The following is a 226614-nucleotide window of genomic DNA, read 5'->3' as shown; positions in this document are numbered from 1 at the left end:
GCCATCCTCAGCATCTTTTTCTTTATCTTTCACAAAATAGACAATGTAAATATTGTCACCACTGCTAAATATAAAGTTGTTTACGCGTAAACAACACATAAACAACCTTTTCGATATTTTTAAACTACACTCTTGTTAGTATTTACAATCAATAAAAAATAGAAAACAGTTACTTTACACTAATACTTGTTTTTTTATTCTTTAAGACCATGCTAATCTATTTCAATTTTGAAACATTTTTTACGCATTACAACACTTTCCTCGTGACAAACCATCAAAGTTAGCGCAACATGCAATTGCTTTTTTTGTAATTTAACCTCCAATAAAGATTAATCAAAAAAAGTGCTGCTCATAAAATTTGCTGCTTTTTTTAACGTTGTTTTGCAACAAATACGTCTTAAAAATGCATGCTAAATTTTACAACCTTGTAGCGTAGCTATGTGCTGACGCGCATAGATAAAAAGTATGAATAATTGAAGCCCCCCTTTGCTACACAGCAAAGGAACAGGCAAATGATGCTCACAAACCTGATGCTATACCACCCGTTATTACAGCGTCTCCCCGGCAGCGTATAACAGTCAGACGGTAAGCAACACGCATGTGAGAGCGTTCTAACTTAAGCACACTTACGACAGTACAAACATAAGCGATACGATCAAATTCCCCTTGTTCAAGTCGCATGAACATCTTTCTCCTTCCCCGGGCAAAGCTGGGCAACTCATGTCTGTACCATCAGTGCTGTAACTACACGGGCTATATCAGGTAATGACACAAGCTGTTCCCCAAGCACCTCTTTTAGAGGAACTGTCGCACGACTTTTTTCCCGTCTTGCCTTCTCTGGCTTTGCGTTCGAACCGTGGTAATTTTGACATTTACATTCGGTGTGACGACACATTTGCACTGTATGCCAAAGCTGGTGACAGCTTTACAGAACACCACGAAACTATCCTGCTCAATAATGGACGTAAAAGTGTGTACATCAGACGAGATCAACGTCCTGAGTTTTTTGAGCACTTAGTAACACATCTCGGCGAAACGCTTCTTGACGAAAGCATCCCGCGACCGGCACGTGCACAAATTTTTTACGAAACGTCTCTTGAAATTGTTGAAGAAATTTTCACAGGTGAGCTTCCTCCCAGTCTCGACAGAGGTACATTCGACCGAGTCTTCGAGTTTGTAACCAAAGGGGTCAGCTTCCTTACTCTGGAGAATTCTCTGCAAACCATGGGCTCTATTATTGCGCATGATTATCAGACGTATTCGCACTCACTCCACGTTTTCGTATACTCACAACTCATTTTGCAGACCTACGGATTCGAAGAACGAGATCTCGTTCAATTCGGGCTGGGTGCCATTCTGCACGATATTGGTAAGAAAAAAATACCAGAAGCAATTCTTACCAAACCCGGAAAACTGAGTACGGTGGAACGCCAGTATATCAATACTCACCCCGTGCATGGTGCCGGAATCTGTGCCAGTCTGCCTCTTTCTCAAGATGCCCTCAACTGCATCCTGTTCCATCACGAAAAACTTGATGGTTCAGGCTATCCATGCGGGCTGAAGGACGAAGACATCCCCCTTCCGGTACGAGCGGTCACAATAGCAGACATTTACGACGCTATTCGTTCTACACGTCCTTATTCAGAAGGGACAGATGCCTTCCGAACACTCCGTATAATGAAAGAAGAAATGGCTACTCAGATTGATATGAATGTTTTCAGGCGGTTTATCCGAATCCTAAGCGGAAACAGTGTTATTTAATCCGTTGCAGGCAAAAATATAGTCTGCTTTTCGCACCTGCTCGTATATGCTGAGTAAGACCGATATTGCAGTTGAGCGCCGGTAGCATTCACAAGATTTTACGTGCCATCTTAAAAAAAAATGCGTTTGCCCCTTCCCTAAGTCCATTCGCATTACTATACTGCAAGATGCGCTCACAATACTTTTGAACTGAATCCGGAGGATACATGTAATGTGGGAATATACTGACAAAGTGCGCGAGCACTTCCTGAATCCTAGAAATGTGGGTGAGATTAAAAACGCAAGCGCAATTGGCGAGGTTGGTAGCCTTGCATGCGGTGACGCTCTTAAGCTCTTCCTTGATATAGATGAAAATGACCGTATCGTTGACGCAAAATTCCAGACCTTCGGATGCGCCAGCGCTATTGCTTCTTCCTCTGCTCTTACCGAGCTGCTCAAAGGAAAAACCCTTGAAGAAGCAGAAAAAATTACTAACAAAGAAATCGCTGACTACCTCGGCGGTCTTCCTGAAGAAAAAATGCACTGCTCTGTCATGGGGCAGGAAGCTTTAGAAGTTGCGATAAAAACCTACCGCGGTGAACCGATTGAACTCCACGATCACGAAGGCACCATTATTTGCCATTGTTTTGGTGTTACCGACGAACAGATCCTGCGTGCTGTTGAAGAAAACGGCCTGACTACCGTGGAAGAAGTTACACACTACACCAAAGCCGGCGGCGGCTGCGGTAAATGTGTTGATGACATCCAGCGCCTCATCGATGAAGCAACAGGCAAGGTTGCTGCATGCGAAGTGCCGGAACCTGCTGCACGTCCGACTCTCTCAAACATCGAACGCATGCAGCTTGTCATGAAAGTTCTTAACGAAGAAGTCCGTCCGCGCCTGAAACAGGATGGCGGCGATGTCGAGCTTATCGACATTGAAGGGCACACCGTAAAAGTTGCGCTCCGTGGCATGTGCACCAGCTGCCCGTCCAGCCAGCTTACCCTGAAGAATGTTGTGGAAAAGGCATTGCAAGAACAGGTTGAACCAGAACTCACCGTTGTGGAGGTATCGCAGTGACAACAATTTATTTCGACAACAACGCGACCACAAAGATCGACCCCCTAGTGCTTAAGGAAATGATGCCGTTCCTTACTGATTACTACGGCAACCCTTCCAGTATGCACAAATTTGGTGGTCAGGTCAGTTCACATATTGCTAGAGCTCGCCATCAGCTTGCGTCTTTATTAAACGCACAGCCTGATGAAATCATCTTTACCGCTGGCGGTACAGAAAGCGACAACACAGCTATTTACTCTGCACTTGAAGCACAGCCGGGTAAAAAACACCTCATCACCACACGTGTTGAGCACCCAGCTATTCTTAATGTATGCCGCCATCTTGAACAGCGCGGCTACGATATCACATACCTCGGAGTCGACGAAAAAGGTCTGCTTGACCTTGAAGAACTCCGTGCAGCTCTGCGTCCGGATACCGCCCTTGTGACCATCATGTATGCGAACAGCGAAACAGGCGTTATCTTCCCGATGCATGAAATCGCCAAGATCGTAAAAGAGCGTGGCGTAATGCTCCATACAGATGCAGTTCAGGCTGTGGGTAAAATCCCGATCAACCTTGAAACGCTGCCTGTTGACTACCTCTCCCTTTCCGGCCACAAGATTCACGGCCCTAAAGGCATTGGTGCTCTGTACGTCCGCAAAGGTGCTACCTTCCGTCCGCATATGCGTGGCGGGCATCAGGAACACGGGCGTCGTGCGGGCACTGAGAACACTGCATCCATTGTGGGTCTCGGTAAAGCAGCGGAACTTGCCCAGCTCAGCATGGAAATTGAGAACACCGGTGTTAAGCACATGCGCGACACACTTGAAAAAGGGCTTCTCAAAGCAATTCCTGAGTCCATCATTAACGGTGATACCGAAAGCAGACTTCCTAACACCACCAACATTTCGTTCAAACATGTTGAAGGTGAAGCTATCCTGCTTATGATGGATGGATTTGAAATTGCCGCCAGCTCCGGCTCTGCCTGCACATCCGGCAGTCTGGAACCTTCCCATGTACTCCGCGCTATGGGCGTGCCGTTTACATATGCACACGGCTCTATCCGTTTCTCACTCTCCCGTTTCAATGACGATAAAGAGATCAAAATAGTGCTCAAAGAGCTTCCAGAAATCATCAAACGTCTGCGCGAGATTTCTCCGTATAAAGACGAAGAAGGGGCAGAAGCTCCTAAGCGTCCTTGTACCTGTTCATAAGCAGACCCTAAGATACATACTTAAGGGTCGGACAACACACGTGGTTAGTCCGACCCTTTTTTTTCATCCAACGAGGTACCCACATGAACATTGCAAACTCCATGATTGATCTTGTCGGCAAGACTCCACTTGTACGTATCAACCGTATTGCCAAAGATGCACAGGCAGAAGTTGTAGCAAAACTCGAATCCATGAATCCGTGCTCATCAGTAAAAGATCGTATCGGGTACAATATGGTGCAGGCTGCTATCGACTCCGGTATGACTACCAAAGACACTGTTTTTGTTGAAGCAACAAGCGGAAATACTGGTATCGGCATTGCCTTTACCTGCGCAGTCCGAGGCTTTCCACTCATACTCACAATGCCTGAATCTATGAGTCAGGAGCGTCGTGCGTTGCTTAAAGGCTTCGGGGCAGAGCTTATCCTCACTCCTGCCGCAAAAGGCATGACAGGTGCTGTGGAAGAAGCAAACCGTATTGCTGCGGAAAATCCAAATGCAATTCACCTGCAACAGTTTGCTAACAAAGCCAATCCAGAAATCCATCGCAAAACAACTGCACAAGAAATTCTAACTGACACAGACGGTAATATAGATATTTTCATTGCCGGCGTCGGCACAGGCGGCACCATCACCGGTGTGGGAGAAGTTCTCAAACAGCACAACAAGAACATCCAGTGCATCGCTGTAGAACCGGAAGCCTCTCCTGTACTATCAGGCGGAGCACCTGGGCCGCACGCAATTCAGGGTATCGGTGCCGGATTTGTGCCTGAAGTTCTTAACACAGAAATCTATGATGAGATCGTACGCGTGAGCAACGAAGATGCCCTCACAATGGCGCGTCGACTCATGAAAGAAGAAGGCATTATGTGCGGTATTTCCTCTGGAGCAATCGCACATGCAGCAATGCAGATTGCAACCAGACCGGAAAACAAAGGGAAACGCATCGTGTTTATTGTTTGCGACACAGCTGAGCGTTACCTATCAACCCCGCTTTTTACAGAAGCAGACTAAGCAATTCGCAAGGGAGTCCACATGCAACGTAATCACGCCGAACTGGAGCAGCACAACATCTCAGAACTCGACAACGTCGTTGAAGAGCTCTGCGCTCCTGAATCCTACGCTGCGGTTTACCATCGTTCCAAACACGATGCACCCATGCCATCAACCGAAGCTTTGCTTGAGCTGGTAGAACGCCTCAAAGCTGCACTGTTTCCCGGCTATTTCGGGGATAAAACAGTACGTCTTGAGTCCATGCGCTACCACCTTTCCGCAAATCTCGACTCAATTTACAGAATTCTTGCAGAGCAAATCAGAAGAGGGGGATGCTTCATCTGCGCAGAATTCGCTGACGAATGCAAAAGCTGCGAGGAACACTCACGCTCTACAGCAATGAAATTTGTACAAGCACTTCCGACACTGCGCAGACTCCTTGCGTCTGATGTTCGCGCGGCTTTCGAGGGTGACCCTGCTGCAAAAACACCCGGTGAAACAATTTTCTGCTACCCGTCCATCACTGCGATGATCCATCACCGCATCGCACATGAGCTCTACAAGCTTGATGTGCCGATCATTCCTCGCATCATCAGTGAAATGGCACACTCAAACACCGGAATCGACATTCACCCCGGTGCACAGATTGGTGAAGAATTCTTCATCGACCACGGCACAGGCGTAGTAATCGGAGAAACCTGCATCATCGGTAAAGGCTGTCGTCTCTATCAGGGTGTAACTCTCGGTGCGCTGTCCTTCCCTAAAGATGCGGAAGGCTGCCTCATCAAAGGCAACCTGCGCCACCCGATTCTTGAAGATAATGTTACGGTTTACGCTGGTGCAACTGTTCTCGGACGCATCACCATCGGACATGACACTATGATCGGTGGTAACGTCTGGATAACACATGATGTCGATCCAAACTCGAAAGTAGTTCAATCACGCTCCACCAAGCCTAAAAAAGAAGAAAAACTCGTGGGTGGAGACTGTTAGTGGGCTAGCTTTTGGCAGCCTAAGATCTGCAAGGCATTGTCTCCGACGGGCAGGCGGGCTCTGCCCCCTGCACCCCCGCAAGGGGACATGTCCCCTTGACCCCGATTATACGCGAGTCCAGCACGTTAGTTATGACGTTGGAAGCCGCGTAGAAGCTAACTTTCTCTAGCATAGCTGAGACTGTTGATAACGGCCTTGCCTGAAGAATGAGATTTGGGGTGGACGTATGTGACCGTCTGTCTTTTTCGATAAAATACAGCATGATAAGGAAAGGGTGGAACTCCACCCTTTCCTTATTCTTTCTTGTTTTTGAAGTATTCTATGGTATTGCGAAGACCTTCCTCAAGCGTTGTCGTAGGTGACCAGTGTAACTTTTCCCGCGCAAGGGAAATATCCGGCATACGCTGACGAGGATCGTCGTGAGGAAGAGGTTTGAAGTTGATAACTGACTTTGAACCAGTCAAAAAGATAACCTGCTCAGCCAGTTCCCGAATAGTCATTTCATGCGGGTTACCTAAATTAACCGGCCCCCCGAAAGTATCCTCCGTCCTGTCCATGAGACGAATCATCCCTTCAACAAGATCATCCACATAGCAAAAAGAACGGGTTTGGGTTCCGTCACCGTAAATGGTTACCGGCTCTTCTTTCAACGCTTGAATAATAAAATTTGAGACCACTCTACCGTCATTAGGATGCATGTAGGGCCCGTATGTATTAAAGAGTCTGGCTACCTTAATGCGGACATTGTACTGGCGTTGATAATCAAAAAACAACGTCTCCGCGCACCGTTTCCCTTCATCGTAGCAGGAACGCACACCTCTGGGGTTCACCTTTCCCCAGTAATCCTCAGTTTGCGGATGCACCTCCGGATCACCATAGACCTCAGAAGTTGATGCCTGAAAAATCTTTGCACCGGTACGTTTAGCAAGCCCGAGCATATTTATTGAACCGTGAACGCTGGTCTTTACTGTCTGCACAGGGTCATACTGATAATGCACAGGAGATGCAGGACACGCCAGATTATAGATTTCATCAACCTCCACATACAATGGAAAGGTAATGTCATGCCGGAGCAACTCAAAGTACGGGTCCTCAAGCAAATGAACTATATTCTCTTTAGTTCCCGTAAAAAAATTATCTACACAGACAACTTCACACTGCCGTTCAAGCAATCGCTTACACAAATGTGCTCCCAAAAAACCTGCCCCGCCTGTTACCAGCACCCGCTTTTTCGGTGTAAATGTCACGCTTACTCCTCGCTAAAACATACCCATTGTAAATATGATTTCAGCTACCTAGAGTAATAACTCTGCATGCGTAATTCTTTGATAACTTACGCAAAAAAAGAGGATAGAGCGTTTGCTCTATCCTCTTTCAATGTTCAATTCAGCCCACCCTTTCAAATTTTACGAAGGGTAGTGGCGCATAAGCCGCAAGCGTGACCCAGTGACGGATTTCCCTCGCAACTAAAAGTTTTGGGAGATTCTTAAGAAGCCCTTTTCCAAAAGGGTTCTTAAGCCGCCGGAGGCAAACGTCGTAGACAGTAAGCGCCGAAGGCAATTACACCCTATAGCTTTTCTACAAGATCATCTACAAGTGCAGGAATAGTGTAATCTTCCGGTTGAATATCCGGAGTAAAACCAAACTGCTCAAGAGTCTTCGTAGTTACAGGGCCGATGGAAGCAAGCTTCACTTTATCGCGGTGCTCTTTAACAAGGTCAGGAGACACGAGATCAAAGAAGTTTTCCACAGTGGAAGAAGAACCAAATGTCACGCAGGAGAGTTCACCGCTTTTAAGAAGTTCGAGCACTTCTTCGCGCTGCTCGCCAGCCGGCTTGGTTTCGTACACAGGAAGGATATCAACCTGTGCGCCTGCTTTGCGGAGTTCTTCTGGAAGTACTTCACGAGCAACTTTAGCACGCGGAAGCAGAACCTTGCTGCCGTCCATGCCACGCTCAAGAAGCCCTTTTACAACGCCTTCTGCAACGTATTTTTCTGGAATGAAATCTGGCTCAATGCCTTTTTCACGCAGAATATCTGCTGTAGCAGGACCGATAGCAGCAATCTTGCAAGCACCCAGAGCACGGGTATCCAGACCAAGCTCTGCAAGCTGAAGCCAGAAGTGCTTCACGCCATTTACAGAGGTGAAGATAACCCACTCGTACTCGTTAAGACCTTTGATGGCTGCGTGTACTTCGCTGTAATCAGCAAGCGGATCGATTTTAATAGTCGGGAACTGGATAACGTTTGCGCCAAGCTTAGTAAGGGATCTAGCCATACCGCTTGCCTGCTCACGAGCACGGGTAACCACAACGCCTTTACCGCGCAATGGAAGCTGCTCGAACCAGTTAAGCTCTTCGCGAAGCTTAACCACATTACCAACTACGATGAGAGAAGGAGAGGTAAAGCCCTGCTTCACGCCTTCTTCCGGCAACGTACCGATGGTTGCAGCCATGGAACGGTGCTTGGCTGTGGTACCCCAGTGCACGAGTGCTGCCGGAGTATCAGGGTCCATACCGTTTGCAATAAGCTGCTTGGAAATATGCGGCAGGTTCTTCATACCCATGAAAAACACGAGTGTAGAAGTGCCAGTAGCAAGGGACTTCCAGTTATGAGAAGAACCCGGCTTATCAGGATTTTCGTGACCGGTAATAAAGGACACGGAGGAAGCATAGTCACGGTGGGTAAGCGGAATACCAGCATACGCAGGGCCTGCGATTGCAGAGGTGATACCCGGAACTTCTTCAAAAGGTACGCCAGCAGCCAGAAGCTCCTGCGCTTCTTCGCCGCCACGACCGAACATGTACGGGTCGCCGCCTTTCAGACGAGCAACAGACTTACCCTCTTTCGCTTTATCAACGATAAGCTGGTTGATGCCTTCCTGACTTAATGTATGGTCGCCGCCCTTCTTACCTACGTAGATAATTTCGGCTTCAGGCTTTGCGTAAGAAAGAAATTCAGCATTCGCAAGATAGTCATATACAATAACATCTGCAGTGCTCAGAATATCACGGCCTTTAATTGTCAGCAGGCCGGGATCGCCCGGGCCAGCACCGATAAGGTAAACTTTCATCATTCCTCCGGTAATAATCAGGAACCGGAGTCTCCTCCGGTCCCCTGATAAGAACTTTATCTGCACCTATAAGTTTACTGGTTCATATTTAGCCTCCGGCGGGCAGGGCTCTGCCCCTGCACCCCGCAAGGGGGAGCCCCCCTTGACCGGCATTATGTATCCTGAGGTGAACTCAGATACAACTCGGTAAGGTTAATATAAACATCCCCTTCTACTCGTCAGCGTTCTGCAAGCCGTAATCATAGCTGTCCACAAAACACCTTCGCTAACAGGGGGTGCAGGGGGAATTATTTCCCCTGCCCGTCGGAGACAAAAGCGCCGCAGGCTTACCCTTACCGCTGTCTCTAACACTCATAGGTTTACAACGTATTATTAGCCCATTGCGTCAACAAGACGCTTCTGAAGCTTAAGCAGTTTCTGCTGTGTATCTTCAAGTTCGGCAGCACGAGCTTTTTCTTTTTCAACAATGGCAGCCGGTGCGTTGTTCACAAAACTTTCGTTACGCAGCTTGCCGGTTGCTTGTTTGAGATCTTTTTCCACTTTACCGAGTTCTTTTTCGAGTCGGGCAAGTTCGTCTTCAAAGTTTACGAGTCCTTCGAGAGGCACGATCACTTCGTTACCCTGAACAACGCTGGATGCGGAAGCTCTTGGAGCTTCAAGGTCTGCACCGAGCTCAACATTTTCAAGACGGGCGAGAGCCTGCATTACTTCCATTGCATCCTCATACAGCGCTTTAGCTTCATCGGAAGCAGTGCGGATAAGTACGCTGAGTTTAGTCTGCGGAGCAACGTTGAGTTCTGCTTTGATAGTACGCACGGCAACGATTGATTCCTGAATCAGGTTCATTGCTGCTTCTGCGTCAGCGTTCTCGCATGCAGGACGCATTTCAGGGTAGAGTTCAGTTGCGATATCTTTATTTTCGATACCAGGAAGAACACTCCACACCTGCGCGGTAATAAATGGCATGATCGGATGCAGAATGATCATCATTTCCTGCAGAACAGTCCAGAGAACAAACTGTGCTTTTTCGGCGCGTTCGCCACCAGCACGCATGTCTGGCTTGATGAGCTCGAGGTACCAGTCACAGAATTCGTTCCAGATGAACTTGTACATGATCTGTGCAGCTTCGTTGAAATGGTAGCCGGTGATGGCTTTATCCATATCTTTCTTCACAGACTCAAGACGGGAAAGAATCCAGCGGTGATGTACGCCGTCGATTTCTTCAAAAGCAAAAGTCTTAGGCTTTTCTTCCGGCAGGTTCATGAGTGCGAAACGGGCTGCGTTCCAAATTTTGTTGCAGAAGTTACGGTATCCGTCGATGCGCTGCTCAGACAACTTAATGTCACGACCCATTGCTGCAAATGAAGTCAGGGTAAAGCGCAGGGAGTCACAGCCGTACTTGTCGATCATTTCAACAGGGTCAATTACGTTACCTGTTGATTTCGACATCTTCTTGCCTTTCTCGTCACGCACGAGCGCATGGATGTACACATGATGGAACGGTACTTCGTCCATAAAGTGCAGACCCATCATCATCATACGGGCAACCCAGAAGAAGAGGATATCAAAGCCGGTTACCAGTACGGAAGTCGGGTAGAATGTATCCAGTTCTTTTGTTTTTTCAGGCCAGCCCATGGTTGTGAAAGGCCACAGTGCAGAAGAGAACCATGTATCAAGAACATCTTCGTCCTGAACAATATTTGTGGAACCACACTTACATGCGGTCGGATCTTCCATGGAAACAATCAGTTCGCCGCAATCTTCACATGTCCATGCCGGAATACGGTGTCCCCACCAGATCTGACGGGAAATGCACCAGTCACGGATGTTATCAAGCCAGTGGTTGTAGGTCTTGATCCATGACTCAGGGAAAATCTGAGTAAGTTCAGGTACAGCTGCACGAGCACGTGGAGCAAGTTTGGTCATTGCTACAAACCACTGGGTAGATACAAATGGCTCAACAATTGTTTTACAACGGTAACAGTGACCTACGCTGTGCTCATGCTCTTCAATGCGGTCAAGGAAACCTTCCGCTTTGAGTGCTTCAAGAATTTTAACACGAGCTTCAACGCAGGTAAGACCTGCATATTCGCCGGTTTCATCTGTGAGAGTACCATCCTCATTAAGGATGTTCAGAACCTCAAGACCATGTTTGCGACCGAGTTCCCAGTCATTATGGTCATGGGCAGGGGTAACTTTAAGACAACCTGTACCGAATTCGATATCTACGTAACGGTCACCGATGATGTCGAGTTCACGCCCTACGAGCGGGAGGATTGCTTTTTTACCGATGAGATGGCTGAAACGCTCGTCATCAGGGTTAACAGCAATCGCGGTATCCGCCAGCATGGTTTCAGGACGGGTTGTTGCGATGGTTAATTCGCCGGAACCGTCTGCAAGCGGGTATTTAATGTAGTGCAATGCACCCGGCTCGTTGGAGTGATCTACTTCATCATCAGCAAGAGCAGTATGACAGCGCGGACACCAGTTAATGATGTAGTCGCCTTTGTAGATCAGACCTTGATCGTGAAGTTCTACAAAAACTTTACGAACAGCTTTGGAAAGACCTTCGTCCATGGTGAAGCGCTCACGGGTCCAGTCAACGGATGCACCCATTTTACGAACCTGATTCAAAATACGGCTACCGTATTCTTCACGCCAGTCCCATACACGCTCAACAAATTTTTCACGGCCAAGATCATGACGACCAAGCCCTTCAGTAGCAAGCTTACGCTCTACCACGTTCTGAGTAGCAATACCTGCATGGTCAGTACCCGGAACCCACAGAACTTTTTTACCTTTCTGACGCTGGTAGCGACAAAGGATATCCTGAAGGGTCAGGTTAAGGGCGTGTCCCATGTGCAAAGCACCGGTGACGTTCGGTGGCGGGATAACAATAGAGTACGCGTCACCCTCGGCATCCATATCCGGTGTAAACACGTTGTTTTCTTCCCAGTGTTTTCGCCACTGGTCTTCAACCGTTTGAGATTCATACCCCTTAGAAAGAGCGTTTTCCGCCATACTGCTACTCCAAATTCGTTATTGTATGCAGGCTGCATTGCGCCTGTTAAATCTATTGTTGGTAATTGTTTGCACTCGCTGCCCTCGCTTGGTAGAGTGCGCTTCCACGACTGCAAAAAGTCAGATTAATTAGCGGAAGGACAATGTCAAGCATCTATATATTATGGGACGAATCCCACTTATGGGGTTTACTCGTCTGGCGAGCACTGGAAGCAATGAAACTTCCATACAGCATTGTGCGGGGAGAAGAAATAGCGCAGGGATTGCTTTCTTGCAACCCGCCAGCCTTACTTCTTACTCCCGGCGGTAATGCCAGACTAAAAGCAGACGCCCTCGGCGAGAAGGGAATCGAAGAAATACGCAACTATGTTGCTAACGGCGGAAAGTACCTTGGATTCTGCGGTGGCGCAGGTCTCGGGCTTACCGGCAAAAACGGTCTTGGACTTTGCCCGTGGGAACGCGCAAAATTTACCAACCGCATGCAACATTTTGTCAGCGGACATCTTCATTCCTCTATAGGTGCTGATCTCTCACACGCTTCCGATCTTATTCCGAACAATTTTTCTTCAACTCCTGCACTTCCAGTATGGTGGCCTGCCAGATTCTCACCCCAGGAAAATACAGATGTTGAAATTCTCGCCAGCTATGCAACGCCTGACACAGACTTCTGGATTGCTGACCTGCCGCTGAACACGCTCCCTCCCGGAACATTTAATGAGTGGGAATCGCTATACGACATTAAGTTGCGACCGGAGTTTCTTAAAGGGCAGCCTTGTATACTTGCAGGTAACTACGGAAAAGGTCGTTACGTGTTAAGCTACACCCATCTGGAAACACCGAATTCTCCAGAAGCAAACACTTGGCTTGCCCACATCATCAACACCCTTACTGAAGGTGCTGTTACCGCTCACCAGACTCTGGTGACTGACTGGCATCCAGCAACGGAATCTCCGCTATGGACAGATGAAAAGCTGCTGGAAGCAAAAGGGATATTTGATGATATTGTCACAATTGGCAAGAACCATTGTCTTTTCTTTGCAAGAAATTCATGGCTTATCGGATGGAGAGCAGGCATTCCGGGTGCAAACCTGAACAACCTGTACAACGGCCTGTGTTCTGCTGTTTCCATGCAGCCGACCCCACAGGCTGAAGCATTCTGGGCAGAGCATTCAGATAAATTTATGCATGACCTGAATCTGTTTTATGAAGGCGTAAAAGGCTATCTCCTTGCGGAACGCCTTGCCATGACGCTGTCCAAAACATTTCCAGAAACAGTCTCCACAGAATCACTGCGAAACCAGCGGGCAGCCCTTTTCGGCCCTCCAATGGCCAGCGGTGGAGTATATCTTGAGCTACTCAACACATTAGACAAGCTTATGTATTTATTACTGCCACATACACATCGCAGTTAAGGACAAAACAAGCTTTTGTCACACTAATAAACTATAACTTTTGTCACACACCCAAGTCCGTTCTGTTGTAACCATATAGCAGAACGGACTTTTTTTGTTTTCCGTAATACAATGCATTACAGCCATTAGGAAGTGTAGACAATATCACTTTCGTATACATGGTATTCTTTTCTTTAATCCTTGCTGCAAGCTGCTCACACTTCTATTGTAACATGTGAGATCGACACACACTTGGCAAGGAGTCTCTTTCCGTGAAAAAGATTTTCTTATTAATGCTGCTCGCCGGAGTAATCGCCTACGGCATCAGCTCACACACGACGGTATCCATCAACCCTATTTTAAAAAAGACAGTGCATTATATAGGACCGAGGGTCATGGGGGCTCGGGTTCAACTGGAGGATGCCAAGCTTTCAACACTTTCGGGCTATGGCACGATTCATAACGTATACCTTGCCAATCCTGCCGGTTTCCCGCGTGGGCACTGTATCCAGATTGGAGAGATCTATGTGGATATGCTGACCTCTTCTATCGGTACGGGTACTATCATCATCAACGATCTGACCATTAAAGCAATGGATATTGCGTTTATTATTAAGCGTGAAGGTAACAACTTTGCCATGCTTCTGGACAATCTTCGTAGAAAGATACCTGAGCCACGCGTGTACCCGCCTAACCCCACAAAAGAAATCGACTACAAGCAAATTATTGGCAACCGTTACATCATTAAGAATGTCCATATCATCACCCCATCCGTCAGCGGCTCCATGCCCAAACCTCAACGGGCAAATTTCAGTGTCATCATGGATGATATGCATTTTGAGAATGTTGGTGAGGCAGAAAACGGTGTTCCTTTCCTTGTAGCTCTTGAACAAATACTCACGCAAATTGAAGACAAAGTGCACTACGCAGTTCTGGAAAGCTACATTTTGTATAAAAGTGAATGACTAGAATTTTACTTGTAATCCCAAAAAACCGTTCATTAACATGAACGGTTTTTATGTATATAACGCCTCATAGCTAATTATAACAGTGTCACTATCACGCAGCACAGACCAAAGTACATATAGACAAACTATAAAAAAATTAAACTTGATTGTACTATACCACTGCAACAGTACTTTTTATATTTACTACAAAAGTAAACAGTGTTAACGATTCTCCTTCATTTAAACACATGTTGGAGAATTTCTATAATGTTCAATATTCCTTTTGATATAAATATTATATGGATTGTATGGTTTTCCATTGCAGTAATATTTTTTCTTATAGAGATGTTCACACCGACCTTCATCACCATATTTTTTTCAGCTGGTGCACTCCTTGCTGGCGGTGCTGCATTACTGGAATTTTCACTTTCAGCTCAAGTTGCTACATTCACAATTTCTTCAGTTGTGCTTCTCATTCTGCTGCGCAAGAGACTTCCCAATATTTTCAGTGAAGCCCATACAGAAAATGAAGTACAAAAAGACCATGCCATTAACGCTCATGCAACCGTTGTAGAAGCAATTTCCTGCAACTCCCCCGGTCGCATCAAATATCAAGGTTCTTTCTGGAATGCAGAAGCCGATGACGACATAGCTCCCGAATCCGTTGTCCGCATTGTTTCCAGAAAAGAATCTGACCCTAATACTTTTATTGTTACAAAGGATTAACATGACCAGTCTTATTACTTTTGTTGTTATTGCTGCCCTTGTACTCCTCACCGTTGTCAAGACAGCCATTGTTGTTCCGCAAAAAAGCTCTTACGTTGTTGAACGATTAGGTAAGTATTCCAAAACGCTTGAAGCCGGATTGCATATTCTTATTCCATTTGTAGACAGAATTGCATATCGCCGTACCACCAAAGAAGAAATCCTCAACATTCCTTCACAGTCTTGTATTACCAGCGACAACGTTGTTGTTGAAATTGACGGTGTGCTCTACATCCAAGTTCAGGATGTTACTAAGTCCTGCTACGGAGTGAACGATTACTACCTCGCTGCTGCGCAGCTTGCACAGACATCTCTTCGCTCTGCAATCGGCAAACTTACCCTTGATACAACATTTGAAGAACGCGACAGCATTAACGCTGCTGTTGTAGGTGCTGTTGATGAAGCTGCACAGGAATGGGGCGTAAAAGTTCTTCGTTACGAAATTCAGGACATCACCCCTCCTCAGAGTGTAATGCAGGCAATGGAACAGCAGATGAAAGCAGAGCGTGAAAAGCGTGCAGAAATTGCCAGCTCCGAAGGTGACAGACAGTCCCGCATCAACCGTGCAGAAGGCTACAAGCAGGAAGCTATTGAGCTTTCCGAAGGTGAGAAGCAGAAGAAAATTAACGAAGCTGCAGGTCGTGCTCAGGAAATTCTTCTTGTTGCGGAAGCAACTTCCAAAGGTATCTCTCTCATTGCTGACGCAATGGCAGCCTCTAACGGCAAAGAAGCTGCACAGCTGAAAGTGGCTGAGCAGTTCATTCAGGAATTCGGTAAAATTGCTGAAAAATCAAACACTATGATCATTCCGGCTGACATGGCAAATGTTGGCGGCATGGTTGCTTCAGCAACTGAAATTCTGGGCAACATCAAATTAGAAAAATAGAACATCTCAAGTTCGCAACTTCAAGGCTGTTTCTGTCGTATTGTACAGAAACAGCCTTTTTATTTTAGCAAGTTACTAACCACGTAATACCTGTTTTTTTCCTGCAGGATTTGGGATGACTTTGCCCCCCCTCATGAGTATAGTGCCGCCATGGCAAACATCGGAGAATTTACATTACACGCAACGGACGGAGCTGCCCGTACAGGCGAGCTGCAAACTGCGCACGGCGTAGTGCAGACGCCTATCTTTATGCCTGTGGGCACGGTAGGCAGCGTTAAGGGCATTGCTCCTGACGATTTGAACGATATGGGCGCTGAGATCATCCTCGGCAACACCTACCATCTGTACCTTCGTCCGGGCGACGAACTTGTAGCACGCAGAGGCGGACTGCAAAAGTTCAACTCCTGGAACAAACCAATCCTCACAGACAGTGGCGGTTTTCAGGTATTCAGCCTCAGTGATTTACGAAAAATCAAAGAAGAAGGCGTTACCTTCCGCTCCCATCTGGATGGCTCTAAGCACCTGTTCACACCGGAAAAGGTAATCCAGATTCAGCGTAACCTGAACTCTGACATCATGATGGTGCTTGACGAATGTGTAGGCTACGGTGCCGACAAGGCATACACTGCACGTTCTCTTGAGATGACCACCCGCTGGGCTAAACGCTGTCGCGAAGAATACCCGCGCGGTGCCGGTGACAACCTGCTCTTCGCCATCACACAGGGTGGCTTCCATAAAGACCTGCGTGAGCGCTCCATTGCGCAGCTCACCTCTGAAGATTTCGACGGGTTTGCTCTTGGCGGGCTTTCTGTAGGCGAAAGTAAAGAAAAGATGATGGAAATCCTCTATCATTCTGCTCCTCTGCTCCCTAAAGATAAACCGCGCTACCTTATGGGTGTAGGAACACCGCTCGATATCATCAACGGCATTAACGCCGGTATTGATATGTTTGACTGTGTACTGCCTACGCGTAACGCCCGTAACGGCACCCTTTACACGTCACTGGGTAAAATCAGCATCAAGCGTAAAGAATATGCAGAAGATGACGGCCCGCTTGATCCGAACTGCAACTGCTACACATGCCGCAATTTCTCCCGTGCATACTTGCGCCATCTGTACCATGCAAAAGAGCTTCTCTCTTTCCGCTTGAATTCTATCCATAACCTTACCTACTTCCTCGACACAGTTCGCGGTGCCCGTAAGGCTATTCACGCCGGAACATTTGCAGAATACAAAAAGTCTTATGAGGCTATTTATCCAAATGAAGTAGTGTAAACGACACGCTACAACAGCATGCAGTTTCTGCATGTATTATAAAAAATCAAAGCGCCCTGCATAGTTTGCAGGGCGCTTTTTTTATCTTATTCACCATTTTTTATTGCAATATAGAGAATTTTCATCATCTGTTATGCATTTCTTATTGCGTTTTATATCTGCCCACGTTAAAAAGTGACTGCCTCAACATATGGATCTCGGTTGAAGGCAGCAGGAGAGACCGCCTTTTTTGCTTGCAAAAAAGAAACGGCGCCGAAGATGTAACTCTTTCAGGCAAAAGGACTGCTGCTCGGACGAGCCTCTGGAGAGACTCCGCAAGGAGCACCGAAGGAGCAAGCTGCTTTCCCAGTGCAGTGAAACTCTCAGGTAAAAGGACAGAGTGGACCCATAAACCAATATTGCGGTTTTCCGTCCTCTTTTCTTCTTTCCAGTCGTACCGTTTTTCATAAAGGCACCGCCATGCGGGGCTGTTTTCGTGCGTCTATGCTCAAAAATCCTGCATAACTGGGTAATGTTATTTATGATTGTAATCGCCAATGTGCGATGCATATACAAGGGGAACCTGGTTCCCCTCCTGACTGGTTTGTTGTTGTGGTTGCGATGCGCCGGAGCTGATAGTTCCGGCGCATCTGCATTTCTATCAGCAAATCTTCTTGACGCCCCGCCCTGTCGACACTTTCTCTTTATATCTTTCCCTTATTATCTTTAACAGGTTACCTGAAAGAAAACATTATCATTGCTGTAACAGCATAAAACAAGCACTACACTTTCATAGAACTCTTTTTTTATGGCGTTAGCTGAAGCCATCAATAATGTTTCACTATTATCAACTTTTTTTGTCGTAACCTGCACCCTAAAGATAAGAAGATTTATCTTCACAGGAGCTTACTATGCAATCAGTTTCCTTGAAAAGAAATGGCAAAGAGGATCTTGTATTTACAGGTGAGCTGCTTGTAAGCCTTGATGACAGAGAACTCATGGGCGTAACACCAAACTGGTGGGAGCTGAAGCTTTACAAGACTTCAATCGGCAAGTTTATTCTTTCCTCAACCTTCCACATCAACTACCCCAACAGAAGAACATTGCACGGAGCGTTGAGTTTTTCAGAAGCTGCCCATGTACAGCACTACCTTGTAAATGAATGCAACGGGCCTACTAAAATTGCAGACGAATTTATTAACAGAGCTGCCAAACGCGACAATGCATTTCAAACACTCCTGAACAACCAGAAAAGCGGATCTGCATTTAAACAGCCTTCTGCTCGCCCTGTTGCTTCAAAGTCACTGTAACTATCCTGAATAAAAAAAGGGATGGAGCTACCTGCTCCATCCCTTCTATTTCTCACGTAACGCATGCTATGCAAGCTTCTCCTGAAAAAAGCTGCATCGTCCGCGTTGTTACTCTCTGCTACGAACGCATGTTTTCAATAATTCCATTAAGATCCTGCGCCAACTGAGCAACAGATTCAACAGCAGTTGTTGATTCCGTCATTGCTGATGCTGTCTGTTCAGAGATCTCATTGATAACGCTTACAGAATTATTGATCTGTTCACTTGCAGCAGATTGTTCTTCCGATGCAGTTGCAATTGCACGAACCTGATCGGCTGTAGCTTCAACCATTCCCATAATCGCCCGCAGGGCTTCACCGGAACGTGCAGCCAGATCTGTCGATTCTTCAACAAGCTCCACTGCTCTTTCTGTCGCTTCAACATTCTGATGCGTACTGGTCTGAATTGCACCTACATACTCCACAACTTCGCGCGTTGCACTCATTGTTTTTTCTGCAAGTTTACGCACTTCATCTGCTACTACCGCAAATCCACGTCCGGCATCGCCTGCACGAGCAGCCTCAATAGCTGCGTTCAATGCAAGAAGGTTTGTCTGGTCTGCGATATCCTCAATAACAGTAATGATCTGCCCAATACCATCCGCACGGGTTCCAAGCACACTCATCTCTTCTTTAAGCGATTGTGCCTGCTGAGCTACGGCGTGAATTTTATTCACAGCCTGCTCAACAATCTCTCCACCTTCAGCTGCTTTATCCTGCGCTGTGGCAGCAAGCTCTGAAGCGTCGGATGCATTACGTGCTACTTCAAGGACAGAAGCATTCATCTGTGTCATGGCACTGGCTGATTCACCGGTGAGCTTTTGCTGTTCATCAGCACCATTGCTGGACTGACGAATCTGCGCAGCCAACTCTTCGGAAGCAGATGAAACCTGTTCGGAAATAGCACGTGCAGACTGGGCTGCATGCGTGATTTTTTCATTCTGCTCTTCCACACGGCGCTGCTGGTTACGCATGGTTGTCATATCTGTAATCATAACAAACACGCCAAGCATTTTGCCGTCGAGGTCGTAAATCGGAGCCGCATCAAAAATAAGTGTCAGTTCCACTTCAGCAGCATTTACCAACACAGCTTCATTACCTGTGGAAGGCTGACGGGATGAAATAACTTCCTGAATAATCCGGTCACAACATGGATCGTTCACAACAAACTGGGAAACAGGCACACCTTTGTAGTCAACCGGTGTACCGGAGACTCCCATAAGATCAATTGCTTCCTGATTTGTTGATGTAACTTCACGATCCGCATTACATACAAGAATAGGTGCGGTCATGCCGCGTAAAACACCTTTTGAGAAACCAAGTTCAATCTTCAGCTTATCAACCATTGAACCAAGGTTTTTCGAAAGATTACCAAGCTCATCTTCGCTTTCAACAAAGAAGTCTGCGTTAAAATTACCATTAGTAATGGCATCTGATGCAGCTGTAATCTTCTCAATAGGCTTGATAACAACTTTACGGATAAAAAATACAACACTGAGAACAAGTACAACCAGTCCGCCTAGGCAGATGGCCATATTCTCATACATTTGCAGCTCAATAGTTCCCATTGTAGCTGAAATATTTTTAGATATGACAAGTTGCCCGATAATGGGCTTGGAAGCACCGTGACAGTGCTTACAGGACGGGGCATTGGGGATTGAGATAACTCTGAGAAAAACAGGGGAATTACCGCCGCTCACAATCAGGTTTTCTTTGATAGGCTTGGAAAGAGCTTTTTCAGATAAGCTGGCAAATCCATCAACCTTGATCAACCCGGACATTTCTTTATCAATGCTGTCCGGCTGAGTGGAGTAGGTAACTTCACCTGCGTAGTCGGCAAGGTAAATATCCATACCCGGATATTCTGCCTGAAACCGGCTGAATTCTTCAATTGTTCCCTCGTCATCACCGATAATCATCGGGCGTTCAATAGCTTCCTGCACCAATTGTGAAGTCTGAGTTAACGACTCACTCAACTGTTCCAGCATCCCCTTTCGCTGAAGATATGTTGAGGTACCAATAAGCACAGAGAAAACTACAAACGAAATAGCGGCAATCAATACAGTAATCTTGCCACCTAAAGAATTCTTTAATGCCATGCTGTCCTCCTAGTGCGCACCACTGGCTATAAGTGGCTTAAATCCAAAGTCATTAACACGGGCTGCACTGTGACAAACCACGCATTCCTTTGGATCAGGCTTGCGCTGAATCAGGGAGGCTTCGCCTGCTTCAGCATGTGCCGCACCTGGCCCATGACATGTTTCACATCCTACGTCAGCAAATTCAGGTGTCTCCTCGAAGCTGACAAATCCCCCTTTTCGGTATCCAGTCGTATGACATTCATAACATTCTTCTTGCTCAGCTTTTGTGAGCTTCGGCGCCATTACAGCAATACTCTCCCAAGACTTTGCTTTTTTTGAGTATTGCATAAAACGCCCGTGTTCTGTTTCGTGACATTCTCCGCATGCTGCCGAACCCACATATTTGGCAGCGAAAGAAATACACGGAAGACACAGAACCAATACGAGAGCAGCTAGAAAGACTCTCTGGTTTTGCATAGTATTCTTCTCCCTTTTTGGAAGAGCATTAGCGTATTCCCAACACGCTTGCCCGAACGCTCTCCACGACAACCACCCACAGGCTCCAACAGGGTGAAAGAGCCCTTCTACCTCCATCGGTTTTTCTGAACCATTCTTTAGTTTTCACATGAATGTATAATCGTAAAACGTCATTTTTTTGTCCCCCGACTAACTACACAGCCAACATGCTTTTTTTATTCTTTAAAATCAATAGATCGAATAAAAAATGTCGACAAAACACTTTTATGTCTGTGACCACAAACTTACACCAGTAGCAATGCATCTCTATCTTTAGACAGCAGTGAGAGAATATACATTTTTCAATATCATATGTTCTTCTCCCACTCACATATTACACTGCTATTGTAAGGAAAAACACTCCTACCTACTGAGTATTACTGCGCAATGAAACTGACTGTATATTAAAGGTGATACCAATGGTTACAGATTATAAATCCTCCCAGACACGTAAACTGCGAAATATTTTACTCATTATACTGTTCATAACGTTTATTATTGGTGCATGGCGCATTTTTACGGACACATCTCCTAAAGGTATTCAAGAAGCAGACAAGGTATTTCAAGAAGAAAAAAATTTAGAGAAATAGCCTGTCACCATCACCAACACCAAATAACTGTCCAATAACGTGTGCAGGAACCTGTGGAGAAAGCAATGCCGACAATTGAAGAAGTTTTACATATCAAGCTTGAAGCCAGTGACCCGACCATTGCCGGTGCACTGCATACCATGCTTTGTGACTTCCCGTTCACACACCTTGTAAATACATTGCAATTTACAAAGCCCGAAGTGCTCGTCATTGGCTGCACAACATATTCAAGCGAAATTACAGAACGAGTTAAAGAAGCAAAAGAACACAATTACGGTGCAGTATACGTATGCGCCTCACAATATACAGACAATGACAAGCATGAAGCCCTGATTGCAGGTGCTCGTGATTTTTTCAGTTATCCGATTAGTAAGCTCATTCTTCAGCGGGCATTGCAGGATTATCTTACGAACCGAACAGTTGATTCCAGCCTGCCACGACCACCTAAGGTTGTTGCAGTAATGGGAGCACGCGGTGGCTCCGGCACAACCTCTGTGGCAGTCAACCTTGCTGCATGTTTTGCTAAAGACGGTTCTGAAGTGGCCTTGCTTGACTTCTCAAGACCTTATGGAGACGTGGCAACGTTTCTCAATACCCCTTCCAAAAGAGATAGACGCCACGTTGCACGAGATTTGGATTTGATTAATCCAGCTTACATTACCAGCACCATGTACCATCACAGCAGCGGCATACTAGCTCTTGTGGCACCGGAAATAACAATGGGAACAGGATGTGTTGTGCCGGAAACAGTTTCAGCCATTCTTATTGCAGCCGGAGATGCCTTTGAAACGATTGTTGTCGACATGGGAAGCCGCGTTGACGCAGCATTATACAGGGTATTGGAACTGGCAGATGCAAGCCTGCTGATAGCAATGCCGACCAAACCTTGCATGAACAGTGCAAAGCGGTTTGTCCAGACAATTACTGCGGGCGGGTTTGAGAACTTCTGTAAGCTCTCACTGGTGCTGACAGGGTGTGTTTCCGGTAATACCTTATCAAAATTTGAAATTGAAAAAACAATCGGTGTGGACTGCATCACCTGTCTTCCGGAAGACCAGAAAGGTACCTTTATTGCCATTAATGACGGCACACCGTACTGCCATATTTTCCCTGAGTCACCGCTGTCAGACAGCATAAAGGAACTGGCTGCGCATCTGGTGCAACACGATTGCCCGAACACTGCTCCTGAAAAAGACGAATAGCGTATCTCGAAAATACAGACTGGCTACTATGCAGCCAGTCTTTTCTTTTGCCCAATAACCTATGAACAAGATTGCAAACGGCTCGCCCTCGTAGAACCTGCCATCATATGTGCTGATTCTATTCAATCTCTTGTTATGGATTACGAGCAAGGTCACGCAGTATTTTTAGACCTCTTTCCAGATCTTCAACATGTTCAGCCCCGCTTAATGCCACACGCAATGCCTGAGGAGCATCTGCATCTCCCACAACAAATTTTTCAGCACTAAACACGTTTACACCGGCTTTACTGGCAGCTGACTCAAATGCGACCCCGCTCCAAGACTCAGGAAGTTCCCACCAGCCGAAAAAACCGCAGCCGGACAAATGCAACTTTCCGCAATCAAGTATTGAGCGCGCCAGTTCACCTCGTTGTCTTGCCTCTGTGCATTTACGTTTTCTGGCTGCTGCCACCTCTCCGTCTGCTATCCATTTTGTTATGATTTCCACATTCAGTGCGGGAACCATCCACATACTGTTTAGAATACTCTGCGCAAATACCGTTCGATGCTGCTCAGGAACGCGTAGGAACCCTACACGCAAACCTGCTCCAACCATTTTAGAAATACCGGCAATAAAAATGCTCTGCTCCGGCAGTAGTGCAGACACAGGTAACAACTCTCCGTCCTGCAAAAAGGCATACGCATCATCTTCAATAATTGTCAGATGGTGCTTCTCAGCCACAGCAGCAAGCGCAACCTTCCTGTCGTACGGCATACAGATTGTTGTCGGATTCTGCATATGAGGCAGTAGATAAAGTCCCTTCACCTCGCGCTGCCGACACGCCATTTCAAGCGCCTCAGGGATCATGCCGTTTTCATCCATAGCAACTGGACACAAACGCACTCCCATGCTCGCAGCAAGCGCCTTGAAACCCGGATACGTCAGCGCATCTGTAGCAATCCTGTCTCCGGGTTTGAACACCGCAGAAAGGGTTGTTGAAAGACCATGCTGAGAACCTGCAGTAACAATCAAGTCGTCTCCTGTTGCGGGCATACCGTACAGACGCACAAGCTCGGCACCTATATCCCGATGCTCTGCCAGACCACGCGGGTCAGAATACCGTAGAAACCGTTCAGGATTTTTGCGTCTGCTGATTGTACGCAGTGCCTCATTCAAGTCAGGATCAAGGTGCGGCATGGGCGTTGCCAACCCCATCTCAATCAACCCCGGAGAATGCGGTTCAAACGACACCATAGAAGTAGAGGTGACCGCATCCACAGACACGAACGTTCCCCGCCCTACAGTACTGGCCACCAGATTTCGCCGCTCTGCCTCTGCATACCCGCGAGTAACGGTGGACACATTCACACCAAGCTCATCTGCCAGATCTCTGTGCGTTGGCAATCGTGTAGCCGGAGCCAATGTGCCGGAAAACACATCACGTTCAATGGCATCTGCAAGCGCCAGATAAAGCGGAGCTCCCTCTGCATCTATATTCGGTATCCATTTTGTCATGCATACAATGTTAGCGTTGACATTCACACAATGTCAATTCTATGGGTACAATCAGAACAGTAGCCCTCACACAATGTTGTATGCGCAAAACAGGCCTACTTCACTTCCTGTGGAACCTGATGGAGACATCGCATTACTAACTTCTCTGCGTAAACGTAACAGTATCAACCTAGTAAGGAGCATATCTATGCTGGAATTTTTTGTACCTTTTGCCATTTTTATATCTGTAATGACCGGCACACCGGGACCGGGAAACATGACCATGCTTGCCATCGGGCAGACTACAGGGTTCCGCAGTGCTGTCCCGTTTTTACTGGGAACAACAATAGGCTTTGCTGCACTCAATATTCTTGTGGCAATGGGATTGGGAGAAGCATTTCAACGTTGGGAATGGCTGGCACTGACACTTAAACTCGGTGGCACTGTCTACATTCTCTATTTGGCGTATAAGATATTCAAACTGCAAGCTGCGCCACCGGAAACAGCCAAGCAGTTCAGCATCGGCGAAGGGCTGCTTTTGCACCCGCTCAGCCCTAAAAGCTGGGCTATGTCCGTTGCTGCATACAGCCAGTTCTTTTACCTGCTTCCGCTTACGCCCAAAACAGTCGGGATGTTTGTCATCCCGTTTATGATCGGACAGGTAACCTTCCACTCAATGTGGTGCGGACTTGGCGCAGGGCTCTACAACTCACTCAAAAGCCCTCAAACAAGACTGCTGGTTAACTCATCTCTGGTTATTCTCATGCTTGGTGCAACAGTATATGCACTGATGACCTAACTAACATGATCTGGTCAGTGTGGTTGATATTTACATTTTCAAGCCGCATTGTGCACAAGCAACATAATCAAAAACGCCCACTTCAACATATTGAGAACAAACAACTTTTCATTATAAAATATTTTTATGCTTTATTAAAAAATTATTTACTATAAAAACTCTTTTTTACACTGGACGCTGCCCAGCGCTTCGGATAGATAGCGCTCAGTCAGGTGGGGACAGCCCTAACTCGCGTCCCTTTTTATGAACACTAACCAAGGTTTTTGTATGCAGAATACGCAGATCGCAAACAGACAGATTACGCTTTCCTATACGGAAAGTACTCTTGCGTGCGTACTCCATGAGCCTTGGACTACGCACCGATACGTGCGGCTGCGATAAGCTGCGACGTTTACAATATCTTTACTAAGGCTCGGAACATGTGTTCGAGCCTTTTTTTATTCCATTTCAACCCGTTCCATGTCCTGCACAGAATCTGCTGGACACAGAACAACGTTACTGGCGTACAGAATATCCTGAAACCGGCCTTACCGGAGCACAATCTAAGCTGTAAAACACAAGGAAAGAACCAATGCAGTTTAACCGTCATGCTCTTGCCTACTCCCTTCCGTGGAACATTTTTCTCCTCACCTTCGGTGCAATCATTTTTATCGTGGGATACAATGGCATTGCTGTGCACCACAGCTTTATCCCAGCCGGACTGTATGGATTTGCAGTTTTCGGAAGTTATATAAGCGATGCTTTTACCACACCGCAGTGGTATCTGCTTTTCAACATTCCTATCTTCGTTCTCGCATGGCGCAGCGTGGGGAAAAGATTCTTTTTGTTGAACTTATACTGCATGCTCCTTGTAACGCTTCTTACACAATACTTCACTCTAGACCTGCATATTCAAGACAGACTTCTCGCATCTATTGCTGCAGGCATTATCATGGGACTTGGTAGCGGCATTATCCTGCGCTCCTTTGGAGCTGCCGGTGGTTTTGATGTGCTTGCGGTCATTTTAAACCAGAAAATTGGACTGCGAATCGGCGTATTCTTCTTCATTATTAACGCAATTCTGATGAGCCTTATTGCTGTACGCTTTAACCCTGATCTTGTGGTCACCACGATGATTATGCTCTTCCTCAGTTCATACGTAACTGAATACGCGCTTTCCATGTTCAACCAAAAAAAAGCGGTGCGTATCATCTCCTACAAAAACGAGGAGATCATGGAACACATGCGTAAAGCCCGCCGCCTGAACGGTACACTTGTATGGGGTACCGGCTCCTATTCCGGTAAAGATGTGAGCATGCTTTTCTGCATTACAGACAACATCCGTATGAAGCAGCTTGAATCCATTGTTTTTGACACTGACCCGAATGCTATTTTTATTGTGGAAAGCACCTTCTCAGTAATCGGAGCCAACTTTTCTCCACGAAAAATGTACTAACCCCAAGAGCATATTCACACAGCACCCATGCTCACAATATACGACAATACATTTTGATGTAAAAAGCCTGACTCGCACAAACGTACAACGTTTGTTTCAAGTCAGGCTTTTTTCGTCTCAAAATCTCAAGGAAGCCCAGCATGGCATCAGACAATCCCGCTTTCCCTAGCCAGACAAGATTACTTGACGAACCGGCATTGATCTGGTGCTGTAATGATAGCGAAGCATCAGGAGGAACCATGCACAAATTTTCAGCCTGCCTACTCATAATGAGCATACTACTCGCAGGAGCATCAGGGTGCGCAGTTAAAGCACGCGGCAGCTATTCCATTGAACATAAAACAAAAAGATCGGGTAACTTTATTACCCTATCCTTACACACAGCCAATCCTCTCGTTTCTTGACAGCAGCACATCCAATACTATAATTAGCTAAGCAACTAAATGTTACAAACAAGGTTTCATAGGGAACATATGAACAACCTCACTCAAACGTTTAAAGCGTTATCCGATCAAAACCGTCTTCGCATAATTGTCACACTCATGGAGTACGACGAATTATGCGCCTGCCAGTTCACCGAGCTGCTTGGCATTGCGGGCGCAACGGTATCGAGGCATCTGGGCGTACTGCACAACGCCGGTCTTGTTCAATCCCGAAAGGATGGCCGTTGGATATTCTATTCACTGAGCAACACCGCTGCTAGTTGCAGGCCTGTACTGGACTGGATTCGCGAAGAAGCACGATCCTGTCCGGAGGTGAAGGAAGATATGGCACGACTGTCAAAAATTCTTGCCTGTAATCCTGAAGAAATATGCCGCAAACAGCGAACCGGCGCGTAATGCTCCAAACAGGACACACAATGAGTACTAAACCTAATATTCTCTTTTTATGCACAGGAAACTCCTGCCGCAGTCAAATGGCAGAAGGCTGGGCCAGACACCTTAAGGGTGGTGTATTCAATGCATTTTCAGCAGGTATTGAAACACACGGCCTGAACCCCAATGCGGTTGCAGTGATGAAGGAAGCAGGCGTTGATATTTCTTCCCACAAGTCACAGCTGCTCAGCGAATTTGATGACATTGAATTTGATGTGGTTGTCACAGTATGCGGTCATGCACACGAAACCTGCCCGTATTTCCCCGGCAACGCAAAAGTAGTTCACGTGGGCTTTCCCGACCCTCCAGCTCTTGCAAAAGAGCTGGCAGAGCAAGGGGCATCAGAAGAAGAACAGCTTGATTGCTACCGACGAGTACGCGATCAGATTAAAGAATATATTAAAACGCTTCCTGACTCCCTCAGCCTCTAGCGTAATCTCAAAATGTACCAAGCCGCAGATCGAATTCTGCGGCTTTTTTTGTTTTGAATACACAAACTGTAACCAAAATGTCACAAAAGACATATAACTATAGAGTGCCAGCCATCAACGACTATGGCTGCACAACTCTTTGTAGTCTTACAGCGTGGTCCAGCAACTACCACGCTTAAGATACATGATCGGGGCAGGAACCTCTCTCTCCCTGCTCCGATCATCTTTATTTCCCCACCACTTTTTCTCTACACAACCTTTCCTGACAGATAGGCCGGTCAACGGCTAGCTGTAACAATTTTTTCTTGCGCTCAATACTTGGTACCCTTTCCTTTTTCCACATCGTCGAAAAGAAAAACACACCCGAGACAAAAAGGGTAAAAGTTCGTACAGTTAATTTCTAATCGAATTTTTCTTTAAGCGAGATGGCTATGAACACATTGATCGACTTTGATAAAATTACCCAGTTATTCACGGCTGCTGATACAGAAAACAGAGATTTTCTGTATGAATATGAAGTGTACAACCTGCTAGCGAACTCCGGCGCTGAGACTCCACCCATTGCAAATCTGCTGCCTCGCGGTGCACGTTTTTCTGATGAAGAACTCATGTCTATTCCCGGAGAAAAAGCAGTTCTTAAAATTGTGTCTCCTACCATCATCCATAAGACAGAAGTAGGCGGAGTACGCATTGTTGAGAAACAGCCTTCCAAAATCCGCTCTGCTGTCCGTGGCATGCAATACGAAGTACCGGAAAATTACGCAGCATACATAGAACGCAACCCTGACCATGCGCCGGAAGTTTATAAAGGCTTAAAAGGCGAAGCACTGATTAAGGCTATCAGCCGCGATTTGAAAGGGGTGCTGCAAGTGCAGTTTATGCCGCCTGACTCCAGTGCCTTCGGCAACGAACTTATCGTGGGGCTTCGCCATACCAGAGAATTCGGCATGGTCATCAGCGCAGGACTGGGCGGGACAGACACAGAACTGTATGCGGAAAGATTCCGCAAAGGACAGGCCATTGTTGCTGCTTCCACTGAACTCGTAGATGGAGAAGCTTTTTTTGAACTCTTCCGTAAAACCATCTCCTACCGTAAACTCGCCGGTCTTACCCGCGGGCAACGTCGCATCGTAACAGACGAGCAATTGATTGAATGCTTCAGCTCCTTCATTGAAATGGGGCGCTATTATTCTCCATCAAACAACGATGCACCGTTCATTATTGAAGAGCTTGAAATCAACCCGTTCGCATTTACAGATTACCTCATGGTTCCACTGGACGGTATGTGCCGCTTCGGCAAAGCAGAAAACATAGCAGAGCCAAGACCAATCAAAAAAATTCATAACCTCCTGCATCCAGAAAAAATCGGCATTATCGGCGTCTCAGCAACCCGCCGCAACTTCGGCCGAATCATTTTGGAAAACATTCTTGCAGAAGGATTTGCTAAAGAAAACGTTACGCTCATCCGTGACGGTATTGACGAAATTGACGGCGTCAGATGCGTGCCGGATCTTGCCAGCCTTGACCACAAACTCGATTTGTTTGTGGTTGCAGTAGCCGCAGCTCAAGTTCCGCAACTTGTGGACGAGATCATTACGCTGGATGCAGCCCAAAGCGTTATGCTTATTCCGGGGGGGATGGGAGAAACAGAAGACAGCCAACAGGAAGCTGCAGAGCTTATTGCGCGTATTAATGCGACCCACGCGCAAGGAGACGGCGGGCCAGTATTCCTCGGTGCAAACTGCATGGGCGTTGTCTCGCATCCCGGCTCATATGACACATGGTTTATTCCTGAAGAAAAACTACCGAAAAACCGTACGGCTACTCCGCACCGCGCAGCCCTCATAAGCCAGAGCGGTGCATTTATGCTGCACCGTTGCAGCCAGAGCCCTGAACTACATCCGAGCTACATGATCTCCATGGGCAACCAGACAGACCTTACTCTGGGTGACATGGTTCGTTATTTTAAAGATGCTGATAACGTTGATGTCATTGCTGTCTACGCTGAAGGATTCAGCGACCTTGATGGTCTTGAATTCTGCAAAGCTGTCCGCGAGGCAATACTCAACGGCAAGGAAGTGATCTTCTACAAAGCAGGTCGCACACCGGAAGGCAAAACAGCTACCAGCGGTCACACTGCGTCTCTCGCTGGAGACTACATGGTCTGCGAAAGCTGCGTACGTCAGGCCGGTGCTCTTGTTGCCAGAACGTTTCAGGAATTTCAGGATCTGTTCCTGCTTGCGGAAATGCTCCACAGCAAGGACATTGCAGGCAACCGCCTTGCCGCTGTAAGTGGCGCAGGGTTTGAAGCTGTAGGTATGGCTGACTCCATCCAGTCCGATGATTTCCAGATGGATCTTGCCCAGTTCAGCACTGCCACAAAACAAGCCATCACCGCCATGCTGGAAGCAAACAAGCTTCAGTCGCTTGTAACCATCCAGAATCCGCTTGATCTTACACCAAGTGCCAACGACACCCTGCATGCACAGGCTGTAGAAACTCTTGCAACTGACACTGCTGTAGATTCCGTTATTGTAGGGCTCGACCCGCTTTCTCCAGCGATGCACACACTTGCAGAACCTACGCTGCCAGTCTTTTCTATGGACAATGAACAGTCCATTGCCAAACAACTTGTGGAAGTAGCAAAAAGTTCATCTAAGCCTATCATTGGTGTTATTGATGGCGGCAGACTGTATGACCCGTTGCGTGACCATTTTCTGAAGAACAATGTGCCTGTTTTTCCTGTTTGCGACAGGGCTGTGACTGCACTTGCACTCTACTCAGAAGCACGACTACGTATTGAAGAAATACGGGCTAAAAACGAACATTTCTAGCCAGCATCATCTCCTCACTACGCTTGATCGCCCATAAGAACACACAAAGGCTGCCCTGTATTAATCAGGACAGCCTTTCTTAATTCAATGCAACGACAGCGCCTCATCGCATACTAAAAGTTTTAGGAAGGGGGTCTGGGGGATAACCCTTTTCCAAAAGGGTTTCCCCCAGCCGTCGGAGACACCAAAACTTCTTATTTTACTGCTTTCTACGGCGCCTGTTGTTGACACACAGCACATGGTACTTGCCGTCTTTTACTTCTGCACCTTCTGTCACATGCTCAAAACCGGGGAATGCGTTATCCCAGTCTTCAAGATGCTGCAGGTACTGTATTGCCGGACAGGAGTCCTGTGCGCCGAAAGCCTCTCCTGACATAATCATGGGGATACCGGGAGGATACGGAAGCAGGGAATTTGCTGCTATACGGTTACCAAGCTTGTCGGACGGTACCAGCTCCACCTCCTGCTGCACAATTTTTTCGTACGCCTCGCGTGGTGTCATTAATGCGCTAAAGCGGCTGGTGTACGCTTTATCCAGCGCCACATGCATTTCGCTTTTTTTCAGGAATGCAAACATACGCTCCCCGAGTGCTTTCAGGGTAACACCTTCGTAGGCTTGAGGATTGTCATCATATAGTTCAGGCAGAACATGGCGCACTGTATCGCCAGCGTCGTAGTGCTCCTTGAACCGGATAAGTGTATTGAGCAATGTTCCCCATTTCCCACGGGTTATTCCCATGGAGAAAAGAAACATTATCTGGAAATCCGTTGTACGGGTCGGCACTATTCCGAATCGGGTAAGATATTCTGTAACCAGTGCTGCTGGGACACCTTCCGGTAATAACTTCCCGTCATCTCCCATGCCCGGAGTTAGGATGCTCACTTTAATAGGGTCGAGCATGCACCAGTTATCTTCATCCAGATCGAACCCATGCCATGTTTCATCCGGTTTTAATCTCCAGCAGGACTGGTCTGTGGTCAGTGCATCAACCGGAGCGTCTTCAAACAACACCCATTCCTTTTCACCCTGTTCGGATACCTCAACGTACTCAGGGTTCCACGGTTTGAAGAACCAGTCTTTATGATTGGCATGTTCACGCCAGAGCCTTGCAACAGCTCTACGGAAATCTACTGCTTCCTGAATAACTTCCTGCGTCAGGGACTCGCCGCTTTCGCCGGACATCATGGCTGAGGTGATATCGTTCGACGCTACAATGGAGTACAAGGGGGAAGTTGTAGAGTGCATCATGTAGGCTTGGTTAAACATGGCAGGATCAATCTTTCTGCGCCCTTCACGAATATGAATGAATGACGACTGGGAAAGACCGTTGAGAAGTTTATGCGTTGAATGGGTGGCAAAGACTGTTGCACCTTCATGATCAGCAGGATTGCCATTCATGGCAAAATGGTCAGCATACATGCCGTTGAAACGGGCATATCCGTACCATGCTTCGTCAAAGTGGATAATATCAGCAGACTGCTCCAAACGATCTTTGGCCTTTTTCGCATTGTAGCAAAGCCCATCATATGTGCAGTTTGTAACAACGGCGTATACCGGTTCGCATGGACTGCATCGCCCGTTCATCCGCTTTACCAGCGACGACTCTTCAACAGATTTTTTGATGACATCCGGTTCCATGTCTGCCGCATGGATGGGGCCAATAATCCCATACCGATTGCGGGTAGGAATCATATACACAGGGATTGCACCTGTAAGAATTAATCCCTGCTCAATTGATTTGTGGCAGTTGCGGTCAATTATCACAACATCATCCTGCGACATACAGGATTGCATGATGGTTCTGTTGGAACCGGAGCTTCCAACCACGACGTTGTAACTGTGATGTGCTCCGAAAACGCAGGCTGCGTACCGTTCGCTGTCACCAAAGGCACCGGTATGATCAAGAAGAGAACCAAGAGAGGCTCGTTCTATTCCCATATCAGTACGGAAGAGGTTTTCTCCGTAGTAATCAAAAAAGACTCTGCCCACGGCAGACTTGGTGAATCCGATACCGCCCTGATGCCCCGGCGCTGCCCATGAGTATTCTTTTAAGGCACCATACTGCATGAGGGCATCCATCAAAGGCGGAAGCATCTGATTACGATACCGACGGATTGCAGCTTCTATGCGGCCTGCAATGAAGTCTGCGGTATCTTCTACTATCCAGACAAATTCATCTACCATTTCCATTAAGTGACTGGACATGGCGCGTGTAGTTTTTTCTCTTTCGGCAATCAAAAAAACGGGAACGTTGGCCTGCCTGCTATGAAGCTTTCGTATAAGCTGCTCGGCCTGCTGATACTCCTGATCATTCTCGTTATGCATGTTGGCGCTTAGTAAAAGACAATCTACAGGGGTATTGGCCTGAAGAATAATATGTGCATCGCAAAAACTGTAGGAACGGGTTACACGGACATTCTGCTTTCCCAGTTCACCCACCAATCGGTGTACAGCATTATTCACATAGGTCTGTGCCTGCGTAACTTCATCCTCTGCCAACAATACATGAAAATCCGACACTGCCATGTCTGCTCCTTACTGGATGCTGAGTACACTATTTTGCATATCCGCTGCCGATAACAATTACCGCCACAACAGCTATTCCAACTACGAACACCGCTCCGGCTCTTTCCCATCCTGTAAAAACTGTTCCTTTTCCCTGTTCCCGCTTTGCTTTGCCAAACACCACAAGACCTGCGGCAAAGAAGATGCTGGAGAGTAATAATAACTTAGGCCCCGCCGCATACAGGAGCCAGACAGCATACAGCCCTGCCAACCATCCGCATAGTTTTGCTACGGTATTTGATACCGGCTGCCCTTGAGGGTAGTCCCCTTTCCAGCAAATTTTTGCCAGATACATGGCACTGACCAAGTATGGAAACAGAATCATAACACCGGTGATATCAAGCAAGAACAGCCATGCATCATTGGCAAAGAGCACAACAAACATTGTCAGCTGCATGGAAAGACTGGTGACCAGAAGAGAGATGTATGGTGATTCGTGCCGGTTTTCTTTGGTAAACATTTTGGGAAAAACACCATCCTGTGCCGCCACATGAGGCACCTCAGCCACCATGATCGTCCATGAAAGCCAGCTGCCGAGCAGCGCGATGATCACCCCGATGTTAATGAAGGATGCCCCCCAGCTGCCTACCAGCTTTTCCAGCACGTACGCAGCAGAAGGATTCGGTAACTTGGCAAGTTCTGCCTGCGTCATAAATCCATAGGGAAGAAGTGAGATGCAAATATAGAGAGTGAGGCACAGTATCAGGCTTAAGATTGTGGCCTTCCCCACATCATCTGCACGCTTTGCTCTACCAGACACAACCACAGCACCTTCAATGCCTATGAATGCCCATAGCGTAACCAGCATGGTGCTTTTAAGCTGTGCTCCCAGACCACCCAGACTTCCTATTCCCGCAGATTCATTACCCCAGAAATCCAACGTAAAATGATCCGCTGAAAAGAACATGGCTGCAATTGCTACAAACAACACAAGGGGAAGCATTTTGGCTATTGTTGTAATGATGTTGAGCACATTTGCCGCAGAGACCCCGAACAAGCAGATACAGCACATACTCCAGATAAGAAATGATCCGCCAATGAACGACTGAATCTGCGCACTAACCATTTCCGGCGGGAAAAAGTAAGCAACAGCGTCCATGGTAAGCACCGCATAGCCAACATTACCAAATACAGCACTGAGCCAGTATCCCCACGCCATTTCAAACCCGACAAAGTCTCCAAATCCGTCTCTGGCGTAGGCATATATACCGGAGGCCAGATCAGGTCGTGCATCCGACAAGGCGCGAAATGCAGTGGCAAGAAAATACATTCCGAGTCCGGTAATGCCCCACGCAAGGAGCACGGCACCGGCTGCAGCCCCTTCTGACATATTTGAAGGCAGGTTGTAGATACCGCCCCCGACCATAGCACTAACCACAATGGCGATAAGTCCAACTAAACCAAGCTGTTTTTGCCGTTCTGCCATTTGTTTCTCCGCTCTGTTCTGGTGTCCGGTCACAATAAATGTCCGTACTATTCAGCAACACAGGAGCATACATTGAAATTATTTATCGCAACATCTTCAAAATATGACTTTTCTCTAAATCCAACCTGAGCAACCAACCAATAACCCAGTGTCTTTATTGCAACATTTTTGTGCCAAACAGTGATGCAGTTTTTTTTTCTGGAGACTAACCGTAACCTATGAAAGAAAAAGCGCATTGAATGTCTTAGCGTTGTTCCGGTCACAGTCGCACTAACCCGGCGATGGTACCTCCCAGAGATGAATTCTTTTAGATTAAGTGTAATTCGTCCCTAAAAAAACTCCGGAACGTACCCCACGCTTATGTAAGACAACCAAGACAGAGAAGAGACCCACCTGGCAGCAAGTGGGTTTTTTCTATTTTGAACGACAGAACGTTGATCTATGTTCCATCATAGTCTTACCTTTGCTCCCCTCCAGCACCCCATCAGGCATGCTTTTTTAGTAAAAACATCCCCCCTTTTATTCACACCGTATTCTGCATAACCAACTGATCTTCTTTCGCAATACATTTATCTCGATTTTGTAACGTACCTGCAATCTCATATTTCCCCATATTTCGTATAATTATGCATATAGCACCAACATGGGAGATCAGAATATTATCATCAGTATACTGTATTTTTTGTTATAAAAATCATTATGCTATGATAAAAATATCAAAAGAACCCCAAGTTGCATTGCTGTTTTTCTCCAGCCCGAAGAAAATTAGCAACATGCTCTCTATGAACGGACAAGTGTATTCTGTGTACCCCCTACTGTCGTGAGCTGCGACGCAAACTGCACTGGCGACAACGTCCAACTAAGGCAGTCAGGGTATCAGTTGTTCCAACACAAAGCCGGTGATGAGGAAATTGTTAGTGCCAATTAAGATGTCACTGCACCGAGCAAGAAATCCAGTTCCACAACAATTCCTAAGGCTGACCAAATCCCTGCTCTGGAAGCGGGGAATCACCTCGGCGAACCTGCAAAAAAAGCGCATGCGTTCAAGCGCAGCAGCCAGATTATCAGCGCAGTTAAGGAGGGTAAAAACCATGCCTACTGCCATGAGCTGAGCCTGAACATGTACGCCAACACAGGTACGCCTGATCCGGTTCATCACCATCAGCCTGCTTTACCGGAACCAGAAATTACTCCTCACACTCTGCTCTGTTGCAGTGTCCTCATCCCACAAAAGCAGTCCCCCGAATCTTCATAAGTACAGGCGTGTCTTAACCACGAAAAAGGCAGCCCTTCTTGCATGGGGCTGCCTTGCTGTTGTCTTGTACCTTTTCTTCCATTTTCCATATAAAAAGGCTGCCCTGCAGTAGCAGAACAGCCTTGATAAGCCAGCTGAAAACTCAGTCCGTGTAAACTCAAGTTTTGTTTACAGCCGAGTTTGTTAAATACACTCCAGTGATCACAAGCGACACCCCTGCAAGCAATGAAAGGGAAAGAGATTCCCCAAGGAAAGCCCATCCACTTAAAATTGCTGCTGCCGGAACAAAGTTAATGAATACAGCAGCACGCGAAGCACCAATAGTATTGATTGCCTCATAAAACCATGTGAACCCGATAACTGTGCCCAGAATTCCCACGTATGCGACCGATAGGTATTGCGTGAGCGTGTAGCCGGAAAAATCACTCAACATGCCTTCCTGCAACGCAAACGGAAACAGCATTATTGTCCCAGTAATACAGGAATACGTAATCGCCGCATGCGGACTTAGAAAGCCCATCATACGCTTCCCAAGCAATGAATACGATGACCAGCTAGCCACGCAGCCCAAAATAGCCAGATCACCGCTGCTCAACCCACCAGTAAACAAGGACACTGGGTTTCCACGCGAAATAGCAATTGTCGCACCGGTAACAGAAAGACAAATACCAAGTCCTTTACGCAGTGAAAGTTTCTCTCCAAAAAACATTGCTGCCAGCAAGGTGATAATAATCGGGTTGATGGACACAATAACAGCAGCCCTTCCTGCTGTTACCGTCTGCAATCCTTTAAAAAACAGGACATTATATGCAAACACACCTGTTGCGCCCAGTAAAATCACCCCTAGCCAACCTTTTCTATCCAGCACCGGCAACCCGCCGGAACGCTGACGCATGATCCACATCATACAGATTGATGCTATCAAGAACCGCAAAAAAGCGGCGGAAAAAGCACCCATGCCATCCGAAAGCAGTCTGCCTGCCACGAATGTTCCTCCCCACAAAAACGCGGTGAGGAGTAATTTTCCGTATACCATCATATCTGCTACCTCAAAACGTTAAAACATACGCCGTAACAATGGTGCCTTACGCAACACACAGGACGTAAGCACCCAGCTACATGCCATGGCAAGAACAAATGCCACGGCAGCTTTTACATAAATTGAATATGGCACTGGAATGAGCGCATATACCAACAAATATACAATAGGGGCATGGAGATAATAGATCCCGTAGGAGTTATCCGCAGCAGAGCGCCAAAAACGACCGTTTCCTTGTACCCATGTGCTGAAGACCGCACACCACCCCATGAGTGAAGCAATGCAGTATGTCGCAAACGAGCAGGAAAGAATGAATTGTTTTTGCCACAACGGTGCCGGAGAAGAGGCAAAGCCTGCTTTCACCACAACGTACACTGCCATTGTTAAGGCAAGTACAGGAAGCCATGTGCGTTTACGTGGACAGTATCCGCCAGCAGTAAACCAGCCGTATTTCCAGGCCCATATGCCAAGACTGAAATACAGAACGTGCTGGAATATACGCTCCGGCTGGAATGCCAGCAGGTAACTCATAAACCAGTAATCGAGAGGAAAAAATTGTTGAGCACCATAGAAGCATGCCGCAGACACACCAACAAATGCAGGGAAAAACCATAACGGAGCTATTGCCGGTGTTTTTACCAGACGCTGCAATGCAGGAACAAACTGCCAGATCAGGCTCAGGGCAACAAACATCCAGAAAAGCACGGCGAGGAACCAGTAAACAGAGTGCTGAAAGGATGTAGTCCAAAAGGTTGTTGTCCAGAATGAGTAAAGATCAACAGGAAGCTTGCGCGAAAACGGAATCAGAAAAGCAGTCGGCGGTGCCAGCAAAACAACGCCAAGCACCCACGGTAAGAAAATCCGTTGAATTTTGTGCCGTAAAAAATCCGTCACACCATGTCGTTGCAAAGACGGCAGTGCAAAGTATCCAGCAATAAAGAACATTGCAGGCATAATGGGCACATCAATAAGAACAACAAGCAGCGTGAATAACTTACTCGTCACAGGGTCGATAACGTACCACCAGCTTGGTGCATACATCATGTAGCAAACCGACACGTGCAGTAAAACAACAGCAGTAATTATTGCAGCGCGAAGATTGTCCAAAAAGTACAAACGAGTTTCAGTCATCACATCCTCAAATAAATTTTCAAGCCCTCTCCCCAGAAAACAATTCAACTTACTGATAAGAATAGAAATTCCCATCACAAGTCATTTCCAATTGTCAAGTTAAGTTATGAAAAAACTGTGGCCGATGGGAATTCCATCAAGACCACAGTTGTGCCATTGATTCGATCTGAAAATGAAATGAACTTAGCTATTGCTTCAGCATTACTCAGTCATCGCAAGCTTTGCGCCCAGTGCAGCGAATGTAGCCGCAAAAACACGTTGCACATTTCGCATACGTTCCGGTGAAGATACAATCACTGTTTTCACACTGTGTGCGAACAGGCCGTACCCTATGAAAATCACAAAGGTAATGGCCATAAACACTGCGCTTAAGCCCAGCAGCTGAATGGTTGGCGAAGCCCCTTCAGAAGATACAAAAAGTGGAAGAAATGCGAGAAAAAACAAAGAAAGCTTAGGGTTCAGCACATTAATCAACGTCCCTCTAACTGCTATCTGAACCGCACTTCCAGAAGAATGTTGCTGGGTAAACTCAAACTTGCCTGAGCCGCGCCACATCCCCCATGCCATGTACAGCAAGTACACTGCACCGGCCAATTTTACAGCTTGAAAAGCCAGTGCACTGGTATGCAGCAATAAAGACAAGCCAGAAATACAAGCCAACAAGTGTGGCACAATACCGAAAGTACACCCTACCGAAGCCGCGATTGCAGCTTTCTTGCTTTCAAAAAGCCCCATTGAGACAGTGTAAATCACTCCTGTTCCCGGAATGAGAACGACAAGTAACGATGTCAGTAAAAAATCTATATCAAACATATAACTCCCCTCCACTCCTCTTTTGCAACTGCAGTGCCCTAGCTACCACCCCAGTTAGATCATACAAATCATACAAGGACGAATAGTTACTCTAGAATAATTGTAAGGTAAAAACACATGGCCAATGAACTCAGGTACGGCAGACAAAGAAAAAGTCAACACGTTAAAATTAAAAAACTTTTATAAAAAAACATCCCAATCTGTGCATATTGCGCACAAATTGGGATGTTTCTCATTTGATATGTAGCGTAAAAACTGCCTGTTATGCCAGAGCAGCAAATTGCGTATATGCGCTATTCAAAATTATACAGGCCATTACTACAAGCATACCGAACAACACTTTACGGTATGTGAATTCGCCAATCTTGCGTGACGCCAGCACGCCCAGTCTGGCGCCTATCATCACGGCAGGGGCTGCTGCGGCAAAGAGCATCACAGTTTCTTTTGTCTGAATTCCGGCATAGGTCTGCATTGATATAATCAGCACACCTGACACAATGAAATAACTGGCAATAGCAGCTTTAACTGTATCCTTTCCCCAGCCAGTGAGAGAGGTATACACAATGGTAGGCGGCCCTCCCATTCCTATGGAAGAACTGATTGCTGTGGAACAGAATCCGGCAACAACGCCCCATCCTCTGTGAACAATCTTCTGCTGCCTTCCTTCAAAAAACAGTCCCCACAAGGCGTAGATGAACAAAAAAATCCCCATTCCCAGCTTCAAATAATGCGTAGGCAGTTCCTGCATCATGGAGATACCTACAATCGCCCCCGGAACAGTCCCGAGGTAAATAGGCTTAAGTTTTTGAAAATCGATATTCTTACGATAAATCCATGCCATTTGCAGACACAGACTCACGCCAATAATTGTGCAGCTTGGTACTGCCAGACTTAACGGAACCATTGTCGTGATAAGGGGCATGGCAATAAGTGCAGCTCCAAACCCTGCCACACCGTTAACAAACCCGCCGATTCCCCAGCAAAGCGCTACAAAAAACAAATGTTCCATATATTCTCCATTACCGCAGAACGCACTGCGGCAGTTAATGACTGAGCGCAATGTGGGCTAAAAATAGTCAAAAGTTAAATAGTAATTTGTGAGGACAACCATAACTTGCACTTATATCTGAAAGAGCCATATACAACTACAAGGAATACCGGACAGATGAAGGCACAACACTTTCGCATCGTATTTACACACGCTCTAATCCCGACTATGCTTCCGCAACAATTTTCGTCTTCGTTAACCTCACGTTCAGGGAATACTATGTACTTTCTTTTTGCAGCACTGGTCGGGCTGATTCTCGGCAGCTTCTATTCTGTGTGCGCCAGCCGCTACGGCACCGGCAACACCATATTTCGCCCATCACGTTCCTATTGCCCCCAGTGCGACCATCAGCTGACAATGTGGGAAAATATTCCGCTTCTCAGCTTTCTATTGCAAAAGGGACGCTGCTCTCACTGCTCTTCCCGTATCCCATTTTTCTATCCGTTAAGTGAACTTACTTCCATGCTTTGGGCTGTGCTTGCAGCTGCCCATACGGCAGATCCCTTGGAATGGGGTGTCCTTATGGTTATCGGAGGCATCTGCATCGTTGCCTCTGCCATTGATCTACGAACATTTATTCTACCGGATTATTTAACCTATACAGGCGCTGTCATTGTTCTGGGAGCAAGTTACGCAGGATTACTGGATGTCACATTTATCGACGCTCTGCTTGGCGCAGGTATTGGCACATTTTCCCTGTGGGCTATTGCAGCCATCTACAAAGCAATCCGTAAAATAGACGGACTGGGACTTGGAGATGTTAAATTCATGCTCATGCTCGGGGCTCTTGTCGGCTGGCACCAGCTGTCCATATTCATTCTGGTAGCCTCAGTCTGTGCACTCGTGTTCTGCATTGCCACCTTGCGCGGTAAAGCTGGAATGAGCACAATCTACATTCCGTTCGGCCCCTTTCTTGCAGCAGGTTCACTCATCACCTATCTGTACGGCACCAACATTATTGCCTTTCTCAGATAACAAAAAAGGCTAACAGAACTATATCTTCTGTCAGCCACAATTACACTTTTAACCTGTTTTAACTATATTACCTATGTTCAGACACTATATTCACTTTCAGCTATATGGTAGTGTCATACACTCACATTCTTCGTAACCCGTATCTGCATAAATACATGTTACAAACAAAACAAGGCAGTACTCTGGATTATCTGCACCTCAATCCTTTGTACTGCCTTTGAATACCTGCCGGGTATTCTGAGGCCGGAGGCCATCTGGATATGATCACGCCATATTCTGGATGTCTCCGGTCTTCTACTTTCCACTAGCCGCCAGAAAGTAAGCAAATGCTGCTTTACACATCGCGTATATCACCTGTCCAGCAGAATGTTCCCGCACCTTCAATGCAGAAAGGTTAACAACAGGTAAATTTTACCTTTCTAAGTAAACAATCTGCTGCGTCACATATATTTTTTCCTATTTCATACCTCTTTTACAATACCTTACGGAGTATTGTAACGGCATTCAATTTTTACTCATAATTACAATAAGAATTTTTAAATAGTTTGCGCTGGATGATGCGTATATAGTGCATCTCGGGGATATCAGACTAGCAGCAACTCGTTGCACGTTCTTTTTTCGTACATTTATTATTACAGAATTATTATCAGCGGTCGCAAGCTGCGTCCGTTACTCTAGTCTTATTCCCAAAAAACACCATTTTTTAGAAGGATAACCTTGGTGCCAACTACCCCAGCATACATAAAACTCTTTCCATTCCTGAGCTGGCTGCAGACAGTTTCCAAAGAAACACTGAAGCTGGATATCAATGCAGGAATAAGCGGAGCTATTATTGTACTCCCGCAAGGAGTTGCGTTTGCAGCCATTGCCGGTCTTCCACCGGAATTCGGGCTGTATTCTGCCATTGTGCCCGCAATTGTTGCTGCACTATTCGGTTCTTCACATCATCTGATATCTGGCCCGACCACGGCTATTTCACTGGTTATATTTGAAAACATCAGTCAGTTTTATGCGCCGTTTTCAACTGAATACATCGGTGCGGTTTTTTCTCTCACGCTGCTGACCGGCATCATCCAGCTTCTTTTCGGGGTAATCAAACTAGGCACGCTGGTGAATTTTGTTTCACATTCTGTTGTTGTCGGTTTTACAGCTGGTGCAGCTATACTAATCGGCTTCAGCCAGCTTGGAAATTTCACCGGTATTAAGTTTCCATCCGGTTCAAAATTTTATGAAAAAATACCGTTTCTCGTAGAAAACATTCAAGAAGTAAGCATACCTGCTTCTATTATCGCCCTGACCGCTTTGAGTATCTCTGTACTCTTCCAGCGACTTGCACCGCGGATTCCCGGTATGCTTGTTGCCCTCATTGCGGGAAGCCTTGCAGCAATGGGATTTGGCGGAGCAGAGGCAGGCATAGAACTGGTGGGTGCTTTACCATCACGTCTGCCAAGCTTTGAAATACCACATATGTCCTTCAGCACCGTCCAGCAGTTAGGTTCCAGCGCATTGGCCATTGCTATCCTCGGCCTGACAGAAGCTGTTTCCATCGCACGTTCTGTAGCAATGCAATCCAGACAGCACCTTGATACAAATCAAGAATTTGTCGGACAGGGGCTTTCAAACATTATCGGCAGCTTCTTTTCCTGCTACTCAGCATCAGGTTCCTTCACCCGCACAGGGGTGAACTACACTGCCGGAGCCAAAACTCCAGCGGCTGCTGTTTTTGCTGCATGCTTCCTCACCATCATCCTGCTTCTGATTGCCCCTGTAACAGCCTATCTGCCGATACCTGCAATGGCGGGCGTACTCATGGTTGTGGCGTTCAAGCTTATTGATTTTCATCACATCAAAGGCATCATGAAAACCAGCAGGCAAGAATTCGGGGTCATGCTTGTCACCCTTCTGGCAACACTGTTTCTGCACCTTGAATTCGCGATTTATGTTGGAGTTGTCCTCTCTCTGCTGCTGTATATCAACAAAACTTCACATCCCGAGTTAGCTTCCATCACGTTGCAACGTGACGACGCCGGTATTTCTTCTTTTGTTGAAGTGACAACAGAAAATGCCCGAGAATGCCCGCAAATCAAGATTGTCCGCCTGCGCGGAGAAATATTCTTTGGTGCAACGCACAATATAATCGAAGATTTACACAAAGAAATTGATGAATCCTCTACACATACGAAACTTCTTGTGATACTCAAGGCTGTGACGTTTATTGATATTGCAGGTTGCGAAATGTTCTCTACTGAACGCGAAGCCTTTCGGGAAAAAGGCTGTGAAATGTATCTATGTTCCCTGAACCCTGAAGTACGGGGGATGTTACATAGGGCAGGCGTTCTCCAACACTTCGGAACTGACCATATTTTCGCTAACAAGCGAGTAGCTATTAAAAAGCTCGCAGCGTCTGTTGATACTGAAAAATGCATAACTTGTACGGCCCGCATTTTTGACGAATGCGCAAGCAACACCCCCGCATTCAGCGTACAACAACTTGATAGTAGCAATCGCCCAGCAATTATCTAAGTGTACGTGTTCAGTAAAATATGACGTAACGGGCACCTGTAGAGGCAGAAGTATTACTTCTGCCTCTACATCTGGGTTCTCACTTCTGAAATTTTTTCTGCCTTTCATTTCAAACCAATAAGACACTGAAAATTTTTTTCTGCCACTGAGCATTGACAATCTTTCAACTGAAACCTACTTAATCGTGTAACGACGATTATCGATTCTTTCAATTACTGATGCAAAGGAACAGTCATGACCACTTGTTCGACCACAAACAAGGAAGCATTTCGCACTACTGACGAAGATACGTGCAATGAGCAAGAGCTTGCCGCACAGGCAAAAGCCCTTGCACACCCTGCGCGTGTCCGTATTATGCGTGTGCTTTTGGCATTGCATAACTCCGGAGGATGCCTGAACAGCAGCCTTGTTTCGGAGTTAGGTCTTGCACAGTCAACTGTATCCGAGCACCTGCGAATTTTAAAAGAAGCAGGCTTTATTACTGCTGAACCAGACCCGCCAAGAGTTTGTTACCGTATTAACCTCGAAAAAGTGCAGGCATTTTCTGAAATGTTTGCAGCCATTTTTTCCTGATCGGTTTTTTTTATACGACATATAATCGTCTTTCGACGATGCTCGATACTATAACAAGCTATGAATCGGCATAAGCAAATCGTTTTTCGACGATCAACGATATTTATAAGGAAAAAACAATGCAACCAAAACTCAATTTTCTAGATCGCTACTTAACAGTGTGGATTTTTGCAGCAATGGCGCTTGGAGTTGCACTCGGTGTTACTTTTCCGCAAGTAGCAGAATGGAACGAGTCCATGTCCATTGGCAGCACGAATATTCCTCTCGCAATCGGTCTTATCCTCATGATGTATCCACCGCTTGCTAAGGTTAACTACTGTCTTCTTGGTAGCGTTATGCAAGACAAACGTGCCGTCACGCTTTCGCTGGCCATGAACTGGATTGCAGGGCCGATTCTGATGTTTGTGCTGGCGCTGACCTTTCTTGGCGACTACCCGGGCTATATGACCGGTGTAATTCTCATTGGTCTGGCACGTTGTATTGCCATGGTACTTGTCTGGAATGACATTGGCGGCGGTAACAAAGAGTACGCGGCAGCACTTGTTGCTCTGAACAGTCTTTTCCAGATTGCTACCTACAGTTTTCTTGCGTGGCTCTTCATCACTGTTCTTCCGCCGTACTTCGGCTTCAGCGGCTTTGAAGTAAATATTTCGATTGCAGATATTGCTGAAAGTGTTGGCATTTACCTTGGTATTCCGTTCCTTGCTGGTTTCGTAAGCCGTGTGTGGCTTGTAAAACTCAAAGGTGAGCACTGGTATGACACCAAGTTTATTCCGGCAATTTCACCGGTCACGCTCATTGCGCTTCTGGCAACAATTGTTCTTATGTTCAGCCTGAAAGGTGAAATGATTGTTGAGCTGCCGTTTGACGTCCTGCGTGTGGCTGTACCGCTTGTCATCTACTTTGTTGTGATGTTCTTCCTCAGCTTCTTTATCGCAAAACGAATGGGTATTCCGTTCGATAAAAACGCCTCCATTGCCTATACGGCGACCGGCAACAACTTTGAGCTAGCCATTGCTGTAGCCATCGCTGTGTTCGGTCTCAATTCCGACCAGGCATTTGCTGGTGTTATAGGCCCGCTTGTTGAGGTGCCGGTACTTATCGCGCTTGTGAATGTTTCATTACGATTCAAGCGCAACTACAGCCAGCAGGCAGAAGAAACTCTTACACTCCAACCGCAGCCTGTCTCCAAAACAATGAAATAACGATATCCCCGACAAGACATGCTGCCGCTGTTCCCCTGACCACCTCAGGGGAGCAGCTCCTATCATAAGGAGAATTACTATGCAGATACAAACATTAGAAAGACTGACCTGTGTGACCACAAACAAAGATACATATAATGGACAGCCATTATACAAAACCATGTTAACCGCTGCGCAAAAACACAATCTGATGCAAGCAACGGCAACAAAAGGCTTAGCAATTGTTACTGAAACTCATCCTTACCAAACTGAGAACCCTTTTCAAAAGCAACTGCAACCTATTGTTGTGCAAACAATAGGCACACCGGATAACAACGCATTATTCCTCAAAGAACTTACAGCAGCTCTTGCAGATCATATTATCGTCAAAGAAAAAATTGAAACAATAAATACCGGCAGCTAACATTACTTTTCTGTCTCGCCTGCTGTCCATTTCACCCTCTCAGAACACTACTATCAAGCAATCAACCTTCATCAACATGGCAATGCATGCGTCCAACACCCTTTATTATAAGAACATACTTGATCAATCACATAACCTTATATAACTATACTGTAGTACATTCACTTTTCGCGTATTGTATCGGTAAAACTAGGAGGGTGCAGTATGACTGCTACAACCATGGAACATGCTCGTTTTCGTTTTAGATGCGAATCCCTTAAAATTGAAGAACGCGCAGATGCTGTTAAAGAAGCTCTGGCAAAAACCAAAGGTGTGGTTGAAGTTGCCGTCAACAAACGGGTTGGGAGTATCCTTGTACTCTTTGATCAGGCAAAAGTTGGCGCAGATAAACTCTTCTGCAGCATCGCAACCAGTCTGGGGTTAGAGCCGGATGAAGTGAAAGGAAAAATCAGCAGCTTCAACCGTGCCATCACAGGCCGGAAAGCAAGAAAAATTGTAAAACGCGGCCTGCTTGGTGCCGGCATTACTACAATAGCCTTGCTTGCTTACTCTGAGAAAGCCCATGTTGTAGCCGGGAGCGTCTGGCTCACACTCATGGCAGCACATCTGTATCAGAACAAGCGAACACTTTTCTCATAAAAAAAATCCCATGCAGCACATGCTACATGGGATTTTTTTATATATAGGATCGAATTATTTTTACTCAGAATGCTCCGGCAACATCGGACGCATAGAGTGTACACACGTCAATACCGTACCTGAATTATGCAACAATGCCATTAACGCAGGGGTAATAACGCCCGTCACACCAAGACCGATAAACAGTGTGTTACTTGCGACAATAAACATAAAGTTACGCTTAATACGTCGCATTACACGCTTGGAAACTTCCATCGCATCGGTAAGGCTGTCCAGACGCTCACCTGTCAGCATCACATCGCAGGCTTCACGGGCGATATCTGCACCGTGCTTCATTGAAACACCTACATTGGCAGTGGTCAGCGCAGCAGAATCGTTAATTCCGTCCCCGACCATAGCTACAGTGTAGCCCTGCTCTTTAAGGTTGTTAATCAACGCGGTCTTTTCGTCCGGCAATGCCTGAGCATAGTATTCTTCAATATTCAAATCAGACGCAACGGCTGCCGCTGTTTCTTCACCGTCACCTGTCAGCATAATGATGCGTTCTACATCCATGTTTTCCAGCTTACGGATAAACTGATCGGCATCGTCTCGCACCGGATCTTTAATAGCAAGAACACCTGCAAGCTCTCCGCCGCACGCAAAGTACAGCAAGGAAAGTCCTGCACCTGAGCACTCCGCAATCAAATCCTCAGCACCTGCAAACGGAATACCTTCGTCTTCATGGACAAAATGCTTGCTGCCAAGAATAGTCCGCTGACCATCCAGCATAGTAGCAATACCATGTGCAAGAATGTATTCTACCTCAGCATGATCCTCAGCATGGATAAGCCCTTCTTCATCCGCTTTCCGTACAATGGCATCTGCCACCGGATGCGGGAAATGCTCTTCCATACATGCTGCCTGTCTGAGAACAAACTCTCGTGTATACCCGTTCATCGGGCAAACGTTAACAAGCTCCGGCCGTGCTTCTGTCAATGTGCCTGTTTTATCCAGAACAATTGCATCCAGTTGGGAGAGATGCTCCAGATACTTGCCGCCTTTAATCACCGCACCGTTATGCGCTGCTTCCAGCATTGCAGAACGGACAGCAAGCGGTGTTGCCAGCTTGATGGCACAGGAATAGTCAGCGAGCAGAACTGCCGCAGCCTGAGTAGCATTGCGGGTAATCGCATACACTACGCCAGAAAGTATAAATGAAAACGGCACAATTTTATCTGCCATTTTCACAGCCTGACTATGAATATCTGCTTTACGGTCGTCAGACTCCTGCAGAATCTTCGCTATCTTAGCAAAGCGGGTATCAGAACCAACGGACTGTGCGTATACGATAATACGCCCTTCTTCCACTACGGTTCCGGAGTAGACCTCACTCTCGACACTTTTTTCCACCGCAAGCGGCTCACCGGTCATGGAAGACTGGTTAACCAGTGCCGTACCCTCTGCAACAACCCCATCAACAGGAATTCGTGCACCAGACCGGACAACAACAAGATCACCCACAACAAGCTGATCAGGTGAAATTGCTACCGGTTCATCGTCACGCATTACCCATACAGGCTTGCTGTCACCGGAGAAAAGTGCCGCAATGTCACTTCTGGACTTTTCCTTAGTCCATTCTTCCAGTGTCTCACTAATATCGAGAAGCAAGTTGATGGTACCTGCGGTATTAAAGTCACGCATAGCAAGCGCTGCACCAACTGCCGCGGCATCAAGAACATTCACATCCAGCTTGCGCTGACGTAATGACTTCAGGCCTTCCCATATTAACGGGGCAACATTGAACATCGTCCAATAAGGGCGAATTGTTGGCGGCATGAACATGCGAGCCATGTAATGATTCAAAACTTTTTTTGAGATAATCCATACCGGATTTTCAATCTCACCTTCCTGTCCGGCATCTGATACCGCAGGAAGGGAACTGCCGTCTGCAGTGGCCAAGGCTTGCTGTGATGATGAAACCGAAAGCGTCTGTGTCATACTTTCAATTACATCTACCAGCAGATCGGTCAGCTTTGCGTCTTTCTCAAAAATCAGGAGGCCACGCTTTGTGCGGGGATTATACTCCACCGCGACATCTGCCTTTACCTGATCAAGCGCCACTTCAGCCTGCTGCTGTAAAAGCTGGACAGCAGCTGCGTCTTGCGCCGCAAACCGGATACGCCCCGGAAAGCTTCGTATAACCGTCATGTATTCTCCGCTACTCGTTGTGCGTGTGCACCAATCTCACACAATGCAGTGCGAATGAACCGCTATGCCTTTTCGTTGACAGAATCAGTTGTGCTTTCTTCTTCAACTTCAGAAGCAGCTTCAGGCTCAACGTCAATTTCAACGTCAGCTGCTGCAACAGTTTCTTCCTGTGCAGCGGCTTCTTTAGCCTGCGCAGCCTTGTACTTAACTTCAGCCATGTAGTCTTCAATGTCTTCTTTAACGGTTTCCACACGGGTGAGAACATTTTCTGCAAGCCCGCATCCACCGCTGATCATACCGGAAACGAGCTGCTGCCCCTTACCGCTTTTCACCATTGCAAGACCTGCTGCGCCAAGCACGGCACCTGCAAAAAAATATGCTAATCTGTTTACAGCCATTACTACACTCCCTTCTCATTTTCAGAGGCTTTCGGCATCATGTCCCCCATCTCTTCCACTTGCTTCTCGATAAGTTCTTTTCCCTTATCCAAAGCAGCATCAAGCAAGTCATGAAGCTCATCTCTATTCTTCCACGCGAGATATCCTACAGCCCCCACGGCTGCACCGGCGGCCACTAACAGTAGCTTCTCTGATAGTTCTTTCATATACAGCCCCTTTTGGCATAGATAAAAAAAGAGTCTTTGCGAACATAGTATCGCAAAGACCATACAACAAAAAGTTTTGATCTAACTATTTTGTACCATTATCAAACAAAGCTAGCAATTTTGCGGTAATGATTTTTTTTCATATGCCTTATTCGTCATAGTACTCATGAACGCATTCGCGGCTCCGTGGCAGATTGCCAGTCCCACACCCAAATTAAACTGGTGACAGACCATCATGCCGCACAGAGAAAGCAACACACCGTAATCTCTACAGCGACCACGTTTTTTTACAGCACACACAGAACACGCAGGTGACGTTGGATCGAAATCCATTTTGTCACACTGTGCTGCAAAACGACGAGCTTTTTCTTGAATATGCCTATCCATGAGTACGTTCCTCTTTTGTTCTTTAGATCTTTTTAGTGAAAACGATTATCATCGTCAAGCTATTTTTCTCCCAAAAAAATACCCCGAATTCGTGAAGAACTCGGGGCAACTATGTTCAAATTGAGTTACGCGCCGTATAAAATCGAATATAATTTTTCAACCACAGCGCTGGCAGCATCATCCGAAGGAGCATTAATCAGCTCCTCCAACAGCTCTGGAGGAACCCGTTTGGCATCATACTCAATGACAATTGACTTTGAAAAAATATTCAAACTTGTTTTTGTGACAGCGTCAGGCATTGCGGGTGCTGATTTCACAAGTGCCAACGCTTCAGGGTCAGTCATGATCGATTTATCAAAAGTTATCCGAATTCTCCCCGGAATATGATGTTTAACAGATAGGTATTTCCGCAGTTTTGCTACTGTTGTAAAATCCATGGTGTCTCCGTGAAGAATCGTCTTCAATCACTATCTATTTCGGTGATGTTTTCTTGCTGCTCTTTTTCTTTGCAGAAGCAGCAGGCTTTTTTGTTGTTTTCGGAGCAGGCTTGGGTGCCTCTTCCTTAACAGAAATTTTGTTATCTTCCTCAATAACAGGTTCAGCAATATCTGCCTGTGGCTCTGTCTCTAAAGAAGATTCAACAATGCTGGAATCCGCTTCCAACTCCTGTGTTTCCTGCACAGGCTCGTCGATCAGCTCCGGCTGAAGCACAACGGCTTCTGCCTGAGGAACTTGTGTCGCAGCAGCCTCAGTATTTGGGGATTTGGAATCCGGCATAATCAGATCAGTCACAGCATTGGATACGGAATCAAGAATAGAGCCGGAAGACTGACTGCGTCCACCGCCGCCTCCTGCACCTTTTCCGCCGCCCATGCCACCTTTCTGACCACCAGCTTGGCCGCCCATTTGGCCACCAGTCTGGCCAACCATCTGAGACATACCACCGCCGCCACGCATGCCGCCGCCCATTCCACCACCGCGACCACCGCCGCCGCCAGTCATTCCAAGTAGCATATTCGGCAATCCTCCACCGCCGCCACTCAAGCCCATAACAGCCATGGTCGCTAATCCGGCACCACCGCCCTTACTGCCGCTGGCCATGGTTGATACCGCAGCTACTCCGCCGAACATGAGCCCTTGCTTGATTGCACCTGCAACAGCGTCTTTTTTGGTGATGTCTCCGCGCCGGACTTCAAGCCAGCCCCGTATACCACCTATGCCTGCACCAAGAAGAAGTCCAACACCGGCCGCTGCAATCGGGGATTTCGGAAGAATATTTTTTAGCATAAAAAACACCTTGTTAAATAAAAAGAATACGCTGAGCGTAACGCAGTTTGTAATGACTGACCAGCATCAGTTTCTCCCTACCTTTGGGCTTTATCAAGAATATTTTCCGTACACTTTTACTCGCTGAGAATAACCTCTGCAAAGCGGCAACTCTCAACAGTCACACGACTGGCGCTATCGCGCAGAACACAAAAACACCCACTAAGCATCACGGGACAACATTATCAAACTAACGATAATCTCTATCCCTGCCCAACAGCATGATAACTATATTACACAGCCCATTCAGCGCCGCGGATTGACTGGAGCAGTTCCCGAATATTATCTTTAATCTCCATAAATGCTGCAACAATCGCGGGATCAAATTGCGTTCCTGAACATCGGAGTATTTCATCAACAGCAGTTTCATATCCCATGGCGACACGGTAGGGTCTGTCCTGCAGCATAGCAGAAAGGCTGTCCGCTACAGCTATAATTCGTGCTCCAAAGGGAATATCCTCTCCCTTCAGGCCGTCTGGATATCCCTTACCGTCGTATCGTTCATGATGATGCAAGATAACGCTGATTATTTCACCGTTGCCCACAGCCCCCATAACAGGGGTGACAATTTCTGCCCCAAGCTGAGGGTGACGCTTAATTTCAGTATATTCTGCATCGGTAAGCGATCCGGTTTTCTTCAGGATTGCGTCGGGAATGCCAATTTTCCCGATATCATGCAGGTGACCGGCAATATGCAACAAGCGGGTTTCCAGTTGAGGCAGTTCAAGCTGCATTCCGATTGCCTGCGCAATAATCGCCACTTCTTCAGAATGAAGGCACGTACAATGGTCTTTGGCATCAATGGCGTTCCCGAGGGATTCAGCAAACAGATGTAACGAACTCAGGACAGCTCTTTGCACCCGCACATCGCACTGTTTGGCAATGTCAGACTTCAACGACCGTAAATTCATAACATCCATAAACTACCACGCACCATATTATATCTACCTTCACTACACGGAACCGCAATCAGAGCATGTAATCGTACTTTCTGAACCAGTCCCGACCCCACGCTTCTATCCACCGGAGCAGCCTTTATCTGGACGAGCATTGAGTACAAAATTCCACCCTGTCTCTACCGTTATGCTTCGCAGCATACATTGCTGTGTCTGCACGCTTCAGCAGCAAATCCAAAGACGTCTGTACATCTTCAAACGCAGTCACACCAATGCTCACCGTCACATTTATTGCCCGATGCCTGTCATACGAAAAATCCTGCTCGCGGACAGCACGGCACAACCTGTCTGCCGCCATCTGAGCAGCATCAAGCCCCGTATCCGGCAGCATGACAACAAACTCTTCGCCGCCGAAACGGGCAACCACATCCACTTCACGCAAGGTTTCCCGAAGCGTATCTGCAACGCCTACAAGTACTTTGTCGCCGATATCATGCCCGTATTTGTCGTTCACGCCTTTAAAGTAGTCCACGTCAACAAGCAGGATGGACAACTCATGGCTGAACCGTTTGCAACGGGCAATTTCCTGTGCAGCAAGCTCTACAAAATATCCGCGGTTCCACAGCCCCGTCAGGCAATCAGTACGGGCAAGCCTGCACATTTCACGCATCATGTGCTTTCGCTCTGTAATATCGGCTATTACCCCGACAATCCCCGCGATGTGCCGATTATCCGTAGCATGAGACTCAATCGCTCCGGCGTTTATCTCAGCCCATACGGTATTGCCGTCTGCACAACAAAGCTGCGCATGCATGCTTTTGACTACCTGCTTGCTATGCAGCATTATTTTATATTGGGAAAATGCCTGAGATGTCTTAAATATATCCCCCACGTCACGAGTGTTCTTCAAACACTCTTCAGTTGTTTCATACCCGAGCATACACGCCATGGCTGTGTTTACCTCCAGAAGCACCCCCTGCGCATCTGTGTAGTAAATACCTTCAATCGCGTTTTCAAAAATACCCCGATACTTTTGCTCGCGCAGTTGCAACTCTTCATTAAGTGAAGCAAGTGCGAGTTGCATCCTGTCCCCCATTTTCAGCAGGCGCTTACTCTGCCTTACTGATTTCTCATATTCAGCAAGCAATTCGCGGTAGCTGTCCTCGCTGCCGTCCTGCTGAAATGAGCCCCCTGTCAGTAACGATCGAGCCTTGCGGATGACCTTGTCCTCACGGTCAAACACATTTTCTTTCACTAAACGTCCCTACCTTACTTTATTGTCGTTTTCTGATATTGAAATCCATTATCAGAGTCAAGCCGTTAATCTTCCATAGATATTAGAAAAAGTATGAAACGAGCCATCCACAACGCCTCAATGCGGCAGCCCACATGAAGAATACGGTTTGTGCATGCTATGGAGACCAATAAAACACCAGTCTGCTATTTCTGCGGCGTTATCAAAGCACTCAAGCGCTGCTGCGTGGTACAACCATTTCAAACAGGCAACTCGCATTTTTCAAAAAGGAAGTACTATGCAACATACATCCAAAAGTACTCACGATAAAATGAAACGGCGCTATGATGATGAACATGAGCACAAACACAACAAAGACCACATGAAGTACCGCGCCCATGAAAAAAGCCATCCAGACACTGAGCATGGCGGCTCTTCAGAAGGGCATAAGCACCCTGCCCCGCATCACGGGCATTCACATTCCGATGACAGACATCACCATGTGAAAAAGCATGACCATAAAGAACACACCCGTGAGCACCACAAAGCAAAAGAAAAAGACCATTAGCCACTAAAAGAAAAAGCCCCCGTATGGACGAGAAGTCTATTCGGGGGCTTCATTCTTCGGCAGGTCCATTGCATCCCCCCAAAAGGTTGCAGAACCATTTTCCACTCTTCAAAAAAAAAGCCCTTGCGATTACGCAAGAGCTTTTATCAATTTTTTAGATAAAATAGAATAGTTACGGCATAATACGAGTTAGCACTAGCTGACCTGTGTACGCTGTTTATTTACCATGCAAGACACGCGCTATGAAGCAAAGCGCAGCTTATCTACCTCTTCCTTAATACGCATGCCGGACGGTGTGGCGCATAAGCCGCCTTTACCGGTGCAGCGCAAGGTATCCGGCAACGCGTTGCCAACTTCCCACATGGCGCAGATTACATCATCCAGCGGCAAGTTGCCTCTGAAACCGTGCATTGCCAGATTTGCAGAAGAAACAGCATTGCTCACTGCTCCTACATTTCGTCCGATGCAAGGCACTTCAACCTGCTCTGCAACCGGATCACAGGTGAGTCCCAGTGAATTTTGCATTGCAAGCGCCGCAGCATTGCACGCATCCTGAACAGAGCCGCCAGCCATATCCACAAGAGCAGCAGCGGCCATTGTTGCGGCAGATCCGCACTCAGCCTGACACCCGCATACTTCGGTAGCAAATGTAGACTGCTCGCTGATAAATACGCCTATCAACCCAGCACACAGCATTGCTTTGGCTGCTGCTTCCCGTCGCTCTTCCTGCGGAATAGAAAACGACTCCAGCGCACTGAACACAGCAGCAGGGAGCACACCGCAGGAACCGGCAGTAGGCGCAGCCACCACGCAGCCCATTGATGAATTCAATTCCATTACGGCAACCGCCATAACAGTGGCTAAATCCAGCATACCTGTTGCAATGAATTGTCCGTTATCCAACGCTTTTTGCAATTTAGCTGCTGTGGGGGTTAAAAAGCCCCGCATAGAAAAATCACCGGTCAGTCCGGTTGTAATTGCTGTTTCCATCACATCAGTGATGTCAGCCATCATCTCAATAACTTCAGACTCTGTGAGCTTACCCCGCGCAGCCTCATACCGGACAGCTGCTTTCCATAACGGAATATCGCCCTGCCCTGCGCACCATTCCAGCAATGTTTCCGCACTGCTGAACGGAACAGCACAATCAGAAGAAGCCATAACAGGCATTACCGGCGCAACGTTACGGATAGAAGCGTTGCCGCACAGTTCCTGCACTTCATCAAGCAGTTCCTGCTGAAGCTTTTCACGGGCATGGATGACAATTACCCCGCGCCACGCAGCACCCTGCTTACCGTTATCACTCACAGAGCTTCCATGCAGTTTTACGTCTGCACGCGTAAGAGCACCCTGCACTTTGCTGCAAAGCTGTTCCAATGACCGCGACGGCTTTTCAGAAAGCATAATTACCAGTTCGTAGTAATCGCCAGCCATATACACAGGGCATTCGTTTATCTCATTAAATTCTATACGCCCGCCACCAGTAGATAATGCCTTTGCAGTCACCTGCTCACCGCTTGTATCTACTATATCCATAAGCACCACATTCGGGTGGTTGGCTTCAAACTGTTTTATCTCAAACTTCAGATCAATCCCTGCTTCTTTGATTAACACCAACGCATTGGATAATCTGGGGTCTTGCGGCTTCATCCCCATGAAACCGGCAGCAAGTCCCTGATCAGACTTTTGCCCTCTATAGGTTGTGGCAAACGAGCCTTTTGATTCAAACGTCACGGTAACTCGAGAAAGCGTATCACCAGCCAGTTGCCCTGCAAGATTCCCGATACGCGAAGGAGCAGCCGTATGGGAACTGGAAGGGCCGGTCATAACCGGGCCGATAACCTCATTAAAAATGCTAGAAGGTAGTTTGGTCATACTAATTCCTTATGTTGCTTTGTCTCATCTCAACACTACGAAAATAAGCAATGACAGCAGATACAGTGCAATGAACGGAAATTATGTTGTAACGGCGGGATGCAGATGAAGGAACCGGATATTCTACACTATGGTATAGCAAGCGCTTTTGTTTATGGAACATTAGGCAGATGCATCAATGTCTCACAGTATCGCTTTCAAAGTAACTCTACTCTTCTCATCATGACCGGCGGATATAACAGCAAATTATTGCACTGAATAAAAAACAAGCTCCATATTGATTAGCTGCACTGATGAACAACCGACAATGAGCTTAATAAACGTACCTTTAGCACAACATTATGCAGAATGAACACATGTATGATTATAAGAACTGAAGGCACTCGTCACACCTGTCTGCAACGTATCAAATGTGCTTCTTCTCCCCCTGCACAAAGGGATGATGTTAACGTCCGACAAATACATTTGCACACAGAAAGGTGACATCAATGAGAACACGGCATCGCAACTTGTCAGTATATTTCTAATGACAACAGCCAGCCGCAATAACTTGCTGGCTTGAAAACAAAAAAGGAAGCACACATCGCGCTTCCATCTCACCTAATAAATTTGCTTTGCACAGCCGAGTTGACACCCCACTAAACCCTCTATATTTATCGCCTAGGTGATCTCAAACACCTTTCCACAAGCGGTAAACCGCTCCCGTAAGAAGTGGCATTTTGCGTCCAATAAGCAAAATGCACAGTCCCTAGGATACGTGTATCTTGTGATTGGAAGCATCTTCAAAATCCTCAAGGAGATGCCTTATGGCACAAAACAACACTTCCCTTCCTGATGACCCCATCACACAATTGTATGAGATCGCAAACACCTTACGAATGATGCACGAAAAGCTTGGTGAAGTGTATCCAGAACTCAAGCATACTTGGTACTTGCTTGAACGCTCCCTTAACGAGTGTCTCGAAGTTCTGGATGCAGCCGCAGTAGACGCGGCACTAAAGAAAGGTGCGTAGAAAACGTTACGAGATATGACGAGCAGTCCTGTTTGAAGTATCTCTATGCATTCGCAGTACCATGTTTATTCGAAGCCCTCCCTGAAAGTATTGGGGAGGGCTTTATTTTTGCGAAGATAGACCGTAACAAAAAAGGAAGCGCTCATCGCGCTTCCTTGCAGTTTATTCTTTAAGCACTGCTAGTTTCCAGTACTTGTAAAGTTTCGGTAACTACCGTCCGGCAAGACAGTTGGCAACGAATAATCATGCGAAGTCAGCAAGCCGTAAAGTGCAGTATCTTTCTTTTGCACTTCGTCTTTAGTGCATAACTTCCATTCATCATAGATTTCGTTTCTACGGTTAACCTGTGCTCCGAGAATAGAGCTCATACCCCAATAGATGTACTCACTTGCCATACACGCATAGTCACAAGTCTCATCATCATATGTATACCATGCATCAACAGGGTATTGCACTGGCACTTCGGTAAAATGTCCGCCACGAGCAATATCCATTGCTGAAGTCAGCGTACTCAATTCTCCCTCTCCAAAGGCTTCTGGATACGCAAGAGAATACCCGACAGATGTGACAAGATGCCAGACTTCTTCTATTGCTCCGTCAAACTCTCCAGTATAGCCATTACTGTGCCACTCTGGACGCGACTCTTCGCTCCCAAGGTCTTGCCCTTCACCTTCCCATGGGTTCGAAAGATACGCTGCTTCTAGCTCTTCAAACAAAGACTCATCACTCCACATAAAAAGAAACGCATTATTTTCATGCATTACGCTCAGCACGCGAGGGTCATCAACCACCCCATTCTCATCATTATCCAGATATTGTGCCAGCACATTTGCAGCATGTTGAATTTTGTTTTTTGGGACATTCGGGTCAGCATAAACCTGAATTCCAAACACATTAATTCGCTGGTTAAAGAAAGGGAAATGGGAATCCGTACACGATTTAATATCAAACGTTGGTGGAGTCTGTGAAAGTGTTGCTTCTTCAGAGTATTGGAAATTGCGATATGTACCATCCGGTAACACGGTTGGCAGAATGTAGCTTGGGTCATTCAGCAAGGCGTATAAGCTCGGATCACCGGTCTTGACGTCGTCCTTTCTGAAGAGCTTCCAAACTCCAGAAATAACATCTCCCCTATTCGCTTGTGCGCCCAAAACAGAACTCATGCCCCAGTAAAAGTATCCACTCGCCATGCACTCATAGTCGCATGTTTGATCAGAATATGTGTACCACGCATTATCCGGATAACTCGCAGGCAATTCTTCAAAGCGCCCACCACGAGCTACATCCATAGCAGCAGTAAGAGAACTTACTCCTGCTTCACCAAAAATATTCGGGTATACCTGAGCATATCCTGTTGTTGCTACCAAAAGCCAAACTTGTTCAATCGCTTCATCAAATTTACCGACACGGCCATTCAAAAACCACTCAGGTCTGGTTTCATCATTTCCCAGATCCAGCCCTTCGCCTTCCCAGCCATTTGCTTCAAATGCTGCGTCAATTTCATCCACCTGTGCTTTGTCTCCCCACATAAACAAAAATGCTCGTCGAGCAATCATTGCTTCTACAACTCGAGGATTATCAACCTGCCCGTCTTCGTTATTGTCCAAATACTGAGCAAGCACATTTGCCGCATGCAATAATTTTCTAGGATGCACCTCGGGTACTGCATAAATAGGAATTCCAAACACATCTACTTTACGATCAAAAAATGTGAAACGACTATCGTCACAACGTTCAATTGTAAATGTTGGTGTAGAAAATGAAATCACTCCTGCAAAAATTTTATTAGGAAATACTGAAATCAACAAGAAAAGAACCATGCATAAAAAACGCATCATAGATTAACCTCACATAATTTTTTTTAACTTTTCTTTTACACAATAAATATAGATGTATTTTTTTTGTCAAATAAAAAGTGTAAGTATACCTTTTTGTGTATTTACTAATCAGCGTTCATTTCTTTTTGCATCAAAAATAAATCTTTTGTTGCCTTACTACTGCCAGCTTCTATAAATATGCATACCAAGAGAAAAAACATGCAAGACTTTTTTAAAAAATACTCCCTTGTACTTATGCACAAGAGAGTATCAACAGTAAGAAAGAACCAACGTAGATGTATTTTCTCAGAAAATAGAGCTTACTAAAACACCATATCTCGTATTACAACAAGCAGCTTCCCCCGTAAGCTTCCCCGTCAAATTAACAATTCGAAATTAGAACCTCATCGTTAATAGATAGAAATTCTTTTTCAAAATTAAAGGCGTTATACAAATTTTGCAGCTTCAACGTTACCCTAACAAAAAAAAGCTCTTACACTTTCGTGTAAGAGCTTTTACTTGCTTTGGCGTCCCCAGGGGGATTTGAACCCCCGTCGCCTGCGTGAAAGGCAGGTGTCCTGGGCCAGGCTAGACGATGGGGACGCGTCATATATGGTAATTTTTTTCTAAAAAAGTGCAGCACGAGGCGCAAGGAACAATCAAGGTCGAAGTGTAGTAAGTCTACACGAGAGTTTGATTGTTACGCAGCAACAACGTAATGCGCTGTTTTAGGAAAAAATTTGGCTGGGCTACAAGGACTCGAACCTTGATTAACGGAGCCAGAACCCGTCGTCCTGCCAATTGAACGATAGCCCAGCAAGTGAGAGGTGTTTTTATGGAAAACATGGCGTTCTGTCAACGGAATTTTCTAAAAAAACTCGAATCACTGCCACCTAATGTTCCATTGCCAAAAACTGGCTGCAATAAAAAATCCCCTGCTCCGTGAGGAACAGGGGATTTGTATTTGTAAGGCTAAAACTACTTCTGGTTACGCTCTACACGCTTCCAGCTGTCACGCAAGGTGGCAGTACGGTTGAACACAGGCTTTTCAGCTGTAGTATCAAGGTCTGCGCAGTAGTATCCAAGACGTTCGAACTGAACACGTTCACCGGCTTTGCATTCAGCAAGGCGCGGCTCAAGGTACGCTGTGATCACTTTTTCAGAATCAGGGTTGATGTAGTCAATGAAGGTTTTGCCTTCTTCAACCTTGTTCGGGTTCTCTTTTTCAAAGAGCGGCTCGTACAAACGTACTTCAGCCGGAACTGCATGTTTTACAGAAACCCAATGCAGAGTGCCTTTAACCTTACGACCGTCTTCAGACCAGCCGCCTTTGGTTTCAGGATCGTAGGTACAATGAATCTCTGTAATCTCGCCGTTCTCGTCTTTCACTACATCTGTGCAGGTTACGTAGTATGCGTAACGTAAGCGCACTTCTTTACCGACGGTGAGACGGAAAAATTTCTTAGGTGCTTCTTCGCGGAAGTCTGCACGTTCAATGTACAGCTCACGAGAGAAAGGAACCTTGCGCTTGCCGTATTCTTCCAGTTCAGGGTGAAGCGGCATTTCAAATTCGTCGACCTGATCTTCAGGGTAGTTTGTGATCACAACTTTTACAGGATCAACAACACCCATAAGGCGAGGTGCTACTTCATTGAGCTTTTCGCGCATGCAGAATTCGAGCATGGCTGCATCAACCATAGAATCCGCTTTTGCTACGCCGATACGGGAGCAGAACTCGCGGATTGCTTCCGGAGGACAACCACGACGACGCAGACCGGAAATGGTCGGCATGCGAGGGTCATCCCAACCGCGAACATGGCCTTCTTCCACCAGCTGAATAAGCTTACGCTTGGAAAGTACTGTATGCGTCAGGTTGAGGCGTGCAAATTCAATCTGCTGCGGGCGGTACACGCCGAGAGTTTCGAGCAACCAGTCATAGAGTTCGCGGTTGTTTTCAAACTCAAGAGTACAGATGGAATGGGTAATGTGCTCCTGAGAGTCTGAAAGACAATGCGCAAAGTCGTACATTGGGTACATGCACCACTTGTCACCGGTTCTGTGATGCGTTGCTCTGCGGATACGGTACAACGCAGGATCGCGCATGATGATGTTCGGAGACGCCATATCGATTTTAGCGCGGAGCACGCATTCGCCGTCTGCAAACTCGCCGTTACGCATGCGGTTAAAGAGATCAAGGTTCTCCTCAACGCTGCGGTTGCGGTACGGGCTTTCTGTGCCCGGCTCAGTCAAGGTACCGCGCATTTCGCGAATTGCTTCCGGTGTGGAGTGATCCACATATGCTTTGCCCATTTCAATGAGCTTTACCGCATGACCAAAAAGCACTTCAAAGTAGTCGGAAGTGTAAAACGGTTTTTCGCCCCAGTCGAAACCGAGCCATTTTACGTCTTCCTGAATGGACTGAACGTATTCGTCTTCTTCCTTCAACGGGTTTGTGTCGTCAAAGCGAAGGTTGCAGATGCCGCCTTCGTGCTCTTGTGCAATTCCAAAGTTCAAGCAAATGGATTTAGCATGCCCAAGATGCAGGTAGCCGTTCGGCTCCGGCGGGAAACGGGTGTGTACGCGTCCGTCGTACTTTCCGCTCTCACAGTCTTCAGCAATAATAGTACGGATAAAATCCAGACTAGTTCCTTCGTTTTTCTCTTCAGGTGCTACAGGAGCCTTACTCATGAATACGTCCTCTAAATCTATTTCTTCGCATTGTTGCGCTTATGAACAAGTTATAAGCGGATGACATACGGGAAACACACGCGGTGGTCAATTGGCAGTGCACCACGCAACTTCCAGTAAAAATACTTCCGCATCACGTGCGGACATCATTATATACAAGCACAGCCTGTGCTCCAAGTACAAAACACGAATTTGGTAAAATGAAGCGCTCTATTCCCGCTCGATCTGAACCCCGCATATTTGGCTCATAAATTTTTCTTACTGATCGTATCACACCCCGTTCACCTCGGCTTTTTACCCCCGAAAACGATTGCGTTGTTTTTGGTTATTTTTTGCTCTTTTTTGCAAAAAATTATCATTTTTTGGTTTTTATTATCAGTTTTTTTAAAATCAATGAGTACCACATCAATTTTTTCAAGCACGGAACTTTTTCAGACATATCAAGGAATAATGAACCAGCTATATAAACTAAATCTGATATATTAAGTTTCTGTCATATAAATTTTACTTTTTTGATAAAAACATCAGTTTTCGTTTTGACAATTTTAGTATTTTCGGGAACAAAGAATATGAAAGGGACGTTATTTTTGCCCGAGGATGTTCGACGACACATAAACAAACAAGTATATTGCTTACTTAATTAGCAATACGATATTCAACGCTGGAGGAACACATGACATTTTCTGGTTTGGTTAAATCCATTGTAACAGGTCTCGCCGTTACTGCCTTTTGTGTACCTGCATTTGCTGCAGACACAATCAAGCTCGGCGTAGCAGGCGCTCACAGTGGCGACCTCGCTTCTTACGGCCTGCCAACAGTTAACGCTGCAAAAGTAGTTGTTGAAAAAGTTAACGCTGCTGGCGGCATTAACGGTAAACAAGTTGAACTGCTCATTCAGGATGACCAGTGCAAACCTGAACAGGCTACCAACGTTGCAACAAAGCTCGTTTCTGATGGCGCAAACGTTGTTCTTGGCCACATCTGCTCCGGCGCAACAAAAGCTGCACTGCCAATTTACACTGAAGGCAAGCTCATCGCTATGTCTCCAAGTGCTACCAACCCAGTACTTACCCAGTCCGGTGACTACCCTACGTTCTTCCGTACCATCGCTTCTGACGACATGCAGGCTCGTCTCGGCGTTGACTTCGCAATCGACAAACTCGGCGCTAAAAAAATTGCCGTTATTCACGACAAAGGTGACTACGGTAAAGGCTACGCAGAGTTTGCACGCAAATTTATTGAAGAAGGCGGCAAAGCAGAAGTTGTACTGTTCGAAGGTGTAACTCCTGGTGCTCCTGACTACTCTGCTGTTGTACAGAAAATTCGTCGCAGCAAAGCTGACGTTGTTATCTACGGTGGTTACCACCCTGAAGCATCCAAACTTGTTAACCAGATGCGTAAAAAACGTATTAAAGCAAAGTTTGTTTCTGATGACGGCGTAAAAGACGATACATTCATCAAAGTTGCCGGCAAAAACGCTGAAGGCGTATACGCATCCGGTCCTATCGATGTTTCCAACCTGCCAATGTACAAAGAAGCTATTGCAGCACACGTAAAAATGTTCGGCACTGAGCCGGGTGCATTCTACCCTGCAGCATACGCAGCTACTGTAGCAATGCTCACTGCTATCGAACGTGCAGGCTCCACAGATTACGACGCAGTTACTGCTAAACTCCGTAGCGAATTTGTTGATACCCCTGTTGGTAAAATCAAATTTAACGAAAGAGGTGATGCAGAAGGCGTTGGCTTCTCCATGTATCAGGTTCAGAACGGTAAATACGTAGAACTTAAATAGTCTTACCGCATCGACCGCAACCATAACGGGGAGCAGTCTCGGATTGTTCCCCGTTTTTACTCAGATAATCGGCCTTGTACCTGCAATTTTTTGCAGACAGGCATCTCTGACAGGGACATACACATGGATTGGGAATTTTTCATCGAATTGGGTCTTGGCGGATTAACGCGCGGGAGCATCTACGCTCTCATCGCGATCGGCTACACGATGGTATACGGGATTATCGAGCTCATTAACTTCGCACACGGCGAAATTTACATGCTCGGAGCCTTTACCGGTCTCATCGTTGCTGGTGTGATGGGGGTTTACGGATTCCCTGCGTTTGCAATCCTGCTCATGGCAATCGTCATTGCCATATTATACTGTGCTGCCTACGGGTACACTATGGAGAAAGTAGCATACAAACCGCTTCGCGGCGCTGCTCGCCTTTCTCCACTGATTTCTGCTATCGGTATGTCACTTTTTCTCCAGAACTACATCATTCTGGCGCAAACGTCCGACTTCTTGCCATTTCCAACACTTATTCCAGACTTTGAATTTATGGAGCCGATTGCACACATCTTCGGTTCCACTGACTTAGTCATCGTTGCAGCCAGTGCCGTTTCCATGGCTGCACTTACCGTATTCATCAAATTTACCAAACTGGGCAAAGCCATGCGTGCTACAGCCCAGAACAGAAAAATGGCGATGCTTCTCGGCATCAACGCAGACAGGATTATTTCTACCACCTTCATCATTGGCTCTTCACTGGCAGCTCTTGGTGGCGTGCTTATTTCCACCCACTCAGGCCAGCTCAACTTTATGATCGGCTTTATCGCCGGTGTGAAAGCATTTACGGCTGCGGTTCTCGGCGGTATCGGCTCTATTCCGGGTGCGATGCTTGGCGGATTATTCCTCGGACTGACTGAAAGCTATGCAGCAGGATACATTTCCAGTGACTATGAAGACGTTTTCGCTTTCTCACTACTGGTAATCTTCCTCATTTTCCGTCCATCCGGTATTCTGGGCAAAGCGCCTGTGGAAAAAGTATAACCGTATTCACTCGTAACGAAAGAAGGAGTTGCAGAACTCGTTTTCTGCAGAAGAGATACAATGCAAGGACTGAAACAATCCATAATTACCAGTTTGTGGTTCATGTTCCTTACATTTCCTATCATGGTTGTTCGAGTTAATACTATCGAGAACACCGTTGAATGGAGATGGATGAACCTTGCCTACGTCGGCGTGGGGATATTTATTTTATCCTTTGTATGGCGCTGGGCGTTGGCTCGCAAAGAAGCCAAGCAATATGAAACAGAAACTACTGACAAGCCTAAAAAACAGCTCTGGCTATCCCGTGCAATGGAAGAACCGGCAGTGGCGAAACCTGCACTTGCTGCGATCTTCGCACTCAGTGTTGCTATGCCGTTTCTGGTCAGCACATACCAGACCAACATTTTCATTTCGTTTCTGCTGTACGTCATCCTCGGCCTCGGCTTAAACATTATTGTAGGCGTTGCCGGCCTGCTCTTTCTCGGGCACGCAGCTTTCTACGCAATCGGCGCTTACAGCTACGCACTGCTTAACCATTACTTCGGAATCGGATTCTGGGTTGCTTTGCCTTTGGGCGGCATCCTAGCCTGTCTTGGCGGGATTTTACTCGCATTCCCTGTATTACGTCTGCGTGGTGACTACCTTGCTATCGTAACACTGGGCTTCGGTGAAATTATCCGTCTCGTGCTGGAAAACTGGAGTGACCTCACAGGTGGCCCTTCCGGTATTTCCAATATCGACAGACCGGGTCTGTTCGGCATGGAATTGTCCGTAGCAGACGCAAACGTTTATATTTACTACATCGTTCTTGCGCTTGCCATCATCACCATGATCGCTGTGCAGCGTTTAAAGAACTCACGTATCGGCCGTGCACTTCAGGCATTACGCGAAGACGAAATTGCCTGTCAGGCAATGGGCATTGACCGCGTTAACGTAAAGGTTATGGCATTCGGCCTTGGTACAGCATGGGCTGGCTTTGCAGGAGTAATTTTTGCTGCAAAAACCACCTTCATCAACCCTGCAAGCTTTACCTTCATGGAATCAGCAATCATTTTGTCCATCGTTGTTCTTGGCGGTATGGGATCAAACCTTGGTGTTATCCTTGGTTCAGCATTCCTCGTCCTTATGCCGGAGTATCTGCGTGCCTTCTCTGAGTACCGTATGATTCTCTTCGCAGCGGCAATGGTGCTTATGATGGTATTCCGTCCTCAGGGACTCATTGCTCCTAAGGGTAGAAAATACCATGTTGATGACCCCGACCTGATCAAAGAAGGAGATGCGTAGATGTCCACAGTACTGAACGTAAAAGCGCTCTCCAAAAGTTTCGGTGGCCTGCGCGCACTCAACGATGTTGATTTACAGGTAAACAGTGGAGAGATTGCAGCACTTATCGGCCCGAACGGTGCCGGTAAAACGACTTTCTTCAACTGCATCACCGGTATTTATGAGCCTACAGACGGGGACGTATTCTTCACACCACTTGGCGCTACTGAATGCCGCGTAAACGGTATGAAGCCGAATAGTGTCACTGAGCTTGGCATGGCGCGTACCTTCCAGAATATCCGTCTCTTCAAAAACATGACTGTTCTTGAAAACGTTATGGTTGCTCGTCATTGCCGCACAAAAGCAGGCATCCTTGATGCATTGCTTCGTCCGCCGCATGTAAAACGTGAAGAAAAAGAAAATATTGAGAAAAGCTACGAGCTGCTCAAATATATTGGTCTTAACAAGCACTACAATGACCTTGCCTGCAACCTGCCGTACGGCGATCAACGCAGACTAGAAATTGCCCGTGCTATGGCTACAGAACCTTCCCTGCTTCTGCTTGATGAACCGGCAGCAGGTATGAACCCGCAGGAAACCGCATCCTTGAAAGAACTGGTGCTGGATATCCGCGACAAGTTCAACCTCGCCATTCTGCTTATTGAGCATGACATGAGTATGGTCATGAGCCTTTCCGAACGTATTTACGTTATGGAATACGGCTGCCTTATTTCTCAGGGCACCCCTGAAGAAGTAAGTAAAGATCCGCAGGTTATCAAAGCCTACCTCGGGGAGGAAAGCCATGCTTAAACTTAATGGCGTCAACACCTTCTACGGAAATATCCATGCCTTACATGATGTAAGTATGCACATTGACGAAGGTGAAATTGTAACACTTATTGGGGCCAACGGTGCCGGTAAGTCCACGACTCTCATGTCCATTTGTGGTGGAACACCGCCACGCTCAGGTGAAATCACCTTCGAGGGACAGCCGATTCATAAAACTAAAATGGATCAGATTGTTCGCCTCGGCATCTCGCAAGTGCCGGAAGGGCGACTCATTTTCCCTGATCTAACCGTTATGGAAAACCTTGAGCTTGGCGCTTTTCTGCGTAACGACAAAGACGGCATCAAGCGAGATATGGAATATGCCTTCAGCCTGTTCCCTATTCTGGAAGAACGCCAGAAGCAGGCAGGCGGCACCCTCTCAGGCGGTGAACAGCAAATGCTCGCCATCTCCCGTGCCCTGATGGCAAGACCGCGACTGCTGCTCCTTGATGAGCCATCTCTCGGCCTTGCACCGATTATTATCCAACAGATCTTTGAGATCATCCAAAAGGTAAACGCATCCGGCACCACAGTATTCCTCGTGGAACAGAATGCGAACCAGGCGCTCAAAATTGCGCACCGTGGATATGTAATGGAAACAGGTCACATTACCATGGAAGATAATGCAGCAACCTTGCTCGCCAACGAGGACGTAAAAAAAGCATACCTTGGCTTATAGCCAAACCCATTCGAGGAAGGGCGACAGCTGTTGCTGCGCCCTTTTTTGGTTTCTAACGCTAAAACCTTCTTTTACATATCCCTCTGATATCATGTGTGATACGTACAAAACAAACATGATAACAGAGGTTTTCTTATGCAATTAGACATGCATTTCTATGGCACCTATGCACTGGCACGGGCTGCAGGTATCCACAAAGAAGATGCATACACGGTTGCTTACGCAGCACAGTATGTAGACGACTCAACACAACAAGACAGCAAACAGCATGAAGATGGTGGTCTGTTGTATGGTATTGCCACCTCCCACAAGGGTGGGCAGTGCATTCTCAACCATCACAAAGATGTACATGGTGCCCGTGAAGAACAACGCCGTGTATGGGTTCCATTTCATTTCCTTCCCGGCGCGCAGGGGAGCGACTTTGAAGAACAGCTTCTTTGCCGTAAAAACAGCAAACCTGCTCAGGAAATGATGCAAAACCACCTGCTCATAGCCCCTCAGAAAGCGTATGGGCTTGAGCTGTTAGGCATTGCTGCACATGTCTATATGGATACCTTTTCTCACTTTGGTTTTTCCGGCGTAAGCTCTTCACTTAACCGCATTAAAGACGGAAGCATTGAACCACTTGAAGTGGAGAATCCGAAGATGGGAGACTATATCATTTCCAAACTCGGGCGCTTTATCAAACGCTTCAAGGCCGGAAGTATTGTCAGCTTTTTTGCAGAAGAAACAACAGGCAGCCTCGGACACGGAGCTGTTGCCACCTTCCCTGACCGTCCGTATCTCAAATGGAGTTTTGAATACGAATACCCGCGCGAGAACGATGCAGTACATCTTCCCATTGAAGCAGAACAGATAGAGGTGCGCGACAACAAAGAACACTTCTTTGAGGGATGCGACCTGCTGTATAATTATTTCAAAACATTTGCGGCTGAAAAATATGACGAGCCGGACGTTATCCCATTTGAGGAACTGGCTGACAGCATCAAATCAATCATCGCAAAAGAAGACGATTGCGACGGACGCATTGATCAATGGCGCTCTCTTACATGGAATACGGCTCCAGTTATTGAACCGGATATACGTTACAACAAAAGTCACTGGGAAAACCAGAAGTACGATTTTGATGATTCAGAAGAATCAAAAGACAACATTTCCAGTCACGTCTATAAATTCCATCAAGCCGCCGCGTACCATCGGTACTATATTCTTAAAGATCTGCTCCCTGCCCACGGGATAGCCGTGTACTAAAGCGCTAGTCAGTATCCGCCCGCTCACGCGTGGCGGATATTTTTTTGCAAATGCATACTCATTGCAATTGACTTTGATTATCAACTTCAATATTCTCCGTCGAAACGTAACGGAGAACTGAATGAGACCATCTGAAATTGCTTCTGCAATAGAAACACTTATCACCGTAAAACAGCCGGCATTTATCTGGGGAGCCCCAGGGGTCGGCAAAAGCCAGATTGTAGCTCAACTTGCAGCAAAGCATGACCTGAAACTTGTAGACATTCGTGCTGTCCTTCTCGACCCTGTAGACCTACGAGGTATCCCCCGCATTGACGATGAAGGGAAAACAGCATGGTGTGCCCCGTCTTTCCTGCCGACAGAAGGAAACGGGATTTTGTTTCTGGATGAGCTCAACACCGCACCACCATTAGTCCAAGCCGCCTGCTATCAGCTAATCCTCGACAGGAAACTCGGTGAATACGAGCTTCCTGAAGGCTGGAGCATTATTGCTGCCGGTAACCGTGAGTCTGACAAAGCAGTTACCCATCGCATGCCTTCCGCGCTTGCCAACAGAATGGTTCATCTGGACTTTGAAGCCGATCTTGATGACTGGCTTTTATGGGCTGATAACAACGAGGTGGTTCCATCACTCAAAGCATTTCTCCGTTTTCGTCCAACGTTACTTCATGCTTTTGACCCTAAGAAAAATGCAAAGGCATTCCCTTCCCCGCGCTCATGGGAATTTGTCTCAACTATCCTTGCTGCCAAGCCATCAAACAGCACCATCAAAGCACTCATAACCGGTGCCGTTGGTGAAGGAGCAGCAACCGAATATCTTGCGTTTCTTACGGCATGTGATCAACTGCCGAGTGTCGAAGAAGTACTTACCAGTCCGGATACCATTGAGTTGCCGGACGATCCCGCAGTGGTCTACGCCCTCTGCGAATCAGTTGCACGCGAAGCATCGGACGACGTCATTCCCCAGATTGCCGTCCTTGCTGCGCGGCTTCCTATTGAGTTCAGCGTGCTCCTCATGAGGGACTCCGCCGCAACATCCCCATCTATTGTGGAAACTCCCTCTTTTGCCAACTGGGCCTACGCCAACAGTGATATTCTGGTGTAGCAATGCATCAGGCCGCACACAACAAAATGCTCAAGGCACGCATGGAACTGGTGCTTGATCATCCATTTTTTGCAAACCTCGCGCTCCGCTTGGAGTTACGTGAAGACACCTCATGCCGCACGGCATGGGCAGACGGGCAGACACTTGGGTACAACCCCATCTACATCGATGCTCTTCCATTAGAGAAAGTGAAAGGGTTGCAGTGCCATGAGGTGCTGCACCTTGCCTGCTGTCATCATACAAGGCGCGGCTTGCGTGATAAAAAATTATGGAACACGGCCTGTGACTATGCAATCAACCCTGTTTTGCTGGACGCAGGCATTGAACTGCCTACAGGGTATCTGGATGATCCAAAGCACCACGGAAAAAGTGCCGAGGCTATCTATGCCGCACTCAAAAACCATAATGAAGAGTTGAAAGGAGGCGCTGACGGCGGTGCCGAACAGGGCGCCATTGCAGGAGAGGACATTGAAGGAGGCGGAGACGGCTCATCCATGTCGGAAACTGAGGAAGAAAAGTCTGCACAAGGCACAGAAGGTGAAGCACCCGAGGACACAGGTGATGGAGCCGGAAGTGGTGACGAGGGAGATGAAGAACAGGAGCAGTCCGACGACAGTAACGATCCGGGCATGACAGGAGAAGTCCGTGACGCTCCCTCCAACAGCGGAGGAACAGACAACAACTCCATGCAACAGCAGGAAGATGCATGGCGCTCAGCGCTTACACAGGCTATCCATAAATCTCTTGAGTTTGGAGATCTGCCAGGAACACTGGAAAGACTGTTCAACAACATTACGTCTCCCACACTAAATTGGCAGGAACTCCTTCGACAGTTTATGGCTGATGCAGCTAAAAACGACTTTTCATGGGTTCGCCCCAACAAACGGTATCTGCATTCCGGTCTATATCTGCCCGGAATGTACAGTGAAGAACTACCAGAGGTGGCAGTCGCTGTAGATGTTTCCGGCAGCATTACACAACATGAGCTGGACGCTTTTGCTGCAGAGCTTTCTGATATTCTGGAAGAATTTGACACAACCATAACTGCCTTTGCCTGCGACACTAAAATTTCCGAAGAAAAAAGGCTTTCTAAGTGGGATTTGCCGTTGAACCTTACCGCCTCCGGTGGCGGGGGAACAGATTTCCGGCCTCCTTTCACAAGACTTGAAGAGGAAGACATCACACCGGCATGCCTTATTTACCTTACTGATATGCAGTGCAACCTTTTTCCTGAAGATCCCGGATATCCTGTACTCTGGGTTAGCACTACGCAGCAGTACAACGCACCGCCCTTCGGGGAAGTACTTGTGATGGAGCAATAATGAATATTGACTGGAAGATACACAAAAAGCGCGGCAACTATCGCCCTGTTCTCACATACACAATCACGCTTACCGAATTCGAAAAAAGTCTCGCAATGCCTTCTGTACGCATAACCAGTACAATCCCTAAACCGCCCGAAACAGGCTGGTCACACTGTTGGCCAGACCAGCACGAGCGGGCAGACTGGACGCCATCAGAATACTACCAGCTCATGTCTCCTTCGCATAAAGCAAAAGATACCCTCGTTACTCTTAAACTCCCTTGGCGAGAGTCTAACGAATACCCAGAGGTGGAGGAGTCACTTGCAGCACTCCGTGATGCTTTCGAAGAAGAACTAGTTGCTTCGATGAACAGCGGCGCTGTAAACACACAAGGCAGTCTGAAGACTTCTGCCTCGGCTAAAGGGGTTATTGCTCCTACTTTTGCTGCTGAGCGTATACTGCAGTCTGTCGCTCGTAAAACTGCCTGATATAAGAAACACAAATGGCTGCTCCTCAAAATGAGGAGCAGCCATTTCGTTATTACATGAGTTCATTACTGCAGACGTAGTTTACGCGGGTGCTTTGGAAGCCGCACTCAAGTTAGCGAACGCCAGAATAACACCCAACGCAATTCCAAGCATGGCTGCAAATAAAATTCGTAAATCCGGCGGTAATAAGAACGTAATGGTATGTGCCGGAATCCAGAACAGCGGAATAGTTTTTTTAAACACCAGCCCCCACATGATATTCCAATTAATTTCCTTAAATCGTGAAGACATATCAATAGGAATAAGCAAAGACGAAATTTTACCACCATACAGATGAATATGCCCGTCTGTGATTTTATGCAGGGTCATCATTACCGGTGCAAATATGCTGTTGAGTGAAACGCTGATAACAAAAGCTGTGGCAAGCCGCTCTGCAAAACCGCCTGTGGCAAGTGTTGCTGAAGAAATATCAAACCCGAATGAGGCAAGAATATTAGGCGCCCCAGTTGCAAATACCGTAAATGCAAGCTTGATGATAATGCCTAATATGCCCCACACGACCATTTTTGCACATAAGCCGAATGTAGGGCTCCAATATGTTCCGGTAACAATGCGAAGCGCTAAGCATTCACCGAATGACGCCAGCACCGCAAATTTAATAAAGCTCATCAGATAGCCGTGCGCCTTACTGTAATACCTGAAACCTTCAACAAATTCATTGCTAAGACATGCTGCAAGCACAAGCACTGTAACAACCGCCACCACTGCAGCGTCTTTCATCTTCATGTAAGTATTTCCTCGTTAGCGTTATCCACAGGACTCATTGCACTGCCGTTCATACTGTGCAGGTTGACAATTGTTTGTTTACTGCACGGTATTGAGAACTACTGAAATTTCTTTAAAATAGATATCAATCAGGCCCCCCGCAGAAAGCTCCATTGAATCAGTCACACTTTTTGAAACCAACGCACAAATCCCGCTACCATCCTCAAGATGCCCTGTCACTTCCGACATTATGAGGGTTGAAATGATACGTTCCACACTGCATGTAAACTGATTTCGTTTTATTAAGCCATATTGAGCGTGTTGAGGCATGATATCAATATAAGGAGCTTTAATCGTCGCCACCACTGGCGTCCCGATGCAAAGCCGTAAAGTGCGCACGCTTTCCTCAGTAATTGTGGAAAAAACCGACAAGCCTGAATCTGTCATGACTTCAACTTCTGCCATAACTCCGTCAACCGCGACACGGGCTATATGCCCTACAAACGAATTACGTGCACTGGTTCTTTTTTGCATTTCCGCATGCGCCTTACGGACAATGGATGTGACGTCAGCATTGGTGTAATTTCTGAAACTAGCCAAAACATCCGCCGATAACCGCCCAAGCACCTTGCTGACAACAAGCAACGGCACACCACCACGTACCATTTCCAACGCACGGCTATACCTCAATACTCTGGGTGTTGCCAATTCCTTTGGTAAACCGCAGTCCATTGCACGGGCATAAAAAATTCGTCGAACATACCCCGGATCCATATGGAAAAAGCTTCCCCTGAGCCCAGCCCCCATTGAACTCTCCATAAGTTCACGTATGGCTTCATTAACGGACGGCTCCAAAGGAACCTCCCGTAGCGCATCTCCATGCCCTACCGTGACAACCTTTCGGGAAAAATCAAAAGCTGTCCTGTCATCAAGCGCCAGAATCTCACCAAGACGCGCACCCGTATGCCGCAGCAATAAAAATACAGCACGCATCCGCTGACGTGAACGAATGTATTCCTGCCTGTCCGTCCCCCCGCACCATGCATCAAATGAATGTAAAAACTGAGTAAGCTGTTCCGGCTCAAGATATCTCAACGATTCTGAAACCGTAAAAATAGAATGAGGAGAAAGTGCTCCAGCATGTTCAGACATGACAACTCCAGAGAAGTCACGAATTCTGATATTTTCGTGACCTGCTTGTTCTAAAAAAACAATCTTCTTAGAAGCACATGGAAAAGTAAAGTGACGAAAGCCGAAGAAGTACAACGTGTTCGCACTTCCAAAAACCGGAGGCTCCCGATGAAACGTCTTATTACGCTATGTTTAGCTCTATGTACTTTTGTGCCCATACAAGCCCGTTCCGCAGACCTCATGATTGCTCAGGCGGCAAATTTTATGCCTGCCATGCAGGAAATTATTCCTGCGTTTGAAAAGGAAACAGGACTCACTGTGCAAGCCACCTACACTTCCACAGGAAAACTGTATGGTCAGATCATCAACGGTGCACCGTTTGATGTGTTCCTTGCTGCGGATGCACTAAGGCCGGAAAAATTATATACGCAACAGCTTGCAGCCAAGCCTTTTACTTATGCAAAAGGACGGGTTGTGCTGTGGACACGCAATAAAAATCTTTGCAGCAAAACATGGCAACATGCTCTTTCATCCCACTCTGTTGCCCACATTGCCATAGCAAATCCTGAAACGGCCTCATACGGCACAGTCACAAAAGCTATGCTGCAAAAACTGAATCTCTGGGAAAAAACAAAGTCGAAACTTGCAGTTGGGCAATCCATATCGCAAGCCTTCCAATATGTCGCAACTGGTGCCGCTGATGCAGGCTTTTGTGCCTACTCCTATATGTTCACACCGCAAGCCAGACAAGGTTGCGTTATTCATGTTCCTGAAGCTGAACCAGTGCTCCAAAAGGGATGTATTCTCAGCAATGCCCCGCACCCCAACGCAGCAGAAAAATTTATACAATTTCTTGCATCCCCAACAGTGGCCGCGATTAAGCGTAGCTATGGGTATCAATAAGCCATGTTCTCTATCCCACTCATCCTCTCTGCTAAACTGGCTTTTTGTACGATGATGCTTATCCCGATACTGGCATTTCCCCCTGCCTACTTTCTGGCATTCGGATCATGCCGCGGGAAAAGTATTCTGGATGCATTGATAACCCTACCCATGGTTATTCCGCCTACGGTTCTCGGTTTCGGGTTACTCATGTTAATGACCCCATCGGGAGCTGTAGGCGGAGCCTGGCAGACCATGACTGGCAGCAGACTTATATTCAGTTTCTCTGGAATTCTGTTTGCCTCTCTCATCTTCAACTTGCCCTTTGCAGTGCAACCTCTACGGGCATCATTTGAAAAACTGGATAAGCGTCTGCTAGAAAGTGCAGCTGTACTGGGACTATCCCCTTGGCAAACATTTTACCGCGTCATACTCCCCAACAGTATCAGCGGTATCGCAGCGAGTTCTATTCTGGTATTTGCTCACAGCCTTGGAGAATTCGGGGTGATTCTTATGGTAGGAGGCAGTATTCCCGGTCGTACACAGGTTGCCTCCATCGCAATTTATGAAGCAGTGGAAGCCATGCGATTTGACGATGCACTGTATATGTCAGCTACTCTAGTTCCTGTCTGCTTTTTCTTTCTTGTCATCCTCAATGCCATAAACAGGAGACAACAATCATGACCCTTGCCTTTTCCATCAAAAAGCAACTGGAACACATGAAGCTTGATATCAAGATGACCTGTGAGCCTAATACACTTACAGCAATTGTAGGCCCGTCCGGTTCTGGGAAAACTACGCTTATCAGAATGCTGGCAGGACTTGAAACGCCGGATAGCGGGAACATAAGCTGCAACAATGCCAATTGGTTTTCTTCATCACCACGCAACGTTACTCCACCGCAACACAGAAACGCTGGACTTGTTTTTCAAGATTACACGCTGTTTCCGCATCTTACTGTTGAAAAAAACATTCGCTTTGCTGCTGTTGATTCGGAACAAGTTCCCGAACTTCTTCACAGCTTCAATATTGAACACATTAAAAACAAAAAACCGCACTCCATTTCAGGTGGAGAACGGCAACGGGCGGCATTATGCCAAACTCTTGCACGCAGACCGGTAACACTATTACTTGATGAACCTTTTTCCGCGCTTGATGTAACAACACGGCATAAATTGCAAGAAATGCTGCTCGAACTAAAAGTGCAACTGCATGTCCCCATTATTCATGTGACACATGATCTGGAAGAGGCTACGCTCCTTGGAGACTCGGTCGTTGCCATAGAGCAGGGAAAAATTTCTCCAACATGGTTTGCGTCCCAACTACAGGCAGTACACTCAGCACACAACAGTGCATTTTATTGCGAACAGTTTGCACAGATATCCAATGCAGCGGTATGTGCATCCACAAACAGACGGAAAACATCATGCAGGCATTAACAACAGTTCGGGAAAAAGCTCTTGAAGACTGGCGTTCTGGTAATCTATTGCTGGAGCCTATTACGGTCTCAGCTAAGCCGCTTACCACAGAAGAAGCCATAGGCAGGCCGGACGATACGGATTACCCGATCCAAACCGGCAAAGAACATCTCATGGAGGCAGTATTTAACGGGTACAAAGGACAGGCATTTACTGCCAGTCGTGGAACATTTTCCGGTACCCTGCAAGAAGTGGCATCTCTTCCACTGACAACTGATTTTAACCGTGCTGTTTTTGTAGCAACTCTCAATGCTGTAAGTTGCGCGCACCACAGCGCAACAAACACCATACATTGTAAAAATAACGAACCCAAAGAATGTGCCCGCAAACTTTGTGACCATATACAGCAAACATATGGGCACCGCCGTATAACATTAATCGGCTTCCAACCTGCAATGGCTGAAGCACTCCACCCTCATTTTCCGCTGCGTCTTGTGGATCTTGATCCCCAGAACATTGGTCAGGTGAAACGAGGAGTACTGATTGAAGGAAAAGAACACACCAGTGATGCCATCAACTGGGCAGAATTGCTGCTCGTGACCGGAACGACCCTTGCGAACAACTCCATTGATCTATTCCTTACTGATAAGCCCGTAATCTTCTACGGGACAACCATAGCAGGCGCTGCTTCATATATGGACTGGGAGCGCTTCTGCCCTATGAGCAAATAGCGTTACCTGACCCATTTAAAGCAGTTTACCAGCGCTTCCTGCGCTGCCGCATCCATCAATTTTTCAGCATCTCTATAGGATTTAATAAACCGTCTTCCAGTATCTGTAAGGCGGTATCCTTTTTTATTTCCTCCGACCTTTGTCACCAGAGGCTCACCGATACATTCCTCAAGCTTTTTCAAACGCCCCCACGCTCTTCGGTACGACATGCCAAGCTCCTTGGATGCTCCAGAAAGTGAGCCCAGTGCATCAATCTGTTCAAGCAGCACTGTGCCGCCGGAACCAAACAGCATGTTTCCGTCTTCCTCCAGCCAAAATTTATATTTAACGCTCTTCTTTCTCATCTCTCATCCTTTGTTTACGGGCATAACCACCTTATTGTGAAATTTTTCTTAAACATTTCAACACAACTGCCCTTATTTTTCATAAAAAAACGTTTGACTTATTATGTCCCTATGGACATATAAAAAACACCCAGTAATCACCTACTAACTACTTTTTTCTATCAACCTGAATCGCAAAAAGAGACTACAATGCAGGCAGTTCCAGTTCAAAACTCGATTGGTATGGTTCTTTGTCACGACATCACCCGAATTGTCCCCGGTGAAAGTAAGGGCCCTGCGTTCAAAAAAGGGCACATCGTCACAGAAAAAGACATTCCCACCCTTCTCGATATCGGTAAAGAACATCTTTATGTTCTCAATCTTACCGAAAATCAAATCCATGAAAATGAAGCAGCCATTCGCATTGCCAACGCCGTTGCTGGCGAAGGAATCACGTTAAGCGACGTCTCTGAAGGACGAGTCAACCTTATTGCCAACAAGGGGTTGCTGTCCATTGATGTTGAAAAGGTTCATCAAATTAATGCGATTGATGAGGTTGTTCTCTCAACCATGCACAACGGTTTGCATGTCCTTTCTGAACGACCAATTGCCGGTACCCGCATAGTTCCTCTGGTTACCGACAGGTCAAAGGTTGAAGAAGTAGAAGCTGTTTGCGCAACAGGCGGGCCTGTTATTCAGGTAAAGCCTTTCAAACATCACAAAGTAGGTGTGGTTACAACCGGTAGCGAAGTCTACCATGGAAGAATTACAGATAAGTTCGGGCCTGTAATACGCAAGAAATTTCATGAACTCGGGTCAAATGTCGTGGAGCAAGTCTTTGTTCCTGATGACCAGCAGATGACTACAGACGCCATTAATGCCTTCCTTGATGATGGTATTGATTTTGTTGTTGTTACCGGCGGCATGTCTGTCGATCCGGATGACAGAACTCCTGCCAGTATCCGCGATACTGGTGCTGATGTAGTCACCTACGGCTCACCGACCTTTCCCGGTGCCATGTTCATGCTCGCCTACAAGGATAACCGACCAATCATCGGACTTCCCGGCTGCGTAATGTACTACCGCGCCAGTATCTTCGATCTTATCGTACCGCGCATTCTCGCAGGCGAAACAATTACCCGTAGAGACATTACGAATTTAGGACACGGCGGCTTCTGTGCCGGTTGCGAAACCTGTCATTTCCCACTGTGCTCCTTCGGTAAATCGTCATAATAATCGGCTGGTTCTGCTGTAGAACCCTCCTGCTTTATAACCTATATGTGATGGGTACCTTAATTGTATCGACAAACTTTTTGTTTTGTTAATGCGCATTGACCGAAACGAGGTACCAGAGAGGAGTTTCCATGCTAAAAAGAATGCTTCACGTTAACGGCGTAGACCGCATGGTCATCTGCGAACAGGATGAAACACTTGCGAATGTACTGCGCGAAAACTTAGGGCTTACCAGCGTTAAGATCGGCTGCGGACAAGGTCAGTGCGGTAGTTGTAACGTTGTTGTGGATGGCAAGCTCAAGCGCACATGTACCATTAAAATGAAGCGCGTTGCAGAAAACACACAAATCGTAACTGCTGAAGGGGTTGGCACTCCTGAACACCTGCACCCTGTTCAGCTTGCATGGATCGCTCATGGTGGCGCACAGTGCGGTTTCTGTACTCCGGGCTTTATTGTTTCTTCTTATGCACTGCTTCTTGAAAATCAATCCCCGACTCGTGAAGATGTTCGCGAATGGTTCCAGAAGCATCGTAACGCATGTCGTTGCACAGGATACAAACCGCTTGTTGACGCTGTGATGGACGCTGCTGCAGTTCTGCGCGGTGAAAAAACACGCGATGAACTGATGAAGGACGTGCCTACCGAAGGCCGCATTGTAGGTACAAAATACCCACGTCCTACCGCTGTTGCCAAAGTGACCGGTACACTCGATTACGGTGCAGATTTAGGTCTCAAACTTCCTGCTAACACCCTTCGCTGTGCTCTGGTTCAGGCAGAAGTCTCCCACGCAAAAATTATTTCTATCGACACTTCCGAAGCAGAAAAAATGGAAGGCGTTGAAAAGGTTGTTACCTACAAAGATATTAAAGGTAAAAACCGTATTACCGGCCTCATCACATTCCCGACCAACAAGGGTGACGGCTGGGATCGTCCTATTCTGTGTGATGAAAAAATATTCCAGTACGGCGATGCCATCGCAATCGTGTGTGCTGACACAGAAAAGCATGCAAAAGCTGCTGCAGAAAAAGTGAAAGTAGAACTGGAAGAACTGCCTGCGTACATGAGCGCCCCTGAAGCAATGCAGGACGACGCCATGGAAATTCATCCAGGCACTCCTAACATCTACTTTGTCCAGAAAGTAGCTAAGGGCAACGACACTGCACCGATATTTAAAGAAGCAGACGTTACCATTGAAGGCGATTACTATGTTGGTCGTCAGCCTCACATGCCTATCGAGCCGGACGTAGGTTTTGCGTACCGTAACGACGAAGGTAAACTCGTTATCCATTCCAAATCAATCGGCCTGCATCTGCATGCTGCCATGATTGCTCCTGGTCTCGGTGAAGAACTTGAAAATATTGTCATGGTTCAGAACCCTGCTGGCGGTACCTTTGGCTACAAGTTCAGCCCGACAATGGAAGCCCTCGTCGGTGCTGCATGCATGGCAACTGACCGCCCTGTATTCCTCAACTACACATGGTACCAGCAGCAGACCTACACCGGTAAGCGTTCCCCGTTCTTTATGAACGTACGTATGGCTGCGGACAACGAAGGTAAACTCCTCGGTATGGAAACAGACTGGTCTGTTGACCACGGTCCTTACTCTGAATTCGGTGACCTTCTCACCCTTCGTGGTGCTCAGTTTATCGGTGCAGGTTACGACATTGATAACATCCGTGGTGAAGGTCGTACCGTTTGTACCAACCACGCATGGGGTTCTGCATTCCGTGGCTACGGTTCTCCGCAGTCTGAATTCGCATCAGAAGTTCTTATGGACGAACTTGCTGAAAAACTCGGTATGGATCCATTGGAACTGCGCTACAAAAACGTATACCGTAAAGGTTCCACCACACCTACAGGTCAAGATCCTGAAGTTTACAGTCTGCCTGAAATTCTCGATACCGTTCGCCCTAAATACGAAGAAGCCAAGAAACGCGCAGCAGAGCTTTCCACGCCGGAAGTTAAACGCGGCGTAGGTATTGCCCTTGGCGTGTACGGTTCCGGTCTTGACGGCCCTGACTCCGCAGAAGCAGACATTGAACTTGATGCTGAAGGTTTTGTCACAGTGTACACCACATGGCATGACCACGGTCAGGGTGCTGATATCGGTGCATTAACAACTGCACACGAAGCACTCAGCCCAATGGGCTTCCCTGCTGAAAAAATCAAAGTTTGCCTCAACGACACCAGCAAGTGCCCTAATGGCGGCCCTGCAGGTGGTTCCCGTTCACAGGTTGTTATCGGCCGTGCAATCAAAGCAGCTGGTGAAGAGCTTGTAGCAGCTATGAAAAAAGCAGACGGCTCTTTCTACACCTATGAAGAGATGGAAGCGAACAACATCCCTACCCGTGCCAAAGGCAAATGGACAGCACCATGTACCGATTGCGACGAAAACGGTCAGGGTAACCCGTTTGCATGTTACATGTACGGACTGTTCCTTGCTGAAGTCAGTGTAGAAATAGCAACCGGTAAAACTACTGTGGAAAAAATGACCGCAGTAGCAGACGTTGGTACCGTCATGAACAAACTGGCTGTAGATGGTCAGATGTACGGCGGCCTTGCTCAGGCTATCGGCCTTGCACTCACTGAGGACTTTGAGGATATCAAAAAGCACTCCACCATGGTGGGTGCAGGATTCCCTTACGCAAAACAGATTCCAGACGACATGGAACTGATTTACGTAGAATCTGAGCGTCCTGAAGGCCCATTCGGTGCCTCCGGTGTTGGCGAGCTTCCGCTCACCTGCCCGCATGCAGCTGTCATTAACGGCATATACAATGCTTGTGGCGTCCGTATCCGCGCGCTGCCTGCACTTCCTGAAAAAGTGCTCGCAGGGTTAAATAAGTAATACAGTACTCATCGTCCGTGCTGCTTTGGCAGCACGGACGTACTCTGAACACGCTATGGAACAACACGAACTCCGCCAATGGGAAGCACGGTGCACGCAAGAAGAAGCACCACACTGTCAGGCCAGATGTCCCCTGCACATTGATGTTCGCAGCTTCTGCCAAAAAGTCGCTGCCGGAAAAATTAATGAAGCATGGGCCATACTCTATAAAAGCATGCCTGTACCTTACATCACGGCGCATCTTTGCGACGGTGTATGCATGGAGTCATGCCTGCGCAAAGAACTTGGCGGCAGTATCAACATGCCGGAGCTGGAACGCCACTGTGCACAACACGCGACCAAAACACCTTTGTTGCGCCCACTGCCTTCCAAAAACAAGCGAGTATTAATTCTGGGTGGAGGCCTCACAGCCCTTGCAGCGGCATGGGAACTGGCTAAAAAAGGGATTACCCCTACCATTGCGTCAACTGATGCATATGCCGAAATATCCTCAAATCTTCCGCAAGAAACGCTTGAAAAGCACACACAGGCATTCGAAAAACTTGGTGTCCAATTTTCTACAGAGCAAGCTCCCAAAGACCTTGAGTCCGCTTGCGATGACTGGGATACCATTCTGGTAGCCTCACCGGAACTGACAGATAGGTACGCGTGTACTGTTACTGACCTCCAAATTCTTCAAACCCAAATTTCCTCTGTATTCGCCGTTCCGTCCCCTTGGAATGCCTCCACGATAGAGCGTGTTGCCCTGGGCAGGACGTTGGCATTCTCCGCGGAACGTTCGATACAAAATGTATCCCTCATTGCAGGAAGAGAAAACGAAGGACCATTCCTATCCCGTTTGCAGACAGACGTATCCATGGTTTCTTCACTCCCGCTTCTGCCTGCAGGGGCTGAGGGGTATAATGAAGCGACAGCGATGCTTGAAGCAGGAAGGTGCATGCAATGCGAATGTATGCAATGCGTCAATAACTGTGTGTTTCTGGCAGAATTTAAGAGCTACCCTAAGATCTATGCACGGCAGATATACAATAATGCTGCCATCGTCATGGGTACCAGACATGCTAACAAAATGATCAACTCCTGCATGCTCTGCGGCCTGTGCGAAGAAATCTGCCCCGAAGACTTCGCGGTACAGGATCTCTGCCTTTCTGCAAGACAAGAGATGGTGTCAGCTTCCACAATGCCTCCATCTGCACACGAATTTGCGCTCCGTGATATGGCATTTGCCAATACTGCGGGGATGCTCGCAAAAAATGCACCTTCCGCTTCAGCCAGCACGTACGCTTTTTTCCCCGGTTGTCAGCTTCCGGCTGTTTCACCGCACCTTGTAGAAAGTACATACAACTATCTGCGAACAGTCATGGAAGAACCAGTCGGGTTGTTTATCCACTGTTGCGGAGCTCCCGCTCACTGGTCAGGACAGCAAGAGCTTAGCCAAACGACCACCAATCAAATTTCCAGTCAGTGGGAAGCAATGGGTAAACCACAAATCATTGCAGGCTGCCCAACCTGCGCAACCATGTTTGCAGAGCTGATGCCGCATATTCCAACACGCTCTTTATGGGAGGTTCTGGAAGAAACCGGATTACCTCCGACAGCACGTAGCTTGCAACAGCCATACGTCCTGCACGACCCGTGTTCCACACGGCATGATGAACCTATGCGCACCCACGTACGCTCCATAGCCAACACACTGCATATGAATATCACTGAGCCGCATCTTTCAGAAGTGCTCACAGAGTGCTGCGGATACGGCGGCCTGCTTGATTCTGCCAACCCTGCCCTTTCAAAAAAAGCTTCACAGCACAGGGCTGATGTTCTCTCCCAGTGCTCCGACATTGAACAGGATGTGCTCACCTACTGCGCCATGTGTCGCGACATGCTGGCCAGAACAGGTAAACGCACTGTTCACCTGCTGGATATTCTGTTTCCTGCCTGTAACTCTGCACTTTCCTGCTGTAATGCTGATCCGGCAACAGTTCCTGTTACAGGCTTTTCCGATCGTCGCGAAAATCGCATACGACTAAAAGAACAGTTACTTACAACCATCTGGAATGAAGCAAGTCCAGAAAGGCAGGAAGACCTTCCTCCTGTTTCCTACACTGCTGATGCAACTGCACACATGGAAGAACGACGTATCCTGCAAAGCGATATCCGCAAAGTTGTGCAATATGTAGAAAGCACGGGGAGAGGCCTGTTTAATACAAAGACAGAACGTTTTGTCGCCAGCTTCCGCCCTGTAAGCGTTACCTACTGGATTGAATATACAAAAGATACCAACGGCTACTGCATACATAACGCCTGGTCGCATCGCATGCAGATTATTCCACCGAAATAAGAGTACGCCATGAATACATTACAAGTATTGCACGATGATTTTTCTCACTGGAACTGTAGCCAATGTAATGAGCCGCTCAAATTTACGGCAGTTGAACTGGTATATCTTGAAAGCAAATTTTCCGTAGAACTCCCTGCATGTCCTGCATGCGGGTATGTTCTGATTCCGGAGTCCCTCGCTCTGGGCAAAATGGCAGACGTTGAGCAGCTACTGGAAGATAAATGAGTACAGCACTCTGGCAACATCCCCTTATGGCAACTCTTGAGGACGGTGCATTACGTCCAGGTGGACTGGCTCTTACCCAAAAGACATATGACAAACTTGGGATTACTGCTGCTACCAATATTCTTGATGCAGGCTGCGGTAACGGCACCACTGGTGCATTTCTAAAACAGCAATACGGTGCGCAAGTAACAGGACTGGATCTTTCTTACGCTAATACCCAACAGACAAGCCTGCGTTCTGTTCCTGCGCTGCAAGGCACTATCGACAAACTACCGTTCTGTGATGCTGTATTTGATATTGTTAATTGTGACTGCGTGCTCTCGTTGAGCCATTCACTCCAAAGCGCTATCACTGAATGCTCCCGAGTGCTTTGTACCGGAGGCATGCTGATTTTATCAGATCTTTACAGACGGACTGACCAGCAACAGGCACATAGAACATGCCATACCGCTCCAAAGTGCGTTTCGCAAAAAAGCATATCTGCGGGCTGTGCCAGTTCTCCGTTACATCTTAATCAACTATTCGCTGTGCTCACGAAGGCTGGGTTTACACACACATGCAGCACAGACTGCACAAAGGAGCTTAAAGAGCTCACGGCGAAACTTATTTTCTCCGGCATTGCCACATGCTGTTCCGACAGCGGCAATCCAGCAACAAGACACACTGCACGCTACGACAAAAGCATAGGCTATATCCAAATACGAGCGGTAAAAAAGGGGTAAAACATGCTTTCCGACATTCAATTGCAATCATTCCAGTGGGCTGGCAAAGGATACTGTTGCAGCCAAATTATGATGGGGATGGCACTGGAATTTTCCGGTGTGGAAAATCAGCAGCTCATACGCGCTGCTGAAGGGTTATGCAGTGGAATGTCAAAATGTGACGGAGCATGCGGTCTGCTCACTGGAGGCGCATTGCTTCTCGGACTCTATGCAGGGCACGACGCCGCAACTGAAGAAAAAGACGACCACCTTCCAGTTATGCTGGAGTCATTCACAGAATGGTTTTCTCAGAAAACCATTGAACAATTTGGTGGAATAGACTGTGGTAAAATTTTAGGCGACCACTGCGACAATCCTGTGCCGGACACCACTATATGCGGTGGCCTGCTTGTGGACAGCTTTATGTTTATCGATACCCTGCTCACAGAGTACGGTTACGATATTGCTGCTGTAAAAGAGTAGTTATGGCTGATCACATTTCGCATACTGAGAGCGTCTGTCCACAGTGTCTCCAACGGGTTCCTGCTATGCGGGTAACTAGTGACAACGAAACTCGTCTTATTAAACACTGCCCTGAGCATGGGGCATTCTCCACACCTGTCTGGCGTTCAACACACACCGCTACAAATTTCACGGACTGGCTGCGCCCCAAAATTCCTTCCACACCACCGACAATTTCGGCAACCATCGAAAAAGGATGTCCATTTGACTGCGGCCTTTGTAAAGAGCACAGGCAACACAGTTGCATGGCACTTATTGAAGTCACATGGCGCTGTAATCTTTCGTGTCCGGTGTGTTTTGCCTCTGCAACAAATGCAAACAATATAAAGAAGGATCCAACCAAAGAAGAAATTTTTCAGTTGTTGGATACCACCATGCGCACGACAGGCGGGTGCAATCTACAATTTTCCGGAGGCGAACCGACTATCCGTGACGACTTGCCGGAACTCGTGGCGGAAGCAAAACGTATTGGTTTTCCATTTGTACAGATTAATACCAACGGAGTCCGTGCCGCACACGATGCAGACTATGTTGCACGACTTGCTGCCGCGGGAGTTGATTCTGTTTTTCTACAGTTTGATGGGCTGAGTGAATCCACATGGCAGGCGTTTCGCAAAGCTGACCTTCGTGAAACAAAAGCAAAAGCGATCAAAGCCTTTGCTGATGCACAGATAGGTATTGTGCTGGTTCCGGTAATTTCTCCAACAATAAACAGAGACGAAATCGGTGACATCATCCGCTTTGCCATAGAGCGTGCGCCGGCAGTTCGCGGTGTCCATTTTCAGCCTATCAGCTATTTCGGACGGTATCCTGTTACCCCTGCGGACAACGAACGCATCACTTTGCCGGAACTGGCAGAAGAACTTGAACGACAGACAGACCATCTTGTTGCCACAGGAGATTTTGTACCGCCAACGTGCGAACACGCTCTTTGTTCATTTCACGCTAACTACATCATTAATGAGGACAAGTCGCTTTCGCTGCTGTCAGTTCCTAAAAACTCCTGCAACTGTAAGCCGAAACCGGCAGCAGAAGGGGCAGAAAAAGCACGTGCTTTTGTTCGCAGCCAATGGGCAGCAGCAGAAGAAAAGAATGGGGTAAATCCAGTGGGCAACGAGCTTGACTCTTTTATCCAGCAGGCATCAACAAAACGCTTTGCTATCTCTGCCATGGCGTTTCAGGATGCATGGTCACTGGATATTGAACGGCTCAAGGGATGCTGTATTCACGTTGTCGCACCGGACGGCAGGCTCATTCCTTTCTGCGCATATAATCTAACAGCAGCAGATGGAACCACATTGTACAGAGAAGCCTAGGTCGTTATTTGGGAGTAAGGATAGCCATAATACACCTCCCGCCATTTCCATACACTACATTAATAGCACAGCACTAACGGATGCAGACTCCAGCACACACTACAGAAAAGACGTACTGACCTTATGCAAAGCGTACCTGCAGAATATGCAACACACCGGATTACAGAAAAAAATCCCCTTGATCTGCCAGCTCAAATTGATATCGGGCGCGGCGTTCCTATGCCTTCGTTCTCTAAAGAAGACGTTGTGAACTGGCAACTGAGTAAACTCGCTGAAGTCTGCCAGTACGTACAAAAAAACAGTGCGTTTTATGCAAAGCAGTTCCAAAGTCTACGATGTAACTCTTTTGTTTCCCAAAAAGAATTTGCAACTCTGCCAAGGACAACGGCTGATGACCTGAAAGAAGCACCATTCAAGTTTTTATGTACTTCGCAGGATGACATTACACGAATAGTCACCCTGACAACTTCCGGCTCAACCGGAAAACCCAAACGGCTCTTTTTTACTCAGGATGAACTTGATGAAACCGTGGAATTTTATGACCACGGCATGCGCTGCCTTGTCAGCACAGGAGATACCGTACTGGCACTACTTCCAGCACCAAAACCGGATAGTGTCGGTGCCCTGCTTGCAGACGGTCTGCATTCACTCGGCGCAATTCCTGTACTCAACCAGAACCCTGATGATGTTGCCGCTTCTCTTGCCCTGTTCACTAAACATACACCGGATTGTGTTGTAGGAACTGCTGCTCATATCCTTGCACTTGTCAAATTATGGCAACATAAAGGTGGTACGATTTCACCGGTAAAAAGTGTTCTCATATGCTGGGACACTAGCTCTCAAGCAGTACGTGAGTATATAGAGCAAGCATGGAAATGCCGCGTGCATACCCATTGGGGCATGACGGAAACAAGTTTGGGTGGTGCAGTAAGCTGTGTACACAATACAGGCCTGCACCTACGCGAAACCAATATTTATGTTGAGATTACAGATCCTGAAACCGGCCTATTATTACCTGACGGAGAACGCGGTGAAATTGTCGTAACCACACTCACCCGTAAAGGAATGCCGCTTATCAGGTACCGTACAGGCGACGAAGGCCATATTATGACAGGCACCTGCCCATGCGGCTCTCCACTGCGCAGACTGAGTCCTGACATTCAACGCATTATGCTACCAGAGGATGCCCCTGAATGGTTCCGACATATTACCCCTTCTGTAATCGACGGCCTGTTCCTTTCAGAACCAAACTTTCTTGCCCAGCAGGCACAGTACCGGATGGCACCGAATCAGCTGGAAATAACTATAGATACGCGTGGCACCGTATCAAACTCCCAAACCAGCTATAACGAGCTAATACGCAATCTTGTTTCTCCGTTGCCTGACGCTCCGGTGGTACTGTGCTTGCGGGGCAGAAATAACAACACGATTTCCACAGGATTCGCAAAACGCAGTATACGCGTAATAAAATGAGGTCCGCATGCATTCAATTCTCACCAATATAACCCAAGAGCTCGCAACACATAACTGCGTTCTTGCCACTGTTATCTCCAGTACAGGTTCAACTCCCCGCTCATCCGGTGCACATATGCTCATCTGCCCTCAAGGCAAGTTCTACGGCACTATCGGCGGCGGACTCATCGAAGCACAGGTTCAAGAAACAGCCGCACATTTTCTTGAAGGAACCACCGGTGCTGCCAGACTACATTCATATGTCCTTGATAATACCAAGGCAGGAGCACTCGGTATGTCCTGCGGCGGTTCGCTCAGCGTCTTACTGGAGCGACTGACACCTGATCAGTATGCAGAATTCGCAGAGTTGGAACAGATTGTCCGAGATGGTACAGCTCAACACCGTGAAGCCTTTTATGTTCAACACGGTGACGACTGGATACACCTTCCTGCAACGGATGTTGCCCAACATCCGGACTATGCAGATGCGCTACACTGCATTCGAACTTCTGCTGATAATCAATCACACAATCATCCCTTATTTGTAAGTGAGCAGCCCCTGCACTATATTTCAGAAACAGTGCATCCTCCTGCAACAGTTATTATCGCCGGAGCCGGACATGTTGCCAAACCGACAGCCGAAATTGCTCACCTTGCAGGATTCTCAGTGACTGTTTTGGACGACAGGGACGAATTTGCCAATACAGAACGATTCCCCAACGCACAGGTGTCCGTTGTGGATTCTCTGGAGAACATTCTTTCTAATATTAACGTTCACGAAGACTGTTACGTAGTCATTGTCACTCGCGGACACGCGCACGACAAAAGCGTACTGCAACAGATGCTCACAACGCCAGCTAAATATATCGGTATGATCGGCAGCAAAAGCAAACGCGACGGCTTGTATCAAAAACTCATTGAGGAAGGAGTTTCGCAGGAAGCCATTGCCCGCTGCCACTGCCCTATAGGTCTTCCCATCGGCGGCAGAACACCGGAAGAAATAGCTGTGAGCATTATGGCAGAAATCATTCAAGTAAAAGCCAAGGGGTGACGGTATGCTTACTGCGTATGCAATTATTCTGGCAGCTGGATACAGCTCACGCATGGGACGCTGTAAGGCAACACTATCGTTAGGAGATAAAACAGCCCTGCAAACGCTTGCCGACTCTTTTATTCAGGCAGGAGTCGTACCGATAGTTGTTACGGGGTTTGCCCAAAAAGAAGTGGAACAGGAGTGCCGTCGCCTCAAAATTCAGACTGTGCATAACAACAACTTCCACAAAGGGATGTTCTCTTCTGTTCAAGCTGGTTGCAAAGCACTCCCTGACAACGCGGACCTGTTTTTCGTAACACCTGTTGATATCCCGCTTATCCGTCCGCGTACTATCCGCGAATTGCTTGCGCATGCAGAAACCACAAAGACAACAGTACTGCACCCTCTCCTTGATAATAACGAGCATGCTCCGCTCCCCGACTTCCTGCATGATACTGAAGGACAAACAGGTCACCCGCCTTGCCTTCAAATATCACTAAAAAAAGACATACTGGAATATTCCGGTGAAGGCGGTCTAGCAATGCTGTTAAGCCACCACGCTGCCGCTACCAATTACCTTCCGGTTGTAGACAGCAATATGCTGGAGGATATGGACACCCCCAAAGACTATATCAGGCTATACCACCTGCAAGAGCTGCAAACAGTGCCGTCATTACAAGAGTGTTATGCGATATGGAACCTTCTTGAACTTCCGGCACACATCAGGCGCCATTCCCTTGCCGTAGCAGATGTTGCACGGATTATGCTCGCAGATTTACCTGAAGCAACTCCCCTTTTTGTCCAAACAGTTATTGCGGGAGCTATGTTGCATGACATTGCCAAAGGACAGCCTAACCACGCAGAGGCAGGTGCACAACGAATTGCCGAACTTGGCTTTCCAAGCCTTGCACCATGCATTGCTGCGCATTCATACATGTCCGCGCAGCAAGGTGCAGTGACAGAAGCCGAACTTGTTTTTCTGGCAGATAAATTTGTGGAAGGGACAGAACGATGTACGCTTGCAAGCAGGTATGAAAAAAAAATGGCCTGCTATGCAGAATCAAAAGAAGCTGTCGAAGCTATTCAACAAAAGCTTCTGCAAGCCCAAAGCGTGCTGGATAAAGTTGAATCCGTGACAGCCACTGACTACGACATGCTTTTCGCTCCTGCCAGGAAGGGGTAATATGCTTTATCTGGTCAGGCATGGAGAAACCATACTCCGTAAAGGAATCTGCATCGGGCAAACCGACATCCCGCTTGCTAAAAAAGGGTTCAACCAAATTGCAGAACAAACTATTCCGCAATTGCTAACGCTAAACCCGCTAAAACCTGTCCTGCTCTCCAGTCCGCTTATCCGCACAATGCAAACCGGAAAAATACTTAGCAACGCACTGAATATTCCCATTATCCCAGAAGACGCCCTTAAAGAAATAAATATGGGGAAATGGGACGGTCTTGCCTTTTCATACATCCAAGACCATTGGCCAGATGAATACCAACAACGGGGTAATAGCTTTGCCCACTTCCGCACACCACAGGGAGAATCTTTTTTTGATGTCCAACAGCGTGTGCTGGAGCTTATTCTACCGCTTTGTCACACTCCAGAACCAATAATCTGTGTTACGCATGCAGGAGTAATTCGCACTCTATTATGTGCTGCTAACCAAAGGCCACTTCAAGACTTGTTTACATTCAAGCCTGCTACCGGCTCCATCACGATTCTCAGCAAAAAAACATTTACCAATAAAGGCCTCTATCTTGTGTAAAAAAACTCCGGTTCATGTTTCCACAAACCGGAGCAGTATTACACTGAAAGAAATTCAAGCAATTCTTCTGATCGTTCACGCGCCAGCATATAGCCACTGTCATAGAGTGCATACAACTTGCGCTGGTCGCGGCAGACTCTGCCTACATCAAACGTATTCTCTGGACGCAATACAAAAATATCCCCTCTCTTCTCTTTAGCTTCGATAGCAGCGAGCAGATCATTGTATTCCTCATGACGCCGTTCAATAACATGAATTAGGCCGGAATAACGAGGGTAGCGCCATTTGCACACTTTTACCGATTTACTGGCTCGTTTCCGATATCCCGCAGGTTGCGTCAGGACAAGCACTGGCTTTTCGCCCTGCGCAAGACACTGCTGAACCGGAATCGGGTTTGCAATGCCGCCATCCATGTATATTGCACCATTAAACTCTACCGGCTCTGCTATCAGAGGCAAACTTGCAGAAGCCCGCATCACTGTCAGCAACTCCTCTCGGGTACTGAGCATATCCTTTTCAAACAGGACAGGCTTACCACTGACACAGTCAGTAACCCCAATCCAAAATTTTACAGGATTATCCCGTAAGGTCTCATAATCGATAGGAACCAGATTCAAAGGGATTTCACGAAAAATAAAATCCATCCCGAACAAGTCCCCGCCCTTTAATAAGCGCAAAAAGCTCAGGTATCTTGAGTCGTTCACAAATCGCGTACTGGTGATACGATTACGTTCCGGCTGCTTTGAAACATAGTTTGCCCCGTTACACGCTCCCATGGAAACACCATAGACGGATGTAAACGGGATGCGCAGATCATCAAAATGACGCAGCACGCCGGATGAAAAGATACCACGCAGGCCTCCTCCCTCCAGCACCAGTCCAATATTAGCATCATATTGCACGCGAATGTCCTCCAAAGAATATGAATCGTAGTATGATACGTTGCCGCACTACCATTACAGATACTGCACGTTACTGCATCATCAGTATACTCTAGGTAAATTGAACCAGCTCACAACACACCTGCCTCAACTCCACTTATTGCTGCTCTCCCCAAAACAACGCCACAATGTGTTTATCTGGCGTGCGACCTGCATAAGAACCAGCAACAAATGCGCAAAGAGATATAAGAGTGGTTGGTACAATTGCATGCACCCCGCCCATAGCTGGTTTCATGATGCTGATCGTAAGGAAAGCAGCCACACCAAACACGATCGAAGCCACTGCGCCTGTCGCATTCGCCCGTTTCCAATATAACCCCATGATAATCGGCCACAGGAATACAGCTTCCAGTCCGCCAAAAGCAAACAGGTTAATCCACACAAGCAGATCAGGTGGTTGGATAGCAGCAATAAATACCAGCAGCCCGATAACAGCCGTAGACATAAGACTCATGCGCTGAATGCTAACGGAAGGCATCTGCGATGCATCTCCTTTCAGCTTATAATGCACATACAAGTCTTTGATGATGGCAGCAGAGACCAGCAACAGCATGGAATCTACTGTGGACATAATTGCCGCAAGAGGGCCTGCAATGAAAACTCCAGCCCAGAAAGGTGAAAGCAGCTCCATAATCAAGGATGGCATAGCAAGGTCTCCCGCAGGCAATTCTGGGAGAATAGCTCTGCCAAGAGCACCGGACAGATGAGCACATAAAATAATGAACCCGATAATAAGGGTACCAATGATCATAGCATCATGCATGGCTCGAGAGTTTTTATAGCCCATGCAGCGCTGCGTTGTCTGCGGCAGACCAAGAATCCCCAGTCCAACAAGAACCCACAAAGACAATGTAAACGGCTGCGGAACCTTATTCTGAGGCCCCGTAGGTGTTATCAGTCCCGGGTCAATATTTTTAAGAGTTGTAATGCATTGCTCCATTCCGCCACCTGCATTGATGATAGCCAACAGAATCACCACCACAGCAACCACCATGATGATTCCCTGAATGGCATCCGTAATAACAACTGCGCGGAATCCCCCGACAGCGGTGTACAACACAACCGTAATACCAAAAAGCACCAGCCCGACAATGTACGGGTATCCTGTTACGGCCTGAAACAGACGTGCACCGCCGATGAACTGCGCAAGCATTGCTGCCATGAAGAATACCAGCAGAAATACCGAGCACAGAATGACTACGGCATCGCTCTTATATCTGGCACGTAAAAAATCTGTAATAGTCAATGAGTTCGTCTTACGGGCAATAATGGCAAAGCGCTTTCCAAGTACACCTAACGTAAGAAAGGTTGTGGGTACCTGAATCATAGCAAGAAACACCCAGCTCAATCCGTAACGGTACGCAACACCGGGGCCCCCCACAAAACTGCTTGCGCTTGTGTAGCTGGCAATAATAGTCATGGCGAGGACAAAACCGCCCATGGAACGACCACCGATAAAATAGTCTTCCATGAAGCCTTGAGAGGACTTGGACACTGCCTTATTACGAGCCCACAGCGCCACTGCGAAAGAGAGCGCTAAATACAGCACAACAGGAATAATTGTCACAAGAGCATTACTCATGCTTTCCTCCCTCACCGCATGCTACCGCTGCGTTATTCGGAGATTCGGATTCATCTTCAGCATCATCCAGCGGCACTTCTTTAAAAAAGAAACGCACAATCGCCCAGAGCAGCAACGTAATTACAGGGTATCCCACGATACAGCTGTAAAAGAACCATTCCGGAATACCAAAAACATAGGTATACTGTTCTGGATCTCCTTCCCCCATGCCGTATCCAAAAACAAACCACCATATAAAATACAGAGCATATGCTCCCAAAGCGAACAAAGCCTCTTTGTTTGCTTGTGCAAAGCGCCAATCCTGTGTCTGCTTAGTCATAATTCGCACCTAAAAAATATTTACAACGACTGAAATGTGATAATGAACAAAATTTGTCTTCTATTACGTAAAAAGAGGGCTCCGGTACTAAATGCGTACCGTGCCCAGGCAAAAAATGTATTTCCATCTTCACAACAATTATTCAGCTTCTATTATGTCTCACTCGCCTGCCGACAGATGGCAGTCTAACAGCATCAATTGCTTGAAGCCTTCTGCCCTAAAGTGCATCAGAAAACAAGGCATGATGCCTACCTCATCTCTCTGCACAGTAGTGTCTATCGCACATCTCACCCCCCTAAAAAGTATACGATACGTCGGGCTAAAATCTTCACCACAAGTCATCATATCTGCCTTGAACAGGGCAATTGGCTCTCAATGCCGATTATGTGTATGGTACTCCAAACCCCAGCCTGGAGATAACTATGAAGGAATCGTTGTTCGAGCTAATTACACCTGAACATGACAATACTTTTTTAGAAATAACCGACTCTTTGGAAGAAGTTGTACTTTTCTGTGATGACCACGGCGTAGTTATCAAAAGCAGCATCGGTGCCCGCAATTTCTGGGGGAAAGATATTATCAACGTTCCGTTATGGGTTCTTCTTGAAATAGACATTGCCAATATTAATGCATTGTTTACAAAACACCCTGCAGGCCGCACTTCCAGTATTTCCCTTACAGATAAGGGGGAATGCAATTTGTGGGTTATGCCTATCCCGAACGTGCTTGCTCCCAACGGCGGCTTAGTTGCCACCCTGACCCCAATTGAAGGGCTCAGGGAAACGTATGAAGAATGTATTCAGGACAACATTGTCGCTCGAAAAGACTCATTCAAACTCTTTGGTGCTCTTTTTGATGCCGCTCCTGACTCTACAATTCTTGTGGATGAACAACTGACCATTCTCAGTGCCAACCCCGCAGCAGTAAAACGTTTTAATATTCCCAACGACGAACAAAATCCCTCCTCTTTTCTTCCATTTATTAAAAAATCTCTGCGAGAAATAGTTAAGTCCAGCATAGCAAACCTAAAAGAAGGCAAGCCATGGTGTGGAGAGTTCATTGCTCTTAACTCCTCACAAGAAGAAATCCCCATTATGCTTACTGCCAAACAGATACGCCTTTCTGACCAGCTGCTTTTTCAGCTCATCATAAAAGATCTCAGTATGCGGATGGAACTGGAGGAAAACCTGAAGGAACGAGAAGAAGAACTCGAATCAATGGACAACACACTGCGTACTGTTATCCGCAGCGTGGAAGAAGAAAAACAGGAATATCGTGAAGAAGTTATTGAACAGGTGAAAGAATACCTGCTTCCGACAATTGACCGCATTGCAGAAGCACCTTCACAGACCCTGCGAAAAAGCTACAGTGGTATTTTAAAATCCCACATTGAAGATTTTTCAGATAATACGGGAGAATTACCTGATGAACTTTTATCGCTGTCCTCAAGACAACTTGAGATATGCAAACTGGTCTATGTAGGCATGAAGGGAAAAGAAATCGCTGAGCTTCTAGGCATCTCTTTTGAGACGTTACAGAGTCACCGAAAAAACATACGTAAAAAGCTCAAACTTTGTGGAACAAACATCTCATTGCAGGCATACCTTGAGAACAGAACGGACTTTGACCCATCATAATCGGGTATAGTTGCCGTCTTGCACATACCCGAAACATACCCGCTCCCCCCCCTTGTAACCATACCCGACGCTGTCTACCCTCATAGCAAGTCAAAAACAACTATGGGGTTTACATGGATTTCCAAAAAGAAAAAGTCGTCGTTAAAAATCTTTACAAGATTTTCGGCTCCAAAAGTAATCGCGCGTTTGCATTACTTGAACAGGGCCATTCCAAAGAAGATATTTATCAAAAAACCGGACTCACCATTGGTGTTCAAGATGCTTCCTTCACCGTACACGAAGGAGAAATCTTCGTTGTAATGGGATTATCCGGTTCCGGTAAATCCACCCTTGTACGCATGCTGAACCGCCTGATCGAACCTAACGCAGGCAGTGTTATTGTGGATGGAAAAGATGTGACCCAAATGTCACACGATGAACTGGTGCAATTCAGACTCCACAATATGAGCATGGTATTTCAATCTTTTGCTCTTATGCCCCATCAGACCGTTCTGGAAAACACTGCCTTCGGCCTTAAGCTGGCCGGAATTGATGAAGAACAGCGGAACCGCCGTGCTAAAGAAGCCCTAAAGCAAGTAGGTCTGGATGGATGGGAAAACGCATCCCCATCTCAACTCAGTGGCGGTATGCAGCAACGCGTCGGACTAGCCAGAGCACTGGCTGTTGATCCTGACATTATGCTTATGGATGAAGCATTTTCCGCGCTTGATCCACTCATTCGTGCAGAAATGCAGGATGAACTTCTCAAACTGCAGCAGCAACATCAGCGTACTATCATCTTTATCTCTCATGACCTTGATGAAGCTCTGCGCATCGGTGACCGCATTGCCATCATGCAAGACGGTGTCGTCGTTCAGGTAGGCACAGCGGATGAAATCCTGCGGTCACCAGCTAACGACTATGTCCGTTCCTTCTTTAAGGGTGTTGATCCTACAGGTATCCTAACTACACGTGACATTGTACGTAATAACCATCCGACTCTTATTATTACAAAGGGCGGAAACATACCTGCGACTCAGGAATACCTGAGTACCAGCGACAGGGACTACTGTTACCTGCTCACCCCTGATAAAAAACTGCTTGGTGTGGTCTCAACTGAGAGCCTACGCGAAGTTGCTGAGCTTGCTTCAGCTACTGCACGCTTATCTGATGCATACTTACAGGATGTACCAACCCTCGGGTTACATGATGTATTAACTGACATACAGCCTGTGGTCGCAAGCAGCCCTTGCCCAGTACCTGTTCTGGATGATGAAGGTAACTTTAAAGGTGTTATTTCCAAGAGCCGCTTCCTGCGCATATTACACAAGCCGGAGCGAATAATACATTCCGTACAGGAGGCACACTATGCTTAGCGGTGATTTTATTCCGTTGGATGAAAGCATGATTCCGCTTTCTGAGTGGATTTCTGACGCCATTAACTGGCTTGTCATAAACTTTCGTGACGTGTTCCAAGTAATCAAGGCACCTGTTGAGGTTACCTTGAACGCTCTGACAACCGGACTGAATGCGCTGCCATTCTACATCCCGATTATTGTCATTACGCTACTTGCATGGCGAGCTTCCGGTAAACGGCTTGCTGCTTTTTCTTTCGCAGCTTTCACGCTTATTGCCTGTCTCGGGCTGTGGGAAGCAACCATGACAACACTTGCTATGGTTCTTGCGTCCGTCATGTTCTGTGCAGGCATTGGTATCCCTGTCGGCGTATTGGCAGGGCGAAATCCGATGTTTGAAACAGCAATACGTCCTGTCCTTGATGCTATGCAGACAACTCCTGCATTTGTGTACCTTGTACCGATTGTTATGCTGTTTTCCATCGGCAACACAGCAGGGGTGTTGGCAACAATCATCTTTGCGCTGCCACCAATTATCAGACTGACCTGCCTTGGAATTCGTCAGGTACATCCTGAATTGATCGAAGCTGCTCAAGCATTTGGTGCCAGTGAATTTCAGGTATTGTGGCAGGTTCAACTCCCTCTGGCGCTGCCTACTATTCTTGCCGGATTAAACCAGACTATAATGATGGCTCTTTCCATGGTTGTCATCGCTGCCCTTATTGGAGCAGGCGGCTTAGGCTCGCCTGTAGTTTTAGGGCTTAATACACTTGATACGGGTAGAGCCGCTGTAGGCGGTCTCGCCATTGTCCTGCTCGCTGTTATTCTGGACCGTATCACACAATCCATGGCCAATAAGTAATCCAAACTGTTAAGGAGAATTCCGTGGTAAAACGTTTTTTACTGTCGATAACGCTGTGCTGTCTTTTTACTGTTCCTGCTTTTGCGGCAAATGATCTTCCTGGAAAAGGTGTCACTGTTTCACCTGCCCGAGCAACATGGAACACAGGTTTTTTCCATGCTGCACTCGTTAAAATGGGACTGGAAGCACTTGGATATAAAGTAAAAAAGCCAAAAGATCTGGCTAATGCTCTTGCATACAAATCTCTGGCAATGGGTGATATCGATTACTGGCCGAACGGCTGGTTCCCTGTCCATAACAACTACATGGGCGGCGATTTCTTTGAACACGCAAAACCATATGGATACGTTGTTCAGGCAGGCGGTCTGCAAGGATATCTTGTGAGCAAAAGCTATGCTGACAAGCTTAATATCACCAGCCTTGATGACTTCAAAAGACCAGAAGTACTTGAAGTTTTTGATAAGGACGGAGACGGAAAAGCAGATTTAAATGCCTGCCCTCCAGGCTGGGGTTGTGAACGTACTATCGATCGACATATGGAAGTTTATGGTCTCAAAAAATACATCAAACCTAGCAAAGCTGCCTACGAGGCCGGTATGGCTGCAGCCCTTGGAGCGCATCAGGCTGGAAAACCGGTGTTTTTCTATTCCTGGACACCAAACTGGACAGTTTTCAAACTGAAACCGGGCGAGGATGTTGTCTGGATTAACGTTCCGGAAATTATTCCTACTGAATACCAAAAGGCTTCAGCAGACAAAATGACTGTAAAAGATCTGGAAGGTGCTGTTTCCAATCCTCTGAAAATGGGGTTTGTTCCTTCAGATATCCGCATTGTTGCGAACAAAAAATTTGCAGAAGAAAACCCTGCAGCAAAACGCTTCTTTGAACTCTTTAGTATTCCACTTGCAGATATTAACAGACAGAACAACCTCCTCTATCAGGGAGAGAAGTCAGAAAAAGATATCCAGCGTCATGCGAAAGAGTGGATTGCTAACAACAAGGCGACTTGGGACAACTGGCTGAAACAGGCTCGAGAGGCTGCAAACTAGCATCTCCAGTGAATCATTTAGGGAGGCTCTACCCTTCAACTCTTCTGGATACGAAGTCATAGTCTTTCCCTTGGTATAGTATACAAAAAAAGCTCTTACACGTTTGTGTAAGAGCTTTTGCTTGCTTTGGCGTCCCCAGGGGGATTTGAACCCCCGTCGCCTGCGTGAAAGGCAGGTGTCCTGGGCCAGGCTAGACGATGGGGACGCGTCAAAAATAGTAATTTTATTACTACAATAGTGCAGCACGAGGCGTAAGAAACAATCAAGATCGAAGTGTAGAATTACCTACATGAGAGTTTGATTGGTTCGCAACAACGAAGTGATGCGCTGTTGTAGTAATAAAATTTGGCTGGGCTACAAGGACTCGAACCTTGATTAACGGAGCCAGAACCCGTCGTCCTGCCAATTGAACGATAGCCCAGCAAGCGAGAGGAGTAACTATGGAACTCCTCTCTTTTTGTCAATGTAAAATTCATATAATTTTTATTTTTATATCTAGCTTCCACTTCAAATCAGAATTCATCACCACATATGAATAGTAAACCGAAGCCCTTGTTAAGCCTCTTACTGCAGTACATGGTAGATATAGTCACCACGCAACGGTACCAACAAACTGAAAACAACAGGGTAGCAAAAATACTTTTCTACATATCTATCAATTCATGAAGCTCATATTTCATATAAAATATGATCATTTATTCATAAGAAAAATCAAAACTTGAAAGATCTTTTGATACAGCTTTTCTATTTTGCAGAAAATTACTGCTTAATCCCTATCATTTTTTCAAATGTTGTAGTGCATATTTTATATGCAAAACAAATTTATTACTTTTCCAATATGACTTATCTTTCATATCTAATAATCAGTATAAAATAGACATACAACTTTTACTCTCTAAAAATAGAGCAATCATAACTCATACTATGCCGAGATAGGCATACATAATTTTTTACTTACATATTCTTCTCGTCAAAAAGGGCAAAAAGCCTTCTCCCCATTGTCACAAAAAAGTAAACAATTCCCTTCAAAGGTCGATATTTCTAGCGTGAAAGAGTTTTAATGTGACAACCGACAAACTACAGCAGGTCAAAATTCTATGTGACACTGCATAGCACCCAGAATCCGCAATATATCCTTTCGTCAAGCATTTCTGCATCGGGGACCAAAAGCAGAAGACGAAGAGAGACTCTCACTTGCTATATCTATTGTGCTATTTTTTAAATTTTGACCTTATCACTTGGCAGTGATGCGCCAAGCGATTGTTTCAGTCTTCTGCACATACTGCAGAGGACTCCATCATTAGGGGTAATTCATGTCTATTAAAAAGCTTTTGGTATTGGGTTTTTGCACGACTATTGGGCTGTCGTTGCTTATTGGGATTGTCGGATACATGTCCGCAGAAGAATCTACCGATCAAATTGAAGAGTTAATTTTCTGCGACATGGCGCTCCGCGAACATGCGTTAGAACTTAACACCTCTCTCTTACTGCACCGCCGTTATGAAAAAGACATCTTTCTCAATATTGGTAATGCAAAAAAGCAAGCAGGCTATCTTAAGAAATTACAGGATATTTCTGAAGTTACACGCAACGAGCTTGCTGCGATTGAAGCGCTTGAAGCAAAAGTTATCGAGCTTTCTGACAAAGAACGCGCAGCGATCCACCAATTTAAAAGTGGATATGCAGAGTATTTGCAGGGCGTAAAAAAAATTACGCATCAGGCTATGACGGAAAACATCACACCTTCGGAAGCTAACCGTAGGATGATTCCATTCAAAAAGCCTCTGCACCGTATGGAGGATTCACTTAAAGCTCTCGGAGAGGCCAGTCACAACTTTCTTGTTGCCGAGGGTGAAGATTCCCTTGCACAGCTGCATAAATCCGAACTGCTCATTATCGGAATATGCTGTATTGTGGTGTTTCTTGGTCTAGCACTTGCGTTCTTTATTCTGCGTGCAATCAACAACCCGCTTAACGAACTTACACGTTTTGCAAATGAAGTCGCACAAGGTGATCTGGATGCAAAAGCAGCTACCAATTTTACTGGAGAAATGGCTGTCCTGCACGATTCACTCAGCCACATGATTCAAACTCTCAAAGAGAAACTCGGATTCGCACAGGGTGTTCTCAACTCAATCCCGACTCCATGCGGTATAGTAGGGCCAGACTTTAATATGATCTGGCTTAACCAGCAGCTCTGTACAATGCTGGAAAAAAAAGAAGCACCGGAAAAATACATTGGACTCCGTTCTGGAGAACTTTACTGGGATGATTCCACTAAGGAAACTCTTTCAGATAAAGCCATCAAAGAGCGCAAACAACTACATGTAAACTGTGAGCGCCCTCTCGCTTCAGGGAAAACGCTTTTTGTAGATATTACAACAACACCAGTTTACGATTTGGACGGAACAATTCTCGGCTCTGTGTCTTTCTGGTTTGACCTGACCAAACTGACTGCACAGCAACGAATTATTGAAGAACAGAACGAACGAATCAACAAGGCAGCCCAGGCGGCAAGCGCTATTGCGGATCAGGTAGCTACAGAAGCTGGTCAACTTGAAGTGCAGATCAATCAGACCACACAAGGAACAACCATTCAGAGTGATCGCATGAACGAAACAGCCACAGCTGTAGAAGAAATGAATGCAACCACACTGGAAGTTGCCAGTAATGCAGCAAGAGCTGCTGAAGATGCTGAAACGGCTCAGCATATTGCTTCTGACGGAGCAACCCTCGTGCAGAATGTTGTACGTACAACAGAAGAAGTACAACAATTTGCTCAAGACATGCGCAAAACAATTACAGAACTTGGCGAACAAGCTCAGTCCGTGGGGAATATTATTAATGTCATCAACGACATTGCAGACCAGACAAACCTGCTGGCATTGAACGCGGCCATTGAAGCTGCCCGTGCAGGAGAAGCAGGACGCGGGTTTGCCGTAGTAGCAGACGAAGTACGCAAGCTTGCTGAAAAAACCATGCAGGCCACCAATGAGGTCGAAACGGTTGTCAGTGGAATTCAAAGCAGTTCGAGCACAACGCTTGTGCAGATGGAAAAAGTTGCAGACCACATTGAACACAACACCGAACTTACACTCAATGCAGGCACAGCACTTGAACAAATTGTTGCAGCAGGTGAACAGACTGCTGATCGCGTACGTTCCATTGCAACAGCTTCTGAAGAACAATCAGCCGCTTCCGAGCAGATTGCCCGTGCTTCCGACGAGGTAAATTCCCTGACACAGGAAACCGCACAAGGAATGCAGGAAGCAGCACAAGCTGTTGCAGCGCTCGCCATGCTCTCACAAAAACTTGAAACAGTTATGCGGGAAATACAGCAATAGCACTGCTCAACTAAATTCTCTTTTCACATAAGAGCAACACTGCCACTCTGGATGTCACACCTAAAACCTCTGAGCCCTTCGGTTCAGAGGTTTTTCTTTTTCTATTATCCATAATCAACCCCGTATATGAATTTTCAATATTCTTGGAACGTTAGTTGTAATTTTTTTCACAATCGCACCACAGGCGATGTGTAAACACAAAAAACATTTGTAATTATTGAACAAAAAAAGTAAACACATAGTAACCATTCTGACTATGTTGGTCATTTTTCATACCAACAATGCAGTGGGCACTGCATGAACATATGGTCAGATTTTGTATTGCGTTCGCCAAGCCGCAATACTCCGGCACATTATCTACTTGTTCAGCTTCATGCGTACGTGCTCTGCTGACAGTACAGCCTGTCAACATCCACGGGGAGTTATTTCCGTTCCCCCAGCACACCGTTGTCTTTGAAAATGGTCTGCAGCCTGCCATCAGCAACTAGATAATATGAGTTTCAAACGAACTGTTGCCATCCCGCGTCTTGCCGTGCCATACACGGCCTTGATTATGAGCATCCGCGAATGCGGCACTGTTACGTCGAAATCTCCTCTCGATGTATCAATATTTCATGCCTTATTCGCACACCTGTCCGACGCGTTTTGAGCCTCGGAGTTTGACCGTCCGGAAGTGCTATCTAGCGTAGTCATAACAATGGACATCTTGTTGATACCAGCCGCAGCAACGTTATCATGCGGGCTATCATCTTTTCATTGTTCATACCATGCTATCGCCTTGGCAGAATTGGCGAACACTTCGTGGAATAGGATAACTGAGGATTTATTCTGCATATTGTCTGCTGAATTCACTCCTTACATTTCAAAAATTTAGAGGACGACTGCGCCACTGCGTCTACCTTATCACCATTTAGGTAGAAAACTGTTTTACTACAGGCGCACTGATGTGGTGTTCCGCCTGCAGCGCATTCACAGGAAGAACGTGACCTCTACCTGTAGCGAACCAAACCCGCTGTCATCATCCGCGTACAATATGGCACTTTAATATTGTACACACGCAGCACTTGGTTACATGCTTCAGCCGTCACCCTATAGATTAGGGTGACGGCAACCTAGCAGCGCGCAACTGCTATCTTTAAGGAAGTTTTGTTTATGTCTTTAACACGTAATGAGATTATTGAGATTTTAAAGAGTCCAGTCGCACAAGAGGGCACATCCTTCAGCGACACAGACAACTCCCTGTTTACTGCTGCTACTGCCACTGCTCGAGCATTATTTAATAGTACGGTATTCCAGCGGGGACTCATTGAGTTTTCATCATACTGCAGAAAAAACTGTCATTACTGCGGCTTACGCAGTAGCAACACAGAACTGCTGCGATATCGTCTTACCCATGACGAAATTATGCAGGCTGTGGATAATGCGCATGCTCTGGGCATGGGGACAATTGTCCTGCAAGCCGGAGAAGATGAAGACGTTAACCCGCATTTTGTTTACACAGTAGTTCGCGCTATTAAAGAGAAGTATAATCTGGCAGTCACACTCTCTCTTGGCGACCACCCCGACGATGTCTACCGTTTGTGGCGTGACAGTGGAGCCGACAGGTATCTGCTCAAAATTGAAACGTCCGACTCAGATCTTTACAGCCTCTACAGACCGGGCGAACACCTGTACGACAGGCTGAACCGGATTGAAACGCTGCAACGGCTGGGGTATGAAACATGCTCGGGAATTATTATCGGACTCCCCGGGATGACAGCAGAAACACTGACAGATGATTTACTGCTCCTGAGTTCTATGGGGCTGGATATGATTGCTTGCGGACCCTTTATTCCGCACCCGCAAACCCCGCTTCGACATGCAGAGCAAGGAAGACTTGTTGAAAGCCTGCGCGTTACGGCACTGCTCAGATTAGCCAATCCAGCTGCCAACATTCCCGCCATCAGCGCGCTGGATTCACTATCAATCATTAAAAAGAATGAAGGCCGGGTACTTGCTCTTAATGCTGGTGCCAATGTCATTATGCCTTCCATCACACCAGATGACGTACGCAGCCGCTACGCAATCTATCCCGGAAAAAATGATCCCGCATGTACAGGTCATGCAGCGGTTAAACAGCTTCAGCACCAAGTACAGCAAGCAGGCTTCACCCTGAGTTCCCAAGCCGGCTCCAGCATGCGCCGAACCTTTCGCGCACAACCCGCGATTTAGCTATGAACATATCTGCAATCCCCAATGAGACCGGCCTGATTATCACACTGACAGGCCGCCGCAACGCAGGTAAATCGTCTTTAATCAATGCACTGACAGATCAGGAAGTAGCTATTGTATCGGCTCATCCGGGTACGACCACCGCACCTGCTGGCTTGCAGTACGAACTATTTCCGTTTGGCTCAGTAACCCTTTTCGATACCGCAGGACTGGACGACTACGGAACCGATGGACTCCAACGAATGGCTGCAACCCGTAAGGTATTACGGCGAACAGACATTGGCATACTGGTTGTTACAGAGCACGGAATGCAGCAGGAAGAAAAACGGTTGCTGACTGAACTGTCAGAAATGGACATCCCTGTTATCGTCGTTTTTAACAAGTCTGACCTTACAACGCCTTCACAAGCTGACCTCGAAGCATGCTCCGGACATTCCATTGTTACAGTTTCCGCCACTACAGGCGAAAACATTGATGAACTAAAACGTTTCATTACTGCCACTGCCCCAAAGGAACTCATAGAAAAGCCAAAGCTTGTCAGCGATTTCATTACACCTGCGCAGGCAGTGCTGCTGGTACCACATAGCGACAGTGCTGTTCCCAAAGGCAGACTTGCTCAATCCCACATGCAAGTTCTCAGAGATGTTCTTGACGCGGATGCCTTGGCAACGGTCGTCAAAGAAACAGAACTATACGCTGCGCTTACTATGCTCAAAAAAGATCCGGTGCTTGTTATAACCGATTCTGAAATACTCCATGAAATAGCAGCGATAGTCCCAAAGCACGTGCCTCTCACGACCTTTTCAACAGTCTTCGCACGGTATAAAGGCAATTTAGCCAAGCTATTACAAGGTGCCTCTACCATTGATGAACTGCAAGACGGTGACAAAGTACTTATGCACGAATGCTGCCCTCACCATACACTGGACAACAATACCGATCATGAAAAAATAGCAGACTGGATTACTCAGTATACCGGCAAGAAGCTATCCTTTGACATAGCTTCTGAAGACGATCTTCCTGAAAACATTAAAGACTACAGCCTGGCAATTGTCTGTGGAGGTTGTAAATCGAGTCGTACTGCAATGCTACGACGAATGCGTGAATTCGCTGTACACGACGTACCAACCACAAACTACGGTATAGCTATCTCAAAAGTTCAAGGTGTACTGGAGCGGGTCATTCAACCGCTCTATGCATAATGTGTAACACAAAGCCCCTGCGCTGATCTCGCAGGGGCTTTTGTATGTCATACGTTTTCCTCTGAGATGCTCAATAAACTCCCCCTGCACCTGACAGTTACCCTCAATAAAAATAGAGCCTTACTAACTATTCAGCACTCTTTTAACTATCGTCAAACCGCTCAATCCAGCATATCCAGAGTGATTTAATGTTTTTCTGCAGACAACCGAAACAACTTCAACGCACTGTTTTTTAATCAATTTCAGGCACTGATACTTTTTCGCTTTTTTATTTGTAATGTGTTATTTTTTTCTGTAACCAGTTACACCCGTGTGTTCGGCTCATTTTTTTGCTACCGAACTTTACAAGGCAATTTTATCTACTTCTGCTGAATTAAGCAGAATTACATGTATATACACCCATTGGCTTTCTGGAGCGCATATGAAAAAAGCGACTCTTATTAACTCTGAAGTGTCCTACACTCTTGCAAAAATGGGACACTTTGATGCATTGACAATCTGCGATGCAGGTTTACCAATCCCTCAACATGTTCAACGCATTGACCTGGCCTTATCTGAAGGTGTGCCTTCCTTTATGGACACACTAAAGGCTGTCGTTTCTGAAATGGAAGTAGAGTCCGTCGAGCTTGCAAAAGAATTTCCTAACGTAAGCCCTGAGCTCCATAGCAAGGTAACTACCTTCTTTTCCATAATTGCAGAGCAGCGGAACAAAGAAATTTCCATTTCCTACGTCAGCCATGAAGAATATAAAGTAAATACACAGAACAGTGTTGCTGTTATTCGAACCGGCGAATTTACTCCGTATGCCAACATCACCCTGAAGTCCGGTGTCGTCTTCTAGGAGTCTATGCGTATGGGAACAGAGCTACTCAAGCTGGAAGGTATTGAAAAAAGCTTCCCCGGTGTAAAAGCACTGGACGGCGTAAACCTTACAGTTACAGCTGGACGCGTCATGGCGCTTATGGGCGAAAACGGCGCAGGAAAATCTACACTCATGAAAGTGCTTACCGGTATATATAAACGTGATGCCGGAAGCATGACCTACCTCGGTAAGAAAACCGAATTTAAAGGCCCTGCCCAGTCACAGGCCGCAGGAATTTCTATTATCCATCAGGAGTTGAACCTCCTGCCGGAACTCTCCATTGCTGAAAACATTTTCCTCGGTAGAGAAAAAACTGGAGCATTCGGCAACATTCAGTGGAATACCATGTACCGTGAAGCAGACGAGTTGCTGCAGCGCCTTGGTGTTACCCGCTCTTCAAAAACACGGCTTGGCGATCTGGGTATCGGTGAACAGCAGATGGTGGAAATTGCCAAAGCGCTGTCGTTCGAATCACGTGTCATCATCATGGATGAACCGACTGATGCACTCACCGACACTGAAACGCGGGCACTTTTCACTGTTATCAATGAACTACGCGACGCTGGTTACGGGGTTGTGTACATTTCTCACCGTTTGAAAGAAATTTTTGAAATTTGTGATGATGTCACTATCCTGCGGGATGGTAAATTTATTGCGGAAATGCCAGTAAAAGACATTACCGAAGACAGGCTTATCGAACTAATGGTGGGCCGCAAACTGGAAGACCAGTATCCGCGTATAGCTGTGGCCAAAGGCAACGTGAGTCTTGAAACAGACAATATTTCTGCTGCCGGAGTCAACCAAGTCTGCTTACAGGTAAGCGAAGGTGAAATTGTCGGTATTGCCGGACTGATGGGGGCAGGACGAACTGAGCTCATGAAAGCCATATTCGGAGCCAACCCGCTCACAGACGGCTGTATCAATCTGAATGGCAAGAAAATTACTATCAATACCCCGAAAGATGCTCTTGATGCAGGAATCGCGTTTATCAGCGAAGACCGCAAAGCAGACGGCCTTGTCTTAGGGCTTTCCGTCAAAGAAAACATGACGCTCTCTGCACTCAGGCATTTCAGCCACGCATCAGGTCAGCTGCACCACAGCAAAGAGCGCGATGCCGTGGACGAATATATTGATACCTTCAACATCAAAACACCGGGCAGACATCAGCCAGTGGGTAACCTCTCCGGCGGCAATCAGCAAAAAGTTGCCATTGCCAAAGGACTTATGACACGCCCTAAGATACTTATTCTGGATGAGCCTACCCGTGGTGTTGATGTGGGGGCAAAAAAAGAAATTTATCAGCTCATCAACACCTTTAAAAAAGAAGGCATGAGTATCATTCTTGTATCTTCAGACATGCCGGAAATTTTAGGAATGAGCGATCGTATTATTGTAATGCATGAAGGCTGTATCAGTGGAGAATTTACCGCTGCAGAAGCAAATCAGGAAAACATTATGGCCTGCGCTGTAGGTAAGAAGCGCTAGGATAGCACCCGTATGACAACTGCAAAAAAAACACTCACCACAAGACTTATAGAGCAAAAGACGCTCATTGCACTCATCATCATGGTCATTGTGGTATCGCTGCTTAACCCGAACTTTTTCACCACCGGCAATATTCTGAATACCCTCAGGCAAACTGCCGTTAATGCTATTATTGCTGTAGGGATGACCATGGTTATTCTTACAGCCGGAATCGACCTTTCTGTAGGCTCAATACTTGCGCTGTGCGGCGCTATCAGCGCCTCGCTCATTGCCAGCGAATTGCCGGTATTTATTGCTGTAACTGCAGCACTCGCTGCCGGAGCTATCGTCGGTGGCTTCAGCGGAATCGTCATTGCGAAGGGAAAAGTACAGGCATTTATCGCCACACTGGTTTCCATGACGCTGGTACGAGGACTGACCCTTGTTTACACAGACGGACGTCCTATCTCTACAGGATTCACTGATGTAGCGGACAGCTTTGCCTTTATTGGCACAGGTCACATGCTCGGGATTCCTGTTCCTATCTGGATTATGGCTTTCACTTTCCTTGCGGCTTGGTACCTGCTGAACCATACCCGTCTTGGAAGATATATCTATGCGTTGGGTGGTAACGAGGCTGCGACACGCCTTTCCGGCATTAATGTCGACCGCATTAAAATTGCCGTATACTCCATGTGCGGTCTGCTTTCTGCTCTGGCCGGCCTTATCGTCACCTCACGTCTTTCTTCTGCACAGCCAACGGCTGGTGCAGGATACGAACTTGATGCCATTGCTGCTGTTGTTTTGGGCGGAACAAGCCTGATGGGCGGCAAAGGCACCATCATCGGCACCCTGCTAGGTGCCCTGATTATCGGTGTTCTCAACAATGCTCTCAACTTGCTTGATGTTTCATCGTACTACCAGATGATTGCCAAAGCACTGGTTATTCTTCTGGCAGTACTCATTGATACGAAAAGCAAATAAGACCCCCCATTCTAAGGAGAAACTAAAATGAAAAGATTCTTTGGTTTTACTGCTACTCTAGCTCTTACACTGGCTCTCTGCATTCCTGCACATGCTAAAGACACCATTGCACTGGTTGTTTCTACATTAAACAACCCGTTCTTTGTTTCCCTGAAAGACGGTGCTGTTAAAAAAGCAAACGAAATGGGCTTTGAGCTTATCGTTCTCGATTCTCAGAACGACCCTAGCAAAGAGCTTGCTAACGTTGAAGATCTCACTGTTCGCGGCGTTAAAGCAATCCTTATTAACCCTACTGATTCTGATGCGGTATCCAATGCGATCCGTATGATCAATAACGCCAACATTCCTGTTATTACTCTTGACCGCGGTGCAACCCGCGGGAAAGTTGCCAGCCACATTGCTTCTGATAACGTAGCAGGCGGTAAAATGGCTGGTGATTACATGGCGCAGCTGCTTGGCAAAGGTGCAAAAGTTATCCAGCTGGAAGGTATCGCAGGCACATCTGCTGCCCGTGACCGTGGCGAAGGTTTTGCACAGGCAGTTAAAGCGAACGACTTTGTTCTCCTTGCAAGCCAGCCAGCAGACTTCGACCGCATCAAGGGTCTCAATGTAATGGAAAACCTGCTTGCGGCGCAGCCAGAAGTTCAGGGTGTATTCGCACAGAACGACGAAATGGCTCTCGGCGCAGTAAAAGCTGTTAAGGCAGCAGGCAAAAACGTTGTTATCGTGGGCTTTGACGGCACAAATGACGGTATTGAGGCAGTAAAGCGCGGCGACATGGCAGCAACCATCGCGCAGCAGCCTGCGCTCATCGGCTCTCTTGGTGTTGAAACTGCGGGCAAAATTCTTAAAGGTGAAAAAGTGGAAGCAAATATCCCTGTTCCACTTCAGGTAATCAAAAAATAATCTGCTCTGACAGAGTACTATTCTGACAAGTCAGGGCTGATATTCATATCAGCCCTGACTCACTCGAATACATCTATTTTTGGCCAGCGATACATATCGAGCTGGTAAAATGTGTACTTTCTTCTTGTTAACCCATCCATAACGCAAAGTATGAGACAGGGCTTGCACATATAAGGCGCTCGGTTACAAGCTTTTTGCGGAGTTACTATGGCTACGAAAAAACTGGTTGTTCTTGGAAGCGTTAATGCCGACCATATCCTTCAGGTAGACTCTTTTCCCCGTCCGGGTGAAACGGTCACAGGACACGGGTACCGTGTTGTTCCCGGTGGTAAAGGAGCCAATCAGGCTGTTGCTGCAGGGCGCCTTGGCGCAGATATTTCTCTCATCGCCTGCGTAGGTGATGATGATTTCGGCAAAAACATGCTCACAGCTTTTGCAAAAGACAATATCTACACAAGTGGCGTTATCTCCTTACCGAACACACCGACAGGTATTGCCATTATCTATGTGGACAGCAAAGGAGAAAACTCCATTGGAATTTCTGCGGAAGCTAATGCCCACTTACTGCCAGAGCTTGTTGAACCGCACATGTCATTACTCGACAATGCCGACACTATTCTCATGCAGCTTGAAACGCCACTGGTCACCATTGAAATGATGGCAAAAGCAGCACACGCAGCAGGAAAAAATGTTGTCCTCAACCCAGCGCCTGCCCGTCCGCTTCCAGATTCGCTGCTGGCAAATATCACCATGATTACTCCCAATGAAACAGAAACTGAGCTGTTAACAGGCGTGACCGTAACAACAGCAGAAGATGCACAAGAAGCTGCAGCTGTCTTTCATACAAAAGGTGTAAAAAAGGTTGTTATTACTCTTGGCAGCAAAGGAGCTTTTATCAGTGATGAAAGCGGCTCACGCATCATCAAGGGATTTACAGTCAGCCCTGTGGACACAACAGCAGCCGGCGATGTCTTTAACGGTGCACTTATAACCGCACTACTTGAAGAAAAAAATATGGATGACGCAATCAGATTTGCACATGCTGCTGCGGCAATTTCCGTAACACGTCTCGGTGCACAGACTTCTATTCCGAAACGTGACGAAGTCGACATATTTTTGCAGGGCGAACATCAATAGCTATACTGTCGCATAATCTTATTTTTGATAAGAACAACAGCATATTGCAAAAGCGACACACAAAACATGTGCTCTTTTTTGAGAAAAGGACACGTTACTGCGCTTTTTTTGTCAGATTTTTTCACTACTCTTTACAATCTATCATACTGAAATAAATATATTCATCGGGAAACCGGCAGCTTGCCAAGAACTGCACAGTATGCCAGAATCCCGCATACTCAGATGCGAACCAATTGACTCTAACGAAGCAGAGACCTATGACTCAAGTATCCTCCTTCATACGAACCTTGTTGTTCTCCACTATAGCGCTCTGTATTTTCAGCATATCCCTGCCGTCATCAGCCCATGCTGTATCACAGGAGATGAGACTGACCTCATTTCGCCTTGCTGAAACTGACGGTGCTCTGATGCTCAACTTCGGTGTTGGAGTCACCCAGCTTGATCAACTCCGTCTGTTACTCACAGAAGGAGTGCAAGTTGAACTATTTTGTCAGGTAAACCTGTCCAAACCACGCTCCTACTGGTTTAGAAAAGGTCTGACCGAAACCAGTGTCACAAGCCTTCTTTATTACGACACATTGACCAAAGAGTATTTCCTCACACTGCCTGACGACAAAGCACCGCATCGAAATAAAAGTTTACGAAAGTTACTGGAAGGAGCATGGAGATCTATCACCCTTCCTGTGGGAAGCACGACCTTAATGACTTCCGGTAATGATTACAGAGTAACTCTCTATGTCGAGATGATTAACACCGACGTGCCTGAGTGGCTCAGCAAATCTTTCTTCTTCTGGTCATGGGATCCTGCCCCTCCGATACAATATTCAACGGATTTCACGTACTGATAATACGCAGGTATTTTTATGACCCCTCATGATCAGGGCACAATTATAGTCAACGCAATCGACGCGCGCGAAAAAAAACGTCGCAAACGCGAACTCATTGTCGCGGCTGTCATCTTCCTTGTTATTATTGCCCTTACATGGATTGAGCTTAAATACCTTGGCGTGGATTCATATTTTTTCCTCGCCCTGTTCAACTTAAACTTTATCCTTGTTCTCCTTATTCTCTTCATTGTTCTGCGTAACGGGATTAAACTTATCCTCGAACGCCGCCGCAAAGTACTGGGCTCGCACCTGCGAACGCGCCTTGTACTTGTTTTCATGTGCCTGTCTCTTATCCCGACAGCACTCATGTTTGTTATCAGTACTCAGTTTGTGCAAACCTCCGTGGATTACTGGTTCAAAAATCAGGTAGAAACATCCATGGAGACAGCGCTTGATATCGGACAGGCATTCTATTCTGATTCACTAAATGATCTTGAGCATTTCAGTACATACATCATTACCCAAATCCGTAAACGCGAATTTGCATGGGGCGGAAAAGGAATGGATTCATTTCTTGAAGAAAAACGCTCCGAATACAACCTTACCGTTGTCGGTGTAATGACGCCCAAACGCACCGAGCAGAACTGGCACGGAAATAAAGATATTGAGAAAGTATGGGAAGAAACCAAAAGCCGTATTAACTGGGGCAACTTAGAAAAAAATCCCCGTTTTTGGTCTCTCATATGGCCTGGTGGCGCTTCTGACTATGCTGTGGGCGTTATGCCAGTTGATGAAGGAAAAACCGGCTATCTGGTTCTTGTTCGCAGCATCGGTAAAGATACCATGTTCAAACTCGATCGCATTGTACGCGGTCTGGATGAATACAAAAAGCTACGCACGCTTAAAAGACCACTGAAAATAACGCTCTACTTTATTCTGGGTGTTGTTACTCTGCTGATTATTTTAGGCGCTATGTGGTTCGGATTCCGTCTTGCAAAAGAGCTTGTAGAGCCAATCCTTGCCCTCGGAAAAGCAACAGAACGTATCTCCAAAGGTGACCTTTCTGTTCGCCTTGAAGACACTTCAACGGATGAGCTCGGCGTTCTTGTAGGCTCATTTAACCGCATGGCAGAAGATCTGGAACAAAGCCGCAACAGTATCACCGATGCCAATACAAAGCTGGAAAAACAAAATCTCGAAAAAGAACAGCGTAACAGATACATTGAGGCTGTTCTTGATAACACTGCAGCAGGCGTAGTTTCTGTCGATTCACTCGGTCATATTTCTACCATCAACAAGGCTGCTGCCTCCATGTTCGGTGTCTCAGCGCAGGCTCTTATCGGGTGGAATGTCCGCACACTGCTGAAAAACCGTGTTGAAGGTGAACTCGTAGGAGAACTGATAACGCACTTCCAAACTACTCCTGAATCACCTTGGAAACGCGAAATTGCTGTTACTATCAGAGGTCGTGAGCTTAAACTGCTCCTCAGTGCTATTGGTCTGCCTTCCCACGATGGAAATCAGTTTGGTTTTGTTGCTGTTATTGAAGATATTACCGAGCTTGAAAAAATGCAGCGCATGGCTGCATGGCGCGAAGTAGCACGCCGAATTGCTCATGAAATTAAAAACCCGCTCACACCGATAAAACTTTCTGCACAGCGACTGCAGCGTAAGTACGGCAAACAAATTGAAGAGCCTGCATTCAGCCAATGCACCAACCTTATTGTTAAAGAGGTTGAAGAACTGCAGAATATGGTTCAAGAATTCTCGGCATTTGCAAAGCTGCCGGAAGTTATGCTTGCTCCGGGTGAAATAGACCCGTTGCTTCAGGAACTTGTCACCTTATTCAAAAACTCCCACAGCGGCATAAGCTGGAACTACCAGCGCTTGAATGAAATTCCGATAATTCAGATGGACAACTCCGCACTGAAACGTGTGTTCATGAATATTATGTCCAATGCCGCGGAAATTCTGGCTGGAAAAGACACCGCCACCGTAACAGTTACTCTCGAACACAAACAGGCATTAGGACTTGTCCGTATTGATGTTGAAGATAACGGCCCCGGACTTACTCAGGAAGAACGTTCCCGTCTGTTTGAACCATACTTTTCCCATAAAAAAGGCGGCACAGGACTTGGCCTGACCATTGTAAAATCCATTATCAGTGACCACAGAGGCTACGTGCGCGCGAATAGCCCAGAGCACGGTGGCACCATTGTCACTGTAGAGCTTCCTGTGGTATAAGGGATAGGCACTCAATACAGGAGTCGTTCCAACCGTTGAACATGATGGAGCCAAAACAATGCGCGCTGTACTTCTTGGTGGTTCGGGTTTTATTGGCAGAGCTCTTACAAGTCGTCTGCTTGAACATGATGCTCATGTGGTTGTCACTTCACGCAACCCAGAACGCGGAAGGTACCTCATCCCTGAGGGCCACTCGTTTAATGTTGATTTTGCATTGTGGGATGGTAAAAATCCCGAGCAGCTGGCAACGCACATTAAATCCGCTGATGCCGTCATCAACCTCATCGGTTCGAATATCGGTGAAGGCCGCTGGACTGAAGAGCGCAAAGAAAAAATCCGAAGCTCGCGTGTTAACGCCGGCACTGCATTGTGCAAAGCTGTCAGCATGCTTGAAGACAAGCCTAAAGTAGCGATCCAGTGCTCTGCAATCGGATACTACGGTGGCTCCCCCTCATCCCCTGAAGACAGCTACATGACCGAAGAAAGCCCAGCAGGTCAGGGATTTCTCGCCTCAGTCTGCAAAGACTGGGAAGCATCCACAACCTGCATGGATGGTGACGGCTGCCGCCGTGCTATCGTTCGAACAGGGCTTGTTCTGGGGAATGGCGGTGTCCTGCAAAAATTTCTTCCCCCTTTCCGCATGGGGGTCGGCGGCCCTCTCGGAAGCGGCAACCAAGTCATGTCGTGGATACACATTCAGGATGAGGTTGATGCCATAATTCACATCATTAACACCCCTTCCTGCAAAGGCGTGTTCAATCTCACATCACCAAATCCGGCAACAATGACTACCTTCTGCAATACACTGGGAGCAACGCTCGGAAAACCGTCATGGCTCCGAGTCCCTGCAACAGTACTTCGCATGACTCTTGGGGAAATGGCTGAAGAGCTTATCCTTCAAGGTCAACGAGTGCTTCCAGAAAAACTGCTTGAATCCGGTTTCTGTTTTACGTATCCGTCGCTTGATGACGCGCTGAAAAACATCCTGCAGCAGTAACCTCTCAACGTTACATCCTGTTATATTACCACATGGAGCCTCTATGCCTCAGCCCAAGGCACGTATATTAATTATTGACGATGAAGAAGGAATCCGTTTCTCCCTCCGCGGTATTCTGGAAGACGAAAACTACTTGGTAGAAGAAGCCGAAAGCGGTGAACTGGGACTGGAAGCAATCAAAGAGCATTCACCGAACCTCGTCTTTCTTGATATATGGCTTCCCGGCATGGACGGCATGGAAGTTCTGACCAACATCAAGCAGCACGACAAATCACTGCCTGTTATTATGATCTCAGGACACGGGAATATTGAAACAGCCGTAAACGCCATTAAATATGGTGCACATGACTTTATTGAAAAGCCTCTGTCCTTGGAGAAAGTTGTTATCGCTGCTGACAAGGCCTTGGAATTTCAAAATCTTCGTAAAGAAAACCTTGCCCTTAAAACCCGCATCAAATCAGAACAGACTGTAGAAGTTACAGGAAACTCAAAACCTGTTCTCGAACTCCGTGAGCAAATTGAACGCGTAGCCCCTACTGATGCCTGGGTGCTTATCACCGGAGAAAACGGCACCGGTAAGGAAATTGCCGCCCGTTCAATCCACGCCCATTCGCGCAGGTCAGATAATCCTCTTGTAGCTGTAAACTGTGCAGCTATCCCTGAGGAACTTATTGAATCAGAATTATTCGGTCACGAACGCGGAGCCTTTACCGGTGCAGATCAATCAAAAACCGGTAAATTTGAAATGGCGGACAACGGTACACTTTTTCTGGATGAAATTGGTGACATGAGTATGAAAACGCAGGCAAAAATTCTGCGTATTCTTCAGGAGCAATCATTTGAAAGGGTAGGCGGAAACAAAACTATACGGGTCAATGTAAGGGTTATTGCCGCGACCAACAAAAAGCTTGAAGATGAAATCAGAGAAGGGAACTTCAGAGAAGACCTTTACTACCGCTTACGAGTATTTCCAATTTATGTTCCGCCTCTGCGAGTTCGCGGCTCTGATATTATTACCCTTATTGACAATTTCATTTCCACACTTGTCTCAGAACATGGCTTTAAACCACTGACCTTTGATGAAGAAGCAACCACCGCTCTTTTACAGTACGCGTGGCCTGGAAACGTCCGAGAGTTAAAAAACTTTGTCGAGCGCATGCTCATTATGTATGGCGGAAAGACTGTAACGGCACAGATGCTTCCTCCAGAATTTCATCAATATATGCCACAGCCGACCTCAAACTGTGACCAGCTTATCTCAGGTGGGGCTGTCGACTTCAAAGAAGCACGTAACCATTTTGAAGCTGCATTTCTTGAAGCCAAACTTAAAGAGTATGACGGCAACATCACCCGCCTTGCCGAAGCAATTGGGCTTGAGCGCAGCTATCTTTACCGCAAACTCCGCTCATACAACATCCAGTCAGAATAATCACAAAAAAAGATTATCGCTCGCATACGCAAAAGTCCTGAGACACGTGTGCTTACTCTGCATAGTATAAAGAGAAGTATTGAGTATGATACGCCCATTTCAAAAAGAGGATATGGAACCAGTCATCCAAATTTGGCTTGAAAGCTCTATTCAGGCTCACAACTTTATTTCTGAAGATTTTTGGACAGCAAAAGCCAAAGACATGCGAGCAATCTATCTTCCAGCTGCTGAAACCTATGTCTACGAAGATGTGGATGACGTTAACGGCTTCATCTCACTATACGAAAACACGATTGCAGCTATTTTTGTTTCACCATGTTGTCAGGGTAAGGGAATTGGCAAAGAGCTCATTGCAAAAGCTAAAGAACTTCGCAAGACCCTGCAGCTTACGGTTTATAAAGCCAACCACAAGAGTATATCTTTCTACGAAAAATGTGGATTCAGATTTTTATCTGAACAGCAGGATGAACATACAGGGTTTACTGAGTTAGTGATGATCTTCCCTTAGTAATCTATTTTAGTCTCCTTACAAAAAATCCGCTCATGACATAATGTCAAGAGCGGATTAATGCATGCTATTCAGTAATTTTTCTCAGCAATATTTCGGCAACTAGCTAGGTATTACCGTTACCCTTTTTAAGTAAAATATACAGAACTAACGACAAGAAATTTTCTTCAACAAAACTTACAACAGCTCTTTCATCGGGTAAATACGCTGTAACAATGTTGTCTTTTTATTTGTAATACTTAACTGCAATGCATATGCCTCATTCAACAATATTGATTCAGGCACAGTAAATGTTGTCACAATACGTTTAAAGCGGTTTATGCTAAAGTCCATATCTTTTTTATTGGCATCAACCACAACCACTTTTCCATTCTTTGTAATAAAAGAAAGGAGAATGGAGCCACGGATATTGCCTTTAGCATTCTTATTGTCCAGCTTGAGGGACAATCTCAGGTTACCGCCTGTCGCCTTTTGCAACTTCAGGTTAGATACTTCCACCATGTCTGTATCAATACTTTGTAACATGGAAGAAAGGTCAATCGGGGGAGGAAGTTCTGTCGAAGCCGCAACGCTCATGGAAGAAAATAACGCCTGTAGCTCTTCCGGATCATTGGACTGTAAAATTTGTTCGATGTTCTCCAAGCGTTCAACATACACTTTCAGATCTCTAAGTTCTTTCTGAATACCATGTCGTTCGTTCATAAGCGCTGTATTCTTTTTCCATAAAGAAGCACTCGTAAAAATTCCGCACACAGCGACTAAAACAACACAGGAAAGTACTATTAAGAGCATACGCAGGCTTGAAGGGCTCACCCTGTATCGCCGCACGTTGGTATCATCACGCATTATGAGGACACTATACTTTTCGCTCATCTATTTGGATCTCCACTCTTCACTTACAATGACCCATTGGTCACCTTGCGGCAGTAAAACTAATGTTTTTCTACCCTGGTCTGTGTATCCGGTACTGTCTCCATAGTATTGATCCATGCTTACTTCAAGCCCTCGCCCGGACAAGGTCATCTCTATGTCAGAAAGCATGATCTGCGCAGGTTTCGCACGTTGCCATACATCAATTTTATGATCAGCAATGGCTTTGATCCCCCGTCGTGTCCCCTGCACCGCATTCTTCGCATACCTGCTGATGTACCCCTCAACTGACCCGCTTTTCCAGTCAGTGACCCAAGCATCAAGAAAGTTATGCACATTTGCAGCCTTAGCGTCAAGGTACGCCTTTTCTATACCATTTTTCCTTTCTTTCCATTCCATACCGACAATAATGAACTTACCGGCATTATTTTTTTGCCAGTAAAGGCGGCGAATTCCTTGAGAAACAAGATTCGGCGCTCTGTAGTACTGATCGAACCATGTTACCCAGTAATCAGGGCCCTGCAGAACGTTTACATCATCAGTCCATGTAATAATCCATGGTAATCTTTTGAAAAGACGCTGTTTTCTTTGTGCGAAAGCTTCAAACGATTCATCCATACTTTTTGTAAAAGCTTCCGGTGAAAACATTTGTAAAAACTCAGGAGAACGGTTCTGCCAAGCAGCAATCCACTGCTGAGTCTTCTCTTTAAGCACATCCACCTCTGAGCCTGCGCGCAAATAAGGTGCAACCTGTTCTGCCAGAATGACAGGAGTGTTTGTTGTCACCTTCGTATATAAATCGGCAATATCCGGATTATTTAAAGCAATACATCCTTTTGTTTCTCTAGGAACAATAGGAGCACCTCTTCCGTGTATCCAAATACCATGGCCGCTTTTCTCATTCAGCCTGTCTACCGGGTTAGGATAATTCAATGTATACGCTTCGTTACCATACAAAGCATAGTCTAATCCGGCTGTACGCCTCATCTCTACAAAGTAGACACCTTCAGGAGTTTTCCTGTCACCTTCACGCCACTTATCACCCTTCACCTGTCCAGAGCTGCACGGAACTTTCTGCGATGTAAGCTCGCTGGCTTTTTGTCCATAAAACAACGCAGATTGCTCGGATTTATCCACAGTAACAAGCATGGGGAGCTCTGTGGCTTCCTCAGCCACCACAGCTTGCCAACCGGCAAAGACAGGAACAACAGATACGCTAAGAAAGATGCAAGTCAGTAAGAAGTACGGGAACGGGCGCATGAACATCCTTATCTCGGAGAGAAAAACTCTCCACAAACCTAGAGCAGTTAAAAAAGCTATTGAAATGTAAATCCAAACTGACAAAGGACATGAGAGAAGGAAAATTGTCAAGGAATTGCGGCTTTGTGCATACAAAAAAAATGTAAAAAAAAAGTGCTCCCATGCGGAAGCACTTTATTATAACTCCGTATAAAGACTTTTAGCTAGTCGCAAGCGCTACAAGTTCTTTACGATCAAAGATAGATACAAGGTTGTAGCCACGCTCTGCAAGTGCTTCGCGACCACCTTCATCACGATCAAGCACAGCGCATACGCAAGACACCTTGAGGCCGGAAGCTTCAATGCGTTCAATTGCAGTAATAACAGAACCACCTGTTGTTACTACATCTTCAAGCATGACAACCACGTCGCCTTCTTCAAAGTTGGCAAGACCTTCAACACCCTGTCCGGTACCATGCCCTTTAGGCTGCTTGCGAACGATAAGTGCAGGGAGGTGTCCACCTTTCTCGAAAGAGATAACAGAAGTGGAGCTTACAAGCGGGTCTGCACCAAGTGTCATACCGCCCACACCTTTTACTTCAGCAGCATTCTCAAGGCCGCAAATGAGTTCGTAGAACAGGTTGCCGATCAACCAGGCACCTTCAGGGTGCAGAGCGGTCTGACGGCAGTCGAAGTAGTAATCACTCTTTTTTCCAGATGCGAGAGTGAAATCACCTTCTTTGTAAGACTTCTCGTAAAGAAGTTCTGCAAGACGTTTTTTAAGTTCTGCCATTTTCCGCTCCATTAATCACTATATAAGTCTGTTAAGAATTGAATACACGGTCAAAAATTAAATCTTCATGACGCAGGTAGTAGGTTGCATCAAAGATTTCATCCATTTTTTCAGGTGCGATACGCGTGCTGATTTCAGGATCTTTTCGTACCAGATCTTCGAAAAGTTGCTTTGTATCCCAGCTTTCCATAGCACACTTCTGCACCATTACATACGCATCCTGACGCCCCATTCCGGTTTCAACAAGGCCAAGCAGTACGCGCTGGGAGAAAAAGAGCCCCATAGAACCAACAAGGTTGCGATCCATATTTTCAGGAATAACACGCAAGTTGGAAACAAGGTTGGACAAACGATTGAGCATGTAGTTCATGAGGATTGTGGTATCCGGCATAATTACACGCTCCACAGAAGAGTGGCTGATATCACGCTCATGCCACAACGCCTGATTCTCCATTGCGGAAACTGAGTTTGTGCGAACAAGGCGGGAAAGGCCTGTAAGGTTTTCCGCAGAAATCGGGTTCTTTTTATGCGGCATTGCAGAAGAACCTTTCTGTCCCTTGCGGAAGCCTTCTTCAGCTTCAAGCACCTCTGTACGTTGCAGGTGACGCAGTTCAACACAAAGACGCTCAATACCACCCGCCGCAACAGCCAGCGCGGTAAAGTAAGCAGCATAGCGGTCACGGTTGATCACCTGTGTGGAGATAGGGTCCACAGCAAGACCGAGCAGTTCACAGGTAATAGACTCCACTTCAGCAGGAATCATTGCCATTGTACCCACAGCGCCGGAAATTTTACCGACACGAACACCTTCTACAGCAGCCTTAAAACGTTCATAATGACGCTTAAACTCTGCGTAGAAACCAGCCATCTTCAGGCCGAAGCTTGTCGGTTCTGCATGGATTCCATGAGTACGGCCCATGCACAGGCGACCTTTATTTTCGTGCGCAATAGTTTTCAGTGTCTCAAGCATTTTTTCAAAGTCTTTGAGAATGATATCACCTGCGCGGGAAAGCAGAACGCCGTTGGCTGTGTCCACAATATCGGAAGATGTACAGCCAAGGTGGATAAAGCGAGCCGCCGGGCCTACTTTTTCTTCAACAGCAGTGAGGAAAGCAATCACATCATGACGTGTGGTTTCCTCAATCTCAAGAATACGGTCCACGTCAAAATCGGCCTTCTCACGAATCTGCTGCATACTTTCATCATCGATTTCGCCAAGGCGGTGCCACGCCTCACACACTGCGATTTCAACTTCGAGCCAGACGCGGAATTTGTTTTCAAGCGTCCAGAGCTGACCCATTTCAGGGCGAGTATAACGATCGATCATTTTAGCGTTCTCTTACATAAGGTTGCGGTTAACGATTGCTATGCACAAAAAAGGCAGCCAATACAGGCCGCCGAAAAATATCTATCAAGATGCAGAAGAGGATGAGGAACTGGAACACCCGGAAGAATCGGATGGAATGTCCTTTTTAGCGGGGTTTGATGCCGCACTGTTTTTTCCATATTCGGAAACATACCAGCCACCGCCTTTCAATACAAAGGTAGTGTTGGAGATAATGCGTTCAGCTACTCCACCGCAGACAGGACAAGTAATGGACTCATCACCCTCAGTACAGGATGTAGTCCATTCTTCAAAAATTTGTTCGCACGCATTACAGCGATATTCGTAAATGGGCACGATACCCTCCATCAACAATACAAAAACTAGAAAAGCTGAACAGCGGCTTCACTGTTAATAAACATGAAACCGCTGCCAAGAAAAATGCCGTTTTCCAGCCTGCCAATGCAGCAGGAAAACATTACCGAGCTTGTAAGCAGCCGATAATTTATCGTAAAGAAGCTTATGCGTTCTTAGCAGCAACTGCTTCTTTAATGCGAAGTTTCATTGCTTTTTTACGGCGATGACGGCGACGATCAAGTTCTTTCTTACGTTCATGTTTCTTATGAGCCATTGTAATTCTCCTTAGCGGTCTTTTCGAAAGTCGGGATGATACAGTAGAAGCAACCTGTTGTCCAGCAAAGCATCACTCAACAGATGATTCTATTTTCGGTCGTGAAAGCCGCTCACCCGTTCAGAACAGTGAATTTGAGCAGAAGTAAAACCTGAATTGTTCAGCGTTTCTTCAATAGCGTCATGATGCTTATGCAGCATGCCTTTTTCTGCGGCTGCGACCTGCAATAGCTGCGAGCCATCATCCAGAATCCGCACTCTAAAGTTTTGCAATCCATAGCGCTTTAACGCCGCCTCGCACTCTTCAACCTTTTGTAAAAGATGAATATCCGGAACAGTACCATAAGAAAAACGCGTCAGCAGGCAGGGAGTAGCAGGCTGGTCAGCATGCTCCATCCCTGTAGCTCGAGCAAACTCACGCACTTCGTCTTTGGTAATTCCGCACAATGCAAGCGGACTGATAACACCAAGCTCTTCCAGCGCCTTCAATCCCGGCCTGTATTCTCCAAGATCCGATGCGTTTGTGCCATCTAAAATTACTGGCTCGCTGTCACCAATACTATTGCTTTCCACCATACGCTTAATGGTGGAAAACAACAGATGCTTACAATGATAGCAACGCATTTTGTCATTTGCCGCAATCTCAGGCATGGACAAAGGTGACAGACGTAACGCTTTGTACGGCACATCATGAGTCTGCAGCCAATTTAGCGCCTTTGCAGATTCTGCACGAGGAACATGCTCGCCTGTAATATGCACTGCAGTAAATTCAATATCTGCACGATGCATGATGTGGGCAAGAAAACGACTGTCCACTCCACCGGAAAAGGCCAGAACAGGAGAAAAAAAGCCCTTGAGTTTAGACTCAAGGGCTTGAAGTTTAGCAGTATTTACCATGCGGGAATTTTTTCCACTGGTTCGCTCAAAAGAAACTCGCCCTTTTGAATCCATTCTTTAAGTTTGTCTGCAATCTCAAGTGAAATCGGGTAACTGGTCATAGGCACTGTCTCAACCTTTTTGCCCATAATCTCCACTTCACCGGACTTCAGCTCTTCATAGGTACAATGCTGGAGTACACGCGGCAATCCATTCGGATAATCGTGCCCGTAGTCTTTTACCGGCATTTCAATATCACTGTCTGCCACACCAGTGTACCAGGCAATCTCTTCATTAAGCACCGGAATAGGAATACCTACCCCGACACTCATGGTGTTACCGTAGCCTATGAAGCTCAAGCCACGCAAGTATCTGGCTTCCATTTGTTTCAAATCACCTTTCAACTCCAGCGTACCGGCAGGAGAAAGAGGAATACCGCGTTCATTACGTTTAGGATTAGGAACATGCTGCGTACCTGCACCAATAACATACCCGATACCGCCACCAAGGAAGATACGTGTACCAAGCCCGATAGTCTTAAACAGCGGATCATTAAACAATGGCGATAAACAACCTGCAGTCGCAAAGTTTACATTGCGCATATTCGGCTTAAGTGGCCCCATGTAGGTGTACACAATCCGGCTGGTAAGGTTAACAGCAGCATTGTAGTTCTGGTAGCAGTTACGAGGGTTAAACAGTTCAGCATGAGGCAGATCTGCAAGCGTAATCTCTTTTTCATACGATTTACGCGGATAGCAATCAGTACCATAGGCTTCAGCACGCAATGAAACAGTGCGCCCTGCTACCAGATCTTCAATAACATTACCGCCGCCGTATTTAAACTGTCCCGGATACACCTTGTTAAGGGGATCATCTTCCCTCGGCTCCGTCGCGCCCAGATATCCGTCAACAGCAGCAAGCCCCGCATACGCAGGCACGCCGTTAAGAGTAACCTTGGATGTCTTGATTGTTGGTGGCTCTTTCTGGCCGATGTTAAAGAGAAGACCGGATGAGCACATCGGCGAAAAAGTACCGGTTGTAACTACGTCCACCTCTTTGGCAGCCTTTTCTTTACCCATTGTACGTACCGCTTCGGTCATTTCCTCAGCGTTCAATACAACGGCCTTACCGGAACGAATTCGCTCATTAATCTCAGCAATAGTTTTGTTTACTTTAGTGTGTGCCACTTCCGCCCCTCCTTAAGGAAGATATTCTTTTCATGATGTGATTCGATCTATATCAATTTTTGCAGATAACCTCAAGTAGTGCAATTTCAAAAATGTTATCCTTTCCATCTTACATCTCAGAAAACATTTTTCCTGTTTTTTCAGTACAAAAAAAAGACAGCCTTTCTTTCCTTTGTTGTTTTACTCTGCATAGGACTGTACAACAACTTAAGAAAAAAAGGCTGTCTTTTTTATTTCTTCAGAAAAAATCTTACATAAGTGATAAAACTTTTTTTGCACCTGCGTGATTCGGATCAAGATCAAGGCAGGTTTCAAGATGAACTCTAGCCAACTCCATCTCTCCGCCCTTATAGAATATCAGCCCCATATTATACGCAACGGTTGTTTCCGTACGTACAAATTCCTGATTCAACTGAATCACTTTCTTCAGGCAGGCCACAGCCTGTGCAAAATCTTTCCCCTCAGCCGAGGCCACGGCAATATTGTAGTAAAGATTTTCATCCTTTCTGGATACTTGAAGAGCACGCTTGTATTCCTGGACAGCCTCACGCCACTTGCCTTGTTTACGCAAAACAATACCAAGAGTGTTAAAGGTATCCACATCCCCTTTATCAAGACTGTCACCCTTTACACGCAAAGCCCGGCGTAAATATTGCTCTGCACGTTGTGGGTCCTGCTCTTCATACGCAGTGGCAATGCGCTGTGACACACTGCCCAGATAATCCATTGCCTCTTTATTAGCCTGACGCAACGCGCCCTCGAAATACGCATCTGCACTGACAAAGTTCCCCAGATCAACATATATCGACCCAATATCAAGCTTTCGCTCAACATTCAGCGGACTCATTTTATCAAGCTTGGTAAGACAATCGAGCTGCCGTTTCTTTACTCCGGCAACACCATACAAATCTGCGAGTTTTTTTAAAGGATCAAGAAACAGCGGTGCTGAATCCCCTGCTCCCATGTAACATTTATGCGCCTGTTCATACTTCTTCAAGCCCTTGTAGGCATCCCCCATAACAAGAAGAGCAGCAGAATGTCCCGGTTTCGCCTTCAGGACTGTCTTTGCAACATTAGCTGCATCTTCATAAGCGCCTTGCTCCAGCATAGTTTTCGCAATTTCAACAAGCTGACTAACCTTGCTTTGCGGCTTAATGCTATGAGCAACCTTCTCAATAAACGTATTAATAGCGATAGGTTTAGTGATAAAGTTGTCCGCTCCAAGTTCGTGCAGAAGAATAAACTGCTCACGAGGAGCCTCTGTCATGGTTATAAAAACCACGCACTTACTGTATTCGTCTTTAATCTTACGAACCAGCGATGACATTTCTTTATCTTTAAAAATACGCTCGATAAAAACTAATAATTTTTTGTCGGATGCAAGCTCTTTCTTAATTAGTTTAAGGGTTTCTTCAACTGAACTAACTTGCGAAAAACACTTGTTTCGCAATCCCAAATGCTTATTGAGTGTTTGCCGCAAAAGTGTCGTAAAGTTGGTGTCCTCGGTCAAGACTATGGCATAGCCGTTTTTCTTCATGAAAAAGTCGATTATGCTAGCCTCGAATTTTCTAAATTCCATTTTAGCTAAAACACTTTCAATCGACATGAGAGCTCCAACCTTCGGCCGTGTCTAAACACCACGCGGGTATGCTGGGGATAATGCACACAGTACGTTATTACCAGATTACAATCGCGACAAAAGAACGTTACCGCATGCACGATCTGACAACGCAACGTACTGTGAACCCTAGGTGTTCTGTGAGTGCTTGGTTAAAATAGTTTCTGGCAATATAGCCAGTCGCAGCGCAGCTATATTGCGGTTAAGAAGTGCGTATATTCTGCTGTATGTACCACATATCAAGTATGTTAATATGTGTTAATAAAACAGGCAACATCAAAAAAACATACAAAAAGTATGCAACAACTTACAAAAGATTGCCACAGTGCTTGCAGTATACTGCATCAATAGCATGCCCATCTCCACCGCATGCACTGCAAACTTTCTCCTGAACATTTGTTTTTGCTTCTGTAAATTTCTGCGATATCACTCCCGCCAGTACGACTATCATACTATAGCCGATCAACATAATAACTGCGCCTACAATCTTACCAAGAACAGTTTGCGGTGTTATGTCACCGTATCCTACTGTAGTCAGTGTAACGATGGCCCAATATATGGAAATAGGAATCGATGTGAATCCATGCGCATGACCTTCAATAACGTACATAAGCGTTCCGAAGATGACGACCAGCACAAGAATCCACAACGAAAGCACGGCTATTCTACGCCGGCTGTTGCGCAAAACCTGAACCATTAAATACGTATCGTTCAAATACTGTAATAACTTTACTAACCGGAGTATGCGCAAAACACGAAAAAGACGCAGTAACGCCAGCGATGGGAACAGCGGAAAAAGAATTGTAACCCATGTCGGCGCAATAGAAAGAAAATCTATCACACCGAAAGAACTGAATATATACGACTTCGGAGAAGGAGTGCACCAGACACGGAGCAGGTATTCTATGGTGAAAAGTACCGTAAAAAAAAATTCCAAATAATTTACGGCAAACCAGTATTCCGCCGCAACCGAAGGAATGGAGTACGCGAGCACAACCATCACTGACAACACAATACAAGCTATCAGAAAGACATTAAAAATCTTCCCTGCAAGCGTGTTCTGCAAGTACATTGTATCGTACACAATCTGACGTATGCTTCTTTGTGCCATATACCTACACCACGTATCCGTTAACCTGCCTTCAAAACCTGACCGCATTTTCTATTAATGCAGTTTTTTGTTTTCAGTACAATGAGATATGCACACCCGACCTCCTCATTTACTTTACAATCCCTCATTACTGTTTCCTGCCTCGACAAAATAAAAACAGGGAGTATCTCTTTTAAGAGATACTCCCTGTTTATTTCTTATCCTCTTGCAGCTACAGCCTATTTTTTCTTCTGCTCTTCAAGACCATATTTTTTGATTTTGCTATGCAGTGTTGCACGGGTTATCCCTAATGCATTGGCCGCATCCACTTTCTTTTTATGTTTCTTGAGTGCAGCCTGAACAGCTCGTTTTTCAAGATTCTCCAAAGAGACATCGCCAAGCGGAAGATCTCCACCTCGTGGACTTGCTGCAGGTTCCGGTACACTGTTACGCAAACTGGCAGGAAGCTCTCTGTCCGTAATATACTCTGCTGTAGCCATAATAACAGCGCGCTCCATGGTATTTTCAAGCTCACGAATATTTCCCGGCCATGGGTTATTTACCAGAGCATCCATTGCCTGCGGTGAAAACCCGACAACATTCTTACTATACTTATCTGCATATATTTTCATAAAATGTTCAGCCAGCAAAGGAATATCGGCCTGTCTCTCCCGCAAGGAAGGTACTTCCAGCCCGATAACATTTAAGCGATAATACAGGTCTTCACGAAATGTCTTATTAGCCACTTCTTCCTGCAAGTCCCTGTTGGTGGCAGCAATAACTCGAATATCTACATGCAAAATGGCATCGCTACCTACCCGCTGCAATTCACCCTGCTGTAATACGCGTAAGAGTTTCGCCTGCAGAGAAAGGGGTATCTCTCCCACTTCATCCATAAAAATGGTTCCGCCGTCCGCCTGCCAGAACAAGCCGTCCCTGCGCTTATCCGCTCCTGTAAATGCTCCCTTTTCATGACCGAACAGCTCTGATTCCAACAAACTTTCACTCAGTGCAGCACAGTTAATCGTAACAAACGGCTTACATGAGCGTTCGCTTGCCTGAAAAACAGCTTTTGCAACTAACTCCTTACCGGTACCGGACTCACCAGTGATCAATACCGGAGCATGTGTCGGTGCCACGGTGGTAATGGTTTCAACAAGTTCATGCATCCGGTCACTGTTACCGACCATGCCGAACTGGTTGTTGTCAGCACCTTTTTCTTTAAGCGACCGATTTTCTTCCACCAACCGTGTATGGTCAAGCATACGTTCAATAGTAAGCTTCAGCACATCAAAGTCGAGGGGCTTAATTAAATAGTCATACGCACCCTGTTTCAGAGCAATTACAGCCGTATTAATAGACGAATACGCTGTCATAATCAGAACCGGAATAGACGGGTTATGTTTTGCTATATGCTTATGAGCAGTAATACCGTCCATAGCTCCCATGCGAATATCCATAAGCACGGTATCGTATGGGCGTTCCTGCGTCATAGCCACCGCAGTCTCACCGTCTGGAGCTTCCGAAACCTCATACCCCCAGTCTTCAATAATAGTGCGGAGAACTGTGCGGTGTGAACTGTCATCATCAACAATTAAAATATGCGCTGGCATTATTATTCCTTATCCATACAAGGCAGCTGTATTACAAATCGTGTCCCTTTTCCTTTAGTGGAGAACACGCGAATAATTCCGTTATGGGCTTCTATAATCTTATGCACTACGGACAATCCAAGTCCTGTACCGTGTGATTTGGTGGTAAAATACGGTTCGAAAATCCTGTCTCTTGTTTCCGTGTCCATTCCTTCGCCATTATCTTCAACGATGACACTTGTGGACTGCGCATCGGGCACAACTGAAACCTGCAATTTCCCGCCGTTATCCATAGAATCCATGGCATCCAGACTATTCAGACACAAGTTAAGTAATACCTGTGAAAATCTGTCAGCATCCAGCATGACCTGCGGCGCTGCGTCCGGTATAGATACGGATAGTTCCACATCCCGCAACTCTGCCTCCTGCTCTATCAGGCCTGTACAGTGCTCAATAATACCTGCTACATCCACAGGTTTGAGACTTAAATCTGACGGACGGGAGAGACCGATGAGATCTGTAATTACTCGATTAAGACGCTCAACTTCATCAATTACAATTGCAGCAGTCTTTTCTCCGGCACTACCTTGGGAAAACTGTGACTTCAAATAGGTTGCGCCACCTTTGATGGAACTAAGTGGATTTCTAATTTCATGTGCAACACCAGCGGCAAGTGATCCAATAGCGGCAAGCTTACCTTTACGCTCAACCTCGGTCTGCAAACTATGCATCTCACGAAGATCACGTATAAGGAACACAGTTCCCACAACACCACCCTGATCATCTTTAATGACAGAGCCAGTCACACCGACAGGCAGCAACGGAACCTCTTCAGTTGAAAGCTCAAGTACCTGTTCGCGACGTAACGAACCGTCACGAGCCTCAAGGTAGTACGGCACAAGATCAGGAAGCAGTACCTGTGCAACATCTGCTCCGGCAGTAATATCTTGTTCACAATGGAGCAGAACCCTACTCAATTCATTCATGTAAACGATCTGATCTTTACTGTCCGTTACGATCAATCCATCAGGAAGGTTGTACATAACCTCCTGAACCATAGCCTGACTCCGTCCGGCTTTACGTTTTGACCGCTGGGCACGGTGCGCCCAATACAAAGAAATGAATCCGACAACAGCCAACAAAAGTACACTGCCACTGGTAACAACAGCCTGTACAATACTAGCCCGCTGCAACTCTTTTAATGGTCTACCATCCAGCCCCACATAAATTACAGGAGGATTTCTTTCCTCTCCTACCGGACCAAGAAACGACTCCACATCAGCTGCAAGCTGCCGCGTATCAATCTTTTTATTAGCCATTGTATTACGTGGCATGGCTTCCTGTGCAGCTCTATCTTTCTTAAAAAGCTTAATGAACCCCTCTAGCGGCTTAAGCGTCCTCTCCTTCTCCAATTTATCCCAGACAGCAAGACGGCTGAGCGGAGTGAATTCTCTGTACGCAAGAAACACCTGCCGTTGATTAGCATCGTATATTACAGATCGCTCTTTTGGCTCAGCTTCCAAATTTTTAACGCGTTGCAAAAAAGACTTTTCCATGCGCTGCAAGCCTTCTTTAAAACTGCTCTGCATAATGGTTCCGTCGCTGAATGTAATCGCAATAAAGAAAATTTCTGGTCTGTTCGCCATTTCATCAAGGAGTAATTTCAAGCGGATCGTAGAGTTTTTACTACGCAAATCGGTACGTACCCCTGCTTCGACAGAGGTAATCAGGGAAGCACCTTTATCTTCATACAAGCGCACGTATGCTTTTTTATTCTGCAATATTGTATTGTACGTAAGTGAGGCTACCCCAAGCCCGACCAGCAAAATAACGCCCACAATACAATATGGTGAAACCATCCAGCTCGACGATGTTCTCTTTCGTGTATTTTTTGAACGCATTGCGCTCTTCGCTCCATGTTGCATTCTTTTTATATTCTATAATTACAGGTAATTAAAATAAAACACGTTTAATTTCTAAACGTTTTAGGCAAAACGTAAAGATTTTATACATTGCGTCTCTACCGCGTTCTACAAAAAATAGCACCACTTTTTTTATCTTACTGTAATACAAGCATAATTGCATTTTTCATTTTTTTGGCACACCCGTTGCTATGTAGAAACCATAAGCAAGCTAGCTCCCCCGACTGGCTGCTGAAGCGTATAGAGCGTAGCGTCACGTAAAATGAGTTCACCCTCTCATTGTATGGCAACAGATATTGTTTTCAGGAAATCGTGACGCTGCGCCCTAAAAAAGATTACTGTGCAAAACACTTTTTACTGCTCTTTTTCATATCCGTTTTGCATTTACATATACGAGGTATACAAATGACTATTCGTCTTTTCATTGCTTTAATGCTTGTATTCTCAATCGCCAGCGGCACTGTTGCCGACGCCACTGAAATCGCTGAACACGAAAAAGCTATTTCCCCTCAATCAACGCTTTCCGATGTTCAACGAAAAGAGGTGCACCAAATAACCAAGGCGTACGCAGAAAAGACACGCCCTCTCCGTGAGGAACTCTGGGCAAAAAGAACCATGCTTCGCGCACTTACAAACAACCCGAATGCCGAAGTGAATGATATTCAAAAGATCGTGAACGCCATGAAAGAACTCCGCGCCAAGCTGCATGCAGAGCGTGTTGTGTTCGAAGAAGGAATGATGAAAAAGTACGGCTTCATCCCCTCAAATAGCTGGACAGATAATAATGATGCGTTCCGACCCGCTGACACTGCTTCTGATTCCGCAACAGAAGACTCTCAGAAACCAGATGGCAGCGCCCCTAAGCCGAAGGGCTTCTTCTCTAGGCTCTTCGACTAACGACACAGATTGTGCGGCAGGTGTGAAAATCAACCAGCATACCTGCCGCACCAGTCTGGCAAATTTGATGTACAATTCTCACTGTAAGGTGAGTACAAGTTTCGATAATACGGTTGTTCTTCACTCTTGCATTTCAGATGCACTCCCTGCTGCGGTTCTGGTAATCGCACCGCTGAGGGAGAGAGTGGGGGACTGAATCTAACCTAATCACCTAAACCACACTTTCCCTCTACTCATACACAAACATAAAGCCCCTGATCTTTCCGATCAGGGGCTTTATGTTTTCACACCAGAATATTGGGAATAGCCAATCAATAAATTCTTAGTGCCGGACAAACGCCTGCACGCCTCCCGCAATGCCTGCTCTAACAAAGTAATCGAGGGCAATTTCACTCCGTCTGCATATGAATACTGGCACAATCCCGTTCGGCAGCGCATACTATACCCAATATTCTTAACGTTACATACGTTAGCGCGCAGGAGTATTTCATGCAGAAAACCGCACTCTACCTCAAAGATATTGGTAAAAATTTTTATCTTACTAAGGGAATAACAGATGTTCCCGAACCGGCTCCACGGCATGTCATCATTAAAATCCATGCGGCTGGAATAAATCCTGTTGATGCCAAGTTGGCCATTGCAGGTCATCCGCAATGGAGACTGCCGTTTATCCCCGGTCTTGATGGAGCAGGAGAGATCGTTCAGGTAGGAGAAGATGTTTCTCTGGTTGGAACAGGCGACCGTGTCGCATGGCATGGGAATGTTATCTGCGGCGGTGCATTTGCCACATACATCGAACTACCAGAGCATGTACTCTTTAAAATCCCTGAAGAACTTCCAGCCAGTATAGCTGCATCTGTTCCCTGCGCAGGAATGACTGCATGGCTTAGCCTGACCCACAGACTCAATCTCAAAGCAGGTATGAGCATACTCATCGAGGCAGGTTCAGGCGGAGTTGGAGGATTTGCCATCCAAATAGCCAAGATGCGTAAACTACGTGTCATTACAACATGCTCACCAAAAAACTATGGCTACGTAGCAGCTCTTGGTGCAGACCACATCCTTAATTACAAACATCCACAGCTGGAAAAAGAAATCCTCCATGCCAATGATAATGAAAGGCTGGATGCAGTTCTTGATACTGTAGGGTACAGCGCTTCCCCTCGCAATATCTCCCTTCTCAAGCATGAAGGACAGTACGCAAGCCTTCTCGGCATACCACATGGAAACGACGCAGATATTTTCAGAGTCGCACCTACCATACATGTTATCGCGCTTGGAGGTGCATACACATCAGGTAACTTTGAAGCACAACAACGCCTCGCAAACATGGGTACTGAAATGTTCTCCGCAATAGCCAAAGGGACTATCCGCCCGCTACCTGTAACGGAAATCCCCTTCACGGATACGGCTGTCACCAATGCAATGCATACCCAGCTTCAAGGGCACATCAAAGGCAAACAGGTTATTACTATCGCTTAGCAGCACAATATCAGGAGGATATTATGACACGTACCATACACTCACTGGCAGTAATGCTGCTTCTCGCAGGAACAATTGTATTTTACTCCTATGCCGCAGAAAAAACACTTCCTCCACCTGTTGAGAAAGTGCTTTCTCATGAATGGGCTATTTCTCCACAATGGCAAAATGCCACCTACACTTTCCATAAAGAAGAATTCATCAACCCCAGAATAGTGGAAGAAATGCAAGGCCCTCTCTCAGATAACGGAAGCCAGATTATTTCTGTAAACGTCCATAACGCCAACATCAGCAACCAGTTTTTCAGTGAAGTACGTGTACGTAGTTCGCAGGCAATGCCGTTTGTGTACTATACAAAAAGTGAGTCAGAATTTGGGTATATTTTCGTGGGAGCAACAACAACAGGTATTCAGGTTGTTCATACAATGTCGACGGCTGGCGGCTCAGGAATTTTTCATACCCTACTCTTTTTTATCTATACAGACTCAGAAGAAATTTCCTTTAAAGAGGAAGTAACCCCTGTTGTTTTGCCAACGTTGACACTCATAGGTTCTCTGCCGCTAGGAATTAAATTTGCCGGAACAATCTCGTTAGAAAACGATGTACTGACAGTACTCCCGTCAAAAGAATTTTATCAACCGCTTCCTCAATATTCTGGTGGTGTAATCCTGCGCTTTGATGATTAAAAAAAGGATGAGCAGTTTGCTCATCCTTTCATCGTGTTTACTTTACAGCAAAAAACAACATCCCCATTGTTACATCAGAGCTTTTCCAGCCCGTTTCCGCAACCTTGGTTACACTGGTAAAGCCTGTTTCGTTAAGTAGTGCCAGAAACTCCGTTTCCGGTATGGCTCCACCTTGTCATTTAAACCAGCTTTCAACAGCCTGTTCCTGAGACATTGCTTCACCAACGAGAATCTGATCAGCAATATGGAACCGGCCACCTTTTTTCAAAACCCTGAATACCTCTTGTATCATCCGAACTTTATCAACAACCAGATTCAACATGGCATTGGTTGTAACAACATCAAATTGACCGTCTTCAAAGGGTAATTCGGTATCGTCCACTGTCTGAAATGTTACGTTGGATGCCTCAGCAAGCTCTTTGTTGCGCAGAGCACGTTCTATCATTTCTTCTGACAAATCGACGCCCACAACACTTCCTAACGGTTCAACCAATTTAGCAGCCAAAATGCTGTCCACACCAGCACCACATCCCAAATCCAGAACGTTTTCTCCAGATTCAATTGGGCTGAGCGAAAGAGGATTTCCTACCCCACAGTACCACTTTGCCACATCGTCAGGCAGTACTTCAATCAGTTCTTCGGGGTACCCAAGTCCTTGTAGTCCTTCTTTTCCCGTTGGATATCTAAACTGATTAGTGAGTGATTCTGCTACGTTTTTATATTTTCTTTTTACAACAGAAGTTATCTTCTGTGTAATTTCCGCATCGGGTTTCAGCATGTTTCACCGCTCTCCAGCGTTATGCATTCAATGCTTTGCCATGCAAGACTATGGCTCCATTTCAATAAAAACTCATGAAGATATTAGCTTGCTGCGAACAATTATGTCCATAGCTCTCTACAAAAACCTATCAGATTAGCACTCACTAACAAAAAAACCTCCGCGATATTGCAGAGGTTTTTCAAAAATTTTATTTAACAGTGGTACAAACTGTATCACAACACCTTACCCACTTCCTCTATAGAGTAGAGGCATTTTCTATAGATACCGTATCCAGTCATACGGGCATGGACAAACTTCACATCCACGGCATCGCTTAATAAGCCAACGACACTACGTAGCTGTTTAGAGTCCATAAGCTCTCGCAGATGTGCGCCCTGAGGTTCCTGATTAGCCAAGTTGATCACAAGATGCGGCTTTCTGCCAACAATACTGCTCAGCCCGTTCTTATCTCCAACCTGACTTCCCGGAAGTAGCAACTGTTTTCGCTGATAGAATACATTTTCCACCTCTGCTGCCAGCTCTGTCATAGCGTGGGTGCCTTCTACAAGCTTATACATCTTCTCAAGAAACGGAATTACACCATATGGCCCGATCAAGTTCATGGCACCAAAACGCATAGAGAAAATTGCCAATGCAGGATCCGGTTCAATTTCTGCCCCTATGGCTGTTGGAAGATACAACCCGAGCATATCAAAACGAACAACCGCGCCCGTAGAAAACGAACTTTGGCAATCAATATCCGTAATATGGTAATCAGTCCTCGGCGCAACGGCAGAATAGTTGTTCTCGCGCATTGCTGTTTGCAAAAAGTCTTTTACCACAACCTGTTCTTCACAGGAGTAGACAGTTTTTTCATTGCAGGACAAGTACACATCAATACAGGTTTTCAACTCTGCGAAAATACCTACCCAACGCTCTGGATCATTCATGAGCGTATTATCCACGCTAGGCATTTCCACATGATAGCTTTTCGTCAGATAATTCTGATTAAACAGCATATCGTATTTACCAGCCCGCAGCCGGACAATCAGCAACGCAATTCCTCTGTAATAAATATGGACTTCGTCCGACCGGATCTGCATATCCAGCGAAGTATCCTTTCGAACAAACTCAAGGAACGGATACATAGGGCCGTTCTCGTGCAAGTCATTCATGAATTTACTGCTCAGTTCACGGGCCATGGCAAACTCCTTTCGATAAAAAAGCTTACTTTTACTATCCCAATATCAGCAGGAAAAAACTATGATAACGCAACCTGTTGAATGTAGATATCCAGCAGAATATGAATATCAGAAGATCACCTGAAGTGCGTGCAAAATTACCGCGCACAATATGCCGGCTGGGTAGTGCTCTCTTCGTACATTTTCTCTGCTTCTATTACGTGTCAACAACATGGCAGAACCAACAAAAAAAGCCCCTCGTGCAAGCACAAGGGGCCTTATTTAGCGAAAAAAGTCAGTTGTTAGTGCATCAGGAATTTCAGCACAAACAAACCAACAAGAATGTACGCAAGGTTAGGAATTTCAGCACGACGGCCTGTGAGCAGTTTAAGTACTACAAATGAAGTAAGGCCGAAGATGATACCTTCTGCGATGCTGAATGTGTATGGCATCATAACGATACACAGGAACGCAGGGATTGCTTCAGTGTAGTCGTCAAGATCGATTTCGCGAATCGGGCTCATCATGAACATACCTACAGTAATAAGAGCAGGAGCTGTTGCCTGAGCCGGAATAACGAGGAATAACGGAGCTAACAGAAGAGCCAGTGCAAACAGGATTGCAGTGGTGAACGCGGTAAGACCGGTTCTGCCGCCTTCTGCTACGCCAGCAGCACTCTCTACGAAAGTGGTTACTGTGGAGGTACCGAGACATGCACCAGCAGTAGTTGCGATAGCATCCGCAAACAATGCCTGCTTTGCATTCGGTACACGACCACGCTCATCAAGCATGTTCGCTTTAGCTGTAACACCGATAAGGGTGCCTACAGTATCAAACATATCTACGAACAGGAATGTGAACAGGATGATGAGCATGTCCAAAGAGAATACATTGGAGAAATCCAGCTGCATAAAGAGCGGGGACAGGCTTGGTACGCTGAACAGGTGTTCGGTGCTGAATGTGCTTAAATCGGTAACACCGAGAGGAATACCTACAACGGTAGCTACAAACATACCGATGAGCAAAGCACCCTTGATTTTTTTAGAGAAAAGCACACCGATAACAATAAGACCGATGATACAGACCATAGGGCCTGCGGAGGCAATGTCTCCTGCTGCTACGAGGGTGGCCTTAGAAGAAACAACAATTCCAGCATTCTTGAAACCGATGAGCGCGATAAAGAAGCCGATACCAGCAGAGATCGCACGCTTAAGGTTTACAGGAATACTGTTAACAATTGCTTCACGGATGTTGGTACCGGTAAGAATCAGAAAGATAATACCTTCAAGGAAAACCGCGGTAAGCGCAGTCTGCCAGCTGTAGCCCATGGTAAGAACTACGGTGTAGGCGAAAAATGCGTTCAAACCCATGCCCGGCGCAAGCGCGAAAGGCAGGTTAGCAAACAACGCCATAATCAATGTACCAACAACTGCGGACACTGCAGATGCAGTAAACACCGCAGCCGGGTCCATTCCAGCAGCCCCGAGAATCGCAGGGTTTACAGCCAGAATGTACGCCATAGTCATAAAAGTAGTCAGGCCCGCAGTTACTTCTGTGCTTACAGTAGTACCGTTCTCGGACAGCTTGAACATACGCTCAAGAAATCCCTTGCTCACAACAAGATCCTCCTTACTAGCATAGCCGCATCCCCTTACCTCAACGTCCTGTACAGTCCCTGTACAGATTGCCGCACCTTTTCAGAAGGTGCTCCCTGAAATGCGATTCTGCTCATTAACAACAGCAAAGCCGACCATCCAAGGCGGTCGGCACGCACTCCATGCACTAAATCATATTTGAGCGCAAGAAGAGTACTAAGCTTGTCTCAAGGTGTTTCACAATATGTGTCTCAATATGTTTCACACATCATATTTCGTGAGTCTATCTCGCCGCAACGTGAGTATTCACTGCACCATGCCGCACTGCAGGCTTTATAGTTCCATACCTCATACCATACTGAGTTTCTGTTAGAACCTGTTACGCCAACTAAATGAGGTCAGACTCCATAAAAAAGTGCGGCGCATATCGGCACCGCACTCTTATTCCATCGTAAATCATATCGCCCTAAAACTCTGCCGTACTCCAGAATTTAACAACTTTTTCTGGATCGCCAACCTTACCGTAGCCGAACAGAATATCCATTTCACGCATCATGGTGTGCACAGCACCCGGAGAAATAGTATTCATAACATCCACTAGGCGGTGATGCCAGAAGTCCGGTTTATTGTATGGACAAGAAGAAATACAGTTTGAACAGTCGTTCCCATTCTCACCCCAGAATTTAAGGCATTTTTTTGAGTTACTATAATATTTATAGATCCCTTTCTGGTTATTCCATGTCTCGTCAGGATTCGTCGAATACGTCGGCATGAACGACGGCTTGTCATCATGAGGAATAGCCTTCGAAGGACATGCGTCCGCACAGCGTTTGCACCGTTCACAAAAACTAGCCACGCCAAAGGTCATAGGCTTGTCGTACTCCGCTCCCTCAAAGTCCGTATACACCTTGCAGATACGGAAACGGGGACCATGTTTCGGCATAATAAGCGCTCCGTTGCGTCCGCCTTCTCCCAAGCCCGCCATAATGCCATACGCTACACTGTTGGCCATACTGTTACCTGCGCAAATGGCATTGTAGCCCAATCCACGCATAAACTGTGCGATACATGTCGCCACCTTAGCCATACGTGAATAGCCGTCTCCAACTGTACCTGAAGAAGTCCACGCTGGGGAGGTAGAAATCATATGGTAGTCCATAGGTACAGCCATCACGATCACGGATTTAGGCTCAAACGGAAAATCTTCCCAGCCAAAGGAGCCTCTTCCCGGTGAGAAAAACTCTTTATAGTCCCAGCGCTCATCGCGACGTGCAATACCGCAATTAATCGCGCCAAAACTTTGTGCTGCTTTTTTGATTGCAATTGAAGCGTGCTGCGGATTTTCAAATTGAAATGCATTCGAGTTTTTATCTTTATTATACAAGTCCCAGGAGTTCACTCCGGTATTCGTAATTCCTGCGGAGTCTCCCGGCATCAACACATCATGCACTGCCCAACTTGCCGCTGTAAGAGCGTTATCCAACTGGCTATAACCCGGAATGTCCTCCTGCGGCTCACGATTACCAACTTGTTTAAGCATCTTTGTAAGCTCAGGGTTAATTCCTGCAGCAGCCCTTGTAAGAACTAAGTCTCTCTGCGAATGAGGGGCAAAGTCTTTAGAAAGCGGAACAGGGAAATCATCATACGATTTCGCCATTACATCTTCAGCTGTCATACCGACACTAGCGGCAGCCGCTGCTGCACTCATTACACTTGCCGAAGTCAGTTTAAGAAAACTGCGACGGCTTACTGTTTCATTCGTATTTGGCATAGTCATTCCTCTACCCCCTTTTATTCTCAAATTCTGTAATATCCCGCACCCAGAAAGTACTGCGCTGCATTTTTCCAGTTTCATCCACGATCAACGTACAAGCATCCACAGCTGCAGGATTTGCAAAAGCTGCTGTAGCCAGCGCATCTGCTGTTACGCATGACTGAGCCACGACACTTGTACTCAAAGGAAGGCGGCTCAAGCCCGCATGCGGAATGATATGTGAAAATTTTTGTTCATAGTTGCCTGATGTTGCAATGGCAGCATTGCGCAAAGAAACAGTGCTTACTATGCCTTCCTGTACCGGTGACTGAATTCCAATACGCCAAGGTTCCTGAGAACTTTCTGCGGTGCGGGCGACAATATCGCCACCAGCATTCACAAGATGGGTTCCTGCACCAAGTTCAGTCAGCCGCTTTGAAAGCATATCAACCACGTAGCCTTTACCAATTCCATCCAGAGTCAGACGCATTTCCCGACTGCCAAGTGTAATGTGCTGTGGTGATACAGTGACTGAGTCCATGTTCTGTAACTTTTGCAAATCACGCTGGTCAGATGGGGATAAAGAAATTCCTTTTTCCAACAATTGAACGACAGGAGCTACGGACGGATTGAATGCCCCGCGAGTTCCCCTGTACACAGCAAGCGATTTAGTAAGAACGCGACGTAAGGACTCTGGCGGATTTTTTAGATGCCCATTGCTGTTCAGGACAGAGAGAGCCGATGCAGAACTGTGACGATTAAGAATCTCAACCTCAGGCAAAACGCTTTCATATGCATCCGCAATAACATCTTCTGCGTGTCCTCTGCTCATACCGCGCACGGTAATTTGAAGTAGCGTGCCCATAGTCAAAAACTGCCTGCTTATTTCTGGATATTCCGATTCAGCAGAAATAACACTGATGACACCAAGTGATGAGACAGCAACACCTGCCCCGAGCAGACCTATCTTTTTAAGAAATACTCTCCGAGTTAATTCTGATTGCATAGCAAACTACCTTCCTAAAAAATCTACCACTGACTGGGCAAAAAACATGGCGACAGCAAACAACGTAAGCACGTAGAAAAAGCCAGTACACAAAACAGAAAATGTCGTTGATGCTGAATCCTTCTGCGATGTATGACGTTCACAGTTTCTTCCGTTCTGCATGCTTGCGCATTCATTGTTCCTTCCAGTCTGCGTATTCCTACAATGAGCAATGCAAGTACGCCGTGTACGGAGCAGGACACTGAAAAGACGTCCTACCGGACAGAACAAGCGGCACCAGTATTGTGTAATAAATAAGCTGCCCGCTATGGTGAGGGGTAAAATGTACCATTGCACTCCTACCCCCTCCAAAGAGAAGGCAAGTGCAAACGGTTCAAAGGAACCAAAAGCAGGTGTTCTGGACAAAAAGATAATCAGCAGGCTGCTCCACAGTAAAAAATCAGCCACAGTTGTACCGTGTTTCTGAACCCATAAAGGCAACTTCAGCTTAATACCTATTTTTCCCAAAAACAGTTGAACAGCGAAAAACGGACAGAGTTTGTTGCAGTAAATATTCCTGCCCAACAGCACAATTGCACCAAGGCTGCTCAGTGTCAGAATCCACCATGTAAGCGTCGTATGGTAGTCCGGTACAAACCCCATGGTGAGGGCAGATATGCTTGAAATAGAAAGGGAGGCGTTCAGCCAGAAGCCCAGCACACCAATTGTCAGAGCGTAGTAGAGGTTTCGCAGCATCTTGTTACGAAACACCAAAGGAATAAAGGTTGCTCCTATAAGAAGAAGCAATGCGGCCTCCCGTATGCCGAACTGAATAGCAGTCTGCTCCCATGTGACATTCCGTTTTAGATATCCGGTTGCCACAAGGTGCGCTGCATTACGGGTCGCTTCAGTTATGCCTCTGCAGGAGATCGTTGCGCCACTGACCGCATCCACATCCTTAGCAATACGGAAGGAATCGCTCACATCCTTGCTTCTGAACTGATACGTAAAAAACGGTTTACTCAAAACACGAATCAGATAACCGGGGGTTTCCTTATGCGTGAGAATATCAAGCTGTTGAATTGAGCCATCCGGCTTGATCAACACGGCAACATTCATGGTGCCGCCGTAGCCTTTACCTTCTCCAATCCCCAGCCAGAATTGCTTTCCGTCTGCAGCATGCAGCGAGTACACAGGTGGCTTTTCCTGTACGCGCTCTATTGTATACTGAGAAAACTTGGTGCGGATAATTGAATCAAGGTTCTGGGGAGTCAGTACCGTCCCGTACCAGTAGGCAATTGCCAGCAAAAGTATCCCAACCAGATAAACCACTCCTTTCACGGAAAAGGAGCGTCCTGTTTGAGAACCGGTCTGTGAAGAAAGACAAGAAGACATCTGACTATTGTCCGCCTGCAGTCCGCTTCGCAGCCATTCGCTTTCCGCTTATGAGCAACAAAAACACACCAGGAATACCAAAGACAACAAAGCCCATGCTTGCTGCGCGGGGAACACCTTCAAAATAACTTCCTGCTCCCCAAGCAAGGGAAAACAGAACAAGAAGGATTCCTGAAACCAAAGCGCTCCACTCAGCCCATGACAGCGTCATTGCCTTGTAGACCTTATAGACTCCCATGCAGCTGACTGTTGTCAGCACGCCCAATACAAACCATGCAGCGTCCATACACATCTCCTTACGTAAAGTTGATATATACAGAGCAACATGAGTGCCAACTCAAACGTCACGACAAGATCTAGATAACTATATGTTTTTAATTATTTTTACAGAACACCCTTCATGAAGAAGGATAAAAGAAGGGATACAAAAGAAACAAAGTGTCGCAACATTATGTCGCGACACTTTGTAGTGTTGGTGTGTTATCGATTTCGTATACCGTACCGGTCCAGAAGCCGATAGAGCGTAGTTCGATGAACTCCGAGAATTTTTGCGGCTCGGGTTTTCTTCCAATAAGCTTCTTCCATTGCGGAAATAACAGCCTCTTTGGAAAAATGACTTCCCTGCACTTTAGAGGAACGAGTTGAGGCTATGGGCTCAACTTTTTGTTCCAAAATATTTTTTGGCAAATCTGCCAATTGAATCTGAGTATTCAGACACAGCAGCACAGCATGCTCCACTGCATTTTTTAATTCCCGCACGTTCCCCGGCCAGTCGTATTGCACAAAGCGCGCTAACACTTCCGCTGCAAATGAGCTAATATCTCTATCAAATTCTTGGGCATATTTTTTTAGAAAATACTCTGCCAGCAACTTGATATCCCCTCCACGTTCACGAAGCGGAGGAACAGCTACAGACATAACTGAAAGGCGATAATACAAATCCCTTCGGAATGTTCCTTTTTCAACCATTGCAGCCAGATCAGCATTGGTGGCCGTTACAATACGCACATCTGATTTAATCGTGTGGCTTTCCCCAACCCGCTCGAATTCTTTAGACTCAAGAAACCGAAGCAGCTTTACTTGGATAGCTTGTGAGGCTTCCCCGATTTCATCAAGAAAAAGCGTTCCTCCATCTGCAATTTCAAAACGGCCTTTACGAGCCGACACTGCACCTGAAAACGCTCCTTTTGCATGTCCAAAAAGCTCACTCTCCAGCATTGTTTCCGGTAAAGCAGAACAGTTCAATTTTACAAAGGGGCCTGAGTACCGCGTGCTGCCAAAATGGAGTGCTTCTGCAACCAGTTCCTTACCGGTTCCTGACTCACCTGTAATCAAAACAGTTGTATTTACAGTAGCAAGCTGTTTAAGCACCGTAAAAAGCTGCTGCATTCCATGACTGCTACCAACAATATTATGATACTGCGTTAAATTAATGAGTTTTTCTTCATAGTTAACCAGCTGCGTGATATCCCGAAGCAACAGGATGTAAGCGCCAGTAAGATTTTTAACCCCTTTGAGGGGAGTAACCGTTATTGCCAGAACTGTAGTACTGCCACGCGGTAGACGTTGTCTCACCCTGTATTCACACACAGTTGGACACTTCTCTAATGTCTTGCGCAATATTTTGTCTGTGGGGGAATTAGAAAAGTTGGGAATTGTATCCAACGGAGCAAGTGAATATAAAAATTCGTACTGCTCAAACTGAAACATCGAGCTGAAGGCTTTATTACATGCAACAACCCTATAATCAGAAGTAATAATCAAAATACCATCGGGAATACTATCTACAATTGCAGACAAAAAATGATCATCTTCTTTCAACTTGGCAATATCTTTCAGGGTAACGTCAGCACGAGTAATATCATTCATATATTCTTCCTTCTACAGCATCAGCACGACTATCCTACAAGCTTCAGCAAGGCTGAACAGCTTTCTTGAGAAATCAAAACAGAAGTACCCATCTTTGAACGGCGTAGAAACGTTCTGCTCCATTCTCCATTCAAGCTAATCCATTGTATCAGCTATCGCAAAAAATAACGCTGAAGAATTGACGGCTGACTATTTAGCAGCTAAACACTTTTTTATGCGAACTTACGAAGACATCACACCGCTTATGAAAAGCTTGGGACATGCACTCTACAAATACACAGTAATAGACCGAAAAGACTTTGATTTTGGGGTCGGTGTTAATTTGTTCCCTGCAGAAATACACATGCTGGAAGCAATAAACTGTAGAAACGGGGTTGGAGTAACTGAGCTTGCAGAAGAGTTCGGAGTCACTAAGGGTGCAATTTCCCAACTGATTAATAAACTCGTCAAAAAAGAACTTGTGGTCAAAGAACCCGCAAGTGATCACAAGTCACGAGTTGTTATCCGAACCACCCCGAAAGGAAAGACCGCCTGTCAAAATCACAGGGAGTTTCATAGAGAACATAATAAACTTTTTACTCAATACCTAGAGCAACTTGACGACAAGTCATTTAATACTGTTGTCGAACTGACTAACCAACTGAATTTATGGATGGATAATTATTTAAAGTAATTTTTTTGCCAAAGTGTTTAGTAGCTAAACACTCAGGAGCCAAAGATGATTACAACACAACCTTGTTCTAATTTTGAACCAATGCGCACCATGCTTGTGGAATCAATATCAACCAAAGTTATTCTCAGTGCCGTAGAGCTAAAGCTTTTTGATTTCACAGAAGCACAGCCCATTGCACCGTCACCACTTGCCCGACAACTGGGTGTTATTCCTGACCGTCTGGAGTGCGTACTGGAACTGCTTACTGCAGTCGATTTATTATCAAAAGAAAGCGGAAAATACCGCAACACAACTTTTTCTTCGGAATTCTTAGTCAGTGAATCACCACTCTACCAAGGAGACAATATTGAGCTCATCATGAAGTTCAATAACGCTATTGAAGACTCCATCACTCGATTATTATTCAGTGATAACCAAAGAGACAAAACTGACAATGAATGGGCTGTTACCAAGGCAATGGAAGGATGCGCGCAAGAGGCAAGAAGCACCAGTCTGCTGCCCGTAACCGAGTTTGTCACTGGCTTGCCTGACTTTACGCACTTCTCGACCATGGGAGATATCGGAGGCAACCACGGACTGTACTCCATGGCAATTCTGGAAAAAAACTCAAAAATGCAAGGCACCATTTTCGATCTTCCACCTATTGCGGAACTTGCTCAAAAAAGATGCATCACTGCCGGATTTAAAAATAGAATCGTCACCTGCGGAATCGATTTACGAAATGAACAACTTCCGCTCGAATCATTCGACCTGCTTCTCTCATCTCACGTCCTGTATGCTTTCAAAAACAAGCTTCACGACACTCTTGCAGGCTTTGTACAGGCGCTTACACCGAGAGGCTGGTTTGTATCTCATCATTACTCCGGTCTTTCCAAGCAAGGAAACGAGCAAATGAAAGCTTCGCTTGAGCTCCTGACCAGATTTAGCGGATATCCTTCCCACTTTATTGAGCAAGAAGATCTGACCTCCGTGCTTGCTGATCTCGGCCTTATCAACATTCGCTGCCAGCCTGTTTCCCAAACAGGCACAGGGCTATTAATCGCAGCTCAAAAACCACAATAACTCCCGATACTGTGGTGCGTTCGAATACGCTAGCTCACATGTAAGCTGCTTTTGTCCGGCCGTAATCCATCGCCAGAACGCATCACAGTATCATTTCGCTATTAATACGAACAACACTCAGCCCCCTCTATTCACAAGGAAGAATGATGCAAAAACACGAAAAAAGAATTGTATGGATTGCTGCACTAATACAGCTCATCAATATTATTGATTTTATGATGGTCATGCCTTTAGGGCCTGATATTTCAAAGGAATTACCGATTACCAACGCTGATATCGGTATTATTTGCGGCTGCTACACACTGGCAGTGGGTTTTGCCGGTCTGGTATGCGCAAAATTTCTGGACAGGTTTGATCGTAAACACGTCGCCATTGTTACTGTTTTCGGGCTATCCTTCTCCACGCTTTTAGCTGCATTTTGCTGGGATCTGACATCAATGACCGCAGCAAGAATTCTGGCTGGTTGCTTTGGAGGGCCTGCTGCCGCTATCGCTTACTCCATTGTTTGTGACGCAGTTCCGCCGGAGCGACGTGGAAAGGCAATGGCTATTGTCATGGGCATGTTCTCTATTTCCTCCATTGCCGCCATACCGTTCGGTCTGGAACTTGCCCGTATGGGATCATGGCGTACACCGTTTTACGGTATCTCTATTCTGGGGTTTATTGCGCTATGGCTTGTCATACAGTTTACACCTTCAATGACAGAGCATCTGGACAATAAAAAACAGGTCGTCTCGCTAACAAAATTACTCGCTAACAAACAGTACATTCTGGCATTTTTCATGATGGGTACTGCGATGGTCTCATCATACGCCATTATTCCAAACATCTCAGCGTACTTTCAGCTCAACCTCGGCTACCCGCGCGCATCTCTCAGTTTCCTCTATCTGGTTGGCGGGGTATTCAGCTTAGTTCTCATTCAACTGGGCGGAAGAGCATCTGATAAAATAGGGCCACTTCCGACCAATATTGTAGGCACGTTACTGCTTGTCTACTTTCTCTACGACGGCTTCATGCACCAGCCGCAATTTTCTATCTTAATTAATTTCGTAATGTTTATGGGAATGGTGTGCTTTCGAAATATTTCTGCAACAACAGAAGCTTCAAAACTTCCCAAACCATATGAACGTGCTGCGTTCATGTCCTTGTTGTCCTCCATTCAACACCTTGGAAACGGAGTGGGAGCACTGGCCGCATCTGCCATTTTAACCACTGGCACTGGCGGAATACTCATAAATATGCAGTGGGTCGGTCTCCTGTCTATCGTTCTCGCATTAGTACAGCCAGTGGCGCTAATTCTAATTTCTCAAATTAATACCCCACGAACACAAGTGGCAACCACCTGATTTGAGCTTGTATTCATAAAAAAATCCCGCAGCAATTGCTGCGGGATTTCTTTTTCAATACCTTCCTATTAGTCATCCGTACTTGCACCGGAACATGTTTTCCTTTTCTCCCCTTTTAAACTGACTGTAGAAAGAGAGCCATGACAAAAAACACTGGTCGCATATGCAACACTAAGTGCAAACAAGGCTGCTGCAACGCCGATTCCTGCTGCATAGTATGCTGGAGCAGACAACGCGATACGCATAAACACAGTGGCTATAACATAACCGGAGTTTCTGAACACAGCATGATAACTTGGCATAAACCTCTGCGTCACAAGCACCAGTAAAATATCGGCAAAAATGAGTACGGTGTAGAATGTTGTAAAGAAGTCGTGCCGGTTGCCATACACAAGAAAGTCCACAGCGTCGTAGGCTCCAATTATTAAAAAGGCAAAAAACAACACTAATGCTATGATCTTCTTTGTTAGGACATATCGCATACGTTCAACAGGATCATTCAAGTACCCCTGAAAACGTTGCACCCGATAATACACACCTAAAATTACAAAAATCACCAGAGCAGCTACACCTGATGCAGCTACTTGCAAAAGAGGTTGGAAATCCAGCACGACAGATATCGGTTCGTGCATGTGCGACAATTCTTTAAAAGAATTTCTAAGCAGAATAAGCGTTAAAATTTCTATCTGCTTGCCCAGAGATTTACTTACAGAAGTGGAGAGTACGAAAATCAAACTCAATACTTCCAAAACAAGCAGCATCGTAAACGCAAGGTTCACTGCATAAAAATGGTTCAACGGAGTGATTGCAGCAATACTATCCGGCAGCCACCCTTGGCGATTCAGCTCAATCCCCAATAATCCCAGAATAAAAATAACAATCAAAAGCTGGGCAACAGCCCGCTCTGTTTTTGGATTTTCCCAAAACTGATGCAGTATATCAAACAGGTTAGACGCAGGCTCTAAACGACTCATAGCAACTCCAAATTAGTAATAATTACTATTATATTGTATTATTCCTGTTTGATCAATACGAAGAACCAAGCTCCAACACCTCATATTTATCCTAACACAAGTGCCCTTCCCTTAAAAAAGAAGGTACTCATTAAGTTTAATGAGATTTTCCACCTCACATACAATAGCATGTAATAATATTACCTTTTTTTAGGCAGAGTACTATTATCAGTATGGTTCATTGAAAAAGTTGCATTGAACTTACGACTCCTCTGCCCTCTTCTGCTTCAAAAAACAACAAGGTCGCAACAAGGCTCGCCCCTTATAGCAAACATCCAAACGTATAAATATAAGGAAAAGGTAATGGACAAGCTTACATCACTTTTTACCAGCAAAGAATATATCCGTGTCTTTTTAAAACCATCTGACGGAGCAGACTTCGTAAAAAACTACTTAGAGAATTTTGAAGCGACATTAGAATATGTTTTTACCATGCCAAAACTGAATAACTTGCAAGTTGTCGCCCTGCTCTCACCCTATGGAAATATCTCCGCTGTCATCACAGAATCTCTTGAAGGATTTCCTGAGTATCTGGAACGTACCAAAGTATTGTATTGGACAGATGACATGGAAGCAGCATTAACACTTGCTGAAGCAAAAGGGATGAAAGTGCTCCAAGCTAAGTCACCAGTTCCTATAGGCTTCCAAGGTCGTTTTGAAACTCAAGGTGGATATGTTGTTGAACTGGCTGAACTCAGCGAAGATGGAAAACAATACTTTAATCCAGACCCTGTAAGATTTGGATTTGTCTAATTTGCTAATCATCTTAAGAAGTATTCTATCCGTTACGCCTTGGCATTCAGACTACGTAGCTTCCCTATAATGCAACCTAACTTCAACAATACGGAAAAGTCGTTACAAAACGTAACTCATTGAAATAAAAAAGCGACCACAAGGGGCGCTTTTTTATTTCATACAATGGCAGCATGATTCGATACAAAAAAGAAGCTACAGGCGTATTACCATTTAAGGGACTCACCTTTTGCTTTTACTTCTTGCTCATACATCATTTGAAGCGTCACATAATTACACATTCCAATTCTGCAATATTGATCAATAACTCGAGCTAGTAACTCTGTATCGTTAGCTGTAACCAATTTTTTGAATGCTACCAAATTTTCCTTTTCCATCATACGTAGCGTACTTTCGGAATCCATCCCGATTTTGGAATATTCCTGCTTTACGTTCTGTCTAATGTACTCAATTACAGCCCTCTTACTTTCATCAGTCGGTGTAAAATTAATGGGGCTTACAAAGTCAGCGGCAAATACAGGAAGAGCGACTACGCTAAATAAAAAAACAAATAGTAGTTTTTTCATAACATTATTATTGGTTTCTCATTTTTTCGCGCATCTCTTGAGCCTTTTCCATAATATCATCGTAAGTCATTCCATCAAAGAACTTACGAATCTCTTTCTCATTCCCCTCTTTAGCAAGTGCTACAAGAACGCCCATACCTGTGATTGTCTTTTGAAACTCTTTCCGCTTATTTTCCGGTATAGATTTAACAATATTTTGTATTGATGCCTTAAAAGCTGCATCCGATGAAGCATCAATTTCCGGAGCAGAAGAACACCCGCCACCCAAAAGTAAAAATGAAATAAGACACAAAGAAATAAGAACATTCATACATACTTTACTCATTACACACTCCTTTCCCATTAGAGACCATACCCAAAGAAATGTGTCAATAAATATAGATACATGCTATATCTAATAGCTTTACTCTAACCAGAAACTTACCCCTCAACAATGTCATACTGCTTCATTTTACGGAAAAGTGTTTTTCGATCTATCTGTAATGTATTTGCTGTTGTCATTCTGCGCCAAGCATTATGCTTAAGAACATCTACTATGTATTGGCGTTCAAAACGTGCCAATGCCTTTTCTAACGGTTCCTGTGGAATACAATCCTTTCTCGTGGAACTGCAGCCGCTGATAATCTGCTCTCCACCAAGAACCAACGTCCCGAGATGGAGATATTGGTGCAGGGCATTTTGCAATTCTCGAATATTACCCGGCCAATCGTAGGTTACAAAAGCATTCATAACTTCCGGTGTAATAGGGGAGCACTCATCCAGTTTCGGGAACATGCGCATAAAATGCTCTATCAACTGAGGGATGTCTTGTTTACGATCACGCAACGGCGGGATATAAATCGGAACAACATGAATTCTATAGTAAAAATCGCTGCGCATGGCACCGGCAGTTACCATCTCCATTAAGTCACGGTTTGTTGCGGCAACAATGCGCGGCTTAACATGTACAACACCTGTACCACCGACAGGTGTAAACCCGCCACCCTCAATGGCTCTAAGCAATTTAATCTGACCGAGTTGGCTTATCTCTCCAAGCTCATCAAGAAAAAGCGTTCCACCGTCTGCTTGCTCCAGATACCCTCGGCGGTTTGCCACAGCACCGGTAAATGCCCCTTTTTTATGGCCGAAAAACTCACTTTCAAACAGGTGCTCCGGTATTGCTCCACAGTTAACAGGTACAAAGTTACCATTAATGCGGGTGCTATGGTCATGCACCGCACGAGAAACCAATTCCTTACCTGTTCCAGATTCGCCATATACAATCACATTGTCATCTGTCCCAGCGGCCTTGAGGATCATTTCATACAGATTCTGCATCGGCTCGGAGTCGCCGACAATATTTTCAAGATAATGCGCCTGCATTTTCTTTTTTAACGCAGAGTTCTCCTTACGTATGCCCAGCTCCTGAGTTTTACTTTTTGTGGCATCAGATATAAAGCCCTCTACTGCGTATGCCACACCAGCATCATTGTAGAGACCAACTCCCTGTTCTCGAACCCATTTATGTTCACCATTTTTAAGCACAATGCGGTATTCACATTCAAACCGCTCTTTGCGGGACAACGCTTCTTCAATGCGTCTGCTCAGTTCTGCTCTATCTTTCTCCAAGACAACGGACATAAAAGAGGTTCCGCTGCTATGTGTAAAGTGCTCGACTGAATACCCAGTAAGTGGCGTCGTTCCAACACTCATAAGCTGCATCGTGCGCTCCGCATCAGTATTACTGCGGTAGGCAATACCAAACAGGTTATCCATCAACGTGGATAACTGCCTGTTTTTTTCTGTCAGTTGCTGGCTCACAACTTCCTTTTGCTGCTCCAGCACTTCCCGCATTGTTTTTAACTGCAAGTGCGTCTGTACCCGCGCCATGACTTCTGCCTGATGAAACGGCTTGGTTACATAGTCCACACCTCCAGCAGCAAATGCACGGGTTTTCTGTACCGGATCATGAACACTGGAAATAAAAATTATGGGGATCGAGCTTGTTTTCTCATCCTGCTGCAGCGCTTCGCATACAGAAAAACCGTCCATATCCGGCAACATGATATCGAGTAGAATTATATCCGGCAGATGCTTCAGAGCGTTCTTTAATGCAGAGTTACCGTTTTTTGAAACCAGTAAATCATATTCTGCCTGAAGATTCTTAACCAGCACACGCAAATTGATCGGGTTATCGTCAACAACTAAAATAATCGGCTTATCTCTCATCGTCATATCCTGTTACCCGTTCCACTATCCGTTTACTGCTGTCTGCCAGCACTGTAATAAATATGAATGTGCCTTCTCATATTCATAATCCATAACCAGTGCTTCAAGTTCTGCAAAATCATCGTACGACAATAAAGACTCCGCCTGAGGCAGCAACTCTTCAATTCGCAAGGGGTTTGTCAGCTCCAACGCATTGGCCAGCTCCATAATAAGCACATCGTCATGAGCATCTATTGACTGCGCCACCAGCTTATGACCATCACGACTATCTTTATCAGGAATCATCGTGTGAATTTCCTCAACAAGTAGCTGCAACTCTCGATTCAGGGTTACTAACAAGTCGTTAATATCAGTCACGTTGCCAATACCATCTGTAAGTCTGCCCGCATGCAATTCTATCTGTTTAGCCAGCGCTGCACATTCTCCTGCTCCGATATTAGACGCTGCGCCGGTAAAAGCATGCGCCTCTGCTTCAAGCTGCAAATAATCTTGTTCATCCCCCAAGCTCTGCATAGAAGAGACAGTGCATTCATGCTCTTTGGCAAACTGTTTTAACAACACATCGTATTCATCCTGTGGCAAGCCCAAACGGTTCGCCACTTCACTGTCAATCGAAGAAGGCAACACTAGACTCGAACACTCTGCTAATAAACAATAATTTTCTGCAAGCCCCAGAGTCCCCAAAGCAGTATTTATGGCAGAATACAGGGAATCCTTGCCAAACGGCTTTGTCAGGAAAAATTCCATACCAGCCTCAAGCATCCTCTCCCGGCTTCCCTTCACTGCATGTGCAGTAAGAGCAATGATCGGCACATCTGCCACCCCGAGCTCTTTGCGAATAGCCATAGCGGCCTCGCAACCATTCATTTGGGGCATCTGCACATCCATCAAAATGACATCAAAGGAATTATGACGAACAGCTTCAACTGCATCGAGTCCATTCGTCACAAAGACAATCTCTGCACCGGTGGGGTTAAGCAGTAATTGTAAAATATCACGGTTGGTCTGCGTATCTTCTGCGGCAAGAATCTTTACGCCTTTAAAAACACAGTTACCCGTTCGTTCTGCATATGGAGTACTTGCTTCCAAAGGAATAAGTGGTTCTGCGCCAAAAATAGTACATAAGGCATGCTGCAGCATCCTATGAGTTAAAATCTCTGTGAATAAATGAACCCTCTCAGGCAATGAGCGCTCAGAAAGAGACAACTTATCGTTTTTGGCTGCCAGCATTAAGACTGGAATATCTTCATCATATTCTGAATTAAACAACCGTTCAGGGTGCTCCGAAGCTGCTATATTATGCCCTATACAAATTACATCAGGCTTAGGTGCATCAGACTTCAGACGTGTAATTGCGGCCTCTACCCCGTAAGCGATCTCGGTATTCACTGAGACATAATCAAAGTGACGCCGCATAGCCGTTCCCGAACGTTCTGATTTAGTAACAAGTAGTGCGGTGAGGTTAGATAGCGCTTCCGGTACTGAAGGACGCTCCATAGCATCTTTCTGTAAAAGCAATGGCACCGAGAAGGCAAAGAGGGTTCCTTTCCCCTCTTCTGATTCCACGCTTATCCCGCCCCCCATGCTCTCTACAAAGCGTTTGCAGATACTCAGCCCAAGTCCGGTGCCTCCGTAACTATAGAGATCACTGCCGGAAAGCTGCTGGAATGGAACAAACAACTGGTCAAGTGAATCTTCAGGAATTCCGATGCCGGTATCATGCACGAAACACTGAAGCCATATCTCTTGTTCCCCCTTTATGTGATAGTCAAAGGAAAGGGTCACAGTTCCACCGGACGGGGTAAATTTAAGGGCATTACTGGCGATGTTTAAAATGATCTGCTGCAATTTGCCGGAGTCCCCAATAAGCTTAGCCGGAACTGTGGGCGGCAAATCAACAATAAACTCAAGATCCTGAGCAGCAGCCCGTGCCAGAACAAGGTTGCAAACCCGCTGTACACAGTGATCAAGCATAAATGGTACACGCTCCAGCACCACGTGCCCTGCTTCGATCTTTGAAAAATCCAGAAGATCATTGATGATATCCAGCAAAGTAAATGACGAGTCGAGAATATTGCGAAGGTATTTACGGACAAGGGACGACGATTCTAAGGAGCGGACATGCTCGGTAAAGGCAATAATTGCATGTAGTGGCGTCCTGAGCTCATGGCTGATACTGGTAAGGAACTGACTTTTAGCTCTTGTTGCCGCGTCTGCCTCTTCTTTGGAGCGCTGCAACGCTTCATTCATGGTCTGTAAATCACGGGTACGTTCTTCAACACGTGACTCAAGCTCAAGGTTAGCCTTACTAAGCATTTCCTCATATTGCACACGGGTGGTCACGTTGCGGACTGAACCCACAAATTCTATTGGCTCCCCAAGGCTGTTCCGCAGATATTTCCCTGTCACAGAACAATATATCTTTTCTTTTGAGGACTTAAAAACAAAGGCATAGTCTTCAAGCTCTCCTTTCTTGCGCAATTCACTCCACATATTTTCAAGCACAGAAGGTTCAATAAAATCTGCTACAGATAGCTGCTGTGCCTCTTCCGGCGTGCATCCGAATACACGCTTTACGGAAGGGCTAACCTCTTTGATCGAACCATCAAGTTTTGCCTGAAAATAAACATCCTGAATATTCTCAAAAATCCGGCGGTAACGCTCCTCACTTTTGCGAAGTGCAGCTTCCACATTATCTCGCTTTGTCAATTCCCGATTCAGCTTGCACGTTTGTTGTTCAACAATTCGTTTAAGTGATATATTCCAGAGTAATGTAAAACAGGTGGCAACGACCAAACTCAATGTAAAGGCCACCATCACAGCAATGGCACTGTCCGACATCGAGCTGCTTTCAACGACCTTTAACCACTTTCCAGCAATGGCGTTTTTTTCTTCTGCTGTTATGTGTTTAAGTGCCTTGTTTAAAATTCCACGTAAAATCAGACGGTCTTTTCGTACCCCCATTGTTATGCCGGATTTTAAATCAACCTCTCCCCCAACCTGTAAGTTCAGAATACCGCTCTGCTTAATTTTATGGGTAATACTAAACTGAAAATCCACCATTGCATCTGCCTGCCCGAAGGATACATGCTGCAACCCTTCCTGACTGTCTTTTACGATATCAAGATTAATACCTGTAAAAAACTCTTCCAGATGATCATGCCACACATACCGTTTTACAACTGCTACGGTTTTCCCCTTCAAGTCAGCCAGAGTTAAGTCCTCTCCGCTGCCTCGCTGAACAACAATAATCCCGGGCATATCAATATATGATTCTGTAAAAGCGAGATATTCAGAACGGTTTGGACTTGGGGCAAGAGCTGCAAGCATGTCGAGTTTACCTGACTTAACAGCTGCCAACACGTTGGACCAGTCTCCTGCAACAGAAATAGTAAAGCTAAGCCCTGTCAATTTTTCGAGAATACGCAGGTAATCACTGGCAACCCCAATGTATTGTCCTTCGTTATCTAGCCCTTCAATAGGGAAAAAATTCTTATCGACTCCAACATTAACCGTATTGTTTTTTGATAACCATGCGCGCTCTTTCTCGGTATAGTTTGCCCAGACAAATTCTTTATTCTCAATAATCCGCTCCACCGCAGCTTCTGTATCATTAAGATGCTCCAACACTTTCTGATAGGTAAAGTGTAGCCCTATCAATAAAAGAATTATGCCAAGAACAATGAGCGACCGCACACGCATGGTTTCTCTCCTACAGTACAACAGCGCCTTCACCGGAAACGACACGCATTATCAGGCGTCACGCCGTGAAGGCACTGAAATGTTACTTACATAAGCCAGTCAGCCAGCATACCTTGCTGCTGCAAGTATTCTGCAATTATCGCACACCCGCGCCCTCCCGGATGAATCCCGTCACTCAAGTCATTCATGTATGCTTCAGTTCCAACAAGGTGCGACAAAATATCGATATATACCACTCCCGCGTCCCTGCACACAGCTGCATACGCAGCGCTCAAAGCTTCAACACGATCACAATGTTCTTCCTGTGTCACAGGAAACGGGCTGAGAACACGAACATTGTTTTGAGAGAACGCCGAAACAGCATCATCCAAAACAGCTTTCAAATTCGCTACAGATTGCTCGAGGGGAACAAGCACATCCCCCTGTGGTGCTGCCATATCAACAACACCAAAACAGAACATCAGCCGCACATCCGATTCAGGCAATGTTCTTCGATCCACTTCAGACTTCCAGCGGGACGCAACAGCCTGACTGGTATTTTTTCGCGCCCCTAAATTATAAAAAGTAGTTGGTGGAACGGGTAAGCCTACAGTTGCAGCAAAACGCCCTGTCCAGCCGAGCATGCTTTTGTCATTCACCCCTAATGTCAGGGAATCTCCAAAGAAAAAGAACGTCTTCATAGTGTCTCCTGCGTAATAAGGTTTTCCATCCAAAAACTACTGAGCAAAGATCACACCAAGAAAACTGTTCCGATTCTCCTGCTAAAAGCTGCTATTACATCCTTACTTCTATAAGGCAGCCCCATTTTCATTAAGGAACGCTAATAACGCATCTTGCAATGTGGCTTTTTTGCCCCGTGCTTATCCCCACACATACGACACTTTCATAAGAATGTTTTTCACGTGGCAAAAATGCCCCATTGATCCCCATGATAATCCAAGCCCTCCAAACCACCCTCATGCAATCAAGGGGCTTCCTTGCCCCGTATAACACTGAGCGAAAAAAAGCCATGCATACCCAGCCGAAGGCTTCAAACAGGTAACACCCTTATTTTAAAGAATATAAAACAGAGAATTTCAAGTTGGTCTCAACTTTGCTCTTAGAGAGATGATTTCAGCATATATCTTTGGAAACTGTGTACGGGCGACACAATGGGATAAGACCCGTACCGTTTCCAACCCAAATGATGAAGACATACTGTGCCTTGTTTAAGGCGAAACCTTTTACTGGATCATAAAACCGGGTGCACACGTACCTGATCAGGACATAAGGAGTCTCTCTCATGGCAAACGAATTTTACACCATCAAACACTACATAAACGGTGAATGGGTTGAAGAGAAAGGTACCGATTTTACTCCACTATACAACCCGTCCACTGGAGAAGTTATCGGTGAAGTTCCTATGGGTAGCGATGCTCTTGCACAAACTGCAATTGATACTGCTGCGGAAGCATTCAAGACCTGGAAAAACACCCCGATTGCCAAGCGCATGGGATATATCTTCAAAATGCGCGAATTGATGGAGCGTGAACAGGAAGCTCTTGCGTACTCCATTGCTATTGATCAGGCTAAACACATTTCCGAAGCCCGTGGTGAAGTTCGTAGAGTTATTGAAATCCTTGAAGCCACAGCGAGCGTGCCTACCCTTATTCAAGGTGACACCCTCGATAACATCGCCAATAACATCAACGGTAAAGTTGTTAAGAAGCCACTGGGTGTCTTTGGCGGTGTAGCTCCGTTCAACTTCCCGGCGCTTGTTTTCGGATGGTTTATTCCTGTTGCAATCGCAACTGGCAACACATTCATCTACAAGCCGTCCACTCAATCTCCACTCTTTATGCAGAAGATGATCGAAATCTTCATGGAGCTTCAAATCCCTGCAGGTGTCATAAACGTTATCTACGGCAGCCGCAGCGTTGCTGCTCCTTGGTATGAAGACGCACGTGTCGCAGGTGTTTGCCTCGTTGGCTCAACACCTACAGCTAAAGCCATGGCTAAAGCAGCTGGTGCCAATGCAAAACGCTCCATGCTTCTTGGCGGAGCAAAGAACATGCTCCTTGTAATGGAAGATACTGATATGGACATCTTTATCGATAACTTCCTTAACTCCTGTTACGGCTCAGCAGGGCAGCGCTGCCTTGCCGGTTCCATCGTTGGTGTTGTTCCTGAAGTATATGATGAAGTATGCGAACGCATCCTTGAAGCATCCAAGAAGGTCGTTGTGGGGAACGCCATGGACGACGGTGTCTACATGGGGCCACTCATCAGTAAGGATGCAAAAGAGAATGTAGAAAAATACGTCGATATCGCCCTTGAACACGGTGGCGGCTGCTCACTCCTTCTTGACGGACGTAACCCTGATGTACCGGAAAAAGATAAAAACGGCTTCTATGTGGGGCCAACAGTACTCAAGGATGTAACACCTTGTAACCCTGTGTTCTCTACTGAAGTCTTCGGCCCGTTGGTATCCATTGTAAAAGTTACAGATCTGGATGACGCGGTCAATCTCATCAACGGCTCCGAGTTTGGTAACGGAGCATGTATTTTTACACAGAATATGCACTACGCGGAAACCTTCAGCCGTGAGGCAGAGGTTGGCATGATCGGCGTAAACGTCGGTATCTGTGCTCCGCATCCATATTTACCATTTGGCGGCATCAAAGGTTCCCTCGTGGGCACCGATAAAGTTCAGGGAAAAGATGCGGTAGATTTCTACACCCAGAACAAAGTTGTCACCGTCCGCACGTACCACCCGGATCCGGAAGTCCGTGCCGGTAAAGCAAAACCTGCGAACGCTAATGTACGAAGCTGTGTAGCATCGTAGTTAGTTGCAAGCCTCAGGGAAGCCTGCTTTCACGCGGGCTTCCTTCTTAATTTCTATAGGCGTCTGCCTCTCACCAGCACACATATTGCGGATACATTTTATCCGCGTTCTTTTGAAATTGTTTATATTTCATATCAGCACGTTACACGTAGACGCTTATGAATGTCCGCCATCGGAGGAAGAATCGCGCTCAATGCGCAAACCGTATATCCAAACGAGGAGTTATCATGGCTGGAACATCTCAAAACTCAGAACGTGGCAAACTGGAAAAAAGCCTATCTCCCTGGCAGGTTGGAGCACTGGCTCTGGGCTGTATCGTCGGCTGGGGCTGCTTTGTACTTCCCGGCATATCCTTTCTGCCTAATGCAGGCCCTCTGGCCACTATCATAGCCTTCGCCATTGGTGGTGTCGTCATGAGTATTGTAGCCCTCAGCTACAGTCATATGATTGAGCACTACCCTGTTGCCGGTGGTGAATTTGCCTACGCATATGCCGGTTTTGGCCCAACCGGAGCCTTCGTCTGTGGGTGGGCGCTGGTTCTTGGATACTTAAGCATTGTCGGTATCAACGCCTCTGCAATTGCACTTCTGGCACGTTTCCTCATGCCGGGGGTATTTGAATTCGGTTACCTGTACACCGCTGCCGGTTGGGACGTATATGTAGGCGAAGTCCTCATTATGTCCGCAGCCATCCTCATGTTCGGCATCATGAACTACCGTGGTGTAAGTGTTGCCGGCAGTATTCAGCTTATTCTCGCATTTGCCCTTACCTTCGGCGTAATCGCTATGACATTCGGTGTGGTCAGCACTGACACATTCGCGTTTTCAAACCTTATTCCTCACTTTGCTGAAGGAAAATCCAAGATCGCTGCAATCGTAACAGTTGTCGCCATCGCACCATTTCTGTTCGTAGGGTTCGATACTATTCCGCAAGCAGCAGAAGAATTCTCTTTCTCACCTAAAAAAGCACGTGTTCTTATGCTCGGCGCAATCGGTATCGGAGCTCTTCTGTACACACTTGTTACATTCTGCGTTGGCAGCGTTATTCCATACAAAGAGCTGCTCGCTCAGGATCACGCCTGGGCTACCGGTGCTGTTGCCCACTTGGCACTTGGTAAATTCGGTAGTGTTGTGCTCGGCACAGCTGTTCTCGGTGCTGTCTGTACAGGCATGAACGGATTCTACCTTGCTACAACACGACTCATCTTCTCCATTGCCCGCGGTAAATTCCTTCCACAGTGGTTCGGAGAAGTTCACCCAACCTACCACACTCCGCATAACGCAATTATCTTCACAATCGCCATCAGCCTTCTCACACCTTGGGCAGGACGTGCTGTTGTTGGATGGATTGTTGACATGTGTTCAGTAGGAACTGTTATCGCGTATATGTTTACCTGCCTTGCAAGCTACAAAATGTTTGCAGCACGTGGAGAGAAAAACATGGTTAGCGTTCTTGGCGCAGTAGCTTCCTTCATTATCCTCGGAATGCTCACTGTTCCCGGCTCTCCGGCTATCATCGGCACAGAGCCTTGGATCCTCATGGTTATCTGGGTTGTTATGGGCATTGGATTCTACATGATCCAAATCCCAACGGTACGTAACACTCCAGAACTTGAAATCCGCGGAAGCATCTTCGGTGACAGCTCTATTCCTGTGTTCTTTGATACAGAAGAAAAAGCTACCGGCTCCCGTACAGCAGAGAACTAACAAGCAACTAATTCCATTCACCTTCCTTCTTGACCGGAGAATCTCTTGCCAGATTCTCCGGTCATCACTGATACCCACGCAAATTTACTACATCAAGGCGCTCAGACATTGCGCCTTCCAACACTATGTATCTACAAGGAATAATCCTATGAGCAACCCATTTGATCCAATCAAAGCTGTTGAAAATGACAAAGAACGTTGCTGGCACCACATCACCCAGCATAAACCGTTTGAACAAAACGACCCGCCAGTTTTTGTAGAAGGCAAAGGCATGCGCATCACAGATGCCAAGGGCAAAGAATATCTTGATGCTGTTTCCGGCGGAGTATGGACTGTTAACGTCGGCTACGGACGTGAGTCCATGGCTGATGCTGTACGCGACCAGCTTGTTAAGCTCTGCTACTTTGCTAATACCGCGGGTAATGTTCCCGCAGCACAATTTGCTGATCAATTGATCGATAAAATGCCGGGCTTCAGCCGAGTGTACTATTCCAACTCCGGTTCCGAAGCGAACGAAAAAGCATACAAGATCATCCGCCAGCTTGCTCACTTCAACAACAACGGTAAGAAACACAAAATTATTTACAGAGACCGTGACTACCACGGAACAACCATTGCTGCACTAAGCTCAACAGGTCAGTCCGAACGTAAAGCGCAGTACGGCCCCTTCCTTTCTGGCTTTGCAGAACTGGAACATTGCTGCTGCTACCGCTGCCCGTTCGGTAAAGAATACGGTAATTGTGATATCGAGTGCGCCCGCGCTTTGGAAACGCTTATTCTAAAAGAAGGGCCAGACACTGTCGGTGGCATCATTCTTGAGCCTATTACGGCAGGCGGCGGTGTTATCCCTCCTGCACCTGAGTACTTCCCGATTATTCGCGAGATCTGCGACAAATACGATGTCCTGCTCCACATTGATGAAGTTGTATGCGGCATCGGACGTACAGGTAAGTGGTTTGGCTACCAGAACTACGACTTCACGCCAGACATGGTAACCATGGCAAAAGGAGTTGCCTCTGGCTATGCAGCTATATCCTGTACTGTTACCACTGAAAAAATCTTTGAGCAGTTTAAGGCAGATCCATCAGACCGTGAACGTTATTTCCGCGACATATCCACATTTGGTGGCTGCACAGCAGGCCCTGCTGCTGCACTTGAAAACATGCGAATCGTTGAAGAAGAAAACCTTCTTGAAAATGTAACGACCATGGGTGCGTATATGCAGGACCGTCTTTTTGAACTGAAAGACAAATATGACATTATCGGTGATGTCCGTGGAGTCGGCCTCTTCCAAGGAATGGAATTGGTAAAAGACCGCACCACAAAAGAGCCGGTTGATGAAACTGTCACCATGAAGATTGCAGGCCACTGTATGCAGAACGGTGTAATCATCGGACGAACCAACCGTTCATTCGAAAAATACAACAACAACCTCTGCTTCAGCCCTGCGCTTATCTCCACAAAAGCAGATATCGATGAAATTGTAACCGCAGTAGATAACGCTCTTGCAGCGCTATAAATAACTAATCCATGTAAGGACAACGTAATGATTATTGGGATTCTTAAAGAAATTAAGGTCAAAGAAAACCGCGTCTGCATGACTCCGGCAGGCGTTATTGCTGTTATCGCTAACGGTCACAGTGTGCTGGTTGAAAAAAATGCCGGTGTAGGCTCCGGCTTCAGTGATGAAGAATATATCGCTGCTGGTGCAACCATGATTGAAACACCTGCTGAAATTTTCAAGAAAGCAGACATGGTGATGCACGTTAAAGAGCCTCAGCCTTCAGAATACGGTATGCTCCGTAAGGGACAAATCCTCTTTACCTATCTGCATCTTGCAGCGGATGAACCGCAGACAAAAGCTCTGATGGAATCCGGTGCAACCTGCATTGCATACGAGACTATTCAAAAAGCAGACAAATCCCTTCCGCTTCTTACACCGATGTCAGAAGTTGCAGGGCGTATGGCTATCCAGCAAGGTGCCAAAGCTCTTGAAAAAACAAATGGTGGCCTTGGTAAGTTACTTGGTGGCGTTCCTGGTGTTGAGCCTGCCAAGGTTATGGTTATCGGCGGCGGCGTTGTCGGAGTACAGGCAGCTAAGATGGCGTGCGGTCTCGGTGCACAGGTATATCTCATGGACATCAACCTCGATCGCCTGCGCTATCTGGATGATGTAATGCCTGCAAACTGCACTACACTCATGTCTTCTAAAGGCGCTATTCAGCGTCTGCTTCCTGAAATGGATCTTGTAGTGGGTGCTGTATTAATCCCGGGCGCAAAAGCTCCTGCTGTTATCACCCGCGACGATCTGAAGCTCATGAAGAAAGGCTCTGCACTGGTAGACGTTGCAATCGATCAGGGCGGCTGCTTTGAAACTTCCAAGCCAACCACCCACACAGAACCTACATACGAAGTAGATGGCGTAGTCCACTACTGCGTTGCCAACATCCCGGGTGCTGTGCCAATGACATCCACCATGGCACTCACCAACGCAACACTTCCATATACCATTGAAATTGCAAACAAAGGCTGGAAACAAGCCTGTATCGATAACAAAGAGATAAAGCTCGGACTCAATGTTCATGAAGGCAAACTTACATATAGAGCCGTATGTGATGCCTTTGATCTCCCATACACACCAGCAAGTGAGGTCTTATAGTAACTAGATCACCCCGCTGCTCAAACAGTTCTTGATACACATAGAGTAGCAACATTGTAGAGGATATCCAGTTCAGTACTATACTCACAAACCAGAACAGTTTTCCCGCAGCAAGAGAAACTGTTCTCCCCATTGTTGCGGTACCACTTAATAGCAACAATAACTCCTCATCTGTAATTACCCGTTTCAGATGAGTACATAACAACTACCCCAAGTAGTACTAAAACTACTCGGGATGATAAATCAAAGGCTCTTTCCAACTGGCTGGAAAGAGCCTTTTTGAATCATGTTTATCTTATCTTGTTTAATGGCTTAATTTTTGAGCCATAATGAAGCATGGTATCATTCCGTTTTCCCACTCTCTCCCAAGCATAAATTTTGGAAGACTGCTTAGTAACTTAGTACCGCTCAAAGATTGGATACAAAAAAAATCCCTCACAGCTTTCACTGTAAGGGCTGGAGAGGGAGATAGTGGAACACTTAATACATCTTGTTAATTCAGCTTCATATTCACAACTACTATCGTTTATTAGTACAATTAATTTTTCACTATCCTCCGTATTGTGTAGTTCTTCATAGAAGATAAATCTTTCTATGGAGAAGTCATGTCCAAAAAGCATAATATACTTTTAATTCAAGTAGATCAGATGACTGCGAAGGTACTTCCTGCATATGGTCATCAGGTGGTAAAAACCCCTAACCTCGACAAACTCGCCAGTGAAGGCGTTGTATTCGAAAATTCTTACTGTAACTTCCCGCTTTGTGCTCCTTCCCGCATGTCTATGCTCACAGGGCGTTACGCAAACACTGTAGGGGTATGGGATAATGCGACAGAAGCTCCGGCAGAGACTCCTACGCTTATGCATTATCTTCGTGGCATGGGATACAGCACTACCCTGTGCGGCAAAATGCACTTTGTAGGTCCTGATCAGCTTCATGGGTATGAAGAACGTGTAACAACAGACATCTACCCGTCAAACTTCTCCTGGGCTCCTAACTGGGAAAAAGGTCTTGGTGACCGACCGACCGGCATCAACTTGAGCGCAGTTGTTAACTCCGGCCAATGCAAACGAAGTCTTCAGATCGACTATGATGACGAAGTTGAATACTTCGGTGTTCGCAAGATTTTTGACCTTGCACGATACGAAGAACGTCCATTTTTCCTGACAGTTTCTTTTACCCAGCCGCATTCTCCGTTTATTTGTCGTCCCGAGCATTGGGATCTGTATGATTCGGACGAAATCGACATGCCAAGAGTGCCTGCCATGAAAGAAGAAGACATGGACCCTATGTCCAAGTGGATTTACTACGCGCATGCAGGCGATCTCGATCAGCCAACCGATGATCAGATTCGTAATTCCCGCCATGCATACTACGGCATGGTAAGCGCACTTGATGAAAAAGTGGGGAATCTTGTAGCAGCGCTAAAAGATTGTGACCTGTACGAAGATACCGTCATTATCTTTACCTCAGACCACGGAGACATGCTCGGCGAGCGTGGTCAGTGGTACAAGCAACTCTTCTACGAATACTCTGCAACCGTACCACTCATTATTTCTTGTCCTTCCCTGTTCTCTCCGAAGCGAATTGAGAAATGCGTGTCTCTCGTGGATTTGACACCGACAGTTCTTGATATCGTAACTAACGGTGAAAACTATGAAGTTATTGACGAGTTTGAAGGCACGTCCTTGGTACCGCTTCTGAAAGACGGTAAAGATGACGATCGTCTTGACCAGATAATTGTTGAATATACTGGTGAAGGGGCACTTGCGCCATGTCGTATGGTTAGACGTGGCTCTGTGAAGTATATCTACACCCACGGTCATGATGATATTATGTACGATCTTGCTAATGATCCTCTTGAGTTGACCAACATTGCTGACCTTCCAGAATACGCTGACCTCCGTAAAGAGCTTAACGCTGTAGCTCTTGATGGTTGGAATCCTACAAAAATCCGTGAACAAATCCTTGCCAGTCAGAAACGTCGTCTTTTCATTGCAAAACAGACTGATAATGATCCGGTATGGGCTTACAAAGTTTTTGAAAATGATGACCAGCGGTATGTACGCAAAGCTGGCGCTGTGCAGACCAAAGCTTTTGCGCGAATTCCGCGTATTGAAAACGAGTCTGCTTTTAAATAGGTGTTAATTGGGTTCGCGCAAACGAGGAGGAAGAAGTGCACGATAAGGAAAAAACTCATATAACAAGCTCCCCGCCGGGAGCTTCAGCAGGCATCTTGAATATATTGATGTATCCTGTTGCGGCTAAAGTTGTAGGATACATAGTGGCAGTTATTGCAGTGGGATTGGCAGTCTTCCATCTGTATACTGGCGCATTTGGTGTATTTACTGCGCTTATCCAGCGTAGTTTGCACTTATCTTTTATGATGACGTTAATCTTTCTGACCGTATCGATTAGAGGACAGAAAAATAAAACTGAAGACGGGGGCTATAAAGTTCCTGTTTACGACTTGATTCTTGCTGGACTTGCTGCCTTGCCGGGAATCTACATGACCTTGAACTACCAGGTGATTGCAGAACGTGGTGGTTTGGCAACAGATTTCGAGTTGCTGCTCGGAATCGTTTTGACAGTATTACTGATCGAAAGTGTACGCCGTGTTGTGGGCAACGCACTAGCAATTATCTGTGCTGTTGCACTGCTGTACGCTCACTTTGGTAATTTCCTACCTGGGATTTTAGCGCATAGAGGGTATTCAATAGGCCGTATTGCATATCAGATGTACCTTACACAATCCGGCATCATGGGTGTTCCGCTTGGTGTATGTGCAACTGTTATTGCCCTCTTTATCCTGTTTGCTGCGTTTCTGGATCGCTCAGGAGGTTCAAGGTACTTTGTAGATTTTGCTCGTCTTGCTACGGCGCGCTCTGTTGGTGGACCTGCTAAAGCAGCTGTTGTTTCCAGTGGCTTACTTGGCATGCTTTCCGGCAGTACTGTTGCAAACGTTGTTACAACTGGTTCTTTGACCATCCCTTTGATGATGCGCTCAGGGTACACCAGAAACTTTGCAGCAGCGGTGGTTGCTGTTGCCTCATCAGGTGGGCAGCTGGCTCCTCCAATCATGGGTGCCGCAGCGTTCCAGATGGCAGAAACTATCGGTATCCCATATAGCGAAGTTGCTCTGGCGGCAGCAATCCCAGCATTACTTTTTTACTTTTCACAGTTTGCAATTGTTCATTTTGAAGCCCTGCGCCTCGGTTTGAAAACCGGTCTTGATAAAGACGCTCCACGCATGGATCAAGTTTCAAAAGGCATGCACCTGTTCCTTCCTATTGCTTTGCTCATTGGCTTATTAGTCGCTGGTTACTCAGCAATGTACGTAGGATTTTGGACAATTGTTGGTACTGTGATTATTAGCTTTGCTCGTCGTGAAACATGGCTGGATGTGAAAAAATTCTTCTGGTCGTTGTTTGACGGAACCATGAATATGCTCCCTGTAACTGTGGCATGTGCGAGTGCAGGTATTGTTATTGGTGCAGTTACAATCACCGGTCTTCCGCTAAAATTATCTGCAATGCTTATTGCAGTAGCTGGTGGTTCTAAGTTCATTCTACTCCTTCTTACAATGTGCGCCTCTCTTATTCTCGGAATGGGGCTTCCGACCGCGCCAGCGTACATCCTGCTCGCTGCACTTGTGGCCCCTGCGTTAGAGATGTCCGGTGTACCTGCAATCGCAGCCCATATGTTTATATTCTACTTCGGTATCATCTCCGCAATTACTCCACCAGTTGCTCTTGCAGCATACGCTGCGGCTGGTATTGCGAAAACTGATCCTAACAAGACAGGGTTCACCGCTTGCTTTATTGGCATCACAACATACATCGTACCATATATGTTTGTGTATGGTCCGGAGTTGGTGGCAATAGGTGAACCAATGGAGATTGTCAGCGCGCTGATTACTGCGTTGATCGGTGTATATAGCTTGGCGATTGCAGTTGTAGGATTCTGGAAACGTCCATGCTTCATATGGGAGCGTGCACTGTTTGCTATTAGTTCTGTGCTTCTGGTGTATCCGGATTGGCGCGGTAACGCTCTTGGCGGCTTAATGTTTGCTCTTGCGGCAATATCACAGATGAAAGGCGGTAAAAACCTTGCTGCCAACTCTGCACCTGTCAGCAGCTAGTAGAAGGAGCAATATATGAAACGCATTATTATTGCAGCGCTTATGCTGCTGGCATTCCATTCCAGTGCATTTGCCAGAACCTTTGTTTCTGTGGGAACCAACCCGGTAGGTATGGCTCTCTACACCATGGGGGCAGGTGTGGCTGATGTAGTTGGACGTGAGATTCCTGAGATTGATTTTACAGTGGAAGCAACTAAAGGTGGAATCCACAACCTTTACTTGATGGGACTTGGTGACCTTGAGTTTGCATTTACTGCTCCTGGAGCAGCCCTTCAGGCATACAAAGGTGAAGGCATTTATCAAAAGCCTGTACCGGTGCTTGGTATGTTTTCACACCAGATTGCGTACCAGCAATTACCAGCTTTGAAGGATTCTAATATCAGCGCTATTGGTGATATTGCCCAAAAACGTATTGGCGTGGGACCTCCGGGCTCCCTCGCCCGTGCAGACAACTTCAAGTATCTCAGCGCATCTGGTTTTACTCGTGATGATTTTGAAGCATTCTCTGAAACCCTTCCAGAGATGACTGAAAAAATGAAAAATGGTCAATTAGATGCTGCAATGTGGTTTGGTGCAATTCCACTTGCTCCGCTGATGGACTTGGCACAGACTCGCGAACTTAACTGGGTTCCTGCTGATGAAAGTAAGCTTAAGCAGCTTCTTAAAGACAATCCGATGTACTTTATAACCGACCTTCCTGCCGGAACATACCCTGGTCAGAAAAAATCGGTTCGTTCTCTTGCATATCGTCACAACTTTGTAGCGCGTGCAGATGTCTCTGAAGAGCTGGTCTACAAAATGATGAAGTCTATTTTTGGAAACCTTGAAGACCTTGGTAAGGTACATCGTGGCTGGCGTGTCACCTCTTTAAAAACGGCTTTGCAGAGTATGTCTATTCCGCTACATCCCGGAGCAATTCGTTACTATAAAGAAATGAATCATCCAGAGATTGATGCATTTTTAGCCGAAATGAATGCTCGATTTAATTAATTCAAACTACATGGCACCCCTCACGGGGTGCCTCTTTTACTATTATGCTGCGAGATCCTCAATATTTGTCCTGCGTGTTGATCAAACCTGCAGGCCCTTCGTGCAACTTACGTTGTACCTACTGTTTTTACATGGAAAAGCATGAAATGTTTGGAGCCGAAGCTTCAGCATCGCATTGTGTGATTATGCAAGAAGATGTTCTGGAAGCCACTATTAAAAAGGCTCTTACTAATGCACCGTCATCATTCTCTTTCATCTGGCAGGGTGGAGAGCCGCTACTTGCAGGTCTTTCTTTTTATGAAAAAGCAGTTGAGCTACAGAAAAAATATGGTGCAGGTATCAACATCAGTAACGCAATCCAGACAAACGCCACCTTACTTAATGAAGATTGGATTTCTTTCTTTAAGAAAAACGATTTTCTGGTAGGGGTTTCTCTGGATGGTGCAGAGCATGTGCATAATGCCTATCGAAAAGATGCAGATGGTGAAGGTACATGGAATATTGTTTCAATGAATGCAAAAACGTGTGCTCAAGCTGGAGTTGCAACGAATATTCTTAGCTGCGTTACGAGTTATTCTGTAAAGTATCCCGATGAGACATACAGGTACCTTACAGGTGAAGGTTTTAGCTATTTACAGTTTATTCCGGTTATTGAAAAAGATCTTCGTGGGCAAGCGACAGCTTTCTCTGTATCTCCGAAAGCTTATGGCAATTTTTTGTGCTGCATTTTTGATTGCTGGTATAACGAGTTTAGAGATGGTAGGCCTATTACATCAGTCCGCCAGTTTGAGACACTTTTCTTTACCCTCCTGGGACACACTGGAATTGAATGTGGAATACAGAAGAAATGTGGGTCGTATCTAGCTATTGAACATAATGGCGATGTGTTCCCATGTGATTTTTTCGTTGAGCCAGCGCATAAAAGTGGCAATGTATTGCAGGACGATTTGCGCCTACTGTTCAACGGGAAAATGCAACGGCTTTTTGGTGGAGCCAAGGCACATGTATCCCCTAAATGTAAAAAATGTAAGTGGCTAGCTTTCTGCAACGGCGGGTGCCTGAAAGATCGAAAGAATAATCCGAATGGGTTTGAGCAGAATTATTTTTGTGCTTCCATGAAGATTTTTCTACCTTACGCAATACCTAAATTGAAAGAGCTTGCAGCTCGATGGCAAGGTTCCGTCTAATGTGCAAAGGGCATATGAGTGCTTCAGTTGTTGCTACTTGCACATTAAGGGACTTGATATGAATTGGGGACTAAGTATGGAACTACACCAATTAATCGGGTTCTATCATATAGTAAAACTAGGCAGTTTTACCCGCGCTGCAGAGGCAACCTTTAGAACCCAGTCAGCACTAAGCCAGCAAATTAAAAAGCTGGAACAGGAATTGAGTGTTACGCTGTTTGAACGAATTGGCAAGCAAGGCGTTCAGCTTACAGATGAAGGACACCGCGTATTTGAATTTACGGAAAAACTTGTACGCAACAAAGAAGAGTTGTTGGATGACCTTGCAGAGCTCAAGGGCGATTTTACTGGTAGGGTAAGTGTAGCGGCACCATTAGCAATAATGCAGTGTTATTTGCCTCCTATTCTGGAAGATTTTAAAGCAAAGTACCCTACAGTTTCATTGTATCTCAAGCACATGAATCCACAAAAATGCATCGATGATGTTCTTTCCGGTGCTATTGATATTGCGCTTGTTCACGGATCGACTGTTCCTGGCAATTTGGAACAAACCCCATGGAGAGCCGGGGAATACGCGTTAATGGTGCCCAAAGGGCATGAACTTACAAAACAGATTGTTACACTTGAGGATATCGTTCGTTTTCCTCTTATCTTACCTCAAAAAAATGTTAAGTTTTCAGCGCGTAGCCTTCTTGATGCAATGCTTGACGAAGCCGGATTGTCATACAAGGTGGTTATGGAGAGTCCAAATGTTCAGTTAAATGCAGAGTATGTGAGTCGTGGACTTGGTATTTCATGCATTCTGTCCTATGAGCCTTTTAGAGAGATGTATAAAGATACTGTAGATTTTATTATATTGAATCATATCTTTCCCAAAGAAAATGTTTCAATTATTCAGCGTAGAGGAAACAAGGTTCAAGGTGTTAAGCAAACTCTTTTAACTCATATTCTTGAATCCTGACCTCTTAAACCGTACAGCCATTACTACCACTAAAAAGCCCCCTGTAATATAGGGGGCTTTTTAATTATAGTATGCATAAGTAGTTGATAAGTTATATCGCTGTTGCTTACGCAACGTGTTGGCATTCTCTAAATATTCTGGCTTTGCAAGAATGACATTTGTTGTCGCTAACTCTTTCAACCAATGTGCTGATGGCTGTCTGCTTATCAGGAAAGATATGGTCTTCACCAAGCTGCTGAAGAACGCCTGCACGTGTAAGCATCTCACACACCTCGGGATTAAGGGAAGAAAGATACATTTCCTTCCCTTCAAGGCGTAGTGTTGTATTTTCGTGAGAGAACATCTCACACCCTGCTACATCAATAAATGTCACAGCTTTCAAAACGATAAGAAGCTTAGTTTGGGTCGGACTTTTTTCAAGTTCTCGATGCAAGGCTTCAATAATGTTATCGATTGCACCAAAAAAAATCTCACCACGTAGGCGTACTACCTTAATTTGTGGGCATTCGAGAAGTTGCTCTTCCTGAACTTCCACAAACATTCCCTGACCTGTTTTATTTCGTTTTAGGGTAATCGATTTAAGCTCTGGATGGGCTGTTTTTTTTATGTAGAGTACCAGAGAGAGCAATACGCCAACGTAAATTGCGAATTCAAGATGTAAAAAGAGCGTTGAGAAAAAGGTTACACTCATAACAACAAGTTCAGCACGACTTGTTTCCATGATAGAGCGGATATGGTGAAAATCAACAAGGCGATACGCAACAACCATGAGAACTCCAGCCATAGCTGGGATGGGCAGGTAGGCTGTCACAGGCGCAATCAAAAGCAGGATGATTGCCAAAAAAATTGCTGCAAACACTGCAGCAGCAGGTGTCCGAGCACCAGCAGTATAGTTTACGCCAGTGCGGGTAAAAGATCCGGATGCAGCATAACAGGAAAAGAAACTACCGACGATGTTGGATAGCCCCTGTCCCAAGAATTCCTGATTAGTGTCTATACGTTGCCTGGAGTGCATTGCAATAGAACGGGCAATAGAAACAGCTTCTGTCAATCCTAGAATAGCAATTGCAAAAGCACTTGAGCCAAGTTGCTGAATGGTGTGCAAGTCAATCTGAGGAATAACAAACTGTGGAAGTTGAGCAGGCAAGGCTCCCACAAGTTTAATCCCGGCTTGCTCGCCACCTAAGCATAGTGCAGCAACCGAACCGAAAATAAGAGCAAAGAGCATTCCTGGAATTTTAGGAAAATACTTTTGAAAAAAAATAGAGGTAAGTAGAGCAATCAAAGCAATTGCAACTGCTGGACTATTGATGAACTCTATATTTTGCAAAATGTGGGGCACCTTTTCATAAAAGGGAATACCTGGTGGTAACGCCATACCCAAAAAGTTGCCTAACTGGCTAAAGCCAATCAATACAGCAGCACCAGCTGTAAACCCTACGACAACAGAGTGCGAAACAAAGTTAACCAATGTTCCTAACTTGATAATGCCGAAGAGTAATTGAATAATTCCGGTTAACAATGCAAGAGAGAAAGCTGCGCCAATGTATTCGGCTGAAAAAGGTTCATAAATACTACTTAAATTTTGATAAATAACTAACGATATTGCTGTGGTAGGGCCAGATATCAAATGATGAGAAGACCCAAACAAAGCAGCAACAATTGCTGGCACCATGGCTGAATATAAGCCAAACTCCGGTGGTAATCCGGCAATCGTAGCAAATGCAACCCCCTGCGGCAGAACAATTATTGCTCCACTTAAGCCTGCATTAACATCCATCTTACATTTTTCTTTGGTAAATTCTTGCAGCCAGTAAAGGAAAGGAAAAAAACGAGTCAGTGTTGTTGTGTCCAGCACGTTGTATCCTATTTTTCTTTAGTGTTAATTATATACTCTTAAAACATATGTAGTATTCATGTATTACTTGCAGAAAAAATTTATTTTATACGTAATCATGCTATTATCTTCTCATATTAGCAGAGCTAATAGTCTGTATAAGCAATTTTTTGCCATAAAAAACACAAATGGCACCCAAAGGGTGCCAAAAAAATCTTATCTTTTACATCTATTGCTATTTTTACAGCAATGTTGACCAAAAGATATTTAAAAAAATTCAATAGTTCTATAAGTAAAAATAAAGAAATGAATTCCCTTATGTTCTGTTCACTAAGGGGTAGTCATTTGTATTTACGAAAAGTTGGACAAACACGTTAACCTAAGCCGTTGGACAAAAAAAAGCCCTCACAGCTTTCACTGTAAGGGCTTAATTACATGGCGGAGAGGGAGGGATACACAAAGCTGCACCCCATCATTCCGAAATCAAGAAGCGTTAACCCATTGTTTTACAATAGGAATCACTCGAAAAAACTGACGCTTCGTTGTAAGTGATTTTTGGCAATGTGCCCCAGAATTCCCCCAAAAACAAGTGCGTAAGGAAAGTTATCTTACTCTTCATTAGAGTCAGGCAAAGTGTTTGGAAGAGCAAGCCAATTAGGATCATTATCTTTCTTATTCTTCTGTTTCTTTTTGAGAATACGACGCTCTACAGGAAACGAATAAAGTGGATTTGAGAACAATTCTTCCGCAGTAATGGCATCAGAGCGTTTATCACCAAAGCCGTCAACTTGAGCACCAGCATATTCGACACCTTTAAAAAAAACTGACACTTGCAAATTTTGGTAAACAGCTCGCTTAGTTCGCACTACTTTTTTTGCCAATTGTGCCATTCGTTCAACGTCATCAGGCTCCAACTCTTTAAGACTCATGCGTCGACTTTTCCCTGCAACAGGAGCAGTCACAAAATTAGAAGAAAATGCCTCAAGCTTAAAACGATCGTCTATGTGATATTCATCGACAACAGTATCTTTATATTTCAGTGCTTTTAACTGGCTAGCAGTCTTTGGCTTTTCGCCATTTACACTCACCACACCGCCTTTACTCAAAGTTTTCACTAAGAAATCTGGAGTACCACGAGACCCCATTAAAATTTTATGTGCATAGCCGAGCGCTTTAGTAATATTGTTATTTGAAGCATTTTCACGTTTTAAGACTTGTAATTTTTTCAAAGAATACCAATCTTCGGTTCCAAGCGTCACTATAGCCAAAGCAAAAAGAGACCCACTTACAGCACAGTTCCATCTACTTGAATTAGCACTTAATAAATCCTTATACCCATCAAACATTACATTAACGATCCCAGACAAATCAGCATTAATTTGTATACACCCTTCATGGTATGCGAAATCGAGCTGCGAATTGAATTCTTTTTTTAGTTCTTCTGGTGTATACTTATTTACAGAGTCAAGGTTAAATAGGTGTGTCAAATCCTTGTATAAAGCCTGCATGAGACATACGGTGTCAATGGACAAACTATCTTTCATGTAGTCCCAGACAGGATCATCAATCTTAATATCAAGCTGGCACTTATCACCGGTAATATAATGTGCAGTTATCGCATCTAAGTACTTTGGATTGTCCGCCAGTTGCGTTGCACATTCCATCAAATTTTCAAACTGTTGATCAAACATCACTTTTCCTCACTGCTATGCACAAATTGTTAGAACTAGCCGCCTTAGCGATCATATTTACAATATGTGCCAAACTGGATGACAAATCGTATGGTACATTTGTCCAAAACATTGCGTACTCAACAGCTTCTGCGTGTATTTTCTACTTAGTTTTTAATACTATTCCCTCTGGAATACAGACATTTCGTCGAACAAAAAAATACATCACAAACATTGTTAAACTATTTCGTTGCTGTACTGCATTTGATCGATACTTAACTATTGTAGATGACAACGTTTTTATTGGAAACGACGGAGGACACTCTACACAGTTCTTTAAAATAAACAGTGCAGACGCCACACCCTACCTATTTAAGGGAACTATCAACCGCAGAGGATATGGTCATCCTAACGAGGTTACCATAAAACTCTGCGAAGCCATGCTGGAAATAATCAATGAAATAGAACGACTAGAGATAAGAATCAACCCTGAAGTTGTGGCTTGTTTAAATAAAATCCGAGATAGAATTGAATATCAAATCAACTCACCAAAAGGTCAAAAGCAACCACAAAACTTCCGTTCCTTCGCATGGCGAAGAATGGAAGAAATTTATTCTATTCTCAGCAGTCACTTGTTTTTCAATTATCTCCTTCACAATGAAGCTAAAGAAAATCAGCTTAAGTTTTCTATAAAGAGTTAGTCCACTTGAGCATACTCTATTGACCCTAGTTCAATAGAGGTCTATTAGGGTTGGTAACGGAATTATGAACCCATCAAAAGGTGATGGGTCTAAACTCTAATGAACCAACCTGAGAGCTTACCATGAAGACATTTGCTTACTGCCGCGTTTCAAGCACTGGACAAGATACGACCATGCAGGTCGATGCAATCACACAACACTATCCAGAAGCGATTATCTTCGAAGAGAAGCTATCAGGAACCAATGCAGACCGCCCGAAACTTCAAACAATCCTCAAGGTCATCACTGAAGGTGAAAAACTGGTTGTGTGGAAACTTGATCGGCTAGCAAGGAACATGGCTGATTTGCTCGAGATCGTGAGCCTGCTGGACGAAAAAGGTGCTGCCCTAGAGATTCTTGATCAGAAAATTGATACCAGCACAGCAAGCGGCAAAGCGTTTTTACAGATGTTGGGTGTATTTGCCGAATTCGAAACGAACCTCAGGAAAGAACGACAAGCCGCCGGAATTGAGAAAGCCAAAGCGGCTGGGAAGTATAAGGGACGAAAGCGGCAGTTTGAACGAGAGGCAGTGTTGGAGTTCGTCCAGCAAGGGAACTCTATCAGTAAGACTGCCGACAAATTTGGATGTTCAGTCTCGACAGTAAAGCGAATAAAACGCCAAGCAAAGCAATAGCACTACGAAGCGACCATGATGGTCGCTTTTTTTATTCTCCTTTTAACAAAGCAGCGACAAAATGTTGTCAATAATAACTGGGGTAGCGTTAGGGAGCTTGGCAGTCGACATGCAATAACATTCTAAAATTAAGAATTATTTAAACGAACTGTGAAAATGCTCTATTCGGTTTTTGAAAATTTGTTGACGACATTTCAAGATCAGTATTCTTTTCAATAGGTTATTGACAAAAATTTTAGACGTGATAAAACGCTTCTGATTTTAAAAAACGGAAAATAACTGTTGGAAGCTCGTCAGACAAAATAAGCTTACTCATCATGTTCACATTTGAAACAATAAAAAAGGATTTTTCTATGGAAGAATTTGCCAATGTCTATTCTACACTTGAATCTATTCAGTATATAATTTTTGAAATTCAAAAAGATCTTCTTGAGTCAAAAACAACACCAGAAAAAGTGTATGAAAACCTTACCAAAGAGATGATTAGCATCCTGCATCATATTTACGTTGCAAAAACAACAATGAATAATCCTGCAGCCAGTCAAGTTTTCCATTAGAGCCATCTACAGAAGAATATTCATGAAAAAAGATCAAGAGATTGAAGGATTACATGCCGAAATACTCTGGGAATGCATGAACTCCACGATTTGTAGTCATGCAAAAACAGCATTTGAGGAAGACCCAGAACTAGAATCTGAAGTAATTAGTGCAAGCTGCTATCTAGAGGAAGTTATCGAACATAAGAGGCTTATAACAAAAGCAGTCACTCAAGAGCTCCAGACATTTAAAGGCGTTCTTCCTTCAAAACTCAAGGAGCGTGAAAAAGTCCGTAGACTCTGGATGAGAGGTGCAGCTAATCAAGAAATTGCTCATCAGCTTCAAGTGTCCGTCGCAACAGTCAAGAGAATCCTTTCTAAGGCGTTATTGAAACGAAGCTCAACTGAAAGCTTAAAGAAGAGAAAAACGGGCACCAAGAAAACTGCAGAAATTGAATTCCTTGTGCAAGAGCACGATATCCGTTTGAAATTAGAATTCTACACCGATCTTTTTATGCAGGAACTTCTCCGTGAGGGCTTCGAGTTTGAGCGTGATGAACTTCTCTCCTTTGTTGGCGTTACACTTGCAGAAATCCTTCAGGATTATCGCCCAGAGAAGGGAGCCAAATTCAAATCCTTCATGGATGAGTGTTTAAAGAGAAGACTTGATGACTTCAGGCGCATGCTAATGCGACAGAAAGGATTTGGCAGGAAAAAGAAGCGGAAAGAGACAGTGGCTCAAGTTTATAACCTGCCAGAAAATTTTTTAACGCTGGTAACACAGGGCGAATTGACAAGTTCAGAAATTGTTGAGGAACACTGGTCGAATAAAAGTAAGTAAGAACGTTGGGGGAACTTTTATATAGCAAATAGTATTGATGAATAAAGAACCATTCTTTCTCATCATTGATGAGTAGCACCTCACTATCTTTGGCTATAACCATCGATCTTCTTTGAGCATAACCAAGCTGTATTTGCCTAAAAATCGCCCGCGATGAAGAAGTCTTGCAGTGTATACTTAAGGTAATCGTATGGTATTTCAAGCAATATAAAAATTTCCAGCCCCCCCTGTAAAAAAACAACACCTTCAGTAACTCTGTTGAGATGGGGCACAATTTTGTGACCCCCCATTTTTGAGAAAATTGCGAACTACTCCAGATAACAAGAGCGATTATACAAGAAATGAACAACTTTGATGTAATGAAAAGACTAAACATTCCAGAATACTGGAGACAAAAGCATGTAGTACTGAGCACGTATGACGATGTGATTCAGCACTACAGCCATTTGAGAAAAAAAGGATGGCAAAACACTTTTGGCACTGCATGGCAACTGGCAGCATTTGATGTCAAACGAAACCTCAAAGACACTAGTGAGCTTAGGTACGCTTATCACATTACTACACCAGATAAGCTTGAAGATATCTTTGAGGGATATATTGGAATCTCTAAAAACCCTCATAAACGTTTTATGTCCCACCGTTGGGCTGCCAGAAAGAACAAATTTCCAAATCGGCGCATGTGTCAATTTATGCAAAAACACTATGACGACGCTGTATTAATCATTTTTGCTTGTACTCGAAATAGGCTGACGGAAATGATGGAGCAGATGCTTCGAAATGGGCGAAATATTGGCTGGAATACTCGTATCGGCGGCTAACCACACTATGACTACAATATAAAGGAAATAAAATGCACATAGTAAATTGTGATATTTGTGAAAGAAAAATGATTAAGCGACCTCATCCATGTTTTGGCGTTGAAAACATGTGCATCCGGTGCGATGAAGAAGCCCACCACGCTGTCTTTGTTGGCGAATTTCAAGGAGTTGTTGAGTATATCGGTGAACAACTCTGCACGGAAAAAATTAGCGGAATAGAAGCTCTTGAAAAGCTTGAGGAGCACTGCAGAGACTTTCTTAGTCTCAAACAAGTTCAATAAATGGTGCACAATATAAAAAGGGGCTTAACGCCCCTTTTTTCTTATTTTCAGCACAGATAACCATTTTTTGATTCTAAGCGATGTATTCACAAGCATGACCAATGAGCCGTCTAGCTTATAAACGTTGCTAAGAATCGACCTATAGGCCTTACGTGCGCCTAACTACTAGCCTTAGACGTTTATTCTTTTAGTTTCGATACAGCGGGCTAAAATCCACATCATATCTTAGAAGCTCAATTGTTTTCTGAGAAATATTCACAGGAACATCATCCCCGTACTTACTCCCCTCAGTTCCAAGGGAATGTCCCTGAAGGCGGTCAGCAATCCTCATGTCGGATTCAGCTCGGCGAAAAGCATTTTTTACAGTATGCCTGAAGCTATGAAACACTTTTGAACTATCAAAGCCACCATGTTGTCTTGAATAACGATTCCACCACTTACTAAAACGGTCTGTGCGCTTGTCCGTATTCTCTGGAAGCTCGTGAAAAAGCCATACATGCCCAGCCGCCTTCTGTTCGTTCACAAATTCAAGAAAACCTATTTTTATCAGCTTACTATGAACTGGAACTTCTCGATGAGAGGCCACATTCTTAAAACGCTGCTTCTTCCCTTCGGGCGTATCGTTTCTCCCCATCAAGTCGAGATACCAGACATCAGAAGATTGCCTCACATCGTCCACTAACAACTGGCCAAGTTCCTCCAGCCGAGCCCCTGTAAAAAGTCCAAGCAACGGCAGCCAAAAAGCAGCCTCGCCCAAACTCACTTTAGGTCTGTATCCTTCAGTATAAACAGGAAAAGACTCAAAAATACACTTCAAGTCTTCATCTGTATACGCTTGACGGCTTCTATGCGTAGCTTGAACACGTTTTTTAGCATTATGTGCAGGATTAGATTCAATCAGCAATTCACGCTCTGCATAGCCAAAAACAGCACTTAAAGCTGCTACGCACTTTTCATTCACAGTTCTCGGACTCACCTTCTTGACCGATGGGTCACTTTTAGCAACCTCAATACGCTCTCTAATGGAAAGTTCGCGCATTGCCTTGGTTAAGCATGCTGGGTGGTCAAGCATTGCATCCCGAAACTCAAACACATGCCGTCGTGTAACCTCAGCTATAGGCATATCACCATGGTATTCAATAAAGCGCGACACCTGAGACTTGAAGTCAGTAACGGTCTTGGGTGCCCTGTTATACCGCAGGTGCTCTTCTTTCCATCGATCAAACACCTCAGAAAGCTTCAATAATGGAGCACCAGACTCAACCAAAGATGAACAGGTAGAAGCAGTTGAAACGTTAGCATCTTGAGGGGCACCAGAAGGAAAAAGAGCATTGAAGATAAACTGCTCTTGAGCAAGATCCCCCTTCGCTCGTGCTGCTCTCAATCGCTCTAACTGGATATGAGCCTTGGTGACTTCCTGCCCTATAGTGAACTCCTTAGAGCTTTCAGCAGGCGTAACATACCCAAAACGCTTCTTAAAACCTTCAATCTCAGACGTAAGATATGCAAACGCTACATAAGGATCATGAAATTCCTGTGGATCAAGGCTCGGATACCACGGGTCTTTGAGCATCCGTTGATACTCATCTACCCAATGAAGGCAGGCAAGCTCTTCATTGCTGTGCATTCCAGAAGAGGTGTATGGCAAGAGCCACTTAGGAACCATTCCACTAAAATCTCGACGATTCTTTTTGTCTTTGGCTTGGAGGTCAAAAAGATACTGCTTGATATGCATATCAAGCTCTTCGTAATCAAGCGGCTGATCCTGCTTTGTAGCGAAATCATGCCATCGTTTCTGGATAGAATTGTACACCCCCTTCGCAAGGCGCGATGCTTCACGCTTGTCTGCGGTCTTGAGGCTCTTCTTGATTACCTTTCGGTTGTTTTCAAAGGCTTGATACTCAGGTGGGATACGAAGACAAAAACGCCAACCTTTTCCGTGGCGTTCGATGTAATTCGACATAGATATATGCTCCAGCTTCTGGGTCATACTTGGGGGAAAATACCCCAAAAGTACCCCAAAAAGTGCTACTGGAAGCGTCAGACAGGCATTAGATACAAGAAAACCCCTCGATAAATCAAGGGGTTAATTTCTTAATGGCGGAGAGGGAGGGATTCGAACCCCCGGAAGGCGCAAACCTTCAACGGTTTTCAAGACCGCCGCGTTCAACCGAGCTCTGCCACCTCTCCGTGTTCTCTTGTAATGCTTCTTGCGAAGCAGAGGTGGTCTGTATAGAGAATTACGATTCAAAGCGCAAGCACTTAACGCAATTTTTTTAATTTTTTCTTTTTCTGCTAGCCTGTAGCGGCTTTTTCACACTGCAACAGGTCAAACAAGACACGAAGTAAGTTGTCTGGATTTATAGGTTTTCCAACGTATTCATTCATCCCTGCAGCAAGAAAGGCTTCCCTGTCACCTTTTAAGGCATGGGCGGTCATGGCCACGACCGGAACGTCCGGATTAACAGAAAAATCTGTCGACTCCCTGATTCTACGGGTTGCTTCCAGTCCATCCATCTGCGGCATAGCAATATCCATCAAGACCAAATCAAAGGGGTCAGCTCCTAAAGCTTCAAGAGCTTCAAGGCCGTTTGTTGCCAATTCTACTTCGAACCCCTGTTTTTTCAGGAAGATATCCATATACTTCAAATTCACAGCATTATCATCAACAACAAGTACTTTCTTGCTGCTTCCTAACACAGGCTTTGCCATTGCTGTCTCACGCGTTGCCACGTCACCATGCTCATTCAATTTACCAAGCTGGAATGACAGCGTGAAAAAGAACTCTGCCCCTTCTCCGGGAGTACTGGTAACTTCTAAGACACCGCCCATCAGTTCAACTAACTTACGACAAATGGCGAGCCCGAGACCGGTTCCCTGGTATTGGCGTGAAACAGAGCTGTCAGACTGGACAAATCGTTCAAAAATAGCTTGTTGATGTTCTTTACGGATTCCTATTCCGCTATCCTTCACTGAAAAACGTAATTGAGCAGTATCCTGTTCAAGGGCTTGAAGCTCCACTGAAAGCTGTACTGTCCCTCCGTCTGTAAACTTAAGCGCATTATCAAGAAGGTTTACGATGACTTGCCGGATACGAGGGAAATCACCCACAATAACGTCCGGTACATCATCCGGAACAGTAAACATAAGCTTTAAACAACGCTCTTCCGCCCGATGAAAGAACATCGTCCGCAAGGCAGAAAGGCGCTTACGTAGCCTGAAAGCCTGATTGTCTATCTCAAGAACTCCGGCTTCAATCTTGGAAAAATCTAAAATCTGGTTGATCAGCACAAGCAAGGACTCGGCTGAATTCTCAACTGCTTCAAGATACTCCCGCTGTTCCCCATCGAGTTCCGTATCCAGCGCAAGATCAAGCATGCCGAGAAGGCCGTTCATCGGCGTACGTATTTCATGACTCATGGTTGTCAGAAAATCGCTTTTAGCCTTGTCGGCAGCCTCTGCTGCATCCTTCGCAGCCCGCAGTTCCTGAGCCATTTCGAGTTCGCGAGTTACATCGTGCGCATATTTCAACAACAACGGTTCACCGTTGTGAGATCGCAAAGGAATATACTGAACATTCCGGTGCGCACCTGTTTTCGCATGACATTCAATGGATGAGCAGCTCTCGCCTTTCTCCAGAACCTCTTTTGTCTGCTGGTCAACTTTGTCACCCTCTGGTGAACGACGATGCTTGCCCTCTCTGGCATACAGCTCACTGAGCGCAGGGGTCCACTGTGTGTCTGCAGCCGAGGTCGTCGCATATAAAATTTGATCATCAGCGGTATACACAGTGGTGTCCGCAGGAATAGCACGCAAAATATCGCGCAACAACGCTGCTTCACGCTTTGCTGTTGCTGCTTCAAGTTCGAGCCTAGCAGAGTACTCTTCGAGCTCGACAATTTTTTCTATGGCGGTTGCAAAATCAACGGGATCCGGCAAAGACTGCCTCTCACCTTGTAATGTGCTAAGCAGCAAGCAACCTTCTCTAAAATTCTTATCCATATGCGCTCCCAGTTCTTGCACATATACATGAAATCACACCCCTCATTACCATAGCTTCAAAAAAAAATCTTCCTATTATGCAACATTCACCAAGAATTTCTTTAAAAAGCTAACCTGCTTATTTTTATGAAAAACTAATTTTATCCTCATTTTCTCCGGCTCTCCGGCCTTAATATTTTTTGCACAAGCAATAAAAACTACTAGAGCACTCGATTTAAAGAGCTAACACACTGAAAAAACTAGACTCAACAGACTGACTGGACTTTCAACCAGCCCATTTCCAACCGTTTTTTTAGTATCTAAAACTTTGTTTTTATGTTTTAGAAACACAGTTAATGGATATGCCGCATCGGCTAAATGTGTACATTTCAGAAGGGTTAGTTACCGCTCGTGAAATATTTCACCTTGACGCAATTGCCCCTAAGAAGTAGACACAACTGGTGTGGTAATGTGGGCTTTTTTTCAATATTTTAAACCAGCTATGAGGCGAAGGGTTATGGAGGAGAGGCTTTTACATCCTGCCGACGGGAACAGTACGTCACGCCAATTTGGCGGCGCGGCCCCGTTCTTCGTAGGTCTGGTAGTGGCACTCATCTTTGGTTGGTGGGCTTTCCCTGGAATGCTTTTTTCAGAACAGGAACAGCCGATTAATTTCAGCCATAAGGTGCATATTCAAGACGCAGAAATGGAATGTTCTGCGTGCCATTATTTCCGTGAAGACGGCACATTTGCCGGCCTTCCAACAACTGAAAGCTGTGCTGAATGTCACAGCGACGAACCACTCGGGGAAGATCCGGAAGAAGCACGCTTCATTAAGGAGTACGTGGAGACCGGTAAAGAAGTTAAATGGCATGTTTACCAGAAACAGCCTGATAACGTCTTCTTCAGTCATGCTGCTCACTCACTTGAGTCATGTAACAACTGTCATGACTTCTCTGAAGTTGAGCTCTGCTCCCAGTGTCACATTGATGTGGCCAATATGGACAAGGCCCCGACTTACTATGAAAACAAGCTGACTACGTACAGCAAACAGACAATGAAAATGTGGCAATGTGAACGCTGCCATGCTCACCCTGAGCACTATGGCGTTACCCGTTCCAGCAACGCATGTTTCGTCTGTCATAAGTAAAAGGGGAGTATCCAATGGCAGTAGATAGACGAGGATTCCTTAAGTTTGTTGCAGGCGCCACTACTGGTGTTCTGGCTACTCCCGTACCTTGGAAGCTCCTTGATGACGCGAGTATCTGGACTCAGAACTGGTCCTGGATTCCACGAAATGTAGATGGAGAAAACAGCTATATTTCTACCATCAGTAAACTGTGTCCTTCCGCTGCGGGCATGAAAATTCGTCTGGTTGGCAACCGCCCTGTGCGTGCGCTTCCGGATGATAACCACCCTCTTTCCATGGGTGGCATCACTGCTCTTGCTGCAGCAGAAGTTCAGCTTATGTACTCTCCTTCCCGTGTAAAGCGTCCGCTTAAGCATTCCGGTGACGGCGCTTATGTTGCTATTTCATGGGAAGAAGCAGAGAAAATACTCAAAGAAAACCTCAGAAGAGCAGGTTCCAAAATTGCATACGTATCCGGTGACGAAACCGGTACTATCAACGAACTTCTTTCCGGCATGGCGAAAGAAAGCGGTTCCGAAGACTTCTATGTAATGCCTTCCGAGGTACAGCCTGCTGCACGCGCGTTTGCTGCAATGAACGGTAACGGTCAGCTTGGCTACGACATCGAAAACAGCGACTACGTGCTTGCTCTCGGTGCCAACATTCTTGAGTCATGGGGCACTGTGCTCCGCAACCGCGCTGCGTTCAAGCAATCTCACCCTGCGGCAGAAAAGCCGACTGTGAAATACGTTTACGCAGGCCCTGTGCAAAGTAACACAGCGGCCGGTGCAGACGAATGGTTGCCTGCAAAGTCCGGTACAGAAGCAATTGTTGCTTTAGGTATTGCTAACCTGCTTATCAAAGCTGGTGCTTCTGTTAATGCTCCTGACTTTGCTGAGTTCAAAGCGCTTGCCGCCCAGTTCACACCGCAAAAAGTTGCATCTCTCACAGGCGTTACTCCTGCTAAGCTTAAAGCTATCGCTGTTGAGCTTTCCAAGGCAGAACGTCCGCTCGTTCTTACCGGCTCAGAGTTCGGTCAAGGTACTGGCGTTGCAACTGTTCTTGCTGGAACAGCGGTTAACATGCTGCTCGGAAGCTTTGGTCGCGAAGGCGGCGTAAAAGCTCTTCCATTAGCGCCGAAAGTTATTGCTTCCGGCATGGATCGTTCAGAAATTGCTGATAAAGATCTCGTGGCTTACCTTTCCCGCATCAGTGCCGGAAAAGTGCCAGCACCTCGTGCTATGGTCTTCTACGAAGCAAACCCTGTATACGGTCTGCCTCAGCCTGCAGCTATGGCGAAAGTTATGGATAAGGTTCCGTTTAAAGTTGCTTTCACAAGCTTCCTTGATGAAACAGCTCAGGCATGTGACCTTATTCTGCCAACTCCACTCGGCCTTGAGCGCTTTGATGACGTTGAAACACCATACGGCATCGGTCAGGCGTTCTACGCACTTGCACGCCCTGTTGCACCTTGCGCGGTTGACGGAAAGCCTGCTGCCGACGTTCTCTTAAACGTTGCCAGTCAGCTTAACATGGATCTTGGCTTTGCTACCTATGAAGAAGTTCTTCAGGCAAAAGCAGAAGCCGCAGGTGCTGATTGGGACAGCCTGATGGAAGGCGAGTTCTTCACAAGTGATGCTGTTGCAGAACAGTCCGGCCTGCGCCTTGGCGCTGCCGTTATGGGTAAAGCACTCGCTGCTGCACCTAAGGCTGCAAAACTGAGCATCGCCCCTGTGCAGAAGCTTAACATCGGTACTCCTAACACCGCTATCCCACCGTACAACAACAAAACAATTCGTCGCTGGGAACTCCAGAAGAACGAAATGTATGTTGCGATGAACGGTGCAACTGCCCGTGAGCTCGGCGTGGTAAAACATGACCGTATCAAGCTCACTAATAGCAGCGGCAGCATCCAGGCCCGTGTGAACATTTTCGAAGGCGTAATGCCGAATACCATCGCAGTGCTGATGGGCTTTGGTCACACCGCATTTGATGAGTTCAGTAAAGGCAAAGGCGAAAACGTCATGGAGCTGCTGACTGTTGGATATGAAGCCGGCACCGGACAGTCTGTCTGGAATGTTGCTGGTGTAAACGTCAGCAAGGCATAAGGGACGAGCGTCATGGAAACTAAAGAATTCACTATCAAATGGGGCATGGCAATTGACCTCGACAAATGCACCGGTTGTGGTGCCTGCATGGTTGCATGTCAGGCTGAAAACAACCTTGCACCAATTGCCGATGCTTCCAATAAAATCAAAGTAATGAACTGGATCACAGTCTACGAACTGTCCAACGGTAAACCTTACCCTGAACACGACGTAGCCTACCTGCCTCGCCCTTGTCAGCAGTGTGGTCACCCGCCTTGCGTTTCTGTTTGTCCGGTTATCGCGACTGACAAAAACGAAGAAGGCGGTATCGTTAGCCAGGTAACACCTCGTTGCATCGGCTGTCGTTACTGCATGGCTGCATGCCCTTACCACGCACGCTACTTTAACTGGCGTGATCCGGTATGGCCAGGCGGACTTGAAAAAGCTCTTACTCCAGACGTATCTGTACGTCCTCGCGGTGTTGTAGAAAAATGTACTTTCTGTCACCACCGCTGGATGGCTGCAAAAGACAAAGCAATCGTTGAAGGCCGTGATCCTATGGATCTGCCTGAAGGCGAATACGTTACTTCCTGTACCGAGGCTTGTCCTAACGGTGCAATTACCTTCGGTGACCTTAACAACGAAGAACACGAAGTAGCGAAGCTTGCCAGCTCCAAATACGCTCACAGATTGCTCGAACGTCTCGGTGCCGACACACAGGTTTACTACGTAAGCCGTCGTGAATGGGTACTGCGTCAGCTTGATAACTATCTGGAAGACGAAAAGGTTAAGGGGTAACAGTCATGGGAAAGAACTACTCTCTTCCTGCAGATCATGAACTCTTTCCAGAGGGCACCTCACGTTGCTCTTTGACAAAGTTTTCAATCTGGATGGGACTTGTCGGTGCTGTAGCTCTTTGGGGTCTTTACGCTGCATTCAGAGTGCTCGCGGAAGGACTTGGCGTTACAGGCCTTGACGACTACTTCGGCTTTGGTCTCTGGATTACCTTTGACCTTGCTGTTATTGCACTCGGTGCAGGTGCGTTCTTCACCGGTCTGCTCAGATACATCCTGAACATTGACCCGCTGAAAAACATCATTAACCTCACCGTAATTATCGGTTTTATTTGCTACTCCGGTGCTATGCTTATTCTCGTGCTCGACGTAGGTCAGCCGATTCGTGCATGGTTCGGTTACTGGCATGCGAACGTACACTCCATGCTCACAGAAGTTATCTTCTGTATTACCTGTTACCTGATTGTTCTGATCATTGAATACATTCCACTGATTCTTGAGCAGAAGCAGCTTAACAGAATTCCAGTACTGCATCACCTCGCGCATAACCTGCACGTTTGGATGCCACTGTTTGCTGGTATTGGTGCGTTCCTTTCCACTTTCCACCAGGGCTCACTCGGCGGTATGTACGGCGTTCTCTTTGGTCGTCCTTACGTACTGCGTGATGGTTTCTTCATCTGGCCTTGGACATTCTTCCTCTTCGTTATTTCCGCAGTTGGTTCCGGTCCGGTTTTCACCGTACTTATCGCAACCCTCATGGAAAAAATGACTGGCAAGAAACTGGTAAGCTGGGAAATCAAATCCCTTATGGGTAAAATTGCAGGGGCAATGCTGCTTGTATACCTCGTATTCAAGTTCGCAGACACCTATGCATGGGCAGTAGATGTACTGCCACGTTCCGGTCTCACCTTTGACCAGAACTTCTACCAGACAATCTACGGCAAGTGGCTCCTGTGGTCAGAGCTGTTCCTGTGCGGTGTAGTTCCGTGTATCATTCTGCTTACACCGAAACTGCGCAACACTCCTGCTCTGTTCTACTCTGCAGCACTGCTGGATTGTATCGGCATTACCATCAACCGTTACGTATTTACGGTTCAGGCACTTGCTATGCCGGTAATGCCTTTCGACAGCTGGGAAACCTATGCGCCAAACTGGGCAGAATGGGGTGCAAGCGCACTTGTTCTTGCCTACGGTGCTATTATCCTCAGCCTGTCCTACCGTTACCTGCCGGTTTTCCCGCAGGAACGTGCTTTGAATGCGACTAAGTCCAACTAGGGCTTAGTTTCAGATAGGTAAGCTTAAAGTCAGTTGAGCCCCGGCCGGTCCCCACCCGCGCCGGGGTTCTTCGTTTTATTATTCGAAAAAACAATCAGAGTATCCTGCGGTCTTTCACAAAGCGTTCAAAGCAGGCACCCCGCAGCTATTCAAAAATATTTACCTGTAGTCTTGATTCTCACAGCCAGTTCACTTGCAGCGCTCCGCCGCAACCTTTCCTGAACGTTATCCCCAGAAATAATACAACAGTGTAAATACGATAAGCGACACTGCCCGAACACTCTGATTACAAAAGATAAGCCATAGCGCCAGGCGCGGGGGAAAAATTCCCATATACGTTGCTAATTGATGCCGCAAGGCACGCATGGGAGATGAAAGGATATTACCAGCCAGCAAAGCAAGTACGATATCTTTTGACTGTATTGTTCCTTCCGTTAGCAAAGCACCGGCAGCAGCCATCGCTGCCGTAATTTCAGCCGCGAGACTCAGAAGCAACACGCCTGCCGCCTGAGGGTTGATAAACGGAAGCAAACCGTTACTCCCCCCAATGACCTCATTAAGTGCAGTAAAAAAGCCGGAACGGTTCAAGATGAAGACCAGCACATACACTGGTATGGTAATAAGCAGTACCCGTCTAATCCTTCGGGAAAATCTGGACACCACCCGTTGAAATGCCTCCGCAAAACTTTTGGGTGCCGAGTCATCCAGTTCGCACGTCACGCAGCCCTCTGGTGTTGGGGGCAAAACCATTCTTCCAACAACAACCGTTCCTAACGTTCGAAACAGCGCAGCGCTTACAATTATTCCAACGTACCAGAATGCCGCTTTCCCTAAAAAGGGTACCGCAAGAAAGAACAGGGACGGCAAGTGTAAAAACAGAACGGGCGCACTGTTCAGCAAATTCGAAAAATAGAGTTCCTTACGGACTATCTTCCCCTGCTCGTATTGTTCAGCCAGATATGTATTCGCTGTAATGCTTGAAAAAAAAGCCATAGTGAATGCTGCACCGGAAACATCCTGCAAGTGTGCCATCCTCACCAGTGGAGACGAGATACGAGCCAGAAACCGGCTCCAATGCAGTGCTTCAATAATGTTCCCGATAGCCAGTCCGAGCGAGATAGATATAATGAGCCGCAGCAACGGACGGAAAAGCCCGCTCCACAACATATCAACATCCACAAAAGAAAAGAGTTCAGTATGCATACTGAACTCTTTACCATAGATACTTGTAATCATAAATCCATGAAGCTACCTGAGAAGGCACAGATTACCTTCTTTATCTCACGGCACTCTCACAACACGTTTGCTTACGCCTCGTCATGACCTTCGTCGCGAGGTAGATTCGGCTTAGCTGCCTCAGCACGCGCAAGCTCATCACAACGTTCATTCTCAGGATGACCGCTATGACCGCGTACCCAGTGCAGTTTTACATCATGCTTATCAAGGTATGGAAGTAAACGGAGCCAAAGATCCTTGTTCTTTACAGGCTTTTTAGAAGCATTCTTCCAGCCGTTCTTCTGCCAGTTTACAAGCCATTTTTTCTCTACAGCATTGCGCACATATTGAGAATCTGTATACAAATCTACTTTGCAAGGCTCTTTAAGTGCAGCAAGCCCTTCAACGACAGCCAGAATTTCCATTCTGTTATTTGTAGTCAGTGCAAACCCGCCTGAAAGTTCTTTTTCAGTATCACCAAAGCGAAGAATACTGGCCCAGCCTCCGGGCCCCGGATTTCCGAGACAAGAGCCGTCAGTAAACAGCAAAATATGTTTCATACTTTTAATCACTCACAAAATATACGTTACTATAATAAAGAAAAAACATGTGCAGCAGATGGCTTACCCAAAGCTAACGATGTCAGTCGTATCACGTTTTTTCACGTACCGATAAAAACAAATAAAAAACTGCATGCATAATGCCTGCATACAACAAGTCGAGTTCAGGGTATACTCATATCAGGTAATACCATGCTGTTACAGCCGAACCGCATGAAGGAGCAATTATGCCGACAACGAGTGTCATCATAAAATGGGCGTTCATCATTCTTTGTGCCCTGCTGCTTGCTGGATTGCTTTTTTTCAGCCATCTGGACACGGAATCTGCAGATCGCGAGCAGCACACTACTACTGGTTCTCAGCTTACTGGTACCCAAAAACAATAAGCACACCATTCCTTACTAGTAAAAACGGCAGGCCAATTCGCCTGCCGTTCTTTCCTAATTCTTTTATATTCTTAATGTATTACTGCTTACCCATATCATCCCACAGCTGTTGTAGAGCTGAAGCCAGCCCCAGCTGCCACTGGTTCTTTTCAAAATACGGGGTAAAATATTCATTCTGCAGCTTGTACATATAGTTTTGTCCCAATGCCTTACGCAATAAAGGAGGAAACTCCACAAGCACCTGACGGCTATAAGGGTTAATCCCTATATATACTGTTTTGGTATCCAGCTTGGCCGGTAGCACCACAGGCGTATTGAGCACCTGCACACGAAGCTTCAACCCGTGAGTTTCACGCATTGCTGACGCATAATCCCGCAGGGCAGACTTTTGATCCGCCGTAAGTGTTTCTGTCTGATCATAGACAGTTCCCCGAGACCGGATCTCTTTATAACTGTACTCTGTCTGATACCAAAATGCAGTGGCAACAATCACAAACACCGCAATCAGCAGCATAGCACGCAAAAAGAATTCACCAGAAGAGTTGGCACGGATCAACGGGCCGCGTTTGTTTCTAAAAAATCCCATGTGCTCTCCGGTTTTACTGCGGTGCTGGTTACCCCGCAGGTTACTTACTGTTTATCACACTGTGCCATCTCTTTAATGGCAGCAGAGTAACGCTTTGCTACTTCGTCCATGTACACTGTGTCAATCGCCCCTTTCCATGTAACTACTTCAGTAAACCGCTTTGGTATGGTTACCGCATCCACATTAAATCCGGTTTTACACTTCAACTGCCAGCGGAGCTTCTGAATATACTTTCCAGCCTCTTCAAGGTTCTCGGCAATATTGGTAAAGCCGGCTGCACGTAACGCCTCCTGCAACTTATCTGGCCCGTAAGTTCCACGAGCAAAAAGGCAGCCCATCATGCTGTTGATGTAAATACGTCCCCGTTCATCTTCGAGCATAAATTCGACAGCTTTTTCTGCATTCTTTTCTGTATTATTCTGATCAAACGCGTAGCCACCAGTATCAAGATGCGAATGTCTGAACCCATACGCTGAAGCCACAAAGAAGACTTCTCCAGTTGCGTAGCCAGCCATTTCCTGTCCAAGAACACAGGCAAAATCTTCTCCGCCGTACAATTTAGCTGCCGACATAGAGCCACGGGATAGCGCCTGATAAAAAGCATTTTCGCCTGAAGAGATAAATTTGAGTGCTTCAAGAAAGCCTTTCATTTCTCCAAACTTGAGATCAACAATGGTTTCCTCTTTGGAAATAAGGCCTTTTTCTGTAGCCTCTGCTGCCCAGGCAAGTGCCACACCTGCACTCATACAATCCAAGCCCATCTTTTCAGTTTCATCCAGCAATGCAAGCACATCAGCTGCATTTGTTATGCCCAGCATGCTTCCTTGAGCGTAGATAGGTTCGTAATCATAGGAAACCTGCTTGTAGAGAAACTCATGCTCGCTTGCGAACTGTTGCCGTAACAGCCCTATATGAATACACCCGACCGGACATCCAGCGCATGCGGCCTGCCTGAGTAGAAGCTGTTCAGCAAATGTTTCGCCGGAAATACCGTCCACACCTTCGTCATGTGTTTTTTGCAGGTTATTCCATGGCAAAGCATGCAATTCATTTAACGGAATCAAATTCTGAGGTGTACCTAAGTCATGGTACTTTTTCATTTTACCTGTTTCAGTGATATCCTTATAAATATCCTGCATCATGTCTGCATAGGCTTTTCCTTCCGGTAAATCATAGGCACCATCTCCTGAGATGATGATTCCCTTCAGGTTTTTGTACCCCATGGCTGCACCGGAACCCATACGACCAAAGTGGCGAAACGAATCTACATTGATACATGCGTACGCCACACCACGTTCGCCAGCAGGGCCAATGCGTATGGCAGAACGATGACCGGAATTATGTTTGCCAAACTTGCGCAAAAACTTACCTGTGGCAAACACATCTTTACCACGCAGATACGCGACATTCTCCACTTCACAAGAACGGGAGCCAACAACAAGAGCGCTCAACTTTGCGGCTTTTCCTGTAATCATGATTGCATCATATCCAGCGAAACGGATAGACAGCGCTAGACGCCCTCCGGCATGGCTTTCTGACCATTCTCCCGTATACGGAGACCGGAACCCGCAAACAACTTTGCTCATAAGCGGGTAAAAGCCTGTTAAGGGGCCTATGGCAAAAATAAGTGGCTGGCGGGGATCATCAGCAGGTGCATCATCCGCTCCGTACCTCTCATATAAAACCGCTGCAAGACCGCTGCCCCCAATATGCATGTGCCGATCTTCAATTGTCAGCGCATGGCTTTTTCCAGAATCAAGGTCAACATGTAGCACTCGGGAAGTATTCGGATCAATTTTCATATTCAACTCCCCTACTGATCCTGCGGCGGAATTTCGCGCAGCTCAATACAGTTATGAGGGCAAAACGGTACACACCGACCACAATGAATGCACAAGTATGGCAGATCTGTCTCAGTTTCATAGTAGATGGCATCTACAGGACAAACCTCTGCACATTTTCCGCACTTTATGCACTTATCGTGCTTAACAATGACGCCGCCCCCTTTACGCTGCTTCAGTGCCTCTGTGGGACACACCTCAGCACACGGAGCCGGATCACAAGCAACGCAAATCCGCGCTTCGAATCCTGTTGTTAACCCACCTGCAGAAGAAATACGTATTCCGGCCGTATTCCATGACAACTTTTTATGTACCAACCGCGCACAGGCCAACGAACAGGAATGACACCCTATACATTGTTCCATACGAACCGCTTCAAGTCTCTTCATACTGCTACCTGCTGTTTACCTTCATATTCAAGGGACTGTACCGCCCCTTTATTCATACTGCGCTCTGCAGAGCAACTCCTTGATATTCTCTACTTCAGGACACTTCATCGCTCATTATTTTTTATAGGCGCATAAGCTTGCTAACTAGCCAGTCAGCACCCTGTCGCTCGCTGCCTTCCATTACGGTACTCAAAATAAACATGTAAAAAATAGTATACCCAATTATCATGATCTACCTTTTCGATGCGATCTTCATAGTGGTTATAATATATTATCCCATTCTTTTCATCCTGCAGCAAAATACCATCAGGTATACCGAGACTAACGGCCATCCTATAGTAAAATTTATACAATGACTTACGCTTGTTATTGAGAAACCCGCTTGACCTATTAAGCCAACTGCCCTAGATTTTATATATTATGAATTGGGATTGGGAAAAACTGCAAGAAAAACGGCAGAGGCAATCGGGTCACGGTCCTAACTGGGGTGGATCATCTCAGGACGGCAATGATTCTGACCCGGTCAGCGAAGGCCTGAAGAAACTTCGGGGGATCAACTTCCCTGCAGGCAAGTTCGTGCTTGCTCTGGTTATTCTTCTCTGGCTCGCATCCGGTATTTATATTGTTCAACCTGATGAAGAAGGTGTTGTACTCCAGTTCGGCAAATATGTTGCAACAACTGGCCCTGGACCGCACTACCATCTTCCGTACCCTATTGAGACTGTATACAAACCTAAAGTCTCTCAAATCCGCCGTATTGAAATCGGCTTCCGCTCCACTGGTAAGGCTTCTTCTTTCCAGCAGGGACAGTCACGCACTGTTAAAGCGGAATCCCTTATGCTTACTGGTGATGAAAACATCGTCGATGTTCAGTTCATTATCCAGTACCGCATCAGCAATGCTGTAGATTACCTCTTCAATGTCACGCAACAATCAATTACAGTTAAAAGCGCTGCTGAAGCCGCTATGCGCGAAGTCATCGGCCATAACAAGATTGATAACGCGCTGACTGAAGGAAAGCTTCAGATTCAAAATGACTGCCGCAAATTGCTGCAGGATATTTTGAACCGCTACAAAGCAGGTATTCAGATTGTTGCTGTACAAATGCAGGATGTTCACCCGCCACAGGAAGTTGTCGACGCATTTAAAGATGTAGCAAGCGCGCGTGAAGACCGCAGCCGTATCATTAACGAAGCGGAAGCCTACAGTAACGACATCTTACCGAAAGCACGCGGTGCAGCAGCAGAAATTGTCAACGAAGCTCAAGCGTACAAAGAGTCTACTGTTAATAAGGCTCAGGGTGATGCTTCTCGCTTCCTTGCAATTCTTACTGAGTACAATCAGGCTAAATCCATCACTAAAAAAAGAATGTACTTGGAAGCTATGGAAGGCGTATTCAGTGGTTCCGGAGTAAACAAAATTATTGTCCCTAATAAGGGTGTTTCTCCGACGATTCCGTTTTTACCGCTTGGCGACAGCAAAATGAAGGAGAGTAAGTAATGAAAAAGACAACTACTCCTATCCTGATTTTGCTTGTACTTATTGTTGCTATAGTATTTCAATCTGCATTTATTGTTAAACAGACTGAAAAAGCTATTGTTCTGCAACTTGGTAAACCGGATAACAATGTCTACGGTCCCGGTCTGCACTTCAAAATCCCGTTCATCCAGAACGTTATCTACTTTGATGCACGTCTTCTGGAATACGATGCCCAACCGGCAGAGGCGCTTACACAAGATAAAAAGGCACTTGTGCTGGACAACTATGCCCGCTGGCGTATTGTGAACCCTCTCCTCTTTTACCAGACCGTTCGAACCATTCCGGGTGCACAAGCCCGTCTTGATGATATTGTCTATTCACAATTACGCGCAGCGCTTGGTCGCTACACGCTTACTGAAATTGTTTCTACAGAACGTGACAGCATCATGCAGATGGTTACAAAACGTTCTTCAGACTTAATCAAAGCATACGGAATTGAAATTGTAGATGTCCGCATTAAGCGCACAGACCTACCTGCTGAAAACCAGCGTGCTATTTTCGGACGTATGCGTGCGGAGCGTGAACGTCAGGCAAAACAGTACCGTTCTGAAGGTCAACAGCAATCAATTACAATTAAGTCTCTTGCTAACAAAGAGCGCACTATTATTCTTGCAAAAGCGAATAAAGAAGCCGAGATCATTCGTGGTCAAGGTGATGCAATTGCAACTAAGATTTATGCAGAGTCACTTGGTAAGGATGAAGACTTCTACAACTTCCAACGTTCTCTTGAAGCATACAAGCAGAGTTTTAAGAATAATACACGCATAGTTGTAACTCCAGAAAACAAATTCCTGCACGAAATGCAGTAGAAAAACACTGTTAAAGAGCGCAGCTGCATATTTTTCTCATGCCGCTGCGCTCTTTTTTACATTTACATTTTTTCTAGTGTAATTTGCTGCATTTTATTTTACTCTTATAGATAACTCTGAAAGGTCTGAACTAGACTCAGACAACACACTTTTTAAAGTTCAGCACCAATGCAGTTTAGACTTATTTACAATTTTTTATCAATATACGTACATGGTGATATTGACAATTGATTGCAAATCCGTCCACAAAGAGAATCTGCATCCACTGGGAGTTACAATTTCCTCCCAGCCATCTAAGAAACTTACTGTCGGAGTTTATTAGATACTGTTGCATTAGAACTTTGTTCTTAATGTCTGCACTCTGTTTTGTTTGTACCTCGGCAAACATACAGTAGAGTTTTCACTCACTACCCAGCAATTTTCAACGACAAGACTTGCGCTCATAAGCAATGCTTATTCAAATGTCTTGGCGGGAGAGACACGTGTCCAGCTTTGATGAAGTTTTTGAACGTATTAAACTAGCCACAAATACGAGAACTCAGGTTGAATTGGCAGAAGTTCTTGATATTCGCCAATCCAGCATCTCTGATGCCAAGCGTCGAGATTCTGTTCCATCTGACTGGTTCATGAAGTTATTTGAAAAATTTGGCCTCAATCCTGACTGGCTCAAAAAAGGTGTTGGCCCGATGTACCTCCGTACAGAGGAAGACGGCTACCAACCTGTCGAAGGCCCAGCAGCGGGACGGGTTTTCGAAAACCCTGCCAAATTCGGCGATCCGGATGCGCGTAGCGCAGTTGTTACAATCCACTCCATGCAAAACCTTGAAACCTCTGAAGACGGTGAAGATACCCGTCGTTTCAGCAGTGTCGGTAAGCTCTCTATTCCCCAATCTTTTGCCGGTGCTACTATCCAAATCTTCCGTGTTGATGCAAGCAGCATGGAACCGCTTATAAAAAAAGGAGCGTATGTCGGTCTCGATACTGCTCAGACCAACATTCTCTCCGGCGAAATCTACGGTGTATACGTTCCTTACGAAGGTATCTCCATCAAACGCATCTTCCTTGATGCAGCCAACCAGCGATTTATTCTGCGCAGCGAAAACCCAGCCCATCCTGAGCAATACCTGCCAATGGACCGCTGTACAGAAGATGTCGTAGGTCGCGTTGTCTGGAACCTTCAGACAATGTAGCCATTACAAAATTTTACTCTTAAAGGCGGTTAACCAGACCGCCTTTTTTTATGCCGTAGAAAAATTCCTCCCGTCCTGCCTAGACAACCACATGCATTTATTGCATATACATTTAAAGTTTTTCACATCTACTTCACAACAACTCTCTGTTGTAACATCCATTCAGCACACGTAACTTTGCCAGTTACGCTTTGTTACGTCTGCGACCGGTCGGAGAAGGACATGGCTTCTATCAGTATACTTGTGGTTGACGATGAACGTATTGTTGCGCTCGACATTAAAGGGACGCTCGAAACGCTCGGGTATAATGTTTGCGCTGTGGCAAACACAGCCGAAGACGCATTGAAAGCAGTTGAACAATCCTCCCCGGATCTAGTTCTTATGGATATCAACCTGCGGGGTGATATGGATGGTATTGCCATAGCTCATGTCATCAACGCCAAGCACTCAATTCCTATAGTATTCCTTACCGCATATTCCGACAGAGGGACATTTGACCGAGCTAAATCAGCCAATCCGTATGGCTTTATATTAAAACCGTTTGATGCCCGTAAATTGCACTCCGCAGTTGAAATTGCGCTGATTAAGCATTCTGAAGAAGCACGTCTGACAAAAGCACGCCATAAAGCAGAGTTGGAAAACAGCGCAAAATCGAGCTTCTTTGCCAGTATGAGTCATGAAATCCGCAACTCCCTCAATGGCATTGTCGGCATGACTGACCTTGCTCTGGAAACAGCACTGGATGAAGACCAGCAGGAGTACATGACAACGGTGCTGGATTCTGCGGAAAATCTGCTTGATATACTTAATGACATTCTGGACTTATCCAGAATTGAAGCTCGAAAAATGGCGCTTACACCGAAGCGGTTCGATCTGGAAGAACTCATCGACAAAGTGGTGCGCACTCATACACCCAAGGCGCACAAAAAAAAGCTGACAATCACGTATGATATACCAGCGTTTGTACCACGAATTTTACGGGGAGACCCCACACGTCTTTCCCAGATTATTACCAACCTGCTTTCCAATGCCATTAAATTTACTGAACAAGGGGTCATTTCATTGGAAATCGCTGATCTGGCAACAATCGGCGGCTATACAGACCCTCAATTTACTGCTCCTGCACCTAAAGATCACACACTGCTATTTTCAGTACGGGATACAGGTGTAGGTATTACAGAAGAAGAGCAAAACTTTATTTTTGAACCATACAAACAGGTGCCTGCCGAAGGAAAAACCCTTATACGAGGAACAGGACTGGGGCTGGCTATTTGCCGAGATCTGGTCAACTTAATGAACGGCACAATATGGGTGCGCAGTAAACCGGGGACTGGCAGCACATTCCATTTTACCGCACAGTTTGAGCATGGCAACTTTAAAGAAGAAAGTAGAGAAATAGAAGAACTTCCAGATCTTCCTCAAGGTCTGCATGTAGCGATTGCTGATAACAACGCAGTCGGACAACGACTGCTACGAGAACTACTGGAGAAAAAAGGGTTCAACTGTCACCTGACCTCCAACGGTGCAGAGCTACTGGAGTTACTTGCTTCTGAGCCAATCGACCTTGTAGTCACCGAGATTAAACTTCCGTTTCTCACCGGTCTGGAGGCAATGAAACACGTGCGTTCCGGCACCATTCCGGAATCCCCAAAAAATCTCCCCATAATCGCTGTAACCGCCTTTGCATTAAAAGGGGATAAAGAGCGCTTCATAGAAGCAGGAATGGACGGGTATGTTGCTAAACCTATTCATGCTGCAGAGCTGTACAAAGAAATTGCCCGAGTATTACAGCAATCAGAATCTCCTGTACATCCATCCAAGGATCGTGAAGAAACTGATATGTCTCAACTACTTGATGTTGATGGAACCCTGCTGAGACTGGAAGATGACACGGAACTAATCTGCCGCCTATATACCCTCTTTGTAGACGAAGTGGCAGAACGTCTGTATGGATTGAAGCTCTTTTTACAGGAAAACGCGTATGATAAAGCGGCATTGCACAGTCAGTCCTTTGCTGCAGCAGCTTTTAATATCGGCGCAAACAGTCTAGGTAATTCTCTGATGCAGATATATACTGCCGTCAGCATGGAACAAAAAATACCCGACGATCATATTCACCAACTAGAAAAGTTAAGCAATCAGACCACCACAGAAATTACGCGCAATATGGAGAAATTCTCCTGATTCATTGCTTCCGGAGACACCATGGCTCAACTACAGCCACCCCAAATACCATTATTCACTTCTTCCCTGTTACCGGAAGCTGTCTCCAACTTGCTACGCCAACTCAGCGATACCTGCTCATCTGACCAAAGCCTTGATCTGGACTATGTACGCAGCTTTTTATCGTCAGTGCTGGGCTGGTCGCGTAAAGATGTTCTGCCCAACCTGAAAGCCCAGTTAGTTGAACCAGAAAATTTAGCTACTATCTCACACCATATGGTGCTCCAAAAAAAAGGTAAGATCAGTTCTTTTCCTCTATTTTTTAATGACATGTACGGGCAGCGGGTCACAATATTAGTACACCCTCGCCCGTTACGCCTTTCCGGCGGCGACAAGATCATAAGCAGTACACTCTCTCTTGGCTCTGACACGTATCCGAGAAAAAATCAGTCTGATCGACAACGACTGAACCTGCTGGCTATTCTGGATAAACTTCCTGAATTTGTCGCTCTGGTGACTCCGCAATTTACACTTCGCTATATTAACAAACCGTTCCGTGAACAGGTACAGCTCTCTGTCGGCGACTCCTGCTACAGCGCTTTCACCGGAAACACCGAGTCGGCAGAGGCACCAACACATCCGTACTTACCACCGTTTGATGTGTTTGAAACTGGTTCTCCTTCTTTCTCTGCGTGGAAAAGTCCACGCTCCGGTCGTTCATACCGTTTTTTAAGCTATCCATTTACAGATACGGACGGTGAACAGCTTATCCTGCTCATGGGTCTGGACATTACTCAGCTCACCCGTTTTCAGGAAAAACTGGCCATTACAGAACGTCAGTACCATCTCATTACAAACAACCTATCCCTTGGTATTGCTGTTGTGGACGGGCAACGAAATATTACCGCCGCAAACCGGCAGTTCCGTAACTGGTTCACTATCCATAACGAATCATACCCTGTCAGCTGTCCGCAACCGCTTACGCTTGAAGATGAAAACGGTGAATGCGTACTGGATAAAACGGCAAGCCTTACCCTTAACGATGGGAAAGAGCATGAATGTGAGTTTTCTACTACCTTGAATGACACGGAAGTCACATTCCGTATCACAGCGTGTCCTCTGCATCGAACTAAACAATTTTCCTCAGCAATTATTCTTCTTGAAGATATTACCGAAAAGAAAAAGATAGCCCTTCGCACACAGCAGATGCGCAAGCTCGAAGCCATGAGCACGCTTGCGGCGGGTATCGCCCATGAAATCAATCAGCCCCTTTCTGCATTACGTCTGTATGCAAGCGGGTTGGATTTAATGGTTGAACAACGAGGAACAGTCCCCATAGACATTTTGCAAGAACGACTTGAGTGGATTTTACGGGAAACAGCTACAATCGAAGACATTATTACGCATATGCGTTCACTTGTCCGGCATCAAGGTGCTTTCCCGTTACAACCCTCGGACACCAATGCGGCAGTGCTGCAAGCAGTAACCTTGCTGCAAAGCAAACTGGAAACGCGCAATATTCAACTACGCACGAAGTTACAACCAAATCTGCCCAAGGTGCTCGCGTTACCTATCCAGTTGGAACAAATTGTCATCAATATCGTGATGAACGCAGTTCACGCCCTAGAGACTATCGACGGTGCCAAAGAAATTACCGTGACAACCTGCGAAACAGATAACGACACTGTTCTGCTCAGCATTGAAGATAATGGCCCTGGACTCAACGGACTTGGAGAAAAAATCTTCGATCCATTTTTTACTACAAAAGAGTCAGGAAAAAACATGGGGCTAGGACTCGCATTGGTACATACGTTCGTCACCAGCTGGGAAGGGACAATAACAGCAACCTCCCCACTTGCAGATAATAAAGGGACACTTATTACTATTTTATTGCCTCAGGCTACGACTGTTTAAGAGAGTGGTATGCGAATTCTTATTGTTGATGACAATCCAACCAGCTTACAAAGCCTTAGTGTTGTTCTGACAGACTTGGGTCACCAGCCAAGCACCTTCAGTGATCCTGTCGCTGCGCTTAACCACGCCAAAGAAAGCTATTACCCGCTGATTATCACAGATATTAAAATGCCTATGCTTGATGGACTGTCTTTACTCGCAGAACTGAAAGCATGCGAAACAAGTAAGCGCAGCGATGTTATCATTATCACCGGTCATGGAGATATGGATACAGCCATCGCAGCATTGCGCAATGGCGCATACGACTACCTGAATAAGCCTATCAACGCACGAGAACTTGCAGCTGTGGTTGAACGCAGCTTTGAGCACCAGAACCTGCTTTTTGAGAACAAGGACTTAAAGCAAAATATGGAAGAACGGGTTGCGCTGGCAAAAGAGTCTTTACAGGAAGATCTTGAAAAAATGCGTTCCCAGCTTCGAAATGTTTCAGGAATCGGTGAAATCATTTCCGGCTCCCAACGCATGCAGGAAGTCATCCGCGACGCAACCATATTCCACCATGAACCAGATGTTCCAATTCTTATTGAAGGAGAAACAGGAACGGGTAAAGAGGTCATAGCACGTCTTGTTCATCATGGGGATACCCATTGTGACAGACCCTTTGTTGCGCTGAACTGCTCTGCTATTGCAGAATCTTTATTTGAAAGCGAACTATTCGGATATGAGGCAGGAGCGTACACAGGTTCTAGAGCAGGCGGTTCTGCAGGTAAGTTGGAGTTGGCAGGAAACGGCACACTGTTTCTTGACGAAATTGCTGAAATGCCTCTTCATTTGCAACCTAAGTTATTGCGCGTGCTTGAGGACAGATCTTTTTACCGTGTTGGTGGATTACAGAAAAAAGAATTTACCGCCCGCATTATTGGAGCCGGTAACAAAAACCTTGAGCTTATGGTGGAAGAAGGGCTTTTTCGCCGCGACCTGTACCACAGGCTTACAGTAGGTCACTTACGCTTGCCTCCATTACGAGAACGCCAAAAAGACATTGCCGAAATGGCAGCGTTATTCCTTCGCAAGCAAGTTGTGCGCAAGGGGAAGAATTTTTCCAGCATTGCACCGGAAACAATCGAAACACTTTCAAAGTATTCATGGCCGGGTAACGTAAGAGAGCTTGAAAACACAATCGAACGTGCAGTACTCATCCATGATGATACCGTATTACGCCCGAAGCATATCGAGTTTCTCAATACAAACCGGTCTGCCCAAATATCAGCACGTGAAAACAGTCCATCTCTATCAGAATCTGGGGCAATGCCTTCAATCGACGTGAATTCATCAACTATCATTCTCCCTGACACGCCGTTCAGTCTAGAAGATCTCACACAGTCTGTAATTCACGCTGCGCTGAAAAAGTTCAACGGTAACAAAAGTAAAACTGCATCCTATCTTGGCATATCAAGATATGCTTTATATAGACGCTTGTCCTAACCGGTCACAAGTGTTCGATTTTGCACAATGTGCGAAACCGAACGTTCGAAAACGCACAATAAATCTAGCGTGCCAATTTTTTGAAGCAAGTTAAATTTTACATTCTCATAAGCTGTTGTTTTATAAATTCTTTTTTTATTAACAGAAATTTACGACTTTGGCACGCTTACTGCTATAATGTTTGCGACGGTTGGATTGCCAGCGATTAGGCGTCCCCCCCCCCAACGTACCAACCGTCGTGCTTAGGTTCTGAATACGGTAGGAATTATGTCTGACTTCCCCCCCCTACAGATATAGTTCTGGATCCGAGGCGTAGATTCAGACCAACCAATCTTGCCCCCTGTAATCATCCCCCCCCAGATTACAGGGGGCTCTTTTTTGAACACAAAAAAGCCCTCAACACCTCTGGTGAGAGTCCTGAAAATGACTGTCTGAATAACGTTATGTCCCGTACAGGGATGTCACGCCGTGTTTCACGACTTCAGAAATATCAAGACGAGATTCAATTGCTGCGGTCAGATTACCGATAGAGTCGAATACGGGGGAAACGCTCACAAGCCACAACGCAGCTGTACCGTCTGGATACATTCCTTCCTCTGTTACAACCACAGGTTCCTTTGAAATAAAAACCTTAGCAACAGGACAGTTGCCTCCGGGAAATTCACGGGTACATACATGCCTGCAGGAACGCCCTTCCGCTATAGCAAACGTTTCCATAAAAGCGGTATTTGCGTGAACAATAGTAAAGGATGTGTCCACAACAGAAACATATCCCGGCATCCCTTTGAATAACGATTCAAAGTAAGAACGACGTTCCGTGGCATTCTGCATACGCCTGCTGAACACTTCACCGGAACGAACCAGCGCCATTGCCAGCGCATCCAGTTCTAATTCTGTTGGAATCTCGGTAGGTAGCGGAGCACTGCCCAATTCTGTAGCAGTATGTGTAAGCTCTTCAAGAGGACGGCACACGATGCTTCTACACAGCCTGTTAAACAAGTAATAGAAGCACGGAACAGTAATGGCTGCGCAGCACGCCATAAGCCATACAATATCCACTGGCGTCAGAGGAGAGCTTGCCGCTAAAATCAGCAGTACACAAAGAACAATAAGCCCTGAGCAGCTGAAAAAAATAGCAGCAGCAACAGCAAACTTAGTCGCTATAGAGAACTTGGCATTGCGAAAAAATAACAAAAGACTCTCCCTCGTGTGTGTGTTTTCAGATTATAACACAGTACGCGGCAGGCTCAAAATCTTATTATATGTTGCAATACCGGCATAATAAAAAGCGACTCCTTTCTGACCATGCAGAAAGAAATCGCATTTTATTTTGTAAAATCAATTAATCGATAGCTTCAAAATATTCTTTTTCAGCACCGCAAAGCGGACATACCCAATCTTCTGGTAAATCTTCAAAAGCTGTATCAGGCGGAATGTTATTATCCATATCACCAAGTTCCGGATCGTACACATATCCGCACGGACATTCGTATTTTTTCATTAGTTCCTCCACAAGGAAATCTGTTAACTACAAGCATACTATGCACATAACAAAATACGTTAGCAAGCGATTTTATACCGCCCTCAATGCGTCGGCTGCTTACAGACAGCACCGATCAGCTTCACCACATATGGAAGGATATTCCTGACGATCACTCTCACTCCAGCAGCATTCGGATGGTGCCCATCCTGCTGATTCAAGGCATGATCAAGCGCCACTCCTTCGAGAAAGAAAGGATAAAACAGCACATTGTACTTTGCCGCAAGGTCAGGGAAAACAGCATCAAATTTATTTGTATATCGTTTCCCTAAATGTGGAACAGCATACATTCCGGCAAACAACAGCTCTGCATCAGTTGCTTTCACTTTTCTGATCATGGCAGCAAGGTTGTTTTTCATTCTGTCGACGCTCCGATGCTGCAACATATCGTTTGCTCCGAGTTCCAATATCACAATATCCGGTCTGGAAAGTAGTACTTTCGGGAGCCTTGCTCTTCCCTGTGCTGTTGTATTTCCTGCTATTCCATCGTTTTCTACCACAACAGCATACCCCAGCTTACGAAGCGTCTCCTGAAGCACCATCGGGAATGCATCCATTGCATTATCCAAGCCGTAGCCTGAAACCAGACTGTCACCAAATGCAGAAATAAAGATAACTTTGCCCCGTGGGCAAACAATGCCCTGCGCTTCCGGCGTATAATACTCCAGCCCTGTTTGAGGATAGAGAGAAGTACGGGCTGTTCTACTCATAAACTTTGTTTTATCCGAAGCCCGTTGAGCTGTGTTCTCATGAACCGTTACATACGGTTGTTCAGCAGAAACTGCGACTTCAGCAAAGCACATCCCACACAATACTGCACAGAGTAACGCACCTAGATACCATCCTCGAAAACCAGATTTCATAGCCATATTCATTATGCAGACCTCACAAAATCATTCAGAACAGTATACATCTGACACCATAGAACAAAATGATTTGAACACACCCAGTCAAAAGATCGCATAAAAAAACAGGCTGAAAAATACAACGCACCATAAATAGCGCGTATGTTTTTTCAGCCTGCTTAAAAGCGGATATAAAACTTGCAGTTACAGGTCGATTAATTCCACATCATCAACCTCAATAGGTAATCCAAGAAACCAGCTTCCAGTTCTTGCAAATCGAGAAATATCGTCAGTCGTTAAAAATCTGGTTCTACCGCATGATGTTTCTGTGTGAAGCAACCCGCGGACAGTCAGTAGCTTTTTTACTTCCTGCGCAGTTGTCTCTGCTGAATCAACAATATGGATACGGTCACCGACCACATTACGAATAGAGGAAGCCAGTAAAGGAAAATGTGTGCATCCGAGGACAATGGTGTCCGGCGCCTTCTGTTGTGCTGCATCCAACGGAGACGCAAACAACGGGTCAAGATACCGTGCGACAATCCCCTCAACGAGTTCCCCGTCAGTCCATCCTTCCTCTGCAAGAGGAACAAACAACGGGCATGGAAGGCCTGTTACCTGAACATCAGGTCTCAGCGCAAAAATTTCACGCTGGTACGCATTACCGCGGATAGTTGATTCCGTCGCAAGCACCACAATACTGCCGTTATTTGTCGCAGCACAGCTTGCAGTGGCTCCCGGTTTCACTACACCCAGTACAGGAATATCCGGAAAAGCTCTTTGCAGTGGCTCAATAGCTACAGAACTTGCCGTGTTACAGGCAATTACAAGCATCTTTACTCCGCGTTCAACAAGCTTTCCTGCAGCCTGCACAGCATAGCGGACAATGGTTTCCTGACTTTTGGTTCCGTAGGGTAACCGTGCCGTATCACCAAGATACAATATTTCTTCGCACGGCAGGGAAGAGCGCAGTGCTTTGAGCACAGTCAACCCGCCAACACCGGAATCAAACAGTCCAATAGGAAGAGAAGTCATTCTTTTATCTCCAACATCAATTACTGAATTGATGATTATATCTGGCCACCCTGTATGGCTGGGCAAAACCTACTCTTGCTGGAAAAAAAGGCAAGCGTATACTCACTCGATTCAAACATTCTGCAATGTACCACTATTCCCTTTATTATCAGTAACGAGCAGGTAAATATATACATAAGCTACATAGAACAGGAGAATAAAATAGCGCATACTGTTAAGTCCATTACCAGCTAAAATTATTGCTTAAGTAAATATAAAAGCAAAATGCCGGAGGCCAGTATGATGCAAAACAAACAGACAGCATCAACAGAAACTGAATCCATTTTCTCCCGATATATCGCCCTGAACGGCAATCCTCTGCTTCCTGTCACCCCCGGTACCTGTATTGGTAAAGCGCTGCGTCTTAATCACTTTCATATATCATCAGAAATCGGTTCGCCGGAGAGCGCATCGCTTCCTCATAATTACTCAATAGATCCGGCAACAAATAAGATTTATGCAACAGCGCTTGGTATTCTTTTTATTAACAACAATACCATTGAACTCCGTCCTATTCTGTATCCTTCAAATGACGGTATGACCGTCTACGCAGATATCTACCATAAAGACTTCAGCGGAAACTCCTTACTGCTCAGCCACTATGCATCGGCACTCTGGCAGCTGGAGGTCAATGCCCCTATAGACACCGCCCGATTCAATGCCGCAACACAAAAAGCTGCTGCTTCAAATATTCCGGTACGTATGGTTCCTCTATGCAAAGGGAAGCCTGTTGTACATGCAACGCCACCGACGATCATACCGTTACTCCCGGAACGCATTCTTAACACGCTCGAAAAAACAGATACACCAGTTAACTTCAAGGATCAGGGATTCTTTGCGGAAGTTCCTGCACACACTCCAGTTGCAGTCAGAGTTCCTTCTCCAGAACCGTCAAACGGGTTCGATGTCTACGGCAATGCCCTGCCTGTACTGGAACAAACTGACGCTGAAACCGGTGAGAAAGCTGCTCTGCGCGCCGGTGAAAATATCTATGGGGTACAGCAAATTGATGGGCACGCTGTTTATTACGCCTCTTGTGACGGCCTGCTAACTATCCGTGATGATATTCTATCCATTACTGATGTGCTGCACATAGAGGGCAATGTGGATATGAAAACGGGTAATATTATCGCAAAACGCGGCTCAGTCCACATTACTGGTTCCATTACACCGGGTTTTACTGTGGAAGCACCTCGCCATGTAATTGTAGATGGAGATGTTGATCAGGCTAATATCACCTGCGGAGGGGATGTTTTTGTGTCCGGTGCAATCATTTTGAATGAAATAAGCACAGTTTCAGCAAAAGGCTCAGTCTACGCAAACCACATGCACAATGCAGAAATCATCGCAAAGCAAAATATCATTACTTCCGGTTCGATTGTAAGCTCAGAACTCACAGCAGGAAAAGCTATACGTACATGCAGTGAACATGGAACTGTTCTTGGAAGCACGCTGGTTGCAGGAAATGAAATAAACATAGCCGAGGCAGGAGGAGAAAACGGAGCCCCTCCTACCCTGATTATCACCAACGATGCCAAAACACATGATAATCCGTTTGAAACAGAAGCAATACTTTCTCAGTCAATTTCAAAGCTTGATGAGTGGATCAAAAAAAATCAGGAAAAGGAACTGGCAGAAAACATGCTCGAACGGGCTGACAAACTGATGAAAAAAGCCAGACGCATCAAAAAGTCATTAGCTAAAAAAATTATGCCCGACGTTATCCATCCTGCGCATCGTGTTATTATCAGAGGAACAGTGGCAGCCGGCACTCTTGTTACCATGCATGGGCAAACGCTTACCATTGAGCACCCATTGCCCAAGCTATCCATGGAGCTGGAAAATCACAAACGGGCTGTGCGCACGCAGCAAACTGAAACTGTCTGATTACGGACAGAGATAGCGCTTCCAGAACCGTTTCAAACCACTACGGATAAGCCGTATTGGATGAAAGGTTTCCGGTATAAGATGAAATGGCAAAATAAAGCCTTCAGCATCAAACTCCTGAGGAGTTGCCAGCACATATTCCAGTTGTTCCTGAAACGCCCCGCGCACATTTTTCCGCTGGAGTTCACCCCAAAGCGGCATTTCATCAACAGTACAGCCAAGTACTGAATACAATGCTGTATCCAGCGAAACCGGATCACCTGCCGCTCCTATCAAGCCAAGTGAATAAGGCTCTCCGCCGCTGGGGCCAGTTTTATGCATGCAGGTAATACCATCAACAACACTGACAGACTCCGGCAGCGCTAACGCCACATCCACCAATAATTCCCGAAAAGCATTTGCCTTGTCCCCGTGCGTAGAATGGGCAATGGCTTTGCGCACTCCACTTACACAGCCAAATAAATTTTTCACTGCGAAAGTAGCACGCATCTGCGTATGTGCCTTCATACGGGGAACATTTACGAGCAAGTCACTCTCAAGTGCGCTGCGAGATATTCCTATAGAATTGCCGCTGGCAAAAGTAACACAGGCTGGGGAATCCAACGTAATGAGGGGAACACCAAGACGCTCCAATCCTTCTGTGAGGCCAATGCTACGGGCAACCGATGCTGCTGAACCAAAAGCCGGCGAGTCCCCGACTGTAACAGTGCATCCATACTCCAGTAGACATTCGCACACTGCTTCCACAACCACGGGGCTTGTGCAGCATAGGCCAGTGCTGTCCGCCTTAAGCAGATTCGGCTTTACCAGAACCTTTGCGCCAGCTGACGGTGAAAAATGGATAGCCTGCAAGCAAGTTTGAACAGCTGCAAGTACTGAAGAATATGTATAGTCCGGACAATGCTTCAATGCCACTGGAATCAAGCCATTGCTCATCAACTCACCATCGTTATTCAATGAATCTTCCCCGTTCAGTTCCAAAGTACCCACTCCAGCATACATAGATTTCAACCAGACAAACAGCCTTCATAATCCTGATTACTTGTTAACTATTGTTATCCTCAGAGCACGTTCCTTGTCATCAAAAAAGCACCGCCAGCCATAGAGCACGTAAACCAATCCTGAACATTCAAGAATTATATCAGCACGAACATTTCAAAAACATGAACGATAACCTGTTGACTTTGTTGTTTCAGGTCGCTACTTGTATACAAAATTTAATTTCGTGTTACTCAAGGAGAACGATATGACTAAACGTGTTATCGGTTTTTGTGCTGCTTTTCTGCTGATGACAACGGCTCTTGCCTCTGCTCATGAATTTATCCTCGTTCCTGAACAATGGAAATCGTACCATGCTGACCAGCAAGTTCCTTTCAGCCTCGCTTCTTCTCACTCATTCATGCACAGTGAAGAGCTTGAAGCAAAAGAAAGTGTCGCAGCATCGTACGAAGGAGATGCTGTTACTCTCCACCCTAACAAAGCATATCTGACTTGGGACGGACGCGTAACACTCAAGTCCGGAAATGCAGCTGTGATTGCTGCACACCGCAAAGGTGAAATTTGGAGTAAAACCACATCCGGTTGGAAAAAAGGGGATAAATCAACTTTAAAAGGTGTTATTCTTACGAGAAAATATGAAAAATTTGCAAAATCCATTCTTCCAGTAGAGGGAAAAACAGCAAAGTTTGACCGTGCAGTCGGACACCTTTTAGAAATTATTCCTGTAGACAACCCGCTCACAGCGCATGCTGGTGATGAGATTCGCGTTAAAGTTCTCTACAACGGCAAGCCCGTTGCGCCAGAGAACGTATTTGCCACCTATCAAGGGTTCACAGATACTGAAAACACCTATGCATACACCACAGAACCATACGGTGACGGAATGGCAAAAATCCGTATTTCTAACCCTGGCCTGTGGATGATTCGAGTTCAGCACGTTGCAGAAGGAAACGGCGACAAATACGAAAGTCACGTTTTAAGAGCGACCCTTACCTTCCCGATTGCGAACTAGCATGCTGCAAGCCTCTTTTATAGCTGCGCTCACTATGGTGTTCTGTGTGTTCAACGTGACTTCAGCATTAGCTCATGGCGTCACTGCACGGAGTATCTCTACCCAAACTGCAATCGTGCAGTTTGAATACGCTGGGGGCGACCCGATGTCCTATGCAGAGGTACTTGTCTTTTCACCGAAAACAAAAGAAGGCGGCGTTGAGTTTCAAAACGGCCGGACTGATGCGCAAGGTAATTTTGCCTTTGTCCCGAATGCAGCAGGTACATGGCGTATCACAGCCTTGGACATGGGGCACAAAGCTGAAATGGAACTCAACATTTCTGAGGAAGGAATAAAGCAGGCTGCCGCAAGTTCTGGAATATCATCCCAACCGCTGCGTATAGCTCTTGGCATAAGCGTAATCTTCAATCTGCTCGCTGGTTGCCTGCTACTGAAACGCTCACGTAAAAAGGTAGCTTGATTCCAGTATGGTTACTATCATCCCCCATACGGAGTAACCATACAGAATTAGAACATCTACCTAACCATAGAACATTATTGACGAGCTGAACTACTCCCGATATTTTTACATTTCATGTCGGGATGTAGCGCAGCTTGGTAGCGCACTTGAATGGGGTTCAAGGGGTCGTGAGTTCAAATCTCGTCATCCCGACCAGAGAAATCAAGGGTTTGCAGCGATTCGCTGTGAACCCTTTTTTAGTGCGGCTGAACATTGGCTGAACACCTTAGTGGTTATGATAGTCGAAATAGCCAACTAACAGGCTGAGATACCATGACCTGTTGTATTTGAAGTGCAGAACACCTGTGTGTTCTGCCAGTCCTATAAATTATCAAAAACTTATAGTTTGCATTGCTTGCTATCTTCAACAACCTCTCAAAACAACTTTTCTATATTGACTACACAGCTTAACATAGCAACAATAAAAGAAATTAACGACATTACTATGCGAGAAAACTCAAATGCAATCATTCATAAAAAATATCCTAAATTTCTTTTTTATAGCTGTTATCGCTACAACAGCCTTAACTTTAGTCGGTATTCTGTACCTATGGTTCGGTGCAGAGCCTACACGTAACGAACTTCCTTACTTAGGATGGTTGCTAACAGTAGGTATTGCAGAGATTTTTGCAATTGTGTTTATGTACGCAAGAAAAGGGATTCAGTATTTACCTGAAATCGTAATCAACGAGGATGAAAAAGAGACTTTCGATTTCATGGAAAGATTTATTTCACGCGGTAGCAGTGTCACGATAGTAAGCAATCGTATTTCTTGGCTTCAAAGAGCACCAAGGGTGCTCAATAAAATAGTTACGCGAGCGCAAACAGGGACGGGGTTTGATATCATTACCCCAAGTGACATAGATAACGACCTTAAAGAGCAACTAGAACAAGCAGGCGTTACCTTATTCCTAACAGAGGAAGAAGTTCCTCCAGAAGCAAGATTTACTTTAATAAATGGCAATCGCAGCGGTGCAGAAGAGCTTGCTATTGCAAGGGGAGCACACCCAAAACATGAGATATCAGTTTTTGATAATAATTCTGGTCCACAAATAATCGCTCTAGCCAAAGATATCATTCGTAAGTCAAAAGGACGCAACGATGACTAATGCATGGGATAAAGCTGCCGCCATTCGAAAAGAGCAAATTGAATCAGGTTTAGATATCACTTTTTGCGACATTTTTATTCCGTACTATTTAAAACTCATCAAAAGAGAAGCACCAACCACTTTCTTGGAAGTTGGATGTGGTACAGGGCATCTTTTAAAAGAAATTGTTTCAGAAAGTATAGATTGTAAAGCCGTTGAACCTTCGCCAAAAATGTATGAAATCGCAAAAGAGCATTTAAAAGATCAGACTGTAAATATATCTTGTTGTAAAATTGAAGACTTCAATTCCCTCGAGCAATACGACCTAATTTTATCTCACTTGTGTGCTCAAGCTGTAACAGATTTAGGTGGCTGGCTTAACTCAATTTCACAGTTACTCGCGCCCCAAGGCACGTTTGTTTTTGCAATCCCTCATCCATGTTTTTACAATGATTACAAAAAATTAATCCCTTCATCCAAGTATTCCTACATGCATGAAATTGATGCCACTATAAGTCTTTCAATTACTTTAGATTCAAAAAATACCATTGATGGAGTTCCGTATAAACATCGGCCATTAAATTGCTATATAAATATTCTGAGAAAAAACGGTTTTTGTTTAATTGGCTTAGATGAAATATATCCCTCGCCTGAAGTTCAAGCTAAATACGGAGCAACTTGGGACTATCCAAGGTATTTAGTTTTTCATGCTAGGTTACTGGAGGATTAAAGTGAAACTGTCTGAAGTGATGAATCAGGTCGACGAGTTGGTTAAAACTAAAGGGTGGTACTCAAAGGACTCAAAAAAGTCTCAATCACCTAAAAACCTAGCAATATCAATAAGCCTTGAAGCTTCAGAGCTTCTTGAATCTTTTCAGTGGAGCGAGCAAGGAGATCTTGCTTCTACTGAAGAAGAATTAGCTGATGTGATTATATATTGCGCTCAACTAGCCAATGTGATGGGCATCAACCTCGAAGAGGCTGTTAGGAATAAGCTTCAGTATGACTTCGAAAGGACTTGGGAGTAGTTGTGGAAGGCTTCATTAATTCTTTAACTGAATATTGGAAATTGATTTTGCCAATATGTTTTGTTCTCCTCCTAATGGTGTTTTGGAAGCAGTTAAGAAGTATTTTCAAGAAGATGTCACCAAAAGATTTTGAAGGAACATCCGCTGTTCTTTGTCTTTTTGGAGCTTTAATTGGTCTTTGTTTAATTGTCGCATCGTATTTTTATTCAAAGCAAAATGAACAATTTTATGCATACATTTCAGCTTCAATTGGTTCTCTTCTTGCTGCAAGTTTCATTTATAGTTGTTGCTCTGAGTATTTTCTTAAAAAACATTTTTTAAATGAGCTAACGTCCACTATCGATCACAAACTCACAACGAATAAACGTTGTGACAGTGTCTGCGCCTTTGGACTTCAAGAAATTTCAGGCTGGCACACTCATGACTTACTAAATAAAATGGAAAGTTCTAAGTCCTGTACGTGTGTTGCCTTATACTTCACTGATATATTTGAAAGTCATCACGAACGCCTTGTCCAAATGATTAATAATGGCTTGGAACTCACAGTAATAATGCTGAACCCTTCTTGCGAAGAAAACATTACTGCAATAGCTAATGGTTTTCAGGGGTATGATCCTTCCATGCTAAAACATAAAATCGATCGAATCGTAAAACACTTTTTAATCAAGCGAATTCTGAAGGAACTATCGGATGATGCACAAGGAAAGCTGGAAATACGATGTGCCGATTGGCCTCTTCCATACTCTGCATATGTGTTTGATAAAAAAGAAATGTGGTTTTTACCCCGACACGCAAGCAAAGTAAAAAACGATGCTCCCACATATTTTTCAATTTCAGGTGAAACACTAGCTAATAATTTTTACTATAAAGATGTGATTTCTCTTCGCGATAAATATTCCCAAAAAATGAATCTTTCAGTAGGACAATAAGATGCTTTCACCGACAGAACATCTCGTAACCAACGCTCTTGAATCATATATATACTCACGGAAGGATGTTTCTACTTTCCTTGACCATCTAAGTACCTATGGAAAAATATATATATTTGGAGGAGTAATTAGGGACTTAGCATACAACGCTTTCCATCATGACAATGTAGTTGTTTCAGATATTGATGTTATTATTGACACAGAAGACTTTGTTCCACCATACGGCGAACACACACGAAATTCGTTTGGAGGCTATAAGTTCCAACTTCCAAATGACACACTAGATGTATGGAGGATCAAGGATACTCTAGCTGTGAAAAAAAGCATCGTGCAAAACAAAATTGAGAGCATCCCCAAAAGCACTGTTTTTACGGCAAATTCTATCATTATCGAATGGCCAACTGGCAATCTATTCCAAGATGGTTTTTTCGATGCCCTTTCCCAAAGACAAATAACTTTTCAATGCAAAGACTACCTTGAATTATACCCTGAATTGCAGGCGTTGCGAGCAGTTACATATGTTCAAAAATTAGGATTCACCTTAACGAAAGATGTTCATGATTTTGTTGCTAGGACTGTTAGAAAACAGACTGAATCTATGTTTCGGAACAAATTAAAAGATACCGCTAAACGAGGACGCTCAAGCGTAATTAAATCCATGTTTAATGATTTCGCATAAAACTTTCAGCAAAATCACAACAAGAACAAAATGTTAATATCAAGAGGATCGCCTCACCACAAACACATCCCTCCACTGAATACAGAGTGGCCTTCGGGCACTTACCTTTACAATACTGACTTCCTTGCGGAGTATAGTGCGCATCCCGTCAGAATCCGCCAACCACAGTGCCTTTTCATCAATATCCTGAACTACAGTCCAGTGTGCCCAATCTTCTGAAGAGAAGGACAACACAATAGCTGTTTTAGGCTCTGCTAGCACCTCAGAAAAAGTCCGCCACATATGCCCCAGAGAGCGTGGTTTCGCCTTAACGAAAGGCCGAACATGTCTAATGCCAAAAGCGGGTTTAAAAACCTGTCTATTAAGGAACAACAAATCGCGAAGTGTTAATCCTGTTATGTTAATGGCAGGAACATCCTTTCGCTCTTCTAGTGCTGTTAAACAGGTTGCAAATAAAGCATGACAGGCATTTTCTGTAAGATTTGGTTCCACGATCCTCGCTGCATTAAACAAACTATAAATTCCACAAAAGCCATCTAAAGCCCCCTGTTGAAGGGGGCGTACTCTCTTCTTAGGAGGAGCCATTACTTCTCCTCTTCCTTATCAACTGAGGTTCTGCACACAAATACATGAAATGCACTATCATCTGCAAAGGTTAGCGTTAGCCCTGCCGTATTCTTAAATATCTCTGCATTAGCAAACATATCTGCCTCTGTTGAAAGGTGCTCCTCCAATAGTTTCACACGTTCTTCCGAGGTAGTTTCCATTGAAAAAAGATCAACAATAAGCTGTGCAACGGTATGTTCATTCATGGCTACTTCCCCATAATCTTATCAACTTGAGATGCTGGGCGAACTTCCCAATATAGATCATGTTCCACCTCTGTATAAGCAACAGCGATGTCTGATAGTTCAGAAAGGGTGAAATACCCCCATTCCGCGTTCTCATAATCACCTAATAAAATGACATACCCAAAAAATATGTCTTCCCCATCAAATTCGGCAACGAACCAGTCGCAATCTCCAAAATAGAAATGTATATGAATAATTTTGTCTTGAAGTGGTGTATGTTCGGTTTGATATAGGCGAGGCAGCTTATCTAACTGCTCTGCTGTAGGCGGGTTCCACATATTAACCTCCGTGCATAATGTTTCGGGAAAAACAAGAGCCCCACGGCGAAACCGTAGGGCAGACAAATTGCTCATTATTTTATACACTTATCTTAACATGGGCATTGGGTGGGTCAAGAAAAATGGCTAAATAGTTTGGTGGGTTAGATAGAATCAGTCTAGCTCAGGATAGCTTTTGCAGCTGTACGGCTTATCTGATCGTCAGACCTCTCTAAGCGGTACGTATTTCAGCCTATCACAAACTAAAGCTCCCCTCCGAAAAACATTCAGAGGGGAGTTTTTCTCGCCTTACAGGGCCAACTACTTACAGCGTGTTGTTGTAATCATCACAAGTCGTTTAGCAGCACGTTAATTATACACTTGAGCTAGAATGTCATCTAAAGACATTTTTTTAACGCTCTGCCATGCCAGACTATCCCAATACGTCAGTTCGAAGGATTTCCCGTCAGCAGCTATTGCCCATTGAAACACGACAGGAGTTCCTACTTTCCAGATATTCCCCACCTCAAAAACCTCAGCTACAGCAGCCCGCTTTGGATTATCATATCCTTGCTCTGAGTAGCTTTTAATGAGCTCTTCGAATCTGCCGTAACCCACTAAATGCTGTGTAAGCCCTACGATCATTCCTGCGGTCGCTGGTGCATCGTACTCGCTCATCAACGATGCGTGTGACTAAAAAAAAATAGATCGCTCTTGCTAGCGGAGAAGCGTGCATAATGCGTTACATACGCACCCCTATCTACCTAGAAACATTACAATATAATATTGACATCAATAGTGACCAATGCGGGAATCCAGACGTCAAGCTTGCGATACAAATTTTCCTTTAAGTTTTAAATATCAAATAGATAGTGGCAGAAAATTGTTTTTTAAACAAATTGATGATAGTCGACACTTACATGCAGTTTCGGAATCGCAATTCCTAATGTGCTCTTTGGCAACACGAGGTACTAAATGACGCAGCATTCCTTATTTTCTGACATACCAGACTCTAGCCCAACACAAGTGGAAATGCTGGGAGAACTATTACGTGATGCTTTAAGGGGAAAGCCCTCAAGCCTCGATGCTCACCTGATCTGTCACACTAAGGATCTTGAACTGGAAGAAACAAAAACAAGGCTACATTGTTACTACCTTCCCACGGATGCTAATGGGCGAATAAGAATTAAGCCCTTAGCTGAACACCTACGAGATCGTGTGATCGACTACGCCATCCCCCGCAAGACGGCTGAAGAAGCACGCCGAGTAGCTATGGAAACAAACTCCCTGGCCCCCATTTCCGCCTTGCATGAACGTGCCAAAAATCTATTTACCGACCTCGCTAAAAGTGGGGAAGGCGGTGAATTGCTCCTGTTTGCGATGGCTGAATCAATTTTTGGAATCACCCAAGTTATTTGCAAAATGACTCTTAAGACATCAACGAGTATGCACTACCATGGTTCAGATGGTGTTTATGTTGAAGCCAGACCAGAAGGTGGATTGAATCTTTATTGGGGAGAATCCAAAGTTTACCAAACTCCGTCCACAGCAATCAGTAATTGCCTAGAATCATTAGCTCCATTCCTCCTAGATGAAGAAGGTGAAGATGCAGAACGAAATCAAGACATTCTCTTGGTTAATGAATTTGCAAACTTTACTGACGAACACTTAATCGCAGGCTTGAAAGAATACTTGGACAAAAATAATCCGAAATCTTTGCTGACAAAACATTGTGGGTTTGCACTAACAGCCTTTGATTCTCATTCATACCCCCATAAAGGTGCTGCCGCGTCTACTGAAGATGTATCCGCCGCTCTAGCTCAACAGCTTAAGAATTGGAAGAAGACCACGAAAGGGCACATCAAAAACAACAAATTAGAACATTTTGATATTCACTTTATTTGTGTCCCAATGCCATGCGTAGAAGATTTTCGCAGCTATTTCCTTAAAATTATTGGGGTTAGCAATGATACTTAGTGAACTTCAGCAGTGGATTCTTTCCAAAGAAGGGTTGAAGGAAGATATTGATTCGCTCTGTGGCTATGCCGCTTCTAAGGAATTTCAAAACCTTACCCCCACGGAAGAACTAGAAGGTTATCTTCCTGATTGGCAAAGACTACTCTTTGCGGGCAGCCTATTGACGGCCTCTGATTCTTCAAAAGCGAATGAAATTGCTCTACGAATTGCCTTGCCTGCAATTTTGCATTCAGAAGATACAAAAGTCATTGACGCTGGAGCTTCAATATTAACCCAGCTTTCAAACCATCGTTCAGTCAAACTTGCAGTTGATAAGAATTTTTTACTAGATGGGATTAAAGAAAGGGTTGGTGTGCTTGCCAGATTACTGCTTGAGCGCCGTGAACTTGAACAACTTGTTACTCCTGCCAGCGGAACCTCCATTATGGCAAGCCGCTTCCAAAGAACCTTTTGGGATAGGCTTAACTCCGCCTCTTGGGTTTCCGCTTCTGCCCCTACAGCCTCTGGTAAAACCTATCTAGTGCTTCAGTGGCTTTTGAATGAATTTCATATGGGCAAAGCACGGTTAGCTGTATTCATAGCTCCAACTCGGGCGTTAGTTGGTGAAATTGAACGCGAACTAATAGAGATGTCCGCTTCATTTGGATTAAAAGATCTTCGGGTCGCTTCTCTCCCTCTAGCCGCATTAGGAAACCGCTGCAAACCCACCATATTAGTCTTCACACAAGAAAGGCTTCATGTTTTTTTGAACTATGTGAAAGATAATCCTCAAATTGACATCACGATAATCGACGAAGCCCACAAGATTGGAGACAGACAACGAGGCGTTCTGCTTCAAGACGCAATTGAACGACTCCACACGCAAACCAACTGTAATAAACTAATATTCTTAAGCCCATTAACAGAAAACCCTGAAGTCTTCGTTCAAGGAAGCAGTGACCAAAACAATGCCATTATCCCAAATGAAACCTTTACTGTTGTACAAAATTTAATTGTTGCCCAACAGGCTCCAAGAACACCAGCCAACTGGGAACTTCACCTCGTCAGAAATGAAGAACTTCTGAAAATTGGCAACATTGAACTTCATGCACGCCCAGATACACAGATTAAACGCCTATCGTACCTTGCATTAGCCTTGGGAGACGAAAGCTCTGGAACGCTCGTTTATACAAATGGTGCTGCAGAAGCTGAAAAGGTTGCACAGCAGATTTTCGACGGATTAGCCGACACTCCTCAAGAAAACGAAGAACTTAAAGAACTTTCAGATTTTATTAAAAAAACCATCCATCGTCGTTTCCTCCTAGCTTCTTTAGTTTTAAAGGGGGTTGCTTTCCACTATGGCAATATGCCGACATTATTGCGCTCTGAACTCGAGAGACTTTTCAGACAAGGAGCTATTAAATTTTTGGTCTGCACGTCCACGCTAGTTGAAGGAGTTAATTTGGCCTGCAAAACTATTGTTGTTCGCGGGCCGCGAAAAGGCTCGGGGAACCCCATGAAGCCTCATGATTTTTGGAACCTTGCGGGAAGGGCAGGAAGATGGGGGCAAGATTTTAGCGGTAATATTGTATGCATTGATGTTAACCGACCTCAGTTGTGGCCTGATGGTGTTCCAAAGCGTTCAAAATATCCTGTGCAAAGGGAAACAGATAGTGTCCTTCACGATCAGGAAAAGATGTTAGGCTATTTGCAAAATCGGGGAAGCATGAAACCGTCAGAGCTTGATCCCCAACTTGAACAGGTTACGGCATATGCAATGTCTTGGCAGGCCCGTGAAGGGACTTTCTTGGACTCTCCGTCAGCTAAACGATTACCAGAGCCGTACGCGAACTCTCTGGATAGGACTATCAAAGCTCTTTTCGAACATGTTGACCTTCCCAATGAACTTATCGCCAGACATCCAGGGGTAAGTTCTCTCTCTCTCCAGGGGCTGTTAGATTATTTTCGTACAAGAAATAAACCCACTGAGGAACTATTGCCTTCAACCCCCGATAGTGACGATGCGTATACGAACCTAATTCAAATTTTCTATCGCATTAACAAATCTGCTTACCGCGCCTTTTACCCGCCGCAGGCTATTCCAATTTTTGCGCTAATAACGATTGAATGGATGCGGGGATATCCATTGGGAACTATTATTAGCAACCGCATTAAGTACCTTAGGGACCGTGGCAAGGAAGTCCGCCTCCCTCAGGTTATTCGTAATACAATGCGCGATGTAGAAGAAGTCGCTCGTTTTAAAGCTCCTAAATACTTGTCCGCTTATATGGATGTACTCAGATTTTACTTACAGGAAAGTGGACAAGAACATTTGATAACAGAAGATATTAAGTTTGATGTCTATCTAGAATTTGGCGTAGGCACTGAGACGCTACTTTCCTTTATCGGACTTGGACTATCAAGAACAAGCGCTGTCTCTCTCAACGACTTTTTAGCTGATGATAAAATGGGAGAAGACGATGTGTTCTCGTGGTTACAGGAACGACACTGGGAAAGCTTTGACATCCCTGCCCTAGTCCAACGAGAAGTCTCAGAATTATTAAAAAGAAAAGAACGCTTAGCCTCATAATATAACGTGCCCCCAGCGTGTCTTTTTTCGTTTTGCACGTGGTTTCTATGCAACGAAACACATAGATAACTCACTTTTTTTATAGAAATAAACAGAATTCATGTTGATATATTTTTGGAAGCGTCCAACCACCCATCTTCCAACGTCCATTCCCCTGTTGTAAGTCTTCCCCACCCAAGGAGGACATATATAACAAAGAAACGAAGGTATTGGATAAAACACATTGCAGCATAGCAAGAGAGTGGATTAACACAAGCGGCATATTGCGTGACATGGGATCTCGAGCAAGAGCTTCGGGAATTACAAGTGGAAGCTTGCCACAGCCCCCGAAGTGTCCCCTGTGACAGGGTATATGTCACTGCTGAAAAATTCTAAAAACATAAAAGTTACCATAATGCTCTATTATGAGCTAAAAAGCTCCATATCAGATTGGTATGGAGCTTTTTACGATTTGCAACTAGCTATCCTCTAAGTTGCCTACCAAAATAGAGAGATCAGCTTCACTCCTTTCTAAAAGAGCTCTGGCAAGCGCATCATCATCGCCTTCCATTATGGTATTGATACAATCGCCGGAGTATTCAATAGCACTGTCTACTTCTTTAACTTTCTCCAAGTCTGCATGGCCTGTGCTGTCATCCATAACATTCTGCAATGCAGACTGATACTTTTCTTCAGCATGATCAACACGTGCCTCTGCACGTCTTACTTTCTGCCGACTGAAGTATCCCGAATTTTCAGTATAGGGATCATTAACTCCCATTTCTCGAGCTTTATGGATGGAATCAACAGCGCCCGTATGTTCATCAACCTTTTCAAGAAGATTATTACGGGCATCATTAAGCTGCAGAGCTGCTTTCCCGAACTTGTTAACATTATTAGTCATACTAATCCTCACTTTGGCTACTTTGCTTTCATTACTGATAACAATGCTTCGCAACAATAAATAGAAAGAGTAATTAGCCCATTTAAGTTTCAAATGAAAAAGTCCTGCTTCGCATTAACTACGAAACAGGACTTAACACCTTCTTTTTGCCCTGTGGCGGGTATTGGGCAAATTTTCTCACCATTCCGGGAAAGATTTCTTTATCACACCGTAATTTCTTAAAGTTTTCGGCTTCACGTCTAGCTCTGTTGCAACACACTCAAGAATATCACCAAAAATTTTCCAAGGAAATTCAATATGCTTTTCAATTACACGCTCACGTGCAGTTGACACTATTTGCCTCATTCTCTCACTTTTTTCAGCTTTATTTTGGTGTCCAGCTTTTATTGATCCTGCATAAACTTTCTTTCCACGCTCTATATTCGAACCATGCTCGCATAAAAAAAGTTTTTCTTGAACTATCTCAACACGTTTATGAATGACATTTCTTTCAGGCAAACATCTTAATAATAGCTTCGCAAATATTCGCTCCATCGGAGATGACGAACAGTCAATGAACTTTTCTCGAAAACGCAGATAAACATCGTAAAACGATTGAATTGCCTTCAAGCCACGTTTAGCACTTAGGTTCTTTAAGTTTTCTGATGACCAACTACCAACAAACGTATATCCCAACCCACCGTTTTGTATGAATAGCTCGTAGTCACTTTGACTTAAAAACAAAGCTCCTACATCTCTATTTAAGTCATCAAATTCTTTTGCTATTCCCCAGTAAGCTAGGCCCATTTTTTTAAATGGGTTTGCTAAATCTACAAGTCTTATTACTGGAGATTCGACAATCTTTAATACTTCCAACCACTCTTCAACATGATTGTCACCTACCATGCGTCGATATGAATATTTTACAGACTTAGCATAGCTCTCTGCTTGATTTTTTTCGAATAAACGCAGCTCATCAACATCTATTTTTATTCCACGAATAAACTTTATAATATCGCTGAGCTCCTTAAAACGCTCTTGGCTTTTTCTGACAACGATAGATATGAAAAATGATAACGCCAACGGAGTTAAATCTGATTTTACTCGTGATCGCAACACCCAGCACTGCTTGCCAAAATAATTCATCTCATAATTAACTCTAGATACCACTTGTTCTGAACATCTATAGCCAAATAGAGCAGGTTCAAAAGAATGAAACTCGTCTGAAATCGCTTTTACTGTCAGAGGGATAGATACACTCTTCCCTTCCCCCCCTTCATCATTAAAATCTGACAAGCAAGCTTCCATTCTCAATTGAGGTAACGGAGGACAACTTTTAACGAAATCTTCTATACTATCGTATACATCATCACTTTTGGCCTCTAGCCAGATATCAGCTAAACTCCCAGCTTGTTGAGCCCATAGAAAATATTCGCCTTGTGTCCTAAATCCATCGACATGAAGATGATTAATCAAATTCTTCAATAAAAGAACATCAGAAGGTTTTATCTCCATAAAGGGAACTAAAACTACATCAACTAATTCTGCTACTGTTTTTTTCATTAAGCACTCAGCTTGTTGTTATGGTGCAACACACAGGAGCGTCAGATCTCATATCCTACCTTGAACATATAAATCTAAGGAGCTTGAACACAGGACTTAACTCCATTACTCATTAAAATCATCTACAAAACATCGTGCTACGCAAGAAATCGAAAGTTACTATAATGACCAATTATGAGCTCTTCTCGGCAATTATTACCAACTCAAACAATCAGGCTCCCTAGCAATGGTTCCAACCAATGTTAGGAAGCCTTTCTTTGCCTACCGATTTAACAGCACATCATGATTTACAAGTTCTTTACGCAACAATCATCGCCTTGCTCTTCGCAACACAAAAAATACATTCATTTGTAATTTATAGATTTTTATAAACTATAACTGTAAAGTTTTTTTTACATCACAATACAGACTCTAGATACGCTGCTAGCTCAAAAACTAGGAAAGCCGCAGTCCTTTATTTCCAAAACAGAAAACAGAGAACGTCGGCTTGATATCGTAGAATTCTTCCATACCTGCCGAGCTATCAAAGTCGATGGAGTAGAAGTATTGCAAAAATATTCCATATTACCTGACACTTAAAAAATCAAAGAGAAAGCAACATGCCTTATTGTTCCACCTGCGGAAAGGAGGCTGCACCTGAAGACAATTTTTGTCCAGCCTGCGGCTCTAACCTAACTTCTGAAAAAGCAAATCAATACACAGGCAATTCAAATTACGGAATTTCTGGCAATAACATCATAAATAATAGTGATATCCATATTGGCTCAATAGGCAATAGCAACAATCAAAACCATTCTTCAAGCGAATCTCAAGCCTGCATCCACGAATCAATGAAAGTGCCTCTTCGGCTCTTTAAAAGTCCCATTAAATCTTGGTATGTCTTTTCCTTTGGCGCTCTTTCTATCCTAGGAAGTCTCGCTTCCTTGGCTGCAGGGATTGGCATAGGGGGGACTGGCACTATTCTTATATGCCTATTTGGAACTTTCCCTCTTTTTATTGGACTTGCCCTTCATAAATACCGATTCCTTAGAATGGGATGGTTCAATATTCGAGCACAAAAAAACGGTAACTTATTGCTAACTCGTGTTTCTGGCAATTGCCCTACTTGTGATGGGCGCCTCCACTTAGCAGACATTGAAAAACAAACGATAGTTCAATGTTCAAGAAACCCAGACCACATTTGGAGATTTGACTATACGATTTTTGACGATCAAAATTAGCAACGCCAACAACTCTATTTAATGTGTAAATCCTTAGGGAACAATTAGGAACACAGGAAAAACTTGTATTCTAATTGATGCCGTAAGCTTCCCCTAAAGAGTTTCAGCAACGACCATCGTGTTACGCAAAAAAACGAAACTTACCATAATGCTTGATTATGAGTCCTTCCTAACCTTTTTTATCTCTACCAACTCAAATAGTTATCCCCCTATCCGTAATCAGAGCCGCAGATAGGGGAATTTCTTCTTTCTCAATGGGATGATTTCACACCTACTACATACGATTAAAACTCGGAGTATACAGTTAGTGCTATCTACCAATCATAAGACAATACAAAAGAATGAACATTCCCTTACTATCTACAAACCTAGTGACGATTCAGTTCACGCACCTTGTTACTGCTCCCCCACACAAGAAAAAACGATACTATTTACACATGGCTAACAATCTGGTTTTATTCCATCTTGATTACAATTTTAGCTTAAAAACTTCTTATAGAGGCTTGCATGGACATCTCACCCGACAAACAAAATATTGATCGAGTATTTTCTTCAACAACATATCACATTGACTTCTACCAAAGAGATTACAAATGGGGCAGTGAACCTGTCATTCGGCTTCTTGATGACATTTTTTACAAATTCAACGAAATTTATGAATTAAAAAAAGATATTGCCCCAGGCTTAGAGACCGTCACAGCGTACTACCCATGGTACTATCTAAATACCTATGTAACAAATGTCGTAGAGGGAAAAGTCTACATAGTTGACGGACAGCAACGCCTTACTACGCTAACGTTAATTCTAATTAAATTGAAACAGCTAGCTGATATGCACGATTCAAAACTGGCTGGGTGGATTGAAAATAAAATTGTAGGAAAAAGTGGTTATGGCTCACAATTCTGGATGAACCATGAGGGTCATACAGAGACTATGGAAGAACTGCTTAATAACAGTAAGTCGTTAAAAGAAATCCTACCCACTAGTGGAATTACCGCTACAAATATGGTCTCCAACTATCAAGAAATTAGTTCTTTTCTAACTACTGCACTTGATGAGAAAATTAAATTTGAGACATTTGTATTTTATTTCTTGCACCGTCTCGTACTCATAAACCTCTCTGTCGAACAGACTGAAGTCCCAATGGTATTTGAAGTTATTAATGACAGAGGAGTACGTTTGAAGCCTTATGAAATACTCAAGGGCAAGCTCCTCGGGCAAATCGACAAGCTAGAAATCAAGACAGGTAGCTACAACGAGCTTTGGGAAGAACAAGTCAATGTAATTAATAAATTTCGAGATGATGAAATCGATTCATTTTTTACTTATTTCTTAAAAGCTAAATATGCTTCAACTCGTACCGAAAGCCAGCGCTTTGACAAAGGCTACCATCGCGAAATATTTAAAGCTGATATGGACGCAGTGCTTGAACTGGGTCACAACCCTAGCAAAGTAAAAAGCTTTCTCAATAACGAATTTAAATATTACACAACCCTGTACGCAAAAATCTGGAATCTCAGTGAGCATCCAACGCCCGAGTGCCCTTACGTCTTTTACAACCGATTGAATGAAATGGATGCTCAATACCGATTAATCCTCTCAACCTGCTCCATTAATGATCGTGAGGAAGACGAAAAAATTGAAATTGTTTCGAGAGAGCTTGATAGGCTATTTACCTTGCTGCAACTTCAAGGTGGATATGACAGTAACAAATTTACTGTCACATCTTACCAAATTGCAGAAGAGATAAAAGAAAAACCAGCAAACACTATTCGCCCTATCTTTGAAAAGCATCTTATTGCAATGCTTCAAGACAAAAAACAAACAGGAACTACGACAGCATTCAATTATGGGTTCTTCAAAGGAACGAGTGTTAGCAACTTGAACAGACGTTTCATTAGGTACTTCTTCGCCCGAATTGAAGAATTTCTAGCTAATGGCACGAACATGCAAATGAAACAACTTTTTAGCGACTTAGTGACCAAGCGTGGAAACAAAAACGGTTTTCATGTTGAACACATCCTCTCTCGCAACCCTGACAACTTAAAACTATTTAAAGACGACGAAGAACTGTTTGATGTCGAGCGAAATAGACTTGGTGGTGTACTACTTTTAAAAGGATTAGATAACATATCCAGTAATAACGAGACATATGCAAACAAGTTGAAAACATATGCAAATACTCTTTATTGGAATGAGACATTGCGTGAAGATACATACAAATCTAAAATTGATATGCGCAAGCTTAATCAAGATGAGAACCTTGACCTAAAGCCACTTCATACTTTTGGTCCAGCTGAGTTAGAATACCGTCAGGAAACACTATTCAAAATTGCCTCTAAAATTTGGAGCTAACTCAAATCCTGAGTACGTTCATCTAACACTAGCTAAACAGCACGCACCAACGTGTCACTGAACAGATTCAATCGGTTAATATCGTAAAAAGTCTACACACAAAAAACACAAGCCCCATAACATATTGAAACAAAACAACTTCATTCAGAAACCAACTGCATGGGGTTCAAGGGGTCGTGAGTTCAAATCTCGTCATCCCGACCACAAAAATCAAGGGGTTACAGCAATTGCTGTGAACCCTTTTTTAGTGTGGTGAACACCGGCTGAACGGCTGAATACTCATGAAAGTGGATATATTCAATTAACACGCTGTAATACCACGATCTATTATCTTCAAAAATGCAGAACCCACAAATGTTCTGCCATCTGTTTGAAAAATAGAACTGTTAGCTAAAAGTCTCCAGCTAAACGCCTCACCACACACATCCCGTCATTTTGGAGCAGCATTTATTACCATATTGCTCCTTATGAGCTAAAAAACGTTCCTTAGAACGACCAACCCGCAAATCCATACTTTGGTTCGATGATATTTCGCTAGCCCGCCTGTTGTTTAAAGACATCAATAAAGTTGTTCACCAGCGGGCATTCATGCGCGGGGTTCCATGCCATGCTAATGCGCAGATCCAGAAAAGGTTCCTGTATACGTTTGTACGTCAGCCCACGTCTGCCCATTCTGCATGAGGTGGATGGAAGCAATGTGTAACCGAAGCCGCCTGCAACAAACATTTCTGCTGCTTGATCCCTCTCGACTTCAAAGCCGAATTTCGGCATAAGGTCGTATTGGGCAAAGCCGTTCAAAACCCAGTTGTAAAAACCCGGGTTTTTGCGATGGGGGAAGAAGATAAGCGGTTCTTTGGCGAGTTCGTATACGGAAACGGTTTCCTGCTCTGCCATGGGATGATTGTTTGCCAGTGCAATGATATACGGTTCGTTGATAACGTTGATGTGAGACAATTCATGTGTTTTCGCCAGCTGGGTGCGGATGAAGCCGATGTGCAGGCTCCCTTCTCCTATTGCCGCCACCTGCTCCACCGATACCTTTTCCTCCAGTTCTATGATTACCTTAGGGTACTGATCTTTAAAGCGCCCCATGGTGATGACAAAGCGTTCAGTGATGGACGAGTCCACAAAGCCGATGCGCAGTGTGCCTGCCTCGCCATTCCCCATGGCTTTCAGGGTGTGCTGTGCGGCTGTTAGACGCGTAATGATGGCTTTTGCCTCCTGTAGAAAGAACGCTCCTTCCTCCGTTAGTTCCACTTTCCTGTTATTCCGTTTGAAAAGCATAACCTCCAGCTCGTTTTCAAGAGCTTTGATTTGCCTGCTTAGCGGTGGTTGCTGCATATGGAGCCGCTCTGCTGCTTTTCCGAAATGCAGTTCCTCTGCCAATACGATGAAGCTTTTCAGTTGTCGTGTGCGCATAATAATACCTAAATCGCATCATTCTGAATGTAAATGGTATTGGATTGGTCTTATTTTCAATTGTATTGTCATTACAAGACGAACAAGGCGTGAATGCAAACAAAACGAAAAGAAGACCAGAGGAGGAACATATGGTACGGGCAATTGCGGCAATGTTTTTAATTTTGTGTGGCACCGTGGCGCATGCAGAAAGCGACGTTGCAGAGCGTCTTCTTTTGGCGAGAGACCACAAGGGAGTTTTGTATGTGGGGTATGCGGAAGAAGGACGGGTGGCTGCCCGATATGAGGACAGTTCACAGACTGATCTAGCGACGGGGCTGGGAAAACTTGCAGGCATAGCCGTGGACGATGCACGAAATGTATATGTGAGTTCCGTTTCACATGGTGTTGTATATTGCATAGACAGACAGGGAATGTTGTCCGAAGCAGTGCGGAATATTGAGGGAGCTGGGGATATTGCGCTGACCCGTGACGGAGATGTTGTGCTGGTAACGAGGGAAGGTGTGCGGACGTTTAGCAAGGCCGGACAATAACAGGGTGACAGGCTCATATGGACTGCGAACAAAGGGAACCTGATGCCCCCCTTCCGCCTTCAATGAGGATCCTTTGTAGCAGTGCATATTACCCCGGAAGCGCAGTACTCTTTGGCTCTGTGCGCCTGATAACGCAAGGACCACCTAGTCTGGCAGCATCGTGTTACGCTAAAAATCGAAAGTTACCTTAATGACCATTATGAGCTAAAAAACAAGCTCCATAGTAACTACCTATAGAGCTTCTTTTTACTTTTCAATTCAGATCGTTTGTGGTTACGCAAATTTTCATTTTTGGCTTTTTGAGCCGGATGAATCTTATTTATCACGTTTCACGGTTTGCTTGTAGTAGTCTCCCACGGCCTCGTGTAAGGCGTTGGCTGCTAACCAGGCGCAATGATGGTCGTCAACAGGCAGACAGGCAGCCCCCCCTAAACCTTCAAGAACAGTCTCTCCCGTGATGGCAGCAAGGTCGTCGCAGGATTTACCCACGGCCAGCTCCGCAGCCATGGAACCGCTGATGGTGCTGGAACCGCAGCCGTCAGTAGCGAACCCTGCATCACATACTTTGTCATCATCGATATGTAAAAATATTCGTATAGTCTCGCCGCACCCCCCAGTGGATGCGCCCTCGTAATTGGCCTTGGCAGGTTTTCCCCTGTGCGGCGGATTGCGCCACCGCTCAAATCCTGCCTGCCCAAAGGCCTCAATGGTTTCGTTATTAATTTTACCCTGAAGTTCATTCACAATCTCATCAAAACTGGGCACTTTGTCGTCCGTTTGTTAAATGGTTAGGCTATGCCTCAACACGAGGCCATAACAACCATTTAACACTCTGACCTTTATTCTTCAATATCGACTGTTTATCTATTTACAAAGTATACTCTGCTTGGAGGAAATGTTTCTTTGGTCTTTAAAAAAAGTCACACAACGCGCTAAACAAGCTTCTCAATGCTGACTTTGATAGATTTGAAGATGGTCTGACAAACAAGAAATACACGAGCATGACCAAAGCAGCTTTTGCGACCGCGACTCGTGACCTTGCCGACCTAGTTGAGAAGAAAATGTTTGTTAAAACAGCAGGTAGTGGAAGTACGAAATATGCTATCAATCATCACGTCTTTAATCGAAAAAAACGTTAAAGGAAGCTGCATGATTTAAGAGCCCTTAATCGTGTTGCCAACGTGAAGCACCTGTACTGCTTTGGAAGGCTATTAACGGTATGCATAGTGATTATCCACTCTTTTTAGTTGTTGCTCCCGCAGGGCTTTCCGCTTTCGGAAACACTGTCTGTGCCCTGTAGATAAAAAGTGCGCGCAGCTTGTCCCAAAAATCCCCGCCCAATACAAACAGGCTCGCTATCACTAACAGATCTCCAACAATACCGAAGTAAAATTCATTGCCCCGATAGCCGGGGATCAGGTCAGGCGCATACGGGGAAACCCAACCCTGAACGATAGGGACGACGAACAGAACGAGACCAACTGTATAACGGGTACGGCTCACCTTATTTGGTGGTTTGCATTGCTTGAAAAAGCCTACGACAGCTTTCTTGATATAGGCGTATCCACTCTTGCCCATAACAGCTACAGAAATGATTCCAAGCAGTTCAGCACTCACAAACATGATGCCAGAGAGCGTAGCAGCCGTCGTAGTTGGTAATTCCACAACAGCAATCAGTGGCACTCCCAGCACGGGAAATGCTATGCTTAGGACAAGTAAGATTATACCGAGTTTGAACCGCCATATTCCGACCGGCGCGTCATTTTGCAGGCTTTCAACCATCAGCCTCTCCTTAGGAATTAGAATATCCGTGCATTCATCCTATCACAAAGGAGGGAAACGCAGGTTTCCCTTCAGGGTTATATTATTACCCGCTCCCTTAGTTCTCCCAAAGACACAACTATGATGAAACTTTTCGAAATTTATCGGTCTATTCGTCCAGATAAGATTGATATACGGGAAAAACTGGTGTTGTTGGGTACCCCTTCACTATGATAGGCAGACGCCTGCGGTGGCACAGTGATTCTCATAATAAAGAATACTGTGGATAGCCGTAACAAGTTACACGCCACCTTAGTTTTTAAGCGTGACATCTAGCTTTCAAACAAAACAACGCACTGAAATAATACCCTTTCAAATTGCCTGCAAAACCAACCCTAGGATATAGCACATGACCATCTCCCCCCATCTACGCGTCCGCATTGGGCTCGTCGCCTTAGGCACCCTTTTTCTCTGTAGTGTCTTCGGGTTTATGTATGCAGAAAATATCCCATTTGCCGATGCTCTCTATTTTTCCGTCGTTACTGTAACCACAGTAGGTTATGGAGACATCCACCCAACAACTGGAGCTGGGAAAATTCTCGCTACTATTCTCATTCTCTCCGGCGTATGCACCTTCACTATCGTCCTCACCAGCATGACCGAACGCCTGTTAAATGCCAGAGAGAAACGCGAGCGGCTGCAACGTCTTAACATGGTCATAGGAAGCTTTTTCAGTGAAGTGGGCACCAAACTCTTGTTCCAAATTTCCAGTCTGGATACGAACCTGCCTACCGTGCAAAGCAGACTCGCCAATTGCGGTAAATGGCAGGCAAAAGACTTTGCCGGAGTACGCCAGCACATGCTGAATTACCCCTTTGAAGCCCAACATGCTGGAAACGATTTAGAAGAGCTCAAGCAGCTATTACAAACCCACACGCCTTTTTTGATGCGCATACTAGAAAACCCCAACATGGCTGAGCATGAACAGTTTACAGATCTGATGTGGGCAACATTCCATCTAAAAGAAGAGCTACTTAACCGAAGCACTCTCACCGATCTTCCTAAAACAGATCTCAAGCATCTTTCGGGTGATATCCACCGAGTATACAAGCTGTTGCTCTCCCAATGGATAGACTACATGCAACATCTGCAAACGGACTACCCTTACCTTTTCTCCCTCGCTGTCCGCACAAACCCGTTCGACAAAACATCCAGTGCAGTAGTACGATAGTCGGTTGTGCCTTTATGCGAGATTTCTGTGCACACATTATGTGACTATACCAAAAGAAAAAAGGCAGACTGAAATGAATCAGCCTGCCTTACTCTTATCTATGTTGTCGTAACCAGAACAATTTTCTTCTATGCATTAAGCCCCCCTTAGTCAGAGCACGATTGTTCTGCCCAGAGGCTTGCCCCAAAAGCACCACACATATCTGGTTGATCTGCAATATAAACAGTAGCGCTGCTTCCGAGTTCCTGTTGCAACTGATTGCGTATGCAGGCGTTGTTTGCCACGCCACCGGAAAATACGAGAGGGTATTCTAACCCTGTTCGCTTTAACATGGTGCACGTCCTGCGTACGACAGCCTGATGCAAGGCCAACGCGATATCTGATGGAGGAAAACCTTGTGCCATAAGCGATGTTGCTTCTGTTTCCGCAAATACGGTGCACATACTGTTAATAACAGGCGGGTTAATACCCTCTAGCGCATATTTCCCAAACTGTTCGACATCCATTTGAAATACCGCAGCCGTATACTCTAAAAACTTTCCAGTTCCTGCTGCACAACGGTCATTCATTTCAAATTTGAGAACTCTCCCTTTGTCATTAAGGGCGATAGCTTTGGTATCCTGACCGCCGATATCAAGAACTGTTCGGGCGTCTGGAAATAACGCATGAGCGCCAAGGGCATGTGCTTTGATTTCAGTAATCGTTTTGACTTCATACGGAAGCTCAATACTTTTAACCAATTCACGGCCATAGCCTGTTGCTGTGAGCAGTTTCGGTGTGTGACCATGTAATAGCTTTCGGCATTGTTCGAGGGGT

At 45.6% G+C, this 226614-nt stretch carries 193 protein-coding genes, 6 tRNA genes and 1 riboswitch; of the genes, 115 read left to right on the top strand and 84 right to left on the bottom strand.

The window, feature by feature from the left end; genetic code table 11:
- The first annotated feature begins 765 nt into the window (after nucleotides 1-765).
- From SP90_RS02270 to epsC, 5 genes are all read left to right on the top strand, one after another.
- Nucleotides 766-1761 carry an HD-GYP domain-containing protein gene (locus tag SP90_RS02270; RefSeq protein ID WP_066852124.1) on the top strand — a complete coding sequence of 332 codons (996 nt, stop codon included), beginning with the start codon at nucleotides 766-768 and terminating at the stop codon, nucleotides 1759-1761.
- Between the two features lie 211 nt (nucleotides 1762-1972).
- Nucleotides 1973-2821, top strand: coding sequence for a Fe-S cluster assembly protein NifU (nifU, locus tag SP90_RS02265; protein ID WP_066852121.1), 849 nt, complete (start codon nucleotides 1973-1975; stop codon nucleotides 2819-2821).
- Nucleotides 2818-4014 carry a cysteine desulfurase NifS gene (gene nifS, locus SP90_RS02260; RefSeq protein ID WP_066852119.1) on the top strand — a complete coding sequence of 399 codons (1197 nt, stop codon included), beginning with the start codon at nucleotides 2818-2820 and terminating at the stop codon, nucleotides 4012-4014. Before nifU ends, nifS begins: the two co-directional genes overlap by 4 nt.
- A gap of 83 nt (nucleotides 4015-4097) precedes the next feature.
- A complete protein-coding gene (cysK, locus tag SP90_RS02255) occupies nucleotides 4098-5027 on the top strand; it encodes a cysteine synthase A (protein ID WP_066852117.1) in 930 nt (309 codons plus the stop codon).
- A gap of 21 nt (nucleotides 5028-5048) precedes the next feature.
- On the top strand, nucleotides 5049-5999 hold the full coding sequence (gene epsC, locus SP90_RS02250) for a serine O-acetyltransferase EpsC (RefSeq protein WP_066852115.1): 951 nt from the start codon (nucleotides 5049-5051) through the stop codon (nucleotides 5997-5999).
- Nucleotides 6000-6292: 293 nt separating this feature from the next.
- On the opposite strand, the gene SP90_RS02245 is transcribed toward epsC, so the two are convergent.
- From SP90_RS02245 to SP90_RS02235, 3 genes are all read right to left on the bottom strand, one after another.
- The gene (locus SP90_RS02245) at nucleotides 6293-7246 is read right to left on the bottom strand and encodes a UDP-glucuronic acid decarboxylase family protein (protein ID WP_066852113.1); all 954 of its coding nucleotides are present in this window, start codon (nucleotides 7244-7246) and stop codon (nucleotides 6293-6295) included.
- A 320-nt stretch (nucleotides 7247-7566) separates the two neighbouring features.
- Nucleotides 7567-9072, bottom strand: a complete 1506-nt coding sequence (cobA, locus tag SP90_RS02240) for a uroporphyrinogen-III C-methyltransferase (RefSeq protein ID WP_066852111.1) — start codon at nucleotides 9070-9072, stop codon at nucleotides 7567-7569.
- Between the two features lie 372 nt (nucleotides 9073-9444).
- Nucleotides 9445-12093, bottom strand: a complete 2649-nt coding sequence (locus SP90_RS02235) for a valine--tRNA ligase (protein ID WP_066852109.1) — start codon at nucleotides 12091-12093, stop codon at nucleotides 9445-9447.
- A gap of 143 nt (nucleotides 12094-12236) precedes the next feature.
- On the opposite strand from SP90_RS02235, the gene SP90_RS02230 reads away from it, so the two are divergent.
- The 6 genes from SP90_RS02230 (at nucleotide 12237) to SP90_RS02205 (ending at nucleotide 18646) form a co-directional block, all read left to right on the top strand.
- Complete coding sequence (locus SP90_RS02230) at nucleotides 12237-13505, top strand: BPL-N domain-containing protein (RefSeq protein WP_066852107.1); 1269 nt, start codon at nucleotides 12237-12239, stop codon at nucleotides 13503-13505.
- Between the two features lie 251 nt (nucleotides 13506-13756).
- Nucleotides 13757-14449: an AsmA family protein gene (locus SP90_RS02225; RefSeq protein WP_157471164.1), complete on the top strand. Its 693-nt coding sequence runs from the start codon at nucleotides 13757-13759 to the stop codon at nucleotides 14447-14449.
- A gap of 249 nt (nucleotides 14450-14698) precedes the next feature.
- Nucleotides 14699-15157 (top strand): NfeD family protein, encoded by a 459-nt coding sequence (locus tag SP90_RS02220; RefSeq protein ID WP_066852101.1) that lies wholly within the window; start codon nucleotides 14699-14701, stop codon nucleotides 15155-15157.
- A 1-nt stretch (nucleotide 15158) separates the two neighbouring features.
- Complete coding sequence (locus SP90_RS02215; RefSeq protein ID WP_066852099.1) at nucleotides 15159-16082, top strand: SPFH domain-containing protein; 924 nt, start codon at nucleotides 15159-15161, stop codon at nucleotides 16080-16082.
- 150 nt (nucleotides 16083-16232) lie between these two features.
- The gene (gene tgt, locus SP90_RS02210) at nucleotides 16233-17357 is read left to right on the top strand and encodes a tRNA guanosine(34) transglycosylase Tgt (RefSeq protein WP_066852097.1); all 1125 of its coding nucleotides are present in this window, start codon (nucleotides 16233-16235) and stop codon (nucleotides 17355-17357) included.
- 291 nt (nucleotides 17358-17648) lie between these two features.
- Nucleotides 17649-17745, top strand: a riboswitch (glycine riboswitch).
- A 502-nt stretch (nucleotides 17746-18247) separates the two neighbouring features.
- Nucleotides 18248-18646 (top strand): hypothetical protein, encoded by a 399-nt coding sequence (locus SP90_RS02205; protein ID WP_066852095.1) that lies wholly within the window; start codon nucleotides 18248-18250, stop codon nucleotides 18644-18646.
- Nucleotides 18647-18764: 118 nt separating this feature from the next.
- On the opposite strand, the gene SP90_RS02200 is transcribed toward SP90_RS02205, so the two are convergent.
- A complete protein-coding gene (locus SP90_RS02200) occupies nucleotides 18765-20783 on the bottom strand; it encodes a methyl-accepting chemotaxis protein (RefSeq protein WP_066852093.1) in 2019 nt (672 codons plus the stop codon).
- A 9-nt stretch (nucleotides 20784-20792) separates the two neighbouring features.
- A complete protein-coding gene (locus tag SP90_RS02195; RefSeq protein ID WP_066852091.1) occupies nucleotides 20793-21242 on the bottom strand; it encodes a cytochrome c family protein in 450 nt (149 codons plus the stop codon).
- A 458-nt stretch (nucleotides 21243-21700) separates the two neighbouring features.
- On the opposite strand from SP90_RS02195, the gene SP90_RS16580 reads away from it, so the two are divergent.
- Both SP90_RS16580 and SP90_RS02190 read left to right on the top strand, forming a co-directional pair.
- Nucleotides 21701-21871, top strand: a complete 171-nt coding sequence (locus tag SP90_RS16580) for a hypothetical protein (protein ID WP_157471163.1) — start codon at nucleotides 21701-21703, stop codon at nucleotides 21869-21871.
- Between the two features lie 65 nt (nucleotides 21872-21936).
- Nucleotides 21937-23073, top strand: a complete 1137-nt coding sequence (locus SP90_RS02190; RefSeq protein ID WP_066852090.1) for a P-loop NTPase family protein — start codon at nucleotides 21937-21939, stop codon at nucleotides 23071-23073.
- A 133-nt stretch (nucleotides 23074-23206) separates the two neighbouring features.
- Here the strand turns inward: SP90_RS02190 and SP90_RS02185 are convergent, their stop codons facing one another.
- Nucleotides 23207-24568 carry an aminotransferase-like domain-containing protein gene (locus SP90_RS02185; protein ID WP_066852088.1) on the bottom strand — a complete coding sequence of 454 codons (1362 nt, stop codon included), beginning with the start codon at nucleotides 24566-24568 and terminating at the stop codon, nucleotides 23207-23209.
- Between the two features lie 187 nt (nucleotides 24569-24755).
- On the opposite strand from SP90_RS02185, the gene SP90_RS02180 reads away from it, so the two are divergent.
- From SP90_RS02180 to SP90_RS02160, 5 genes are all read left to right on the top strand, one after another.
- A complete protein-coding gene (locus SP90_RS02180) occupies nucleotides 24756-25346 on the top strand; it encodes a LysE family translocator (protein WP_066852086.1) in 591 nt (196 codons plus the stop codon).
- A 571-nt stretch (nucleotides 25347-25917) separates the two neighbouring features.
- Nucleotides 25918-26781, top strand: a complete 864-nt coding sequence (locus tag SP90_RS02175) for a YitT family protein (protein ID WP_066852084.1) — start codon at nucleotides 25918-25920, stop codon at nucleotides 26779-26781.
- A 473-nt stretch (nucleotides 26782-27254) separates the two neighbouring features.
- Nucleotides 27255-27620: an ArsR/SmtB family transcription factor gene (locus SP90_RS02170; RefSeq protein WP_066852082.1), complete on the top strand. Its 366-nt coding sequence runs from the start codon at nucleotides 27255-27257 to the stop codon at nucleotides 27618-27620.
- Nucleotides 27621-27640: 20 nt separating this feature from the next.
- Entirely contained in the window at nucleotides 27641-28087 is a 447-nt protein-coding gene (locus tag SP90_RS02165; protein ID WP_066852079.1) for an arsenate reductase ArsC, read from the top strand.
- Nucleotides 28088-28518: 431 nt separating this feature from the next.
- Nucleotides 28519-30921, top strand: coding sequence for an acetate--CoA ligase family protein (locus tag SP90_RS02160; RefSeq protein WP_066852077.1), 2403 nt, complete (start codon nucleotides 28519-28521; stop codon nucleotides 30919-30921).
- A 199-nt stretch (nucleotides 30922-31120) separates the two neighbouring features.
- Here SP90_RS02160 and adiA read toward each other — a convergent pair whose 3' ends face one another.
- From adiA to SP90_RS02125, 6 genes are all read right to left on the bottom strand, one after another.
- The gene (gene adiA, locus SP90_RS02155) at nucleotides 31121-33448 is read right to left on the bottom strand and encodes an arginine decarboxylase (protein WP_066852075.1); all 2328 of its coding nucleotides are present in this window, start codon (nucleotides 33446-33448) and stop codon (nucleotides 31121-31123) included.
- A gap of 28 nt (nucleotides 33449-33476) precedes the next feature.
- The gene (locus tag SP90_RS02150) at nucleotides 33477-34913 is read right to left on the bottom strand and encodes a basic amino acid/polyamine antiporter (protein ID WP_066852073.1); all 1437 of its coding nucleotides are present in this window, start codon (nucleotides 34911-34913) and stop codon (nucleotides 33477-33479) included.
- A 1412-nt stretch (nucleotides 34914-36325) separates the two neighbouring features.
- Complete coding sequence (locus SP90_RS02140; protein ID WP_066852070.1) at nucleotides 36326-37207, bottom strand: DMT family transporter; 882 nt, start codon at nucleotides 37205-37207, stop codon at nucleotides 36326-36328.
- Nucleotides 37208-37225: 18 nt separating this feature from the next.
- Nucleotides 37226-38413: an acyltransferase family protein gene (locus SP90_RS02135; RefSeq protein ID WP_066852069.1), complete on the bottom strand. Its 1188-nt coding sequence runs from the start codon at nucleotides 38411-38413 to the stop codon at nucleotides 37226-37228.
- A gap of 126 nt (nucleotides 38414-38539) precedes the next feature.
- Nucleotides 38540-39151 (bottom strand): LysE family translocator, encoded by a 612-nt coding sequence (locus SP90_RS02130; RefSeq protein ID WP_066852068.1) that lies wholly within the window; start codon nucleotides 39149-39151, stop codon nucleotides 38540-38542.
- Nucleotides 39152-39413: 262 nt separating this feature from the next.
- Complete coding sequence (locus tag SP90_RS02125; protein WP_066852066.1) at nucleotides 39414-40160, bottom strand: sulfite exporter TauE/SafE family protein; 747 nt, start codon at nucleotides 40158-40160, stop codon at nucleotides 39414-39416.
- Between the two features lie 258 nt (nucleotides 40161-40418).
- On the opposite strand from SP90_RS02125, the gene SP90_RS02120 reads away from it, so the two are divergent.
- From SP90_RS02120 to SP90_RS02095, 6 genes are all read left to right on the top strand, one after another.
- Nucleotides 40419-41174: a prepilin peptidase gene (locus tag SP90_RS02120; protein WP_066852064.1), complete on the top strand. Its 756-nt coding sequence runs from the start codon at nucleotides 40419-40421 to the stop codon at nucleotides 41172-41174.
- 720 nt (nucleotides 41175-41894) lie between these two features.
- Nucleotides 41895-43697 carry a SulP family inorganic anion transporter gene (locus tag SP90_RS02115; protein ID WP_197498744.1) on the top strand — a complete coding sequence of 601 codons (1803 nt, stop codon included), beginning with the start codon at nucleotides 41895-41897 and terminating at the stop codon, nucleotides 43695-43697.
- A gap of 234 nt (nucleotides 43698-43931) precedes the next feature.
- Entirely contained in the window at nucleotides 43932-44270 is a 339-nt protein-coding gene (locus SP90_RS02110; protein WP_066852060.1) for an ArsR/SmtB family transcription factor, read from the top strand.
- A gap of 119 nt (nucleotides 44271-44389) precedes the next feature.
- Nucleotides 44390-45475: an ACR3 family arsenite efflux transporter gene (arsB, locus tag SP90_RS02105; RefSeq protein WP_066852057.1), complete on the top strand. Its 1086-nt coding sequence runs from the start codon at nucleotides 44390-44392 to the stop codon at nucleotides 45473-45475.
- Between the two features lie 79 nt (nucleotides 45476-45554).
- Entirely contained in the window at nucleotides 45555-45878 is a 324-nt protein-coding gene (locus SP90_RS02100) for a DUF190 domain-containing protein (protein WP_066852055.1), read from the top strand.
- A gap of 204 nt (nucleotides 45879-46082) precedes the next feature.
- Complete coding sequence (locus tag SP90_RS02095) at nucleotides 46083-46517, top strand: HMA2 domain-containing protein (protein WP_066852053.1); 435 nt, start codon at nucleotides 46083-46085, stop codon at nucleotides 46515-46517.
- A 60-nt stretch (nucleotides 46518-46577) separates the two neighbouring features.
- Here SP90_RS02095 and SP90_RS02090 read toward each other — a convergent pair whose 3' ends face one another.
- The 8 genes from SP90_RS02090 to SP90_RS02055 all read right to left on the bottom strand — a co-directional run bounded on the left by SP90_RS02090 (nucleotide 46578) and on the right by SP90_RS02055 (nucleotide 53175).
- Nucleotides 46578-48707 (bottom strand): heavy metal translocating P-type ATPase, encoded by a 2130-nt coding sequence (locus SP90_RS02090; RefSeq protein WP_066852052.1) that lies wholly within the window; start codon nucleotides 48705-48707, stop codon nucleotides 46578-46580.
- Nucleotides 48708-48769: 62 nt separating this feature from the next.
- Nucleotides 48770-49105, bottom strand: a complete 336-nt coding sequence (locus tag SP90_RS02085; RefSeq protein ID WP_066852051.1) for a hypothetical protein — start codon at nucleotides 49103-49105, stop codon at nucleotides 48770-48772.
- A 2-nt stretch (nucleotides 49106-49107) separates the two neighbouring features.
- Complete coding sequence (locus SP90_RS02080; protein ID WP_066852049.1) at nucleotides 49108-49311, bottom strand: hypothetical protein; 204 nt, start codon at nucleotides 49309-49311, stop codon at nucleotides 49108-49110.
- Nucleotides 49312-49422: 111 nt separating this feature from the next.
- Nucleotides 49423-49698: a hypothetical protein gene (locus SP90_RS02075; RefSeq protein ID WP_066852047.1), complete on the bottom strand. Its 276-nt coding sequence runs from the start codon at nucleotides 49696-49698 to the stop codon at nucleotides 49423-49425.
- Nucleotides 49699-49823: 125 nt separating this feature from the next.
- On the bottom strand, nucleotides 49824-50135 hold the full coding sequence (locus SP90_RS02070; RefSeq protein ID WP_066852045.1) for an HMA2 domain-containing protein: 312 nt from the start codon (nucleotides 50133-50135) through the stop codon (nucleotides 49824-49826).
- Between the two features lie 34 nt (nucleotides 50136-50169).
- On the bottom strand, nucleotides 50170-50985 hold the full coding sequence (locus tag SP90_RS02065) for a hypothetical protein (RefSeq protein WP_066852043.1): 816 nt from the start codon (nucleotides 50983-50985) through the stop codon (nucleotides 50170-50172).
- A gap of 272 nt (nucleotides 50986-51257) precedes the next feature.
- Nucleotides 51258-51935: an HD-GYP domain-containing protein gene (locus SP90_RS02060; protein WP_231895519.1), complete on the bottom strand. Its 678-nt coding sequence runs from the start codon at nucleotides 51933-51935 to the stop codon at nucleotides 51258-51260.
- Nucleotides 51936-52059: 124 nt separating this feature from the next.
- Nucleotides 52060-53175: a sensor domain-containing diguanylate cyclase gene (locus SP90_RS02055; protein WP_066852039.1), complete on the bottom strand. Its 1116-nt coding sequence runs from the start codon at nucleotides 53173-53175 to the stop codon at nucleotides 52060-52062.
- A gap of 277 nt (nucleotides 53176-53452) precedes the next feature.
- On the opposite strand from SP90_RS02055, the gene SP90_RS02050 reads away from it, so the two are divergent.
- Nucleotides 53453-53722 (top strand): hypothetical protein, encoded by a 270-nt coding sequence (locus SP90_RS02050; protein WP_066852037.1) that lies wholly within the window; start codon nucleotides 53453-53455, stop codon nucleotides 53720-53722.
- A gap of 240 nt (nucleotides 53723-53962) precedes the next feature.
- On the opposite strand, the gene SP90_RS02045 is transcribed toward SP90_RS02050, so the two are convergent.
- A complete protein-coding gene (locus tag SP90_RS02045) occupies nucleotides 53963-55597 on the bottom strand; it encodes an L-serine ammonia-lyase, iron-sulfur-dependent, subunit alpha (protein ID WP_066852035.1) in 1635 nt (544 codons plus the stop codon).
- 806 nt (nucleotides 55598-56403) lie between these two features.
- Here SP90_RS02045 and SP90_RS02040 point away from each other — a divergent pair.
- Nucleotides 56404-56610 (top strand): hypothetical protein, encoded by a 207-nt coding sequence (locus SP90_RS02040; protein ID WP_066852033.1) that lies wholly within the window; start codon nucleotides 56404-56406, stop codon nucleotides 56608-56610.
- Between the two features lie 179 nt (nucleotides 56611-56789).
- Here the strand turns inward: SP90_RS02040 and SP90_RS02035 are convergent, their stop codons facing one another.
- From SP90_RS02035 to SP90_RS02020, 4 genes are all read right to left on the bottom strand, one after another.
- Nucleotides 56790-58448 carry a hypothetical protein gene (locus tag SP90_RS02035; RefSeq protein ID WP_066852031.1) on the bottom strand — a complete coding sequence of 553 codons (1659 nt, stop codon included), beginning with the start codon at nucleotides 58446-58448 and terminating at the stop codon, nucleotides 56790-56792.
- A gap of 504 nt (nucleotides 58449-58952) precedes the next feature.
- Nucleotides 58953-59030 (bottom strand) — tRNA-Glu (locus SP90_RS02030).
- Between the two features lie 138 nt (nucleotides 59031-59168).
- Nucleotides 59169-59243 (bottom strand) — tRNA-Gln (locus SP90_RS02025).
- A 162-nt stretch (nucleotides 59244-59405) separates the two neighbouring features.
- A complete protein-coding gene (locus tag SP90_RS02020; protein WP_066852028.1) occupies nucleotides 59406-61115 on the bottom strand; it encodes a glutamine--tRNA ligase/YqeY domain fusion protein in 1710 nt (569 codons plus the stop codon).
- 673 nt (nucleotides 61116-61788) lie between these two features.
- Here SP90_RS02020 and SP90_RS02015 point away from each other — a divergent pair.
- The 9 genes from SP90_RS02015 (at nucleotide 61789) to SP90_RS01975 (ending at nucleotide 70860) form a co-directional block, all read left to right on the top strand.
- Nucleotides 61789-62910 carry a branched-chain amino acid ABC transporter substrate-binding protein gene (locus tag SP90_RS02015; RefSeq protein WP_066852026.1) on the top strand — a complete coding sequence of 374 codons (1122 nt, stop codon included), beginning with the start codon at nucleotides 61789-61791 and terminating at the stop codon, nucleotides 62908-62910.
- 123 nt (nucleotides 62911-63033) lie between these two features.
- The gene (locus SP90_RS02010) at nucleotides 63034-63942 is read left to right on the top strand and encodes a branched-chain amino acid ABC transporter permease (protein ID WP_066852024.1); all 909 of its coding nucleotides are present in this window, start codon (nucleotides 63034-63036) and stop codon (nucleotides 63940-63942) included.
- 60 nt (nucleotides 63943-64002) lie between these two features.
- A complete protein-coding gene (gene livM, locus SP90_RS02005; protein WP_066852022.1) occupies nucleotides 64003-65226 on the top strand; it encodes a high-affinity branched-chain amino acid ABC transporter permease LivM in 1224 nt (407 codons plus the stop codon).
- On the top strand, nucleotides 65227-66015 hold the full coding sequence (locus SP90_RS02000) for an ABC transporter ATP-binding protein (RefSeq protein ID WP_066852020.1): 789 nt from the start codon (nucleotides 65227-65229) through the stop codon (nucleotides 66013-66015).
- Nucleotides 66008-66712 carry an ABC transporter ATP-binding protein gene (locus SP90_RS01995; protein WP_066852018.1) on the top strand — a complete coding sequence of 235 codons (705 nt, stop codon included), beginning with the start codon at nucleotides 66008-66010 and terminating at the stop codon, nucleotides 66710-66712. The genes SP90_RS02000 and SP90_RS01995 overlap by 8 nt, the downstream gene beginning before the upstream one ends.
- A 135-nt stretch (nucleotides 66713-66847) precedes the next feature.
- On the top strand, nucleotides 66848-67963 hold the full coding sequence (locus SP90_RS01990; protein WP_066852016.1) for a DUF6765 family protein: 1116 nt from the start codon (nucleotides 66848-66850) through the stop codon (nucleotides 67961-67963).
- 121 nt (nucleotides 67964-68084) lie between these two features.
- Entirely contained in the window at nucleotides 68085-69068 is a 984-nt protein-coding gene (locus tag SP90_RS01985) for an AAA family ATPase (RefSeq protein WP_066852014.1), read from the top strand.
- 2 nt (nucleotides 69069-69070) lie between these two features.
- Nucleotides 69071-70390, top strand: coding sequence for a vWA domain-containing protein (locus SP90_RS01980; protein ID WP_066852012.1), 1320 nt, complete (start codon nucleotides 69071-69073; stop codon nucleotides 70388-70390).
- Nucleotides 70390-70860, top strand: a complete 471-nt coding sequence (locus SP90_RS01975; protein ID WP_066852010.1) for a hypothetical protein — start codon at nucleotides 70390-70392, stop codon at nucleotides 70858-70860. The genes SP90_RS01980 and SP90_RS01975 overlap by 1 nt, the downstream gene beginning before the upstream one ends.
- A gap of 81 nt (nucleotides 70861-70941) precedes the next feature.
- Here the strand turns inward: SP90_RS01975 and SP90_RS01970 are convergent, their stop codons facing one another.
- Nucleotides 70942-71646: an Mpv17/PMP22 family protein gene (locus tag SP90_RS01970; RefSeq protein ID WP_231895518.1), complete on the bottom strand. Its 705-nt coding sequence runs from the start codon at nucleotides 71644-71646 to the stop codon at nucleotides 70942-70944.
- 78 nt (nucleotides 71647-71724) lie between these two features.
- Nucleotides 71725-72777 (bottom strand): TOBE domain-containing protein, encoded by a 1053-nt coding sequence (locus SP90_RS01965; RefSeq protein WP_066852008.1) that lies wholly within the window; start codon nucleotides 72775-72777, stop codon nucleotides 71725-71727.
- 147 nt (nucleotides 72778-72924) lie between these two features.
- Between SP90_RS01965 and modA the strand changes: the two genes are divergently transcribed.
- The 4 genes from modA to SP90_RS01945 are packed head-to-tail and all read left to right on the top strand — an operon-like array spanning nucleotide 72925 to nucleotide 75787.
- Nucleotides 72925-73659: a molybdate ABC transporter substrate-binding protein gene (modA, locus tag SP90_RS01960; RefSeq protein WP_066852007.1), complete on the top strand. Its 735-nt coding sequence runs from the start codon at nucleotides 72925-72927 to the stop codon at nucleotides 73657-73659.
- Nucleotides 73660-73662: 3 nt separating this feature from the next.
- Nucleotides 73663-74322, top strand: coding sequence for a molybdate ABC transporter permease subunit (gene modB, locus SP90_RS01955; protein WP_066852006.1), 660 nt, complete (start codon nucleotides 73663-73665; stop codon nucleotides 74320-74322).
- Nucleotides 74319-75077: an ATP-binding cassette domain-containing protein gene (locus tag SP90_RS01950; protein ID WP_082936250.1), complete on the top strand. Its 759-nt coding sequence runs from the start codon at nucleotides 74319-74321 to the stop codon at nucleotides 75075-75077. The genes modB and SP90_RS01950 overlap by 4 nt, the downstream gene beginning before the upstream one ends.
- Entirely contained in the window at nucleotides 75065-75787 is a 723-nt protein-coding gene (locus SP90_RS01945) for a Rossmann-like domain-containing protein (protein ID WP_066852005.1), read from the top strand. The genes SP90_RS01950 and SP90_RS01945 overlap by 13 nt, the downstream gene beginning before the upstream one ends.
- Nucleotides 75788-75789: 2 nt before the next feature.
- Here SP90_RS01945 and SP90_RS01940 read toward each other — a convergent pair whose 3' ends face one another.
- On the bottom strand, nucleotides 75790-76131 hold the full coding sequence (locus SP90_RS01940) for a winged helix-turn-helix domain-containing protein (RefSeq protein WP_066852004.1): 342 nt from the start codon (nucleotides 76129-76131) through the stop codon (nucleotides 75790-75792).
- Nucleotides 76132-76320: 189 nt separating this feature from the next.
- Here SP90_RS01940 and SP90_RS01935 point away from each other — a divergent pair, with 189 nt between their 5' ends.
- The 11 genes from SP90_RS01935 to SP90_RS01885 all read left to right on the top strand — a co-directional run bounded on the left by SP90_RS01935 (nucleotide 76321) and on the right by SP90_RS01885 (nucleotide 89545).
- Complete coding sequence (locus SP90_RS01935; protein WP_066852003.1) at nucleotides 76321-77343, top strand: molybdopterin-binding protein; 1023 nt, start codon at nucleotides 76321-76323, stop codon at nucleotides 77341-77343.
- A gap of 131 nt (nucleotides 77344-77474) precedes the next feature.
- Nucleotides 77475-80192 (top strand): molybdopterin-dependent aldehyde oxidoreductase, encoded by a 2718-nt coding sequence (locus SP90_RS01930; RefSeq protein ID WP_066852001.1) that lies wholly within the window; start codon nucleotides 77475-77477, stop codon nucleotides 80190-80192.
- 55 nt (nucleotides 80193-80247) lie between these two features.
- On the top strand, nucleotides 80248-82530 hold the full coding sequence (locus SP90_RS01925; protein ID WP_066851999.1) for a pyridine nucleotide-disulfide oxidoreductase/dicluster-binding protein: 2283 nt from the start codon (nucleotides 80248-80250) through the stop codon (nucleotides 82528-82530).
- 9 nt (nucleotides 82531-82539) lie between these two features.
- The gene (locus SP90_RS01920) at nucleotides 82540-82755 is read left to right on the top strand and encodes a DVU_1557 family redox protein (protein WP_066851997.1); all 216 of its coding nucleotides are present in this window, start codon (nucleotides 82540-82542) and stop codon (nucleotides 82753-82755) included.
- Nucleotides 82752-83477, top strand: a complete 726-nt coding sequence (gene trsM / locus SP90_RS01915) for a DVU_1556 family methyltransferase (protein ID WP_066851995.1) — start codon at nucleotides 82752-82754, stop codon at nucleotides 83475-83477. The genes SP90_RS01920 and trsM overlap by 4 nt, the downstream gene beginning before the upstream one ends.
- A 3-nt stretch (nucleotides 83478-83480) precedes the next feature.
- Nucleotides 83481-83939: a DVU_1555 family C-GCAxxG-C-C protein gene (locus SP90_RS01910; protein WP_066851993.1), complete on the top strand. Its 459-nt coding sequence runs from the start codon at nucleotides 83481-83483 to the stop codon at nucleotides 83937-83939.
- Between the two features lie 2 nt (nucleotides 83940-83941).
- Nucleotides 83942-85294, top strand: coding sequence for a radical SAM (seleno)protein TrsS (gene trsS, locus SP90_RS01905; RefSeq protein ID WP_066851991.1), 1353 nt, complete (start codon nucleotides 83942-83944; stop codon nucleotides 85292-85294).
- 123 nt (nucleotides 85295-85417) lie between these two features.
- Nucleotides 85418-86767, top strand: coding sequence for a DVU_1553 family AMP-dependent CoA ligase (locus SP90_RS01900; RefSeq protein ID WP_066851989.1), 1350 nt, complete (start codon nucleotides 85418-85420; stop codon nucleotides 86765-86767).
- Nucleotides 86768-86774: 7 nt separating this feature from the next.
- Nucleotides 86775-87797, top strand: a complete 1023-nt coding sequence (locus SP90_RS01895; protein WP_066851988.1) for an XdhC family aldehyde oxidoreductase maturation factor — start codon at nucleotides 86775-86777, stop codon at nucleotides 87795-87797.
- A 4-nt stretch (nucleotides 87798-87801) separates the two neighbouring features.
- On the top strand, nucleotides 87802-88962 hold the full coding sequence (locus SP90_RS01890; RefSeq protein WP_066851986.1) for a DVU_1551 family NTP transferase: 1161 nt from the start codon (nucleotides 87802-87804) through the stop codon (nucleotides 88960-88962).
- A gap of 1 nt (nucleotide 88963) precedes the next feature.
- Nucleotides 88964-89545: a histidine phosphatase family protein gene (locus SP90_RS01885; protein WP_066851985.1), complete on the top strand. Its 582-nt coding sequence runs from the start codon at nucleotides 88964-88966 to the stop codon at nucleotides 89543-89545.
- A 38-nt stretch (nucleotides 89546-89583) separates the two neighbouring features.
- On the opposite strand, the gene SP90_RS01880 is transcribed toward SP90_RS01885, so the two are convergent.
- The 3 genes from SP90_RS01880 to SP90_RS01870 form a co-directional block, all read right to left on the bottom strand.
- The gene (locus SP90_RS01880; protein WP_066851982.1) at nucleotides 89584-90447 is read right to left on the bottom strand and encodes a patatin-like phospholipase family protein; all 864 of its coding nucleotides are present in this window, start codon (nucleotides 90445-90447) and stop codon (nucleotides 89584-89586) included.
- A gap of 136 nt (nucleotides 90448-90583) precedes the next feature.
- Complete coding sequence (gene panF, locus SP90_RS01875) at nucleotides 90584-92068, bottom strand: sodium/pantothenate symporter (protein WP_066851976.1); 1485 nt, start codon at nucleotides 92066-92068, stop codon at nucleotides 90584-90586.
- Nucleotides 92061-92387: a YhdT family protein gene (locus tag SP90_RS01870; protein ID WP_066851974.1), complete on the bottom strand. Its 327-nt coding sequence runs from the start codon at nucleotides 92385-92387 to the stop codon at nucleotides 92061-92063. The genes panF and SP90_RS01870 overlap by 8 nt, the downstream gene beginning before the upstream one ends.
- A gap of 422 nt (nucleotides 92388-92809) precedes the next feature.
- On the opposite strand from SP90_RS01870, the gene SP90_RS01860 reads away from it, so the two are divergent.
- The 4 genes from SP90_RS01860 to proX all read left to right on the top strand — a co-directional run bounded on the left by SP90_RS01860 (nucleotide 92810) and on the right by proX (nucleotide 97269).
- Nucleotides 92810-94024 carry a LuxR C-terminal-related transcriptional regulator gene (locus tag SP90_RS01860; protein ID WP_066851970.1) on the top strand — a complete coding sequence of 405 codons (1215 nt, stop codon included), beginning with the start codon at nucleotides 92810-92812 and terminating at the stop codon, nucleotides 94022-94024.
- Nucleotides 94025-94137: 113 nt separating this feature from the next.
- Complete coding sequence (gene proV / locus SP90_RS01855; protein ID WP_066851967.1) at nucleotides 94138-95379, top strand: glycine betaine/L-proline ABC transporter ATP-binding protein ProV; 1242 nt, start codon at nucleotides 94138-94140, stop codon at nucleotides 95377-95379.
- Nucleotides 95372-96220: an ABC transporter permease gene (locus SP90_RS01850; protein ID WP_066851965.1), complete on the top strand. Its 849-nt coding sequence runs from the start codon at nucleotides 95372-95374 to the stop codon at nucleotides 96218-96220. Before proV ends, SP90_RS01850 begins: the two co-directional genes overlap by 8 nt.
- A gap of 23 nt (nucleotides 96221-96243) precedes the next feature.
- Nucleotides 96244-97269, top strand: a complete 1026-nt coding sequence (gene proX, locus SP90_RS01845; protein WP_066851963.1) for a glycine betaine/L-proline ABC transporter substrate-binding protein ProX — start codon at nucleotides 96244-96246, stop codon at nucleotides 97267-97269.
- 127 nt (nucleotides 97270-97396) lie between these two features.
- On the opposite strand, the gene SP90_RS01840 is transcribed toward proX, so the two are convergent.
- Together SP90_RS01840 and SP90_RS01835 are read right to left on the bottom strand one after the other, a co-directional pair.
- A tRNA-Glu gene (locus SP90_RS01840) sits at nucleotides 97397-97474 on the bottom strand.
- Between the two features lie 141 nt (nucleotides 97475-97615).
- Nucleotides 97616-97690: transfer RNA gene (locus SP90_RS01835), tRNA-Gln, on the bottom strand.
- 892 nt (nucleotides 97691-98582) lie between these two features.
- On the opposite strand from SP90_RS01835, the gene SP90_RS01830 reads away from it, so the two are divergent.
- From SP90_RS01830 to SP90_RS01765, 13 genes are all read left to right on the top strand, one after another.
- Nucleotides 98583-100613: a methyl-accepting chemotaxis protein gene (locus SP90_RS01830; RefSeq protein ID WP_066851961.1), complete on the top strand. Its 2031-nt coding sequence runs from the start codon at nucleotides 98583-98585 to the stop codon at nucleotides 100611-100613.
- Between the two features lie 1152 nt (nucleotides 100614-101765).
- The gene (hydE, locus tag SP90_RS01820) at nucleotides 101766-102824 is read left to right on the top strand and encodes a [FeFe] hydrogenase H-cluster radical SAM maturase HydE (RefSeq protein ID WP_066851958.1); all 1059 of its coding nucleotides are present in this window, start codon (nucleotides 101766-101768) and stop codon (nucleotides 102822-102824) included.
- Nucleotides 102825-102826: 2 nt separating this feature from the next.
- Entirely contained in the window at nucleotides 102827-104026 is a 1200-nt protein-coding gene (gene hydF / locus SP90_RS01815; RefSeq protein ID WP_066851956.1) for a [FeFe] hydrogenase H-cluster maturation GTPase HydF, read from the top strand.
- Between the two features lie 421 nt (nucleotides 104027-104447).
- A complete protein-coding gene (rbsD, locus tag SP90_RS01810) occupies nucleotides 104448-104867 on the top strand; it encodes a D-ribose pyranase (protein WP_066851954.1) in 420 nt (139 codons plus the stop codon).
- 12 nt (nucleotides 104868-104879) lie between these two features.
- On the top strand, nucleotides 104880-106373 hold the full coding sequence (rbsA, locus tag SP90_RS01805; RefSeq protein WP_066851952.1) for a ribose ABC transporter ATP-binding protein RbsA: 1494 nt from the start codon (nucleotides 104880-104882) through the stop codon (nucleotides 106371-106373).
- A 12-nt stretch (nucleotides 106374-106385) separates the two neighbouring features.
- Nucleotides 106386-107336, top strand: a complete 951-nt coding sequence (rbsC, locus tag SP90_RS01800) for a ribose ABC transporter permease (RefSeq protein WP_066851950.1) — start codon at nucleotides 106386-106388, stop codon at nucleotides 107334-107336.
- A 27-nt stretch (nucleotides 107337-107363) separates the two neighbouring features.
- A complete protein-coding gene (gene rbsB, locus SP90_RS01795) occupies nucleotides 107364-108242 on the top strand; it encodes a ribose ABC transporter substrate-binding protein RbsB (RefSeq protein ID WP_066851947.1) in 879 nt (292 codons plus the stop codon).
- A 207-nt stretch (nucleotides 108243-108449) separates the two neighbouring features.
- On the top strand, nucleotides 108450-109379 hold the full coding sequence (gene rbsK, locus SP90_RS01790; protein ID WP_066851945.1) for a ribokinase: 930 nt from the start codon (nucleotides 108450-108452) through the stop codon (nucleotides 109377-109379).
- Nucleotides 109380-109636: 257 nt separating this feature from the next.
- The gene (locus SP90_RS01785) at nucleotides 109637-110224 is read left to right on the top strand and encodes a DUF4390 domain-containing protein (protein WP_066851943.1); all 588 of its coding nucleotides are present in this window, start codon (nucleotides 109637-109639) and stop codon (nucleotides 110222-110224) included.
- 18 nt (nucleotides 110225-110242) lie between these two features.
- Nucleotides 110243-112450 carry a sensor histidine kinase gene (locus tag SP90_RS01780; RefSeq protein ID WP_066851941.1) on the top strand — a complete coding sequence of 736 codons (2208 nt, stop codon included), beginning with the start codon at nucleotides 110243-110245 and terminating at the stop codon, nucleotides 112448-112450.
- A 58-nt stretch (nucleotides 112451-112508) separates the two neighbouring features.
- Nucleotides 112509-113447: a TIGR01777 family oxidoreductase gene (locus SP90_RS01775; RefSeq protein ID WP_066851939.1), complete on the top strand. Its 939-nt coding sequence runs from the start codon at nucleotides 112509-112511 to the stop codon at nucleotides 113445-113447.
- Between the two features lie 43 nt (nucleotides 113448-113490).
- A complete protein-coding gene (locus SP90_RS01770) occupies nucleotides 113491-114876 on the top strand; it encodes a sigma-54-dependent transcriptional regulator (protein WP_066851937.1) in 1386 nt (461 codons plus the stop codon).
- An 85-nt stretch (nucleotides 114877-114961) separates the two neighbouring features.
- Complete coding sequence (locus SP90_RS01765) at nucleotides 114962-115384, top strand: N-acetyltransferase (RefSeq protein WP_066851935.1); 423 nt, start codon at nucleotides 114962-114964, stop codon at nucleotides 115382-115384.
- Between the two features lie 177 nt (nucleotides 115385-115561).
- Here SP90_RS01765 and SP90_RS01760 read toward each other — a convergent pair whose 3' ends face one another.
- The 12 genes from SP90_RS01760 to SP90_RS01710 all read right to left on the bottom strand — a co-directional run bounded on the left by SP90_RS01760 (nucleotide 115562) and on the right by SP90_RS01710 (nucleotide 128504).
- A complete protein-coding gene (locus tag SP90_RS01760; protein WP_066851933.1) occupies nucleotides 115562-116257 on the bottom strand; it encodes a hypothetical protein in 696 nt (231 codons plus the stop codon).
- A complete protein-coding gene (locus tag SP90_RS01755) occupies nucleotides 116258-117514 on the bottom strand; it encodes a L,D-transpeptidase family protein (protein WP_197498743.1) in 1257 nt (418 codons plus the stop codon).
- 199 nt (nucleotides 117515-117713) lie between these two features.
- Nucleotides 117714-118286: an orotate phosphoribosyltransferase gene (gene pyrE, locus SP90_RS01750; protein ID WP_066851931.1), complete on the bottom strand. Its 573-nt coding sequence runs from the start codon at nucleotides 118284-118286 to the stop codon at nucleotides 117714-117716.
- Between the two features lie 31 nt (nucleotides 118287-118317).
- Complete coding sequence (purB, locus tag SP90_RS01745) at nucleotides 118318-119613, bottom strand: adenylosuccinate lyase (protein ID WP_066851930.1); 1296 nt, start codon at nucleotides 119611-119613, stop codon at nucleotides 118318-118320.
- Nucleotides 119614-119697: 84 nt separating this feature from the next.
- Entirely contained in the window at nucleotides 119698-119967 is a 270-nt protein-coding gene (locus tag SP90_RS01740; protein WP_066851928.1) for an FmdB family zinc ribbon protein, read from the bottom strand.
- 163 nt (nucleotides 119968-120130) lie between these two features.
- On the bottom strand, nucleotides 120131-120241 hold the full coding sequence (locus SP90_RS16895; RefSeq protein ID WP_322788046.1) for a DUF6800 family protein: 111 nt from the start codon (nucleotides 120239-120241) through the stop codon (nucleotides 120131-120133).
- Between the two features lie 89 nt (nucleotides 120242-120330).
- Nucleotides 120331-121137 carry an ATP-dependent sacrificial sulfur transferase LarE gene (gene larE, locus SP90_RS01735; RefSeq protein ID WP_066851926.1) on the bottom strand — a complete coding sequence of 269 codons (807 nt, stop codon included), beginning with the start codon at nucleotides 121135-121137 and terminating at the stop codon, nucleotides 120331-120333.
- Entirely contained in the window at nucleotides 121131-122303 is a 1173-nt protein-coding gene (locus tag SP90_RS01730) for a homocysteine biosynthesis protein (RefSeq protein WP_066851924.1), read from the bottom strand. The genes larE and SP90_RS01730 overlap by 7 nt, the downstream gene beginning before the upstream one ends.
- Before the next feature lie 250 nt (nucleotides 122304-122553).
- Nucleotides 122554-123909 (bottom strand): tetratricopeptide repeat protein, encoded by a 1356-nt coding sequence (locus tag SP90_RS01725; RefSeq protein WP_082936247.1) that lies wholly within the window; start codon nucleotides 123907-123909, stop codon nucleotides 122554-122556.
- A gap of 319 nt (nucleotides 123910-124228) precedes the next feature.
- Entirely contained in the window at nucleotides 124229-125032 is an 804-nt protein-coding gene (locus SP90_RS01720) for an ion transporter (protein ID WP_066851922.1), read from the bottom strand.
- Between the two features lie 218 nt (nucleotides 125033-125250).
- On the bottom strand, nucleotides 125251-126624 hold the full coding sequence (locus SP90_RS01715) for a sigma-54-dependent transcriptional regulator (protein WP_066851920.1): 1374 nt from the start codon (nucleotides 126622-126624) through the stop codon (nucleotides 125251-125253).
- 2 nt (nucleotides 126625-126626) lie between these two features.
- Nucleotides 126627-128504, bottom strand: coding sequence for an ATP-binding protein (locus tag SP90_RS01710; protein ID WP_197498742.1), 1878 nt, complete (start codon nucleotides 128502-128504; stop codon nucleotides 126627-126629).
- Nucleotides 128505-128930: 426 nt separating this feature from the next.
- Here SP90_RS01710 and SP90_RS01705 point away from each other — a divergent pair, with 426 nt between their 5' ends.
- The 3 genes from SP90_RS01705 (at nucleotide 128931) to SP90_RS01695 (ending at nucleotide 131590) form a co-directional block, all read left to right on the top strand.
- Entirely contained in the window at nucleotides 128931-129422 is a 492-nt protein-coding gene (locus tag SP90_RS01705; protein ID WP_066851916.1) for a Spy/CpxP family protein refolding chaperone, read from the top strand.
- 489 nt (nucleotides 129423-129911) lie between these two features.
- The gene (locus tag SP90_RS01700) at nucleotides 129912-130904 is read left to right on the top strand and encodes an alcohol dehydrogenase catalytic domain-containing protein (RefSeq protein WP_066851914.1); all 993 of its coding nucleotides are present in this window, start codon (nucleotides 129912-129914) and stop codon (nucleotides 130902-130904) included.
- A 23-nt stretch (nucleotides 130905-130927) separates the two neighbouring features.
- Nucleotides 130928-131590, top strand: coding sequence for a hypothetical protein (locus SP90_RS01695; RefSeq protein WP_066851912.1), 663 nt, complete (start codon nucleotides 130928-130930; stop codon nucleotides 131588-131590).
- Between the two features lie 37 nt (nucleotides 131591-131627).
- Here SP90_RS01695 and SP90_RS01690 read toward each other — a convergent pair whose 3' ends face one another.
- The 8 genes from SP90_RS01690 to SP90_RS01655 all read right to left on the bottom strand — a co-directional run bounded on the left by SP90_RS01690 (nucleotide 131628) and on the right by SP90_RS01655 (nucleotide 141128).
- Nucleotides 131628-132368: a methyltransferase domain-containing protein gene (locus SP90_RS01690; RefSeq protein ID WP_272483556.1), complete on the bottom strand. Its 741-nt coding sequence runs from the start codon at nucleotides 132366-132368 to the stop codon at nucleotides 131628-131630.
- Between the two features lie 215 nt (nucleotides 132369-132583).
- Complete coding sequence (locus tag SP90_RS01685) at nucleotides 132584-133552, bottom strand: hypothetical protein (protein ID WP_066851908.1); 969 nt, start codon at nucleotides 133550-133552, stop codon at nucleotides 132584-132586.
- Nucleotides 133553-133833: 281 nt separating this feature from the next.
- Complete coding sequence (locus tag SP90_RS01680; RefSeq protein ID WP_197498741.1) at nucleotides 133834-135147, bottom strand: NCS2 family permease; 1314 nt, start codon at nucleotides 135145-135147, stop codon at nucleotides 133834-133836.
- Nucleotides 135148-135592: 445 nt separating this feature from the next.
- On the bottom strand, nucleotides 135593-136897 hold the full coding sequence (locus tag SP90_RS01675) for a reductive dehalogenase (RefSeq protein ID WP_197498740.1): 1305 nt from the start codon (nucleotides 136895-136897) through the stop codon (nucleotides 135593-135595).
- A 10-nt stretch (nucleotides 136898-136907) separates the two neighbouring features.
- Nucleotides 136908-137885 carry an FAD:protein FMN transferase gene (locus tag SP90_RS01670; protein WP_066851903.1) on the bottom strand — a complete coding sequence of 326 codons (978 nt, stop codon included), beginning with the start codon at nucleotides 137883-137885 and terminating at the stop codon, nucleotides 136908-136910.
- A 6-nt stretch (nucleotides 137886-137891) separates the two neighbouring features.
- Complete coding sequence (locus SP90_RS01665; protein ID WP_197498739.1) at nucleotides 137892-139205, bottom strand: FMN-binding protein; 1314 nt, start codon at nucleotides 139203-139205, stop codon at nucleotides 137892-137894.
- 58 nt (nucleotides 139206-139263) lie between these two features.
- A complete protein-coding gene (locus SP90_RS01660) occupies nucleotides 139264-139545 on the bottom strand; it encodes a hypothetical protein (RefSeq protein WP_066851895.1) in 282 nt (93 codons plus the stop codon).
- A 194-nt stretch (nucleotides 139546-139739) separates the two neighbouring features.
- Entirely contained in the window at nucleotides 139740-141128 is a 1389-nt protein-coding gene (locus tag SP90_RS01655) for a sigma-54 interaction domain-containing protein (RefSeq protein ID WP_066851893.1), read from the bottom strand.
- A gap of 214 nt (nucleotides 141129-141342) precedes the next feature.
- Between SP90_RS01655 and SP90_RS01650 the strand changes: the two genes are divergently transcribed.
- The 3 genes from SP90_RS01650 (at nucleotide 141343) to SP90_RS01640 (ending at nucleotide 144209) form a co-directional block, all read left to right on the top strand.
- Nucleotides 141343-141801, top strand: coding sequence for a MarR family winged helix-turn-helix transcriptional regulator (locus SP90_RS01650; RefSeq protein WP_066851891.1), 459 nt, complete (start codon nucleotides 141343-141345; stop codon nucleotides 141799-141801).
- Nucleotides 141802-141846: 45 nt separating this feature from the next.
- The gene (locus SP90_RS01645) at nucleotides 141847-142863 is read left to right on the top strand and encodes a methyltransferase family protein (protein ID WP_066851889.1); all 1017 of its coding nucleotides are present in this window, start codon (nucleotides 141847-141849) and stop codon (nucleotides 142861-142863) included.
- Nucleotides 142864-143009: 146 nt separating this feature from the next.
- Entirely contained in the window at nucleotides 143010-144209 is a 1200-nt protein-coding gene (locus SP90_RS01640; RefSeq protein ID WP_197498738.1) for an MFS transporter, read from the top strand.
- Nucleotides 144210-144277: 68 nt separating this feature from the next.
- Here the strand turns inward: SP90_RS01640 and SP90_RS01635 are convergent, their stop codons facing one another.
- Nucleotides 144278-145183, bottom strand: coding sequence for a hypothetical protein (locus SP90_RS01635; RefSeq protein ID WP_066851885.1), 906 nt, complete (start codon nucleotides 145181-145183; stop codon nucleotides 144278-144280).
- A 342-nt stretch (nucleotides 145184-145525) separates the two neighbouring features.
- On the opposite strand from SP90_RS01635, the gene SP90_RS01630 reads away from it, so the two are divergent.
- Nucleotides 145526-145975 carry a VOC family protein gene (locus SP90_RS01630; RefSeq protein WP_066851883.1) on the top strand — a complete coding sequence of 150 codons (450 nt, stop codon included), beginning with the start codon at nucleotides 145526-145528 and terminating at the stop codon, nucleotides 145973-145975.
- Between the two features lie 206 nt (nucleotides 145976-146181).
- Here SP90_RS01630 and SP90_RS01625 read toward each other — a convergent pair whose 3' ends face one another.
- The 5 genes from SP90_RS01625 to SP90_RS01605 form a co-directional block, all read right to left on the bottom strand.
- Nucleotides 146182-146541, bottom strand: coding sequence for a hypothetical protein (locus SP90_RS01625; RefSeq protein WP_066851881.1), 360 nt, complete (start codon nucleotides 146539-146541; stop codon nucleotides 146182-146184).
- A 7-nt stretch (nucleotides 146542-146548) separates the two neighbouring features.
- Complete coding sequence (locus SP90_RS01620; protein ID WP_066851879.1) at nucleotides 146549-146866, bottom strand: DUF6694 family lipoprotein; 318 nt, start codon at nucleotides 146864-146866, stop codon at nucleotides 146549-146551.
- 95 nt (nucleotides 146867-146961) lie between these two features.
- Nucleotides 146962-148755, bottom strand: a complete 1794-nt coding sequence (locus SP90_RS01615) for a sigma 54-interacting transcriptional regulator (protein ID WP_231895517.1) — start codon at nucleotides 148753-148755, stop codon at nucleotides 146962-146964.
- An 18-nt stretch (nucleotides 148756-148773) separates the two neighbouring features.
- A complete protein-coding gene (locus SP90_RS01610) occupies nucleotides 148774-152451 on the bottom strand; it encodes an ATP-binding protein (protein WP_066851876.1) in 3678 nt (1225 codons plus the stop codon).
- An 86-nt stretch (nucleotides 152452-152537) separates the two neighbouring features.
- Nucleotides 152538-153131 carry a GDSL-type esterase/lipase family protein gene (locus SP90_RS01605; RefSeq protein WP_066851874.1) on the bottom strand — a complete coding sequence of 198 codons (594 nt, stop codon included), beginning with the start codon at nucleotides 153129-153131 and terminating at the stop codon, nucleotides 152538-152540.
- A gap of 602 nt (nucleotides 153132-153733) precedes the next feature.
- Between SP90_RS01605 and SP90_RS01600 the strand changes: the two genes are divergently transcribed.
- The 9 genes from SP90_RS01600 (at nucleotide 153734) to SP90_RS01560 (ending at nucleotide 166919) form a co-directional block, all read left to right on the top strand.
- On the top strand, nucleotides 153734-155275 hold the full coding sequence (locus SP90_RS01600; RefSeq protein ID WP_066851873.1) for an aldehyde dehydrogenase family protein: 1542 nt from the start codon (nucleotides 153734-153736) through the stop codon (nucleotides 155273-155275).
- A gap of 227 nt (nucleotides 155276-155502) precedes the next feature.
- Nucleotides 155503-156981, top strand: coding sequence for an APC family permease (locus SP90_RS01595; protein ID WP_066851871.1), 1479 nt, complete (start codon nucleotides 155503-155505; stop codon nucleotides 156979-156981).
- A 148-nt stretch (nucleotides 156982-157129) separates the two neighbouring features.
- Entirely contained in the window at nucleotides 157130-158500 is a 1371-nt protein-coding gene (locus SP90_RS01590) for an aminotransferase family protein (RefSeq protein ID WP_066851869.1), read from the top strand.
- Nucleotides 158501-158527: 27 nt separating this feature from the next.
- Nucleotides 158528-159640: an alanine dehydrogenase gene (gene ald / locus SP90_RS01585; protein WP_066851866.1), complete on the top strand. Its 1113-nt coding sequence runs from the start codon at nucleotides 158528-158530 to the stop codon at nucleotides 159638-159640.
- Between the two features lie 605 nt (nucleotides 159641-160245).
- Entirely contained in the window at nucleotides 160246-161781 is a 1536-nt protein-coding gene (betC, locus tag SP90_RS01580; protein WP_066851864.1) for a choline-sulfatase, read from the top strand.
- Between the two features lie 35 nt (nucleotides 161782-161816).
- Entirely contained in the window at nucleotides 161817-163781 is a 1965-nt protein-coding gene (locus SP90_RS01575) for a TRAP transporter permease (protein ID WP_082936244.1), read from the top strand.
- A 15-nt stretch (nucleotides 163782-163796) separates the two neighbouring features.
- On the top strand, nucleotides 163797-164771 hold the full coding sequence (locus tag SP90_RS01570; protein WP_066851862.1) for a TAXI family TRAP transporter solute-binding subunit: 975 nt from the start codon (nucleotides 163797-163799) through the stop codon (nucleotides 164769-164771).
- Nucleotides 164772-164815: 44 nt separating this feature from the next.
- Complete coding sequence (locus SP90_RS01565) at nucleotides 164816-165958, top strand: anaerobic sulfatase maturase (protein WP_066851860.1); 1143 nt, start codon at nucleotides 164816-164818, stop codon at nucleotides 165956-165958.
- Between the two features lie 58 nt (nucleotides 165959-166016).
- On the top strand, nucleotides 166017-166919 hold the full coding sequence (locus SP90_RS01560; protein ID WP_082936243.1) for a LysR family transcriptional regulator: 903 nt from the start codon (nucleotides 166017-166019) through the stop codon (nucleotides 166917-166919).
- Between the two features lie 106 nt (nucleotides 166920-167025).
- Here the strand turns inward: SP90_RS01560 and SP90_RS01555 are convergent, their stop codons facing one another.
- On the bottom strand, nucleotides 167026-168777 hold the full coding sequence (locus tag SP90_RS01555) for a SulP family inorganic anion transporter (RefSeq protein WP_197498737.1): 1752 nt from the start codon (nucleotides 168775-168777) through the stop codon (nucleotides 167026-167028).
- Between the two features lie 587 nt (nucleotides 168778-169364).
- On the bottom strand, nucleotides 169365-170447 hold the full coding sequence (locus SP90_RS01550) for a hypothetical protein (protein ID WP_066851854.1): 1083 nt from the start codon (nucleotides 170445-170447) through the stop codon (nucleotides 169365-169367).
- A 17-nt stretch (nucleotides 170448-170464) separates the two neighbouring features.
- On the opposite strand from SP90_RS01550, the gene SP90_RS01545 reads away from it, so the two are divergent.
- The 6 genes from SP90_RS01545 to SP90_RS01520 all read left to right on the top strand — a co-directional run bounded on the left by SP90_RS01545 (nucleotide 170465) and on the right by SP90_RS01520 (nucleotide 174277).
- Nucleotides 170465-171127, top strand: coding sequence for a hypothetical protein (locus SP90_RS01545; protein ID WP_066851853.1), 663 nt, complete (start codon nucleotides 170465-170467; stop codon nucleotides 171125-171127).
- 122 nt (nucleotides 171128-171249) lie between these two features.
- Nucleotides 171250-171801: a recombinase family protein gene (locus SP90_RS01540; protein WP_066851851.1), complete on the top strand. Its 552-nt coding sequence runs from the start codon at nucleotides 171250-171252 to the stop codon at nucleotides 171799-171801.
- A gap of 353 nt (nucleotides 171802-172154) precedes the next feature.
- Nucleotides 172155-172358: a hypothetical protein gene (locus SP90_RS01535; protein ID WP_157471159.1), complete on the top strand. Its 204-nt coding sequence runs from the start codon at nucleotides 172155-172157 to the stop codon at nucleotides 172356-172358.
- 22 nt (nucleotides 172359-172380) lie between these two features.
- Nucleotides 172381-173178 carry a helix-turn-helix domain-containing protein gene (locus SP90_RS01530; protein ID WP_066851847.1) on the top strand — a complete coding sequence of 266 codons (798 nt, stop codon included), beginning with the start codon at nucleotides 172381-172383 and terminating at the stop codon, nucleotides 173176-173178.
- A gap of 341 nt (nucleotides 173179-173519) precedes the next feature.
- Nucleotides 173520-173996, top strand: coding sequence for a GIY-YIG nuclease family protein (locus SP90_RS01525; protein WP_066851845.1), 477 nt, complete (start codon nucleotides 173520-173522; stop codon nucleotides 173994-173996).
- 68 nt (nucleotides 173997-174064) lie between these two features.
- Complete coding sequence (locus SP90_RS01520) at nucleotides 174065-174277, top strand: hypothetical protein (RefSeq protein ID WP_157471158.1); 213 nt, start codon at nucleotides 174065-174067, stop codon at nucleotides 174275-174277.
- Between the two features lie 187 nt (nucleotides 174278-174464).
- On the opposite strand, the gene SP90_RS01515 is transcribed toward SP90_RS01520, so the two are convergent.
- From SP90_RS01515 to SP90_RS01505, 3 genes are all read right to left on the bottom strand, one after another.
- Entirely contained in the window at nucleotides 174465-176240 is a 1776-nt protein-coding gene (locus SP90_RS01515; RefSeq protein WP_066851840.1) for a site-specific integrase, read from the bottom strand.
- 135 nt (nucleotides 176241-176375) lie between these two features.
- Nucleotides 176376-176467: transfer RNA gene (locus tag SP90_RS01510), tRNA-Ser, on the bottom strand.
- A gap of 105 nt (nucleotides 176468-176572) precedes the next feature.
- A complete protein-coding gene (locus SP90_RS01505) occupies nucleotides 176573-178279 on the bottom strand; it encodes an ATP-binding protein (protein WP_066851838.1) in 1707 nt (568 codons plus the stop codon).
- A gap of 496 nt (nucleotides 178280-178775) precedes the next feature.
- On the opposite strand from SP90_RS01505, the gene qrcA reads away from it, so the two are divergent.
- Genes qrcA through qrcD form a run of 4 tightly spaced genes read left to right on the top strand, consistent with a single transcriptional unit; the run spans nucleotide 178776 to nucleotide 183543 of the window.
- Nucleotides 178776-179408 (top strand): menaquinone reductase multiheme cytochrome c subunit QrcA, encoded by a 633-nt coding sequence (gene qrcA, locus SP90_RS01500; RefSeq protein ID WP_066851837.1) that lies wholly within the window; start codon nucleotides 178776-178778, stop codon nucleotides 179406-179408.
- Between the two features lie 14 nt (nucleotides 179409-179422).
- The gene (qrcB, locus tag SP90_RS01495; RefSeq protein ID WP_066851835.1) at nucleotides 179423-181495 is read left to right on the top strand and encodes a menaquinone reductase molybdopterin-binding-like subunit QrcB; all 2073 of its coding nucleotides are present in this window, start codon (nucleotides 179423-179425) and stop codon (nucleotides 181493-181495) included.
- A gap of 12 nt (nucleotides 181496-181507) precedes the next feature.
- Nucleotides 181508-182272 carry a menaquinone reductase iron-sulfur cluster-binding subunit QrcC gene (qrcC, locus tag SP90_RS01490; RefSeq protein ID WP_066851833.1) on the top strand — a complete coding sequence of 255 codons (765 nt, stop codon included), beginning with the start codon at nucleotides 181508-181510 and terminating at the stop codon, nucleotides 182270-182272.
- 5 nt (nucleotides 182273-182277) lie between these two features.
- Nucleotides 182278-183543, top strand: coding sequence for a menaquinone reductase integral membrane subunit QrcD (gene qrcD, locus SP90_RS01485; RefSeq protein WP_066851831.1), 1266 nt, complete (start codon nucleotides 182278-182280; stop codon nucleotides 183541-183543).
- A gap of 225 nt (nucleotides 183544-183768) precedes the next feature.
- On the opposite strand, the gene SP90_RS01480 is transcribed toward qrcD, so the two are convergent.
- Nucleotides 183769-184746 carry a hypothetical protein gene (locus SP90_RS01480; RefSeq protein ID WP_082936241.1) on the bottom strand — a complete coding sequence of 326 codons (978 nt, stop codon included), beginning with the start codon at nucleotides 184744-184746 and terminating at the stop codon, nucleotides 183769-183771.
- Nucleotides 184747-184850: 104 nt separating this feature from the next.
- On the bottom strand, nucleotides 184851-185318 hold the full coding sequence (gene rnhA, locus SP90_RS01475) for a ribonuclease HI (RefSeq protein ID WP_066851829.1): 468 nt from the start codon (nucleotides 185316-185318) through the stop codon (nucleotides 184851-184853).
- 227 nt (nucleotides 185319-185545) lie between these two features.
- Here rnhA and SP90_RS16575 point away from each other — a divergent pair, with 227 nt between their 5' ends.
- Nucleotides 185546-185704: a hypothetical protein gene (locus tag SP90_RS16575; RefSeq protein WP_157471157.1), complete on the top strand. Its 159-nt coding sequence runs from the start codon at nucleotides 185546-185548 to the stop codon at nucleotides 185702-185704.
- Nucleotides 185705-185783: 79 nt separating this feature from the next.
- Here the strand turns inward: SP90_RS16575 and SP90_RS01470 are convergent, their stop codons facing one another.
- The 3 genes from SP90_RS01470 to SP90_RS01460 are packed head-to-tail and all read right to left on the bottom strand — an operon-like array spanning nucleotide 185784 to nucleotide 188520.
- A complete protein-coding gene (locus SP90_RS01470) occupies nucleotides 185784-186290 on the bottom strand; it encodes a TPM domain-containing protein (RefSeq protein WP_066851827.1) in 507 nt (168 codons plus the stop codon).
- 44 nt (nucleotides 186291-186334) lie between these two features.
- Nucleotides 186335-188092 (bottom strand): aldehyde ferredoxin oxidoreductase N-terminal domain-containing protein, encoded by a 1758-nt coding sequence (locus SP90_RS01465; protein WP_066851826.1) that lies wholly within the window; start codon nucleotides 188090-188092, stop codon nucleotides 186335-186337.
- Nucleotides 188093-188103: 11 nt separating this feature from the next.
- A complete protein-coding gene (locus tag SP90_RS01460; protein WP_066851825.1) occupies nucleotides 188104-188520 on the bottom strand; it encodes a 4Fe-4S binding protein in 417 nt (138 codons plus the stop codon).
- 420 nt (nucleotides 188521-188940) lie between these two features.
- On the opposite strand from SP90_RS01460, the gene hflK reads away from it, so the two are divergent.
- The 6 genes from hflK (at nucleotide 188941) to SP90_RS01430 (ending at nucleotide 197620) form a co-directional block, all read left to right on the top strand.
- A complete protein-coding gene (hflK, locus tag SP90_RS01455; RefSeq protein WP_066851823.1) occupies nucleotides 188941-190020 on the top strand; it encodes an FtsH protease activity modulator HflK in 1080 nt (359 codons plus the stop codon).
- The gene (gene hflC / locus SP90_RS01450) at nucleotides 190020-190868 is read left to right on the top strand and encodes a protease modulator HflC (protein WP_066851821.1); all 849 of its coding nucleotides are present in this window, start codon (nucleotides 190020-190022) and stop codon (nucleotides 190866-190868) included. The genes hflK and hflC overlap by 1 nt, the downstream gene beginning before the upstream one ends.
- Nucleotides 190869-191350: 482 nt before the next feature.
- Nucleotides 191351-192058, top strand: a complete 708-nt coding sequence (locus tag SP90_RS01445; RefSeq protein WP_066851819.1) for a LexA family transcriptional regulator — start codon at nucleotides 191351-191353, stop codon at nucleotides 192056-192058.
- Between the two features lie 222 nt (nucleotides 192059-192280).
- Complete coding sequence (locus SP90_RS01440) at nucleotides 192281-194242, top strand: response regulator (protein ID WP_066851817.1); 1962 nt, start codon at nucleotides 192281-192283, stop codon at nucleotides 194240-194242.
- Nucleotides 194243-194263: 21 nt separating this feature from the next.
- The gene (locus SP90_RS01435) at nucleotides 194264-196135 is read left to right on the top strand and encodes a PAS domain-containing sensor histidine kinase (protein ID WP_066851815.1); all 1872 of its coding nucleotides are present in this window, start codon (nucleotides 194264-194266) and stop codon (nucleotides 196133-196135) included.
- Between the two features lie 9 nt (nucleotides 196136-196144).
- Nucleotides 196145-197620, top strand: coding sequence for a sigma-54-dependent transcriptional regulator (locus SP90_RS01430; protein ID WP_066851813.1), 1476 nt, complete (start codon nucleotides 196145-196147; stop codon nucleotides 197618-197620).
- A 441-nt stretch (nucleotides 197621-198061) separates the two neighbouring features.
- On the opposite strand, the gene SP90_RS01425 is transcribed toward SP90_RS01430, so the two are convergent.
- The 4 genes from SP90_RS01425 to murI all read right to left on the bottom strand — a co-directional run bounded on the left by SP90_RS01425 (nucleotide 198062) and on the right by murI (nucleotide 201040).
- Nucleotides 198062-198814 (bottom strand): PAS domain-containing protein, encoded by a 753-nt coding sequence (locus tag SP90_RS01425; RefSeq protein ID WP_066851811.1) that lies wholly within the window; start codon nucleotides 198812-198814, stop codon nucleotides 198062-198064.
- A gap of 148 nt (nucleotides 198815-198962) precedes the next feature.
- Nucleotides 198963-199121, bottom strand: coding sequence for a rubredoxin (locus SP90_RS01420; protein WP_066851809.1), 159 nt, complete (start codon nucleotides 199119-199121; stop codon nucleotides 198963-198965).
- Nucleotides 199122-199204: 83 nt separating this feature from the next.
- On the bottom strand, nucleotides 199205-200029 hold the full coding sequence (locus SP90_RS01415; protein ID WP_231895515.1) for an arylesterase: 825 nt from the start codon (nucleotides 200027-200029) through the stop codon (nucleotides 199205-199207).
- A gap of 180 nt (nucleotides 200030-200209) precedes the next feature.
- The gene (gene murI / locus SP90_RS01410; RefSeq protein ID WP_066851807.1) at nucleotides 200210-201040 is read right to left on the bottom strand and encodes a glutamate racemase; all 831 of its coding nucleotides are present in this window, start codon (nucleotides 201038-201040) and stop codon (nucleotides 200210-200212) included.
- Nucleotides 201041-201319: 279 nt separating this feature from the next.
- Here murI and SP90_RS01405 point away from each other — a divergent pair, with 279 nt between their 5' ends.
- On the top strand, nucleotides 201320-202966 hold the full coding sequence (locus SP90_RS01405; RefSeq protein ID WP_066851805.1) for a DUF342 domain-containing protein: 1647 nt from the start codon (nucleotides 201320-201322) through the stop codon (nucleotides 202964-202966).
- Here the strand turns inward: SP90_RS01405 and SP90_RS01400 are convergent, their stop codons facing one another.
- Nucleotides 202967-203947, bottom strand: a complete 981-nt coding sequence (locus SP90_RS01400) for a DUF362 domain-containing protein (RefSeq protein ID WP_197498736.1) — start codon at nucleotides 203945-203947, stop codon at nucleotides 202967-202969.
- A 265-nt stretch (nucleotides 203948-204212) separates the two neighbouring features.
- On the opposite strand from SP90_RS01400, the gene SP90_RS01395 reads away from it, so the two are divergent.
- The 8 genes from SP90_RS01395 (at nucleotide 204213) to SP90_RS01360 (ending at nucleotide 209200) form a co-directional block, all read left to right on the top strand.
- Nucleotides 204213-204977 (top strand): DUF4198 domain-containing protein, encoded by a 765-nt coding sequence (locus SP90_RS01395; protein WP_066851803.1) that lies wholly within the window; start codon nucleotides 204213-204215, stop codon nucleotides 204975-204977.
- A 1-nt stretch (nucleotide 204978) separates the two neighbouring features.
- Nucleotides 204979-205437, top strand: a complete 459-nt coding sequence (locus SP90_RS01390; RefSeq protein WP_066851801.1) for a hypothetical protein — start codon at nucleotides 204979-204981, stop codon at nucleotides 205435-205437.
- A gap of 118 nt (nucleotides 205438-205555) precedes the next feature.
- Nucleotides 205556-205632, top strand: a tRNA-Pro gene (locus SP90_RS01385).
- A 305-nt stretch (nucleotides 205633-205937) separates the two neighbouring features.
- A complete protein-coding gene (locus tag SP90_RS01380; protein WP_066851799.1) occupies nucleotides 205938-206585 on the top strand; it encodes a hypothetical protein in 648 nt (215 codons plus the stop codon).
- The gene (locus SP90_RS01375) at nucleotides 206578-207294 is read left to right on the top strand and encodes a class I SAM-dependent methyltransferase (RefSeq protein ID WP_066851797.1); all 717 of its coding nucleotides are present in this window, start codon (nucleotides 206578-206580) and stop codon (nucleotides 207292-207294) included. The genes SP90_RS01380 and SP90_RS01375 overlap by 8 nt, the downstream gene beginning before the upstream one ends.
- A 1-nt stretch (nucleotide 207295) precedes the next feature.
- Nucleotides 207296-207592: a MazG-like family protein gene (locus SP90_RS01370; RefSeq protein ID WP_231895514.1), complete on the top strand. Its 297-nt coding sequence runs from the start codon at nucleotides 207296-207298 to the stop codon at nucleotides 207590-207592.
- A 2-nt stretch (nucleotides 207593-207594) separates the two neighbouring features.
- The gene (locus tag SP90_RS01365; protein WP_066851795.1) at nucleotides 207595-208521 is read left to right on the top strand and encodes a hypothetical protein; all 927 of its coding nucleotides are present in this window, start codon (nucleotides 207595-207597) and stop codon (nucleotides 208519-208521) included.
- Nucleotide 208522: 1 nt separating this feature from the next.
- Complete coding sequence (locus SP90_RS01360) at nucleotides 208523-209200, top strand: hypothetical protein (protein ID WP_066851793.1); 678 nt, start codon at nucleotides 208523-208525, stop codon at nucleotides 209198-209200.
- A 39-nt stretch (nucleotides 209201-209239) separates the two neighbouring features.
- On the opposite strand, the gene SP90_RS01355 is transcribed toward SP90_RS01360, so the two are convergent.
- The 4 genes from SP90_RS01355 to SP90_RS01340 form a co-directional block, all read right to left on the bottom strand.
- Nucleotides 209240-209785 (bottom strand): hypothetical protein, encoded by a 546-nt coding sequence (locus tag SP90_RS01355; RefSeq protein ID WP_066851791.1) that lies wholly within the window; start codon nucleotides 209783-209785, stop codon nucleotides 209240-209242.
- Nucleotides 209785-210012: a hypothetical protein gene (locus tag SP90_RS01350; protein WP_066851789.1), complete on the bottom strand. Its 228-nt coding sequence runs from the start codon at nucleotides 210010-210012 to the stop codon at nucleotides 209785-209787. The genes SP90_RS01355 and SP90_RS01350 overlap by 1 nt, the downstream gene beginning before the upstream one ends.
- A gap of 2 nt (nucleotides 210013-210014) precedes the next feature.
- Entirely contained in the window at nucleotides 210015-210329 is a 315-nt protein-coding gene (locus SP90_RS01345) for a DUF2958 domain-containing protein (RefSeq protein WP_066851787.1), read from the bottom strand.
- 348 nt (nucleotides 210330-210677) lie between these two features.
- Entirely contained in the window at nucleotides 210678-210986 is a 309-nt protein-coding gene (locus SP90_RS01340; protein ID WP_066851785.1) for a hypothetical protein, read from the bottom strand.
- 297 nt (nucleotides 210987-211283) lie between these two features.
- On the opposite strand from SP90_RS01340, the gene SP90_RS01335 reads away from it, so the two are divergent.
- Both SP90_RS01335 and SP90_RS01330 read left to right on the top strand, forming a co-directional pair.
- On the top strand, nucleotides 211284-212285 hold the full coding sequence (locus tag SP90_RS01335; RefSeq protein WP_082936237.1) for a HamA C-terminal domain-containing protein: 1002 nt from the start codon (nucleotides 211284-211286) through the stop codon (nucleotides 212283-212285).
- A complete protein-coding gene (locus tag SP90_RS01330; protein ID WP_066851783.1) occupies nucleotides 212275-214854 on the top strand; it encodes a DEAD/DEAH box helicase in 2580 nt (859 codons plus the stop codon). Before SP90_RS01335 ends, SP90_RS01330 begins: the two co-directional genes overlap by 11 nt.
- 457 nt (nucleotides 214855-215311) lie before the next feature.
- Here the strand turns inward: SP90_RS01330 and SP90_RS01325 are convergent, their stop codons facing one another.
- Both SP90_RS01325 and SP90_RS01320 read right to left on the bottom strand, forming a co-directional pair.
- A complete protein-coding gene (locus SP90_RS01325) occupies nucleotides 215312-215737 on the bottom strand; it encodes a hypothetical protein (RefSeq protein ID WP_066851781.1) in 426 nt (141 codons plus the stop codon).
- A gap of 177 nt (nucleotides 215738-215914) precedes the next feature.
- Nucleotides 215915-217279 carry a hypothetical protein gene (locus SP90_RS01320; protein WP_066851779.1) on the bottom strand — a complete coding sequence of 455 codons (1365 nt, stop codon included), beginning with the start codon at nucleotides 217277-217279 and terminating at the stop codon, nucleotides 215915-215917.
- Between the two features lie 599 nt (nucleotides 217280-217878).
- Between SP90_RS01320 and SP90_RS01315 the strand changes: the two genes are divergently transcribed.
- Together SP90_RS01315 and SP90_RS01310 are read left to right on the top strand one after the other, a co-directional pair.
- On the top strand, nucleotides 217879-218499 hold the full coding sequence (locus tag SP90_RS01315) for a zinc-ribbon domain-containing protein (protein WP_066851776.1): 621 nt from the start codon (nucleotides 217879-217881) through the stop codon (nucleotides 218497-218499).
- Nucleotides 218500-219006: 507 nt separating this feature from the next.
- A complete protein-coding gene (locus tag SP90_RS01310) occupies nucleotides 219007-220854 on the top strand; it encodes a DUF262 domain-containing protein (RefSeq protein ID WP_066851775.1) in 1848 nt (615 codons plus the stop codon).
- A gap of 534 nt (nucleotides 220855-221388) precedes the next feature.
- Here SP90_RS01310 and SP90_RS01305 read toward each other — a convergent pair.
- Nucleotides 221389-222273: a LysR family transcriptional regulator gene (locus SP90_RS01305; RefSeq protein WP_066851774.1), complete on the bottom strand. Its 885-nt coding sequence runs from the start codon at nucleotides 222271-222273 to the stop codon at nucleotides 221389-221391.
- A gap of 131 nt (nucleotides 222274-222404) precedes the next feature.
- Between SP90_RS01305 and SP90_RS01300 the strand changes: the two genes are divergently transcribed.
- Nucleotides 222405-222806 carry an NHL repeat-containing protein gene (locus tag SP90_RS01300; RefSeq protein WP_066851773.1) on the top strand — a complete coding sequence of 134 codons (402 nt, stop codon included), beginning with the start codon at nucleotides 222405-222407 and terminating at the stop codon, nucleotides 222804-222806.
- A gap of 315 nt (nucleotides 222807-223121) precedes the next feature.
- Here SP90_RS01300 and SP90_RS01295 read toward each other — a convergent pair whose 3' ends face one another.
- Nucleotides 223122-223571 carry an iron-sulfur cluster assembly scaffold protein gene (locus SP90_RS01295; RefSeq protein ID WP_066851772.1) on the bottom strand — a complete coding sequence of 150 codons (450 nt, stop codon included), beginning with the start codon at nucleotides 223569-223571 and terminating at the stop codon, nucleotides 223122-223124.
- Nucleotides 223572-224036: 465 nt separating this feature from the next.
- The gene (locus tag SP90_RS01290; RefSeq protein WP_066851771.1) at nucleotides 224037-224588 is read right to left on the bottom strand and encodes a transporter suffix domain-containing protein; all 552 of its coding nucleotides are present in this window, start codon (nucleotides 224586-224588) and stop codon (nucleotides 224037-224039) included.
- 388 nt (nucleotides 224589-224976) lie between these two features.
- On the opposite strand from SP90_RS01290, the gene SP90_RS01285 reads away from it, so the two are divergent.
- The gene (locus SP90_RS01285; protein WP_066851770.1) at nucleotides 224977-225798 is read left to right on the top strand and encodes a potassium channel family protein; all 822 of its coding nucleotides are present in this window, start codon (nucleotides 224977-224979) and stop codon (nucleotides 225796-225798) included.
- Nucleotides 225799-225944: 146 nt separating this feature from the next.
- On the opposite strand, the gene SP90_RS01280 is transcribed toward SP90_RS01285, so the two are convergent.
- On the bottom strand, nucleotides 225945-226614 hold a 670-nt coding region (locus SP90_RS01280; RefSeq protein WP_066851769.1), incomplete at its 5' end, for an acyl-CoA dehydratase activase.

It is taken from the genome of Halodesulfovibrio spirochaetisodalis, assembly GCF_001672295.1.
In the GTDB taxonomy this organism is placed as follows: domain Bacteria; phylum Desulfobacterota; class Desulfovibrionia; order Desulfovibrionales; family Desulfovibrionaceae; genus Halodesulfovibrio; species Halodesulfovibrio spirochaetisodalis.
Note: the sequence above shows the minus strand (reverse complement) of the source record. Positions and strands in the feature narration are given on the sequence as shown.

Coding starts and splice junctions, on each gene's coding strand:
- SP90_RS02270 (WP_066852124.1), top strand. CDS start 766: ATGACACAAGCTGTTCCCCAAGCACCTCTTTTAGAGGAACTGTCGCAC.
- nifU (WP_066852121.1), top strand. CDS start 1,973: ATGTGGGAATATACTGACAAAGTGCGCGAGCACTTCCTGAATCCTAGA.
- cysK (WP_066852117.1), top strand. CDS start 4,098: ATGAACATTGCAAACTCCATGATTGATCTTGTCGGCAAGACTCCACTT.
- epsC (WP_066852115.1), top strand. CDS start 5,049: ATGCAACGTAATCACGCCGAACTGGAGCAGCACAACATCTCAGAACTC.
- cobA (WP_066852111.1), bottom strand. CDS start 9,072: ATGAAAGTTTACCTTATCGGTGCTGGCCCGGGCGATCCCGGCCTGCTG.
- SP90_RS02235 (WP_066852109.1), bottom strand. CDS start 12,093: ATGGCGGAAAACGCTCTTTCTAAGGGGTATGAATCTCAAACGGTTGAA.
- SP90_RS02230 (WP_066852107.1), top strand. CDS start 12,237: ATGTCAAGCATCTATATATTATGGGACGAATCCCACTTATGGGGTTTA.
- SP90_RS02220 (WP_066852101.1), top strand. CDS start 14,699: ATGTTCAATATTCCTTTTGATATAAATATTATATGGATTGTATGGTTT.
- SP90_RS02215 (WP_066852099.1), top strand. CDS start 15,159: ATGACCAGTCTTATTACTTTTGTTGTTATTGCTGCCCTTGTACTCCTC.
- tgt (WP_066852097.1), top strand. CDS start 16,233: ATGGCAAACATCGGAGAATTTACATTACACGCAACGGACGGAGCTGCC.
- SP90_RS02205 (WP_066852095.1), top strand. CDS start 18,248: ATGCAATCAGTTTCCTTGAAAAGAAATGGCAAAGAGGATCTTGTATTT.
- SP90_RS02200 (WP_066852093.1), bottom strand. CDS start 20,783: ATGGCATTAAAGAATTCTTTAGGTGGCAAGATTACTGTATTGATTGCC.
- SP90_RS02195 (WP_066852091.1), bottom strand. CDS start 21,242: ATGCAAAACCAGAGAGTCTTTCTAGCTGCTCTCGTATTGGTTCTGTGT.
- SP90_RS16580 (WP_157471163.1), top strand. CDS start 21,701: ATGGTTACAGATTATAAATCCTCCCAGACACGTAAACTGCGAAATATT.
- SP90_RS02190 (WP_066852090.1), top strand. CDS start 21,937: ATGCCGACAATTGAAGAAGTTTTACATATCAAGCTTGAAGCCAGTGAC.
- SP90_RS02185 (WP_066852088.1), bottom strand. CDS start 24,568: ATGACAAAATGGATACCGAATATAGATGCAGAGGGAGCTCCGCTTTAT.
- SP90_RS02180 (WP_066852086.1), top strand. CDS start 24,756: ATGCTGGAATTTTTTGTACCTTTTGCCATTTTTATATCTGTAATGACC.
- SP90_RS02175 (WP_066852084.1), top strand. CDS start 25,918: ATGCAGTTTAACCGTCATGCTCTTGCCTACTCCCTTCCGTGGAACATT.
- SP90_RS02170 (WP_066852082.1), top strand. CDS start 27,255: ATGAACAACCTCACTCAAACGTTTAAAGCGTTATCCGATCAAAACCGT.
- SP90_RS02165 (WP_066852079.1), top strand. CDS start 27,641: ATGAGTACTAAACCTAATATTCTCTTTTTATGCACAGGAAACTCCTGC.
- SP90_RS02160 (WP_066852077.1), top strand. CDS start 28,519: ATGAACACATTGATCGACTTTGATAAAATTACCCAGTTATTCACGGCT.
- adiA (WP_066852075.1), bottom strand. CDS start 33,448: ATGGCAGTGTCGGATTTTCATGTATTGTTGGCAGAGGATGAAGTTACG.
- SP90_RS02150 (WP_066852073.1), bottom strand. CDS start 34,913: ATGGCAGAACGGCAAAAACAGCTTGGTTTAGTTGGACTTATCGCCATT.
- SP90_RS02140 (WP_066852070.1), bottom strand. CDS start 37,207: ATGATGGTATACGGAAAATTACTCCTCACCGCGTTTTTGTGGGGAGGA.
- SP90_RS02135 (WP_066852069.1), bottom strand. CDS start 38,413: ATGGGAATTTCTATTCTTATCAGTAAGTTGAATTGTTTTCTGGGGAGA.
- SP90_RS02130 (WP_066852068.1), bottom strand. CDS start 39,151: ATGTTTGATATAGATTTTTTACTGACATCGTTACTTGTCGTTCTCATT.
- SP90_RS02125 (WP_066852066.1), bottom strand. CDS start 40,160: ATGGAACATTTGTTTTTTGTAGCGCTTTGCTGGGGAATCGGCGGGTTT.
- SP90_RS02120 (WP_066852064.1), top strand. CDS start 40,419: ATGTACTTTCTTTTTGCAGCACTGGTCGGGCTGATTCTCGGCAGCTTC.
- SP90_RS02110 (WP_066852060.1), top strand. CDS start 43,932: ATGACCACTTGTTCGACCACAAACAAGGAAGCATTTCGCACTACTGAC.
- arsB (WP_066852057.1), top strand. CDS start 44,390: ATGCAACCAAAACTCAATTTTCTAGATCGCTACTTAACAGTGTGGATT.
- SP90_RS02100 (WP_066852055.1), top strand. CDS start 45,555: ATGCAGATACAAACATTAGAAAGACTGACCTGTGTGACCACAAACAAA.
- SP90_RS02095 (WP_066852053.1), top strand. CDS start 46,083: ATGACTGCTACAACCATGGAACATGCTCGTTTTCGTTTTAGATGCGAA.
- SP90_RS02090 (WP_066852052.1), bottom strand. CDS start 48,707: ATGACGGTTATACGAAGCTTTCCGGGGCGTATCCGGTTTGCGGCGCAA.
- SP90_RS02085 (WP_066852051.1), bottom strand. CDS start 49,105: ATGGCTGTAAACAGATTAGCATATTTTTTTGCAGGTGCCGTGCTTGGC.
- SP90_RS02080 (WP_066852049.1), bottom strand. CDS start 49,311: ATGAAAGAACTATCAGAGAAGCTACTGTTAGTGGCCGCCGGTGCAGCC.
- SP90_RS02075 (WP_066852047.1), bottom strand. CDS start 49,698: ATGGATAGGCATATTCAAGAAAAAGCTCGTCGTTTTGCAGCACAGTGT.
- SP90_RS02070 (WP_066852045.1), bottom strand. CDS start 50,135: ATGGATTTTACAACAGTAGCAAAACTGCGGAAATACCTATCTGTTAAA.
- SP90_RS02065 (WP_066852043.1), bottom strand. CDS start 50,985: ATGCTAAAAAATATTCTTCCGAAATCCCCGATTGCAGCGGCCGGTGTT.
- SP90_RS02060 (WP_231895519.1), bottom strand. CDS start 51,935: ATGAATTTACGGTCGTTGAAGTCTGACATTGCCAAACAGTGCGATGTG.
- SP90_RS02050 (WP_066852037.1), top strand. CDS start 53,453: ATGCAACATACATCCAAAAGTACTCACGATAAAATGAAACGGCGCTAT.
- SP90_RS02045 (WP_066852035.1), bottom strand. CDS start 55,597: ATGACCAAACTACCTTCTAGCATTTTTAATGAGGTTATCGGCCCGGTT.
- SP90_RS02040 (WP_066852033.1), top strand. CDS start 56,404: ATGGCACAAAACAACACTTCCCTTCCTGATGACCCCATCACACAATTG.
- SP90_RS02035 (WP_066852031.1), bottom strand. CDS start 58,448: ATGATGCGTTTTTTATGCATGGTTCTTTTCTTGTTGATTTCAGTATTT.
- SP90_RS02020 (WP_066852028.1), bottom strand. CDS start 61,115: ATGAGTAAGGCTCCTGTAGCACCTGAAGAGAAAAACGAAGGAACTAGT.
- SP90_RS02015 (WP_066852026.1), top strand. CDS start 61,789: ATGACATTTTCTGGTTTGGTTAAATCCATTGTAACAGGTCTCGCCGTT.
- SP90_RS02010 (WP_066852024.1), top strand. CDS start 63,034: ATGGATTGGGAATTTTTCATCGAATTGGGTCTTGGCGGATTAACGCGC.
- livM (WP_066852022.1), top strand. CDS start 64,003: ATGCAAGGACTGAAACAATCCATAATTACCAGTTTGTGGTTCATGTTC.
- SP90_RS02000 (WP_066852020.1), top strand. CDS start 65,227: ATGTCCACAGTACTGAACGTAAAAGCGCTCTCCAAAAGTTTCGGTGGC.
- SP90_RS01995 (WP_066852018.1), top strand. CDS start 66,008: ATGCTTAAACTTAATGGCGTCAACACCTTCTACGGAAATATCCATGCC.
- SP90_RS01990 (WP_066852016.1), top strand. CDS start 66,848: ATGCAATTAGACATGCATTTCTATGGCACCTATGCACTGGCACGGGCT.
- SP90_RS01985 (WP_066852014.1), top strand. CDS start 68,085: ATGAGACCATCTGAAATTGCTTCTGCAATAGAAACACTTATCACCGTA.
- SP90_RS01980 (WP_066852012.1), top strand. CDS start 69,071: ATGCATCAGGCCGCACACAACAAAATGCTCAAGGCACGCATGGAACTG.
- SP90_RS01975 (WP_066852010.1), top strand. CDS start 70,390: ATGAATATTGACTGGAAGATACACAAAAAGCGCGGCAACTATCGCCCT.
- SP90_RS01970 (WP_231895518.1), bottom strand. CDS start 71,646: ATGAAGATGAAAGACGCTGCAGTGGTGGCGGTTGTTACAGTGCTTGTG.
- SP90_RS01965 (WP_066852008.1), bottom strand. CDS start 72,777: ATGTCTGAACATGCTGGAGCACTTTCTCCTCATTCTATTTTTACGGTT.
- modA (WP_066852007.1), top strand. CDS start 72,925: ATGAAACGTCTTATTACGCTATGTTTAGCTCTATGTACTTTTGTGCCC.
- modB (WP_066852006.1), top strand. CDS start 73,663: ATGTTCTCTATCCCACTCATCCTCTCTGCTAAACTGGCTTTTTGTACG.
- SP90_RS01950 (WP_082936250.1), top strand. CDS start 74,319: ATGACCCTTGCCTTTTCCATCAAAAAGCAACTGGAACACATGAAGCTT.
- SP90_RS01945 (WP_066852005.1), top strand. CDS start 75,065: ATGCAGGCATTAACAACAGTTCGGGAAAAAGCTCTTGAAGACTGGCGT.
- SP90_RS01940 (WP_066852004.1), bottom strand. CDS start 76,131: ATGAGAAAGAAGAGCGTTAAATATAAATTTTGGCTGGAGGAAGACGGA.
- SP90_RS01935 (WP_066852003.1), top strand. CDS start 76,321: ATGCAGGCAGTTCCAGTTCAAAACTCGATTGGTATGGTTCTTTGTCAC.
- SP90_RS01930 (WP_066852001.1), top strand. CDS start 77,475: ATGCTAAAAAGAATGCTTCACGTTAACGGCGTAGACCGCATGGTCATC.
- SP90_RS01925 (WP_066851999.1), top strand. CDS start 80,248: ATGGAACAACACGAACTCCGCCAATGGGAAGCACGGTGCACGCAAGAA.
- SP90_RS01920 (WP_066851997.1), top strand. CDS start 82,540: ATGAATACATTACAAGTATTGCACGATGATTTTTCTCACTGGAACTGT.
- trsM (WP_066851995.1), top strand. CDS start 82,752: ATGAGTACAGCACTCTGGCAACATCCCCTTATGGCAACTCTTGAGGAC.
- SP90_RS01910 (WP_066851993.1), top strand. CDS start 83,481: ATGCTTTCCGACATTCAATTGCAATCATTCCAGTGGGCTGGCAAAGGA.
- trsS (WP_066851991.1), top strand. CDS start 83,942: ATGGCTGATCACATTTCGCATACTGAGAGCGTCTGTCCACAGTGTCTC.
- SP90_RS01900 (WP_066851989.1), top strand. CDS start 85,418: ATGCAAAGCGTACCTGCAGAATATGCAACACACCGGATTACAGAAAAA.
- SP90_RS01895 (WP_066851988.1), top strand. CDS start 86,775: ATGCATTCAATTCTCACCAATATAACCCAAGAGCTCGCAACACATAAC.
- SP90_RS01890 (WP_066851986.1), top strand. CDS start 87,802: ATGCTTACTGCGTATGCAATTATTCTGGCAGCTGGATACAGCTCACGC.
- SP90_RS01885 (WP_066851985.1), top strand. CDS start 88,964: ATGCTTTATCTGGTCAGGCATGGAGAAACCATACTCCGTAAAGGAATC.
- panF (WP_066851976.1), bottom strand. CDS start 92,068: ATGAGTAATGCTCTTGTGACAATTATTCCTGTTGTGCTGTATTTAGCG.
- SP90_RS01870 (WP_066851974.1), bottom strand. CDS start 92,387: ATGACTAAGCAGACACAGGATTGGCGCTTTGCACAAGCAAACAAAGAG.
- SP90_RS01860 (WP_066851970.1), top strand. CDS start 92,810: ATGAAGGAATCGTTGTTCGAGCTAATTACACCTGAACATGACAATACT.
- proV (WP_066851967.1), top strand. CDS start 94,138: ATGGATTTCCAAAAAGAAAAAGTCGTCGTTAAAAATCTTTACAAGATT.
- SP90_RS01850 (WP_066851965.1), top strand. CDS start 95,372: ATGCTTAGCGGTGATTTTATTCCGTTGGATGAAAGCATGATTCCGCTT.
- SP90_RS01830 (WP_066851961.1), top strand. CDS start 98,583: ATGTCTATTAAAAAGCTTTTGGTATTGGGTTTTTGCACGACTATTGGG.
- hydE (WP_066851958.1), top strand. CDS start 101,766: ATGTCTTTAACACGTAATGAGATTATTGAGATTTTAAAGAGTCCAGTC.
- hydF (WP_066851956.1), top strand. CDS start 102,827: ATGAACATATCTGCAATCCCCAATGAGACCGGCCTGATTATCACACTG.
- rbsD (WP_066851954.1), top strand. CDS start 104,448: ATGAAAAAAGCGACTCTTATTAACTCTGAAGTGTCCTACACTCTTGCA.
- rbsA (WP_066851952.1), top strand. CDS start 104,880: ATGGGAACAGAGCTACTCAAGCTGGAAGGTATTGAAAAAAGCTTCCCC.
- rbsC (WP_066851950.1), top strand. CDS start 106,386: ATGACAACTGCAAAAAAAACACTCACCACAAGACTTATAGAGCAAAAG.
- rbsB (WP_066851947.1), top strand. CDS start 107,364: ATGAAAAGATTCTTTGGTTTTACTGCTACTCTAGCTCTTACACTGGCT.
- rbsK (WP_066851945.1), top strand. CDS start 108,450: ATGGCTACGAAAAAACTGGTTGTTCTTGGAAGCGTTAATGCCGACCAT.
- SP90_RS01785 (WP_066851943.1), top strand. CDS start 109,637: ATGACTCAAGTATCCTCCTTCATACGAACCTTGTTGTTCTCCACTATA.
- SP90_RS01780 (WP_066851941.1), top strand. CDS start 110,243: ATGACCCCTCATGATCAGGGCACAATTATAGTCAACGCAATCGACGCG.
- SP90_RS01775 (WP_066851939.1), top strand. CDS start 112,509: ATGCGCGCTGTACTTCTTGGTGGTTCGGGTTTTATTGGCAGAGCTCTT.
- SP90_RS01770 (WP_066851937.1), top strand. CDS start 113,491: ATGCCTCAGCCCAAGGCACGTATATTAATTATTGACGATGAAGAAGGA.
- SP90_RS01765 (WP_066851935.1), top strand. CDS start 114,962: ATGATACGCCCATTTCAAAAAGAGGATATGGAACCAGTCATCCAAATT.
- SP90_RS01760 (WP_066851933.1), bottom strand. CDS start 116,257: ATGAGCGAAAAGTATAGTGTCCTCATAATGCGTGATGATACCAACGTG.
- SP90_RS01755 (WP_197498743.1), bottom strand. CDS start 117,514: ATGCGCCCGTTCCCGTACTTCTTACTGACTTGCATCTTTCTTAGCGTA.
- pyrE (WP_066851931.1), bottom strand. CDS start 118,286: ATGGCAGAACTTAAAAAACGTCTTGCAGAACTTCTTTACGAGAAGTCT.
- purB (WP_066851930.1), bottom strand. CDS start 119,613: ATGATCGATCGTTATACTCGCCCTGAAATGGGTCAGCTCTGGACGCTT.
- SP90_RS16895 (WP_322788046.1), bottom strand. CDS start 120,241: ATGGCTCATAAGAAACATGAACGTAAGAAAGAACTTGATCGTCGCCGT.
- larE (WP_066851926.1), bottom strand. CDS start 121,137: ATGGTAAATACTGCTAAACTTCAAGCCCTTGAGTCTAAACTCAAGGGC.
- SP90_RS01725 (WP_082936247.1), bottom strand. CDS start 123,909: ATGTCGATTGAAAGTGTTTTAGCTAAAATGGAATTTAGAAAATTCGAG.
- SP90_RS01720 (WP_066851922.1), bottom strand. CDS start 125,032: ATGGCACAAAGAAGCATACGTCAGATTGTGTACGATACAATGTACTTG.
- SP90_RS01715 (WP_066851920.1), bottom strand. CDS start 126,624: ATGCCAGCGCATATTTTAATTGTTGATGATGACAGTTCACACCGCACA.
- SP90_RS01710 (WP_197498742.1), bottom strand. CDS start 128,504: ATGCGTTCAAAAAATACACGAAAGAGAACATCGTCGAGCTGGATGGTT.
- SP90_RS01705 (WP_066851916.1), top strand. CDS start 128,931: ATGACTATTCGTCTTTTCATTGCTTTAATGCTTGTATTCTCAATCGCC.
- SP90_RS01700 (WP_066851914.1), top strand. CDS start 129,912: ATGCAGAAAACCGCACTCTACCTCAAAGATATTGGTAAAAATTTTTAT.
- SP90_RS01695 (WP_066851912.1), top strand. CDS start 130,928: ATGACACGTACCATACACTCACTGGCAGTAATGCTGCTTCTCGCAGGA.
- SP90_RS01685 (WP_066851908.1), bottom strand. CDS start 133,552: ATGGCCCGTGAACTGAGCAGTAAATTCATGAATGACTTGCACGAGAAC.
- SP90_RS01675 (WP_197498740.1), bottom strand. CDS start 136,897: ATGCCAAATACGAATGAAACAGTAAGCCGTCGCAGTTTTCTTAAACTG.
- SP90_RS01670 (WP_066851903.1), bottom strand. CDS start 137,885: ATGCAATCAGAATTAACTCGGAGAGTATTTCTTAAAAAGATAGGTCTG.
- SP90_RS01660 (WP_066851895.1), bottom strand. CDS start 139,545: ATGGACGCTGCATGGTTTGTATTGGGCGTGCTGACAACAGTCAGCTGC.
- SP90_RS01655 (WP_066851893.1), bottom strand. CDS start 141,128: ATGAATGATATTACTCGTGCTGACGTTACCCTGAAAGATATTGCCAAG.
- SP90_RS01650 (WP_066851891.1), top strand. CDS start 141,343: ATGCGAACTTACGAAGACATCACACCGCTTATGAAAAGCTTGGGACAT.
- SP90_RS01645 (WP_066851889.1), top strand. CDS start 141,847: ATGATTACAACACAACCTTGTTCTAATTTTGAACCAATGCGCACCATG.
- SP90_RS01640 (WP_197498738.1), top strand. CDS start 143,010: ATGCAAAAACACGAAAAAAGAATTGTATGGATTGCTGCACTAATACAG.
- SP90_RS01635 (WP_066851885.1), bottom strand. CDS start 145,183: ATGAGTCGTTTAGAGCCTGCGTCTAACCTGTTTGATATACTGCATCAG.
- SP90_RS01630 (WP_066851883.1), top strand. CDS start 145,526: ATGGACAAGCTTACATCACTTTTTACCAGCAAAGAATATATCCGTGTC.
- SP90_RS01625 (WP_066851881.1), bottom strand. CDS start 146,541: ATGAAAAAACTACTATTTGTTTTTTTATTTAGCGTAGTCGCTCTTCCT.
- SP90_RS01620 (WP_066851879.1), bottom strand. CDS start 146,866: ATGAGTAAAGTATGTATGAATGTTCTTATTTCTTTGTGTCTTATTTCA.
- SP90_RS01615 (WP_231895517.1), bottom strand. CDS start 148,755: ATGACGATGAGAGATAAGCCGATTATTTTAGTTGTTGACGATAACCCG.
- SP90_RS01610 (WP_066851876.1), bottom strand. CDS start 152,451: ATGCGTGTGCGGTCGCTCATTGTTCTTGGCATAATTCTTTTATTGATA.
- SP90_RS01605 (WP_066851874.1), bottom strand. CDS start 153,131: ATGAAGACGTTCTTTTTCTTTGGAGATTCCCTGACATTAGGGGTGAAT.
- SP90_RS01600 (WP_066851873.1), top strand. CDS start 153,734: ATGGCAAACGAATTTTACACCATCAAACACTACATAAACGGTGAATGG.
- SP90_RS01595 (WP_066851871.1), top strand. CDS start 155,503: ATGGCTGGAACATCTCAAAACTCAGAACGTGGCAAACTGGAAAAAAGC.
- SP90_RS01590 (WP_066851869.1), top strand. CDS start 157,130: ATGAGCAACCCATTTGATCCAATCAAAGCTGTTGAAAATGACAAAGAA.
- ald (WP_066851866.1), top strand. CDS start 158,528: ATGATTATTGGGATTCTTAAAGAAATTAAGGTCAAAGAAAACCGCGTC.
- betC (WP_066851864.1), top strand. CDS start 160,246: ATGTCCAAAAAGCATAATATACTTTTAATTCAAGTAGATCAGATGACT.
- SP90_RS01570 (WP_066851862.1), top strand. CDS start 163,797: ATGAAACGCATTATTATTGCAGCGCTTATGCTGCTGGCATTCCATTCC.
- SP90_RS01565 (WP_066851860.1), top strand. CDS start 164,816: ATGCTGCGAGATCCTCAATATTTGTCCTGCGTGTTGATCAAACCTGCA.
- SP90_RS01560 (WP_082936243.1), top strand. CDS start 166,017: ATGAATTGGGGACTAAGTATGGAACTACACCAATTAATCGGGTTCTAT.
- SP90_RS01550 (WP_066851854.1), bottom strand. CDS start 170,447: ATGTTTGATCAACAGTTTGAAAATTTGATGGAATGTGCAACGCAACTG.
- SP90_RS01545 (WP_066851853.1), top strand. CDS start 170,465: ATGCACAAATTGTTAGAACTAGCCGCCTTAGCGATCATATTTACAATA.
- SP90_RS01540 (WP_066851851.1), top strand. CDS start 171,250: ATGAAGACATTTGCTTACTGCCGCGTTTCAAGCACTGGACAAGATACG.
- SP90_RS01535 (WP_157471159.1), top strand. CDS start 172,155: ATGGAAGAATTTGCCAATGTCTATTCTACACTTGAATCTATTCAGTAT.
- SP90_RS01530 (WP_066851847.1), top strand. CDS start 172,381: ATGAAAAAAGATCAAGAGATTGAAGGATTACATGCCGAAATACTCTGG.
- SP90_RS01525 (WP_066851845.1), top strand. CDS start 173,520: ATGAACAACTTTGATGTAATGAAAAGACTAAACATTCCAGAATACTGG.
- SP90_RS01520 (WP_157471158.1), top strand. CDS start 174,065: ATGATTAAGCGACCTCATCCATGTTTTGGCGTTGAAAACATGTGCATC.
- SP90_RS01515 (WP_066851840.1), bottom strand. CDS start 176,240: ATGTCGAATTACATCGAACGCCACGGAAAAGGTTGGCGTTTTTGTCTT.
- SP90_RS01505 (WP_066851838.1), bottom strand. CDS start 178,279: ATGGATAAGAATTTTAGAGAAGGTTGCTTGCTGCTTAGCACATTACAA.
- qrcA (WP_066851837.1), top strand. CDS start 178,776: ATGGAGGAGAGGCTTTTACATCCTGCCGACGGGAACAGTACGTCACGC.
- qrcB (WP_066851835.1), top strand. CDS start 179,423: ATGGCAGTAGATAGACGAGGATTCCTTAAGTTTGTTGCAGGCGCCACT.
- qrcC (WP_066851833.1), top strand. CDS start 181,508: ATGGAAACTAAAGAATTCACTATCAAATGGGGCATGGCAATTGACCTC.
- qrcD (WP_066851831.1), top strand. CDS start 182,278: ATGGGAAAGAACTACTCTCTTCCTGCAGATCATGAACTCTTTCCAGAG.
- SP90_RS01480 (WP_082936241.1), bottom strand. CDS start 184,746: ATGCATACTGAACTCTTTTCTTTTGTGGATGTTGATATGTTGTGGAGC.
- rnhA (WP_066851829.1), bottom strand. CDS start 185,318: ATGAAACATATTTTGCTGTTTACTGACGGCTCTTGTCTCGGAAATCCG.
- SP90_RS16575 (WP_157471157.1), top strand. CDS start 185,546: ATGCCGACAACGAGTGTCATCATAAAATGGGCGTTCATCATTCTTTGT.
- SP90_RS01470 (WP_066851827.1), bottom strand. CDS start 186,290: ATGGGATTTTTTAGAAACAAACGCGGCCCGTTGATCCGTGCCAACTCT.
- SP90_RS01465 (WP_066851826.1), bottom strand. CDS start 188,092: ATGAAAATTGATCCGAATACTTCCCGAGTGCTACATGTTGACCTTGAT.
- SP90_RS01460 (WP_066851825.1), bottom strand. CDS start 188,520: ATGAAGAGACTTGAAGCGGTTCGTATGGAACAATGTATAGGGTGTCAT.
- hflK (WP_066851823.1), top strand. CDS start 188,941: ATGAATTGGGATTGGGAAAAACTGCAAGAAAAACGGCAGAGGCAATCG.
- hflC (WP_066851821.1), top strand. CDS start 190,020: ATGAAAAAGACAACTACTCCTATCCTGATTTTGCTTGTACTTATTGTT.
- SP90_RS01440 (WP_066851817.1), top strand. CDS start 192,281: ATGGCTTCTATCAGTATACTTGTGGTTGACGATGAACGTATTGTTGCG.
- SP90_RS01435 (WP_066851815.1), top strand. CDS start 194,264: ATGGCTCAACTACAGCCACCCCAAATACCATTATTCACTTCTTCCCTG.
- SP90_RS01430 (WP_066851813.1), top strand. CDS start 196,145: ATGCGAATTCTTATTGTTGATGACAATCCAACCAGCTTACAAAGCCTT.
- SP90_RS01420 (WP_066851809.1), bottom strand. CDS start 199,121: ATGAAAAAATACGAATGTCCGTGCGGATATGTGTACGATCCGGAACTT.
- SP90_RS01415 (WP_231895515.1), bottom strand. CDS start 200,029: ATGGCTATGAAATCTGGTTTTCGAGGATGGTATCTAGGTGCGTTACTC.
- murI (WP_066851807.1), bottom strand. CDS start 201,040: ATGACTTCTCTTCCTATTGGACTGTTTGATTCCGGTGTTGGCGGGTTG.
- SP90_RS01405 (WP_066851805.1), top strand. CDS start 201,320: ATGATGCAAAACAAACAGACAGCATCAACAGAAACTGAATCCATTTTC.
- SP90_RS01395 (WP_066851803.1), top strand. CDS start 204,213: ATGACTAAACGTGTTATCGGTTTTTGTGCTGCTTTTCTGCTGATGACA.
- SP90_RS01390 (WP_066851801.1), top strand. CDS start 204,979: ATGCTGCAAGCCTCTTTTATAGCTGCGCTCACTATGGTGTTCTGTGTG.
- SP90_RS01380 (WP_066851799.1), top strand. CDS start 205,938: ATGCAATCATTCATAAAAAATATCCTAAATTTCTTTTTTATAGCTGTT.
- SP90_RS01375 (WP_066851797.1), top strand. CDS start 206,578: ATGACTAATGCATGGGATAAAGCTGCCGCCATTCGAAAAGAGCAAATT.
- SP90_RS01360 (WP_066851793.1), top strand. CDS start 208,523: ATGCTTTCACCGACAGAACATCTCGTAACCAACGCTCTTGAATCATAT.
- SP90_RS01355 (WP_066851791.1), bottom strand. CDS start 209,785: ATGGCTCCTCCTAAGAAGAGAGTACGCCCCCTTCAACAGGGGGCTTTA.
- SP90_RS01350 (WP_066851789.1), bottom strand. CDS start 210,012: ATGAATGAACATACCGTTGCACAGCTTATTGTTGATCTTTTTTCAATG.
- SP90_RS01345 (WP_066851787.1), bottom strand. CDS start 210,329: ATGTGGAACCCGCCTACAGCAGAGCAGTTAGATAAGCTGCCTCGCCTA.
- SP90_RS01340 (WP_066851785.1), bottom strand. CDS start 210,986: ATGAGCGAGTACGATGCACCAGCGACCGCAGGAATGATCGTAGGGCTT.
- SP90_RS01335 (WP_082936237.1), top strand. CDS start 211,284: ATGACGCAGCATTCCTTATTTTCTGACATACCAGACTCTAGCCCAACA.
- SP90_RS01330 (WP_066851783.1), top strand. CDS start 212,275: ATGATACTTAGTGAACTTCAGCAGTGGATTCTTTCCAAAGAAGGGTTG.
- SP90_RS01325 (WP_066851781.1), bottom strand. CDS start 215,737: ATGACTAATAATGTTAACAAGTTCGGGAAAGCAGCTCTGCAGCTTAAT.
- SP90_RS01320 (WP_066851779.1), bottom strand. CDS start 217,279: ATGAAAAAAACAGTAGCAGAATTAGTTGATGTAGTTTTAGTTCCCTTT.
- SP90_RS01315 (WP_066851776.1), top strand. CDS start 217,879: ATGCCTTATTGTTCCACCTGCGGAAAGGAGGCTGCACCTGAAGACAAT.
- SP90_RS01310 (WP_066851775.1), top strand. CDS start 219,007: ATGGACATCTCACCCGACAAACAAAATATTGATCGAGTATTTTCTTCA.
- SP90_RS01305 (WP_066851774.1), bottom strand. CDS start 222,273: ATGCGCACACGACAACTGAAAAGCTTCATCGTATTGGCAGAGGAACTG.
- SP90_RS01300 (WP_066851773.1), top strand. CDS start 222,405: ATGGTACGGGCAATTGCGGCAATGTTTTTAATTTTGTGTGGCACCGTG.
- SP90_RS01290 (WP_066851771.1), bottom strand. CDS start 224,588: ATGGTTGAAAGCCTGCAAAATGACGCGCCGGTCGGAATATGGCGGTTC.
- SP90_RS01285 (WP_066851770.1), top strand. CDS start 224,977: ATGACCATCTCCCCCCATCTACGCGTCCGCATTGGGCTCGTCGCCTTA.